The sequence below is a fragment of the Pseudonocardia sp. P1 genome (assembly GCF_000178675.2).
Classification (GTDB): Bacteria; Actinomycetota; Actinomycetes; order Mycobacteriales; family Pseudonocardiaceae; genus Pseudonocardia.
The window spans coordinates 4,926,867-5,156,913 of sequence record NZ_ADUJ02000001.1; the positions used below are offsets into that span (position 1 = coordinate 4,926,867).

At 73.0% G+C, this 230,047-nt stretch carries 211 protein-coding genes and 4 tRNA genes (2 of these 215 only partly in view); 141 read left to right on the forward strand and 74 right to left on the reverse strand.

Features of this window, described 5'->3' with window-relative positions:
- Positions 1-1,112, forward strand: partial view of a methionine synthase gene (locus PP1_RS22785; protein WP_010242537.1) — the 3' portion only. 70 nt of this gene lie to the left of the window's left edge; the window shows 1,112 of its 1,182 coding nt (coding positions 71-1,182); its start codon lies off the left edge, out of view; the stop codon is at positions 1,110-1,112.
- Between the two features lie 186 nt (positions 1,113-1,298).
- Here the strand turns inward: PP1_RS22785 and PP1_RS22790 are convergent, their stop codons facing one another.
- Complete coding sequence (locus PP1_RS22790; RefSeq protein WP_010242538.1) at positions 1,299-1,994, reverse strand: GntR family transcriptional regulator; 696 nt, start codon at positions 1,992-1,994, stop codon at positions 1,299-1,301.
- Positions 1,995-2,158: 164 nt separating this feature from the next.
- Between PP1_RS22790 and PP1_RS22795 the strand changes: the two genes are divergently transcribed.
- The 6 genes from PP1_RS22795 to PP1_RS22820 are packed head-to-tail and all read left to right on the forward strand — an operon-like array spanning position 2,159 to position 9,149.
- Complete coding sequence (locus PP1_RS22795; RefSeq protein ID WP_010242539.1) at positions 2,159-3,868, forward strand: thiamine pyrophosphate-binding protein; 1,710 nt, start codon at positions 2,159-2,161, stop codon at positions 3,866-3,868.
- Positions 3,868-5,256 (forward strand): phenylacetate--CoA ligase family protein, encoded by a 1,389-nt coding sequence (locus PP1_RS22800; RefSeq protein ID WP_139323948.1) that lies wholly within the window; start codon positions 3,868-3,870, stop codon positions 5,254-5,256. The genes PP1_RS22795 and PP1_RS22800 overlap by 1 nt, the downstream gene beginning before the upstream one ends.
- 40 nt (positions 5,257-5,296) lie before the next feature.
- Complete coding sequence (locus PP1_RS22805; protein WP_010242541.1) at positions 5,297-6,817, forward strand: aldehyde dehydrogenase family protein; 1,521 nt, start codon at positions 5,297-5,299, stop codon at positions 6,815-6,817.
- A 28-nt stretch (positions 6,818-6,845) separates the two neighbouring features.
- A complete protein-coding gene (locus PP1_RS22810; protein ID WP_010242542.1) occupies positions 6,846-7,487 on the forward strand; it encodes a gluconate 2-dehydrogenase subunit 3 family protein in 642 nt (213 codons plus the stop codon).
- A 10-nt stretch (positions 7,488-7,497) separates the two neighbouring features.
- On the forward strand, positions 7,498-7,749 hold the full coding sequence (locus PP1_RS22815) for an FAD-dependent oxidoreductase (RefSeq protein WP_010242543.1): 252 nt from the start codon (positions 7,498-7,500) through the stop codon (positions 7,747-7,749).
- Positions 7,746-9,149, forward strand: a complete 1,404-nt coding sequence (locus PP1_RS22820) for a GMC family oxidoreductase (protein ID WP_010242544.1) — start codon at positions 7,746-7,748, stop codon at positions 9,147-9,149. The genes PP1_RS22815 and PP1_RS22820 overlap by 4 nt, the downstream gene beginning before the upstream one ends.
- Positions 9,150-9,218: 69 nt before the next feature.
- Here PP1_RS22820 and PP1_RS22825 read toward each other — a convergent pair whose 3' ends face one another.
- Entirely contained in the window at positions 9,219-9,998 is a 780-nt protein-coding gene (locus PP1_RS22825) for an isocitrate lyase/PEP mutase family protein (protein ID WP_010242545.1), read from the reverse strand.
- Between the two features lie 155 nt (positions 9,999-10,153).
- Here PP1_RS22825 and PP1_RS22830 point away from each other — a divergent pair, with 155 nt between their 5' ends.
- On the forward strand, positions 10,154-10,558 hold the full coding sequence (locus PP1_RS22830) for a hypothetical protein (protein ID WP_139323947.1): 405 nt from the start codon (positions 10,154-10,156) through the stop codon (positions 10,556-10,558).
- Positions 10,559-10,725: 167 nt separating this feature from the next.
- Here the strand turns inward: PP1_RS22830 and PP1_RS22835 are convergent, their stop codons facing one another.
- Positions 10,726-10,851: a hypothetical protein gene (locus PP1_RS22835; protein ID WP_010242547.1), complete on the reverse strand. Its 126-nt coding sequence runs from the start codon at positions 10,849-10,851 to the stop codon at positions 10,726-10,728.
- On the opposite strand from PP1_RS22835, the gene PP1_RS22840 reads away from it, so the two are divergent.
- The 3 genes from PP1_RS22840 (at position 10,842) to PP1_RS22850 (ending at position 12,563) form a co-directional block, all read left to right on the forward strand.
- Positions 10,842-11,309 carry an SDR family oxidoreductase gene (locus PP1_RS22840; RefSeq protein ID WP_010242548.1) on the forward strand — a complete coding sequence of 156 codons (468 nt, stop codon included), beginning with the start codon at positions 10,842-10,844 and terminating at the stop codon, positions 11,307-11,309. The two genes, PP1_RS22835 and PP1_RS22840, sit on opposite strands and share 10 nt — an antisense overlap.
- 81 nt (positions 11,310-11,390) lie before the next feature.
- The gene (locus tag PP1_RS22845; RefSeq protein WP_010242550.1) at positions 11,391-12,080 is read left to right on the forward strand and encodes an SDR family oxidoreductase; all 690 of its coding nucleotides are present in this window, start codon (positions 11,391-11,393) and stop codon (positions 12,078-12,080) included.
- Positions 12,081-12,167: 87 nt separating this feature from the next.
- Positions 12,168-12,563: a VOC family protein gene (locus PP1_RS22850; RefSeq protein ID WP_010242552.1), complete on the forward strand. Its 396-nt coding sequence runs from the start codon at positions 12,168-12,170 to the stop codon at positions 12,561-12,563.
- Between the two features lie 24 nt (positions 12,564-12,587).
- Here PP1_RS22850 and PP1_RS22855 read toward each other — a convergent pair whose 3' ends face one another.
- The 5 genes from PP1_RS22855 to PP1_RS22875 form a co-directional block, all read right to left on the reverse strand.
- Entirely contained in the window at positions 12,588-14,189 is a 1,602-nt protein-coding gene (locus PP1_RS22855) for a peptide chain release factor 3 (RefSeq protein ID WP_010242554.1), read from the reverse strand.
- A 48-nt stretch (positions 14,190-14,237) separates the two neighbouring features.
- Complete coding sequence (locus PP1_RS22860; protein WP_075314641.1) at positions 14,238-14,990, reverse strand: SDR family NAD(P)-dependent oxidoreductase; 753 nt, start codon at positions 14,988-14,990, stop codon at positions 14,238-14,240.
- Positions 14,987-16,309, reverse strand: a complete 1,323-nt coding sequence (locus PP1_RS22865) for an MFS transporter (protein WP_050802558.1) — start codon at positions 16,307-16,309, stop codon at positions 14,987-14,989. Before PP1_RS22865 ends, PP1_RS22860 begins: the two co-directional genes overlap by 4 nt.
- Before the next feature lie 90 nt (positions 16,310-16,399).
- A complete protein-coding gene (locus PP1_RS22870; RefSeq protein WP_010242091.1) occupies positions 16,400-17,449 on the reverse strand; it encodes an alcohol dehydrogenase catalytic domain-containing protein in 1,050 nt (349 codons plus the stop codon).
- A 23-nt stretch (positions 17,450-17,472) separates the two neighbouring features.
- On the reverse strand, positions 17,473-18,222 hold the full coding sequence (locus PP1_RS22875; RefSeq protein WP_010242089.1) for an SDR family NAD(P)-dependent oxidoreductase: 750 nt from the start codon (positions 18,220-18,222) through the stop codon (positions 17,473-17,475).
- 71 nt (positions 18,223-18,293) lie between these two features.
- Between PP1_RS22875 and PP1_RS22880 the strand changes: the two genes are divergently transcribed.
- From PP1_RS22880 to PP1_RS22965, 18 genes are all read left to right on the forward strand, one after another.
- Entirely contained in the window at positions 18,294-18,998 is a 705-nt protein-coding gene (locus tag PP1_RS22880; protein WP_010242087.1) for a nitroreductase family protein, read from the forward strand.
- A 57-nt stretch (positions 18,999-19,055) separates the two neighbouring features.
- On the forward strand, positions 19,056-19,844 hold the full coding sequence (locus PP1_RS22885; protein WP_010242085.1) for an enoyl-CoA hydratase/isomerase family protein: 789 nt from the start codon (positions 19,056-19,058) through the stop codon (positions 19,842-19,844).
- A gap of 92 nt (positions 19,845-19,936) precedes the next feature.
- Positions 19,937-20,962 carry a phosphotransferase family protein gene (locus tag PP1_RS22890; protein ID WP_033200612.1) on the forward strand — a complete coding sequence of 342 codons (1,026 nt, stop codon included), beginning with the start codon at positions 19,937-19,939 and terminating at the stop codon, positions 20,960-20,962.
- Positions 20,959-21,726 carry an SDR family NAD(P)-dependent oxidoreductase gene (locus PP1_RS22895; protein ID WP_010242081.1) on the forward strand — a complete coding sequence of 256 codons (768 nt, stop codon included), beginning with the start codon at positions 20,959-20,961 and terminating at the stop codon, positions 21,724-21,726. Before PP1_RS22890 ends, PP1_RS22895 begins: the two co-directional genes overlap by 4 nt.
- Entirely contained in the window at positions 21,723-22,952 is a 1,230-nt protein-coding gene (locus tag PP1_RS22900; protein ID WP_050802559.1) for an acyl-CoA dehydrogenase family protein, read from the forward strand. The genes PP1_RS22895 and PP1_RS22900 overlap by 4 nt, the downstream gene beginning before the upstream one ends.
- Positions 22,949-23,755: an SDR family NAD(P)-dependent oxidoreductase gene (locus tag PP1_RS22905; RefSeq protein ID WP_029240026.1), complete on the forward strand. Its 807-nt coding sequence runs from the start codon at positions 22,949-22,951 to the stop codon at positions 23,753-23,755. Before PP1_RS22900 ends, PP1_RS22905 begins: the two co-directional genes overlap by 4 nt.
- Before the next feature lie 17 nt (positions 23,756-23,772).
- Positions 23,773-24,177, forward strand: a complete 405-nt coding sequence (locus PP1_RS22910; protein ID WP_249266042.1) for a Zn-ribbon domain-containing OB-fold protein — start codon at positions 23,773-23,775, stop codon at positions 24,175-24,177.
- On the forward strand, positions 24,170-25,315 hold the full coding sequence (locus tag PP1_RS22915; RefSeq protein ID WP_033200608.1) for a thiolase family protein: 1,146 nt from the start codon (positions 24,170-24,172) through the stop codon (positions 25,313-25,315). Before PP1_RS22910 ends, PP1_RS22915 begins: the two co-directional genes overlap by 8 nt.
- A gap of 12 nt (positions 25,316-25,327) precedes the next feature.
- Positions 25,328-26,635 carry an acyl-CoA dehydrogenase family protein gene (locus PP1_RS22920; RefSeq protein ID WP_010242071.1) on the forward strand — a complete coding sequence of 436 codons (1,308 nt, stop codon included), beginning with the start codon at positions 25,328-25,330 and terminating at the stop codon, positions 26,633-26,635.
- Positions 26,632-27,720, forward strand: a complete 1,089-nt coding sequence (locus tag PP1_RS22925; RefSeq protein WP_010242069.1) for an acyl-CoA dehydrogenase family protein — start codon at positions 26,632-26,634, stop codon at positions 27,718-27,720. The genes PP1_RS22920 and PP1_RS22925 overlap by 4 nt, the downstream gene beginning before the upstream one ends.
- A 5-nt stretch (positions 27,721-27,725) precedes the next feature.
- Positions 27,726-29,048, forward strand: a complete 1,323-nt coding sequence (locus tag PP1_RS22930) for an FAD-binding protein (RefSeq protein WP_033200611.1) — start codon at positions 27,726-27,728, stop codon at positions 29,046-29,048.
- 60 nt (positions 29,049-29,108) lie between these two features.
- Entirely contained in the window at positions 29,109-29,750 is a 642-nt protein-coding gene (locus PP1_RS22935; RefSeq protein WP_010242063.1) for a TetR/AcrR family transcriptional regulator, read from the forward strand.
- 103 nt (positions 29,751-29,853) lie between these two features.
- Complete coding sequence (locus tag PP1_RS22940; protein ID WP_010242062.1) at positions 29,854-30,231, forward strand: hypothetical protein; 378 nt, start codon at positions 29,854-29,856, stop codon at positions 30,229-30,231.
- The gene (locus PP1_RS22945; RefSeq protein ID WP_010242060.1) at positions 30,228-30,611 is read left to right on the forward strand and encodes a hypothetical protein; all 384 of its coding nucleotides are present in this window, start codon (positions 30,228-30,230) and stop codon (positions 30,609-30,611) included. The genes PP1_RS22940 and PP1_RS22945 overlap by 4 nt, the downstream gene beginning before the upstream one ends.
- A 24-nt stretch (positions 30,612-30,635) precedes the next feature.
- Positions 30,636-30,956 (forward strand): EthD family reductase, encoded by a 321-nt coding sequence (locus PP1_RS22950; protein ID WP_010242058.1) that lies wholly within the window; start codon positions 30,636-30,638, stop codon positions 30,954-30,956.
- Positions 30,957-30,968: 12 nt separating this feature from the next.
- The gene (locus tag PP1_RS22955; protein ID WP_010242055.1) at positions 30,969-32,462 is read left to right on the forward strand and encodes a class I adenylate-forming enzyme family protein; all 1,494 of its coding nucleotides are present in this window, start codon (positions 30,969-30,971) and stop codon (positions 32,460-32,462) included.
- Positions 32,463-32,531: 69 nt separating this feature from the next.
- Positions 32,532-33,314 carry an SDR family NAD(P)-dependent oxidoreductase gene (locus tag PP1_RS22960; protein ID WP_010242053.1) on the forward strand — a complete coding sequence of 261 codons (783 nt, stop codon included), beginning with the start codon at positions 32,532-32,534 and terminating at the stop codon, positions 33,312-33,314.
- 61 nt (positions 33,315-33,375) lie between these two features.
- Positions 33,376-34,710, forward strand: a complete 1,335-nt coding sequence (locus PP1_RS22965; RefSeq protein ID WP_010242050.1) for an MFS transporter — start codon at positions 33,376-33,378, stop codon at positions 34,708-34,710.
- A 115-nt stretch (positions 34,711-34,825) separates the two neighbouring features.
- Here the strand turns inward: PP1_RS22965 and PP1_RS22970 are convergent, their stop codons facing one another.
- Positions 34,826-35,215, reverse strand: coding sequence for an ankyrin repeat domain-containing protein (locus PP1_RS22970; RefSeq protein ID WP_010242047.1), 390 nt, complete (start codon positions 35,213-35,215; stop codon positions 34,826-34,828).
- A gap of 68 nt (positions 35,216-35,283) precedes the next feature.
- Between PP1_RS22970 and ligA the strand changes: the two genes are divergently transcribed.
- On the forward strand, positions 35,284-37,716 hold the full coding sequence (gene ligA, locus PP1_RS22975) for an NAD-dependent DNA ligase LigA (protein WP_083697384.1): 2,433 nt from the start codon (positions 35,284-35,286) through the stop codon (positions 37,714-37,716).
- 270 nt (positions 37,717-37,986) lie between these two features.
- On the forward strand, positions 37,987-38,706 hold the full coding sequence (locus PP1_RS22980) for a 3-keto-5-aminohexanoate cleavage protein (protein ID WP_029239444.1): 720 nt from the start codon (positions 37,987-37,989) through the stop codon (positions 38,704-38,706).
- A gap of 23 nt (positions 38,707-38,729) precedes the next feature.
- On the opposite strand, the gene PP1_RS22985 is transcribed toward PP1_RS22980, so the two are convergent.
- Entirely contained in the window at positions 38,730-39,386 is a 657-nt protein-coding gene (locus PP1_RS22985) for an amino acid-binding protein (protein WP_010228371.1), read from the reverse strand.
- Between the two features lie 371 nt (positions 39,387-39,757).
- On the opposite strand from PP1_RS22985, the gene gatC reads away from it, so the two are divergent.
- The 4 genes from gatC (at position 39,758) to PP1_RS23005 (ending at position 44,310) form a co-directional block, all read left to right on the forward strand.
- Positions 39,758-40,081: an Asp-tRNA(Asn)/Glu-tRNA(Gln) amidotransferase subunit GatC gene (gatC, locus tag PP1_RS22990; protein ID WP_010228370.1), complete on the forward strand. Its 324-nt coding sequence runs from the start codon at positions 39,758-39,760 to the stop codon at positions 40,079-40,081.
- A complete protein-coding gene (gene gatA, locus PP1_RS22995) occupies positions 40,078-41,577 on the forward strand; it encodes an Asp-tRNA(Asn)/Glu-tRNA(Gln) amidotransferase subunit GatA (RefSeq protein WP_010228368.1) in 1,500 nt (499 codons plus the stop codon). Before gatC ends, gatA begins: the two co-directional genes overlap by 4 nt.
- Entirely contained in the window at positions 41,574-43,079 is a 1,506-nt protein-coding gene (gene gatB, locus PP1_RS23000; protein ID WP_010228366.1) for an Asp-tRNA(Asn)/Glu-tRNA(Gln) amidotransferase subunit GatB, read from the forward strand. The genes gatA and gatB overlap by 4 nt, the downstream gene beginning before the upstream one ends.
- A 67-nt stretch (positions 43,080-43,146) precedes the next feature.
- Positions 43,147-44,310, forward strand: a complete 1,164-nt coding sequence (locus tag PP1_RS23005; protein WP_010228364.1) for an ROK family transcriptional regulator — start codon at positions 43,147-43,149, stop codon at positions 44,308-44,310.
- Positions 44,311-44,315: 5 nt separating this feature from the next.
- Here PP1_RS23005 and PP1_RS23010 read toward each other — a convergent pair whose 3' ends face one another.
- From PP1_RS23010 to PP1_RS23030, 5 genes are all read right to left on the reverse strand, one after another.
- Positions 44,316-45,203, reverse strand: a complete 888-nt coding sequence (locus PP1_RS23010) for a carbohydrate ABC transporter permease (protein ID WP_010228362.1) — start codon at positions 45,201-45,203, stop codon at positions 44,316-44,318.
- Entirely contained in the window at positions 45,200-46,120 is a 921-nt protein-coding gene (locus PP1_RS23015) for a carbohydrate ABC transporter permease (protein WP_010228360.1), read from the reverse strand. Before PP1_RS23015 ends, PP1_RS23010 begins: the two co-directional genes overlap by 4 nt.
- Positions 46,117-47,487, reverse strand: coding sequence for an extracellular solute-binding protein (locus PP1_RS23020; protein ID WP_010228358.1), 1,371 nt, complete (start codon positions 47,485-47,487; stop codon positions 46,117-46,119). Before PP1_RS23020 ends, PP1_RS23015 begins: the two co-directional genes overlap by 4 nt.
- A gap of 57 nt (positions 47,488-47,544) precedes the next feature.
- The gene (locus tag PP1_RS23025; RefSeq protein WP_010228356.1) at positions 47,545-50,574 is read right to left on the reverse strand and encodes an alpha-mannosidase; all 3,030 of its coding nucleotides are present in this window, start codon (positions 50,572-50,574) and stop codon (positions 47,545-47,547) included.
- A 90-nt stretch (positions 50,575-50,664) separates the two neighbouring features.
- Complete coding sequence (locus PP1_RS23030; protein WP_249266040.1) at positions 50,665-51,771, reverse strand: PQQ-dependent sugar dehydrogenase; 1,107 nt, start codon at positions 51,769-51,771, stop codon at positions 50,665-50,667.
- 53 nt (positions 51,772-51,824) lie between these two features.
- Between PP1_RS23030 and PP1_RS23035 the strand changes: the two genes are divergently transcribed.
- The 4 genes from PP1_RS23035 (at position 51,825) to PP1_RS23050 (ending at position 54,786) form a co-directional block, all read left to right on the forward strand.
- Entirely contained in the window at positions 51,825-52,748 is a 924-nt protein-coding gene (locus tag PP1_RS23035) for a 2-hydroxyacid dehydrogenase (RefSeq protein WP_010229809.1), read from the forward strand.
- Positions 52,749-52,805: 57 nt separating this feature from the next.
- On the forward strand, positions 52,806-53,411 hold the full coding sequence (locus tag PP1_RS23040) for a DoxX family protein (RefSeq protein ID WP_010229810.1): 606 nt from the start codon (positions 52,806-52,808) through the stop codon (positions 53,409-53,411).
- Positions 53,408-54,337 carry an aminoglycoside phosphotransferase family protein gene (locus PP1_RS23045; RefSeq protein ID WP_010229812.1) on the forward strand — a complete coding sequence of 310 codons (930 nt, stop codon included), beginning with the start codon at positions 53,408-53,410 and terminating at the stop codon, positions 54,335-54,337. The genes PP1_RS23040 and PP1_RS23045 overlap by 4 nt, the downstream gene beginning before the upstream one ends.
- A 62-nt stretch (positions 54,338-54,399) precedes the next feature.
- Positions 54,400-54,786: a VOC family protein gene (locus PP1_RS23050; RefSeq protein ID WP_010229815.1), complete on the forward strand. Its 387-nt coding sequence runs from the start codon at positions 54,400-54,402 to the stop codon at positions 54,784-54,786.
- A 4-nt stretch (positions 54,787-54,790) separates the two neighbouring features.
- On the opposite strand, the gene PP1_RS23055 is transcribed toward PP1_RS23050, so the two are convergent.
- On the reverse strand, positions 54,791-55,774 hold the full coding sequence (locus tag PP1_RS23055; protein WP_010229818.1) for an aldo/keto reductase: 984 nt from the start codon (positions 55,772-55,774) through the stop codon (positions 54,791-54,793).
- 556 nt (positions 55,775-56,330) lie between these two features.
- Between PP1_RS23055 and PP1_RS23060 the strand changes: the two genes are divergently transcribed.
- From PP1_RS23060 to PP1_RS23075, 4 genes are read left to right on the forward strand one after another with little or no spacing between them, the layout of a single operon-like run.
- Positions 56,331-56,657, forward strand: a complete 327-nt coding sequence (locus PP1_RS23060) for a hypothetical protein (RefSeq protein WP_010229821.1) — start codon at positions 56,331-56,333, stop codon at positions 56,655-56,657.
- Positions 56,654-57,079, forward strand: coding sequence for a hypothetical protein (locus tag PP1_RS23065; RefSeq protein ID WP_139323946.1), 426 nt, complete (start codon positions 56,654-56,656; stop codon positions 57,077-57,079). The genes PP1_RS23060 and PP1_RS23065 overlap by 4 nt, the downstream gene beginning before the upstream one ends.
- 17 nt (positions 57,080-57,096) lie before the next feature.
- Positions 57,097-57,516 (forward strand): hypothetical protein, encoded by a 420-nt coding sequence (locus tag PP1_RS23070; protein WP_010229827.1) that lies wholly within the window; start codon positions 57,097-57,099, stop codon positions 57,514-57,516.
- Positions 57,517-57,570: 54 nt separating this feature from the next.
- On the forward strand, positions 57,571-60,225 hold the full coding sequence (locus tag PP1_RS23075) for a PEP/pyruvate-binding domain-containing protein (protein WP_075314637.1): 2,655 nt from the start codon (positions 57,571-57,573) through the stop codon (positions 60,223-60,225).
- 42 nt (positions 60,226-60,267) lie between these two features.
- On the opposite strand, the gene ilvD is transcribed toward PP1_RS23075, so the two are convergent.
- Positions 60,268-62,109, reverse strand: coding sequence for a dihydroxy-acid dehydratase (ilvD, locus tag PP1_RS23080; protein ID WP_010234115.1), 1,842 nt, complete (start codon positions 62,107-62,109; stop codon positions 60,268-60,270).
- Positions 62,110-62,497: 388 nt separating this feature from the next.
- Here ilvD and PP1_RS23085 point away from each other — a divergent pair, with 388 nt between their 5' ends.
- Positions 62,498-63,913 (forward strand): selenium-binding protein SBP56-related protein, encoded by a 1,416-nt coding sequence (locus PP1_RS23085; RefSeq protein ID WP_010244187.1) that lies wholly within the window; start codon positions 62,498-62,500, stop codon positions 63,911-63,913.
- A 7-nt stretch (positions 63,914-63,920) separates the two neighbouring features.
- Here PP1_RS23085 and PP1_RS23090 read toward each other — a convergent pair whose 3' ends face one another.
- The gene (locus tag PP1_RS23090) at positions 63,921-64,436 is read right to left on the reverse strand and encodes a PH domain-containing protein (RefSeq protein WP_010244184.1); all 516 of its coding nucleotides are present in this window, start codon (positions 64,434-64,436) and stop codon (positions 63,921-63,923) included.
- Positions 64,437-64,855: 419 nt separating this feature from the next.
- On the opposite strand from PP1_RS23090, the gene PP1_RS23095 reads away from it, so the two are divergent.
- From PP1_RS23095 to serA, 4 genes are all read left to right on the forward strand, one after another.
- Positions 64,856-66,652, forward strand: coding sequence for an acetolactate synthase large subunit (locus tag PP1_RS23095; protein WP_029240148.1), 1,797 nt, complete (start codon positions 64,856-64,858; stop codon positions 66,650-66,652).
- Positions 66,649-67,158: an acetolactate synthase small subunit gene (gene ilvN, locus PP1_RS23100; protein ID WP_010244179.1), complete on the forward strand. Its 510-nt coding sequence runs from the start codon at positions 66,649-66,651 to the stop codon at positions 67,156-67,158. Before PP1_RS23095 ends, ilvN begins: the two co-directional genes overlap by 4 nt.
- A 44-nt stretch (positions 67,159-67,202) precedes the next feature.
- Positions 67,203-68,207 (forward strand): ketol-acid reductoisomerase, encoded by a 1,005-nt coding sequence (gene ilvC / locus PP1_RS23105; protein WP_010244175.1) that lies wholly within the window; start codon positions 67,203-67,205, stop codon positions 68,205-68,207.
- Positions 68,208-68,500: 293 nt separating this feature from the next.
- The gene (serA, locus tag PP1_RS23110) at positions 68,501-70,111 is read left to right on the forward strand and encodes a phosphoglycerate dehydrogenase (protein ID WP_010244171.1); all 1,611 of its coding nucleotides are present in this window, start codon (positions 68,501-68,503) and stop codon (positions 70,109-70,111) included.
- 156 nt (positions 70,112-70,267) lie between these two features.
- On the opposite strand, the gene PP1_RS23115 is transcribed toward serA, so the two are convergent.
- Complete coding sequence (locus tag PP1_RS23115) at positions 70,268-71,284, reverse strand: LLM class flavin-dependent oxidoreductase (protein ID WP_010244168.1); 1,017 nt, start codon at positions 71,282-71,284, stop codon at positions 70,268-70,270.
- Between the two features lie 271 nt (positions 71,285-71,555).
- Here PP1_RS23115 and PP1_RS23120 point away from each other — a divergent pair, with 271 nt between their 5' ends.
- Entirely contained in the window at positions 71,556-72,596 is a 1,041-nt protein-coding gene (locus tag PP1_RS23120) for a 3-isopropylmalate dehydrogenase (protein WP_010244165.1), read from the forward strand.
- A 65-nt stretch (positions 72,597-72,661) separates the two neighbouring features.
- Here the strand turns inward: PP1_RS23120 and PP1_RS23125 are convergent, their stop codons facing one another.
- Positions 72,662-73,900 carry a DDE-type integrase/transposase/recombinase gene (locus PP1_RS23125; protein WP_249265915.1) on the reverse strand — a complete coding sequence of 413 codons (1,239 nt, stop codon included), beginning with the start codon at positions 73,898-73,900 and terminating at the stop codon, positions 72,662-72,664.
- A 142-nt stretch (positions 73,901-74,042) separates the two neighbouring features.
- A complete protein-coding gene (locus PP1_RS23130; RefSeq protein WP_010243597.1) occupies positions 74,043-74,351 on the reverse strand; it encodes an EthD family reductase in 309 nt (102 codons plus the stop codon).
- A 113-nt stretch (positions 74,352-74,464) separates the two neighbouring features.
- Here PP1_RS23130 and gltX point away from each other — a divergent pair, with 113 nt between their 5' ends.
- From gltX to PP1_RS23160, 6 genes are all read left to right on the forward strand, one after another.
- A complete protein-coding gene (gene gltX / locus PP1_RS23135) occupies positions 74,465-75,949 on the forward strand; it encodes a glutamate--tRNA ligase (protein WP_060575041.1) in 1,485 nt (494 codons plus the stop codon).
- Positions 75,950-76,015: 66 nt separating this feature from the next.
- Positions 76,016-76,087 (forward strand) — tRNA-Gln (locus tag PP1_RS23140).
- Between the two features lie 62 nt (positions 76,088-76,149).
- Positions 76,150-76,225: transfer RNA gene (locus PP1_RS23145), tRNA-Glu, on the forward strand.
- A 69-nt stretch (positions 76,226-76,294) separates the two neighbouring features.
- A tRNA-Glu gene (locus tag PP1_RS23150) sits at positions 76,295-76,367 on the forward strand.
- Between the two features lie 197 nt (positions 76,368-76,564).
- Entirely contained in the window at positions 76,565-77,029 is a 465-nt protein-coding gene (locus tag PP1_RS23155; RefSeq protein ID WP_010243601.1) for a hypothetical protein, read from the forward strand.
- A complete protein-coding gene (locus tag PP1_RS23160; RefSeq protein WP_010243603.1) occupies positions 77,026-77,367 on the forward strand; it encodes a winged helix-turn-helix domain-containing protein in 342 nt (113 codons plus the stop codon). Before PP1_RS23155 ends, PP1_RS23160 begins: the two co-directional genes overlap by 4 nt.
- Positions 77,368-77,495: 128 nt before the next feature.
- Here the strand turns inward: PP1_RS23160 and PP1_RS23165 are convergent, their stop codons facing one another.
- Both PP1_RS23165 and PP1_RS23170 read right to left on the reverse strand, forming a co-directional pair.
- Positions 77,496-79,409, reverse strand: coding sequence for an Hsp70 family protein (locus tag PP1_RS23165; protein ID WP_075314633.1), 1,914 nt, complete (start codon positions 79,407-79,409; stop codon positions 77,496-77,498).
- A gap of 95 nt (positions 79,410-79,504) precedes the next feature.
- Positions 79,505-80,209, reverse strand: coding sequence for an IclR family transcriptional regulator (locus PP1_RS23170; RefSeq protein WP_050802284.1), 705 nt, complete (start codon positions 80,207-80,209; stop codon positions 79,505-79,507).
- A gap of 92 nt (positions 80,210-80,301) precedes the next feature.
- Here PP1_RS23170 and leuC point away from each other — a divergent pair, with 92 nt between their 5' ends.
- The 10 genes from leuC (at position 80,302) to PP1_RS23220 (ending at position 93,899) form a co-directional block, all read left to right on the forward strand.
- Complete coding sequence (gene leuC, locus PP1_RS23175) at positions 80,302-81,729, forward strand: 3-isopropylmalate dehydratase large subunit (protein ID WP_010227216.1); 1,428 nt, start codon at positions 80,302-80,304, stop codon at positions 81,727-81,729.
- Positions 81,730-81,743: 14 nt separating this feature from the next.
- Positions 81,744-82,334: a 3-isopropylmalate dehydratase small subunit gene (gene leuD / locus PP1_RS23180; RefSeq protein WP_010227224.1), complete on the forward strand. Its 591-nt coding sequence runs from the start codon at positions 81,744-81,746 to the stop codon at positions 82,332-82,334.
- Between the two features lie 141 nt (positions 82,335-82,475).
- Entirely contained in the window at positions 82,476-83,543 is a 1,068-nt protein-coding gene (locus tag PP1_RS23185; RefSeq protein WP_075314631.1) for an HU family DNA-binding protein, read from the forward strand.
- Positions 83,544-84,257: 714 nt separating this feature from the next.
- Positions 84,258-85,634 carry a sugar transferase gene (locus tag PP1_RS23190; RefSeq protein ID WP_010230440.1) on the forward strand — a complete coding sequence of 459 codons (1,377 nt, stop codon included), beginning with the start codon at positions 84,258-84,260 and terminating at the stop codon, positions 85,632-85,634.
- 19 nt (positions 85,635-85,653) lie between these two features.
- Complete coding sequence (locus PP1_RS23195) at positions 85,654-88,791, forward strand: lipid II flippase MurJ (protein ID WP_075314629.1); 3,138 nt, start codon at positions 85,654-85,656, stop codon at positions 88,789-88,791.
- Positions 88,791-89,486 carry a polysaccharide deacetylase family protein gene (locus PP1_RS23200; protein ID WP_010241896.1) on the forward strand — a complete coding sequence of 232 codons (696 nt, stop codon included), beginning with the start codon at positions 88,791-88,793 and terminating at the stop codon, positions 89,484-89,486. Before PP1_RS23195 ends, PP1_RS23200 begins: the two co-directional genes overlap by 1 nt.
- A complete protein-coding gene (locus tag PP1_RS23205) occupies positions 89,483-90,616 on the forward strand; it encodes a glycosyltransferase (RefSeq protein ID WP_075297078.1) in 1,134 nt (377 codons plus the stop codon). The genes PP1_RS23200 and PP1_RS23205 overlap by 4 nt, the downstream gene beginning before the upstream one ends.
- On the forward strand, positions 90,613-91,401 hold the full coding sequence (locus tag PP1_RS23210) for a Wzz/FepE/Etk N-terminal domain-containing protein (protein WP_060721872.1): 789 nt from the start codon (positions 90,613-90,615) through the stop codon (positions 91,399-91,401). Before PP1_RS23205 ends, PP1_RS23210 begins: the two co-directional genes overlap by 4 nt.
- A gap of 5 nt (positions 91,402-91,406) precedes the next feature.
- Positions 91,407-92,672, forward strand: coding sequence for a cytochrome P450 (locus PP1_RS23215; protein WP_170918915.1), 1,266 nt, complete (start codon positions 91,407-91,409; stop codon positions 92,670-92,672).
- A gap of 33 nt (positions 92,673-92,705) precedes the next feature.
- Positions 92,706-93,899, forward strand: coding sequence for a GNAT family N-acetyltransferase (locus PP1_RS23220; protein WP_075314627.1), 1,194 nt, complete (start codon positions 92,706-92,708; stop codon positions 93,897-93,899).
- 28 nt (positions 93,900-93,927) lie between these two features.
- Here PP1_RS23220 and PP1_RS23225 read toward each other — a convergent pair whose 3' ends face one another.
- The 5 genes from PP1_RS23225 to cofC form a co-directional block, all read right to left on the reverse strand.
- Positions 93,928-94,950 carry a glycoside hydrolase family 26 protein gene (locus tag PP1_RS23225; RefSeq protein WP_075314625.1) on the reverse strand — a complete coding sequence of 341 codons (1,023 nt, stop codon included), beginning with the start codon at positions 94,948-94,950 and terminating at the stop codon, positions 93,928-93,930.
- The gene (locus tag PP1_RS23230; RefSeq protein WP_249266039.1) at positions 94,947-96,026 is read right to left on the reverse strand and encodes a glycosyltransferase; all 1,080 of its coding nucleotides are present in this window, start codon (positions 96,024-96,026) and stop codon (positions 94,947-94,949) included. The genes PP1_RS23225 and PP1_RS23230 overlap by 4 nt, the downstream gene beginning before the upstream one ends.
- A 77-nt stretch (positions 96,027-96,103) precedes the next feature.
- Positions 96,104-97,051 (reverse strand): NUDIX hydrolase, encoded by a 948-nt coding sequence (locus PP1_RS23235; RefSeq protein ID WP_010236425.1) that lies wholly within the window; start codon positions 97,049-97,051, stop codon positions 96,104-96,106.
- A complete protein-coding gene (locus tag PP1_RS23240) occupies positions 97,051-99,309 on the reverse strand; it encodes an RNA degradosome polyphosphate kinase (RefSeq protein ID WP_010236423.1) in 2,259 nt (752 codons plus the stop codon). The genes PP1_RS23235 and PP1_RS23240 overlap by 1 nt, the downstream gene beginning before the upstream one ends.
- Positions 99,310-99,502: 193 nt before the next feature.
- Entirely contained in the window at positions 99,503-100,252 is a 750-nt protein-coding gene (gene cofC, locus PP1_RS23245) for a 2-phospho-L-lactate guanylyltransferase (protein ID WP_075314619.1), read from the reverse strand.
- Between the two features lie 151 nt (positions 100,253-100,403).
- Here cofC and PP1_RS23250 point away from each other — a divergent pair, with 151 nt between their 5' ends.
- From PP1_RS23250 to PP1_RS23260, 3 genes are all read left to right on the forward strand, one after another.
- Positions 100,404-101,126 carry a lysophospholipid acyltransferase family protein gene (locus PP1_RS23250; RefSeq protein ID WP_010241175.1) on the forward strand — a complete coding sequence of 241 codons (723 nt, stop codon included), beginning with the start codon at positions 100,404-100,406 and terminating at the stop codon, positions 101,124-101,126.
- Positions 101,123-102,172, forward strand: a complete 1,050-nt coding sequence (locus tag PP1_RS23255; protein WP_010241176.1) for an NAD(P)H-dependent glycerol-3-phosphate dehydrogenase — start codon at positions 101,123-101,125, stop codon at positions 102,170-102,172. Before PP1_RS23250 ends, PP1_RS23255 begins: the two co-directional genes overlap by 4 nt.
- Before the next feature lie 72 nt (positions 102,173-102,244).
- A complete protein-coding gene (locus PP1_RS23260) occupies positions 102,245-103,372 on the forward strand; it encodes a cystathionine gamma-lyase (protein ID WP_029239953.1) in 1,128 nt (375 codons plus the stop codon).
- On the opposite strand, the gene PP1_RS23265 is transcribed toward PP1_RS23260, so the two are convergent.
- Positions 103,369-104,565: an alcohol dehydrogenase catalytic domain-containing protein gene (locus tag PP1_RS23265; RefSeq protein WP_010241178.1), complete on the reverse strand. Its 1,197-nt coding sequence runs from the start codon at positions 104,563-104,565 to the stop codon at positions 103,369-103,371. The genes PP1_RS23260 and PP1_RS23265 overlap by 4 nt on opposite strands.
- Before the next feature lie 67 nt (positions 104,566-104,632).
- Positions 104,633-105,529, reverse strand: coding sequence for an SDR family oxidoreductase (locus PP1_RS23270; RefSeq protein WP_029239954.1), 897 nt, complete (start codon positions 105,527-105,529; stop codon positions 104,633-104,635).
- Positions 105,530-105,915: 386 nt separating this feature from the next.
- On the opposite strand from PP1_RS23270, the gene PP1_RS23275 reads away from it, so the two are divergent.
- A complete protein-coding gene (locus PP1_RS23275) occupies positions 105,916-106,653 on the forward strand; it encodes a GAF and ANTAR domain-containing protein (RefSeq protein WP_010241183.1) in 738 nt (245 codons plus the stop codon).
- 66 nt (positions 106,654-106,719) lie between these two features.
- Here the strand turns inward: PP1_RS23275 and PP1_RS23280 are convergent, their stop codons facing one another.
- Positions 106,720-106,902 carry a hypothetical protein gene (locus PP1_RS23280; RefSeq protein ID WP_010241186.1) on the reverse strand — a complete coding sequence of 61 codons (183 nt, stop codon included), beginning with the start codon at positions 106,900-106,902 and terminating at the stop codon, positions 106,720-106,722.
- Positions 106,903-107,174: 272 nt separating this feature from the next.
- Between PP1_RS23280 and PP1_RS23285 the strand changes: the two genes are divergently transcribed.
- Positions 107,175-107,828 (forward strand): HNH endonuclease, encoded by a 654-nt coding sequence (locus tag PP1_RS23285; RefSeq protein WP_010241188.1) that lies wholly within the window; start codon positions 107,175-107,177, stop codon positions 107,826-107,828.
- 10 nt (positions 107,829-107,838) lie between these two features.
- On the opposite strand, the gene PP1_RS23290 is transcribed toward PP1_RS23285, so the two are convergent.
- Positions 107,839-108,123, reverse strand: coding sequence for a hypothetical protein (locus PP1_RS23290; protein ID WP_010241192.1), 285 nt, complete (start codon positions 108,121-108,123; stop codon positions 107,839-107,841).
- Between the two features lie 282 nt (positions 108,124-108,405).
- On the opposite strand from PP1_RS23290, the gene PP1_RS23295 reads away from it, so the two are divergent.
- Positions 108,406-109,443, forward strand: a complete 1,038-nt coding sequence (locus PP1_RS23295) for an LCP family protein (protein WP_010241194.1) — start codon at positions 108,406-108,408, stop codon at positions 109,441-109,443.
- Between the two features lie 68 nt (positions 109,444-109,511).
- Here the strand turns inward: PP1_RS23295 and PP1_RS23300 are convergent, their stop codons facing one another.
- Entirely contained in the window at positions 109,512-110,300 is a 789-nt protein-coding gene (locus tag PP1_RS23300; RefSeq protein WP_010241196.1) for a glucose-1-phosphate cytidylyltransferase, read from the reverse strand.
- A 145-nt stretch (positions 110,301-110,445) separates the two neighbouring features.
- Positions 110,446-111,237 (reverse strand): glucose-1-phosphate cytidylyltransferase, encoded by a 792-nt coding sequence (locus PP1_RS23305; protein ID WP_010241198.1) that lies wholly within the window; start codon positions 111,235-111,237, stop codon positions 110,446-110,448.
- A 340-nt stretch (positions 111,238-111,577) separates the two neighbouring features.
- Here PP1_RS23305 and PP1_RS23310 point away from each other — a divergent pair, with 340 nt between their 5' ends.
- From PP1_RS23310 to PP1_RS23335, 6 genes are all read left to right on the forward strand, one after another.
- On the forward strand, positions 111,578-113,080 hold the full coding sequence (locus tag PP1_RS23310; RefSeq protein ID WP_033200496.1) for a polysaccharide biosynthesis tyrosine autokinase: 1,503 nt from the start codon (positions 111,578-111,580) through the stop codon (positions 113,078-113,080).
- Positions 113,081-113,126: 46 nt separating this feature from the next.
- Entirely contained in the window at positions 113,127-114,251 is a 1,125-nt protein-coding gene (locus PP1_RS23315) for a DUF1972 domain-containing protein (RefSeq protein ID WP_029239955.1), read from the forward strand.
- A gap of 73 nt (positions 114,252-114,324) precedes the next feature.
- Complete coding sequence (locus tag PP1_RS23320) at positions 114,325-115,710, forward strand: O-antigen ligase family protein (RefSeq protein ID WP_029239956.1); 1,386 nt, start codon at positions 114,325-114,327, stop codon at positions 115,708-115,710.
- Entirely contained in the window at positions 115,707-116,732 is a 1,026-nt protein-coding gene (locus tag PP1_RS23325) for a glycosyltransferase family 2 protein (protein WP_010241202.1), read from the forward strand. The genes PP1_RS23320 and PP1_RS23325 overlap by 4 nt, the downstream gene beginning before the upstream one ends.
- A 51-nt stretch (positions 116,733-116,783) precedes the next feature.
- Positions 116,784-118,004: a glycosyltransferase gene (locus PP1_RS23330; protein ID WP_170918914.1), complete on the forward strand. Its 1,221-nt coding sequence runs from the start codon at positions 116,784-116,786 to the stop codon at positions 118,002-118,004.
- Positions 118,005-118,035: 31 nt separating this feature from the next.
- Positions 118,036-119,259: a lipopolysaccharide biosynthesis protein gene (locus tag PP1_RS23335; RefSeq protein ID WP_010241204.1), complete on the forward strand. Its 1,224-nt coding sequence runs from the start codon at positions 118,036-118,038 to the stop codon at positions 119,257-119,259.
- Positions 119,260-119,275: 16 nt separating this feature from the next.
- Here PP1_RS23335 and PP1_RS23340 read toward each other — a convergent pair whose 3' ends face one another.
- Both PP1_RS23340 and rfbA (PP1_RS23345) read right to left on the reverse strand, forming a co-directional pair.
- Complete coding sequence (locus PP1_RS23340) at positions 119,276-120,400, reverse strand: glycosyltransferase (protein ID WP_075314617.1); 1,125 nt, start codon at positions 120,398-120,400, stop codon at positions 119,276-119,278.
- Between the two features lie 65 nt (positions 120,401-120,465).
- A complete protein-coding gene (gene rfbA / locus PP1_RS23345; protein ID WP_010241210.1) occupies positions 120,466-121,347 on the reverse strand; it encodes a glucose-1-phosphate thymidylyltransferase RfbA in 882 nt (293 codons plus the stop codon).
- A 246-nt stretch (positions 121,348-121,593) separates the two neighbouring features.
- Here rfbA (PP1_RS23345) and rfbB (PP1_RS23350) point away from each other — a divergent pair, with 246 nt between their 5' ends.
- Positions 121,594-122,577, forward strand: coding sequence for a dTDP-glucose 4,6-dehydratase (gene rfbB, locus PP1_RS23350; protein ID WP_029239957.1), 984 nt, complete (start codon positions 121,594-121,596; stop codon positions 122,575-122,577).
- Complete coding sequence (locus PP1_RS23355; protein ID WP_010241214.1) at positions 122,574-123,179, forward strand: dTDP-4-dehydrorhamnose 3,5-epimerase family protein; 606 nt, start codon at positions 122,574-122,576, stop codon at positions 123,177-123,179. Before rfbB (PP1_RS23350) ends, PP1_RS23355 begins: the two co-directional genes overlap by 4 nt.
- A 425-nt stretch (positions 123,180-123,604) precedes the next feature.
- Here PP1_RS23355 and PP1_RS23360 read toward each other — a convergent pair whose 3' ends face one another.
- A complete protein-coding gene (locus tag PP1_RS23360; protein ID WP_010241215.1) occupies positions 123,605-123,865 on the reverse strand; it encodes a hypothetical protein in 261 nt (86 codons plus the stop codon).
- Between the two features lie 67 nt (positions 123,866-123,932).
- On the opposite strand from PP1_RS23360, the gene PP1_RS23365 reads away from it, so the two are divergent.
- Entirely contained in the window at positions 123,933-124,181 is a 249-nt protein-coding gene (locus tag PP1_RS23365) for a hypothetical protein (RefSeq protein WP_010241216.1), read from the forward strand.
- Positions 124,182-124,265: 84 nt separating this feature from the next.
- On the opposite strand, the gene PP1_RS23370 is transcribed toward PP1_RS23365, so the two are convergent.
- The gene (locus PP1_RS23370) at positions 124,266-125,033 is read right to left on the reverse strand and encodes a sugar transferase (RefSeq protein ID WP_139323944.1); all 768 of its coding nucleotides are present in this window, start codon (positions 125,031-125,033) and stop codon (positions 124,266-124,268) included.
- Positions 125,034-125,226: 193 nt separating this feature from the next.
- Between PP1_RS23370 and PP1_RS23375 the strand changes: the two genes are divergently transcribed.
- Positions 125,227-125,937, forward strand: a complete 711-nt coding sequence (locus tag PP1_RS23375; RefSeq protein WP_010241219.1) for an arsenate reductase/protein-tyrosine-phosphatase family protein — start codon at positions 125,227-125,229, stop codon at positions 125,935-125,937.
- Positions 125,938-126,021: 84 nt separating this feature from the next.
- Entirely contained in the window at positions 126,022-127,779 is a 1,758-nt protein-coding gene (locus tag PP1_RS23380) for a CocE/NonD family hydrolase (RefSeq protein ID WP_010241221.1), read from the forward strand.
- 15 nt (positions 127,780-127,794) lie between these two features.
- On the opposite strand, the gene PP1_RS23385 is transcribed toward PP1_RS23380, so the two are convergent.
- Entirely contained in the window at positions 127,795-128,640 is an 846-nt protein-coding gene (locus PP1_RS23385; protein ID WP_010241223.1) for a helix-turn-helix transcriptional regulator, read from the reverse strand.
- Positions 128,641-128,740: 100 nt separating this feature from the next.
- Here PP1_RS23385 and PP1_RS23390 point away from each other — a divergent pair, with 100 nt between their 5' ends.
- The 5 genes from PP1_RS23390 to PP1_RS23410 all read left to right on the forward strand — a co-directional run bounded on the left by PP1_RS23390 (position 128,741) and on the right by PP1_RS23410 (position 133,119).
- A complete protein-coding gene (locus PP1_RS23390) occupies positions 128,741-129,727 on the forward strand; it encodes an aldo/keto reductase (RefSeq protein ID WP_010241225.1) in 987 nt (328 codons plus the stop codon).
- Between the two features lie 70 nt (positions 129,728-129,797).
- Complete coding sequence (locus PP1_RS23395) at positions 129,798-130,637, forward strand: SAM-dependent methyltransferase (protein WP_010241228.1); 840 nt, start codon at positions 129,798-129,800, stop codon at positions 130,635-130,637.
- A 269-nt stretch (positions 130,638-130,906) separates the two neighbouring features.
- Positions 130,907-131,299, forward strand: a complete 393-nt coding sequence (locus PP1_RS23400) for a hypothetical protein (protein ID WP_010241231.1) — start codon at positions 130,907-130,909, stop codon at positions 131,297-131,299.
- 265 nt (positions 131,300-131,564) lie between these two features.
- The gene (locus tag PP1_RS23405) at positions 131,565-131,753 is read left to right on the forward strand and encodes a hypothetical protein (protein WP_010241233.1); all 189 of its coding nucleotides are present in this window, start codon (positions 131,565-131,567) and stop codon (positions 131,751-131,753) included.
- An 85-nt stretch (positions 131,754-131,838) separates the two neighbouring features.
- Positions 131,839-133,119 carry an HNH endonuclease signature motif containing protein gene (locus PP1_RS23410; RefSeq protein ID WP_162097300.1) on the forward strand — a complete coding sequence of 427 codons (1,281 nt, stop codon included), beginning with the start codon at positions 131,839-131,841 and terminating at the stop codon, positions 133,117-133,119.
- Here the strand turns inward: PP1_RS23410 and PP1_RS23415 are convergent.
- Positions 133,113-134,606, reverse strand: a complete 1,494-nt coding sequence (locus PP1_RS23415) for a sugar transferase (RefSeq protein WP_010241238.1) — start codon at positions 134,604-134,606, stop codon at positions 133,113-133,115. The two genes, PP1_RS23410 and PP1_RS23415, sit on opposite strands and share 7 nt — an antisense overlap.
- A gap of 204 nt (positions 134,607-134,810) precedes the next feature.
- Here PP1_RS23415 and rfbC point away from each other — a divergent pair, with 204 nt between their 5' ends.
- Together rfbC and PP1_RS23425 are read left to right on the forward strand one after the other, a co-directional pair.
- Positions 134,811-135,377, forward strand: a complete 567-nt coding sequence (gene rfbC / locus PP1_RS23420) for a dTDP-4-dehydrorhamnose 3,5-epimerase (RefSeq protein ID WP_010241240.1) — start codon at positions 134,811-134,813, stop codon at positions 135,375-135,377.
- Positions 135,377-136,660 carry an NAD(P)H-dependent oxidoreductase gene (locus tag PP1_RS23425; protein WP_010241242.1) on the forward strand — a complete coding sequence of 428 codons (1,284 nt, stop codon included), beginning with the start codon at positions 135,377-135,379 and terminating at the stop codon, positions 136,658-136,660. The genes rfbC and PP1_RS23425 overlap by 1 nt, the downstream gene beginning before the upstream one ends.
- A 45-nt stretch (positions 136,661-136,705) precedes the next feature.
- Here the strand turns inward: PP1_RS23425 and PP1_RS23430 are convergent, their stop codons facing one another.
- From PP1_RS23430 to PP1_RS23445, 4 genes are all read right to left on the reverse strand, one after another.
- The gene (locus PP1_RS23430; RefSeq protein WP_010241244.1) at positions 136,706-137,980 is read right to left on the reverse strand and encodes a nucleotide sugar dehydrogenase; all 1,275 of its coding nucleotides are present in this window, start codon (positions 137,978-137,980) and stop codon (positions 136,706-136,708) included.
- A 56-nt stretch (positions 137,981-138,036) separates the two neighbouring features.
- Complete coding sequence (locus tag PP1_RS23435; RefSeq protein ID WP_029239958.1) at positions 138,037-139,083, reverse strand: GNAT family N-acetyltransferase; 1,047 nt, start codon at positions 139,081-139,083, stop codon at positions 138,037-138,039.
- Positions 139,080-140,063 (reverse strand): glycosyltransferase, encoded by a 984-nt coding sequence (locus PP1_RS23440; RefSeq protein ID WP_033200499.1) that lies wholly within the window; start codon positions 140,061-140,063, stop codon positions 139,080-139,082. The genes PP1_RS23435 and PP1_RS23440 overlap by 4 nt, the downstream gene beginning before the upstream one ends.
- A gap of 61 nt (positions 140,064-140,124) precedes the next feature.
- Entirely contained in the window at positions 140,125-141,192 is a 1,068-nt protein-coding gene (locus PP1_RS23445; RefSeq protein WP_033200500.1) for a Gfo/Idh/MocA family protein, read from the reverse strand.
- A 530-nt stretch (positions 141,193-141,722) separates the two neighbouring features.
- On the opposite strand from PP1_RS23445, the gene PP1_RS23450 reads away from it, so the two are divergent.
- The 8 genes from PP1_RS23450 to PP1_RS23485 all read left to right on the forward strand — a co-directional run bounded on the left by PP1_RS23450 (position 141,723) and on the right by PP1_RS23485 (position 149,678).
- Positions 141,723-142,844: a DegT/DnrJ/EryC1/StrS family aminotransferase gene (locus PP1_RS23450; RefSeq protein WP_010241250.1), complete on the forward strand. Its 1,122-nt coding sequence runs from the start codon at positions 141,723-141,725 to the stop codon at positions 142,842-142,844.
- Entirely contained in the window at positions 142,841-143,668 is an 828-nt protein-coding gene (locus PP1_RS23455; RefSeq protein ID WP_010241251.1) for a hypothetical protein, read from the forward strand. Before PP1_RS23450 ends, PP1_RS23455 begins: the two co-directional genes overlap by 4 nt.
- A gap of 17 nt (positions 143,669-143,685) precedes the next feature.
- A complete protein-coding gene (locus tag PP1_RS23460; RefSeq protein ID WP_010241254.1) occupies positions 143,686-144,279 on the forward strand; it encodes a hypothetical protein in 594 nt (197 codons plus the stop codon).
- Positions 144,276-145,874 carry a lipid II flippase MurJ gene (locus PP1_RS23465; protein WP_010241256.1) on the forward strand — a complete coding sequence of 533 codons (1,599 nt, stop codon included), beginning with the start codon at positions 144,276-144,278 and terminating at the stop codon, positions 145,872-145,874. The genes PP1_RS23460 and PP1_RS23465 overlap by 4 nt, the downstream gene beginning before the upstream one ends.
- Complete coding sequence (locus tag PP1_RS23470) at positions 145,871-147,298, forward strand: hypothetical protein (RefSeq protein WP_139323943.1); 1,428 nt, start codon at positions 145,871-145,873, stop codon at positions 147,296-147,298. Before PP1_RS23465 ends, PP1_RS23470 begins: the two co-directional genes overlap by 4 nt.
- On the forward strand, positions 147,279-147,935 hold the full coding sequence (locus PP1_RS23475; protein ID WP_050802530.1) for a sugar transferase: 657 nt from the start codon (positions 147,279-147,281) through the stop codon (positions 147,933-147,935). The genes PP1_RS23470 and PP1_RS23475 overlap by 20 nt, the downstream gene beginning before the upstream one ends.
- A gap of 98 nt (positions 147,936-148,033) precedes the next feature.
- The gene (locus PP1_RS23480) at positions 148,034-148,903 is read left to right on the forward strand and encodes a polysaccharide deacetylase family protein (RefSeq protein WP_083697217.1); all 870 of its coding nucleotides are present in this window, start codon (positions 148,034-148,036) and stop codon (positions 148,901-148,903) included.
- Positions 148,893-149,678, forward strand: coding sequence for a hypothetical protein (locus PP1_RS23485; protein ID WP_010241272.1), 786 nt, complete (start codon positions 148,893-148,895; stop codon positions 149,676-149,678). The genes PP1_RS23480 and PP1_RS23485 overlap by 11 nt, the downstream gene beginning before the upstream one ends.
- Positions 149,679-149,702: 24 nt before the next feature.
- Here the strand turns inward: PP1_RS23485 and PP1_RS23490 are convergent, their stop codons facing one another.
- From PP1_RS23490 to rfbD, 6 genes are all read right to left on the reverse strand, one after another.
- On the reverse strand, positions 149,703-150,797 hold the full coding sequence (locus PP1_RS23490; protein ID WP_010241274.1) for a lipid II:glycine glycyltransferase FemX: 1,095 nt from the start codon (positions 150,795-150,797) through the stop codon (positions 149,703-149,705).
- Between the two features lie 94 nt (positions 150,798-150,891).
- Positions 150,892-151,839, reverse strand: a complete 948-nt coding sequence (locus tag PP1_RS23495; RefSeq protein WP_249266038.1) for a lipid II:glycine glycyltransferase FemX — start codon at positions 151,837-151,839, stop codon at positions 150,892-150,894.
- A gap of 292 nt (positions 151,840-152,131) precedes the next feature.
- Positions 152,132-152,812: a GOLPH3/VPS74 family protein gene (locus PP1_RS23500; RefSeq protein WP_010241276.1), complete on the reverse strand. Its 681-nt coding sequence runs from the start codon at positions 152,810-152,812 to the stop codon at positions 152,132-152,134.
- 58 nt (positions 152,813-152,870) lie between these two features.
- Positions 152,871-154,847, reverse strand: a complete 1,977-nt coding sequence (locus PP1_RS23505; protein ID WP_010241278.1) for a hypothetical protein — start codon at positions 154,845-154,847, stop codon at positions 152,871-152,873.
- A gap of 12 nt (positions 154,848-154,859) precedes the next feature.
- Entirely contained in the window at positions 154,860-155,753 is an 894-nt protein-coding gene (gene rfbA / locus PP1_RS23510) for a glucose-1-phosphate thymidylyltransferase RfbA (protein WP_010241281.1), read from the reverse strand.
- The gene (gene rfbD, locus PP1_RS23515) at positions 155,750-156,586 is read right to left on the reverse strand and encodes a dTDP-4-dehydrorhamnose reductase (RefSeq protein WP_010241283.1); all 837 of its coding nucleotides are present in this window, start codon (positions 156,584-156,586) and stop codon (positions 155,750-155,752) included. Before rfbD ends, rfbA (PP1_RS23510) begins: the two co-directional genes overlap by 4 nt.
- Positions 156,587-156,660: 74 nt before the next feature.
- On the opposite strand from rfbD, the gene rfbB (PP1_RS23520) reads away from it, so the two are divergent.
- The 10 genes from rfbB (PP1_RS23520) to PP1_RS23565 all read left to right on the forward strand — a co-directional run bounded on the left by rfbB (PP1_RS23520) (position 156,661) and on the right by PP1_RS23565 (position 166,148).
- Positions 156,661-157,626: a dTDP-glucose 4,6-dehydratase gene (rfbB, locus tag PP1_RS23520; protein ID WP_010241285.1), complete on the forward strand. Its 966-nt coding sequence runs from the start codon at positions 156,661-156,663 to the stop codon at positions 157,624-157,626.
- Positions 157,623-158,228 carry a dTDP-4-dehydrorhamnose 3,5-epimerase family protein gene (locus tag PP1_RS23525; RefSeq protein WP_029239959.1) on the forward strand — a complete coding sequence of 202 codons (606 nt, stop codon included), beginning with the start codon at positions 157,623-157,625 and terminating at the stop codon, positions 158,226-158,228. The genes rfbB (PP1_RS23520) and PP1_RS23525 overlap by 4 nt, the downstream gene beginning before the upstream one ends.
- 9 nt (positions 158,229-158,237) lie before the next feature.
- The gene (locus PP1_RS23530) at positions 158,238-159,587 is read left to right on the forward strand and encodes a UDP-glucose dehydrogenase family protein (protein WP_010241290.1); all 1,350 of its coding nucleotides are present in this window, start codon (positions 158,238-158,240) and stop codon (positions 159,585-159,587) included.
- 10 nt (positions 159,588-159,597) lie between these two features.
- Positions 159,598-160,926, forward strand: coding sequence for an MFS transporter (locus PP1_RS23535; RefSeq protein WP_010241292.1), 1,329 nt, complete (start codon positions 159,598-159,600; stop codon positions 160,924-160,926).
- Positions 160,927-160,942: 16 nt separating this feature from the next.
- Positions 160,943-162,373, forward strand: coding sequence for a DUF2252 domain-containing protein (locus PP1_RS23540; RefSeq protein ID WP_050802532.1), 1,431 nt, complete (start codon positions 160,943-160,945; stop codon positions 162,371-162,373).
- 11 nt (positions 162,374-162,384) lie between these two features.
- Positions 162,385-162,621: an aa3-type cytochrome oxidase subunit CtaJ gene (ctaJ, locus tag PP1_RS23545; protein ID WP_010241295.1), complete on the forward strand. Its 237-nt coding sequence runs from the start codon at positions 162,385-162,387 to the stop codon at positions 162,619-162,621.
- Positions 162,608-163,090, forward strand: a complete 483-nt coding sequence (locus PP1_RS23550; RefSeq protein WP_010241297.1) for a DUF5130 family protein — start codon at positions 162,608-162,610, stop codon at positions 163,088-163,090. Before ctaJ ends, PP1_RS23550 begins: the two co-directional genes overlap by 14 nt.
- A 122-nt stretch (positions 163,091-163,212) precedes the next feature.
- Positions 163,213-163,878: a response regulator transcription factor gene (locus tag PP1_RS23555; protein WP_010241298.1), complete on the forward strand. Its 666-nt coding sequence runs from the start codon at positions 163,213-163,215 to the stop codon at positions 163,876-163,878.
- 171 nt (positions 163,879-164,049) lie between these two features.
- Positions 164,050-165,615, forward strand: coding sequence for a sensor histidine kinase (locus PP1_RS23560; RefSeq protein ID WP_010241303.1), 1,566 nt, complete (start codon positions 164,050-164,052; stop codon positions 165,613-165,615).
- A gap of 161 nt (positions 165,616-165,776) precedes the next feature.
- The gene (locus tag PP1_RS23565) at positions 165,777-166,148 is read left to right on the forward strand and encodes a hypothetical protein (protein WP_139317619.1); all 372 of its coding nucleotides are present in this window, start codon (positions 165,777-165,779) and stop codon (positions 166,146-166,148) included.
- Positions 166,149-166,218: 70 nt separating this feature from the next.
- Here PP1_RS23565 and pepN read toward each other — a convergent pair whose 3' ends face one another.
- Positions 166,219-168,816, reverse strand: a complete 2,598-nt coding sequence (pepN, locus tag PP1_RS23570) for an aminopeptidase N (RefSeq protein ID WP_010241307.1) — start codon at positions 168,814-168,816, stop codon at positions 166,219-166,221.
- Positions 168,817-168,921: 105 nt separating this feature from the next.
- Between pepN and PP1_RS23575 the strand changes: the two genes are divergently transcribed.
- The 4 genes from PP1_RS23575 to PP1_RS23595 all read left to right on the forward strand — a co-directional run bounded on the left by PP1_RS23575 (position 168,922) and on the right by PP1_RS23595 (position 173,800).
- Positions 168,922-169,548, forward strand: a complete 627-nt coding sequence (locus PP1_RS23575; protein WP_010241308.1) for a DsbA family protein — start codon at positions 168,922-168,924, stop codon at positions 169,546-169,548.
- 44 nt (positions 169,549-169,592) lie between these two features.
- Positions 169,593-171,011, forward strand: coding sequence for an aldehyde dehydrogenase family protein (locus PP1_RS23580; RefSeq protein WP_010241309.1), 1,419 nt, complete (start codon positions 169,593-169,595; stop codon positions 171,009-171,011).
- Between the two features lie 106 nt (positions 171,012-171,117).
- Positions 171,118-172,113, forward strand: coding sequence for a transglycosylase family protein (locus tag PP1_RS31615; RefSeq protein ID WP_010241311.1), 996 nt, complete (start codon positions 171,118-171,120; stop codon positions 172,111-172,113).
- 139 nt (positions 172,114-172,252) lie between these two features.
- Positions 172,253-173,800, forward strand: a complete 1,548-nt coding sequence (locus tag PP1_RS23595; RefSeq protein WP_010241313.1) for a serine/threonine-protein kinase — start codon at positions 172,253-172,255, stop codon at positions 173,798-173,800.
- Here PP1_RS23595 and PP1_RS23600 read toward each other — a convergent pair.
- A complete protein-coding gene (locus tag PP1_RS23600) occupies positions 173,787-175,667 on the reverse strand; it encodes a S9 family peptidase (protein WP_010241315.1) in 1,881 nt (626 codons plus the stop codon). The genes PP1_RS23595 and PP1_RS23600 overlap by 14 nt on opposite strands.
- Before the next feature lie 82 nt (positions 175,668-175,749).
- On the reverse strand, positions 175,750-178,326 hold the full coding sequence (locus tag PP1_RS23605) for a carboxylate--amine ligase/circularly permuted type 2 ATP-grasp protein (RefSeq protein WP_010241316.1): 2,577 nt from the start codon (positions 178,324-178,326) through the stop codon (positions 175,750-175,752).
- Between the two features lie 146 nt (positions 178,327-178,472).
- Between PP1_RS23605 and PP1_RS23610 the strand changes: the two genes are divergently transcribed.
- Positions 178,473-180,026: an MFS transporter gene (locus PP1_RS23610; protein ID WP_075314611.1), complete on the forward strand. Its 1,554-nt coding sequence runs from the start codon at positions 178,473-178,475 to the stop codon at positions 180,024-180,026.
- A gap of 315 nt (positions 180,027-180,341) precedes the next feature.
- Here PP1_RS23610 and PP1_RS23615 read toward each other — a convergent pair whose 3' ends face one another.
- Complete coding sequence (locus tag PP1_RS23615; protein WP_075314609.1) at positions 180,342-181,148, reverse strand: MBL fold metallo-hydrolase; 807 nt, start codon at positions 181,146-181,148, stop codon at positions 180,342-180,344.
- A gap of 17 nt (positions 181,149-181,165) precedes the next feature.
- The gene (locus PP1_RS23620; RefSeq protein WP_010225434.1) at positions 181,166-181,840 is read right to left on the reverse strand and encodes a DUF429 domain-containing protein; all 675 of its coding nucleotides are present in this window, start codon (positions 181,838-181,840) and stop codon (positions 181,166-181,168) included.
- 18 nt (positions 181,841-181,858) lie between these two features.
- On the opposite strand from PP1_RS23620, the gene PP1_RS23625 reads away from it, so the two are divergent.
- Genes PP1_RS23625 through PP1_RS23635 form a run of 3 tightly spaced genes read left to right on the forward strand, consistent with a single transcriptional unit; the run spans position 181,859 to position 183,932 of the window.
- Positions 181,859-182,326 (forward strand): ribose-5-phosphate isomerase, encoded by a 468-nt coding sequence (locus PP1_RS23625; protein WP_010225435.1) that lies wholly within the window; start codon positions 181,859-181,861, stop codon positions 182,324-182,326.
- Positions 182,326-183,141, forward strand: a complete 816-nt coding sequence (locus PP1_RS23630; protein WP_010225437.1) for an Fpg/Nei family DNA glycosylase — start codon at positions 182,326-182,328, stop codon at positions 183,139-183,141. Before PP1_RS23625 ends, PP1_RS23630 begins: the two co-directional genes overlap by 1 nt.
- A 50-nt stretch (positions 183,142-183,191) precedes the next feature.
- Entirely contained in the window at positions 183,192-183,932 is a 741-nt protein-coding gene (locus PP1_RS23635; RefSeq protein ID WP_202796315.1) for an HAD-IIA family hydrolase, read from the forward strand.
- Between the two features lie 46 nt (positions 183,933-183,978).
- Here PP1_RS23635 and PP1_RS23640 read toward each other — a convergent pair whose 3' ends face one another.
- The 3 genes from PP1_RS23640 to PP1_RS23650 are packed head-to-tail and all read right to left on the reverse strand — an operon-like array spanning position 183,979 to position 188,017.
- Positions 183,979-185,439: a carboxyl transferase domain-containing protein gene (locus PP1_RS23640; RefSeq protein WP_075314607.1), complete on the reverse strand. Its 1,461-nt coding sequence runs from the start codon at positions 185,437-185,439 to the stop codon at positions 183,979-183,981.
- Positions 185,436-186,623 carry a CaiB/BaiF CoA transferase family protein gene (locus PP1_RS23645; protein WP_010237939.1) on the reverse strand — a complete coding sequence of 396 codons (1,188 nt, stop codon included), beginning with the start codon at positions 186,621-186,623 and terminating at the stop codon, positions 185,436-185,438. The genes PP1_RS23640 and PP1_RS23645 overlap by 4 nt, the downstream gene beginning before the upstream one ends.
- A 29-nt stretch (positions 186,624-186,652) precedes the next feature.
- Entirely contained in the window at positions 186,653-188,017 is a 1,365-nt protein-coding gene (locus tag PP1_RS23650) for an SLC13 family permease (RefSeq protein WP_075314605.1), read from the reverse strand.
- A 166-nt stretch (positions 188,018-188,183) separates the two neighbouring features.
- Here PP1_RS23650 and PP1_RS23655 point away from each other — a divergent pair, with 166 nt between their 5' ends.
- Positions 188,184-188,891 (forward strand): FadR/GntR family transcriptional regulator, encoded by a 708-nt coding sequence (locus PP1_RS23655; RefSeq protein WP_083697216.1) that lies wholly within the window; start codon positions 188,184-188,186, stop codon positions 188,889-188,891.
- Between the two features lie 15 nt (positions 188,892-188,906).
- On the opposite strand, the gene PP1_RS23660 is transcribed toward PP1_RS23655, so the two are convergent.
- The 3 genes from PP1_RS23660 to PP1_RS23670 are packed head-to-tail and all read right to left on the reverse strand — an operon-like array spanning position 188,907 to position 192,356.
- Positions 188,907-189,560, reverse strand: a complete 654-nt coding sequence (locus PP1_RS23660) for an RraA family protein (protein WP_238591938.1) — start codon at positions 189,558-189,560, stop codon at positions 188,907-188,909.
- Between the two features lie 19 nt (positions 189,561-189,579).
- Positions 189,580-191,043, reverse strand: coding sequence for an AMP-binding protein (locus PP1_RS23665; RefSeq protein WP_010232970.1), 1,464 nt, complete (start codon positions 191,041-191,043; stop codon positions 189,580-189,582).
- Positions 191,040-192,356 carry an MFS transporter gene (locus tag PP1_RS23670; protein ID WP_050802427.1) on the reverse strand — a complete coding sequence of 439 codons (1,317 nt, stop codon included), beginning with the start codon at positions 192,354-192,356 and terminating at the stop codon, positions 191,040-191,042. The genes PP1_RS23665 and PP1_RS23670 overlap by 4 nt, the downstream gene beginning before the upstream one ends.
- Before the next feature lie 152 nt (positions 192,357-192,508).
- Between PP1_RS23670 and PP1_RS23675 the strand changes: the two genes are divergently transcribed.
- The 3 genes from PP1_RS23675 to PP1_RS23685 all read left to right on the forward strand — a co-directional run bounded on the left by PP1_RS23675 (position 192,509) and on the right by PP1_RS23685 (position 194,780).
- On the forward strand, positions 192,509-193,387 hold the full coding sequence (locus PP1_RS23675; protein WP_060575105.1) for a LysR family transcriptional regulator: 879 nt from the start codon (positions 192,509-192,511) through the stop codon (positions 193,385-193,387).
- 7 nt (positions 193,388-193,394) lie between these two features.
- On the forward strand, positions 193,395-194,150 hold the full coding sequence (locus PP1_RS23680; protein ID WP_010228147.1) for an SDR family NAD(P)-dependent oxidoreductase: 756 nt from the start codon (positions 193,395-193,397) through the stop codon (positions 194,148-194,150).
- A 339-nt stretch (positions 194,151-194,489) separates the two neighbouring features.
- Positions 194,490-194,780 carry a hypothetical protein gene (locus tag PP1_RS23685; protein ID WP_010228145.1) on the forward strand — a complete coding sequence of 97 codons (291 nt, stop codon included), beginning with the start codon at positions 194,490-194,492 and terminating at the stop codon, positions 194,778-194,780.
- Between the two features lie 81 nt (positions 194,781-194,861).
- Here the strand turns inward: PP1_RS23685 and PP1_RS23690 are convergent, their stop codons facing one another.
- A complete protein-coding gene (locus tag PP1_RS23690) occupies positions 194,862-196,310 on the reverse strand; it encodes a flavin-containing monooxygenase (RefSeq protein WP_010228144.1) in 1,449 nt (482 codons plus the stop codon).
- A 194-nt stretch (positions 196,311-196,504) separates the two neighbouring features.
- Here PP1_RS23690 and PP1_RS23695 point away from each other — a divergent pair, with 194 nt between their 5' ends.
- A complete protein-coding gene (locus PP1_RS23695; protein WP_010228143.1) occupies positions 196,505-197,368 on the forward strand; it encodes a universal stress protein in 864 nt (287 codons plus the stop codon).
- On the opposite strand, the gene PP1_RS23700 is transcribed toward PP1_RS23695, so the two are convergent.
- A complete protein-coding gene (locus tag PP1_RS23700; protein WP_010228142.1) occupies positions 197,365-197,892 on the reverse strand; it encodes a DsbA family protein in 528 nt (175 codons plus the stop codon). The two genes, PP1_RS23695 and PP1_RS23700, sit on opposite strands and share 4 nt — an antisense overlap.
- Before the next feature lie 50 nt (positions 197,893-197,942).
- Between PP1_RS23700 and nhaA the strand changes: the two genes are divergently transcribed.
- The gene (gene nhaA / locus PP1_RS23705; RefSeq protein ID WP_010228141.1) at positions 197,943-199,283 is read left to right on the forward strand and encodes a Na+/H+ antiporter NhaA; all 1,341 of its coding nucleotides are present in this window, start codon (positions 197,943-197,945) and stop codon (positions 199,281-199,283) included.
- A gap of 1 nt (position 199,284) precedes the next feature.
- Here the strand turns inward: nhaA and PP1_RS23710 are convergent, their stop codons facing one another.
- Both PP1_RS23710 and PP1_RS23715 read right to left on the reverse strand, forming a co-directional pair.
- Positions 199,285-200,361, reverse strand: coding sequence for a winged helix DNA-binding domain-containing protein (locus tag PP1_RS23710; protein ID WP_010228140.1), 1,077 nt, complete (start codon positions 200,359-200,361; stop codon positions 199,285-199,287).
- Positions 200,358-200,684, reverse strand: coding sequence for a DUF4180 domain-containing protein (locus PP1_RS23715; RefSeq protein WP_010228139.1), 327 nt, complete (start codon positions 200,682-200,684; stop codon positions 200,358-200,360). Before PP1_RS23715 ends, PP1_RS23710 begins: the two co-directional genes overlap by 4 nt.
- 99 nt (positions 200,685-200,783) lie before the next feature.
- Between PP1_RS23715 and PP1_RS23720 the strand changes: the two genes are divergently transcribed.
- The 3 genes from PP1_RS23720 to PP1_RS23730 all read left to right on the forward strand — a co-directional run bounded on the left by PP1_RS23720 (position 200,784) and on the right by PP1_RS23730 (position 203,024).
- On the forward strand, positions 200,784-201,236 hold the full coding sequence (locus PP1_RS23720; protein WP_139323941.1) for a hypothetical protein: 453 nt from the start codon (positions 200,784-200,786) through the stop codon (positions 201,234-201,236).
- 88 nt (positions 201,237-201,324) lie between these two features.
- Entirely contained in the window at positions 201,325-202,368 is a 1,044-nt protein-coding gene (locus tag PP1_RS23725) for an NAD(P)-dependent alcohol dehydrogenase (protein ID WP_010228137.1), read from the forward strand.
- 47 nt (positions 202,369-202,415) lie between these two features.
- Positions 202,416-203,024, forward strand: coding sequence for a DedA family protein (locus PP1_RS23730; RefSeq protein ID WP_010228136.1), 609 nt, complete (start codon positions 202,416-202,418; stop codon positions 203,022-203,024).
- 27 nt (positions 203,025-203,051) lie between these two features.
- Here PP1_RS23730 and PP1_RS23735 read toward each other — a convergent pair whose 3' ends face one another.
- Positions 203,052-204,002 (reverse strand): phosphotransferase, encoded by a 951-nt coding sequence (locus PP1_RS23735; protein ID WP_010228135.1) that lies wholly within the window; start codon positions 204,000-204,002, stop codon positions 203,052-203,054.
- A 71-nt stretch (positions 204,003-204,073) separates the two neighbouring features.
- Between PP1_RS23735 and PP1_RS23740 the strand changes: the two genes are divergently transcribed.
- The gene (locus tag PP1_RS23740; protein WP_010228134.1) at positions 204,074-204,430 is read left to right on the forward strand and encodes a VOC family protein; all 357 of its coding nucleotides are present in this window, start codon (positions 204,074-204,076) and stop codon (positions 204,428-204,430) included.
- A 34-nt stretch (positions 204,431-204,464) separates the two neighbouring features.
- On the opposite strand, the gene PP1_RS23745 is transcribed toward PP1_RS23740, so the two are convergent.
- Together PP1_RS23745 and PP1_RS23750 are read right to left on the reverse strand one after the other, a co-directional pair.
- A complete protein-coding gene (locus PP1_RS23745) occupies positions 204,465-205,139 on the reverse strand; it encodes a class F sortase (protein WP_010228132.1) in 675 nt (224 codons plus the stop codon).
- A 69-nt stretch (positions 205,140-205,208) separates the two neighbouring features.
- A complete protein-coding gene (locus PP1_RS23750; RefSeq protein WP_010228130.1) occupies positions 205,209-205,991 on the reverse strand; it encodes a hypothetical protein in 783 nt (260 codons plus the stop codon).
- A 350-nt stretch (positions 205,992-206,341) separates the two neighbouring features.
- Here PP1_RS23750 and PP1_RS23755 point away from each other — a divergent pair, with 350 nt between their 5' ends.
- A complete protein-coding gene (locus PP1_RS23755) occupies positions 206,342-207,325 on the forward strand; it encodes a ferritin-like domain-containing protein (RefSeq protein ID WP_010228128.1) in 984 nt (327 codons plus the stop codon).
- A gap of 89 nt (positions 207,326-207,414) precedes the next feature.
- Here the strand turns inward: PP1_RS23755 and PP1_RS23760 are convergent, their stop codons facing one another.
- The gene (locus tag PP1_RS23760) at positions 207,415-208,125 is read right to left on the reverse strand and encodes an ANTAR domain-containing protein (protein ID WP_010228127.1); all 711 of its coding nucleotides are present in this window, start codon (positions 208,123-208,125) and stop codon (positions 207,415-207,417) included.
- A 126-nt stretch (positions 208,126-208,251) separates the two neighbouring features.
- On the opposite strand from PP1_RS23760, the gene PP1_RS23765 reads away from it, so the two are divergent.
- A complete protein-coding gene (locus PP1_RS23765) occupies positions 208,252-208,728 on the forward strand; it encodes an NUDIX domain-containing protein (protein ID WP_202796354.1) in 477 nt (158 codons plus the stop codon).
- A 316-nt stretch (positions 208,729-209,044) separates the two neighbouring features.
- Here PP1_RS23765 and PP1_RS23770 read toward each other — a convergent pair whose 3' ends face one another.
- A complete protein-coding gene (locus tag PP1_RS23770) occupies positions 209,045-209,905 on the reverse strand; it encodes a DUF4190 domain-containing protein (RefSeq protein ID WP_139323940.1) in 861 nt (286 codons plus the stop codon).
- A 757-nt stretch (positions 209,906-210,662) separates the two neighbouring features.
- Here PP1_RS23770 and PP1_RS23775 point away from each other — a divergent pair.
- Positions 210,663-211,145 (forward strand): hypothetical protein, encoded by a 483-nt coding sequence (locus tag PP1_RS23775; protein ID WP_139323939.1) that lies wholly within the window; start codon positions 210,663-210,665, stop codon positions 211,143-211,145.
- A gap of 856 nt (positions 211,146-212,001) precedes the next feature.
- Here PP1_RS23775 and PP1_RS23780 read toward each other — a convergent pair.
- Entirely contained in the window at positions 212,002-213,039 is a 1,038-nt protein-coding gene (locus tag PP1_RS23780; RefSeq protein ID WP_139323938.1) for a hypothetical protein, read from the reverse strand.
- A 306-nt stretch (positions 213,040-213,345) separates the two neighbouring features.
- On the opposite strand from PP1_RS23780, the gene PP1_RS23785 reads away from it, so the two are divergent.
- Positions 213,346-213,903, forward strand: coding sequence for a hypothetical protein (locus PP1_RS23785; RefSeq protein ID WP_010228120.1), 558 nt, complete (start codon positions 213,346-213,348; stop codon positions 213,901-213,903).
- Here PP1_RS23785 and PP1_RS23790 read toward each other — a convergent pair.
- Together PP1_RS23790 and PP1_RS23795 are read right to left on the reverse strand one after the other, a co-directional pair.
- A complete protein-coding gene (locus PP1_RS23790; RefSeq protein WP_010228118.1) occupies positions 213,894-214,361 on the reverse strand; it encodes an NUDIX hydrolase in 468 nt (155 codons plus the stop codon). The two genes, PP1_RS23785 and PP1_RS23790, sit on opposite strands and share 10 nt — an antisense overlap.
- A gap of 7 nt (positions 214,362-214,368) precedes the next feature.
- Entirely contained in the window at positions 214,369-215,112 is a 744-nt protein-coding gene (locus PP1_RS23795; RefSeq protein WP_010228116.1) for a helix-turn-helix domain-containing protein, read from the reverse strand.
- A 156-nt stretch (positions 215,113-215,268) separates the two neighbouring features.
- Between PP1_RS23795 and PP1_RS23800 the strand changes: the two genes are divergently transcribed.
- The 7 genes from PP1_RS23800 to PP1_RS23830 all read left to right on the forward strand — a co-directional run bounded on the left by PP1_RS23800 (position 215,269) and on the right by PP1_RS23830 (position 220,712).
- The gene (locus tag PP1_RS23800) at positions 215,269-215,592 is read left to right on the forward strand and encodes a hypothetical protein (RefSeq protein WP_010228114.1); all 324 of its coding nucleotides are present in this window, start codon (positions 215,269-215,271) and stop codon (positions 215,590-215,592) included.
- A 125-nt stretch (positions 215,593-215,717) separates the two neighbouring features.
- A complete protein-coding gene (locus PP1_RS23805; RefSeq protein WP_075314603.1) occupies positions 215,718-216,539 on the forward strand; it encodes a hypothetical protein in 822 nt (273 codons plus the stop codon).
- Positions 216,532-217,506 (forward strand): FtsK/SpoIIIE domain-containing protein, encoded by a 975-nt coding sequence (locus PP1_RS23810; protein ID WP_075314601.1) that lies wholly within the window; start codon positions 216,532-216,534, stop codon positions 217,504-217,506. The genes PP1_RS23805 and PP1_RS23810 overlap by 8 nt, the downstream gene beginning before the upstream one ends.
- Positions 217,503-217,823 carry a hypothetical protein gene (locus tag PP1_RS23815; protein WP_010228109.1) on the forward strand — a complete coding sequence of 107 codons (321 nt, stop codon included), beginning with the start codon at positions 217,503-217,505 and terminating at the stop codon, positions 217,821-217,823. Before PP1_RS23810 ends, PP1_RS23815 begins: the two co-directional genes overlap by 4 nt.
- Positions 217,823-219,355 (forward strand): replication initiator, encoded by a 1,533-nt coding sequence (locus PP1_RS23820; protein ID WP_010228107.1) that lies wholly within the window; start codon positions 217,823-217,825, stop codon positions 219,353-219,355. The genes PP1_RS23815 and PP1_RS23820 overlap by 1 nt, the downstream gene beginning before the upstream one ends.
- 14 nt (positions 219,356-219,369) lie before the next feature.
- Positions 219,370-219,558 carry a helix-turn-helix domain-containing protein gene (locus PP1_RS23825; protein WP_010228105.1) on the forward strand — a complete coding sequence of 63 codons (189 nt, stop codon included), beginning with the start codon at positions 219,370-219,372 and terminating at the stop codon, positions 219,556-219,558.
- On the forward strand, positions 219,555-220,712 hold the full coding sequence (locus tag PP1_RS23830) for a tyrosine-type recombinase/integrase (RefSeq protein WP_010228103.1): 1,158 nt from the start codon (positions 219,555-219,557) through the stop codon (positions 220,710-220,712). The genes PP1_RS23825 and PP1_RS23830 overlap by 4 nt, the downstream gene beginning before the upstream one ends.
- A 61-nt stretch (positions 220,713-220,773) precedes the next feature.
- Here PP1_RS23830 and PP1_RS23835 read toward each other — a convergent pair.
- Positions 220,774-220,850, reverse strand: a tRNA-Pro gene (locus tag PP1_RS23835).
- 165 nt (positions 220,851-221,015) lie between these two features.
- Between PP1_RS23835 and PP1_RS23840 the strand changes: the two genes are divergently transcribed.
- From PP1_RS23840 to PP1_RS23860, 5 genes are all read left to right on the forward strand, one after another.
- On the forward strand, positions 221,016-226,301 hold the full coding sequence (locus PP1_RS23840) for a glutamate synthase-related protein (protein ID WP_029239420.1): 5,286 nt from the start codon (positions 221,016-221,018) through the stop codon (positions 226,299-226,301).
- Positions 226,298-228,022: a diflavin oxidoreductase gene (locus PP1_RS23845; protein ID WP_010228099.1), complete on the forward strand. Its 1,725-nt coding sequence runs from the start codon at positions 226,298-226,300 to the stop codon at positions 228,020-228,022. Before PP1_RS23840 ends, PP1_RS23845 begins: the two co-directional genes overlap by 4 nt.
- Positions 228,023-228,044: 22 nt before the next feature.
- Positions 228,045-228,968 (forward strand): hypothetical protein, encoded by a 924-nt coding sequence (locus PP1_RS23850; protein ID WP_010228097.1) that lies wholly within the window; start codon positions 228,045-228,047, stop codon positions 228,966-228,968.
- A gap of 73 nt (positions 228,969-229,041) precedes the next feature.
- The gene (locus tag PP1_RS23855) at positions 229,042-229,740 is read left to right on the forward strand and encodes a CHRD domain-containing protein (RefSeq protein ID WP_010228095.1); all 699 of its coding nucleotides are present in this window, start codon (positions 229,042-229,044) and stop codon (positions 229,738-229,740) included.
- Between the two features lie 16 nt (positions 229,741-229,756).
- On the forward strand, positions 229,757-230,047 hold the 5' end (the start) of the coding sequence (locus tag PP1_RS23860) for a class F sortase (protein WP_157178950.1). Its footprint extends 297 nt past the window's final position; the window shows 291 of its 588 coding nt (coding positions 1-291); its start codon is at positions 229,757-229,759; its stop codon lies beyond the right edge, outside the window.

A 230,047-nucleotide genomic window follows, 5' to 3' on the forward strand; every position in this document is an offset into this window, starting at 1 on the left:
CCCGGCCGCCCGAACCCCGCATCGAGGTCGTGAGCGACGAACCCGAGGAGCCCGACGCCCCGCGGGAGCTGTGGCCCGAGGGGATCGGGACCGGTGTCGGGTCGCTGCCGGGGACCGACCCGCGGGAGGCGTCCGCGCTGGTCACCGGCGAGACCCCGGACCTCCCCGCGCTGCCCGAGCTGCCGGCCCGCGGGGTCGGGGCGGACATGGTCGGACGGACCGCCGGGCTGCTCGTGGACCTGGCCGTCGAGGTCGTCCCGACCGGCTGGCGGGTCACCGCTCGGCAGGGCCGCGACCTCCGGCGGGCCCGGGACCTGATGGCGGGCGATCTCGACGCGTTCGGCGACGCCTGCGACCGCAGCCGTCCCGCATGGGTGAAGGTCTCCGCCACCGGGCCGTGGACGCTCGCGGCCGCGGTCGAGCTGGCGTCCGGGCACCGGGTCCTCACCGACCGCGGTGCGGTGCGCGAGTTCGCGGCGAGCCTGGGCGAGGGGCTCCGCGCGCACGTCGCGGAGGTCGCGGCGCGGACCGGGGCGTCCGTCGTCGTCCAGCTGGACGAGCCCGGGCTGCCCGCGGTGCTCGCCGGGTCGCTGCCGACCGCGTCGGGCTACGGCACCGTGGGCTCGGTGCCCGCGCCGGACGCCCAGGACCTCCTGCGCGAGCTCGTCACCGGCATCGACGCCCCGGTCGTCGTGCACTGCTGCGCGGACCGTCCGCCGATCCGGTTGCTGGCGGGCGCCGGGGTCGCCGCCGTCGGGATCGACGCGACCCGGCCCGCGTTCGCCGGGTCCACCGCGGAACCCCGCGCGCTCGACGCGATCGGCGAGACCTGGGACGAGGGGACCCCGCTGCTGCTCGGTCTGCTGCCCGGCACCGCACCGGCGCGCGAGCCGTCGATCGGCGATCTCGCCCGTACCGGGTACGACCTTGCGGACCGGCTTGGGTTCGACCGGCCGCGCCTCGCGCGCCTGGCCGTCCCGACCCCGGCCTGCGGCCTGGCCGGTGCGACGCCGGAGTGGGCCCGCCGCGCCCTCGCCCTGTCCCGCGAGCTGGGCCGGGCCTTCGCCGACCCGGACGAGGTGCCCCCCGCCGGGTTCGGCGCCGGGAGCTGAAGCGCCGCGCAAGGTCGGCGACGCCGTCGGGGGGCGCGGTCGGTCCCGGACGATGCTCGGGTGGGGTCGGGCCGTGCTGGCATGGCCGGCTCCTCGGCACCGAGAGAGTAACGACAGCGAGCGCCATCGGGCATTCTGAATTCACTAGTCACGCGAAGGGCGACGACGGCTCCGCGTGGACGATCGTCAGGAGGCGGTGCCCGCGGCCCGGCCGGAGCCGGCGTCGCCGGACTCGCCGAGCGCGTCGAGGATCAGCGTCTCGCCGTGCTCGGCGTGTTCGCGGGCGAGCCGCTCGGCCCGGTCGCCGTCGCCCGCGACGACCGCGGAGAAGATCGCGGCGTGGTCTTCCCAGACCCACTTCGGCGCGCTCCCGCGGAACAGCAGCTCGCCCATCACCCGCTGGACGTTCCGCCAGATCACGCCGGCGCTCTCGACGAGCAGGGGATTGCCCGAGTGCTCGGTGACGAACCGGTGGAAGTCGATGTCGGCGGCCACCATCCGCGCGTAGTTCTTCTCGCGGTCCGCCGCCTGACCCTCTGCGACCAGGGCGAACCCGCGCGACGCCTCCTCCGCGGACAGGTGTCCGGAGGCGCTGCGGGCGGCGTAGCCGTCCAGCACGGCGCGCAGTCCGTAGAGGTGGCGGACGAAGTCGGCGTCGACCGGCGCGACCTCGAGACCGCGACGGCCGAAGTCGCGCAGCATGCCCTGGTTGCGCAGCAGCAGCAGTGCCTGCTGGACCGGCTGGCGGGACACCGAGAAGCGCTCGGCGAGGTGCTCCTGCCGTAGCGGGGTGCCCGGTGTGAGCCGCCCGGTGCAGATGTCGTCGACGATCGCGTCGTAGACCTGCTGGACGCGTGAGGGTGGGGCGGGCAGGGCCGTCACGGCGGGCCGGCCTCCTTCCGCGTCGTCCGGTTTCCCCTGGTGGGCAACCACTTCAGATTACCGGGTGGGCGTTCATGATCCGCTTCCGGTTGACTTCTGAATTCAGTATGCGCATAGTGCGTGTCGTACGTCACCCGGTCGATGCCGCCCGAGGAGGCTGATCGATGACCGAGGAAGATCCGTCCACCGTCGCTGCACTGGTGGCCCGGTTCCTGTACGACCGCGGGGTGCGCCGCGTCTTCGGACTGCAGGGCGGGCACATCCAGCCGATCTGGGACCGGCTCGCCCGGCTCGGGGTCGCCATCGTCGACGTCCGCGACGAGGCCGCCGCCGTCCACATGGCACACGCCCACTCCGAGCTCACCGGCGAGATGGGCATCGCGCTGGCGACGGCGGGGCCCGGTGTCACGAACACCGTCACCGCGGTCGCCAACGCGTCCGTCTCGCGGATCCCGCTCCTGCTGCTCGGCGGCTGCCCGCCGCGGCCGCAGGCCAACAAGCACCCGCTGCAGGACATTCCGCACACCGAGATCCTGCGGCCCGTCACCCGGCAGAGCCGCACCCTGCGGGTCGGCGACGAGGTGCTCCGCGAGCTCGACGAGGGCTGGTCCCGTGCGACCGGCGACGCCGCCGAGCCGGGGCCGGTCTACCTGGAGATCCCGACCGACGTGCTGCGGGAGACGGTGCCGCCCGCCGTCGTGCTCGACGAGCACCTGCGCGCACCCCGGCGCCGCCGCTCGCTGCCGCACCCCGACGACGTCGCCGCTGTCGCCGAGCTGCTGCGCGGCGCCGAGAAGCCCGCCGTCATCACCGGCCGCGGGGCGCGCACGGCGCCCGAGGAGCTCGTCCGGTTCCTCGACGCCACCGGCGCCGCCTACCTCGACACCCAGGAAGGACGCGGGTTGGTCCCGCCCGGTCACCCGGCCGTCGTCGGGGCGTTGCGGAGCCGGGTGATGCGGGAGGCCGACCTGGTCGTCACCGTCGGGCGCCAGCTCGACTACCAGCTCGGGTTCGGGTCCCCGGCCGCGTTCCCGGACGCGCGGTGGGTCCGTGTCTCCGACTCGGCGGGGGAGCTGCACGACAACCGGCGCGGCGAGGTCGAGATCCTCGCCGACGTCGGGAGCACCCTCGACGCGCTCGCCACGGCGGCCGCACCGGATCCGGACACCACCTGGCGGGACGGCCTGCGCAAGGCACACCTCGAACGGTTCGACGGCTACCGCGACGCGCTCGCCGCCACCCCGCCCGGCGGCGACGGCCGGATGCACCCGAACCACATCTTCGCCGCGCTGAACGACCTCGACCTCGACGGCGCGACCGTCGTCGCCGACGGGGGCGACCTGCTCAGCTTCGCGCGGCTCGGCGTCCCGTCCGTCGCCCGCTACCTCGACGCCGGCGCGTTCGGCTGCCTGGGCGTCGGCGTCCCGTTCGCGATCGCCGCGGCACTGGCGAACCCCGACCGGCCGGCGATCGCCGTCACCGGTGACGGGGCGTTCGGGATCAACGCGATGGAGGTCAACACCGCGGTCCGGCACGGCGTGCCGATCGTCGTGATCGTCTCCAACAACGCCGCCTGGAACATCGAGCGCTACGACCAGGCCGAGAACTACGGCCTCGTCGTCGGCACCGAGCTCGACGGCAACGACTACGCCGCGCTCGGCCGCGCGCTGGGTGCGCACGGGGAGCGGGTCACCGAGCCCGGGGAGATGGCTGGCGCGCTGGAACGTGCGCTGGCGAACGCACCGGCCGTGATCGACGTCGTGACCAGCCGCGACGCCCCGTCCCCGGACGCGGGCAAGGGCCTGGGCTGGGTCCCCGACTACCAGGCCCTCACCCCCTGGAACGACGCCGAGGTGAAGCGGAGGGAGTCCTGATGGGACAGATGGAGGAGTGGCACTTCCCGGCCGGCTACGACCAGTCGTACCTGCCGGACCGGGACAGCCCCTACTGGTTCCCGCACCGCGAGACGATGGACCCGGCCGAGCGCGACGCCGCCGTCCTCGTCCGGCTGCAGGAGGTCCTGCGCTACGCCTACGACACCTCGCCCTTCTACCGGCGCAAGTACGACGCCGCCGGCCTCGACGTCCGCGACGTGACGACCTGGGAGGCGTTCGAGCAGGTCCCCGTCGTCACCAAGCAGGAGCTGCGCGCCTCGCAGGAGAACGCGCCGCCCTTCGGCGACTACGTCTGCGTCGACGACTCCGAGCTGCACCACATCCACGGCACGTCCGGCACGACCGGGACGCCGACCGCGTTCGCGATGGGCCGCCGCGACTGGGAGGTCATCGCCGACAACCACGCCCGGATCCTCTGGGGGATGGGGGTGCGGCCGGGCGACACCGTCTTCGTCTCCGCGCTGTTCTCGCTCTACCTCGGTTCCTGGGGTGCGATGTCCGGTGCGGAACGCCTGCGCTGCAAGGTCTTCCCCTACGGGGCCGGTGCGTCGGGGATGACCGCGCGGGCGGTGCAGTGGCTGGCCAGGACGCGTCCGAAGGCGTTCTACTCGACGCCGTCGTACGCGCTGCGCCTCGCCGAGGTCGCCCAGCAGGAGAAGGTCGACCCGCGCGAGTTCGGCATCGAGGTCATGTTCTTCTCCGGCGAGCCCGGCGCGTCGGTCCCCGCGGTGCGCGACGCGATCGGGTCCGCGTTCGGCACCCGGGTCGTCGACTGCGGGACGATGGCGGAGATGACGCCGTTCATGTCGGCGTCGGCCACCGAGGGCTCCCCGGAGGGGATGCTGCTCTGGCAGGACATCGTGTGGCACGAGGTCTGCGACCCGGCGAGCTTCCGCACCGTCCCCTACGGCGGCGAGGGCACCCCGGTCTACACCCACCTGGAGCGCACCTCGCAGCCGATGATCCGGCTCGCGTCGAACGACCTGACCCGCTGGGAGATGGGCACCAACGGCTGCGGGCGCACCTACCCGCGGCTCCCCGCAGGCGTCTACGGCCGGATCGACGACATGATCCACATCCGCGGCGAGAACGTGTACCCGACCGAGATCGACAACGTCCTCCGCGGGGTCAGCGGCTACGCGGGCGAGCACCGGGTGCTCGTCACCCGCACCGGGTCGATGGACGAGATCGTCGTCCGCGCGGAGTGCGGGTCCGGGGCGGACGAGTTCGTCCGCGTGGCCTCCGACGGGCTACAGCGCGTCGTCGGCCTGCGGGTCGGCGTCGAGGTGGTCGCCCCCGACACCTTCGAACGCAGCGAGCACAAGGCCCGCCGGGTCATCGACGAGCGCGCCCACACGAAGCGCTGAGCACCGCCGGCAATACCGAGCACACCGACAAGGAGGTCGTATGTCCACCCCGCACACCCTCACCCTCGACGCCGACGCCCGCACCGCCGACCGGGCCGCGATGTTCGTCGACGGCGAGTTCGTCCCGGCGGCCGCCGGGGCCACGTTCCCGACCGTCGACCCCAACACCGGCCGCACCATCGCGGAGGTACCGCGGGCCGACGGAACGGACGTCGACCGGGCGGTCGCCGCGGCCAAGCGGGTCGCCGTCGAGTGGCAGTTCACCGACGCGATCGCCCGCGCCGCGCTGCTGCGCAACCTGGCCGCGCTGGTCACCGAGCACGCCGACGAGCTCGCCCGCCTGGAGGCGCTCGACTCCGGGCACTACCTGGCCAAGGCCCAGGAGCTGATGGGCGCGATCCCGCTCTGGCTCGACTACTGGGCGAGCCTGGCCGACAAGGTCGGCGGCCGGACCATCGAGGTACCGGGCAACAAGCTGTCCTTCACGATCCTCGAGCCGCTCGGCGTGACCGCGCACATCGTGCCGTGGAACTACCCGCTGCTGATCATGGTGCGGTCCTGCGCCCCAGCACTGGCCCTGGGCAACACCTGCGTGGTGAAGCCCGCCGAGGACACGTCGCTGTCCGCGCTCAAGTTCGCCGAGCTGGTCAAGGAGGCGGGCTTCCCGGACGGCGTGTTCAACGTCGTCACCGGCTACGGCACCGAGGCCGGGGCCTCGCTGGCCGCGCACCCGGACGTCGCGGGCATCACCTTCACCGGCTCCACCGAGACCGGGAAGACGGTCGCGAAGCTGGCCGCCGACCACGTCGCGCAGGTGAACCTGGAGCTCGGCGGGAAGAGCCCGACGGTCGTGTTCCCGGACGCCGACCTCGACGACGCCGTCGAGGCCGCGGTGCAGGGGTTCTGCTCGCACACCGGGCAGGTCTGCGTCGCCGGTACCCGGCTGTTCGTGCACGCCGACGTCCGCGACGAGTTCCTCACCCGGCTCACCGCGCGCCTCGACCAGACGCAGGTCGGCGACGGGTTCGCCGACGGCACCCAGATGGGCCCGCTGGTCTCGCAGAAGCAGTACGACCGGGTCCGCTCCTACATCGAGATCGGCAAGTCCGAGGCGACGCTGCACTACGGCGGCGGGCGCCCCGACGGCGTCGGCGACGGCGGCTACTTCGTCGAGCCGACGGTGTTCGTCGACGTCGCCCACGACGCCCGGATCGCCCGGGAGGAGATCTTCGGCCCGGTCGCGTCGGTGCACACCTGGACGACCGAGGACGAGCTGGTCGAGGCCGCCAACGACAGCATCTACGGCCTGTTCGCGGTGCTGCTCGGCTCGGACGTGAAGCGGCTGCTGTCCACGGCGCGGCGGCTGCAGGTCGGCGGAGTGATGGTCAACGACTGGTTCGGGGAGCTGCCGATGACCCCGCACGGCGGGCACAAGCAGTCCGGCACCGGCCGCGAGGAGGGCCTGGAGGCCGTCCACGGCTACACCCAGGTCAAGCACGTGAGCATCAATCTCGACGACTCGCTGCGCGCGGGCACCGACTGGGCCGGCGCGCCCCTGTGACGTGCTTCCCGACGATGAGGAGGACATCGTGAACGACGCACTGGGCGAGAAGCCCGCCCCGTTCGGGGCCCCCGGGACGACCCTCGAACCCGGCGAGGGCGGCGGCTACTTCGAGTCGGGCCGCCCGCGCCTCGGTGGCCTGGAGCAGCCGATCGCGTTCAGCGACCTGCAGGCCGCGGTGATCGACGCGGCGGCCGACACCGTCATCCCGCCGGACCCGGCCTGGCCGACGGCGAGCGAGGTCGGTCTCGTGGCCTTCGTCGGCCGCTACGTGACGCCGACCGGCTACCGGAACAAGCACTTCCCGTTCGCCGAGGAGGACGACTTCAAGGCGGGTCTGGACCGGCTCGGACAGTCCTTCGTGGACGGTGACGCGGCCGCCCGCACCGCGGCCGTCGCGGCGCTGGAGGAGGCGGAGGACCCGCTGTTCGAGCAGCTGCGGGCGCTCGTCTACTACGGCTACTACTCCCGGCCCGTCGTGACGCTGGCGATCCGGCGCAACCTGCCCGCCGGCCGCGACTACCACGGCCCGCCGCTGCCCTACGGCTATCTCGCCACGACCGAGCCCTGGGACTCCGAGACCCTCGCCCAGGCCAGCGAGCACGGCGAGTACCTGGAGACCGAGCAGGTCACCCGCGTCGACCTGTCCCAGCTCACCTGGACGAAGTGAGGAGACGACCATGACCGGATACGAGGAGACCGACGTCCTGGTCATCGGCGCGGGCCCCGGCGGCGCCGGGATCGCGCTGAAGCTCGCCAAGGCGGGCATGAAGGTGGTCTGCCTGGAGCAGGGCCCGTGGGTCAAGCCCGGCGAGCACCCCCACTACCACGACGAGTGGGAGCTGGAGAAGCAGCGCGGATGGGCCTACGACCCCAACGTGCGCCAGCTGCCCGAGGACTCCCGGTCACCGGGACCACGACGCCGTACATGATGAACAACGTCGGCGGCTCGACCGTGCACTACGCCGGGCACTGGCCCCGGTACAAGCCGGTCGACTTCCGCAAGGGCACCGAGCACGGCCTCGAGGGCACCATCGACTGGCCGATCAGCTACGAGGACCTCGCCCCGTTCTACGACGAGAACGACGAGATCTACGGCATCTCCGGCCTGATCGGCGACCCGTCCTACCCGGACCGGAAGAACGCCGTCCGTGACCCGAGCGTGCTGCCCGGCAAGCTCGGGCTGAAGTACGCCAAGGCCTCGCGCGACCTCGGCTGGCACTGGTGGCCGTCGGACAACGCGATCATCACCAGGCCGCGGGAGAACCGCGAGGCGGACGCGGCCATGGGCAACGAGCTGTCCGGCAGCCCGACCGGCTCGCTGTCCACACCGGCCAACGCGCACTGGCCCTACGCCATCCGGCACGGGGCGGACCTGCGCACCATGGCCCGCGTCGAGACGATCAACGCCTCCGGCGGCCGCGCGACCGGCGCGACCTACCTCGACCGGAACACCGGTCAGCGGCACGAGATCCGGGCGAAGATCGTCGTGCTGGCGGCGAACGGGATCGGGTCGCCCCGGCTGCTGCTGCAGAGCGCCCAGAAGGGACATCCGGACGGGCTGGCCAACTCGAACGGGATCGTCGGCAAGTACCTGATGCACCACGTCTTCGCGTTCTGCGATTCGTGGTTCGACGAGCCCATCGAGGGCTTCAAGGGCAGCTTCGGCGCCCCGCTGTACTCGCACGAGTTCTACCACACGGACATGAGCCGCGGATTCGTCAACGGTTTCGGCATGCAGGTGGCACGCAGCTTCGGACCGGCCTACGCCGCGATGGGCACGCACACCGGCTACACCGCACCGTGGGGTGCGACGCACCGCGAGTTCTTCGACTCCCACTTCGCGAACCACCTGATGGTCTTCATGTTCGGTGAGGACCTGCCGGTGGAGAGCAACCGGGTCACTCTCGACCCGGACGTGAAGGACTCGTCCGGGCTTCCCGCGGCGCACGTCGACTACGACCTGCACCCGAACGATGTCGCGCTCGCGCAGTACGGCATCGAGAAGATCTTCGAGGCCACCCGGGCGGTCGGTGCGGTCGAGACCAACGACACCGGGGTGCTCTACCCGCCGCCGGGCTGGCACCTGATGGGGACCTGCCGGATGGGCAACGACCCGGGCGACTCGGTGCTCAACAAGTGGTGCCAGACCTGGGACGTGCCGAACCTGTTCGTCGTCGACGGCAGCACGCTCACCACCGGCGCCGCCGTCAACCCGACGAGCACGATCGGCGCGCTGTCCCAGCGCTCCGGCGAGTACATCAAGCGCAACTTCGACGCGATCGTGGCGCAGAAGGTGACGCCCTCGAACGCCGACGCGCCGACAATGTAGGCGGCTTCGCCGCTCGTGAGTGCTTTTCGTGGCCAGAGCCACGACAACCACTCACGAGCGCGGAGCGCCTCAGTTCAGCTTGCGGGTGTCCGTGGGGAGGCCGCCGCCGTCGTAGACGTCCTCGGCGAGCTTCGCCAGTGCCGTGAGCGCGACGTTCTGGCTCCACGGCCCGTAGGACACGCGCGCCACGCCGAGCTCCTGCGCGGTCTTCAGCGGGATCGAGCCGGGGATGCCGATCAGGTTGACCCTGCGCTCGCCGAGGGCCTCGACCAGGCGTCCGACCTGGGTCTCGTCGAGCTTGCCGGGCACGAAGAAGTTCGACGCGCCCGCGTCGAGGTAGGCCCTCCCGCGCTCGATCGCGTCGGCCAGCACGGCCTCCGGGTCCTTGTCGCCTGCCTTCAGGAACGCGTCGGTGCGCGCGTTCAGCACGAAGTCCACGCCCGCCTTCTCGGCCGCGGCGACGACCGCCTCGACGGCCTTCACCGACTCCGCGAGCGGCTTGACCTGGTCCTCGAGGTTGCAGCCGACGATGCCGACGTCGATCGCCCTGGCCACCGTGCCACCCGGGTCGCCGTATCCGGCTTCCAGGTCCGCAGTCACCGGCAGGTCACCGGCGGTCCTCGCGATCAGCCCGACGGCGGCGATCATCTCGTCACGGGGGATGTTCTCGCCGTCCTCGTAGCCGTGCGCCGCGGCGATGCCGTGGCTGGCGGTCGCGAGCGCGGTCGTCCCGGGGGTGTCCGCGACGACCCTGGCGGTGATCGCGTCCCACACGTTGACGACGAGCAGCAGCTCCGGTGCGGCGTGCAGCTCCTGCAGCCTGGACGCCTTCTCGGCGGTGGAGGTCATGTCGCCACCGTAGGCCCGGGGACCGGCGGGCGCCCGCGATCGGGCACTCCCCTCGGGACGGTGGATCGGTTCACCCGCGCCGGGGCGTACCCAGAACTGTGGATCTCCGCGGTCGCGGCCAGCGGTGGACGGGGTGGGGGCCCGATCCTGTGCCGATGCCGCACGACCGCCCCTCCGCCCCACGACCGTCCGCCACACCGAGCGGCGGTCTCGGGGTGTCCGCGCTCGTGCTCGGGGTCCTCGGCGCCGTCTTCGTCGCGATCGCCGTGGCGTACTCGATCGTCGCCCCGCTCACCGTCGCCGGGCTGGCGCTGGTCTCGGCCGGTGTCGTCCTGACGCTCGCCGGGCTCGTCCTCGGCACGATCGGCGCGACCCGCGGGAGTGCGCGGGCGAACCGCGCCGCGATCTCCGCTGCGGGCGTCTCGGTCGCCGGGCTCGCCGGCGGGCTGATCTGGCTGGCCGCCTTCGTGATCACGACGCTCACCGGGCCGGTCCCGGTCGTCGCCCAGTACATGGGGGGCACCCCTGCCTGCGCGCCCCCGACCTGCCACGCCCCCTGACGACGTCCTCCGGGTGCGGCGCCGCGCCCGGAACGGGACGATCCGATCATGACCGGACGTCTGGAGGGCACGCGCGTGCTCGTCACGCACGCCGACCGCTACATCGGCCCGCCGGTGGTCGAGCTGTTCCGTGCGGAGGGCGCGGACGTCGTCGCCGACACCACCGACTACACGACCGGGCCGGACGTCGCGGCGCAGGTCGTCGCGGCCGCCGGCGAGATCGACGTGCTCGTCGCGAACTTCGCCGGGCCGCACCGGCGGATGCCGGTGACGAGCATGATCGGTGACGTCACCGGGTTCGCCGACGAGGAGTTCCAGGGACTACCTCGACGAGCTCGTCTGGCCGCTGCTGCGGGTGGTCCGTGCGGCGCTGCCCGCGATGATCGAACGCCGCTACGGCAAGATCGTCGGCGCGACGAGCGCGACCCCGGTACGCGCGATCCCGGGGCTCGCGGTCTACTCTGCGGCCCGCGGTGCCCAGAACGCGTTCCTGCAGGTGGCGGGGGCCGAGGCGGCGCCGTACAACGTGCAGGTCAACGGCCTGGGCCCGGCGCACATCCGGAACAACATGTACTACACCGACGAGATGCTGGCCGACGACGAGGTGCGCGGCTCGTTCGAGGCGCAGATCCCGGCCGGCCGGCTCGGGGAGGGCCGGAAGGCGGCCGAGCTCGCGCTGGCCCTGGCGTCCGGGGCGAGCGACTTCCTCGCCGGGCAGATCGTCCCGGTCTCCGGGGGATGGGCGACCTGATCACCGGGTACCCGGTCGTGTGCAACTGATCCCGAACCACGGCGACGGTCGGTCCCGGCTCCGCCCCGGCCCCCGGACGGCGTGGACGGCGCCGGAGCGGGCGCGCTGATGGCCTCGATGTTCGTCATCGGCGCCGGGCCCGGCATCGGCCGGTCCGTCGCCCACCGTTTCGCCGAGGGCGGCTACGACGTCGGCCTGCTCGCGCGGTCCCGGTCCGGTGTGGAGGTGCTGGCCGAGCAGCTGCCCGGCGCCACCGCGACGACGACCGCCGACGTCGCGGACGAGCAGGGCCTGCGGGAGGGGCTGGACCTGCTCGTGGACCGGCTCGGCGTGCCCGAGGTGCTCGTCCACAACGCGGGTGTGCTCCGCGCCGACGACGTGACCACCCTCGACGCCGTGACCCTGCGGGACACGTTCGCGGTGAACGTCGGGGGCGCGGTCACCGCGGCGGCCGCCCTGCTCCCGCGGATGGCGGCGGCCGGCCGGGGCCGCTACCTGCTCACCTCGGGGATGCCGGAACCGCTGCCGCAGCTCGCGTCGCTGTCGCTGGGCAAGGCCGGGCTGCGCGCGCTCGCCGAGCTCCTGGACCGGCAGTTCGCCGAGGACGACGTGCGCACCGCGACGGTCACTGTCTGCGGCCCGGTGGCCCACGGGACCGCCTACGACCCGGACGACATCGCCGCGGAGTACGCGCGGCTCGCGGCGCTGCCCGGGAACGGGGACTGGCCGCTCGACGTCCGGTTCGGCGACCCGGCCGACGCCGCGGGCTGACCGTCCGGTCGTGCACGATTGATCTGTCCCGGGTTCGGGCACCCGGAGCATGCACGACCCGACATACGACCGACCCGGGAGGCCGCCGTGCCCGAGTTCCCCGCCATCCACCATCTCGCCCTGTCGGTGACCGACCTGCAGGTCAGCGAGCCGTGGTACGTGAAGCTGATCGGCGCCGAGCCGGCCATGACGCTGTCCGACGGGCCGTTCCACCGGCGGGTGTTCGCGCTGCCGTCCGGGCAGCTGCTCGGCCTGACCCGGCACGACGACGTCGACGGCGGCGACTCGTTCTCGCCGTCCCGTCCGGGGATGGACCACGTCGGCTTCGGCGTCGGCGACCGGTCCGAGCTTCAGCGGTGGTGCGACCACCTCGACGCCGTCGGCATCGCCCACGACGGGATCACCGAGGCGGACTACGGGCTGGCGCTGTCGTTCAAGGACCCGGACGGCAACGCGCTGGAGTTCTTCGTCCTCGCGGCGTGAGGGGAGGGTGCCGGCGGGACCGGCTCAGGAGATCGACGATCCCGCCGGCATCGCCTCGAACCGCAGGTCCGGGAACTTCCTCTGGATGATGTCCATCCGCCACTTGTTGCTGAACAGTGCCAGGTACTCGCCGTCGGAGTCGCGGCGCAGCACCTCGCACTCGGACTGCGACGACAGCGCGTCGACCGCGGCCTGCTCGGTGAGCCGCGCGATCTGGTACGGCAGCCGGTCCAGCAGCACCGGCGCGTTGAACTCGGTCTCCAGCCGGCCGGTGACGACGTCGAACTGCAGCGGCCCGACCGCCGCGAGCACCGGCGCCTGGTCGCCGCGCAGGTCCGAGCGCAGGATCTGGATGACGGCCTCGTTGCCGAGCTGCTCGATGCCCCTGCGGAACTGCTTGTACTTGCCGGCGTCCTTGGCACGGATCACCGCGAAGTGCTCCGGCGCGAACGCGGGGATCGACGGGAACTCCACCGGCCCGGACGCGTAGAGCGTGTCGCCGGGGCGCAGCGCGGTCGCGTTGACCAGGCCGACGATGTCACCCGGGAACGCCTCCTCGACCGTCCTGCGCTCGGAACCGAACACCGACTGCGCGTACTTGGTGGCGAACGGCTTGCCGGTCGTCGCGTGGGTGAGCACCATGCCGCGCTCGAACCGGCCCGAGCAGATCCGCAGGAACGCCATCCGGTCCCGGTGCGCCTTGTCCATCCCGGCCTGCACCTTGAACACCAGCCCGGAGGTCGGGGCGCTCAGCGGCCGGTCCTCGCCGTCGACGTCCGGCCGGGCCGCCGGTGCCGGCGCGAGATCGACGAGCGAGTCGAGCAGCCGGGCCACCCCGATGTTCGACAGTGCCGACCCGAACAGCACCGGCGTCGCCGCCCCGGAGAGGAAGTCCTTCTCGTCCCAGGTCGCGCCGATCTCGTCGAGCAGCCCCAGCTCGTCCTGCGCGGCCTGCCAGTACTCCGGCTCCTGCGCGGCGATCGTGTCCGTGTCGACGGCCGTCGCGGTCGCCTTGGTCGCCCCGCCGGCCGCACGGGTGAAGGCCGTGTAGGCGCCCGTGTCGCGCTCGATCAGCCCCTTGAACTGGCCCGCGATCCCGAGCGGCCAGGTCAGCGGCATCGGGCGCAGTCCGATGGTCTGCTCGACCTCGTCGAGCAGTTCCAGGGCCTCCCGGCCGGGCCGGTCCCACTTGTTGACGAAGGTGACGATCGGGACGCCGCGGGACCGGCAGACGTCGAACAGCTTGAGGGTCTGCGGTTCGAGGCCCTTGGCCGCGTCGAGCAGCATCACCGCGGCGTCGACGGCGGCGAGCACCCGGTAGGTGTCCTCGGAGAAGTCGCCGTGGCCGGGGGTGTCGAGCAGGTTGATCACGCAGTCGCGGTAGGCGAACTGCAGCACCGCCGACGACACCGAGATGCCGCGGGCCCGCTCCATCTCCATCCAGTCCGACGTCACGCCCTTGCGGCCGGACTTGCCGTGCACCGCGCCCGCCGAGTCGATGACCTCGGCGTGCAGGGCGAGGGCCTCGGTGAGGGTGGACTTGCCGGCGTCGGGGTGGGAGATGACGGCGAAGGTGCGCCGGCGCGCGGTCTCGCCGATGACATGGGCGTCCTGCGGGTCGGTCACCGTTCCATCCTAGGTGTCCGCCCGCGCGCGACCTCGCCCGGCGGCGGGTCAGACCGCCGTGTACCCGCCGTCGACCGGCACCACGGCGCCGGTCATGAACGAGGCCCCGGACGACAGGAGGAACGCGATCACGGCGGCGATCTCGTCGGGCGCGGCGGCGCGGGGCATCGGCGTGGCGACCCGGCCGGCGATACCGGTGCGGACGTCCGGGGACAGGTGGGCGCGGGCGGCGCTGTTGGCCGCGAGGTTCGTGGCGACCAGCCCCGGGCAGACGCAGCTGGCGCGGATCCCGCGATCGGCGTACTCGACGGCGATGCCGCGGGTGAGGGCGGCGACGCCCGCCTTGGACGCGTCGTAGGCGGCGGAGCGCCCGGCCGCGACGAGCGATCCGACGGAGCCGACCGTGACGGCGGCGCCACCACCCACCAGCAGGTGCGGGAGGGCCGCCTGCAGGCAGAGGAACGTCCCCGTCAGGTTGACCGCCAGCAGCCGCTGCCAGGTCGCGGCGGTCATCTCCTCGGTGGGCGTCCCGTCGGTGACGCCCGCACAGGTGACGACCGCGTCGAGGCCGCCGAGTGACCCCGCGGCCGAGGCGAAGGCGGCCGAGACGGCGCCGGGATCGGAGACGTCGCAGGTCAACGGCACCGCAGTGCCCTCGCAGGCGGCCGCGGTCTCCGCGTGCCCGCCGACGTCGAGCACGGCCACGGACGCGCCGGCGGCCGCGAGCCGCAGGGCGGTGGCCCGGCCGATGCCGCTGCCCGCGCCGGTGACCACGACCCTGCGGGCGGCCGGGGCGCTCATGCGTCCTGCCCGATCCGCTGCCGGCGCGCGGGGCCCAGGTCCGTCGTCGACGTCTCCCGCATGGTCGCCACGACGAGCAGCCCGACGACCGCGGCCAGGACGAGGTACGCGGCGGGCGCCAGCGTGTTCCCGGTGGCCGCCACCAGAGACGTCGCGACGACCGAGACCGCTCCGGAGCCGATCACCCCGCCGATGTTGAAGCCGAGGGAGACGCCGGTGTAGCGGACGCGCGTCGGGAAGAGCTCCGAGTACTGGGTGTAGACCACACCCTGCTGGATCCCGAACGGGATGTTCAGGACGAGCGCCGCGACGATCGCGAGCAGCAACGAACCCTGCTGCATGACCCAGAAGCAGGGCACGCCCAGGACCAGGAAGCCGACGAGCCCCGCCGCGAGCACGCGCCGTCTGCCGAAGCGGTCGCTGAGGGCGCCCGACCAGGGGATCAGGCCGAGCGGCATCAGGACGATCAGCACGATCAGCCAGAGCGAGCCGGACAACGGGTAGCCGAGCACGGCCGAGAGGTGGACGAGCAGGTAGACCGAGGCGAGGCCCCCGGTCGTCATCGTCGCGTAGGCGATGCCGACCACCCGGAGGGTGGCGGCCTTGTGCTCCCGCAGCACTTCGGACACCGGCGCCTTGGGTGGTTCTGCCTGCTCGACCATCTGCTGGAACATCGGGGAGTCCTCGACGCGCATGCGGTACAGGAGGGCACCGACGAGGAGCGGGCCGGCGATCAGGAACGGCACCCGCCAGCCCCAGCTCGACATCTGGTCGGGTGAGAGCAGGCTGGTCAGCGCGCCGACGGTGCCCGCGGCCCCGGCGAGTCCCACGGAGATGCCGATGGAGGTCGCGGACCCGAACAGCCCGCGGCGGCGGGAGGGCGCGGACTCGGTGGAGAGCGACGCGGCCCCGCCGATCTCGCCGCCCGCGGAGAAGCCCTGCACGATGCGCAGCACCGTGAGCAGGATCGGGGCGAGGACGCCGATGGTGGCGTAGGTCGGGAGCAGGCCGGTCAGGACGGTCGCGACGCCCATGACGGTGACGGTGGCCATGAGCACGGCCCGGCGGCCCCGGCGATCCCCGAGCCGCCCGAAGAACAGCCCACCGAGCGGCCGGGCGAGGAAGCCGCTGGCGACGACGGCGAGCGTGCCGAGGATCCCGATCAGGCCTTCCTGGCTCGGGAAGAACAGCGGCGCCAGGACGACGGCGAGGTAGCCGTAGACGGCGAAGTCGTAGTACTCGATCGCGGTTCCCACCGCCGCGGCCGTGCTGGCCCGGCGGCCGACCCGGACGGCGTCTTCCGATGACTGCGTCGACATCGGCGCTCCTTCGCGCTCGGACGGGCGGTTCCGCACCGGCGTCCTCGCCGGGTGCGGGCAGGGTCAATCTAGAGATGAACTGAGGTCAGTTCAAGAGGTCGGGGCGTCCTTCCCGGGCACGAGCACCGCGCGGCCGGTGACCCGCCCGTGCCGGAGCTCGTCGAGGACGTGGCCGGCCTGGTCGAGGCCGTACTCCGTCACGCGGGTCGTCAGCCGTCCGCCGGCCGCGAGACCGACGACGTCGGCCAGCTCGGGGAGCGTGCCCCAGAACGGCAACTGCACCCGCGCGCCCGCCGGCAGGGGGCCCGGCTTCGTCACGGCGAGCGCACCGCCCCCGCTGCCCACGACGACGAGATCGGCGGCGGGGCGGAGCAGCGATGCGGCCAGCTCCTCGGTCCCCTGGCTGCCGACGCAGTCGAGCACGACGTCGGCGCCGCGCCCGCCCGAGAGGTCCCGGACGGCCTGCAGCGCGGAGTCCGGTGTCGTCGCGAGCGCGGCTCCGCACTCCCGGGCGAGCCCGACGGCCGCCGCCCGGCTGTCGACGCCGACCACCCGGGCCGGGGTGAGCTGCCGCAGGAGGCCGATCGCGAGGTGCCCGAGCCCCCCGACGCCGATCACGACGGCCACCGCGTCGTGCGCGTCGAGCCGGTCGAGACTGCCGGCGACGGCGTGGAAGGACGTCAGGCCGGCGTCGGTGAGGGTGGCGGCGACGCGCGGGTCGAGGCCGGGGGCGGGGACGAGCCGCCAGGCGTCCACGACCAGGGCGTCGGCCATGCCGCCGTCGACGCCGAGTCCGATCCCCGCCGCGGGCAGGGTGCTCCGGTGGTCGCAGTAGTTCGCCCGTCCGTGCAGGCAGCGGGCACACGACCCGCACCCGTACGGCGCGTAGACGACGACCTGGTCGCCCACCGTGTCCGGGTCGACCCCCGGGCCGGTATCGGCCACGCGCCCGCAGACCTCGTGGCCGAGCGTGAACGCGCCGGGCCACCGGTCGCCGACCGCGGTGTCGACCACGTGCAGGTCCGAGTGGCAGACGCCCGCCGCCAGCACCTCCAGGCGGACCTGGCCCGGTCCCGGCTCGGGGACCTCGATCCCGACGGTCTCGACCCGTCCCGTTGCGATCCGGCGGACGGCGCGCATGGTCCCGCTCCTCGACGTCATGATCAGCGGGCGGACCAGCCGCCGTCGACGAAGACCTCGGACCCGGTCGTGTAGCCGGAGTCGTCACAGGCCAGGAAGGCGACGGCGGCGGCGACCTCGGCCGGCCGGCCGAGCCTGCCCATCGGGGTGTTCGCGAGCATCGCCGCGTGCCGTTCGGTGCCGCCGAAACGCTCGACGAGCTGCTGGGTGCCGATGAAGGCGGGGACGACGGCGTTCACCCGGACACCCCGGGTGGCCCAGTGCAGGGCGGCGTTGAGCGTCATCGACCGCACCGCCCCCTTGGCTGCGGCGTAGGAGAAGCTGTTCGCGAGTCCGCCGGTCGCGCCGAGGATCGACGCGATGTTCACGATCGCCCCGCCGCCGCTGCGTTCGATCAGCGGACCGGCCTGTCTCATGCCGAGCCAGGTGCCGAGCTGGTCGACCGCGACGACGTCGTCCCAGCGCTCCCGCGACTCGTCCTCCACGGTCCCCGTGCTGCCGATCCCGGCGTTGTTGACCAGGACGTCCAGTCCGCCCCACCGGCTCTCCACCGCATCGACCGCCGCGCGCCAGCCGTTCTCGTCGGTGACGTCGAGCGCGAGTGCGAGCGCGTCTCCGCCGAGGTCGTCCGCCAGCCGGGTGCACGCCTCCCCGTCGACGTCGGTGAGCGCGACCGAGGCGCCCTCGGCGACGAGCCGCTCCGCGATCGCGGAGCCGAGCCCGCCGGTCGCACCGGTGACGAGCACCGTCCGCTCCACGAACCGCTCCGACATTCCTGCCTCCGTTGGTCGACCGGGGTCCGGCTCGCTTGACAGCGATCCTGAACTGATATTGGTTCAAGTTTATGGAACTCGACGAGGCGCTGTCCACGACCCGGGCGGTACGCAGGAGGCTCGATCCCGGCCGGGAGGTGCCGGCCCGGCTCGTCCGGGAGTGCATCGACCTGGCCCTCCAGGCTCCGGCCGGATCGAACGTCGCGCGCACCCGGTTCGTCGTGGTGCGCGATCCGGAGCGGCGGGCGGCCGTGGCGTCGATCTACTCCGAGATCTACCACGGGAGCTACCGGGACTCGGCCGGCTACATCGGCCGGGTGGAGCGCACGGACCCGGACGAGGCGCGGAGCCAGGAGCGCACCAGCCGGTCGGCCGACGCGCTCGAGCAGGCACTGCACGAGGTCGGCACGATCGTGATCGCCTGCCTCGACGGGGTCCGGCTCGACGGCGCCTCGTCGTTCGCGAGCGCCTCGATGCTCGGTGGTGCGCTGCCCGCGGTCTGGAGCTTCATGCTGGCCGCGCGCGGGCGGGGGCTCGGCACCTGCTGGACGACCATGCACCTCGCCCGGGAGCAGGCCGTGGCCGACGTGCTCGGCATCCCCTTCGAGCGGGTCCAGCAGGTGTGCCTGACTCCGCTGGCCTACACGCGCGGGCAGGACTTCCGTCGCGCCGGACGCCCCGGGGTCGACGACGTGACGCACTGGGACCGCTGGGACGACACGCTCCCGGCTGCCCCGCCGGTGGACGGTCTGGTCGGTCGCTCCGGAGTGTCTTGACAGCGGGACCCCGGCCCCATCATATTGAGGTGAATTCAGTTCAACTTGGAGGACCGCATGGCAGTCGAGGACGACATCCAGTTCGAGCGTGACGGTCACGTCGCCCGGATCTGGCTCAACCGGCCCCACAAGCGCAACTGCATCACCGTGGCGATGCTCCACCGGCTCGACGAGATCATCACCGAGGTCGAGGCCGACCCGGAGCTGCGCGTCGTGGTCGTGCGGGGCCGGGGGAACACCTTCTCCTCCGGGTTCGACCTCGACAGCCTGCAGTCGGACTTCATCGGGACGAGCACCGCGATGGACGTCGCGGTGGTGTCCGCGAAGGTGTGCGACCGGCTCTACTCCATGAGCAAGCCGTCGGTCGCGGTGCTCGAGGGCTACGTGACGGCCGGTGGGTTCGAGGTCATGATCTCGTGCGACTTCGCGATCGCCGACGAGTCCGCCCTGATCGGGGACTTCCACATCCGCCGCGCGCTCTTCGGCGGCGCCGGCCCGATCTACCGGCTCCCGCGGATGCTCGGCATCCGCAAGACCAAGGAGCTGATGCTCACGGGCAAGCTGCTGAACGGCAAGGAGGCCGACGAGTACGACCTGGTCAACGCGAGTGCGCCGGCGGAGACGCTCGACGCGACGGTCGAGGAGTTCATCAGCCACCTCACCGACAAGAGCCCGTTCCAGATGAAGCTGACGAAGATGGCCGTCGACCGCGGCCTCGACGCGGACATCGCGTCCCTGATGGTCATGGAGCACCTCGCCGTCGGCGTGACCCTGAACTCGGACGACGCCGCCGAGGGGGTCGCCGCGTTCCTGGAGAAGCGCGACCCGAAGTGGACCGGGCGCTGACCCTGCTCGTCGTCGCGCCGGGGGAGCGTGCCGATGCGCGCGACCCCGGCGCGACCACCCGCCCGGAACGGTCCGGGAGCCGAAGGAGAGTCATGACCAGGTCGATTCCGGCCACCGACGCGGACGCGGAGCTCGCCGCGCGCGTCCGCTCGGCACTCGACGCCCCCGGTGCCGGCCCGATGTCCGTCCTGGAGGGCGGCCGGTCGGGGCTCACCTACGTCCTGCGGCACGGCGACGCCGGGGTCGTCGTCAAGGCGGTGCCGCCCGGCCGGCGGGCGATCGGCCGTCACGACGTGCTCCACCAGGCCACCGCGCTGGCCGTGCTGGCCGTCCGTGGCCTGCCACTGCCGCGCGTGCTCGCCCGCGACGAGGCCGAACCGGCCTGGTTCGCGATGGAGTTCGCCGCCGGTGAGGCCGTCGAGCCGGTGCTCACCGTCGACACCGAGATCGATCCGGTCCTCGCCAGGACCCGGATGCTCGCCGCCGCGCGGATCCTCGGGGCGCTGCACGCCGTACCCACGGCGGAGCTGGACGCCGCGGTCACCGCCCTCGGTGCGGCGCCGCCCGTCCCGGCCGGTCCGGGCGAGGAGCTGGCCCGCTGGACCCGCACGATGCGCGCGGTCCCCGACGAGCTCCGCCCGGGATCGGAGGAGCTGCTCGCGGCCCTGGCCGCGAGCGTCCCCGCGGCCGTCGCACCCACCGTCGTGCACGGGGACTTCCGCCTCGGGAACCTGCTGTTCGACGGCACCACACCGACGGCACTCGTCGACTGGGAGATCTGGGGCGTCGGCGACCCGCGGGGCGACCTCGCCTGGTTCGGGGTGTTCACCGACGGACGGCTGTTCCCCGGTTCCGGCCGGGAGGTCGCCGGCCTGCCGACCGAGGAGGAGCTCGGCCGGGAGTACCGGGCCGCGCGGGGTGACGACGGCGGTACCGAGCAGGACCTCGCCTGGTTCCGGGCGGTCGGGCGGATGAAGATGGCCGCGATCATGGGGCACAACCTGGTGCGCCACCGGACCGGCGCCCACCACGACCCGGTGCAGGAACAGCTGCCCCCCGCGATCGCCGCGATGATCCGCGACGCGCGCCTGCTCCTGGACGGCGGGGACGCCGGATGACCGTCCCGACCCCCGCCGCCGTCTTCGACCTGACCGGCCGGACCGCGCTCGTCACCGGCGCGTCGTCCGGTCTCGGGGCGCGCTTCGCGCAGGTGCTCGCGGCCGCGGGCGCCACCGTCTGGGCCGCCGCCCGTCGCGAGGAACGGCTCGTGGAGCTGGCCTCCCGGAACCCCCTCGTCCGCCCGGCCGCGGCCGACGTCTCCTCGGAGGCGGACCGCGCCGCGTTGATGGAGCGGATCGTCGACGAGACCGGACCGCTCGACGTGCTGGTGAACAACGCCGGCGTCGGCAGCGGGGCCCGGCCCCTCGACGAGCACCCCGACGCCTTCGCCGGGGTGCTCGGGACGAACCTGGTGGGTCCGTTCCACCTCTCCCAGCTGGCGGCCCGGGCCGCGGACGGCCGCGAGCTGTCGATCGTCAACGTCAGCTCCATCGTGGGCGTCGTCGCGACCGCGCCGCGCGGCGGCGCCGGGTACGCCGCGGGCAAGGCCGGCCTCGTGGGGCTGACCCGCCAGCTCGCCGGGCACTGGGGCACCCGCGGCGTGCGGGTCAACGCCCTGGCACCGGGCTGGTTCCGCACCGAGATGAACGACGCGATGTTCGACGACGCCGCATCACTCCGGTGGATCGAGCGCAACACGATGGTCCGGCGCCCCGGGCGTCCCCCGGAGCTCGACGGCGCGCTGCTGTTCCTGGCCTCGGGTGCGTCGGCGTACTGCACCGGGCAGGTCCTCGCGATCGACGGGGGGTGGACGGCCCGATGAACGACACCGGAGAGACGGGGCCCGCGGGGTTCGCCGACACCGCACGGACGTGGCTGGCCGGTCGTCTGGAACCGCGTGGTGACGCTCCGCGCGACTCGGTGGCGGTGTTCCACGACCTGCCGTACGAGCAGGAGCGGGAGCTGCTCGACCGCATCAGGGGATGGCTGCGGACGAAGTTCGACGCCGGGTACGGCGCGATCTCCTGGCCGGTGGAGCACGGCGGTGCGGGGCTGTCGGCGTTGCACGAGGAGGCCTTCGCCGAGGTCGAGCGCGAGTTCGCGCACCCCGGCCGGCACGAGCTGACGTCGGTGTCGACGGCCCTGATCGCGCCCACGGTGCAGCTGTTCGGCACCGCGGAGCAGCGTGACCGGCTGGTGCGCCCGTTGCTGCGGGGCGACGTGCTGGCGTGCCAGCTGTTCTCCGAGCCCTCGGCGGGGTCGGACCTGGCGGGTCTGGCCACCCGGGCGGTGCGCGACGGCGACGGATGGGTCGTCAACGGCCAGAAGGTGTGGAGCTCCGGGGCGCAGTTCGCGGGGTGGGGCGAGCTGATCTGCCGCACCGACCCGGACGTGGCCAAGCACAAGGGACTGACCGCGTTCCTGCTGCCGATGGACACCCCGGGGGTCGAGGTGCGGCCGCTGCGGCAGATGTCGGGCGGGTCGTCGTTCTGCGAGGTGTTCCTGGACGACGTCCGGATCCCGGACTCGCTGCGGCTCGGCGAGGTCGGCGGTGGCTGGGCCGTCACGCTGGCCACGCTCCGTTTCGAGCGTGGGTCGTCGGGCGCCGACGTGGACCTCGGCGGCGGCTTCGCCCAGCTCGTCGAGGACGCCGGCCGCCTGGACCGCCTCGCGGCCCCGGAGGTCCGGCGGGCGCTGGCGGAGGTGTGGGCGGCCGAGAAGGTCGCGGCGCTGTCGGCGCAGCGCGACCGGGAGACGCGGCAGGCCGGCGGGGAGCCGGGCCCGATGGGGTCGCTGCGGAAGCTGGCGTGGGCGCAGCGGCTGACGCTGGTGTCGCAGGCGGCGGCCGTCCTCCTCGGGCCACGGCTCGTCGCGGACGCCGGGGACGGAACGTACCGCTGGACCGAGCACTACCTGGGCGCTCCGGGCTACCGGATCGCGGGCGGGTCGGACGAGGTCCAGCGCACGATCATCGCGGAGCGCCTGCTGGGGCTGCCGCCGGAGCCGCGCGCCGATCGTGGCGTGGCGTGGAAGGACATCCCGAGATGACGACGAGTGTGGAGCGGTCCGTGGCCGCCGTCCGCGGCGGAGCCGGTGCCGGCGAACCCCTGGCGGGCCGGCGGGCTCTGGTGACCGGTGGGTCGCGGGGGCTGGGCCGGGAGATCGCGATCGCGTTCGCGGCCGCCGGGGCGGACGTGGCGATCGCCTCGCGCAGGAAGGACACGTGCGAGGAACTGGCGGGTGAGCTGGCGTCGGCGACCGGACGGCGGGTCAGCGCCCACGCGGCGCACGTGGGGGAGTGGGATCGCCTGGACCCGCTGCTCGACGAGGTCGAGCAGGAGCTGGGTCCGGTGGACGTGCTCGTCAACAACGCCGGGATCGCGCCGGTCTACCCCTCGCTCGACGCCGTCTCCGAGGCCCTGTTCGACAAGGTGTTCGCGGTCAACGTGAAGGGGCCGTTCCGGCTGATGGCCGCGGCGGGGAGACGCATGGCGCCCCGCGGCGGCGGGGTGGTCCTCAACATCTCGTCGATGGGGTCGCAGCGGCCCACGGCGGGCGACCTGCCCTACACGGCGGCGAAGTCGGCGTTGAACACGCTCACGGCCGGGTTCGCGCAGGAGTACGGGCCGGGCGTGCGGGTGAACACGATCCTGGCCGGCCCGTTCGCCACCGACATCAGCAAGGCCTGGGATCCCGATGTCGTCGAGCGGATGGCGCGGGACTGGCCGTCGAGGCGGGTGGGTGAGCCGCACGAGATCGTCGGGGCGGCGCTGTACCTGTGCGGGCCGCACGCGACCTACACGACCGGTGCCCTGCTGGCCGTCGACGGCGGACGGCTGGCAGCACCGTGATCGGGGGCAGGGAGACGGTGGACGACGCGCTGTTCGTCGAGACCGCGGACGGGCCGGCGTTGCTGGGCAGCCGGTGCGCCGACTGTGCCGCGTACACGTTCCCCGTCCAGGGCGGGTGTCCGCGCTGCACGGGCTCGTCGATGACGCCGGTGCCGCTGTCGCGGACCGGGACCCTGTGGTCGTGGACGGTGCAGGGGTTCCGCCCGAAGCCGCCCTACACCGGTACTGAGGCGTACGAGCCGTTCGGCGTGGGCTACGTGGAGTTGCCCGGCCAGCTGATCGTCGAGGCCCGGCTCACCGGGACCGACCCGGCGGAGCTGGCGATCGGGATGGCGGTCGAGCTGGTGCTCACCCCCTTCCGGGACGACGAGTCCGGTCGGCACGTGCACACCTTCGCGTTCGCGGGGGTGCGCGATGAGTGAGGTGGCGATCGTCGGGATCGGGATGCACCGGTTCGGGCGCACCGAGGGGGTGTCCGGGCGTGCGCAGGCCGTGCACGCCGCCCGCGCGGCGCTGCGCGACTGCGGGCTGTCGTTCGCGGACATGCAGTTCGGGTTCGGCGGGTCGCACTCGGCCGGGGACGCGGACACGCTGGTCTCGGAGCTGGGGCTGACCGGGCTGCCGTTCATCAACGTGGCCAACGGGTGCGCCACCGGCGGGTCGGCGCTGATCGCGGCGGACGCGGCGATCCGGTCGGGGCAGCACGACGTCGGGATCGTGATCGGCTTCGACAAGCACCCGCGGGGTGCGTTCGCCACCGACCCGGCCGAGCACGGGATCGGTGCCTGGTACGGCGAGACCGGGATGATGGTGACCACGCAGTTCTTCGGGATGAAGATCCAGCGCTACCTGCACGAGCACGATCTCGACCCGGCGGTGCTGGCCACGGTCGCGGAGAAGGCCTTCCGCAACGGGGCCCGCAATCCGATGGCGTGGCGGCGCACGGAGATCGGCGCCGCCGAGATCGCGGCCGCCCCGATGATCTCGCACCCGTTGACGCAGTACATGTACTGCTCACCGGCGGAGGGCGCGGTCGCGCTGGTGCTGTGCCGTGCCGACCGGGCGCGGGAGTACGCCGGGAACCCGGTGTTCCTGCAGGGTGCGGCGTTCCGGAGCAGGCGGTACGGGTCGTTCGAGGTGTTCTCCCCGTGGATCGCGGCCGAGCGGGCCGACTCGCCCACCGTGGAGGCCTCGGCGGCGGCGTTCACCGCGGCCGGGATCGACCCGTCCGAGGTCGACGTCGCCCAGATCCAGGACACCGAGTCCGGGGCGGAGCTGATGCACATGGCCGAGACCGGGCTGTGCGCCCACGGCGAGCAGGCCGGGCTGATCACCTCCGGCGCGACGGCGATCGAGGGCCGGTTGCCGGTCAACACCGACGGCGGCTGCATCGCCAACGGCGAGCCGATCGGCGCGTCCGGGCTGCGGCAGGTCTACGAGAACGTGCTCCAGCTGCGCGGCGACGCCGGCGGGCACCAGGTTCCGGGGGATCCGCGGGTCGGGTTCACCCACGTCTACGGGGCGCCGGGCATCTCCGCCTGCACCGTCCTGACCCGGTAGGGGGCACCGCACATGAGCTGGGGATTCGAGACCGATCCCGACGTCCAGGCCGAGCTGGACTGGGTCGAGGAGTTCGTCCGGACCGAGGTCGAGCCCGTCGACCAGGTGATCGAGCACGCCTGGAACCCGCGCGACCCGGTGCGCAACGCCCTGATCAAGCCCCTCCAGCAGCAGGTCCGCGAGCGCAACCTGTGGGCGGCCCACCTGGGCCCCGAGCTGAGCGGCAAGGGCTACGGGCAGCTTCGGCTGGCGCTGCTGAACGAGAAGTTGGGCCGCACGCACTCGGGCCCGGTGGTGTTCGGCTGCCAGGCCCCGGACTCGGGCAACGCCGAGATCCTGGCCCACTACGGCAGCGACCACCTCAAGCGCACCTACCTCGACCCGCTCGTCGAGGGCGAGATCGTGTCGTGCTTCTCGATGACCGAGCCGCACGGCGGGTCGGACCCGACCGGCTTCCGCACCACCGCGGTGCTCGACGGCGACGAGTGGGTCATCAACGGGGAGAAGTGGTTCTCCTCCCACGCACTGTGGGCGGAGTTCCTGATCGTCATGGCGGTGACCGAGCCGGACGCCCCCGCGCACACGAGCATGTCGATGTTCGTCGTGCCGGCCGGCACCCCGGGGATCGAACGCGTCCGCGACGTCAGCGTGTGGGGGCACGACGAGCCGGTCGGCTCGCACAACTATCTGCGCTACACCGATGTGCGCGTCCCTGCCGAGAACATCCTCGGTGGACGCGGCCAGGCGTTCGCCGTGGCGCAGACCCGCCTCGGTGGGGGGCGGATCCACCACGCGATGCGCACCGTCGGGCTGGTGACCAGCGCATTCGAGATGATGAAGCGCCGCGCGGTGTCCCGGACCTCCAAGGGCGAGCGGCTGGCCGACAAGCAGCTGGTCCAGGAGAAGATCGCCGACTCCTGGATCCAGATCGAGCAGTTCCGGTTGCTGGTGCTGCGCACCGCCTGGCGGATCGACCAGTACGACGACTACCGGAAGGTGCGCGCCGACATCTCCGCGGTCAAGGCGGCCATGCCGAAGGTCCTCGCCGACGTCGCCGGGAGGGCGATCCAGATCCACGGCTCGCTGGGCATCTCGAAGGAGCTGCCCTTCGGCAAGTGGGTCATGGAGTCGTTCCACATGGGACTCGCCGACGGCGCCACCGAGGTGCACAAGGTCAACCTCGCGCAGGCGCTGCTGCGCGGCACCGCCCCCGACGAGGGCCTGTTCCCGCCCTACACCCTGCCCACCCGGGAGGCCGCCGCCCGCGAGCGGTTCGCCGAGGTCCTCGCCGCCGCCTCCGACGACGGACGGCCGGCATGACCCCGCGCCTGACCCCGGACGGGGACGCCGAGAACCTGCGCTCGGTCGTCCGGGGGTTCCTCGAACGCCACACCGAGCCCGATCCCGACCCGGACGCCGGCTGGGACGACACCACCTGGCGCCGCTTCGCCACCGAACTCGGCGCCGTCGCCCTCGACGTGCCCGACGAACTGGGCGGCGCCGGGGCGACCTTCCGCGAGGTGGGCGTCGTCGCCGGGGAGCTGGGCCGGCGTCCCGCCCGGCTGCCGTGGTTCTCGACCGCCGTACTCGGCGTCGGGGTGCTGCTGCACACCACCGGCACCGACGACGTCCGCCACGACCTGCTCCAGCGGCTCGTCGACGGCCGGACGACCGCGACCCTGGCCCACACCGACCGCGCCGGGCGCGGGAGCACGTACGCGACCGGCGACGACGCCACGGGATGGCGGCTCGGCGGCGCCAAGACGCTGGTCGTCGAGGGGGCCACCGCAGGCGTCCTGTTCGTGACCGCAGGGACGGCGACCGGTCCCCGCCTGTTCGCCGTGGACGGCGACGCCGCCGGGCTCGTGCGCACCCCGCTGCGGGCCATGGACCCCACCCGCCAGCTCGCCGACGTCGTCCTCGACGGCACCCCGGGCACACCGCTCGGGGCCCCCGGCGACGCGCCAGGGGTCGTCGGACGGGTACTCGCCCGTGCCCGGGCGGCGCTCGCGTGCGAGCAGACCGGCGGAGCGGGCGCCGCGATGGACCAGGCCGTCGATCACGCCGCGCGGCGCCTGCAGTTCGGCCGCCCGATCGCCACCTTCCAGGCGGTCAAGCACCGCTGCGCCGACATGGCCGTCCGGGTCGAGGCAGCCCGGTCCGCCTCGCTCTGGGCGGCGGCGGCGGTCGCCGAGGACACCGACGTGGACACCGCCACCACGCTGGCCGCGCTGGTCTGCGCCGACGCGCACCGCTGGGTCGCCGCGGAGAACGTCCAGGTCCACGGCGGGATCGGCTTCACCTGGGAGCACACCGCCCACCTGCAGGTGCGACGCGCCGCGACGAGCGCGGTGCTGCTCGGCGAACCGGACCACGACACGCTGCTCGCGACGATCGGAGTGTGACGCCGATGCCCCCCACGGACGACGTGGACCTGCTGGTGATCGGTGGCGGGATGGCCGGGCTGACCGCGGCCGTGCGCGCGGTGGGGCACGGCCTCGACGTCGTGCTCGTCGAACGGGCGCCGTCGCTGGGCGGGTCGGCCCTCTACGCCGGGTACCTGTGGACCGCCGCCACGGCCGGGGCGATGCGCGCGGCGAACCCGTCCGGCGACCCGGACCTGTGCGCCGCCGTCGTCGACGGGTTCCCGGCCGCACTCGGCCTGCTGGACGACCTCGGAGTCCCCTACGGGCCGCCCGTCACGATGCTCCGGCACGGGACCGGGCACCAGTTCGACACCGCCCTGTTCGTCGACACCTGCCGGCGGCGGATCACCGACGCCGGGAGCATCGGCACCGGCGTCGTGACGCGGCAGCTGCGCACCGACCCGGCGGGGGCGGTCGTCGGGGCCGACCTGCAGCTCGCCGACGGCACCGAGCGGACGGTGCACGCCCGCGCGACCGTGCTCGCGACCGGCGGCTTCCAGGGCGATCCCGGTCTGCGGGCCGAGCACGTCCACCCGCTCGCCGCGGACATCGCGCTCCGCTCCAACCCGCACAGCCGGGGAGACGGCCTGCGCCTCGCCCGCGCCGCCGGTGGCACGCTGACGAACTCCCGCGGCGGCTTCTACGGTCATCTGGTGCCGGCGGGTGTCGAGCTGCGCCCCGAGCACTACGTCGATCTCGCGCTCTACTACAGCGAGCACGCGGCCCTGTTCAACCTGGCCGGAGAGCGCTTCGTCGACGAGACCGTCGGCGACCACCTGACGACCATGGCCCTGGCCGGGCAACCCGGGGCGCGGGGGCTGCTCGTCACCGACGCCCGGGGGCACCGCGAGTGGGTCACCCAGGCCTACGTCGCGGGGGCCCCGGCGACCGACAAGTTCGCACTGGCGGACCGGCAGGGCGCACGGTGCGTCGTGGCCGACGCCCCGTCCGACTTCGCCGGGATGCCGCCGGAGTGGGGCTACGACGGCCCACGCATCGCCGCCGGGCTCGAACGGATCGCGACCGGGCGCGACCCCGCACCCGCGCGGCGGTTCGACCCGCGCCCGCTCGACGAGCCGCCCTACTACGTCGTCGAGGTCGCGCCGGCGATCACCTTCCCCTTCGCCGGGATCGGGATCGACCACCGGGCCAGGGTCACCGGTGCCGACGGCCACGCCGTCCCGGGGCTCTACGCCGCGGGCTCCGACATCGGCGGGCTCTACGTCGGCGCCTACGCCGGCGGGCTCGCGCCCGCCGTGGTGTTCGGGATGGCCGCGGCGGACGACGTCGCCCGGCAGGTGAGATGAATCCGGTTCGGCTCGCGCGGTTAGGGTGGGTCCGGACAGCCGCAGGGGAGGGTCGCCAGGATGAGCATCGAAGCGCTGACCGAGGCCGACGACGGCCCGCGGTCGAAGCGGCCCGCGATCCTCGCCGCGGCGGTCGAGTGCTTCGGCGAGGTCGGCTACGAGGCCACGAAGTGGTCCGAGGTCGCCGAGCGCGTCGGCATCGGGCAGACGGCGCTCTACCACTACTTCGAGTCCAAGGCGCACTGCCTGCTGACGATCATGCGGCTCGGGCTGCGCAACTCGGACGCGGCGTTCCGGGAGGCGACCGCGCAGACGCCGACGGGGACCGCCGGGCTGCGCGCCGCCGTCGCCGCCGCCTACGCGATCTCGCCGCAGGAGGTGCAGCAGAACCGGATCCTGCAGGCCAACATCGCCCTGCTGGCCAACCAGCGTGCATCCCGCCGCGAGGAGACGGAGCGCGAGGCCTGCCGCGAGCTCGTCGTCCGGATCGAGCGGAACTGGGCGGACCTGCTCGAGCGCGGGATCGCGGCCGGGGACTTCCCGCAGCACGATCCGACGATCATGGCGCGCAGCCTGCTCGGGCTGATCGTCGGTGTGTGGCGGTGGTACCGGCCGGACGGGACCCTCGAGCTGGGAACCATCTCGGAGTTCATCGGCGGGTGCTGCGTGCGCATGGTGGCCGGTTCCGAACCGGTCGACTGAGCCCCGTCCGACCTCTTGCCCGTCCGACGGCCCGCCGCTAGCGTGAAGCAAGCCGAACTGAACTCATCTCAGTTTGTCGGGTCTCGTCGAGGAGGACGGTGCCGTGATCATCCTGGAGTACTACGCGCGACTCGACGGCGCCGAGCCGCTGACCGCGCTCGAGCTCGTCGAACCGGATGTCGAGTTCCTCATCGCGCTCCCCGGGAGCGAGATCCGGGGCGGCCGGAGGGCCGACCTCGAGGACTACATCACCGGCCGCCCGCCGGTCGGCCGCAGGCACCGGCTGCTGCGCAGCAGCTCCGACGGTGACCTGGAGATGGTCTACGGCGTCGTCGTCGAGGGCGACGGTCGCGGGACCGGCTCGTTCTCCGCCGTCGCGCTGCTGTCCCCGGACAAGCGCGTCGCCCGGTACCAGGCCTTCTTCCATCCCACCTTCGGCATGTTCCCGCTGCCCGGACACGACACAGGAGAGAGCGCATGACCGCCCCGGCCTCCACCTCGCCCGTCCTGAACCGCTGGTTCGCCACGCTCGACGGGGACTCGCCCGACGGCATCCTCGACATGATCGCGCCGGGCTTCCGGTTCTCGATCGTCTTCGGGACCGGAGCCGGCGCCGCGACCGACTTCGCGGGTGGCCGCGAGGCGATGCAGCAGTACCTCGCACAGCGGGAGAAGGGCGTGCTGACCCACCACGTGCTGGCCGGCTCGACCGTGGGGGCCGACGAGCTGGCGCTCGGGCAGGCCCGCCGTGCCGGTGCCTTCGAGTCCACCTTCGTCGCGGCGGCCCGCCTGGACGACACCGGGAGGGTCGCCTCGCTGATGATCGGCCGCTCGCCCGAGCTGGACGTCGAGAGCGCCTGAACCCCGACCACGAAGGAGACTGCGATGTTCAACCTCGCCCTGCTCGCCGCCCGGCCCCCGGAGTGGACGCACGAGCAGTTCATCACCTGGTGGCGCGGCGAGCACGCCGAGGTCACCTACCCGCTGCCGGGCCTGCGCGCCTGGCGGCACACCGCGGTGTCGAGCGCTCTCGAACCCCGCTCGGAAGGCTGGGACGGGCTGTCGGTCCTGAGCTTCGACGACGAGGCGGCCGCGCGCGCCGCACTGGCGAGTGACCAGTGGGCCGCAGCAGTCGCCCAGGTGGGATCGATGCGTGGCAGGCGGATCGCGTTGCTCGGTGACGAGCGCGAGATGTTCCGGGCCTGAGGAGCGGAGACCATGAAGGAGCTCGTCGCGCAGCTGGACGGCCGCGCACGCACCGACCCCGACGCCGTGCTCGCCATCGACGCGGACGGCCCGCACACGCTCGCCGGCGTCCTGCGCGCGGCGGACTCCCTGGCGGTGACCCTGACCGAGGTCTGCGGGCCGCGGGCGACCGTGCTGCTGCAGGCGGACAACTCCTGGCGCACGGTCGTCGCCGCCGTCGCCGTGGGGCGCGTGGGCGGCACGCTCGCGCTGATCAGCAGGCACGGCACGCGTCAGGAGCTCGTCGCCGCGTGCGAGGACATCGAGCCCGACGCGATCGTCACCGCGAACGGGACCGCCGCGGCGTGGGACGTGGCCGGGCTCCGCCCGGCGCCTCCCGTGCCGGTGCTCGACGGGTGGTCGCTCGCCGGTGGCCCCGCCCGGCCCGCCGGGCGCTGGGCCGGTGGCGTGGTGATCGGCCTGACCTCGGGATCGACCGGACGCGCCAAGGGTGTGGTGCAGAGCGAGGCGGCCCTGCGCTACGCCTGCCGTTCCACGATCGACGCGGTCGGCCTTCGCCCCGGGGACACGGTGGCGGCGCTGGTGCCGCTGTCATCGGCGGCGTCGGTGTGCTTCGGGCTGTACCTGCCGCTGATGCTCGGCGGCACGGTGCTGCTGCTCGACCGGTGGGACCCGGCGGGCGCGGTCGCCGCGATGGCCGGCCACGACGTCCGCTGGGCGATGTGTGTCCCCACGATGGCGCTGCAGATGGGCACCGAGGCCGAGCGGGAGGGCATGCTGACCGCGATGACGGCCATGACGGTCGGCGGGGGGCCCATGGACGCCGGTGCGCTGGGGCGTGCCGAACGCAGGCTCGGCACCCGGATCCTGCGCGTGTTCGGCATGTCGGAGTGCCTGGGGCACACCACGTCCCTGCCCTCGGACCCCGCGGACCGGCGCCTCGGCACGGACGGGACACCGTTCCCGGGCACGACCCTGCGGGCCGTCGACGAGTCCGGGGTGCCGCTCCCCGCGCGCACCGCCGGCCGGGCCCAGGTACGTGGGCCGTCGCTGTTCGCCGGCTACGCCCGGGCCGGAGCGGTGGACCCGCCGGAGCTGACCGCCGAGGGCTTCTTCCCCACCGGTGACGTCGTGGAGGTCGGCGACGACCGCACCGTGTCGATCAGGGGGCGGGAGAAGGACATCATCATCCGCGGCGGTCGCAACATCGACATCACCGAGATCGAGTTCGCCGTCGCGCGACATCCCCAGGTCGAGCAGGTGTGCGTGGTGCCGGTTCCCGACGACGTCCTGGGGGAGCGGATCGCCCTGCTGACCGTCACCGACCGCGACGACCTCGACCTCACCGAGATCCAGCGGCACCTGGCCGACACCGGACTGGCGAAGGGCAAGTGGCCGGAGTACGTGTTCCGGGTGGACGCCCTGCCGCAGAACCGGGTGGGCAAGCTCTCCCGGGTGGACGCGGCGCGCATCGCCCGGGAGCTGCGCAGCGCGGCCACGGCCTAGGCGTGCGCCGGGAGCGGGAACACCTGTCGTCGGCGAAAATGAACTGACCTCAATTCAGGACGGTGGATCGTGCAGGACAGTTACCCGGAGGTCCCGAGCGGACGGTTCGGCGGCTCGGTCGTCGTGGTCACGGGCGCCGGTTCCGGGCTGGGCCGGGCCGTCGCGCACCGTCTGGCGGCGGAGGGGGCCGAACTCGCCCTGCTCGACCGCGACCGGGAGGCGGTGGAGGCGGTCGCCGCGGAGCTGCCCCGCTCCGTGCCCCACGTGGTCGACGTCGCCGACCCCGCCGCCGTCGACGCGGTCTTCGCGCAGGTGCTCGCGGAGCACGGGGCGGTCGCCGGGCTGGTCAACAACGCCGGAGTGGTGGGTGAGCAGGTCCCGATCCACCGGACGTCCGACGCGACCTGGGCCGCCGTGATGCGGGTCAACGCCGACGGTGCCTTCCACGTCCTGCGTGCGGGCCTGCGGGCGATGGTGGCGACCGGTGGTGGCTCGGTGGTCTCCATGTCGTCGTCATCGGGCCTGTCCGGGAAGCCGAACATGGCGCCCTACTCCTTCTCCAAGGCCGGCGTCGTCGGGCTCACGCGCTCGGCGGCGGTCGAGTACGCCGACCGCGGCATCCGGGTCAACGCGGTCGCCCCGACGGCGGTCCGGACCCCGCTGGTCGAGCGGCACATCCGCGACGCACCCGATCCCGAGGCGATGGAGCGGCTCGTCGCCTCGCAGTCACCGTTGCCGGGGATCGCGACGCCCGGTGACGTCGCCGCCGTCGTGGCGTTCCTGCTCTCCGCCGACGCCGCGTGGATCACGGGGCTGACCGTGCCCGTCGACGGCGGCTACCACGCCACCTGACCTCTTCCCCTCTCCCACCGTCCGGCGGCCGCGCCGCCGGACGCAGCGCAAAGGAGCGCCGATGTCCGAGGCCACACCGGAGGAAGCGACCCGGATCGGGCGCAAGGCCAGTACCGCCGCCGCGGTCGGCACCGCCATCGAGTACTACGACTTCGCCATCTACGGCTACCTGGCCGTCGTACTGGCCCCGCTGTTCTTCCCCAGCCAGGACGGGCTGATCGGCGTGCTCGCCACGCTGGTCGTGGTGGCGGGCGGCTTCGTCGCCCGGCCGATCGGCGGGCTGATCTTCGGCAGGCTCGGTGACCGCCGCGGGCGGCGCGCCGTCCTGATGGCCACGGTGGCGCTGATGGGCGTGTCGACCGTCCTGACCGGACTGCTGCCCACCTACGCCACCATCGGCGTCGCCGCTCCGATCCTGCTCGCCGTGCTGCGCATCGCGCAGGGGATCTCGGCCGGCGGCGAGATCGGCGGCGCCGCGTCCCTGGCGACCGAGTCCGCTCCCGCAGGACGCCGCGGCCTGTTCGGGTCGGCGACGTCGATCGGGGTCACCCTCGGCCTGGCGGGCGCCGCCGCGGCGGTGGGGACGGTCACCGCCCTCACCACGCCGGAGCAGCTCGCGTCCTGGGGCTGGCGGATCCCCTTCCTGATCGCCGGGCCGCTGCTCGTCGGCGCCGTGCTCTACCGCATGCGGGTCGAGGACTCACCCGTCTTCCAGGAGCTCGTCCAGCACTCGGAACCGGAGAAGGCGCCGGTGACCGAGGTCCTCCGCAACCACCGCACCTCGGTGCTGCGCACCGTCGGGATCGTCTACGCGACCCTGACCACCGGCAGCCTGGCCTCGGTCTACATCCTCGTGCACCTGTCGGCCGTGCTGGAGTACTCGCTGACCGGCTCGCTGTGGCTCGTCGTGCTGATCGTGCTCCTGCCCATCGGGCTCGTGCCGTGGGCGGGGGCCCTGAGCGACCGCTTCGGGCGCCGGGCCGTGCTCGCCGCGGCCCAGTGCGGGTTCCTCGTCCTCGCCGTGCCCTGCTTCTGGGTGATGCAGCAGGGCTCGCTGGTCCTGGCCATGGTCGCGGCCGTCGTCCTCAACATCCCGTTCGCGGTCCAGCAGGGCGTGCTCTACACGCTGCTCCCCGAGCTGTTCCCGACGAGGATCCGCTACACCGGCGTCTCGATCGGGTTCAACATCGGCGGCGTGCTCGGCTCGGGGCTCGTCTCGGTCATCGCCACCGGTCTCGTCTCGCTGACCGGCAACACGCTCGCGCCGTCGTTCTACATGATCTTCGCCGCCGCGGTCGGCCTGCTCGTCGTCGTGATCACCCGTGAGACCGTGCGGGACGTGATGGGGACGGAGGCCCCGGGGGCCGCGGCACCGGCGGGGGGCGCGCCGCGCTGAACCTTCCGGACGCAGTTCGACGGCCCGGCCGCACGAGTGCGACCGGGCCGTCCGTCCCGAACTGACGCGCCGCTCCCACCACGAAGCGACACCGCAGACATTAGGTAAGCCTGACCTAAGTGTCAAGCCTCGCTCCCAGCAGCTCCCGCATCTCGGGGAGATCGAAGTGCTCCACGGTCTCCCAGGCGGACGGACTGCCGTGGTGCGGGTCGGCGCCGGCGTCGAGCAGCGCCGTCACCGACGGGGCCGAGCGGGCGAAGAGCGCCGCGGCGATCGCGGTCTGCCCGCGGTCGTTGGTGCGGCCGGGATCGGCACCCCGGCCCAGGAGATCGGCGACGATCGCGTCGTGGCCGTAGTAGGACGCCAGGATCAGCAGCGTGTCGCCCTTCGGGTCGGTGATCTCCACCGGCACGCCGGCGTCGAGATAGGCCGCGAGCCGGTCGCCCGCGCCCTCCCGGGCCAGGTCGAACATCCGGTGTGCGAGCTCCACGGCGGCCTCGTCCATGGGGCCACCGTAGGTTCGCACGGTCGGGCGCGCGCGAGCACGCACGACTGTCGTACCCCGCGGCTAACCTGCTCAGCGTGAGTTCCCAGACCGACGAGCAGGCCCGCGAGCGGCACGCGCAGCTGGCCGCCGAGGTGGCCGACCACCAGTTCCGGTACTACGTGCTGGACGCGCCCGTCGTGTCCGACGGCCAGTTCGACGAGCTCTGGCACGAGCTGCTCGGGCTGGAGGACGCCCATCCCGGGCTGGCGACGCCGCAGTCGCCGACCCAGAAGGTCGGCGGCACCTTCTCCACCGAGTTCACCGCGCACGACCACCTCGAGCGGATGCTCTCGCTCGACAACGCCTTCTCCGCCGACGACCTGCGGACCTGGCAGGAACGGGTCACCCGCGAGGTCGGCGAGAACCTGCACTACCTCTGCGAGCTCAAGATCGACGGGCTGGCGGTGAACCTGCTCTACGAGGGCGGGACGCTCACCCGCGCGCTGACCCGGGGCGACGGGCGCACCGGCGAGGACATCACGCTGAACATGCGCACCCTCGGAGAGGTGCCGGTCACGCTCACCGGGACCGACGAGTTCCCGGTGCCGGCCCTGGTCGAGGTCCGGGGCGAGGTCTACTTCCGGCTGGAGGACTTCGACCGGCTCAACGCCTCCCTGGTCGAGGCGGGCAAGGAGCCGTTCGCGAACCCCCGCAACACCGCGGCCGGGTCGCTGCGCCAGAAGGACCCGCGGGTCACCGCGTCGAGGAACCTGCGGCTGATCTGCCACGGGATCGGCCGGCGGGACGGGTTCACCCCGGTCACCCAGTCCCAGGCCTACGACGCGCTGGTCGCCTGGGGCCTGCCGATCTCGCCGCGCACGCGGGTGCTGCGGGGGATCGAGAAGGTGGTGGAGTTCGTCGAGCACTGGGGCGAGCACCGGCACGACGTCGAGCACGAGATCGACGGCGTCGTGGTCAAGGTCGACGAGGTCGCGCTGCAGCGCAGGCTCGGCGCGACGTCGCGGTTCCCGCGCTGGGCGATCGCCTACAAGTACCCGCCTGAGCAGGCGACCACGAGGCTCCTCGACATCCGGGTCAACGTCGGGCGGACCGGGCGGGTCACCCCGTTCGCGGTGATGGAGCCGGTCAAGGTCGCCGGCTCGACGGTCGAGATGGCGACCCTGCACAACGCCGACGAGGTGCGCCGCAAGGGCGTGCTGATCGGCGACCGGGTGGTCATCCGCAAGGCGGGGGACGTGATCCCCGAGGTGCTCGGGCCGGTCACCGACGTCCGCGACGGTTCCGAGCGGGCGTTCGTGATGCCGACGCACTGTCCCGAGTGCGGCACCGCCCTGGTGCAGCAGAAGGCGGGCGACGTCGACCGTCGCTGCCCGAACGCCCGGTCCTGCCCGGCGCAGCTGCGCGAGCGGCTGTTCCACGTGGCGGGGCGGGGCTCGTTCGACATCGAGGGGCTCGGCTACGAGGCCGCCGTCGCGCTGCTCACCTCCGGGGTGCTGACCGACGAGGGCGACGTCTTCTCCCTCACCGAGGACGAGCTGCTGCGGACCGACCTGTTCCGGAACCAGAAGGGCGAGCTGACGGTCAACGGCCGCAAGCTGCTCACCAACCTGGAGGCCGCGAAGGACCGTCCGCTGTGGCGGGTGCTGGTCGGGCTCTCGATCCGGCACGTCGGCCCGACCGCCGCCCAGGCGCTCGCTCGCGAGTTCGGCTCCATGGAGGCGCTCGAGCAGGCCGCGGCCCGCGCGAAGGAGGACACCGAGGCGGCCGGCGTCGAGATCGTCTCGGACGGCTCCGCGGGCGAGGAGGCACCGGCCGTCCCGGTCACCGGCGACGCCGCCGTGGACGAGGCCCCCGCCGGCGACGCCCCAGCGGACGAGGTCCCCGCCGGCGACGCCCCCGCGAACGAGGTCCCCGCCGGCGACGCCCCCGCGGACGAGGCCCCCGCTGCGGCCGGTGGCGACGGGCCGTCCGCCGCGGGCGCCGCGGCCGAGGCGGAGGGCGACGCCGAGGCCGCCGTCGCCGACGCGGAGAAGCAGGAGCGGGCCGCCGTGCGCGCCCGCGCGAAGGCCGTCGCCGAGGCACTGGCCCCGATCGCCGGGGTGGACGGCGTCGGCCCGACCATCGCCGCCGCCGTGCGGGACTGGTTCTCCGTCGACTGGCACCGCGAGGTCGTGGAGAAGTGGCGGGCGTCCGGTGTGCGGATGGCGGACGAGGTCGACGACTCCGTCCCGCGGTTCCTGGAGGGACTGTCGATCGTGATCACCGGGTCGATGGACACGTGGTCCCGCGACGAGGCCAAGGAGGCGATCATGGCCCGCGGCGGGCGCGCCGCCGGGTCGGTGTCGAAGAAGACCGCGTTCCTCGTCGCCGGGGAGGCCCCGGGGTCGAAGTTCGACAAGGCGACGGAGCTGGGCGTCCCGGTCCTCGACGAGGCAGGCTTCCGGATCCTGCTCGACCGCGGCCCGGACGCGGCGCGGGAACACGCCTCCGCCGGGTGACCCGGGGCGCCGCCCGGCAGCCCGGTGCCGAGTGACCGGCACGTTGGGCGGATCGCGACCGGGCGACCGCGGCCGTCGTCGCGCCCGCCGCGGCGCGCCCCGCGTGACCGGCCGCTCACCGGGCGTGTTCCCGTCCGGCGCGGCCGACGTGCCGGACGGCGACGGCCCCTCCGGCCCGGCGCGTCCGGCCGCCCCCGTCCGGCCCGCAGCACCTACTCTCGGAGCAGGCCGGGTGTCCGGCCGGGTGGCGAGCGGAAGGCGGAATCTCCGGTGTTGCAGGCGGCTCTCAACGGGTCACGACCGGCGGACGCACATCCCGCCCTCCCGGTGCTGCCGCGCCACCTGGCCCGCGACGCCCGTGCGGTGGCCCGGCTCGGTGTCACCTCGGTGCACGTCCACCCGCGCGACGACTCCGGCTCCGAGACGAACGACCCCTCCGTCGTCGGCGACGTCGTCGCATTGATCCGGCAGGAGGCGCCGGGCATCGAGATCGGCGTGCCCACCGGCCGCTGGATCCAGCCCGACCCGAACGACCGCGTCGAGACCGTCCTGACCTGGGGCCGGCTGGGTTCCGGCAAGCCCGACGTGTGCGGGGTCAACGTGCACGAGCTCGGCTGGACCGACGTCTGCCGGGCCGCCTGGTCGGTCGGCATCGCCGTCGAGCTGGGTGTCTGGACCAGCGGCGACGCGGTGACCCTGCGCCAGAACGGCCTCCCGCCCGGGACCCGGCGGGTGATCGCGGAGTCGACCGTCATCGACCCGGAGACCGCCGTCGCCGAGGGCATCCGGATCCTGCGTGCGCTCGGCCAGCCCCCGGTCCCCGTGCTGCTGCACGGCGAGGAGGAGGGCGCCTGGCCGGTCCTGGAGTACGCGACCCGGGTCAACATCGACACCCGGATCGGATTCGAGGACGTCCTGGTCCGGCCGGACGGCTGGCTGGCCACCGGCAACGACGACCTCGTCCGCACCGCCCTGTCGATCCGGGTCTGAGCCCCGGGCCCGGCGGGCGGGTCTCAGGCCTTGAGGACCGTCGCCACGATCCCGGCCAGGTGCGCCAGCCGCGCCAGCTCCGACGGCCGGAACACCGGCCCGCCCGGGCGCCCGACCACCAGCGTCTTCGGCGGCACCCCGGTGCCGAACGGCGCCGCGGCCAGCTCGGTGTCCATCGCCCGCCACGGCTCGGGCACCCAGTGGCCGTCGTCGAGCGCGATCGCCCGGTCCAGCGGCAGCCACGGCAGGTCCCCGGTGCGGGTCTCGGGGGCGGCCGAGCTCTCCGCGATGCGGTAGGAGCGGCCGTGCTCGCTCACCGCGACCAGCGCCCACCCGGCCCGGAACAGCCGCGGGACCTCCGCGGCGAGCAGGTCGAGCCCGTGCCCCGGGTCCCCGGCGATCTCGTCGAGCAGCTCCAGCTCGCGGTGTGTGTCCAGCTGCCCGGTGTGCGGGCGGACCGACTCCACCGTCACCCCCGGCACCGACTCGGCCGCGGTGATCAGCACGTCCGGCGGGCGGTGGGTCGACAGCTCGACCGCGATGTCGTCGATCGCCTGCCCGTCGCCACGCTCGACGACGTCGACGCTCAGGATGTCCGCACCCGCACCGCCGAGCGCGGACGCCACGGCTCCGAGGTTGCCGGGCTTGTCCGGGAGGATGACCCGGAGCAGGAACGACACGGACGGATCCTCTCCCTCGGCGCGGACGCCCTCGTGGGCATGCCGGTGACCCCCGCGCGGGCGGCGCGGGGCCGTCCGGCACGGGAACCGTGATCCTGCCACCCGGGCCCGCCGGAGGTCATCTCCTCCCCGCCGGTGCGCGGGCGCGGGCCCGGCCACCGGGGGGCGCCCGGGCGGGGGACCGGCGGGAATAGACTGGATGCACACCGGCGCACACGTCCCCGCCGGGGCGTGTCGGGCGGTGTCCCGGGTAGGCCGCAGCACCCGTCGTCGTCGTACCGCCGTCGCGGTGCGGTGGCCGCGAGCGCGCGGGACGCACCGCGACGGGACCGCCCAGCGCAGCCGCGAGCAGAACCATCCCGAGGAGGGGCATGACCGCCGATTCCCCCGCAGCGGGCGGGGCCATCACGCGGGACGAGGTCGCACACCTCGCCCGGCTGGCCCGCCTGGCCGTCACCGAGGAGGAGCTGGACGTCTTCGCGGGCCAGCTCGACGTGATCATCGGGTCGGTGGCCCGGGTCGGGGAGGTCGCCGCCGACGACATCCCGCCGACCTCGCACGCCGTCCCGCTGGAGAACGTGTTCCGGCCCGACGAGCGCCGTCCGAGCCTGGAGCAGTCCCAGGCGCTGGCCGGTGCGCCGGCCGCCGAGCAGGGCCGTTTCCGGGTGCCGCGGATCCTGGGGGAGGAGCAGTGAGCGATCTCGTCCGCATGACGGCCGCCGAGCTCGCAGGGAAGATCCACTCCCGCGAGGTCTCCGCGGTCGAGGCCGCACAGGCCCACCTCGACCGGATCGCCGCCGTCGACGACGGGGTGCACGCGTTCCTGCACGTCGGTGCCGAGTCCGCGCTGGCCTCCGCCGGCCGGGTCGACGCGGCGCTGGCCGACGGGGCCGTCCCGGTGTCGCCGCTGGCCGGTGTGCCGCTGGCGCTCAAGGACGTCTTCACCACCTCGGACATGCCGACCACGTGCGGCTCGAAGATCCTCGAGGGCTGGCAGCCGCCGTACGACGCGACGGTCACCGAGCGGCTGCGCGCCGCCGGGATCACGATCCTGGGCAAGACGAACATGGACGAGTTCGCGATGGGCTCCTCGACCGAGCACTCCGCGTACGGCGTCACCCGCAACCCGTGGGACACCTCGCGGGTCCCGGGCGGGTCCGGCGGCGGGTCCGCGGCCGCGCTGGCCGCGTACGAGGCACCGCTGGCGATCGGCACCGACACCGGCGGCTCGATCCGCCAGCCGGCCGCCTTCACCGGCACCGTCGGCGTCAAGCCCACCTACGGCCAGGTCTCGCGCTACGGCCTGGTGGCCTGCGCGTCGTCGCTGGACCAGGGCGGGCCGTGCGCCCGCACGGTGCTCGACGCGGCGCTGCTGCACGAGGTCATCGGCGGGCACGACCCGCGCGACTCGACGTCGATCGACCGCCCGGTGCCCGACGTCGTCGCGGCCGCCCGCCAGGGCGCGACCGGCGACCTGTCCGGGCTGAAGGTCGGCGTCGTCCGCGAGCTGGGCGGTGAGGGCTACCAGCCCGGCGTCCGGGCCGCGTACGACGCGTCGCTGCGCAGGCTCGAGAAGCTCGGCGCCGAGCTGGTCGAGGTGTCCTGCCCGCACTTCGAGTACGGGATGGCCGCCTACTACCTGATCCTGCCGAGCGAGGTATCGTCGAACCTGGCCCGGTTCGACGCGATGCGCTACGGCCTGCGCGCGGCCGAGGGCCGCAGCGCCGAGGAGGTCATGGCGAACACCCGCGAACAGGGCTTCGGCCCCGAGGTCAAGCGCCGGATCATGCTCGGCACCTACGCGCTGTCGTCGGGCTACTACGACGCCTACTACGGCCAGGCGCAGAAGGTCCGCACGCTGATCAGCCGGGACTTCGCGGCCGCGTTCGAGCAGGCCGACGTGCTGGTCTCGCCGACCACACCGACCGTGCCGTTCCCGATCGGGGACAAGGTCGACGACCCGCTGGCCATGTACCTCAACGACCTGGCCACGATCCCGACGAACCTGGCGGGCGTCGCCGGGATGTCGGTGCCGTCCGGGCTGTCCGAGGGTCTCCCGACGGGGCTGCAGGTCATGGCGCCCGCGCTCGGCGAGGCCGTGATGTACCGCGTCGGGGCCGCCTTCGAGGCCGCCCGCGACGCCGACGACGGCGGTCCCCTGATCGCGCGCGTTCCGGAGGTGTCCCCGTGACCACGACCGAACCCGAGCTGCTGGAGTACGACGACGTCGTCGCGCGCTTCGACCCGGTGCTGGGCATCGAGGTGCACGTGGAGCTGTCCACGAACACCAAGATGTTCTGCGGCTGCCCGACGGAGTTCGGTGCCGAGCCGAACACCCAGGTCTGCCCGGTCTGCCTGGGCCTGCCCGGCGCGCTGCCGGTCGTCAACCGGGCCGCGGTGGAGTCGGCGATCCGGATCGGCCTGGCGCTGAACTGCTCGATCGCCCCCTGGGGCCGGTTCGCCCGGAAGAACTACTTCTACCCGGACATGCCGAAGAACTTCCAGACCAGCCAGTACGACGAGCCGATCGCCGTCGACGGGTTCCTGGACCTGACCCTCGACGACGGCGAGGTCGTCCGGATCGGCATCGAGCGCGCGCACATGGAGGAGGACACCGGCAAGTCGCTGCACGTGGGCGGCTCGGACGGCCGGATCCACGGCGCCGACCACTCGCTGCTCGACTACAACCGGGCCGGCGTCCCGCTGATCGAGATCGTCACGAAGATGGTCCCGGACACCGGCGCCCGCGCCCCGGAGGTCGCCCGCGCGTACGTCACCGCGCTGCGTGACCTGGTCAAGTCCCTCGGCGTCTCGGACGTCCGGATGGACCAGGGCTCGATGCGCGCCGACGTGAACCTGTCGCTGTCGCCGAAGGGTGGCGCGCTGGGGACCCGCACCGAGACGAAGAACGTGAACTCGCTGCGGTCGGTCGAGCGCGCGGTCCGGCACGAGATGAGCCGGCAGGCCGGGGTGCTCGACGCGGGTGGCGAGATCGTCCAGGAGACCCGGCACTTCGACGAGGCCACCGGGCACACCCGCGCCGGGCGGCGCAAGGAGACCTCGGAGGACTACCGGTACTTCCCGGAGCCCGACCTGGTCCCGATCGCGCCGTCCGCCGAGTGGGTCGAGGAGCTCCGCGGCACCCTGCCGGAGCTGCCGTGGGAGCGGCGCCGCCGGATTCAGGACGAGTGGGGCGTCTCCGACGAGGAGATCCGCGACCTGGTCAACGCCGGTGCGCTGGACCTGGTCGAGGCGACCGTCGCCGCGGGGGCCTCGTCGCAGGAGGCCCGCTCCTGGTGGGTCGCCTACCTCGCCCAGCAGGCCAACACCCGCTCGGTGGAGCTCGCCGACCTCGCGATCACCCCGGAGCAGGTCGCCCGGGTGATCGAGCTCGTCGCGACGGGGGAGCTGACGAACAAGCTCGCCCGCCAGGTCGTCGACGGCGTGCTCGACGGCGAGGGCTCCCCGGACGAGGTCGTGGCCGCCCGTGGCCTGAAGGTCGTCTCCGACGAGGGCGAGCTGATCGCCGCCGTCGACGCGGCCCTGGCGGAGCAGCCCGACGTCGTGGAGAAGATCCGCGGCGGGAAGGTGCAGGCGGCCGGCGCGATCGTCGGTGCGGTCATGAAGGCGACCAAGGGCCAGGCCGACGCCAAGCGCGTCCGCGAGCTGGTCATCGAGCGGATCGGGGTCTGACCTGACCGGGGCCCGGACCCGGCGGGGCGCGAACCTGCCCCGTCTCGGGGACTTCAACCAGGCGGTCGTGCTGGACGCGCTGCGGCGCGTCCGGCACGGCCTGTCCCGGGCGGAGCTCTCCGAGCACACCGGGCTGTCCGCGCAGTCGATCACGAACATCGTGCGGCGGCTGGCGGAACGCGGGTTGGTGACCGAGGAGGTCCCGGCGGTGCCGCACGGGCGTGGCCGCCCGGCGGCCCCGCTCGTGCTGGACCCGGCGGGGCGGTTCGCCGTCGGCGTGCACGTCGACCCGACGGTGACCGCGGTGGTCCTGGTCGACCTGACCGCATCCGTCGTCGCGGCCCGGCGGACGGTCGCAGCCTCCGCCACCACCCCGGACGACCTCGTCACGGCGGTCGCCGGGGCGGTCGCCGAGCTCACGGCCGGGGTGGACCCGGACCGGGTGCTCGGCGTCGGCGTCGCGACCCCCGGCCCCGTGGACACGGGCGCGGGCGTCGTCGTCGGCGCGCCGCTGCTGCCGGGCTGGGACCGGGTCGAGCTGCGCCGCCTGGTCCGGGAGGCGACCGGACTGCCGGTCGTCATGCACAAGGACACCGCCGCGGCGGCCGTCGGCGAGCTGTGGCACGAGGCCGATCCGGCGGACCTGCTGTTCCTCTACCTCGGCACCGGGCTCGGTGCCGGGTTCGTCGTGAACGGCGAGCTGCTGCCCGGCAGCACCGACAACGCCGGGGAGATCGGGCACATGATGGTCTCCCCGGACGGGCCGCGCTGCCACTGCGGGCAGGCCGGCTGTGTCGGGGCGAGCAGCATGCCCCGCACCCTGGTCGGTGAGGCCGTGGCCGCCGGCGTGCTCGCCCCGTTGCCGCACGACGCGGGCGACGTGGCGGTCGACGACGCCTTCACCCGGCTCTGTGCGGCCGCGACCGGCGACCCGGCCGCCCGCGAGGTGCTGGAACGATCCGCCGCGCGACTGGCCCGCGCCGCGGTGACCCTGTGCAACGCGCTCGATGTCGGCGCCGTCGTCGTCGGCGGTCCCGCGTGGTCACGGACCGAGCCGGTGTTCCTCCCGATCCTGCGCGACGTCGTCGCGGCGACCACCGAGGCCCGCCGGGTGCACGAGGTCGCCGTGCGCGGCAGCGTCCTCGGCGACGACGCCGCCGTGGTCGGCGCGGCCTGCCTGGTGCTGGAGCACTCCTTCTCCCCGCGTCCCGCGACGCTCCTGATCCGCTGAGCCGGTCAGGTCTTGAGACCGCCCGCCGCGGCGAAGCCGCTGCCGAGACGCCGTCCCAGCAGCAGGTACAGCATGACCACCGGCGCCGAGTAGAGGATCGAGAACGCGGCGAGCTGGCCGTAGGCGACCTGGCCGTACTGCGAGGAGAACGTGAACAGGCTGACCGCCGCGGGGAGCTTGTCCGGCGACAGCAGCAGCATGAACGGGACGAAGAAGTTCCCCCACGTCTGGACCAGTGTGAAGATCGCGACGACGGCGACGCCCGGTCGCATCAGCGGCAGCACGACCTCCCACAGCGTCCGCAGCATGGTGGCGCCGTCGGTCCACGCGGCCTCCTCGATCTCGACCGGGACACCGTCCATGAACCCCTTCGTCAGGAAGATCGCGTAGGGCAGCGCCGACGTGGCGAGGAACAGCACCGCCGCCGGCATCGAGTCGACGAGGTTGACCTGTACGAACAGTGCGTAGACCGGGATCATGATCGCCGTGATCGGCAGGCCGGTCGCGAACACGATCGTCAGCAGGAACGGGCGGCTCGCCCGGCTGCGGTAGCGCGAGAGCGGGTAGGCCGCGAGGACCGCGCAGACGACGGTGACGACCGTGGCCCCGCCGCACAGGACGACGGAGTTCCACATCGGGCGGAACGTCGTCTCGGTGTCGAGTACCGCCGCGTAGTTGTCCAGCGTCGGCACCGACGGCCAGGCGACGGCCAGCGAGGCCTCGCCGTCGAACGACGCCAGCACCACCCAGGCCAGGGGTACGCAGAAGAACGCGGCGATCACGAGCAGCACGACGTCGGCGGGCCCGGGGCGCCGGCGCCTGCCCGCCGCGACGAGCGGTGGCGGGGCGGACTCCGGGTCCGCCGCGACGGGCGGTGTGGCGGTGGCGGTCACGAGTCCTCCTTCGCGAGCAGTCGCAGGTAGCCGAGCGACGCGATGCCGCCGATCAGCAGCAGGAGCAGCGCCACCGCGGTGCCGTAGCCGAGGCGGCCGTAGCTGAACGCCTGCTCGTACATGTAGAGAGGCAGGGTCTGGCTCGACGTCCCCGGACCGCCCGCGGTCATCACGTAGATCAGCCCGAAGACCGACAGCGTCTGCAGGGTGATCAGCATGAGGTTGGTGGCGACCGCCCGGCGGATCAGCGGCAGTGTCAGCTCGAAGAAGCGCTGTACCGGGCCGGCGCCGTCGATCGTCGCGGCCTCCTCGACGTCGGAGGAGATCTCCGCGAGTGCCGCCGTGTAGACGAGCATGGTGAACGCGGTACCACGCCAGATGTTGGCGAACGAGACGGCGAGGATCGGGAGCGCGGTGAGCAGCTCCTGGTCGGGGAGGCCGACCGCGCCGAGCATCGCGTTCAGCGACCCGTCGCCGGCGAGGAAGGTGTACCAGAGGTAGCCGACCACGACCTCCGGCAGGATCCACGCCCCGACGACCACCACGCCGGTCACGGCGCTCACCGGGCGGGTCGCGTTGCGCATCAGCAGGGCCAGTGCCAGGCCGAGGAGGTTCTGCCCGATGATCGCCGAGACGACGGTGAACACCAGCGTCAGCCCCATCGAGCTCCAGAACTCGGGTGCGGCGAGCGCCTCGGTGAAGTTGGACAGGCCGACCGGTGAGGTCACGTCGGCGCCCGCGCCACGCAACGCCCGGTTGGTGAAGGCGAGGTAGACGCTGTAGAGCACCGGGCCGGCGAGGAACAGCGCGAGCAGCACGACGGCCGGGACGATCGGTCCGCCCCGCAGCAGGCTGCGCCGCAGCGGTCCCCGCCGGGCCGGCGCCGCGTCCGTCGGTGGCGTCGTCGACGCGGTCACGGCCGGGCCTCCGGCGCGGTCGCACCGGCCCCGACGATGCCGGTGAGCGCCGCGTCGTAGCCGTCGGCGGCGTCCGCGGGGCTCGCGGCGCCGGTCATCACCGCCTCGGTCGCCGCCTGGATCGCCGAGGAGATCTGCGGGTAGGGCGCCAGCGCGGGCCGGTAGTCGGCATGGGGGACGAGATCGGTGAAGAACCGCGCGACAGGCGAGTAGTCCTCGTAGCCCGGTGCCGAGACGACATCGCGCCGGTTCGCGAGCTTCGAGTCACCGATCGTCCACCCGGTCGCGAGCCGGGTGTCCATCATGGTCGCCAGCAGTTCCCAGGCCCGGTCGGGGTCGGGTGCCCTGGCGGGGAGGGACCAGGCCATCCCACCGGACAGCGTCACGAACCCGCTGCCCTGCCCGTGGCGGGTGGGCATCCGTGCGAGGCCCAGCTCCTGCGGCCACTCCGGCCAGTCGTCCCAGTTCTGGGTGATCCAGTTGCCGTCCACGACGAAGCCGACGGTGCCCTCGGGCATCCACGAGGTGTAGACGGTCTCGGTGAAGTTGGGGTCCAGCGCCGCCTCCAGCGGCGGGCCGAGCCCTTCGGCGAACAGCGTGTGCAGGAAGCCGAGCGCCGACCGCATGCCCTCCGCACCCGTCGTCCAGCGCCGGGTGGACTCGTCGTAGAGCACCGAGCCGGTCCCGTTGAACAGCATCTGCAGGCCCTGCAGGCTCGCCTTCTCCCCCTGGGCCTTGCCGGCGTAGAACACCCCGGGGACGACGTCCGGCACCCGGTCCCGGACGGTCCGCGCGGTGTCGAGCAGGTCGTTCCAGCTGCGCGGGTTCCACGGCAGCGGTATCCCGGCCCGTTCGAGGACGCCGCGGTGGTACCAGACGGCGCGGGTGTCGGTGGGGCCCGGGATCGCGTACACCCTGCCGTCCTCACCACGGACGGCGTCCTTCGCGACGTCGTAGTAGGCGTCCCAGTGCGGCCAGCCGGCGACGTAGTCGTCGAGCGGGCGCAGGTACCCCGCGGCGATGTCGGCCTTGAGGATGAAGGTGTCCTCGTAGACGACGTCCGGCGCGGTCCGGGCCGACGCCATCATCAGCTCGTTCTTCGTGAAGTAGTCGTTCTCGGAGGCGACCAGCGGGACGATCTCCACCGACGTCCCCGGCCGGGCGGCCATGAACTCCGCGGCCGCGGTGGCGAGGAAGTTCGCTGTCGCCTCGGTCGAGCCCCACTGCTGGAACGACACCCGCAGGTCGCCGGGGGCGCGGGCGTCGCTCCCGCAGCCGGACAGCAGCGGCGCGGCCAGCAGCGAGGCACCCGCGGCGCCGAGCAGGGCTCGCCGGGAGATCCCGTGGGTGGAGGGGTGTGGGGTCATCGGCGAACCGTCCTTCCGCGTCGTTGCGTGGCCGGTGTTGCGGTGTCGCTGTGGTGATCAGTTCCGGCGGAGCCGCAGCGTGCTCACCTGGAACGGGCGCAGCCGGAGCCGCAGATCGCCGTCGAGCGCCCCGGCGTCGTCGAGGGGGCGTTCGAGCAGGTCGGTCTCGACCGCGCCGGTGCAGTCGAACCCGGGCGCGACGTGGGCGTCGGCCCGGCCACCGTGGGCCTCGTAGAGCCGGACGACGACGTCGCCGCTGCCGTCGTCGGCGAGCTTGACCGCCTCGACGACCACCGCGCCGGTGCCGCCGTCGTCGACGGTCACCAGCGGCGTCACCGGTCCGGTACCCGTCACCTCCCGCAGCGGCAGGTTCATCCGGTAGCCCTCGCGGACGGCGTCCGGGATCTCCGCGCCGGGGGTGATGCTGTAGCGGAGGGTGTGCGCGCCGGAGTCGGCCTGCGGGTCCGGGAACTGCGGGGCGCGCAGCACGGACAGCCGCAGCAGCGTCGTCGTCCCGGCAGTCGTGCCGTGCGCGCCCTCGCGCGCCGACCGCGTGACGTCGTGGCCGTAGGTCGCGTCGTTGGCGACGGCGACGCCGTACCCGGGCTCGCCGACGTGCACGAACCGGTGCGCGCAGGTCTCGAACCGGGCGGCGTCCCAGGACGTGTTGGCGTGCAGCGGCCGGTGCAGGTGCCCGAACTGGATCTCCGAGGTGGCCCGCTCGGCGTGCACGTCGAGCGGGAACGCGAGCTTGAGCAGCTTCTGCCGTTCCTGCCAGTCGGCGTGCACGGTCACCGCCAGCGACCGGCCGCCGGGGGCGAGCGTGTACTCGGTGGTGACCGTGCTCGCGCCGGACGCGACGACTGCGCGCACCCCGCCGGGGACCTGCTCGACGGCCTTCGCGGGTGGCAGCTCGATCTCCACCCGCCGGTAGTGCCGGTCGACGTCCCAGGCGTCCCACTCGTTGGGGATGTCCTGGAACAGCTGCAGGCCGGCGGTCTCCCCGGGTGCGAGCACCGCGCGGTCGGCAGCGAGATCGTGCAGGCCGTGGAGCCTGCCGTCGTCGCCGACGGTCGCGGTGAGCACGCCGTTGTCGATCCGCCAGCCGACGTCGGTGCGGGTCACGACCGCCTGCGCGGCGTCGACCGCGTATCCGGGACCGATGCCCAGCGCGGGCGCGCCGTCGCGGGCGAACGGGCCGGCGTTGGCGAGCAGCCGCACGTCACCGTCCCCGGCGAGCCGGGCCAGCGCGTCGCCGATGACGGTCTCGAGCTCCGCGGCGACGGCGGCGTGGTTGCGCTCGGCATCGCGGTGTACCCAGGCGATCGAGCTGCCGGGCAGGATGTCGTGGAACTGCTGCAGCAGCACGAGCTGCCAGAGGCGGCGCAGGTCGTCGGCCGGGTAGGGGGCGCCGGTGCGCACGGTCGCCGTCGCGGCCCACAGCTCGGCCTCGCGCAGCAGGTGCTCGCAGCGCCGGTTGCCCTGCTTGGTGCGGGCCTGCGAGGTGTAGGTGCCGCGGTGGTACTCGAGGTACAGCTCGCCCGACCAGACCGGAGGGTCGGTGTACTCGGCCTCGGCCGCGGTGAAGAACTCCTCCGACGTCCCCACCCGGACCTGCGGCGCACCCTCCAGGTCTGACTGGCGCCGTGCCGCGGCGAGCATCTCCCGGGTCGGACCGCCGCCGCCGTCGCCGTGCCCGAACGGGACGAGCGACCACGACGCCCTGCCCTTCTCCCGGTACTGGCGCTGCGCGCGGTCGAGTTCGGTCGCGGAGAGCTCGGAGTTGTACGTGTCCACCGGCGGGAAGTGGGTGAACACCCGGGTGCCGTCGAGGCCCTCCCACAGGAAGGTGTGGTGCGGCATCCGGTTGGTGTCGTTCCAGGAGATCTTCTGGGTGAGGAACCAGCGCGACCCGGCGGCCCGGACGAGCTGGGGCAACGCCGCGGTGTAGCCGAACGAGTCGGGTAGCCACACCTCCATCGGCTCCACGCCGAGCTCGTCGAGGAAGAACCGCTTTCCCTCGACGAGCTGGCGGGCCAGTGCCTCGCCGCCGGGCATGTTCGTGTCGGACTCGACCCACATCCCTCCGACGGGGACGAACGTCCCCGCAGCGACGGCGTCGCGCAGTCGCGTCCAGAGCTCCGGGTAGGTGTCGCGGATCCACGCGTACTGCTGGGCCGAGGAACAGGAGAACCGCAGCGACGGGTCCTCGGCGGCGAGGGCGAGCACGTTCGAGAACGTCCGCGCGCACTTGCGGACGGTCTCGCGGACCGGCCACAGCCAGGCGGAGTCGATGTGCGCGTGCCCGGTCGCGACGATCCGGTGCGCGCTGGCGTGCGCGGGAGCGGCGAGCGCGGGGGCGAGCTGCTCCCGCGCCGGGGCGGCGGTCCCGGCCAGGTCGCGCGGGTCGATCGCGTCCAGCGCGTCCTCGACGGCGGACACGATCGTCGCGTGCCGGGCGGAGTCCTCGGGCAGCTGCCCGAGCCACCCCTCCAGCACCCACAGGTCCTGGTCGAGCTCCCAGACCGTCTCGTCCAGCAGCGCGACGTCGACGCGGCGCAGCGTGTAGAGCGGGTCGTCGCCCGCGGTCCCCGGGTCCCCGAGCGGGGTGGGCACGAACCAGCCGTGCTCGGCGATCCGGGGGTTGGCAGCCGCCTCCAGGTAGAGGTCGACCACGCCGCCGTCGACCGGCACGTGGGCGTTGAGCGGCTCGATGCCCTTCAGGATCGTCCCGTCCGGGCTCCACGCGGTGGCCTCGGCCTGGAACCCCGGCTGGTCCCCGGTGAACCCGAGATCGACGACGACCTCGACGCGGGTGCCCGGCACGTCCCGCCACCGCGCGGGGACCGTCCCGGTCGCGTGGAACCAGACCGTGCCCCACGGACGCCCCCATGCCGACCGGTGGCCGCCGCCGGCCGGGAACGGTGCGAAGCGCTGCCCGACGGCGTCATCGAACGGCACGGGTTCGCCGGGCACCTCCCACGCCTCGACGGTCAGCGGCTCGGTGGCGCGGTACCGGGCCCGTCCGAGGTGCTCGTGACGGAGGCGGCGGAGGCGGTCGACGACGAAACGGGTGCGGTCGTGCACGGGCTCTCCAGGAGGACGGCGGCACTGCCGCCAATACTTAAAAACGATGGAGAAAATATGTCAAGGAGCCCGCACCGGCCCCGGCCGGCCTCAGATGGCGCTCTCGCCGCCGCCCGTCGGCGGCTGGATGCGCACCACCCGGTCGTCGGTGGCGCCCGGTGCGGCCCCGTCGCGGTTCACCGTGCCCAGCCACAGCAGCCCGTCCGGGGCGACCGTGACGGGACCGATCGAGCCGTAGGTGTCCTGCAGCACCGGCTTCGGGTCGCCGGTGAAGGCCCCGTCCCGGCCCGGGGTCAGGACGAACAACGCCTTCCCGCCGCGCTGGGCGACGGCCAGGGTCCCGGGCAGCACGGTGCACCCGGCGACCCCCGGCCGGTCCGGCCACGTCCACGCGGGTGCTCCCAGCTGCCCGGGCGCGACCCTGTACAGGACGTCGCGCCCGGGAGCCCGGTCGGTCACCCAGGTCGTCCGGGCGGCCGGGTCGACGCACACGCCGCCCGGGTCCGCGAGTCCCCGGGCCAGCACCGGCGACGCCGGGTCCGGGTTCCCGGAGGCCGGCCGGCCCAGCGTGTCGATCCGCAGCACCGCCCCGGCCAGCGGGCCCCCACCGGCGCCGGTCGCGACCAGCAGCGAGGATCCGTCGGGATCGGCGGCCAGCGCGCCACCCGGCGGCAGCCCGCCCAGCACCGGCTTCGGCGGCTCGCCGGGCGCGATGCGCAGCACCTCGCCGCCGGCCAGCGCGTACAGCAGCCGGTCCTCGGCGTAGCCGGGGGACAGCACCAGACCGGTGACGCCGGTCGCCGGGTCCACCGGGACGGTCGCGACCGTGACGGGGTCCTCGCCCCGCTTCACCTGCAGGACCCGTCCGGTGCGCCGCTCCGCGACGAGTGCCTGGTCGCCGGGCGGCAGCACCGCGATCGCGCCCACCGGCCCGAGGCAGGCCGCGACGACCTGCGGGTCGGGGTCCTCGCACGGGCCGGGCTGCGCCTGCTGCCCGCCCGGCTGCTGCTCGGGTGCCGGGGGCGGGGGCGCGGGTTCCTCGGTCGGCGCGAGGGCGGGCGGCCCGCCGAGCTCGCCCTCGCCCTCGGCCTTCGGCCGCCAGTCCCGCGCGCCCTGGTCGGGGAACGTCGCGCACCCGGACACGAGCACGAGCGACGCGAGCAGTGCCGCGACGAGCAGCGGGAGACGGCCGGTCACGACGGCCACGCTAGGGGGCACGAGGTGAGCGCCGGGTGAGTACCGTTCCGATCATGACGCAGCACCCCGTGACCGTCCTCGTGTCCGACGACGAGGGCATCGAGATCCTGTCCGAGGTGGAGGGCCTGGAGCCGGTCCGCTACGACCCGGCCGCGCCGCTTCCCGCCGAGGCCGCGTCGGCCCGGGCGCTCGTCCCGCCGTTCCTGTCCGGCACGGACGCGGTCGCGATCACCGAGAAGCTGCCACGGCTCGAGATCGTCCAGCTGCTGACCGCCGGTGCCGAGGCCTGGATCGGCAGGCTGCCCGAGGGGGTCGCCCTGTCCGACGGCCGCGGCGCGCACGGCGGGGCCACCGCCGAGTGGGTGGTGTCGGTGCTGCTGGCGGTCTACCGGCACCTCGACCGGTTCGTCCGTGCCCAGGACCGCGGGGTGTGGGACTACCACCGGACCGACGAGCTGGCGGGCAAGCGGATCCTCGTCGTCGGCGCGGGTGACGTCGGCGAGCGGACGAAGGCCCGGCTGGAGCCGTTCGACGTCGAGATCACCATGGTCGGCCGCACCGCCCGCGACGGCGTGCACGGCTGGGACGAGCTGCCCCGGCTGCTGCCCGAGCACGACGCGACGGTGCTGATCGTCCCGCTCACCGACGAGACCCGCGGCATGGTCGACGCCGAGTTCCTGGCCGCCATGCCCGACGGTGCGCTGCTCGTCAACGGGGCCCGTGGCCCGGTGTGCGACACCGACGCGCTGCTCGCCGAGCTGCGGTCCGGGCGGTTGCGCGCGGCCGTCGACGTCACCGACCCGGAGCCGCTGCCCGAGGGCCACCCGCTGTTCTCGGCACCCGGGCTGCTGCTCACCCCGCACGTCGGGGGCAGCGTCCCGCTGGCGATGCAGCGGGCCTACCGGGTCGCGGCCGAGCAGCTCGCCGCGTTCGTCCGCGGCGAGGAGCCCCCGAACCTCGTCACCGGGGCCTACTAGGGGACTCGCCGGGGGAAACCCGCAGGTGAGCGAGGGCAGCGCCGGTAGGCTTCCGGCATGAGCGGGCCCACGCAGCAGTACGACTGGGGCAGCATCTCCGGCGACGAACCCCCCGAGCGGACGCGTCCGGAGCGGATGCCCGTGCCCGCGCACGTCTCGTCGGACATCGGGCTGCTGATCCTGCGGGTCGTCGTCGGCGGCATCTTCGCCGCGCACGGTGCGCAGAAGGTGTTCGGCGTGCTCGGCGGGCTCGGGCCCACCGGCACCGACGCCGCGCTCGCCGAGCTCGGGTTCGTCGCGTTCTCCTCGCCGCTGGCCTGGGTGCTCGGGGTCGGGCAGCTCGTGCTCGGCGTGCTGCTGGTGATCGGGCTGCTGACCCCGTTCGCGGCGGCGGGGCTGCTCGCCATGAAGGCGGTCGCGGTCGTGCTGGCGATCGGTCCCGCCGGGCCGACGGTGCCGCTGTTCGCCGCGGACGGCCCGAACTCGCTCGAGGTGCACCTGCTGCTCGGCGGCGGTGCCGCGGCGCTGCTGTTCTGCGGGGCGGGCCGCATCGCGCTCGACGCCGGCCGGACCTACCAGCGCAGGCCGCTGCCGTGGTCGGTGCTGTCGCTCGTCGTCGGCGCCGGCGTGGCCCTGCTCGTGCTGTTCGTGCTCCGCCGGTGACGGCCCCGCCCGACGACGTCTGGCTGCGCCCGCTCGCGAAGCGGCTGCGCCGCGAGCCGCGGATCACCGCCCGGGAGCCGCTGGCCGGTGGGTACGGCTCCGCGGCCGTCGAGCGTGTGGATCTCGACGACGGCTCGTCGGTCGTCCTCAAGGCGGCCGGCCCGGACGAGGTGGCCGCCCTGCGCGCGGCCGCGGTCGTGAACGGCCCGGTACGGGTGCCGCGGATGCTCGCCCACGGCGACGGCTGGCTGGTCCTCGCGCACGAGCCCGGTGCTCCGCTCCCGGCCGGGACCCCGGTCCCCGACGACGCCTGGCGCTCGCTCGCGCTGGTGCACGCGCACTGGCGGCGGAACCGCCCGCGCGGTGTACCGGTGGTCGACCGGACCTGGTGGGGACGGCTGTGCGGGCTGGCCTCGGTGGGGCTGCAGGCGGCCGCGGCCCGCGCCGGGACGGACGGTGCCGCCTACGCCGAGGCCGACGCCGCCGTGCGCTCGTGGGCGGCCGACGACCGGGTCGCCACCGCGCTCGCCGCGCTGCCCCGCACGCTGTGTCACGGCGACGCGCACCGCGGGAACATCCACATCGGACCCGACGGGGCGGTGCTGCTGGACTGGGGGAACGCCCGCGTCGCACCCGGGTCGCTGGACGTCGTGGTCCTGGCCGCGCCCCCTCCGGACGGCCCGGCGGACGCGCCGGGCGCACCCGTCCCGGCGTCGTACCGGGAGACCCTGCACGACGCGCTCGGGGCGGCGGACCCGCCGGCGATGATCGCCGTCGAGGAGGCGTGGGCACGGGTGCAGGCGCACGTCCAGTACCTGCCGTTCGCCGCCGACCACCAGGGCCCGGACCGGCTCGCGTCGATGGCCCGCGTCGCGGGGGCTGCGCTGGACGAGCTCGGCGACCTGCTCGTCGCCGCCCGCCGCTGAGTTCCGCCGTCCCGCGCGGTCGTCACGGTGACGCATCTGTTCCGAACGCAGGGAGTGCGGCCATGACCGATCCGCGAGCCACCGTCACCGGGATCCACACCATCGGTGTCCCGGTGACCGACCAGGACGCGGCGACCGCGTTCTACCGGGACGTCCTCGGCTTCGAGGTACGCGCCGACGTGCACATCGACGAGCTCGGCTCCCGCTGGATCGAGCTGGCGCCGGCGGGCTCGCCGGTCACCGTCGCCCTGGTGCGCGCCGACGGGAACGATCCCGCCGGGCGGGAGGTCGGCATCCGGTTCACGACCCCCGACGCGGCCGCGCTGCACGCCCGGTTCACGGGGGAGGGCGTGGACGTCGACGAGCTGCTCACCTGGCCGGGAGTGCCGCCGATGTTCGTGTTCCGTGACCGGGACGGCAACGGCCTGGAGATCGTCGAGGCGTCGTGAACGGTCAGCGGCCGACGTTGCGCTGCAGGTGCTCCGGGTAGCGCTCACCGGCGACCGCGGACGCAGGCGCGGCGGCCTCGATCCCGGCGAGCTCGTCGGCGGTCAGCTCCAGCTCCGCGGCCGCGACGTTCTGCTCCAGGTAGGTCCGCCGCTTCGTGCCGGGGATCGGGACGACGTGCTCGCCCCGGCCCTGCACCCAGGCCAGTGCGAGCTGGCCGGGGGTGACGCCGCGGCGCTCCGCGATGGTCCGCAGCGCCTCGACGATCGCGAGGTTGGCCTCGAGATTGTCCTCGGAGAAGCGGGGCAGGCCGCGGCGCATGTCGTTCTCGCCGAACTGCCCGGTGGAGGTGATCGCGCCGGTGAGGAAGCCGCGGCCGAGCGGGGAGAACGGCACGACGCCGACGCCGAGTTCGGCACAGGCGGGCGCGACCGACTCCTCGATGCCGCGGGTCCACAGCGACCACTCCGACTGCACGGCCGCCGGCGGGTGCACGGCGTGCGCGCGGCGCACGGTGTCGGCGCCGCACTCGGAGAGGCCGTAGTGCCGGATCGTGCCGGCGTCGACGAGCTCCTTCAATGCCCCGACGGTCTCCTCGATCGGCGTGTCCGGGTCGACCCGGTGCTGGTAGTAGAGGTCGATGTGGTCGACGCCCAGGCGGCGCAGGGACTCCTCGACGCACCGCCGGACGTACGCGGGGTCGCCGTTCGCGGCCTGGTTGCCGTCGGCGTCGCGGACGATCCCGAACTTCGTCGCCAGCACCACCCGGTCCCGCCGGTCGGCGATCGCCCGGCCGACGAGCTCCTCGTTGGCGCCGTCGCCGTAGACGTTCGCGGTATCCAGCAGCGTGACCCCGAGATCGAGGGCGCGGTGGATCGTCGCGATCGACTCGGACTCGTCCCCGGCGCCGTAGCTCTGCGACATGCCCATGCAGCCGAGCCCCTGCGCCGACACGGTGAGGTCGCCCAGCCTGCGCGTTCCGATAGCCATGCGAATCAACCTAGCCCTGCCGGGGGCGTGCCGCCGACCGGTGCGCTTCGCGGATCGGGGTGGCCTCGTCCGGTTCCCGCGCGGGACGAGGTCGATCGGATGATGAGCACCGGAGTCCATGAATCGTCGGCTGCTCAGGTGGTCACCTTTCCATCGGTCGGAATGACGGCGGGCCGGAGGTGCGTCGACGTCCCGAACTCGCCGACCTGGTTCCGCATCGGCGTCTTGTCGACCGGACGAGTGACCGGCTAGCGTTCTATCTGCACGGACCCCCGGAATTCCTCGCCGGGGCGTGATGCCGTGCGATCCCGCGCCACCTTTTCGGGCTCCGGCCCGTTTCTGCGAAGAAGGTCGAGATATGAGAATTCGTTCTCTGCTGCTCTCTGTGCTGTGCCTCGCCACCAGCGGGGCGGTCGCCGTCGCCGTGGCACCTTCCTCCTACGCCGCGGACGAGCACTGTCAACAGTCGGAGACGTACTCACAGGACCACTGGCAATGGGGACAGACGGAGATCTGTGCGACCTACCGGCCGAGTTCTCCGAACCCTGACCGGAAAATGGGGGAGATCACGGTCGTCCCCGACGTCTCCAGTCTCGAGTACTACTGGGGTGGCGCGTGGTACTACAACAAGTATCCCGCGACGATCACGGCATCCATCATTCTGATGCGCGACGGGAACACGGTCGGCAACGGGAAGACCGTCACCTTCTCCACGTCCGGTACATCGGTGATCGGTCCCCCTGTCACACTGCCTGTCTACTACGCGGGTGACTACGTCGTGAAGGCGGAGATCAGCGTCGACGGCGGCTACTGGTCCGACGACAGCAGCAGCCAGGTCTATGCGGCTCCGCAGCAGATCGAGCTCGTCCTCGCGGCCCGGTGAGCGGCCCGACCCTGTCCCCACCCCGCAGGTCGTCCCGCAGGTGCGGGGTCGTCGGTGCCCTGGCAGCCGTCGTGCTGTCGACGGTGGTCGGTCTCGCGTACCCGGCGCCGGCCCACGCGTCGGGTGGGGAATGCCTGCCGTACGCCGACTCCGTCGGCAACGAGCAGCCCTGGCCACCGGGGCCGGATCTCCCCTACGGGATCGCGCCGGACGGGCGGTCGTTCGAGGTCCGGGTCCCGTCCCGGTCCGAGGTGACGGTCTCCGCGATCTACCAGGACCGGCGGACCGGGGCGCTCAGGACCCGTCGTTGCGTCGCGACGAACCTGCTCGACTCCGCGGCCTTCGTCGTCTGGCGGGTGCGGGCGGACCAGCCCGATCTCGTGGTGCGCGACGTCGGTCCGTTCGCGGTCCGGGAACTCTGAACACGGAGGAGAAGAGAATGAACAGGATCCAGCGGGTACTGGCGCTCGCCGGGGTCGCCGTCGCGGCCACCGCGTCACTCGTCCTCGTCCCACCTGCACCTGCACACGCGACGGTGCCGACGTGCAACGAGACCGTCGGGGCCGACCCGGCACCGGGCCAGGCGGCAGACCCGCCCGGCGAGTCGTCGATCATCTACCGGATCGCGCCCGACGGGCGCACGCTGTACGTGCGGTTCCCTCCGCGGACGGAGCTGCTGTTCAACGCGTTCCTGCGGGACACCAGGACCGGTGACGAGCTCGACCTCCTGTGCGGGGGGACGAACGCCCAGGCCGACTACGTCGTCCAGACGTGGCAGGTGCAGGACGACCAGCCCGATGTGATCGTCACGGGGGTGAGCGGGTTCGTCGTGAACCCTCCCCGGCACGACGAGCTCTAGCCTGCGGCTCCCCACGTCGTGGGTCCGGGAGGCGCATCCGCAGTAACGTGGTGCATGGGCATCGCCGCCGCGGTCGTCGTCGACCTGGACCGGATCGGCCGGAGTGAGCACGCCGACGTCGGCGGGAAGGCGGCGAACCTCGGCGAGCTCCTCCGCGGCGGCTTCCGCGTCCCGGAGGGGTTCTGCATCCGCACCGACGCCTACCGCCGGGTCGCGGCGCAGGCGCGGCCCGGTCTCGCCGCCGACCCCCGCACGGCCCGTGAGGCGTTGCTCGCCGCCCCGGTGCCCGACGACGTCGCCGGTGCCGTGCTCGCCGCCTACCGGGCGCTGGGCCCGGACGTCCCGGTCGCCGTCCGGTCCTCGGCCACCGCCGAGGACCTGCCCACCGCGAGCTTCGCGGGGCAGCAGGACACCTACCTCAACGTCGTCGGCGAAGCCGCCCTGCTGGACGCGGTCCGGCGGTGCTGGGCCTCGCTCTGGACCGACCGGGCGGTGGAGTACCGCGCACGCAACGGGATCGGGGACGACGGCGTCGCGCTGGCCGTCGTCGTCCAGCGGATGGTCGATGCCGCGGTGGCGGGCGTGCTGTTCACCGCGGACCCGGTCGGTGGGCAGCGGACCCGGACCGTGATCGACGCGGCACCGGGGCTCGGCGAGGCCGTCGTCTCCGGGGCGGTGAACCCGGACCACGTCGTCGTCGAGGGCGACGGGACGGTCTCCGGATACCGGCCGGGGGACAAGACGGTGGCGGTGTGGGCGGTCGCCGGGGGCGGCGTCACGCGGGTCACGTCCGGTGCGGACCCGGAGCACTGCCTGGCCCCGGCGTCGATCGCGGAGCTCGTGGCGCTCGGCAGGCGGATCGAGGCGCACTTCGGCGCCCCGCAGGACATCGAGTGGGCGCTCGACGACCGCGGCACGCTGTGGACCACCCAGTCCCGCCCGATCACGACGCTCCACCCGCTGCCCCCGCCGGCCGGCCCGGGCCTCCGGGTGCACGTCTGCGTGAGCCTCGCGCAGGGGCTGACCGGCCCGCTGACGGCGGCCGGGATCTCGGCGTTCCGGGTGATCGGTTCCCGGGCGTCCGAGGGGCTCTTCGGGGTCCCGGTCGCCGACCCGGCCGCGGGACCGCCCGCGCTCGGCGAGGCCGGCGGGCGGCTGTTCGTCGACATCACGCCCGCGCTCCGCAGCGCGCCCGGGCGGCGGATCCTCCCGGCCGTGCTGGACGTCATGGAGGCACGTTCCGCGGTCGTCCTGCGCGGGCTGTCCGACCGGCCGGAACTGTCGGTGCGCACGCGGTCGTGGCGGCCGTTCCTCGTCCGGCTGGCGCGGACCCTGCTCCACCTCCGGGTGCCGTTCCGGGTCGCGGGCGCGCTGGTCAGCCCTGCGGCGGGGCTGCGGCACGTCGGCCGCGCCGGGCGCCGGATCCGGGCCCACCCGGCGTGCCGGCCGGGTGCGGACGGGCGGGAGCGGCTGGACCACGCCGTCCGCACGCTGGGCGAGGTGTTCGCGGTGCTCCCGACCGTGGTGCCGGTCGCCGGCGCCGGGTTCGTCGCACTCGGCGCGGCACGGGTCCTGGCCGGGCCGGACCTGGACCCCGCCGCCGTCCACGAGGTGCTGCGCTCGTTGCCGCACAACTGCACGACCGCGATGGACCTGGAGCTGTGGGCGGTCGCGACGCGTGTGCGGACCGAGCCGGCGTCGGTCGCCCTGCTGCTCGGCACCGGGCCCGCGGAGCTCGCCGACCGGCACCGGCGGCGGGCGCTGCCGCCGCTGCTGACCGCCGAGCTGGACGGCTTCCTCGCCGAGCACGGGCACCGGGCCGTCGCCGAGATCGACCTGGGGGCGCCCCGCTGGTCCGACGACCCGGAGTACCTGCTCGGGGTGCTCGCCAACTACCTGCGCACCGACGATCCGGACGCCGCCCCGGACGTCCGCTTCGCCCGCGGGGCCCGTGCCGCCGAGACCGCCGTCGACGACGTCGTCGCCCGGGTGCGGCGGCGGTCCGCGGTCCGGGCCCTCGCCGTGCGGTTCGCGCTCGGACGGACGCGGCGCCTGGCCGGTCTGCGCGAGGAGCACAAGGACCTGCTGGTACGGATGCTCGCCGTCGCCCGGGCCGATCTCGCCGCCGTCGGCGCCGAGCTGACGGCGCGCGACCTGCTGGACGGACCGGACGACGTGTTCGACCTGCAGCTCGCCGAGATCCGCTCGGTCCTGGACGGCGACAGAGACGGCGACGGTGCCGTCGTGCCCGGTGACCTCCGCGCGTTGGTCGCGACCCGCCGGGCCGGGCGGGAACGGGAGCGGGCGCGACGGCACGTCCCGCGGGTCCTGCTCTCCGACGGCACCGAGCCCGAGGCGCTCGCCGCCGCCGGCACCGGTGCCCCGGGCGCGCTGCTCGGGTCGGCGGCCTCGGCGGGGACCGCGACCGGGCCCGCGCGGGTCGTGCTCGACCCGGTCGGCGCGCACCTGGAACCCGGCGAGATCCTCGTCTGCCCGTCGACGGATCCCGGCTGGACGCCGCTGTTCCTCACCGCGGGCGGGCTGGTGATGGAGATGGGCGGCTCGAACTCGCACGGTGCCGTCGTCGCCAGGGAGTACGGGATCCCGGCCGTCGTCGGCGTGGCCGGTGCGACGGAGCGGATCGGCACCGGGGCGACGGTGACGGTCGACGGCGCGGCCGGCGAGGTGCGCCTCGCGGCCGCGCCGTGATCAGGACCGGCGGGTCAGGACCGGCGGGTCAGGACCGGCGGGTCAGGGGATGCGGCGGACGGCGCCGGTGTCGGCGCTCGTCGCCAGGTGGGCGTAGGCCTGCAGGGCCCGGCTCACCGGACGCTGCCGGTCCTTCGGCTGCCACGGCCGCTCGCTCGACTCCATCTTGCCGCGCCGGTCGGCCAGCACCTCCGGGTCGACGAGCAGTTCCAGCGAGCGGGCGCGGACGTCCAGCCGGACCCGGTCGCCGTTCTCCACCAGGCCGATCGTCCCGCCGGCCGCGGCCTCGGGGGAGACGTGCCCGACCGAGATGCCGGACGACCCGCCGGAGAACCGGCCGTCGGTGATCAGCGCGCAGGTCTTCCCGAGACCGGCGCCCTTGAGGAACGCGGTCGGGTGCAGCATCTCCTGCATGCCCGGGCCGCCCGAGGGGCCCTCGTAGCGGATGACCAGCACGTCCCCGGCCTTGATCTCCTTCTTCAGGATCGCCGAGACCGCCTCCTCCTGGCTCTCCAGGACCACGGCCGGGCCCTCGAACTGCCAGATGTCCTCCGGGATGCCCGCGGTCTTGATGACCGCGCCGTCCTCGGAGAGGTTCCCGCGCAGCACGGCGAGACCTCCGTCCGGGGTGTAGGCATGCTCGAAGTCCCGGATGCACCCGCCCGCGGCGTCGGTGTCCAGCGACGACCAGCGGTTCTCGGTCGAGAACGCCTCGGTGGTCCGGACCCCGCCCGGCGCGGCGTGGTACAGCTCGACGGCCGTCTCCGACGGCGAGCCGGAACGGACGTCCCACTCGGTCAACCACTGCTGCAGCGACGGCGAGTGCGCGGTGTGCACGTCCTCGTTCAGCAGCCCGGCCCGCCACAGCTCGCCCAGCAGCGCGGGGATGCCGCCGGCCCGGTGGACGTCCTCCATGTGGTAGTCCGAGTTCGGCGCCACCTTGCTCAGGCACGGCACCCGGCGGGAGATCGCGTCGATGTCGGCGAGCGTGAACTCGATCTCGCCCTCCTGCGCCGCGGCGAGGATGTGCAGCACGGTGTTGGTCGAACCGCCCATGGCGACGTCGAGCGCCATCGCGTTCTCGAACGCCTCGCGGGTCGCGATGTTGCGCGGCAGGGCCGTCGCGTCGTCGTCGCGGTACCAGCGGGTCGCCAGGTCCATCACGGTCCGGCCGGCGTTCAGGAACAGCTCGCGGCGGGCGGCGTGCGTGGCCAGCGTGGAGCCGTTGCCCGGCAGCGACAGCCCGAGCGCCTCGGTGAGGCAGTTCATCGAGTTCGCGGTGAACATCCCCGAGCAGGAGCCGCAGGTCGGGCAGGCCGACCGCTCCACCTCGGACAGGCCGGCGTCGTCCACCTCGGACGACGCCGACGCCGAGATCGCGGTGATCAGGTCGGTGGGCGCCTGCGCGACCCCGCCGACGACGACCGCCTTCCCTGCCTCCATCGGACCGCCGGAGACGAACACGGTCGGGATGTTCAGCCGCATCGCGGCGTTCAGCATCCCCGGGGTGATCTTGTCGCAGTTGGAGATGCAGACCAGCGCGTCGGCGGCGTGCCCGTTGACCATGTACTCGACGGCGTCGGCGATCAGCTCGCGCGAGGGCAGCGAGTAGAGCATCCCGCCGTGGCCCATGGCGATGCCGTCGTCGACGGCGATCGTGTTGAACTCCCGCGCGATGCCGCCGGCCTCCTTGACCGCACCCGCGACGAGGTCACCCATGTCCTTGAGGTGCACGTGACCGGGCACGAACTGGGTGTAGGAGTTGGCGATCGCGACGATCGGCTTGCCGAAGTCGTCGTCCCCCATGCCGGTGGCGCGCCAGAGCGAACGCGCTCCGGCGGCGTTGCGGCCGTGGGTGGTGACGCGGGAACGCAGGGCGGGCATCGGCTCTGTTCTCCAGGCTCGGTCGGTACGGCGCCCGGGCGGCGGGCACCGGGACGGATGCGTGCTGCACGGTCCGGGTGGGCGCGTCGCGGTGGTGGTGGGCGGCCGGCCCCGGGCCGGTGCGCGGCGGCGCGGGGCGGGTCGGCGCCCGGGCGGCTCGTCGCGTGCCGGTCGCGCCCAACCGTACGCTCCGTGGCCGCGTCCCGGTGGCACGGGTGACCTGGTCGACGGGTGGCGCCCGCTCCGCCGAACGCCCGGCCCGGCGGCCCCGCCCGGTCGATTGCGACCGCCACGCCACCAGGGCTATCCAGGAGTGCCCGGTCGTCGCCGCCGGGCGATCCGGGGAGTCGCCGCGCACCGTTCACCGTCGAACAGCGAGGACCCTCCGATGAGCACTCCGACCACGGACCCGACTTTCTACCGCTCCGCGGCCGAGGCCGCTGCCGCACCGCCCGAGCAACTCGCCTACGTGGCCGCGTTCGACCGGTCCGGGCAGCGCGACGACGCGATGGTCGTCGTCGACGTCGCCCCCGGCTCGTCGAGCTACGGGCGGGTGGTCGGCTGGACGCCGGTGCCCGGCGGCGGCGAGCTGCACCACTTCGGGTGGAACGCCTGCTCCAGCGCGCTGGCGCACGAGGGCCACGGGACGGACGGGCTCGCCCGCCGTTACCTGCTGGTGCCGGGCCTGCGGTCGTCGGACGTCCACGTCCTGGACACCGAGCCGGACCCGCGGGCGCCGCGGCTGGTGCGCACGGTCGGCGCGAAGGAGCTGTCCGAGCGGGCCGGGTACTCCCGTCCGCACACCCTGCACTGCGGTCCGGACGGTGTCTTCATGACGTGCCTGGGCGGTGCCGAGGGCGACGACGACGGCCCGGGCGGCATCGCGCTGCTCGACCACGACACGTTCGAGGTGCTGCGGGCGTGGGAGACCGACCGCGGCCCGCAGCACTTCCACTACGACGCCTGGTGGCACCTCAACCGCAACGTGCTGATCTCCAGCGAGTGGGGGAGCCCGTCGATGATCGAGGACGGGCTGCAGCCGGAGCTGCTGCTGAGCAACGCCTACGGGCACGCGATCCACTTCTGGGACCTGGCCGAGGGCCGGCACCTCCAGCGCGTCGACCTGGGGGCCCGGCACCAGATGGCCCTGGAGGTCCGGCCGTCGCACGATCCGGAGGCGACCTGGGGCTTCGTCGGTGTGGTGATCTCCACCGAGGACTTGTCCGGCTCGGTGTGGCGCTGGTACCTCGACGAGGCCGCGGGGGAGTGGAAGGCGGAGAAGGTCATCACGATCCCCGCCGAGCCGGCGGCCACGGAGCAGCTGCCGCCCGCGTTGCAGCCGTTCGGCGCCGTGCCGCCGATCGTGACCGACATCGACCTCTCGGTCGACGACCGCTTCCTGTACGTGTCCTGCTGGGGCACCGGGGAGCTGAAGCAGTTCGACGTGTCCGACCCCGCGCGCCCGCGCGAGACCGGATCGGTGCGCCTCGGCGGGATCGTGGAACGCACCCCGCACCCGGCCCGTCCGGAGCTGCCGCTGGCCGGGGGCCCGCAGATGGTGGAGGTCAGCCGGGACGGGCGGCGGGTCTACTTCACGAACTCGCTCTACGGCGCGCTGGACGACCAGTTCTACCCCGATGGCGTCGGCGCCTGGATGGCCAAGCTGGACGCCGGCCCGGCCGGCGGGCTGTCCGTCGACACCGCCTTCTTCCCGCACGGCGACGAGTTCCGCGGCCTGCGGGTGCACCAGGTCCGGCTGCAGGGCGGGGACGCGTCGTCCGACTCGTACTGCCACCGCAGCTGAGCGGGCGTCAGTCCCCGACGGGGTCGGTGATCCGGCCGCCGCTGGCCAGTGCCAGCGCCGGCAGGTCGCGGACGCGCACCGACGGCAGGACGAGCTCGGTGTCGTCGGCGAGCAGAGCGGTCACCGAGGAGCGCCGCGCCAGGCTCAGCCCGCGCACGTCGTCCCACCGCACGGTGCGCGAGCCCCGGAGGCTCCGCACCCGCAGCGAGTCGGGATCGACCGTCGTCCGCACCCACAGCACGCGGCCGATGATCGCGATGGGCACGAGCAGTGCCAGCCAGAAGTACGGGACGCTGAACAGCAGCGGGAGCGCGCCGACCACGGTCACCAGGACGACGAAGATCGTCAGCCGGGACGGCGTGAAGACCAGCGCCCGCGCGCCCTCGCGGACCTGGTGCCCCTCGGCCCGGACCTTCGGTGTCGGCACGACCGCGCCGTCCACATCCTGGGAACCGGTGGCGACAGGAGCGAGGTCCTCCGCCTGGGCGGTCGTGCCGGCCTCGCGATCATCGGTGCTGCTCACGACCCCAGTGTGACACCGCCGGACGGACGATCCCCACCGGAAGGGGTGCGGCCGATTGACTCCGCGCGTGGGACGCGTGTTAGCGTCGTCGGCATGTTCGCCGTTCGAATTCTCGTACTTCCCGGGCGCGTCGCCGCCTGAGTTCGACCTACTCGAACGACGACGCGCTCACCCTCGCACCAGCCCGGAGCACCGGGCGGCGGGGGTTTTTTCATGTCCAGCACGGTTTCATGTCCGGCATCTGATCGACACGATCTCCAGCGAGGCAGACCCCGATGACCACCGCCCCCTCGAAGTCCGGCTCCGCCGGCCCGAAGCCGGGCCCGCCGCCCGGCCGGTCCACGGCGCCGCGGACCGAGTCGTCCCGCAGCGGCGTCCCGGACACCACGGTGCCCGGCCCGCACGTCGTCGACGAGCCCATGACCGGGGCGCAGTCCCTGGTGCGCTCGCTCGAGGAGATCGGCTGCGAGGTGGTCTTCGGACTGCCCGGCGGGACGATCCTGCCGGCGTACGACCCGCTGCTGGACTCGACGAAGGTGCGGCACATCCTCGTCCGGCACGAGCAGGGCGCCGGGCACGCCGCCACCGGGTACGCGCAGGCCACCGGCAAGGTCGGGGTCTGCATGGCGACGTCCGGTCCGGGAGCCACCAACCTGGTCACCCCGATCGCCGACGCCCACATGGACTCGGTGCCGCTGGTGGCCATCACGGGTCAGCAGACCCGGGGGCTGATCGGCACCGACGCCTTCCAGGAGGCCGACATCACCGGCATCACCCTGCCGGTGACCAAGCACAACATGCTGGTGACCGAGGCGACGGAGATCCCGCGCGCGATCGCCGAGGCCTTCCACCTGGCGTTCACCGGCCGGCCCGGCCCGGTCCTGGTGGACATCCCGAAGGACGTGCTGCAGGAGCAGACCACGTTCTCCTGGCCCCCGGAGCTGCAGCTGCCCGGCTACCGGCCGACGACCCGGCCGCACGGCAAGCAGATCCGCGAGGCCGCGCGGCTGATCCGCGAGTCCCGCAAGCCGGTGCTCTACGTCGGCGGCGGCGTCCTCAAGGCCGAGGCCGCGGAGGAGCTGCGCGAGCTGGCCGAGCTGACCGGGGCGCCGGTCGTCACCACGCTGATGGCGCGCGGGGTCTTCCCGGACAGCCACCCGCAGCACCTGGGCATGCCGGGCATGCACGGCACGGTCGCGGCGGTGGCCGCCATGCAGCGCTCCGACCTGCTGGTCGCGCTCGGGTCGCGGTTCGACGACCGCGTCACCGGCAAGCTGGAGAGCTTCGCCCCGGACGCGAAGGTCGTGCACGCCGACATCGACCCGGCCGAGATCTCCAAGAACCGGCGCGCCGACGTGCCGATCGTCGGGGACTGCAAGGAGGTCCTCGCCGAGCTGATCGACGCGGTCCGGGCCGACCGCGCCGAGCACGGCGAGCCGGACCTGTCGGGCTGGTGGAAGCAGGTCGGCGGGCTGCGCGACCGGTACCCGCTGGGCTGGACCGAGCCGGCCGACGGCTCGCTGTCGCCGGAGTACGTGATCGAGCGGATCGGCGCCATCGCCGGTCCGGACGCGATCTACGCCGCCGGTGTCGGGCAGCACCAGATGTGGGCGGCCCAGTTCGTCCGCTACGAGAAGCCGCGCACCTGGCTGAACTCCGGCGGGCTCGGGACGATGGGCTACGCCGTCCCGGCCGCGATGGGCGCCAAGGTCGGCGAGCCGGAGACCGTCGTCTGGTGCATCGACGGCGACGGCTGCTTCCAGATGACCAACCAGGAGCTCGCCACCTGCGCGATCGAGGGCATCCCGATCAAGGTCGCCGTGATCAACAACGGCAACCTCGGCATGGTCCGCCAGTGGCAGAACCTGTTCTACGGCGAGCGGTACTCCAACACCGACCTCAAGACCCACAAGCTCCGCATCCCGGACTTCCCGATGCTGGCCGAGGCGATGGGCTGCGCGGGCCTGCGGGTCGAGTCGAAGGAGGACGTCGACCGGGTCATCAAGCAGGCCATGGAGATCAACGACCGGCCGGTCGTCGTCGAGTTCGTCGTCGGCGCCGACGCGCAGGTCTGGCCGATGGTCGCCGCGGGCACCAGCAACGACGAGATCAAGGTCGCCCGCGACATCCGGCCCGAGTTCGACAACGACGACCTGGCCGCCTCGGTCGACGAGGTCGCCGACGTCACCGAGCAGGCCCTGGAGGGCGAGAAGTGAGCGAGCTGCACACCCTCTCGGTCCTGGTCGAGGACAAGCCGGGTGTCCTCGCCCGGGTGTCGGGCCTGTTCTCCCGCCGCGGATTCAACATCAACTCGCTGGCGGTCGGGCCGACCGAGCACCCCGACGTCTCCCGCATGACGATCGTCGTCGAGGTCGACGAGCTCCCGATGGAGCAGGTCACCAAGCAGCTGAACAAGCTCGTGCACGTGATCAAGATCGTCGAGCTGGAGCCGGGTGCCTCGGTCCAGCGCGAGCTGTTGCTGGTCAAGGTCCGGGCCGACGCCACCGTGCGCAGCCAGGTCCTGGAGACGGTGCAGCTGTTCCGGGCCAAGGTCGTCGACGTCTCCCCGGAGGCCGTCACGGTCGAGGCCACCGGCACCGCCGACAAGCTCGCCGCCCTGCTGCGGATGCTCGAGCCCTACGGCATCCGCGAGATGGTCAAGTCGGGAATGGTCGCGGTCGGGCGCGGCCCCCGCTCCATCACCGCCGCGGCCGTCCGTTAGACAGACGTCGCTACACAACCTCCGAGAGGAATCGTCCCAGAGCCATGAGTGTCAACATCTACTACGACGCCGACGCCGACCTGTCGATCATCCAGGGCCGCAAGGTCGCCGTGATCGGCTACGGCTCCCAGGGGCACGCGCACTCGCTGTCCCTGCGCGACTCCGGGGTCGAGGTGAAGATCGGTCTGCCGGAGGGCTCGAAGTCCCGGCAGAAGGCCGCCGACGAGGGCCTCGAGGTCGGCACGCCGGCCGAGGTCTCCGCCTGGGCCGACCTGATCATGGTCCTGGCGCCGGACACCAAGCAGCGCTCCATCTACACCCAGGACATCGAGCCGAACCTGAAGGCCGGCGACGCGCTGTTCTTCGGCCACGGTTTCAACATCCGCTACGAGCTGATCAAGCCCCCGGCGGACGTCGACGTCGCGATGGTCGCGCCGAAGGGCCCGGGCCACCTGGTCCGCCGCCAGTTCGTCGACGGCAAGGGCGTTCCGGCCCTGATCGCCGTCGAGCAGGACCCGTCGGGCAACGCCAAGGCGCTCGCCCTCTCCTACGCGGCCGGGATCGGCGGCGCCCGCGCGGGCGTCATCGAGACGACCTTCAAGGAGGAGACCGAGACCGACCTGTTCGGTGAGCAGGCCGTCCTCTGCGGTGGTGCCGCTGCCCTGGTCCAGACCGGGTTCGAGGTGCTCACCGAGGCCGGCTACGCCCCGGAGATCGCCTACTTCGAGTGCCTCCACGAGCTCAAGCTGATCGTCGACCTCATGTACGAGGGCGGCATCGCCAACGAGCGCTTCTCCATCTCCGACACCGCGGAGTACGGCGACCTCACCCGCGGCCCGCGCGTGATCACGCCCGAGGTGAAGAAGAACATGCAGGCCATCCTCAAGGAGGTCCAGGACGGGACCTTCGCGCGGGAGTGGGTGGCCGAGGACGAGAACGGCCGTCCGAACTTCACCAAGCTGCAGCAGCAGGGCCAGGAGCACCCGATCGAGCAGGTCGGCGAGAAGCTGCGCGGCCTGATGAGCTGGGTCGGCGAGAAGGCCAAGTGAGCCAGGCCAGGTGATCGACTGCCGGACGCGTCCGGCAGGATGAACCCCGCGGGCCCCAGACGGCCCGCGGATGCCCGGGTCCGGACGCACCCATCCGGACCAGGCGACGTGGAACCCCCGTACCGGCGACACCGGGCGGGGGTTTCGCGCGTCCGGGGCCGGGCGGGCGACCGGGGCTCCCGAGGGGGTCTCGCGGCTCACGTCGGCACCGCGCCGGGCCGTCCCGGCCCTAGGATGGCCGTGGCCCGACGCAACGTACGACCACCACCCGACCCCGGGAGCACCTTCACACCGTGAGCACCGTCGCCACTCACCCCCGTCCCGTCGTCCTGCTCGCCGAGAAGCTCGCGCCCTCCGCGGTCGAGCTCCTGGGCGACGGCGTCGAGATCCGCCACGTCGACGGCACCGACCGCCCGGCGCTGCTGAAGGAGATCGCCGACGCGGACGCGCTGCTGGTCCGGTCCGCGACCCAGGTCGACGCCGAGGCGCTCGCGGCCTCGACCCGGCTCAAGGTCGTCGCCCGCGCCGGTGTCGGCCTGGACAACGTCGACGTCGACGCCGCGACCTCGCGCGGCGTCATGGTCGTGAACGCGCCGACCTCCAACATCGTCTCCGCCGCCGAGCACGCGATCGCGCTGCTGCTGTCGGCGGCCCGGCACGTCCCCGCGGCGGACGCGTCGCTGCGGCAGGGGCAGTGGAAGCGGTCGTCGTACGGCGGGGTGGAGCTGAACGGCAAGACCGCGGGCATCGTCGGGCTCGGCAAGATCGGGCAGCTGGTCGCGCAGCGGCTGGCCGCCTTCGGGATGAAGCTGGTCGCCTACGACCCCTACATCTCGCCGTCCCGCGCCGCCCAGCTCGGCATCGAGCTGCTGGAGCTCGACGAGCTGCTCCGCACCGCCGACATGATCACGGTGCACCTGCCGAAGACCCCGGAGACGCTGGGGCTCATCGGCAAGGACCAGCTCGCGATCACCAAGCCGGGCGTGCTGATCGTGAACGCCGCCCGCGGCGGGCTGATCGACGAGGACGCGCTGGCCGAGGCCGTGCGCTCCGGGCACGTCGGCGGGGCCGGGGTCGACGTCTACGTCACCGAGCCGACGACCGCGAGTCCGCTGTTCGAGCTGGAGAACGTCGTCGTCACACCGCACCTGGGCGCCTCCACCGCGGAGGCCCAGGACCGGGCGGGCACCGACGTCGCGCGCTCGGTGCAGCTGGCGCTGGCCGGCGAGTTCGTGCCGGACGCGGTGAACGTGCAGGTCCACGGTGCCGTCGGCGAGGAGGTCCGGCCGTGGCTGCCGCTGGTGCAGAAGCTGGGGACGACGCTGCACGCCGTCGCCGGGCGGACGCCGAGCTCGGTGACCGTCGACATCGCGGGCGAGCTCGCCGGTGAGGACGTCTCGGTGCTGTCGCTGGCCGCGCTGCGCGGGGTGTTCACCCACGTCGTCGAGGACCAGGTCACGTTCGTCAACGTGCCCCGGCTCGCCGAGGACCGCGGGGTCTCGGTCGACCTGGCCACCACCCCGGAGAGCGCCAACCACCGCAGCGTCGTGCAGCTGCGCGGGGCGATGCCGGACGGCGAGTCGATCACCGTGTCCGGGACCCTCACCGGCCGCGCCGAGGTGCAGAAGCTGGTCGAGATCAACGGGCGGCACTTCGACCTGCGGGCCGAGGGCGAGGTCGTCCTGCTCGAGTACACCGACCGGCCGGGCGTGATGGGCCGGGTCGGCTCGTTGCTGGGCGAGGCCGCGGTGAACATCGAGGCGGCGCAGATCTCGCAGACCACCGAGGGCACCGACGCGCTCATGCTGCTGCGGGTGGACCGGCACATCGACCCGGCGGTGCTGGAGCCGATCGGCGCCTCGGTCGGCGCGCGGACGATCCGGCTGATCTCCTTCGACGACTGATCTCCTTCGACGACCGAGCTCTGCGCGGCCGACCGGCCGGTTCCGCACTCGTCGGGGTCGGCCGGTTCCCCGGGCCGGTGGTCCTCCTACGGAATCGCTTCCCGAGGAAGCGATTCCGCAGGTCCCCTGGGCCGGCCGGTGACGGGCCGCCCCGGATCAGGACGCGGGCGACCAGCCCAGCGCCGGCCCCAGCTTCGTCGCGATGTCGGTGACGATCTGCAGGTAGTCGTCGTGCGGGAAGCCGAAGGGCAGGGCGAACACCGCCTCGCGCACCTCGCGGAACGCGGCGTGCGCGTAGAGGCCCTCGGCGATCTCGTCGGACGTCCCGACCAGGTCCCGTGCGAACAGCAGACCGGCCGGGCCCTGCGGGATCCCGACGCGGGCGTTGCGCTGCTCCGCGTAGGCGGCGTAGCGCTCGCGCTGCTCGGGTGTCGCGGAGTCGGTCGGGACGACGACGAGCCCCTGCGACACCCGGCCGGCGGGGTTCGCCTCGCGGAACGCGCGGATCTGCCGCTGCTGGATCGCGGCGAAGTCGGTGTCGCCGTCGCCGGGGGCGCGGACGACGTTGCTGGTCAGCAGGTTCAGCCCCTGCTCGCCGGCCCAGGCCGCGGAGCTGTCGCTGCCGGCGCCGTACCAGACGCGGTCGATCAGGCCGGGGGAGTGCGGCTGCACCCGCTCCGAGAACGACTCGATGCCGACGGTCCCCGAGAACGTGCTCGCCGCGTCGCCCCGCACGAGGCGCAGCAGCCGCGAGACGCGTTCACGCCCGAAGTCCTCGACGTCGGCGGTGTCCGGGTAGAGCGCGTCGCGGACGTGCTCCCACTGCATCGGCGGGCCGACGCTGATGCCGGGGTTCAGCCGTCCGCCGGAGAGCACGTCGACGGTGGCGAGGTCCTCCGCGAGGCGCAGCGGGTTCTCCCAGCCGAGCGGGATCACGGCGGTGCCGAGGTCGATCCGCGACGTCCGCTGGGTCGCCGCCGCCAGCACCGCGACGGGCGAGGAGATGCCGAACTGCAGGTGCCGGTGCCGGACGAACGCGCTGTCGTAGCCCAGCCGTTCGCCGAGCTCGATCATCTCGAGGGTCGTCTCGTGCCCGGCGCGCGGGTCCGCGCCGTCGAACGAGCCGATGGTCAGGAAGCCGAGCCGGTCGAGCGGCTCCGAGGGCGTGGGCACAGCCGGGGCAACGCCGTCGGATCCGGCCTTCTTCCCGTGCCCGGCGCGTGGGCGATCCACCCGGACGGGGGAACCCGGAGGCGACCTTCCCGGCCAGTGGACCGGTGTGACTGGCGACACTGTTCCCCGGATCGGCCGCGTACGGGCGCTCGGACGACCGCGGGCCGCTCATCGTTCACCCGTCCGTGCGCACCCCACCGGGTGGCCGGACGATGACCCTGCGTCGGCAGGCGGTAGCGTGCGGCCAGCAGTACGACGAGAGGACGAGGTCATGCGCCTTGCGGTCATCCCCGGTGACGGCATCGGCCCGGAAGTGATCAACGAGGCACTGAAGGTCCTCGGAGAGGTCGCCCGCGACGTCGAGACGACCGAGTACGACCTCGGTGCCGCCCGCTGGCACTCCACGGGCGAGCTGCTCCCCGAGACGGTGCTGACCGAGATCAAGCAGCACGACGCGATCCTGCTCGGTGCGGTCGGTGACCCGTCGGTCCCGAGCGGCATCCTGGAGCGCGGACTGCTCCTACGCCTGCGCTTCGAGCTGGACCACCACGTGAACCTGCGCCCGGCGCGGCTCTACCCCGGTGTCCGCAGCCCGCTGGCCGGCAACGCCGAGATCGACATGGTGGTCGTGCGCGAGGGCACCGAGGGGCCGTACGTCGGCACCGGTGGTCTGCTCCGGAAGGACACCCCGCACGAGGTCGCCACCGAGGTCAGCCAGAACACCGCGTTCGGCATCGAGCGGGTCGTCCGCGACGCGTTCGCCCGCGCCCAGCGCCGCCCGCGCCGGCACCTGACCCTGGTGCACAAGACCAACGTGCTGACCTACGCCGGTGCGCTCTGGTCGCGGATCGTGGAGGAGGTGTCGCTGGAGTACCCCGAGGTGTCGGTGGCCTACCAGCACGTCGACTCCACCACGATCCACATGGTCACCGACCCGGGCCGGTACGACGTGATCGTCACCGACAACCTGTTCGGCGACATCCTCACCGACCTCGCTGCCGCGGTGACCGGCGGGATCGGCCTCGCGGCCAGCGGCAACCTCGACGCGAGCCGGACCAACCCGTCGATGTTCGAGCCGGTGCACGGCTCCGCGCCGGACATCGCGGGCCAGGGCATCGCGGACCCGACGGCCGCCGTCCTGTCGGTCGCGCTGCTGCTCGACCACCTGGGACACCCCGACTCGGCCCGCCGGGTCGAGGCCGCGGTCGCCTTCGACCTCGCCACCCGGGACCACGCGGCGACGGGCAACACGTCGTCCATCGGTGACCGGCTGGCCGCGCTGGTGTCCAGCCGTGAGGTGGCTACTTCGTAGCCCGTGAGTGGTTATCGCGGTCCTGACCGCGTGTCGTGTCTCAGCACATCTGAGACAGATCTGTCTCAGCACATCGTGGACGGTTTGCTGGTGGTCCGCTGGTAGCGGACGCTGCGATCGAGGGTAAGGCTGGCGGCGACCGCGTCGTCGATGAGGATGGTGACGCGGTCGCCTTGCCAGAACACCTCCGCGGTGGTGCCTGCGTGGCGGCGGCCCAGACCGATCGAGGTTCCGGAGAAGCTGATGACTCCGGTCTCGGAGACGGTGCGGGTGAGGTGTCCGGCGATGCGGGGTGCGGGTCCGGCCGGTCGGGCGGGTTCGCGGGTGTGGAAACGCTGGTGCGGGGTGTCGCCGTCGAGGCTTTGGTGGCGGCGGTGGTTGTAGCCCTGCCGGTAGGTCTCGAGCAGGTTCTGGAGTTCGGTCAGGGTGGCCGGGGTGGGTCGGGCGGCGAGCCAGCGTTGCAGGGTCTGGTGGGCGCGTTCGTTCTTCCCGCAGGTCTGTGGGTGTCCGATCGAGGACACGATGGTGGTGATGCCCAGCGCGGCCAGGCGGCGTTCGAGGTCGACCAGGGGCCACTGGCGGCGCCGGCCGGAGAAGGCGGTGCCGTTGTCGGAGAGCACGCAGGCCGGGTGGCCGTAGCGGGCGAAGCCGGCGCTGAGCGCGGCCCAGGCGGCCTCGCCGTTCTCGCTGCTCGCGGCGTGGCAGGCGATGTCGAGCCGGGAGTGGTCGTCGATGACCTGCACCACCGTGGCGCGCCGGCCATCGGCCAGGACGGTCTGGGCGCCGTCGATCTGCCAGACCGCGTTCGGGGCCGGGTGGACGAACCGGTGCGTTCTGCGGCGGGGTCGTTTACGTGGTTGCGGGGTGATCTGGCCGCGGTCGGCCAGCAGCCGGTGGATCGTGGCCCGCGACGGGACCTCGGCCTGCTCGAGTGCCGGGCCGCTGCCGCCGCTACTGCCGGGGCTGCTGCCGGGGCTGCGGCCGGTGCGGGCCGCGTCGAGCAGCCGCCAGCGGATGGTCTGGGCTCCGTGGTCCCAGCCCTGGTCGGCGAGTTCTTTGCGGGCCCGCACCACCGCCTCGGCCACGTGTTCGGCCACCGCGCTGGGACGGGTGTGCGGGGCACGTGAACGCGGTGCCAGACCGGTGCTGCCCTGGTCTCGGAAACGGGACAGCTTGCGATAGAACACCGACCGGGACACGCCGAGTTCTCGGCACACCCGAGCGATGTTGATCTCTTGCCCGGCGGCGGCCCGGGCGACCGCCGCGACGAGGTCGGGATCCATCTCGAACCCTGTTCCACCCACCTGGACCAGGCTGGTCGATCACCAGGATCGACCAACCCGGCCAGCGGGCTACTCAGTGTCCTCGATGTGCCGAGACATCAACTGTGTCGGATGTCCTGAGAACAGGCACGCGGTCCTGACCGCGATAACCACTCACGAGCGCCTACGGCGCCGTGGACGGCCCGGTCAGCATCGTGGCGCCGCCGGTCGCGAACTTCCCGACGTCGGCGACGGCGGCCTCGCCCTCCGGGCTGCCCATCGCGGCACCGAACGCGGCCTGGTCGGCGAACTCCAGCGTCGCGACCAGGTGGTAGGCGGGCTGCGCGCCGTCCGGTCCCGGCTGCGGGCGGCTGACGGTCAGTCGCTGCAGACCCGGGAGCGCCTTGGCCAGCGGGGTGTGGGTGCCGTCGTAGTACTCGTCGAACGCCTTCGGGTCGTCCGGGTGGTGGTACAGGACGGTGAGCTGGTACACGATGCGCGACCTCCTTCGCCGCCGGCGCCTCGGTGCGCCGGCACGATCACCTTGACGCATCCCGGCGCCTCCCGCACCACCCTCGCGGTGGGGGTGGATACGCTGACGGCACCATGAGTACTCCAGCCCAGGTCCGGGTGCGGTTCTCGCCGTCCCCGACCGGAATCCCGCACGTCGGTCTCATCCGCACCGCCCTGTTCAACTGGGCGCACGCCCGCCACCACGGCGGCTCGCTGGTGTTCCGTATCGAGGACACCGATGCCCAGCGGGATTCCACCGAGTCCTACGAGGCCCTCCTCGACGCGCTCACCTGGCTCGGGCTGGACTGGGACGAGGGCGTCGAGAGGGGCGGCCCGCACGGGCCGTACCGGCAGAGCGAGCGCGCCGAGGTCTACGCCGACGCGCTGCGCCGGCTGATCGACGGCGGCGAGGTCTACGAGTCGTTCTCCTCCGGGGAGGAGATCGAGGCCCGCCACCGCGCCGCAGGCCGCGACCCGAAGCTCGGCTACGACAACGCCGACCGCGACCTCACCGACGAGCAGAAGCAGGCGTTCCGCGACGACGGCCGCACGCCCGTCTACCGGCTGCGGATGCCCGACCGCGACATCACCTTCACCGACCTCGTCCGTGGCGAGATCACCTTCAGGGCCGGCCAGGTGCCGGACTTCGTGCTCGCCCGCGGCGACGGCACTCCGCTGTACCCCCTGACCAACCCCGTCGACGACGCGCTGATGGAGATCACGCACGTGCTGCGCGGCGAGGACCTGCTCGCCTCGACGCCGCGGCAGATCGCCCTGCTGGAGGCGCTGGCGCGGGTCGGCATCGGCCACGGGCCCTTCACCTACGCGCACCTGCCGCTGGTGACGGGTGAGGGCAACCGCAAGCTCTCCAAGCGCGACCCGCAGTCGAACCTGTTCCACTACCGCGACCGCGGTTTCGTGCCCGAGGGCCTGCTCAACTACCTCGCCCTGCTCGGCTGGTCGATCGCCGAGGACCGGGACGTGTTCTCGTTGCAGGAGATGACCGAGGCCTTCGACGTGTCCCGGGTGTCGAGCAACGCCGCCCGGTTCGACATCAAGAAGGCCGAGGCGATCAACGCCGCGCACCTGCGGCTGCTCGCCCCGGACGACTTCGCCGCCCGCGTCGTGCCCTACCTCGCGGCCGAGGGGATCGAGGTGACCGGCGCCGACCAGGAACTCCTCGCCGCCGCCGCACCGCTCGTGCAGGAGCGCAGCCAGGTGCTCTCGGACGCGGCCCGGATGCTCGCCTTCCTGTTCCGCGACGAGGACACCTTCACCCCCGACGAGGACGCCGCCACCAAGAACCTGGGTGCCGACGCCGCCCCGGTCCTCGAGGCCGCCGTCGCCGGGCTCTCCTCGCTGGAGGCGTGGGACGCCGCGGTCATCGAGGAGTCGCTGAAGACCTCGCTCGTCGACGGGCTGGGACTCAAGCCGCGGAAGGCGTTCGCGCCCGTGCGCGTCGCGATCAGCGGGCGGACCGTGTCGCCGCCGCTCTACGAGAGCATGGAGCTGCTCGGCCGCGAGCGGTCGCTCGCCCGGCTGGGGGCCGGTGTCAGGCGCTCCCAGGGCATGGTTTAGAGTAGTCGTATCACGGAGATCGGGGCCCGGCCGCGAGCAAGTGAGCGGCCGAGCTCCGATTTTCGATGGGGTATGGTGTAATCGGCAGCACGACTGATTCTGGTTCAGTTAGTCTAGGTTCGAGTCCTGGTACCCCAGCGGAAGCCGTTTGTCGCTCGTTCGACATCTCGGTTTCTGGCACATCGGAATCATCTCGTCTCGGTCCCGTCGTCTAGCGGCCTAGGACGCCGCCCTCTCAAGGCGGTAGCGCGGGTTCAAATCCCGTCGGGACTACCACGCGAGATGTACATATCGCGTCCGAGCCACGGTTCGTGGTTCGGCATCGGAGATCGATTCCGATGTCCTGGTCCCGTCGTCTAGCGGCCTAGGACGCCGCCCTCTCAAGGCGGTAGCGCGGGTTCAAATCCCGTCGGGACTACTCTGGTCGAAGGCCCCTGCTCCTCGGAGCGGGGGCCTTCGTCGTGTCCGGGGCCCGGTCGTCGGTCGCGGTGTCCTCCTCCTCGTGCAGCGTGCCCCACCGGCACGCCGTCCCGGGCTGCCTCTGGCATCTACTTCCCGAGTCGCGTACGCTTTCCATATCGCAAGTTGATGCCGATGTAGATGAGGAGTCCCCAGATGTCCGACACGCCCGAGCTCGACCAGGTCGCCGACGCACGACGACGGATCGCGGCCCACGCCGGGTTCCCCGTCGCCTACTGGGTGCTCCTCGGGGTCGCCCTGGTGTTCATCGCCGGGCTCCCGATCTGGTCGAACCTGCTGAACCTCGATCCGGCGTACACGTCGTGGGCGCTCGCGGCGATCGGTATCGCCTCGGCGGTCTACTCCGTCCTCCGGCGCCGCCGGTCGGGGGTGCACCTCCCCAAGCGGATCGGCGCCTACCCCAGCGCCCGGCCGAGCTGGATGATCGGGCTCGCCATCGCGCTCGCCGGGTTCATCGTGATCAACCTGCTGGTCCGTGAGGGGCAGCAGACGATCGCGTTGCTCGTGCTCCCGGTCGTCGCGGTGGGGGTGTTCGTCGCACAGGTCAGGACCCGGTCGGCGATGCGGCGGGACATCGAGGCGGGCCGGGTCAGGCCGTGACCGGGGACGACGTCGAGCAGGACCCGACACCCGACCCCGGTGACCGTGCGGGCCGTGAACCGATCTTCGAGACCGGCCCCCGCCTCGCGTTGTGCGCGCTGCTGCAGGGCGCCGAGTGGGTCGACTTCGCCACCGCCCGCGACATGCTGGGCGCCAGCGACTCCGCGGTCTCCAAGCACAGCCGGACGCTCGAGGACGCCGGCTACCTCGAGGTGCGCAAGGGGTCGGTGGGGCGTCGGCCCCGGACCTGGTTCCGGCTCACGCCGGACGGCCAGGACGCGATCCGCAGGCACCTCGACTGGCTCGCCGGTCTGCGCAGCGCGCTGGACACGCCCTGAGCGTGGCGGCGGTCCGTGCCGGCTACCGGCGAACAGGTAGCGGTCCCGGTCGGCGTCCTCGAGCCCGTGGAGGGCGAGGGGAAGCCCTCGCCACGCCGGCCGGCCGCCGTGCGACGGCGCGCTCGCGACTAGCGGGGCTCCGGCCGGGGCACCGGTTGGATCGTCATCGAGCCGGATGGCTCCGTCGTCGGGGTCGGCGGATCGGTCGGCTCCGGGCTGTTATCGGTCGGAGGCGGGTCCTGCGTCGTCGGTGCCGGGGGCGGCGGGGGCGGCGGCGGTACCACCTCCTCCGACGTCGTCCGGGGGGTCGACGTGCGTTCCCGGGTCGGCTCCGGCTGCCGGGTGGTCGGCTGCTCCTCGGTCGTCGTCGGCGGGGCCTCCGTCGTCGTCGGCATCGCCGGCAGCTCCGGGGTCGCGTTGCTGACGGTCCGGTCCTGCGGCCAGAAGAAGACCGCGCCCAGCACCGCCAGCGCTGCCACGACACCGCCCGCACCGATCAGCAGTGCGGGGGACCGGGGCGCGCCGGCCGGTTCGGGGGAGACGGTGGTCTCGCCGTCGTCGTAGGAGCCGGGGTAGCCGTAGACCGCCGTGCCCGGGTCGGCGCCGGGGTGCCCGCCGTACGGCGGTGGGACGACCGGGAGCCGGTCGGTCGGCGGGTCGGCGTTCGCGCCGTCGAGGTACGCGGTCCGGTCGCCGTCCACGGCCGTGACCGGACCGCCGGTGGGCATCCGGTCCGTCAGCGGTTCGCTGCTCTCCCACGGGAGCGGGCCGGGGTCGTCGGCGAGCGAGGCGGCACCGGTGCCGGGAGGCCCGAGGGGGCCGGACGCACCGAGGGGGCCGGACGCACCGAGAGCGCCGAGGGCACCGGCGGCGCCGGCTGCACCGGCGGCTCCGGCGAGGAGGTCGGGACCGGCGGGCGACGGCGCGGCCGTCGCCGGGTCCACCGGGCCGAGCGCGACGACCGCGCCCTTGCCGATCGCGTTCTTCGGGTCGGCGTCGACCTGCACGGGGCGGCCGAGGCCGGACGACACCAGCTGGGCGACCAGCGGCACCCGTGACGACCCGCCGACGAGCAGCACCACCGACGGCCCGGACGCAGCCAGCCCCGCGGACGCGATCGCCCGCTGCAGGGCGTCGACCGACTCGTCGAGCCGGGGGCGGATACGGTCCTCGAAGTCGCTGCGGTGCAGGCGGACCGTCGCCCGGACCTCGCCCAGCCAGACCGGGATCGAGACCTCGGTGTCCGCCGAGAGCGCCTCCTTGGCCTCGCGGCAGTCGCGCCGCAGCCGGGCCATCTGGGCCAGCACGTCGGGATCCGACTCGTCGAGCGCCTCGAACGCCTGCGGCACCGCGTCGCGGACGTGGTCGACGACGGCCTGGTCGAAGTCGGCACCGCCGAGCTGCTCGACGCCCTCGGGCCGGCCGAGCAGGGTGAACAGCGTCCCGCCGATCACCGTCCCGCCGGTGTCGGTGGTCCCCGCGGCCTCCTTGCGGACGACGGCGGCGTCGAACGTCCCGCCGCCCAGGTCGTAGACGGCGACCGTCGCGCCCGCCTCCACGCGCTCGTTCGTCGCGTAGTGCAGGGCGGCGGCCTGCGGCTCGGTGAGGAAAGTGACGGCGAGGCCGCGCTGGGCCAGTGCACCGGCGAAGAGGTCGCGCTTGTGCGCGCCCCAGGACGCGGGGTGGGTCACGGCGACCCGCTCGGCGGGCCCGCCCTCGACCCGGGCCACGATGTCGACGACGTGCCCGGCGAGCAGCGCGGACAGCTGCTCGGCGGTGAAGGCCTGCTCGCCCAGCGGGATCGGCGTCGGGTCGCCGATGCGGCGCTTGAACTCCCGCGCCACCCGGTCCGGCTCGGTCAGCGCGCGGCGCTCGGCGGCCTCGCCGAACAGCAGTGATCCTTCGGGGGCGGCGTACACGACGGACGGGATGTCGACCGAGTGGTCACCGAGGGTGACCATCTCCGGGCCGGGGCTGCCGGAGCGGATGACCGCGGCCGCCGTCCTGGTCGTGCCGACGTCGATGCCCAGCAGGTAGCCCATCGTCTCCCCGGAATGCACTCCACGTCACAGGTGCCCGGCCAGGTGCCGGACCACCACACGGTAGTGGGACGCCTTCCGGTCCAGGACCCCGGGGCTCAGGCGAGCCGGTGCTGCAGGGCGTCGGCCGCGGCGAGCAGGTCGGCCGCCCACCGGACCCCCGGGCGCCTGCCGATCCGCTCCACCGGCCCCGACACCGACACCGCGGCCACGACCTGGCCCGTCGCGTCGCGGACCGGCGCGGACACCGACGCGACGCCGGCCTCGCGCTCGGCGACGCTCTGTGCCCAGCCGCGGCGGCGGACGTCGACCAGCACGCGGTCGGAGAACGTGGCCTCGGAGAGGATGTGGCGCTGGGTCGGGGTGTCGCACCAGGCGGCGAGCACCTTCGCGCCGGACCCGGCCGTCATCGGGAGCCGGGAGCCGACCGGCACGGTGTCCCGCAGGCCGGAGGGCGGCTCGGCGTGCGCGATGCAGATGCGGTGGACGCCGTCGCGCCGGTAGAGCTGGACGCTCTCACCGGTGATGTCGCGCAACCGCGGGAGGACGGCGGCCGCGGCGTCGAGCAGCGGGTCCGGCCGCCCGCCGGCGAGCTGGCCGAGCGTCGGCCCGGGGTGCCACCGGCCGTCGGGGGTGCGCAGCAGCATCCCGTGCGCCTCGAGCCCGACGGCGAGCCGGTGCGCCGTCGCGCGGGGGAGGCCGGTGCGTTCACAGAGCTCGGCCAGCCCACACGGGCCCTCCGCCGTCGCACGGAGAACCCCCACCGCCTTGTCGAGCACGCCGATCCCGCTAGACTGTCCCACGAAGCGATACTAGCTTCCCACGATCTGGGAAGTCCACCGAACTGGACGGTGTCGCGGACCACCACACGAGAGATCGACGAGAGGGAGGCGGCGTGAGCACCGACGCGAAGCCGCGCACGCTGGCCGAGAAGGTCTGGGACCGGCACCTCGTCCGCAAGGGCGAGGGCGACGAGCCCGACCTGCTCTACATCGACCTGCACCTGGTGCACGAGGTCACCAGCCCGCAGGCGTTCGACGGGCTCCGGCTCGCCGGCCGGAAGGTCCGCCGCCCGGACCTCACCATCGCCACCGAGGACCACAACGTACCCACCCTCGACGTCCTCTCCCCGATCGCCGACGAGGTGTCCCGCACCCAGGTGGACACCCTGCGCCGCAACTGCGACGAGTTCGGCGTCCGGTTGTACCCGATGAACGACCCCGAGCAGGGGATCGTGCACGTCGTCGGGCCGCAGCTCGGGCTGACCCAGCCGGGCACGACCGTCGTCTGCGGGGACTCGCACACCTCCACGCACGGCGCGTTCGGTGCGATGGCGTTCGGCATCGGCACCTCCGAGGTCGAGCACGTCATGGCGACCCAGACGCTGCCGCTGAAGCCGTTCCGGACGATGGCGATCAACGTCAACTCCTCCGACGGCACCCTGCGCCCGGGCGTGACCAGCAAGGACGTCATCCTCGCCGTCATCGCGAAGATCGGCACCGGCGGCGGCCAGGGGCACGTGCTGGAGTACCGCGGCAACGTGATCGAGAACCTCTCGATGGAAGCCCGGATGACGGTGTGCAACATGTCGATCGAGGCGGGCGCGCGGGCGGGCATGATCGCTCCCGACGCGACGACGTTCGCCTACCTCGAGGGCCGCGACCACGCGCCGTCCGGTGCGGACTGGGACGCCGCAGTGGAGGACTGGCGGTCCCTGCGCACCGACGACGGTGCCGAGTTCGACCGCGTCGTCGACATCGACGCCGACGACCTGACCCCGTTCGTCACCTGGGGTACCAACCCCGGGCAGGGGCTGCCGCTGGGCGACTCGGTGCCGGACCCGGAGCGGATCACCGACGAGGGCGAGCGTGCGTCGGTCGAGAAGGCCCTGTCCTACATGGGCCTGACCGGCGGCACCCCGCTGCGCGACGTGAGCGTCGACGCCGTCTTCGTCGGCTCCTGCACCAACGGCCGGATCGAGGACCTCCGCTCGGTCGCGCAGATCCTGGACGGGCGGACGATCGCGAAGGGCGTCCGGATGCTCGTCGTCCCGGGGTCGATGCGGGTGCGGTTCCAGGCCGAGGAGGAGGGCCTGGACGCGATCTTCACGACGGCCGGTGCCGAGTGGCGCTCCGCGGGGTGCTCGATGTGCCTGGGCATGAACCCGGACCAGCTCGCCCCGGGTGAGCGGTGCGCGTCCACGTCGAACCGCAACTTCGAGGGCCGGCAGGGCAAGGGCGGGCGGACCCACCTGGTGTCGCCGCTGGTGGCCGCCGCGACCGCCGTCCGCGGCACCCTGAGCTCGCCCGAAGACCTGGACTGAGAGGACCGCGACAGATGGACAAGTTCGAGACCCACACCGGGATCGGCGTGCCGCTGCGCTGGTCCAACGTGGACACCGACCAGATCATCCCGGCCGTGTACCTGAAGCGGGTCACGCGGACCGGCTTCGAGGACGGGCTGTTCTCGGCGTGGCGGCAGGACCCGTCGTTCGTGCTCAACAACGAGCCGTACGACCGTGGGTCCGTGCTGGTCGCCGGCCCGGACTTCGGCACCGGGTCGTCGCGGGAGCACGCCGTCTGGGCGCTGATGGACTACGGCTTCCGGGTCGTGGTCTCGGCGCGGTTCGCCGACATCTTCCGCGGCAACTCGGCCAAGGCCGGCCTGGTCGCCGCGCAGGTCGAGCAGCCCGACGTCGAGCTGATCTGGAAGAAGCTCGAGAACGAGCCCGGCACCGAGGTCACGGTCGACCTGGGGGAGAAGACGATCCAGGTCGGCGACCTGACCGTCACCTTCGACATCGACGACTACGCGCGGTGGCGGCTGCGGGAGGGACTCGACGACATCGGGCTCACCCTGCGCCACGAGGACGCGATCACCGCGTTCGAGGGAACCCGCCCGGAGCGGATGCCGCGCACGACGGCCTGAGGTCGCAGCGGGTGGCCGCCGTCCGCACCCCCGGGTGTGGCGGCGGTCACTCACATGGACCTGTTCCGACGGAGGGTATGCGAGCTGGACTCCCGGCGGGATCTGGTGCGGGGCAGGGGCGGAGCCCTACCGTTCGTGACCATGAACAAGGCTCAGCTCGTCGATGCGCTGACCACCCGGCTCGGTGACCGTCGCGCGGCGGCCGAGGCCGTGGACGCGATGGTCGACGTCATCGTGGACACCGTCGGCGCCGGTGGCACGGTCACCCTGACGGGGTTCGGGGTGTTCGAGCCCCGGCGACGGGCGCCGCGGACCGCGCGCAACCCGCGGACCGGGGAGACGGTCCCGGTCGCCGAGACGGTGGTGCCGTCGTTCCGTCCGGGGGCCGCGTTCAAGGAACGGGTCGCGGACAGCGAGGCCGCCGCGGCGGGCGCGACGAGCGCGCCGCGTCGTGCCCCGCGCGAACGCGCCGCCTCGGACGGGGCCACGGGGGCCTCGGCCGACGCGTCGGCGAGCGCACCGGCCACCGGGTCCGCGTCGTCGGGGGCGCGGACGAGGTCCGCCCCCGCACGGGGATCCGGGGCGAAGCGGACGCCGGCCCGGAGCAACGCCGCCGGGAGCGCGGCGAAGGGTGCGACGGCGAAGGGCTCGGCGAAGGGTGCCGCTGCGAAGGGTGCCGCCGCTGGGGGCACTGCGGCGAAGACCGGCACGGCTGCGAAGACCGGCACGGCCGCGAAGAGTACGGCGGCGAAGACCGGGACGGCTGCGAAGAGCACGGCGAAGACCGGCACAGCCGCGAAGAGCACGGCCGCGAAGAGCCCAGCCGCGAAGAGCGGCACGGCGGCGAAGACCGGCACGACCGCGAAGAGCACCGCTGCGAAGGGTGCGGCGGCGAAGGGCGCATCGGCGGACGGCGCGGCTCCCACGAGCGCGGCCTCGACGAGCGCTCCCGCGAAGGGCACGAGCGCGAAGGGTGCGGGGAGCACGGGGGCGTCCACGGGTCGCGCCGCGAAGGGTGCCGCCGCGAAGGGTGCCGCCGCGAAGGGTGCCGGCGCGAAGGGTGCTGACGCGAAGAGCGCGTCGGGCGGGCGCAGCACCCGGACCACCGCCACCAGGAAGACCGTCCCGCCGGACACGAGCGCGCCGGGTGCCGGCGACGCGGCGGGCAGGCCCGCGACCCGCCGGAGCGCGGGAGCCGCGAAGAAGTAGCGCGTCCCGGGCCCGGCCCGCGCGGCGGCGACGTCCCGCGGGCGCCGTCGGCGACCCCGGCGCCGGTCATCGGGGCCGCGCCGCGGGACGAGATCGGGCGGCCCCCGCCCCGGGGCGGCGGGTTCGGCCGGGCCGACGTCGACGCCGGAGGGCGGTGGCGGATCCGGGCCCGCGCACCCGGCCGGCGGTGCTCTCGCCGACAGCTGTACCCCTGCGCTCATTCCTTGATCGAATTGTTCGTCGGCCGGTCTGTCCGAAGGCGAATCGTCGTGGTCCGGTGCCGGGTGACATGTACGCGGAAAGATCCGGAACCCGCCACGAAATGTCTGGTTCGCGACGGAGGGTTCGATTCCGGATCCGCGTGATCCACCGTTCCGAACGGATCATGCACATCGTGCAGCCTGTGTCGTCGCTGGTCCACGCGCCGTAGAGCGTCTCCTCCCTCTGTCATACAGGCCCTGGTCCTCGGGATGCGAGGATCGTCCCGGCAACGTCGGGCCAGTGCGCCGGACGTACCAGTCCGACTCCGTCGTTCGGGCTCAGAATCGGGTCGCATACACAATTCTGGGGTACTGGACCGCCGCCTTCGCTAACACCGGCGTCGTGCCGGGCGAATCGACGTGTACCGCGCCGGTGCGAACCGGGGAATCGGTATCCGGGTCAATTTCCGTGGGTGGGGGCACTCGTGGGGCCGGCGCGCGTCGGAGGTGGGTAATGATCGGGAACGCCGTGACGGTCGGGGAGATCCGGGACCAGGTCCCGCGATGGCTGCCCGGCGTGCGGGCCTGGATGGTCGTCCCGTCCCTCGACGGCCTCCTGCTGCTGACCCCGGTCCTCTGGAACCCCGACCAGTGGAAGGCCGTCGTCGTGCACGCGGTGCTCGGCGTCCTCCTGCTGACCGGGGCCCGCCGCTACCGGGCCCGGCTCCAGCTGGGTGTCCTCGACGAGCTGCCCTCGATCGTCGGCCGGATGCTGATCGCGACCGGGATCGTGGCCGCCGTCATCGCCGCCCGGCACGAGCAGCAGTCCGCGGTCGTGTTCCTGACCAACGCCGCGCTCGTCACCGCGCTGGTCGTCCTCGGGCGTGCGCTCACGACCGCCCTGATCGCCTGGTCCCGCCGGAACCGGATCAGCCGGCACCGGGGGATCCTCATCGGCGGCGGACCGCTCGCCGCGGGGCTCGCCGACATCACCCGGGACGACCCGGGCTACGCGCTGGAGGTCGTCGGGTACGTCGACGACGGCCCGTCCCAGCCCGACCCGCCCGACGTGCCGTGCTGGGGCAAGGTCACCGATCTCGACGCCACCGTCCGGCGGACCGGGGCCGACGTGCTGATCGTCGCCGACGGGGCGTTCTCCGAGCGGGAGGTGCTCGACGCCGTCCGGGCACCGGCCTGCGCGGCGTGCGACCTGCTCGTCGTCCCGCGGTTGCACCACTTCCAGACCCAGGGTTCGTCGGACCGGATCGGGTCGATCCCGGTGATGCGGATCCTGACGCCGTCGCTGCGGGGGCCGTCCCGGCTCGTGAAGCGGATCTTCGACCTCGTGCTGTCGGGGGCCGCGCTGGTCGTGCTCTCCCCGGTCGTCGCGCTCGCCGCGCTGGCCACCCGGCTGGAGGGCGGGCCGGGGGTGATCTTCCATCAGGAGCGCGTCGGCCGGGACGGACGGGTGTTCGACTGCCTGAAGATCCGCACCCTGACCCCGCGCGACGCCCAGGACTCCGGCCAGACGTGGTCGGTCTCGCACGACGACCGGGTGGGACCGGTCGGCCGGTTCCTCCGCCGGACCTCGATCGACGAGCTGCCCCAGTTGTGGAACATCCTGCGCGGGGACATGTCGCTGGTCGGGCCCCGTCCGGAGCGTCCGTTCTTCGTGGACCGGTTCACCGCCGACTTCGACCGGTACGGCCACCGGCACCGCGTGCAGGCCGGTCTGACCGGGCTCGCGCAGGTCAACGGGCTGCGCGGGGACACCTCGATCGCCGACCGGGCCCGCTACGACAACCACTACATCGAGAACTGGACGCTCTGGCTGGACCTGAAGATCGTGTTGCGGACCTTCGCCCAGGTCCTCCTGGCCCGGGGCCGGTAGAGCGCCGGTGGGAGAGAGGATGCCGGTCCTGGATCGGCCGACCGGCGTCCCGGAGCACGCCCCGGCGTCCACGGTGGCCGGATCGCGGCCGGTCCGCGCCGCGCTCGTCCCGCTCGCCGCGCTCGCCACCGGCTGGTCGTCGGCCGTGCACCGGCCCGCCCCCCTGGTGGCGGCGATGCTGGTGTTGCTGTGCGTGCCGCTCCGGATCGACGCCGGCGGATCCGCCTTCGGCCCCGGCGACCTCGCCTCGGTCGTCCTCGTGGGCGTGGCCGCGACGGCGTACGTCCGCTCCGGTCCGCCGCTCGCCCGTCCACTGGTGCTGCTGTTCGGGGGTGTGCTGCTGGGCGGGGCGCTCGCCACGCTCACCGCGTACGACCCGACGGGCAGCCTGGTCGGGCTCGTCCGCTACCTCCAGCTGTTCGTGCTGGTGCCGCTCGCCGTCGTCGTGTCGATCCGGTCCGTCCGCGACGCGCGGCTCGTCGTCGGGGCGCTGATCGGGATCGCGGCGCTGCAGGGTGCGTCCGGGCTGTGGCAGGTCGCCACCGGTGACGGCGCGTCGTTCGGCGGGGCGCCGATCCGCGCGGTGGGCACCTTCGGTGCGAGCGACGTCATCGCGATGTCGGCGGTGGTCGGCACCGGCCTGGTGGCCTGCGTGGCGTTCGCGACGACGACGCGGGGCCGGGAGCGGGCCTGCTGGATCGCGTTGTCGGTCGTCCTGCTGGTGCCGCTGGGGCTCTCGCTGAGCCGCGGCAGCTGGATCGCCACCGGGATCGCGGTGCTGCTGGTCCTGGCGCTGGCCGGGCGGCGGGTGCTCCTGGTGTCGCTGGCCGTCGCGCCGGCCTGGGCCACGGTGCTCGTCGGCGGCTTCGGGATCGGCTCGGCGGTGCTGGCCGAGCGGCTCGACTCGATCACCGGTGCGGTCGGGACGCCGGACTCGTCGGTCACCGACCGGTACGACCTGTGGGAGACGGCGCTGTCGATCTGGCGGGACCACCCGTGGACCGGGGTCGGGATCAAGGCCTTCCCGCTGTTCCGGGACGGGCACGCGCCGATCGGTCTGAGCTCGGGCAGCGACATCGAGGGGGCCGGGTCCGGGTTCGCCCGGCAGGCACTGCTGTCCCCGCACAACCAGTACCTGCTCGTCCTGTCCGAGCAGGGGATCCTGGGGGCCGGTGCGTTCGCCGCGCTGGTGCTGGTTCTGACGGTCGGCGCCGTCGTGGTGCTCCGGCGGTGCCCGGCACCGGTGCGGGGGATCGGTGCGGCGACGGCCGGGCTGATGCTCTGGCAGGCGGTCCAGTTCACCTACGGCGATCTCGGCGGCCCGTCGAGCCTGCTCACCTCGACGGTGATCGGGCTGGCGGGATGGTGGGTGTTCGGCCGGTGGACGGCGCCGGCCCCGACCGACGCGGAGCGGACGGCCCGGGTGCGCGCGGTCCGGCCGAGGAGGGCCGAGCCGGGAACGGTCGCCGCCGCGGTGGTCGACGGCCGGGTGCCCGGGGCGCGGCCCGCGCCGCCCGGGCCCGCCGTTCCCGCGCCCCGCCCGCCGGGGGCGGTGCCACCCCGGACCGGAACCCCGCGCCCGGAGAACCCGGACACCCCGGACCCCGACTCCGGGCGCGCGGTCGCGCGGGCCGCCGCGCTCTCGGCGGCCCTGGCCGCGGCCGGATCGCTCCTGGGGCTCGTCCGCGACCTCCTCGTCGCCGCCTTCTTCGGCGCCACCGGCGAGACCGACGCGTTCCTGGTCGCCTGGACCGTCCCGGAGACCCTCGCGCCCCTGCTGATCGAGGGAGCGATGGCGTTCGTGCTGGTCCCGGCGTTCGGCCGGGCCCTGGTGGCGGCCGAGGAGCGCCGCCGGACCACCCGCCTGCTGGGCGTGCCGAGCATGTCCGACCCGGTCGCCGAGCTGATCGAGAGCACCCTGCCCGTGGTCCTCGTGGCGCTCACGCTGCTCGGGGCGGTGACCGGGCTGGGGGCGCCGTGGCTGATCGCCGTCCTCGCCCCGGGGCTGACCGACCCGGCGCTGGCGGTGCTCTGCATGCGCGTCGTCGCGATCACGATCCCGCTGCTCGGCGCGGCCGGCTACCTCGCGGCGGCACTGCGGACGCACCACCGGTTCGCGGCGCCTGCCGCCATCTACCTGGCCTACAACGCCGGGATCGTCGGCACCGTCCTGCTCACCCGCGAGTCCCTCGGGGTGGTCGGCGCGGCGCTCGGGATCTCGGTCGGTGCCGCACTGATGGTGCTGGTGCAGCTGCCGTCGGCCCGCCGGGTGCTGCCCCGCATGCGGGCGTTCTCGCTGCACAGGCGCACGACGCTGTTCACCTTCGCCGCGGTGCTGCCCGTCGTCGCCTACACGCTGTCCCGGCAGGCGCAGACGTTCGTCGAACGCTTCGCCGGTTCGGGGCTCGCCGAGGGCACGATCTCGCACCTGAACTACGCGCAGAAGGTCGCCCAGATCCCGATCACGTTGTCCTTCATGGCGGCCGCCGTCACCTTCCCGATCTTCGCGCGCAGCGTGGCCGCCGGCCGGCGGGACGACGCCCGGCGCCGGATGGAGGTCGACGTCCTGGTCATCGGCACGGTCGCGATGGTCGTCGCCGTCTACCTGTGGATCTTCGGCCCGGCGGTGGTCGGGACGCTGTTCGAGCGGGGCGCGTTCACCGCCGCGGACACCGCGGCGACCGTCGCGATCCTGCGGGTCTACGTCCTCGGGCTGCTCGGGCAGGCGCTGGTGAACCTGCTCGTGCGGCCGTACTACACGTTCGACGGCCGGGTCTGGTTCCCGGCGGTCGCGATGGGGGCCGGACTGGTGGCGACCGTCGGTACGACGTTCCTGCTGGTCGGGCCGTTCGGCGCGGCCGGGATCGCCGGCGCGAACGCCGCCGGCATCTCGCTGACCGCGCTGCTGCTGGTCGCCGGGTCCGGCCGCAGGCTGCCGGTGGCGCCGGGGCAGGCGGGCTACGAGCGGCTCGCCGCCGTCGGGCTGCCCGCCGCGGCGGCCGCGGCGGGCGCCGGATACCTGGTCTCCGGTCCGCTGGCCGGGCTGCCCGTCGTCGTCCAGGCGGCGGTGGGCGGGGTGGTCGTGCTCGCGGCCGCCGGGTCCGTCCCGCTGCTCGTGCACGCCGTCCGCCGGCGCCGGCCGGCGAGGAGGACCTGATGCGCCGCCCGTTCATCCTCATGTACCACTCCGTCGGCCGGATCGGCGACGACCCGCACCGGCTCACCGTCACCCCGGAACGGCTCGACGCGCAGCTCGCGGCGCTGCGTGCGCAGGGCCTGCGGGGACGGTCCATCCGGGACCTCGCGGCGAGCGGCGGCCGGGCCGTCGGGCTGACCTTCGACGACGGCTACGCCGACTTCCTCACCGAGGCGGTCCCGGTGCTGCAGGCGCACGGCTGCACCGCCACCGTGTTCGCGCTGGCCGGCCTGTTCGGCCGGGACAACGAGTGGGACCCCGACGGTGACCGGAGACCGTTGCTCGACGTCGCCGGGCTGCGCGCGGTCGAGGACGCCGGCATGGAGGTCGGCTCGCACGGGCTGCGGCACCGGCACCTGCCGCTCCTGGAGCCCGACGAGCTCGCCGACGAGGTCCGGACGAGCCGGAACCGGTTGTCGCTGGTCCTCGGCCGTCCGGTCGACGGGTTCGCCTACCCCTACGGCGAGCTGGGCGGACGCGAGGTCGAGGCGGTCCGCCGGGCCGGGTACCGCTACGCCTGCGCGGTCGACCCGCGCGGGTCGGCCGCGGCCGGGATCCACGCGCTGCCCCGCAGCTACGCGGGGCAGCGCGACACCGGGCCGCGGCTGCTCGCCAAGCGGCTCCGGCACGCCGGACGGGTGGCGGTGTCGTCATGAGGGTGCTGCACGTGATCACCGGGCTGAACGCGGGCGGGGCGGAGCAGTGGCTCCGGACGCTGGTCGGGAACAGCCGCCACGACAACGAGGTGCTGGCCCTGTCCGAGCCGGGGGTGCTCGCCGAGGCCCTGTGCCGGACGGGCGTGCGGGTGTCCTGCGCCGGGATGCGCGGCAACCGGGACGTGCTCGCCGCGGTGGGCCTGGTCGGCCGGATCCGGGCGCGGCGGCCGGACGTCGTCCACACGCACCTGTTCCGGGCCCAGCTCTACGGCGCGCTCGCCGCCCGGCTCGCCGGGGTCCGCACGGTGGTCAGCACCGAGCACTCGCTGAACCGGACCCGGATCGAGGGCCGGCCCACCACGCGTCCCGGGGTGCGGCTGCTCTACCGGGTCGGTGCGGCCTGCACCGACCGCACCGTCGCGGTGTCCCGGCCGGTCGCCGACCTGCTCGCGGACGGATGGACGCGGGCGGACCGCACCGTCGTCGTCCCGCTGGGGATCGACCGGCAGACGTTCGTCTTCGACCCGGCCGCCCGGCGCCGGGTACGGGACCGGCTGGGCGTGCCGCCGGACGTGCCGCTCGTCGGCGGGGTCGGACGGCTGGTGCCGGGGAAGCGGTTCGAGGTGCTGCTCGACGCCGTCGCCCACCTGCCCGGGGCGCACGTCGTCGTCGCCGGTGCCGGGCCGGAACGCGACCGCCTGCTCCGCCGGGCCGCCCACCTCGGGATCGCGCACCGGGTGCACCTGCCCGGCGAGGTGGCGGAGCCGGCTCCGCTGCTGTGCGCGATGGACGCCTTCGCCTCCCCGTCGGCCGAGGAGACCTTCGGCATGGCCGTGCTGGAGGCCCTCGCCTCCGGCCTCCCGGCGGTGTACGTGCGGTGCCCCGCGCTGGAGGGCGGCCCGCCCGTGCCCGGCGCGGTGCACGTCGGACCGGGCACCGACGAGCTCACCGCGGCGCTGCGCGCGGCGCTGCTGCGGGGGCCGTGGGCGCGGCGGCCGCCGCCCGGGCTGGACCGGTTCGACCCGGCCGTGGCGGCCCGCACGATCGACGACCTCTACGACGAACTCGTCCGCGGCGGGGGCCGCGGGCACGGCGTCCGGACCGGACGCGGAACGAGGAGCAACCGATGATCGCTTTCCGACGGAACCTCGACCGGCTGGCCGCGCGCTGGCTGCTGGTCGTGCTGCTCGTCCTGCTCGGCGCCGGTGCCGGGCTGCTCTACACGTACCTGACGCCACCGACGTACCGGTCGTCCGCGCTGGTCGTGGCGACCGAGCTGCAGCCCGGCGGGGACCGCCGCGACGTCAGCTTCGGGCAGGCGTACGGCCGGCTGATCGACCAGCAGGGCATCCTGACCTCCGCCGCCGAGGCCGCGGGGACGACCGTCGAGGAGGCCCGGAACTCGCTGGCCTCCTCCACGTCGCCGGAGAGCCCGATGATCGAGATCACCGGCACCGGGGCCACCCCGGTGGCGGCGGCGGACATGGTGAACGCGGCCGCGGCGGCGATCGTCGACACCGCGGGGACACGCCTCGGCGACACCGGGGTCCGGCTGCTCGTCCTGAGCCCGGGGGTGCCGCCGGACCAGCAGATCTCGCCCGACCTGACCGTCGATGTCGCGGTCGGCGGGGCCGCCGGGTTCCTGCTCGGCGGCCTGCTGCTGCTCGGCGGCCCCGCCACCCGGCGTCGCGACGGCGGCCCGGGCGTCCCGTGGCAGCGCCGCAACGACCCGCCGTGGCCCCCGGAACCGGCGCCCGGTCCGGCACTCGGCCCGGCACCCGGCCAGGCACTCGGCCCGGTCCTCGGCCCGGCGCCCGGTCCCGTCGCGGACACGGGCGACACGACCCGCCCCGTCCCCACCCCGGAGCGGGCGGAACGCAACGGGGCGGCCCCCTCGCCCACCCCCCGGCGGTGACGGAGGTGCGGCACACGGATGCGGGGCCCTCGTCCCCGCTGCGCGGCCGACCGGCCGACGACGTCGCCGACCCGGCGTTCTGGGCGCTGCCCGAACAGGAGCGGGCGGACGCGTTCGCCCGGCTCCGCGCCGCGGGCGGACCGCGCTTCGTGCCCGGCCACGGCCGCGACGAGGGGTTCTACGCGGTCGTCCGGCACGCCGACGTGATGACGGCGAGCACGTCGCCGCAGCTGTTCGCCAGCGAGCCGAGCGTGACGACCCCGCCGCCGCCCGCCTGGGTGCGTGCGGTGTTCGGCGACTCCATGGTCAACCTCGACGGGGACCGGCACACCGAGCTGCGCCGGATCGTCCAGCGGGCCTTCACCCCCCGGCGGGTCGCGCTCATCGAGGAGTCGATCTCCCGGGTGGCCCGGACCGTCGTCGACGACGTGCTGGCCCGCGGCTCCGGGGACGTCGTGTCCACGATCGCGGCTCCGGTCCCCACCCACGTGATCTGCGAGATGATGGGGATCCCACCGGAACGCCGCGGGTGGGTCCTCGCGCAGGTCGACGGCTCCACCGAGCTCATCGGCGTCGAGGGCGCCGGGCGCAGGCGGCTGCGGGTCCCCGGCCGCAACCTCGCCGCCCTGGTGCGGCTGCACCTGCTGGTGCGCCGGATCGGGCGGGACCGTCGCGCCCGGCCCGCCGGTGACCTCGTCTCCGACCTGGTCTCCGCCGAGGTGGGCGGTGACCGGCTCGACGGGCGCCGGCTCGGGGCGTTCTTCTCGCTGCTGCTGGTGGCCGGGATCGAGACGACCCGCAACGCCGTCGCGCACGGGGTGCGGCTGCTGTCGGAGCACCCCGACCAGCGCGCGCTGCTGCTGTCCGACCTCGACCGGCACCTCGACGGCGCGGTCGAGGAGATCCTGCGGGTCTCCACCCCGATCGTGCAGTTCCGGCGGAACGTCGCGGGCGACACCGAGCTGGGCGGGACGCCGCTCCCGGCCGGTGCCCGGGTGGTGCTGTTCTACGCGTCGGCGAACCGCGACGAGGCCGTCTTCACCGACCCGGACCGCTTCGACATCACCCGCCGGCCGAACCCGCACCTCGCCTTCGGCGGCACCGGGCCGCACTACTGCCTCGGCGCCCACCTCGCGCGCCGCGAGCTGCGGACGCTGTTCCGGGAGCTCCTCGAACGGGCGCCCGGCATCCGCACCACGGGCCCGGCGGAGACCGTGCCGTCCAGCTTCGACCACCGGATCCGGCGGCTGCCCTTCACGGTCGACCGCTGACCGTCCCCACCCCACCGACCTCCGGGAGCACCGATGACGAGCAGCCCGTCCACGAGAGCCACCCACACGCCGGGGTTCGACCGGGTCGTCCGCCGCGACGACGGCGCGTTCGCCGCGCTGGGCGCCGAGTGGGACGCGTTGCACCGGCGGTGCCCGGCGGCCGGGGTCTTCCAGAGCGTGGAGTGGCTGGAGTCCTGGTGGCGGTCCTACGGCAGGCCCGGTGCGCTGCGGCTGGTCGTCGTCCGGCGCGACGGCCGCGCGGTGGCCGGGGCGGCACTGACCCGCACGGTGCGGGCGGGGGTGCCGGTCCTGGTCCCGGTCGGTGCCGGGATCTCGGACTGGTCGGACGTGCTCGTCGATCCGGCCGTCCCGGGCGCGGCGGCGGCGCTGCGCGCGGCCCTGCTCGCCGAGCCCGGCTGGTCGGTGCTCGACCTGCCCGAGGTCGCCGCCGGCGGGCACGCCCGCGAGCTCGCCGGGGGCTGGCCGGGCCGCTGCCTGAGCACCCCCGCGTCGGTGTGCTCGTCGCTGCCCGCCGCGCCGATCGAGGACCTGGTCGGGTCGCTGTCGTCGTCGATGCGGGCCGACGTGCGCCGCGCCCTGCGCCGGGTGGACACGGCCGGGGTGACGGAGCGGCGGGTGCCGGTCGACGAGCTGCCCGCGGCCGTCGGCCGGCTGCTGGAGCTGCACCGCAGGCAGTGGCGCGCGCGGGGCGGGATGACCCCCGAGCACGGGCGGCCCCGGTTCGCCGGGCACCTCACCCGCTCCGTGACCGCGATGGCGGACGGCGGGCGGGCGGCCCTGCACGAGTACCGCGCCGGCGGCGAGCTGGTCGCCTCCAGCCTGCTGCTGATCGACGCAGAGCAGGTCGGCGGCTACCTCTACGGCGCCGATCCCGGGCTGTACGGCCGGGTCAACGTGACCACCATGCTCACCCGCACGGCGTTGCGGGAGGCCGTGGACCGCGGTGCCGCGCGGTTCGGCCTGCTGCGGGGCCGGGAGGAGTACAAATCGGGCTGGCGGGCGGAGCCGGCGCGCAACGACCGGCTGCTGCTCGTCCGGCCGGGGGACCCGCGCGGGCTCGGCTACGCCGTCGTCGTGCGGGCGGCGGCGCGCGGGCGGGACGTGGTGCGCGAGCGGCTGCCCGCGGTGCGCGCGGCCGTCGCGGCGGCCCGCCGCACCGCCCGCAACCCGCGGCTGCTCCTGCGGGGCCGGTCCGCGGCCCGCTGAGTGCCGCGCGGCCCCGGCGGGTGCGGCCTCAGCGGGTGGTGCCGAACAGCTCCCGCACTGCGTCGGCCGCCTGCGGGTTCTGCGTGCACCGGTACACCCCGTGCGGGCAGTAGTCGGTCAGGGTGCTGTAGACGGTGTCCTGGGACGCCATCCAGGCGTGCAGGTCCCGGACGTACTGCGCGTTGTCGCCGTAGCGGAACAGCCCCCACTCCGGGAACGACACCGGCTTGCCGTGCTCGGCGGCGAACCGTGCCTGGTCGCCGAGCCCGTCCTGCTGGCCGACGTACTCCTCCCAGCTCGCGCCGGGCGGCTGGTCGTAGGTGTCCATCCCGATGATGTCGACGACGTCGTCGCCCGGGTAGCACTGCGGCCACGAGATCGCGTCGACGCCCCGGCTCGGGGTGAAGTCGAAGCGGAACCGCTGCCCGGGCTGCGCCCGCAGCACGTCGACGACGCGCCGGTAGTACTGCTTCCACGCCTCCGGGTCGGGTTCGCAGCGGTGGGTGTAGGTGTCGCCGTTCATCTCCCAGCCCGGCAGCAGCACCGCGTCCTGCAGACCGCGGTCGACGAGCCGGCGGGCGAGCTCGGCGTAGTGCCGGTCGTACTCGCCCGCCGCGCCGCGGCGCAGCAGCTCAGCGACCTCGGCGTCGCCGACCTCGGCCTCGTTGGGGGCGGCCATCGGCACGTTGAGCACGAACAGGTCGCCGGGGTGCTCGGCCTTCCAGCGCGACCACGGCCCGAGGATCTGCTCCGGGCCCTCGATCCCCTCCCAGGTCTCGCCGGGCAGGTAGGTGTGCCCGACCGTCGTGGGGCGGCCGAGGAACTGCTCGAATCCGCCGATCGCCTCCACCCCGGAGGAGTCGGAGCCGAGGAAGGCGCCGAACGCCTGCCGGGGGAGCCCGTCGGAACCGGGGGCCGGCGGGCCGCCGCCGACCGGGGGCGGCGGGACCACCGGCGCCGGTGGCGGCTCCGGGGCCGCGGTGCACCCGGCGAGCACCAGCACCCCGGCGAGCAGGACGGCGGACCACGCCCTCCGGTGACCCAGGCTCATCGGCCCTCCTCACAGACCTCGGTCGTCAGCGCGGCGACCGCGGCCGTCATGACGCGGACGTCGAACCGTTCCAGCACCCGGGCCCGTCCGGCGTCGCCCTCCCGGGCCGCGCGCCCGTCCGGGCCCAGCCGGTGCCCGAGCGCGGCGGCGAGCGCGCCGACGTCGCCCGGTGCGACGACCTCGCCGGCGTCCGGGCCGACGGCCTCCCGCAGCCCCGCGACGTCGAACCCGACGACCGGCCGTCCCGCGGACATCGCCTCGAGCGCGACCAGCGGCATGCCCTCCCAGCGCGACGGCAGCGCGACGACGTCGGCGGCCGCGTACCAGGGCGCGGGATCGCCCGCGGTGTCGCGCCACAGCACCGTCGGGTCGCTGCAGCCGGACTGCCACGCCGCCCGGCGGGGACCGTCCCCGACGAGCACCAGGCGCGCGTCCGGGTGCCGGGACCGCACCGACGGCCAGGCGTGCAGCAGCAGGTCCTGGCCCTTCTGCTCGGCGGTGCGCCCGAGGCACAGCACGATCCGGGCGTCGGCGGGCAGGCCGAGCGCCGCCCGCGCGGCCGCCCGCGACGACGGCCGGAACCGGTCGGTGTCGACGCCGTTCGGCACCGTCACCGCCGGGCCGGCGACGCCGGCGGCGCGCCCGGCCGCGAGCTCGTCGTCGCTGACGCACAGCAGCCGGTGGGTCCACCGGGCCCCGAAACGCTCCCAGCGGCGGGCGGCGGAACCGGCCGTCCCGTTGACCGCCGCGAACGACCAGGCGTGCGGCTGGAACAGCGTCGGACGGCGGCCGCGCAGCGCGAGCCGTCCGGCCAGCCCGGCCTTGGAGCTGTGCAGGTGCACCACGTCGGGATCGTGTGCCCGGATCAGCCCGGCCAGCGCGCGGGTCTCCGCGAGCGTCGCCGGGCCGGGGGAGCGCCCGGCGCACCACGTGCCCACGGCGATCCCCGCCCCGGTCATCCGCGCGGCGAGCGGACCGTCCGGGCAGGCCACCCGGGGCTCCCAGCCCTGCTCACGCTGGCTGACGCACAGCTGGGCGACGACCGCGGCGACGCCCGCGTCGACGGGCTGGCTCACGTGGAGGACCCGCACGGGCCGTCCCCCTCCCCGGTGTGCAGGCGACGCGCTCTACCGGAGGACCGAGCCTAGCGCTCTCAGCCCGGCGGGCGGCGGTAGTAGTCCGCGAACAGGAGCGCCCCACCGGTGCCGAAGCCGAGGACCCAGGTGCTCGCCTTGTGCGACGGCACGTCGCCGTGCCCGGCGCCCGAACCGTCCAGCAGCTGCTCGACGACGTCCGGGATCACCCCGCCCTGGCTGCTGAGAAGCGTCACCCCCGGCAGTGCCGCGAGTTCGCGGAAGCGGGCCAGCCCGGCCGGCGGGTCCGTCCAGTAGTCGTGCTCGCCGAGCAGCGGCTCGACGCCCGGCTCGCCGAGCCCGCTCCGCTCCACCAGCGGCGCGATGGTCTCCCCGCAGCGCAGCGGCGGCGCCGTGTAGGCCCGGTCCGCACCGAACCGGGGCAGGAACGACGCCAGCCGGTCCGCCTGGGTGTGGCCGGTCCCCGAGAGCGGGCGGAGGTCGTCGTCCCCCTCCCAGGCCGAGCGGCTGCCCGCCTTCGCGTGCCGCACGAACAGCACCGTCGACGTCGGCACCCCGGCGTCGGAGAGGCGGGCGATCAGTGTCCGGTCGTGCTCGTGCTCGACGAGCCCGGACGCCTCGGCCGCCCCGGCCCAGCGCAGCTCGTCGGTCTCGTCGGTGGCGGTGAACCCCTGGTCGTCGACCACCTCGGCCGCCCAGTAGTGCACGACCTTGCGGCCCTTCCCCGGCACCGTGTACGTCGTGTGCCCGAGCCGCCCGCCGAGCCGGCACCCGAGGTGCGCCTCCTCGGCGGTCTCGCGCAGCGCGGTCAGCGTCAGTGCCTCGCCCGGGTCCTGGTGGCCCTTGGGCAGGGACCAGTCGTCGTAGCGGGGGCGGTGGACGAGCGCGAACTCCAGCGAGCCGTCCGCGGCCAGCCGGTAGGGCACCGTCCCGGCCGCGACGACGTCGGTGAGCCCGGCCGGATCTGCCTCGGCCCCACCGGTGTACAGGGCGCCGTACAGCCCCATCAGTCCTCGTCCGACCCGCGCCGCGAGTTCATCATCTCGATCTGGTGGTCCCGGACCCGGACGTTGTCCGACCCGGCCGCCGGCGACGGTGACCAGGACCCGTCCGGCCCCAGCGTCCAGCAGCGGGTGGCGGGATCGAGGCACGAGTCGAACATCGCGCCGAGCTGGTCGGCGAGCTTCGGGTCGGCCACCCGCAGCATCACCTCGACCCGCCGGTCGAGGTTGCGGTGCATCATGTCCGCCGAGCCGATCCAGTACTCGTCGGCGGCCTCGAAGTGCAGCACCCGGGAGTGCTCCAGGAACGGGCCGAGGATCGAGCGGACGGTGATGTTCTCGCTCAGCCCCGGCCGCCCGGGGACGATCGCGCAGATGCCGCGCACCACGATGTCGACCGGCACCCCGGCCTGCGACGCCCGGTAGCACGCGTCGATGATCGCCTCGTCGACCAGCGAGTTCGCCTTGATCTGGACCCGCGCGGTCTCCCCGGAGCGGTGCGCCTCGATCTCGTCGTCGATCCGGCGGACGATGCCGCGGCGGATGCCGTAGGGGGCGACGAGCAGGCTCCGGTACGAGGTCTGGCGCGAGTAGCCGGTGAGCGAGTTGAACAGGTCGGTGAGGTCGGCGCCGATCGTCGGGTCGGCGGTGAGCACGCCGACGTCCTCGTAGAGCCGCGCCGTCTTCGGGTTGTAGTTGCCGGTGCCGATGTGGCAGTAGCGGCGGATCTCCGAGCCCTCCTGGCGCACGACCAGGCACGTCTTGCAGTGCGTCTTGAGGCCCACGAGCCCGTAGACGACGTGCACGCCGGCCTTCTCCAGCTGGCGGGCCCAGCGGATGTTGGCCTGCTCGTCGAACCGGGCCTTGATCTCCACCAGCGCGACGACCTGCTTGCCGGCCTCGGCGGCGTCGATCAGCGCGTTGACGATCGGGGAGTCGCCGGAGGTCCGGTACAGCGTCTGCTTGATCGCGAGCACGTTCGGGTCGGCGGCGGCCTGCTCGATGAACCGCTGCACCGACGTCGAGAACGAGTCGTAGGGGTGGTGCACCAGCACGTCGCCGTCGCGGAGGGTCGCGAACACGCTGCGCGGGGTCTCCCGCTCGGCGAACGCCGGGTGGGTGGCCGGGCGGAACGGCTCGTCCTTCAGGTCGGGGCGGTTCACCCCGTGCACCTGCCACAGCCCGGTGAGGTCCAGCAGCCCGGGGACGGTGACGACGTCGTTCGGGTCGACGTCGAGCTCGCGCAGCAGGAGCTCCAGCACGTGCTCGGACATCGTGTCGAGCACCTCGAGCCGCACCGGCGGCCCGAACCGGCGGCGCGCCAGCTCGCGTTCGAGAGCCTGCAGCAGGTCCTCGTCGCGGTCCTCCTCGACCTCCAGGTCCGCGTTGCGCGTGACCCGGAACGGGTGGACCTCGGTGACCTCCATGCCGGTGAACAGGTCCCCGAGGTGCGCGGAGATGAGGTCCTCGATCGGCAGGAAGGTGACCTGCCGGTTCCCGGCGCGGGTGTCGGTGTCCGGCGGGTCGACCGTGACCAGGCGGGGCACGTTGTTCGGCACCTTCACGCGGGCGAACCGCTCGGTGCGGCCCTCGGGGTCGCGGACGGTCACCGCCAGGTTGAGCGACAGCCCGGAGATGTAGGGGAACGGGTGCGCCGGGTCCACCGCGAGCGGGGTGAGGACCGGGAACACCGACTCGGAGAAGTAGTCCGACAGGCGCAGCCGCTCCGCGTCGGTCAGGTCGTCCCAGGCCCGGATGTGCACGCCCGCCGAGTCCAGCTCGGGGCGCAGCTCGTCCATGAAGACCTCGGCGTGCGCCCGGGACAGCGCGCGGCTGCGCTCGGCGATCCGGGCGAGCTGCTGGCGCGGGGTGAGCCCGTCGGCGCTGCGCACCGACAACCCGGTCTCGTCGCGGCGCTTCAGCCCGGCGACCCGGACCATGTAGAACTCGTCGAGGTTCGACGCGAAGATCGCGAGGAACTTGGCGCGCTCCAGCAGGGGCTGGCTGGAGTCCTCGGCGAGCGCGAGCACCCGGGCGTTGAAGTCCAGCCACGACAGCTCGCGGTTGAGGTACCGGTCCTCGGGCAGGGGATCGGGCAGCGCCGGTGCGGTCGCGCCGGCGGGGGGCGCGATCAGCGATGCTCCCTGGCCCGGGACCGGTGTCGGCGGGGCCGGCGGCCCGGGTGGCGTGGCCTGGACCTGCTGGACCGGGATCTCGGGACCGGGCGCCTTCTGCTCGGCGACGGTGCGCGCGGTGGTGTGCACCCGGCGCGAGGCCGGGCGTGGAGCGCGCCGGCCCCCGGGGCGGGGCCGGGCACCCGAGGAGGAGGCGCCGTTCCGTCCGGTCGGGGCTGCCGAGTCGTCACTCACCCGGCGATTGTTTCGTACCGTCGTCGTGGCGGCCAACCACACACCGGACGACGAAGATGAATTCCAGGTGGCGTGGCCGACGGATGCGTCACACCTTCGGGCAGGGGAGCGGCCCGTCCGGGTGACGGCCGGGTGGTTCCGGCGCCGTCCCGGCCCTGGTGGCGGGGCCGCCGCCGGGCGTGCGCCTCCGGTGACCGAGCACCGCACGCGTCCAGGAGCCCACGCCCAGGGCGACCGCCGCGTCCAGGTCGGCGGCGGTGTCGACGTCGCGGCGCAGGCCGGGCCGGTCGCCCGGCAGGACCACCGCCCCCGACGCCCGGTGCGCCGTCGCCGAGGCGCCGCCGAAGTGCGGGTCGAGACGCACGCCGGGGGCGGCCAGCAGCAGGGTGGTGCCGGTGCCGGGCTCGTCGGGCTGGAACACCCGCCGTGCACCGTCTGCGTACAGGGCCGCGGCGGCGGTGACGGCGTCGTCGAGCTCGGCGGGCCGCAGCGCTGGAAGGTCGGCCTGCAGCGCACCGATCGCGGCCCCGTCGTCGCGGGACCGGAGCAGGGCCGCGCCGTGCCGCAGCGCGCCGTTGAGCCCGCGGCCCGGGTCGGTGACGACCTCGACCCCGAGCGCGCCGACCTCCACCGCGACGGCCGGGTCGGAGGAGATGACGAGGACCTCCCGCACGGCTGCGGCCGACACGGCGGCCCGCACGGTGTCGCGGGCCAGCGCGAGCGCGAGCCGCAGGTGCGCGTCGAGGTCGCCGACACCGCCGTCCGCGGCGCCGCGCAGCCGGGTCTTGGCCTTCGGCAGCGGCTTCACCGGGACGACCAGGTCCACCCGCAGGGTCACCGGCCCATCGTCGCACCACCCGGACCCGTTCCGGGGGTGGGTTTACCCGGGCCGCCCGATGTGGGGAGACTTCTGCACCAGAGATCCGGATCGGCTGCGGTCCGGGGACCGCTGACGACCCCGCCACGCTGCGGGTGGGAGGAGGCCGCCGGTGGCCCGCGAGAAGGGCGGATTCTGGGTCGGGCTCGCCGCCACGGTCTTCTACCCGGTGGGGTGGCTGACGGGGCGGCAGCGCTACCAGGGCCGCGAGCACCTGCCGTCGACCGGCGGGGCACTGCTGGTCGGCAACCACATCTCGTACCTGGACCCGATCCACACGGCGCTGTTCGTGCACACCGCGCGCCGGGTGCCGCGGTTCATGGCGAAGAACAGCCTGTGGGACGTCCCGGTGCTGGGGTCGATCCTGCGCGGCAGCGGGCAGATCCCGGTGTTCCGGGACACCGCCGACGCCCAGCAGAGCCTGTCCGCCGGGACGCAGGCCCTGGCCGACGGCAAGATCGTCATCATCTACCCGGAGGGCACCATCACCCGGGACCCGGAGGGCTGGCCGATGCGGTCGCGCACCGGCGTCGCCCGGATGGCGCTGGCCTCCGACGTGCCGGTGGTGCCGATGGTGCACTGGGGCACCCGGGAGGTGTACGACCACTACGGCAAGCGGTTCCGCCCGCTTCCCCGCACCGAGCTGGTGCTCCGGGCCGGGGAACCGGTCGACCTGTCGGCGTACCGCGGACGCCCGCTCGACGCCGTCGTGCTGCGCGAGGTGACCGACCTGATCATGAGCCGGGTGCGTGACCTGCTGGCCGACGTGCGCGCCGAGACCGCCCCGGAGGAGTTCTACCGGCCCAGCGGTTCGGGAAAGGAGGCCGGCCGGTGAGCGCGCCGCCGTTCGGGGAGCGCCCGGTCAACGAGCCGGTGCACGACGTCCAGCGGGTCGCCGTGCTCGGCGCCGGCAGCTGGGGCACCGCGTTCGCGAAGGTCCTCGGCGACGCCGGCCGCGAGGTCCGGCTGTGGGCCCGCCGCGCCGAGGTCGCGGACGCGATCAACTCCGGGCGCCGCAACCCGGACTACCTGCCCGAGATCGAGCTGCCCGCGAAGCTGTCCGCGACCCACGACCCCGCCGAGGCCCTGCACGACGCCGACGCCGTGGTCCTCGCGGTCCCGTCGCAGTCGCTGCGGTCGAACCTCGAGCACTGGCGGGGGCTCATCCCGGACGGCGTCACGATCACCAGCCTGGCCAAGGGCGTCGAGCTGGGGACGCTGAAGCGGATGACCGAGGTGATCGACGACGTCACCGGCGTCGGCGCCGACCGCCTCGCCGTCGTCTCCGGGCCGAACCTGGCCGCGGAGATCGCGCACGAGGAGCCGACCGCGACCGTCATCGCCTGCCCGGACCACGAGCGCGCGGTGGCCCTGCAGACCGCCTGCGCGACCGGCTACTTCCGCGCCTACACCAACACCGACGTGATCGGCGCCGAGCTCGGCGGGGCAGGCAAGAACGTGATCGCGCTGGCCGTCGGCGTCGCGTCCGGGATGGGGCTCGGCGACAACTCGCGGGCGTCGCTGATCACCCGCGGGCTCGCCGAGATGTCCCGGCTCGGGATGGCGCTCGGTGCCTCCCCGCTGACGTTCGCCGGGCTGGCCGGGATGGGCGACCTGGTGGCGACCTGCAGCTCGCCGCTGTCGCGCAACCGGACCTTCGGCGAGCAGCTCGGCCGCGGCGCGAGCCTCGGCGAGGCCGAGCGCGCCAACCACGGCCAGGTCGCCGAAGGTGTGAAGTCCTGCCTGTCGATCTGCGAGCTGGGGGAGCGCAACGGCGTCGAGCTCCCGATCGCCGACGCGGTGCGCCGGGTGTGCCACGAGGGGATGACCGCCCGGCAGATGGCCAAGGAGCTGATCTCGCGGGCGCCGAAGCCTGAGTAGGCGCTTCGCGCCCGTGAGTGGAAAACGCGGTCAGGACCGACACAACCACTCACGAGCGTAGGGTCACCAGCGATGAGCGGCGACGGCACCAGGTGCGTTCGGGGCGGCGGGCACGGCGAGCACGGGGTGGGTGAGCCGGTCCATCGTGGACCGGTTCTGACCAGCACCTTCCATCTCGGGCGTCCGGAGCAGGCGGAGTCCGGGACGGACTTCTACGCCCGCGCCGACAACCCGACCTGGCGGGAGTACGAGGCCGTCGTCGGTGATCTCGACGGCGGTGCCTGCACGGTCTTCCCGTCCGGCATGGCCGCGATCGCGGCGGTGCTGCGCGCCTTCGCCTCCACCGACCGTGGCGTGCTGCTGCCCGCCGACGGCTACTACGTCGCCCGGGCGCTCGCCGACGAGGAGCTCGCGCCGCTCGGGGTGCCGGTCGCGTACTGCCCGACGGCGGGGGACTGGGCGACCGCGATCGCCGAGCACCGGCCCGGGCTGGTGCTGCTGGAGACACCGTCGAACCCGGGGCTGGAGGTCTGCGACATCACCGCGATCGCCGAGGCCGCGCACGCGGCCGGCGCGGTCGTCGCCGTCGACAACACCACCGCGACGCCGCTCGGGCAGCGGCCGCTCGACCTGGGGGCCGACGTCGTCGTCGCGTCCGACACGAAGGCGCTGTCCGGGCACGGCGACCTGCTCGTCGGGCACGTCAGCACGGCAGGCCCGGTGCACGCGGAGCGGATCCGTGGCTTCCGGACCCGTGGCGGCGCGATCGCCGGGCCGATGGAGACCTGGCTGGCGCTGCGCGGCCTGGCCACCCTCGACCTGCGGCTCGCCCGGCAGGCGGAGAACGCCCGCGCGGTGGCGGTGGCGCTGCGCGAGGCAGCGGCGGCGGGCACCGTCGCCGTGTCCGACGTCCGCTGGCCGGGCCTGGCCGACGACCCGTCGCACGCGCTGGCGTCGCGTCAGATGCGGCGCTGGAACGGCGTCCTGCGGTTCACCCTGCCCGACGTGCACGCGGTGTCGGAGTTCCTGGACCGCACCACGCTCGTCGACTCGGCGACCAGCTTCGGCGGCACCCGGACCGCTGCCGACCGGCGCGCCCGCTGGGGCGACGCCGTCCCCGACGGCCTGGTCCGGCTGTCGTGTGGGATCGAGGACACCGACGACCTGGTCGCCGACGTCCTCGGGGCGCTCCGCGCCTAGACGGAGCCCGCCGGCGCGAAGAGGACCTTCACTGCGCCGTCCCGCTTCTCCTGGAACATCCGGTAGGCGTCGGGCGCCTGCTCCAGCGGCATCCGGTGGGTGGCGAACTCGTCGACGCCGAGCGGGTCGTCGTCGCAGAGCAGGGGGATCAGGTCGGGGACCCACCGCCACACGTTGGCCTGCCCCATCCGGAGCTGGATCTGCTTGTCGAACAGCGTCAGCATCGGCATCGGCGTGGCGGAGCCGCCGTACACCCCGGAGAGCGAGATCGTCCCGCCCCGGCGGACGAGATCGATAGCCAGGTCCAGCGCCGATGTGCGGTCGGTGCCCGCGGTCTCCATCAGCTTCTGCCCGAGCGCGGTCGGCAGGGCGGCGGCCAGCTTCTGCCCCGCGGTCGCGACGGGCGAGCCGTGAGCCTCCATCCCGACGGCGTCGATCACCGCGTCGGCGCCCCTGCCGTCGGTCAGCGTCCGCACCACCTCCCGGACCGCCTCGTCGCCGTCCCGCAGGTCGAGAGCCGTGGTCCCCCGGCGCTCGACACGGCGCAGGCGCTCGGGCTCGAGATCGACCCCGACCACCTGCCGCACCCCGAGATGCCGGGCGACCCGGGTACACATGTCACCGATCGGACCGAGCCCGAGGACGACGAGCGTGCCGTTCCGGGGCGTGTCCGCGTACTGCACCGCCTGGTACGCGGTGGGGAGAACGTCGGACAGGAACACGAAGCGCTCGTCGGGCGGGCCGTCCGGGACCCGGATCGGCAGGGAGTTGCCGAACGGCACGCGCAGGTACTCGGCCTGCCCGCCCGGGACCTGTCCGTAGAGCTTGGTGTAGCCGAACAGCGAGGCACCGGTGCCCATCTCGCGGTTCTGGGTGGTCTCGCACTGCGACTGCAGCCCCTGTCCGCAGTTCGCACAGGTTCCGCAGCTGACGTTGAACGGGATGACCACGCGATCGCCCACCGCCAGCTCGGTGACGGCGGAGCCGGTCTCGGCGACGACCCCCATCGGCTCGTGCCCGAGGATGTCCCCGGCCGTGAGGTACGGCCCGAGCACCTCATAGAGGTGCAGGTCGGAGCCGCACAGACCGGTGCTGGTGATCTTCACGATCACGTCGTCGGGTTTCTCGACGATCGGATCGGGGACGGTGTCGACCCGGACGTCACGACGCCCGTGCCAGGTCAGTGCACGCATCGGTGCTCCTCTCCGTTCGTGCCGGTCGCGCGGCCGCCTACCCGGGCCCCGGATGTGGAAACAGGACTCAGGTGATGGGAGCCCCTCCGGTGACCCCCACGACCTCCGAGGTCATGTAGCTCGACTCCTGCGAGGCGAGGAAGACGTAGAACGGCGCCAGCTCGGCGGGCTGTGCGGCCCGCCCCATCGGTGCCTGCGCGCCGAACGACTCGAGCTTCTTCTCGTCCATCGTCGCCGGGATCAAGGGGGTCCAGACCGGCCCGGGGGCCACCGCGTTCACCCGGATCCCTCGCCCGATCAGGTTGTGGCCGAGCCCCTGCACCATGTTCGCGACCGCCGCCTTCGACGCCGCGTAGTCCAGGAGGTGCACCGACGGCTGGAACGCCTGCACCGACGAGCTCGCGATGATCGACGCGCCCGGCCGCATATGGGGAACGGCGGCCTTGGCGAGCCAGAACAGGGCGTACACGTTGGTCTTCATCACCCGGTCGAACTGTTCGGTGGTGATGTCGTCGAGTCCCTCGTCCTGCGACATCTGGTAGGCGGCGTTGCTGACGAGCACGTCGATCCCGCCGAGCGCGTCCACCGTGCGGTGCACGATGTCGCGGCAGGTCTCCTCCCGCCGGACGTCGGCCGGCACGGTGACCGCCCGGCGGCCCGCCTCCCGCACCCAGCTCGCGGTCTCCGCGGCGTCGTCGGCCTCCGCCTCCAGGTGGGTGACCACCACGTCGGCACCCTCCCGGGCGAAGGCGATCGCCACCGCCCGCCCGATCCCGGAGTCACCTCCGGTGACCACCGCCTTCTTCCCCTCAAGACGTCCGGTGCCGCGGTAGGTCCGCTCCCCGTGGTCGGGCCACACGTCCAGGTCGGCCGTGCGTCCGGGGTGCTCGACGGTCCGATCACCGCTGCCGGGTGCCGAGTACTGCGCGACCGGGTCCTGTTGCCGGAACTGGTCCTGGCCCATCCGATCCTCCTTCTCCGCCCACCGGGGACCCGCGGGCTCCCCGGTGCCGGTGTCGTCGACGTCCAGCGGGTCCCCCGAGGCGCGCGGCGGAAACGTGAGCCCCCGTCCCGGGAGGGCGCGGTGCCACCTCATGCCGTCCACCGGTTTGCCGTCCGGGACGTCGGGGGTACTCGACGGGACGGCGCGGGACACCGGCTGACGGCCGTGTCCCGGCCGTGCAGAGGCCGAACGGGCATCACCCCGGTGACGGCCGGTCCGGCTCCGATCTTCGTGTGCGTCCTCGACCGTCGAACCACGAGCGGGAGGTAGAGCGCAGCGCATGTCGCTTCGACTCTGCTGATCCGCAGCTCTCGCAGCTGTGACCGCTCCGGATCGGAGGACCCGGAATGAACACAACCGGCGACGACCACGTCGTCGCGTCGCTGAGCCGGGCGGCGCAGGCGCTGCTCCGGCGGGACGACCCCGAGGACCTCGACAGGGTGTTCGCCGGCATCGTCGGTGCGGCCGTCGACACGGTTCCGGGAGCCGACGGCGGCGGGGTGACCGTGGCCGACCGGTCGCGGATCACCTCACGTCATCCGACCGGGACCGACGTGCACGTTCTCGACGACCTGCAGGCGCAGTTCGGAGAGGGCCCGTGTATCGACGCCGCGGCCCGGGGGGCCGACGGTGCCACGATCTACGCCCCGGACCTCGGAGGGGTCCAGGCGCAGCAGGAGTGGCCGGTCTTCGGGCCTGCCGCGGTCGAGAAGGGCTTCCGTTCTTTACTGTCCACACCCCTGGTGATCCAGCCCGGGCAGCGGTCCGCCCTGAACCTGTACGCCTACGCGCCGGACGCCTTCGACGAGTCCGCGACGACCCTGGCCCGGCTGTTCGCCCTCCAGGCCGCGGTCCTTCTCCACGGGGAGGACAAGGCTGCGCACCTGCGCGTCGCTCTCGAGAGCCGTGACGTCATCGGTCAGGCCAAAGGGATCCTGCAGGAACGCTTCGACGTCGACGACACCGACGCCTTCCAGATGATGGTCCGCTCGTCACAGGACACCAACATGAAGCTCGCCGACATCGCCGAGTGGCTCGTCCGCAATCGGCGACGCACCCGGCCGGGATCTGACCCGGGCACCTGATGCCGCTGCGGTCCCGGCGTCGGACACCGAGTGCGGTCCGCGTCGGGCGGCGGGCCCGCGGGAGGCTCAGCGTTCGCCCAACCAGCCCTGGAGCTCGGCGGGCTGCAGGTCGCAGTTCGGGCACACCGCGACGAAGTGCGGCGCGCCGGGCCCGGTGACCTGCAGGCGCTCGCGGGCGCCGCGGCGGCCGCAGCAGGTGCAGGCGGAGTCGCGCGCCGTCGTCCTGTCGTCGACCGTGTTCTCGTCCATATGCCGTGTATAACCGCCGACACGGTGTCGCCACACGCGGCTGTGGCGGACTCCACGCCCCCGGTGAAGCAAGCGTTTCCGCTGGTTACAGCGGTGTGACCCGGGTCGCTCGGGGTCCGGCGCGGGCCGCGGACAGGGATACGCGGGCCACCCTGGTCCGTCGGCGGGAACCCGCCGGACACGCGCCGGCGGTTCCGATATCACACTCGCGAAACCTCGCTTCCGTATGGTCGACTACAAGCCGGACCTCGAGCAGTCGCGGAGGTGGTCGCGTGCCGCACCGACAACCCGTCCCCCATGGTGCCGAGTCCGTCGTCGCCCCCGATCTGCGAGCGGTCGATCCGCTCCCCGACGACGGCATCCCCGAAGATCACCTCCCGGCACCGGGGATCGAGCCGCTGACCACGGCTCCGGTCCCGACGGGGTCCCGGGTCCTGCTCCTCAACGCCAGTTTCGAACCGCTGGCCGTCGTCACGTCGAAACGTGCGATCTGCCTGCTGCTCTCCGGTAAGGCCGAGTGTCTCCAGGAGGCACTGGAGGGCACCTCGTTCCACTCGGAGAGCCTCACTCTCCCCGCTCCCTCGGTGCTGCGCCTCTCCCGCTACGTCCGCGTCCCCTACCGGCGCGCGGTCCCGATGACCCGGGCCGGGGTGCTGCGGCGCGACAGCCGTCGCTGCGCCTACTGCACGAAGCGTGCCGACACCATCGACCACGTGATCCCGCGCAGCCGCGGTGGCGCGCACAGCTGGGAGAACTGCGTCGCCGCCTGCAAGGCGTGCAACTCGCGCAAGGCGGACCGGCTCGTGGAGGAGATCGGCTGGACGCTGCGGACGAAGCCCGGCCCGCCGAAGCGGAACGGGGCCGGCGTGCTCGTGCTGGCGGTCGAGCCGCTGCCGGCGTGGGAGCCGTGGTTGTCGGCGGCCTGAGCGGGGCCGGTCAGGACCGGCGGGCCCGCCGCCGGCGCCGACGCGTGGTGGCCGGGTCGGTCGCGGCGCGGAACGCGCGGCAGGAGGTGCCGCAGATCCCGCAGTCGGTCCCGGGGCGGTAGTGCTCGTGGACGTCCTGCTCGTGCCCGCACCGGCAGAGCGCGGTCGTGGGCGTGGCCGGGACAGCGGGGGGAGTGGCGGAGGTGTTCTCGGCGTCGGTCGCGGCCCGCGGCGCCGGGATCGCGTCGGCGGTCGTGGCGGACACGCTCGCGGCGGTGTCGTGGGCGGTGCTCATCGGTAGCTCCTCCAGCCGGTCGCACGGCCCGGGCGGCCGTTCTGCTTCTGTCTCGCCTACTCCGGTCGGCGGATTAGCGATCCGGCCGGTGGTTCACTCCAATTGATGACACCGGGCGCACCTCCGTTCACCATGCGTCGCTGTGGATCTCTGACCTGCGACGATGCGTAGTCGTCCCGTCGATTCCGACGACGCGCCGAACCCCGCGGTAACGACGCGCGTCCTACGACGACGAGAGGACCGGACCGGCCGACGGTCCGGAACGGTCCCGGAAGGATCCCGATGCGCAACGTGGTCACCCCACCCCCCGTGAAGCCCCGCCGTACCGGGCGCCGGCTGCTGGTCACCTTCGGAGCCCTCGTGCTCGTGCTGCTGCTCGTCGTGGGCGGCGGGCTCGTGTACCTGGTGTCGAGCGTCGGCAACGACGTCCCGCGCATCCCGGGCGCCTTCCAGGGCCTCGACGCCGGCGACCGTCCGGCGACCTTCGGCGGCACGACGTTCCTGCTCGTCGGCACCGACTCCCGCTCGGACGCCCCGACCACCGGCAGCGGCGCCGAGGAAGGCGTCGACGCCGGGTCCGAGCGCAGTGACGTCATCATGCTCGGCACCTTCGCGCCGGACGGGCAGAGCGCCTCGGTCGTCTCGATCCCGCGCGACTCCTGGGTGGACATCCCCGGCCGTGGCATGAACAAGATCAACGCCGCCTACGCGTTCGGCGGGCCGTCGCTGCTGATCGGGACGGTCGAGCAGCTCACCGGCGTGCGCGTCGACCACTTCGGGGTCGTCGACTTCGCCGGGTTCACCTCGCTCGTCGACTCCGTCGGCGGGATCGACGTGACGGTCGCGCGGGCCACGAGCAACGCAGGCGTCGACTTCGTCCAGGGCGAGAACCACCTCGACGGCGCGCAGGCCCTGGCCTACGTCCGGCAGCGCTACGACCTGCCCAACGGCGACATCGACCGCGCCGCGCGCCAGCAGAACGCGATGAAGGCGCTGCTGGAGCAGGTGCAGCGCAAGGCGACGACCGACCCGGCCGCGCTGTACACGTTCGCGACGAGCGTGGGAGACGCGGTGAGCATCGACGACTCGTTGTCCAACACCGGCCTGGTGCAGCTGGCGGTGGAGTACCGCAACCTGCGCGGCTCCGACGTCAGCTTCCTGACGGCGCCGGTCGCCGGCCTGGGCCGGGAGGGCGCGCAGTCGGTGGTGTACCTCGACGACCAGCGCGGCCCGCAGCTGTGGGACGCGATCCGGAACGGGTCGGTCGAGCAGTACGCCGACGCGAACCCGTCCGAGACGCTCAGCGGCACCCCGTCCTGAGACGCACGACGGGCCGGTACGCAGCTCGCGTACCGGCCCGTCGTCGTCCGTGGGGGCGCCTCAGGGCGTCACCAGACCTTCCAGGGGGCCTCGTCGCGGGACCAGAGCCCGTTGAGGTGCTGGAAGTCCTTGTAGGTGTCCATGGCCGACCAGAAGCCGTCGTGGCGGTGGACGTTCAGCTGGCCGTCGCGGGCGAGCTTCTGCAGCGGGGTGTGCTCCAGCCACAGCTGCGGGTCGTCGTCGAGGTAGTCGTCGAGGAACTCGCGCTTGAAGGCGAAGAACCCGCCGGAGACGAAGCCCGAGACCTGGGTGGGCTTCTCGTTGAACTCGACGACCTCGTTGCCCTCGACGTTCATCTCGCCGAACTTCGAGGTGGGGTGCACGCCGGTGACGGTGCCGACCTTCCCGGACTCCTCGTGCTCCTTGGTGAGCCGGACGATGTCGATGTCGGAGACACCGTCGCCGTAGGTCAGCAGGAAGTTGTCGGTGTCGACGTAGTCGCGGATCGCGCGGACGCGGGCGCCGGTCGCCGTCTCCAGGCCGGTCTCCGCGAAGGTGATCTCCCAGTCCTCGTCGACCCCGTTGTGGAAGTCGATCTGGTGCTTCTCACCCATGTTGAGCGTGAAGTCCGCCAGCCGCGCCCGGTAGTCGAGGAAGTACTCCTTGATGGCCCAGGACTTGTAGCCGAGGCAGAGGACGAAGCGGCGGAAGCCGGCCTGGCGGTAGAGCTTCATGATGTGCCAGACGATCGGGCGTCCGCCGATCTCCACCATGGCCTTGGGGAGGGACTCGCTGGCCTCGCGGATGCGGGTGCCCTGGCCTCCGCAGAGGATGACGACTGGGGTGTCGGGGTGCATACGGACCTTTCGTCGGCTCGGGGGAGCCGCTCGCCGGCGCTGGGGGGAGCGTGCCTCGGCCGGACAAGCTACTCGCTTCCCGGCTACCCGCGCCGATCACGGCGAGGACTGTGACCAAGCCCCCGACGGTGCCGGGAAACCCTGCTCACCAGGTCTTCCACGGTGCGTCGCCGCCTGACCACAGGCCGTTGAGGTACTGGAAGTCCTTGTAGGTGTCCATCGCGCACCAGAAGCCGTCGTGCCGGTGGACGTTCAGCTGCCCGTCGCGGGCGAGCTTCTGCAGCGGCTCGTGCTCGAGCCACAGGTCGTCGCTCTCGGAGTCGAGGTACTCGGCCAGGAACTCGCGCCTGAACGCGAAGAACCCGCCGGAGACGAAGCCGGAGACCTGGGTCGGCTTCTCGTTGAACTCGACGACCTCGTCGCCCTCGACGTTCATCTCACCGAACTTCGACGTCGGGTGGACGCCGGTGATCGTCCCGAGCTTCCCGGACGCCTCGTGCTCCGCGGCCAGCGCGGCGATGTCGATGTCGGAGACGCCGTCGCCGTAGGTCAGGAAGAAGTGGTCGGTGTCGACGTACGGGGCGATCTTCCGGACGCGGGCGCCGGTCGCGGCCTCCAGGCCGGTCTCGGCGAAGGTGATCTCCCAGTCCTCGTCGACGCCGCCGTGGAAGTCGATGCGGTGGCGGTCGGACATGGCCAGGGTGAAGTCGACCTGCCGGGCCCGGTAGTCGAGGAAGTACTCCTTGACCGCCCAGCTCTTGTAGCCGAGGCAGAGGACGAAGCGGCGGAAGCCGGCCTGGCGGTAGAGCTTCATGATGTGCCAGACGATCGGTCGGCCACCCACCTCCACCATGGCCTTCGGGAGGGACTCGCTGGCCTCGCGGATGCGGGTGCCCTGGCCTCCGCAGAGGATGACGACGGGGGTGTCGGGGTGCAATGCGGGCCTCTCGTCGGCGCTGGGGGCGCGTGCTTCGACGGATGAAAGTACCGCGCAGCGGATCGCCAGCCCTCCGCGGAGGCCTCGACCGGTCTCTGGAAGATCAGTAACGGCTACCCCCGTCTGGTCGATGTACGGGCGTAAAAGTCCTGACTACGGCAACTGTGTGCAATATTCGCAGCACTGAGCACGCTCCCGAGTTACCCCCGATGGGGTAACGCATTAGGCTCCGTGTCGGAGGACGTCGAGCGGCTGCGCGACGTCGGTGCCCGCGTCTTCGGACGTCGAAGCACCTCTTCGTCAGCCGTGATCATCACCAAGCGCATGATCGGGATGGCGGATGAATTTGCGTGGGCACCTTCGTGTGCTGGGCGAGCGCTGGATCGTCATCGCAGTCTGTGTCGGGCTGGGGATGCTCAGCGCTGCTGCGGTCTCGTTCGGACGATCGCCGGAGTACACGGCGCAGACCTCGTTGTTCGTGACGACTCAGGTCGTCAACAACCCGCAGGACGCCTACCAGGGTGCCCAGCTCTCCCAGGACCGCATCACCTCCTACGTCGAGTTGGTGACCGGCGACCGGGTGCTCGGAGAGACAGGTCGACGTCTAGGGCTCGCGACGACGCCTGCCGATCTCGCAGCACAGGTGGGTACGAGCAGTTCTCCGAACTCCGTGATCTTCGGGGTGACGGCGACGGATCCGTCGCCCCAGCGGGCGGCCGACATCGCAAACACGGTCGCCGAGGTGACCGGCGAGGTCGTCGGGGAACTGGAACGGCCCCAGAACGACCAGAACCTCACCTACGTCGGAGCACGGGTGATCCAGCCGGCTGCCGTACCGGATACCCCGTCGTCACCGGGGGCGGCTTTCCTGCTCGCACTGGGGTTGGCGGTCGGGCTGGTGATCGGTGTGGTTGCGGCCTATGTCCGCGACGCGCTCGACAACACTGTGACCACCTCCGACGAGGCAGCCGCGATCGTGAAGGCGCCGGCCCTCGGCGCGGTCCTGCTGGACCCGAGCGTTCCGGCCACGCCACTCACCGTTCACGAGTCGCCGAACACCCCGATCTCCGAGAACTTCCGGCGGATCCGTACGAACCTGCAGTTCGTCGACGTGGACAAACCGCGGAAGGTCGTGGTCGTCACCAGTGGTGTCGCTGGAGAAGGTAAGTCGACCACCACCGCCAACCTGGCCACCGCGGTGGCGTCCACGGGGCGGCGAGTCCTACTGATCGAAGGTGATCTGCGTCGTCCGGGCGTCTCGGCGCTGTTCGGCGTCGACCGGGCTGTCGGACTGACGACCGTCCTCTCCGGCGGGTTGTCGCTCGGGCGTGCCGTTCACAACTGGGGCGGTGGTTCGCTGGATCTGCTTCCGAGCGGTGCGCTTCCGCCGAATCCGAGTGAGCTTCTCGGAAGCAATCAGATGCGTACTCTGCTCCACGAGGCACGGGTCACCTACGACCTCGTTCTCATCGACACCCCGCCGGTGCTACCGGTCGCCGATGCCGCTGCGCTCCTTCCCGCTACCGACGGAGCGCTGCTGCTCTGCGGTTACGGCCGCACCACGACTCAGCAACTCTCCTCTGCTTCCCATGCGCTGCGTGCGGTGTCCGGAAACGTCCTCGGCGTGATTCTCACGCTCGTGCCCGCTCGGCGTATCGGTCGCGACTCCGGCTACGACGGCACCTACGAGAGCGTGCGTGACGGCCAGGCCGGTGGGACCTATCGCCACGGCGCGGCCGAGGACTCCCCTCCGCGCGCCTCAGCGGGATGGCCGCGTTCTGCGAGCGCATCGGCTCCGCGGGCCAGCGAGCGAACCACATGGGTGCAACGTCCTGGCCGCTGATCGAGCCGTCCGAGTCCCGTGAGGGTGCGAGGGAGATGAGAACTACGTGCACATCAGCATGATCGGTACGCGAGGAGTTCCCGCACGCTATGGCGGATTCGAGACCGCCGTGGAGGAGATCGGGCGCCGGCTAGCGGACAGAGGACACCAGGTCACCGTCTACTGCCGTGGCCGGGACGATGCGTCCACCCACCATCTCGGCATGCGGCGGGTCGTGCTTCCGAGCTTGCGGGGCCGCTCAGTCGAAACGCTCTCACACACGTTCCTGTCGGTCTTGCATGCTGTCCGACGTCGGCATCAGCCGGACGTCGCTCTCGTGTTCAACGCGGCCAACGCTCCACTGATCATCTTCCTGAAGATCCTTCGGATACCGGTGGCAGTGCATGTGGACGGGCTCGAGTGGCGCAGGGCGAAATGGGGTCGTGCTGGTCGCACCTACTACCTGCTGTGCGAGCGGTTCGCTGCCCGAATGGCCGATGCATTGATCGCCGATGCTCGCGGTATCGAGGACTACTACCGTCGCAAGTACGGGGTGGGCAGCGACTTCATCGCCTACGGCGCTCCCGAGGTCGAACCGGACAGACCCGAGTTGCTGGATCCGCTTGGCCTCGAAGCCGGCCGCTATCACCTGGTCGTCGCGCGCATGGAGCCGGAGAACCACGTCGACGTGATCGTGGACGGCTACACGCGTAGCGGCGCTGTGCTGCCGCTGGTCGTTGTCGGGTCCGTGCCGTACGAGACCGAGTACAACCGCCGTGTAGCCGATCTCGCCGCCGCCGACGAACGGGTTCAGCTGGTCGGGGCGGTGTGGGATCAGGATCTGCTGGACCAGCTCTATGCAAACTGCGCCAGTTATCTACACGGGCACTCGGTCGGCGGCACCAACCCGTCGCTGCTGCGCGCGATGGGCGCCGGTGCTTACGTCGTCGCCTGGGACGTCGACTTCAATCGCGAGATCGTCCGGGACGACGGTTCGTACTTCGGTGATGCCACTGCGGTGGCCGAACGGGTCGAGGACGTCGAGGCCGCGCCGGACAGGGTCGAGGAGCAAGGACGGGCCGGCAAGAAGCACGTCCTGGCGACCTACGCCTGGGAGGCGGTGACCGAGGACTACGAGGCCCTCGCCCGGCGCCTGGACGCTCGGGGCCGCGACGGCGCGGCCGGACGGTGAAGGGGGCAGTCCGTTGAGGGCGATCTCCCGATTGCTCCGCGGTAGGCCGGCCGACCTCGTCGGCCCGGCACTCGTGGCGGCGATCGTCGCCGGCGTCGTGCCGATCGGATACGCGGTGGCAGCACTGACCCATCGCAACGGGAGTGTTGTCGGTGTCGTGCTGGTCCTCGTCCTGGTCGCGCTGGTCGCAGCGGCGACGGCACCGGTTCACGTCCTGCCTTCCGCGGCACTCGTCCTCTATGCAGTGCTACCCCAGCAACTGATCGGCTACGGGTACTTCGGTCTCACCCCGGCCCTGGTGGTGATCCTCTTCTGGGCGGTGCGGAGGTGGCCTGCGGCGCCGGCTGTTCGTCCTGACCCGATCCACCGGGGGTGGCTCGCAGCGCGGTTCGCAGCGGCGCTACTCGTGCTGTGGACCACCTACCTGATGCTGGTCCGGCCTCCGACCGTAAGCGGCGGGGGCCCGTCGGCCCGGGAGTGGCTGATCAGCTTCGCTGTCGGCACCGTGCTCGTACTCTTCGTGCGGGTGTCCGGTCGTGAAGCCGATCTACTCGTGCGGACGCTGGCGGTGGTGACCGTCGCTGCGGCCGTGTTCGCCGTGGTCGAGGTCGCGATCCAGCAGAACCCGATCTACATGCCGCTCTATGACGCGGTCGGTCGGGGCCTTCAGCTCGACGGTGGTGTTCATCGCGCCAGCGTCGGGTTCGGGCACCCGCTGTATGCCGGGACCTTCTTCACGGTGGCCTTCGCAGTGTTCTTCGTCCGCTGGATCGACGACGTGCCGCAGAGCCTGATCCCGCTGATCGCCGCTGTCGCGGGTGCGGCCTCGACAGTGTCTCGCGGTGCACTCGCGGTCGCCGCTGTCGTCGGCGCGGTCGTCACCGTCGTCCGTCTGCCACAGCTGCGTCGCACCCGATCTCCGAAGCCCATGCGGCTGCTCGCGCTGGCGCCCTTGGCAGTTGCAGCGGTGGCGGCCTCGGGTCTCCTCGGAGCACGGACGAGCACCGGCGAAGCCGCACGATCCAGTGAGGTGCGGGGGGACAACGTGGCCGAGGCCATTGCGTTGGCGCGTTCCTCCGGCTGGACCGGCAGCGGGCCGACCACGGCAGACCCGCTCACCATCGCGCTCTCGCACGGCGCCTACCCGATGGAGAACTCCCTGCTGCAGATTCTCGTCAGCCTGGGTGTTCCCGGCCTGGTGCTGCTCCTGGCGACGCTGGCCCTGGTGGTAGCCGCAGCAGCGCGTTCGGGTGCGCACGCCGGAGCCGCCGGTGTCGTGGCCTTCGCCGCGGTGACGGCCGGCTACAACGGCCTGGAGGGGCTCCTCCCGCTGCACAGCCTCCTTGGTCTGGTCTTCCTGCTCTGCCTGGCCGGTGGGCAGTTGCCGGCTCGGACCGACTCTCCCCGCACAACGTCCCCGGGCCTCCGGGCCCCACGACCTTCGAACGGACCGGTGTGAACCCCACTCTCTCCACCCTGGTCGTCGTGATCACGTATCGGTCCGGCGCCGCCGTGGCCGACCTTGCCGCGACCATCAGCGGCTGGCTCATCGGCGGATCAGATCGCGCGGCGGTGTTCCTGGACAACAGTGACGACCACGAGTGCGTCGCGACGGCGCGTGCCGCGGTCGACCCGTCCGTGTCCGACCGGTTCCTGGCCGAGGTCGCGCCGTGCAACCTCGGGTTCTCCTTCGGCGTCAACCACGCCGTCGAGCTCGGCAGGGCACGATGGGGCGAGCCGCAGGTCGTCCTGCTGCACAATCCGGACGTCGCGACCTCCGCGCAGGTCCTGGACCGCGTCGTGGCGCTCGCCGAGGAGCCTGGCATCGGCGTCGCGGCACCGACCCTTCTGGCACCCGACGGGACCGTCGACCGTGGCTCGGCCCGCAGGGTCTGGAACAAGCGCCGGTTGTTCGCGACGCTGGTCGGTCTGCCTGCGCTACCTGGGCTACTGGGGACCCCACGGCGCTCGATCTCCGTCGACGGCCCGGGCGTGCATGACGTCGACTTCACCTCCGGTGCCTATATGGCGATCCGCAAGGAGGTGTTCGGCAGGGGGCTGGACACCCGGCTCCCGATGTATCTCGAGGACCAGGAGATCTGTCATCGGTCGCACGCCCTCGGATATCGGGTCGTGGTGTCCGGTGACCTGTCCGCCGAGCACGTCGGCGGGGTCAGCCGGAAGTCGAACACGGCGCAGCGCCGCCAGCTCCGGCTCATGGAACTGGTCGTCGCCCCCTGTCTGTCGCTGATGGACACCTCCGGGGTAGGCGAGAGTCCGCTGAAGCTGCTGGTGGCGGCCGGTGGCCTGGTCAGGGGAGCACTGGCGGTCCCGGCGGCGTTCGGGCAGCGGCGGGAGCGCGCCACCTGGTTGCGCGACCAGCTGACGCTCTCGGTGTGGTTCGTCCGGTGGGCGGTGACCCCTGGCCCGATCGGGGACGTCGAGTGGAACCGGTCGACGCGGCCGACGGAAGCGGGCTGATCGACGATGCGTGTACTCCTGGCCAGCAAGTTCTTGCACCGGGTGGGCGGCGTGGAGACGTACCTGGAATGGCTCGCGGGCGAGCTCACAACCCGCGGTCACGAGGTGGCCTTGTTCGGGATGGAGGCACCGAGTGGATCGTCGCCCATCGCGCCCGGCTCTCCTCGATTCGAGACGCCCGCTCGCAGCTACACATCCGGAAGTCTCCGGGAGCGGCTCGACGACGCGGCGAGCAGCGTCTACTCGGTGGCGAACGAACGACGGATGGCGGCGGCACTGGAGCAGTTCGCGCCGGATGTCGTGCACTTCCACGGCACCTGCTACCAGTTGACGAGCGCCGTCGTCCGGGCTGCCGGCGGGCGCGGGATCGGTCGCGTCGTGACGGCGCACGAGTACAAGCTCGTGTGCGCGAACCAACGCCTGTGGGCCGACTCCACGTCCGACCTGTGCCAGGTGTGCGTCGGCGCTTCTCCGGTGCGTCGCGCGATCAACCCGGTGCGGCGCCGGTGCATCAAAGGCAGCCTCGGCGCGTCCGCGGTGGGTGGAGTCGAGACGATCGTCAGCGACCGGATCATGCGTGGTGCCGGCGACATGATCGTCCACTGCCCGTCGCGATTCATGGAGCGGACGCTGCACGCAGACGGATGGTCGCCGGCGCGGACTGAGGTGCTCGATCTTCCCTGGCGAGAGACTCCCCACCGTCGGGATGCCGAGGCGACCGGTCTGCTCTACATGGGCCGGCTCGCACCGGAGAAGGACGTACTGACCGTCCTACAGGCATGGAAGGCACTCGGTACGCGCACCGGCGACCGGATACTGACGATCGCCGGCACGGGAGCCGACGAACCGCAGCTGCACCGCTACGTGGCGGAGCACGCGGTGGACCGCGTCTGCTTCGTCGGACACCTCACTCCCGACCAGATCGGTGCGACCCTGCGGACCACCGCCGCGACGCTGCACCCTGCGATCTGGTTCGAGAACAGCCCGTTCAGCGTGCGGGAGAGCCTCATGGCTCGCGTGCCCGCTCTGGTGGCGGACCGTGGGGGCATGCCGGAGCTGGTCACCGACGGGGTGACCGGGATGGTGTCCGAACACTCGGTCGCGGGATGGAGCGGGACGATCGAGCGATTCCTCGGCGGTGAGATCGCTTCACCACAGGCGTTCGAGGAGGAGTTGGCCGATCGGGTGACGAGTGGGGATCAGCACTTCCGCGCGCTCACGAGGCTGTACGGGCGGGCACAGGCTGCCGCCGCGATCCGGACCTCTCGATGACATCCCCCGCCTACCCGGACTGTCGTCACCGATGAGGAAGACATTCCTCTCCGCCTCGATCGCCCGAGTGGCGGGTGCCGTCGCACAGGCGGCGATGGGCATCGCGCTTGCGCGCTCAGTGGCACCGTCCGAGTACGGCGTCGTGACCGCACTGATCGGCGTGTTCCTGGTGTGGTTCATCGTCGCCGACGTCGGCATGTCCAGCTTCGCCGGCCGCTCGTACGCCGTAGGCAAGATCGACGAGGTCCGCACGATCCTCTGGTTCAGCGGACGGGCGGCTCTCGGCGGCACCATCGGCGGTGTCGCCCTCCTGGCGCTGGTCGTCCCCGGAGTCCCCAGGACGCTGCTCGCTGCACTGTCGCTGCTGGTCATCGCCCAAGGGCTGGAGAAGTACTGCGAGACCAGGCTCGCGGTCGTCATCGCCGCCGACCTCGCCACGGCGGTCGCTACGTCGATCCTGCTCCGCCGTCTCGTGAGTTGCGCGGTGTTCCTGCTCCTGCTCGTCGCCGACGCGGGTCCGGGCACGATGCTGTACGCGATCGGTATGGCTTCGGGCGCCGCAATCGGATCGGTACACATCAGACAGCTGCTGCGGCGACATGGCGTCGTCGCTCGGCGAGCGACTGCCGTCGTAGACGTCTTGCGCAGATCGGTGCCCTTTGCGATCAATGACCTGTCCGTCCAGAGCCGTGCCCTGGACGTGTTTCTCGTGGCCGCACTGACCTCACCGGCCGGTGCCGGGTTCTACTCGGCCGCGTCGAAGCTGACGTCTCCGTTCCAACTCCTGTCCTCCACCTTGGCCGCGGTGGTGCTCCCGGCAACAGCGCGGGCGGACTACGGTGCTCGCCGCAGGCTGCTGCGCGCTGTCGTGGGACTCACCGCTGTGCTGACCATCCTGGCGGCACCTGTCGGATGGTTCGGCACCGAGGTGAGTGTCCTGCTGCTCGGCGATGCCTACGCCTCGGCCGGACCACTCGTCGCGGTGTTCGTCGTGACCTTCCCCGTCGTCGCCCTGGCCACTCCACTTGCAGCCTTGCTGCAGGGGATGGGGCGTGAACGATTCGTCGGGCTCCAGAGCCTTGTCAGCTCGGTCCTGCTCCTCGGCGCTGTCGCCGCTGGTGGAGGGTGGTGGGACGAGATGGGCGCCGCGACGGGGTTCGCCGTCGCGGCGGTGGGGAAGTACTTGAGTCTCGCTCTGGCGGCCTTCGTCGGGACCCGTCGGGAGCGGTCCGTCGCCACACAGGCACGGGAATGACGTCGTTCGCTCGGAACTACCGGAGGCGCTCCCGTGCCAGAGCATCCCGCAGACGCGACCACTGGCGGTCCGCATCGCCGACGCCTGCGCGGCTCCTCGCACGCTCTGCCGCGGATGAGCGCAGGCCGCGGAGCGCGGCCGGATCGCGGGCGAGCCGGCCCAGGATGCTCGCCATCGCGGCAGGCTCCGGCTCGACCAGGATCCCGCCGCCGTCGCGGAGGATCTCCCGCGTTCCCCCGAGGTCGTAACCGACGACTGGTGTCCCCACCAGGACCGATTCGATCGTCACCCGGCCGTATGCCTCGTTGCGTGAGCAGACCAGGCTGACGTCCGCGCCGGCGAGAACACCGATCGGGTTGCTGCTCGCTCCCCGGTAGCGGAGCACGGACTCGACATCGGCATCCCAGATCATGTCGTGCAGTCGTGCAAGGTCGTCGGGGGCTGCGTCGCCGTACAACTCGATCCGCACCGGTGCACCGCTCGCGACGATTCGCCTCGCAGCCTCGATGAGATCGAACTGGCCCTTCTCCGTGGAGAGGGTGCCCAACAGGACGGCCACCAGCATGTGCGGGGGCTCGTCGCGGACCTCGCTGACCGTCTCCGGGATCTCGATGGGCGGGTATTCGATCAACGTCGGCCGCCGGTACTGGGAGGCCGCATACTCCGACACGGCGATACTGACGTCGGACCAGGCATCGAGAGCGCGCACGATCAGAGCTTTCGGGATCAGCGAACGCAAGGTCGGGTTCGAGCGGATGCTCTCGCCGAGAATGATCGATCGGGGTGTGCCTGCGAGTGCCGCAGCCAAGAGCGGCGCGGGGGTGACCGTCGACCCGATGACGACGGCGTCAGGTCTCGTCCGACGTAACAGCATGAGCCAAGGAACGAGCTGGGCTAGCGACTGGAGAGTTCGCAACGCCCCCGTGAAGGTCCGATGCCGGACTCCCATCCACCACTGGCAGGGCTGGACGATCACTTCCGCCCCCGGCAGCCGGTCACGGATCAACCGCTCGATGGGCCCCTTGCGTGGAATCGACACGGTGACGTGGTCTCCACCTCGGGCCGCAGCGGAGGCAAGGGCCACGAGTGTGCGTTCGGCTCCCGCCGTCGACGATGAGTGAGCGACGAAGAGGACGTGCATGGGTGGTCCCTAGCCTGAGCTGATCTAGTCGGGCGGGCCGGACTGCGTGGGCGGCTCCGTGCATCTCATATCTGGTCGGCGACAGCCATGACGTATTCACCGTATCCGGATCCGGATTGTGCTCGGCCGAGGGCACGGCACTGTTCGGAGGTGATCCAGCCCATGCGCAGGGCGACCTCCTCGATGCACGCGATCCGGATGCCCTGGCGGTTTTCCAGGACCCGGACGTACTGGCCCGCCTCCATGAGGGACTCGTGGGTCCCGGTATCCAGCCATGCGAACCCGCGGCCGAGGTCGTGCAGGTGGGCACGACCCTGCTCGAGGTAGGCGCGGTTGACGTCGGTGATCTCAAGCTCGCCGCGGGCCGAGGGACCGATGCCGGCGGCGATGTCGACGACCTGGTCGTCGTAGAGGTAGAGCCCCGTGATGGCTCGGTCGGAGCGTGGCTCGACCGGCTTCTCCTCGATCGAGATCAGTGTGCCGTCGATGTCCGCCTCGCCGACGCCATAGCGTTGCGGATCTTTCACGGGATACCCGAACAGGACGCATCCGTACTCGCCGGTCGCAACGCTGCGCGCAGCGCACTGCAGGGTCGAGGAGAAGGACGGACCGTGGAAGATGTTGTCGCCGAGTACGAGTGCCGACGGGCCGCCGCGGACGTGGTCGGCGCCGATCACGAAGGCCTCGGCCAGGCCGTTCGGAGCGCGCTGCTCCGCATAGTCGATCTCGAGGCCGAACTGGCTCCCGTCGCCGAGGAGCCGCTGGAATCCGGGCAGGTCGTGCGGGGTGGAGATGAGCAGGATCTCGCGGATGCCGGCCAGCATGAGAGTGGCCAGAGGGTGGTAGATCATCGGCTTGTCGTAGACCGGCAGAAGCTGCTTGGACACGGCCCGCGTGATCGGAAACAGTCGGCTGCCGGTCCCCCCGGCCAGGATGATGCCCTTCACGGTCGCGCGTTCCTTTCGAGGTCGTCCGAGGCTTCGGCGCGCTGCAGTCGAGACGGGACGTGTCTCGACGAGGTGGCGCGGAAGGGTCGTGGCTCAGCACGACCGGCTTCCCTCGTGTTCTGGCGACGAGTGTGCACAGGAGTGATGGTGTCGGGGCTCCCTAGAGCAAGTCGTCGATTGAGTCATGGAAAACTATCAGTAGTTCACCCGGCTGGGTGGATGAGCTCCACGATCGGCGAGGTGTGCATGCGACTGGTGGTCACAGGTGGTGCCGGGTTCATCGGCTCCCATTTCGTGCGAACCCTCGTGAATGGCGGCTATGAGCCGTTCACGGGTGCGGACGTGACGGTCCTGGATGCCTTCACCTACGCAGGTCGGGAGGAAAACCTCGACTCCGTCAGCGACTCTCCGCAGCTGCACGTTCAGCGAGCCGACATCCGTGACCCGGTCCGGGTCGCCGAGGTACTGGCGGGAGCGGACGTCGTCGTACACTTCGCGGCCGAGACCCACGTTGATCGATCGATCACCGGTGCCGCAGACTTCGTGACGACGAACGTCGTCGGGACTCAGGTGCTGCTACAGGCGGCGCTCGACCTGGGAGTGGGGCGTTTCGTGCACGTCTCGACCGACGAGGTCTATGGGTCGATCGACGAAGGGTCGTGGCCCGAGAACCATCCGCTGGAGCCGAACTCGCCGTACTCGGCGGCGAAGGCTGGAAGCGATCTCCTGGCGCGTTCGTACCACCGGACGCACGGACTGGATGTCGTCATCACCCGGTGCTCCAACAACTACGGGCCTTACCAGTTCCCCGAGAAGGTCATCCCGCTCTTCGTGACGAACCTGCTCGATGGGCAGAGGGTGCCGCTCTACGGCGATGGGCTGAACGTCCGGGACTGGCTACACGTCGACGACCACTGTCACGGGATCGCTCTCGCCGCAGCGAAGGGAGGGGCGGGCGAGATCTACAACATCGGCGGCGGCACGGAGCTCCAAAACCGCGAGCTCACTGCCCGACTGCTCACTGCTGTCGGCGTCGGCGACGAGATGATCGAGCGAGTGCCGGATCGGAAGGGACACGATCGGCGGTACTCGGTGGACTGGTCCAAGATCCACGACGAGCTGGGCTACGAGCCGCGACGCTCTTTCGATGATGGGCTCGCCGAGACGGTCGCCTGGTACCAGGAGAATCGCGGCTGGTGGGAGCCGCTGAAGAACGGAGTGGTCCGGTGAAGGCCACCGAGCTCGGTATTTCGGGAGCGTGGCTGTTCGAGCCGACCGTCTTTCCTGACCCACGTGGCAGGTTCACCGCACCGTTCCAGGGACCGGTGTTTCGCGAAGCTCTCGGCTTCGACCTCTCCGTCATGCAGTCCAACCAGTCGGTGTCGTCTCGCGGAGTCGTACGCGGCGTTCACTATGCCGACGTACCTCCGGGTCAGGCGAAATACCTGTACATCGCGGCCGGCGCTGTGCGGGACGTCATCGTCGACATCCGTGTCGGGTCACCGACATTCGGACAGTTCGAAGTCGTCGATCTGGACGCCGACTCGATGCGAGCCGTGTACCTGTCCGAGGGGCTCGGACACGCGTTCCAGGCGATGACCGACGGCACCGTTGTGGGATACCTGTGTTCCACGTCGTACGCGCCGGAACGAGAGCACGGGATCACTCCGATCGACCCGCAACTCGCTATCCCATGGGTGGCCGGTGTCGAGCCGGTGCTGTCGGAGAAGGACCGCGAAGCACCCACGCTGGCCGAGGCTGAGGCGGCCGGATCGCTGCCGACCTGGGACGCCTGTCAGGACTGGTACGCCAGCCTCCGAGCGCCTCACTGAATCAGGGCCGCGCCAGAGTCTGGTTGGTCCTGGAGTGACGGCCGGCATCGGTCGTTGAACTCGGGCGACGTGGTGGTCGGGTACCTGGACCGCCGCCGTACGGAATTCGGCGGCATGGAGGCCGGTCCGGGCCTGATCGTCGTGGCGCCGAGGGTGTCGTGGGTCGCGATTCGGGACGGCTCCCGAGGGCGAGATCGGTCTTGCCTCCCATGCTGGTCGCCATGCCGTCGTCGAGGGAGGAACTCGGCGGCTCGGGCGCCTGGTCGAGCAGGCTCACGCCACCCGGGCGGGAGATCGAGACCGGTTCCGGCTACTCGTGGCGCGCTACGGGCAGTACGTGTGGCTCGGCAGCTCCGGGAGTGGCGACGTCTGGCGGTCGGCGGGTCGGTGAGCATCCCGGGGAGTGGTGCTCCCGACGTTCCGGCTCAGGGCGACTCGTCGCGGTCGATGTACGGCCGGGCGAGCCCGTGAGCCGTCCCGAACGGGATGCCTGTCTGCTCTCCGAGTCGGGGCCAGGACATGCCTTCCCGCTGGTAGAGCGCCGCGAGCAGCCGCCCCAGCCGCTCCCGCGCCGCGTCCCGATCGGTGTCGGCGAGACGGACGGCCTGAATCAGTTCGTCGTCGCTCAGCTCGTCGGTCGGACGGGCGAGCAGGCTCGCGAGCTCGGCGAGCTGGTCCGGATCCACACCCCGAGTGTTTGCCGTGCTAGCTTTCGAGTACTCGAAAGCCGCATGGACGAGGAGTGCCACAGCAGTGACGGATGAGGTCTTTGCGGTTCACACAGCCCGACAGGGTTCGGTCGGCGCGGTCGAGGTCGTGTTCCGCTGCGAGCAGGAAGCGAGGAGGTACGCCGCAGACCGGTCGTGTGACCATCGGGTCCTGTCGGCGTCGGTGACGTCCTTCAGGGTCGGGGTCCTCGGAACTCGTCGGCCGGTGTGCTGGTTCCAGCTCGGCGAGGAGCAGGACATCAAGTTCGACCGGCCGGGGATGTTCGGCCGTTGACCGACCGCGCGCTCGCCGCGGCGCTGCCGTCGAACGAGTTCCTCGCCGGCCGATGACCCCTTTCGTCCGGCGGCGGTCGTGTCGTCAGTACGCGCCGCCGCCGCGCAGGACGGCGCCGACGGTGCGGAAGAGGATCTGCAGGTCGAACAGCGGGGACCAGCGATCGACGTATTCGGCGTCGAGGCGGATCGACTCGTCCCAGCTCAGGTCGCTGCGGCCGGAGACCTGCCAGAGGCCGGTGAGGCCGGGCTTGACCGCGAGCCGGCGGCGGGCGACGGCGCAGTACTGCTCGACCTCCCGGCGGAGCGCCGGGCGCGGCCCGACCAGGGCCATCGTGCCGCCGACGACGTTGAACAGCTGCGGCAGCTCGTCCAGGGAGCACGTGCGGATGATCCGGCCGACCGGGGTGATCCGCGGGTCGTGCGCCATCTTGAACAGCGGGCCGGCGCCCTCGTTGCTCGCGGCCAGGGCGGCGAGGCGGGCCTCGGCGTCGACGCACATCGAGCGGAACTTGAGCATCCGGAAGTCCTGACCGTCACGGCCGACGCGGGTCTGCCGGAAGAGGACCGGGCCACCGTCGAGCCTGACCGCGAGGGCGACCGCCAGCATGACCGGCGCCAGCAGCACGATCAGCACCAGCGCGGCGACCGCGTTGAGGACCGCGTACCCGGTGCCTGCACGCCGGACCGCAGCCGCGTCGTCCGCGGTGACGGTCTCCGCCTGGACGCGACCCTCGGCCTCGACGACGGTCGAGACGGCGTCGGCGACGACGGCGGCGGCAGCGGCGGTGGCGCGAACGGCCTCGTCCACCGGGCCGGATGCCGTAGACGTCGTGCGCTGGGGAGCGGTCATGTCCCCTTCGTCGACGCCGCCGAACGGCCCATTAGCGGGGCCGCGGGCGGATCGCCAAACCTGATGATCGGCCCGCCCCGGCCGGTTCGATCATCAACATTGGGGATGTGACGCGGTCGAGGCCGTTCGGCGGAAATGACGGCGCCTCCCGGTGCGACTGAACGGACGAGAGTCCGTGGTCGGGGAGGTTCGTGTGACGTCGTTGGTGGAGCGTGCGGTGCCGCAGCAGCGGGTGCAGCCGGTGCACGTCCCGGACCGGGCCGGGGTGCAGGCTCGCGGGCCGCGCCACGCCCGCCGGCCGGGACCGGACGACCGGTTCCGCGTGCTCGTCGTCTGCACGGGCAACATCTGCCGGTCCCCGGCCGGTGAGCTGCTGATGCGCCACCTGCTCGTCGGGCGTCTGGGCGGTCGTGCGGCCGGCCGCGTCGAGGTGTCGAGCGCCGGTGTCCGCGCCGTCGTCGGGCACGGGATGCACCCGCTGTCCCGGGCGCAGCTGGCGCCGTGGGGACTGGACTCCCGCGCGGACGGGTTCGTCGCGCGGCAGCTGGACGACGCCGTCGTCGACGGGGTGGATCTCGTCCTGGGCGCGAACGTCCGGCACCGCTCGGCCGTGCTGGAGCGTCACCCGGAGCTGCTGGACCGGACGTTCGCGCTGCGGGAGTTCGCCCGGCTCTCCGCCGCGGTGGACGCCGCGTCGCTCCCGTCCGACCTGGTCGGGCGCGGCCGGGCACTGGTCGAGGCCGCCCGTGCGCTGCGGGGCACCGTCCCGCCGGCGGACGACACCGTCCCGGACCCGATGGGGGAGCCGGAGCAGGCGCACCGCGACGCCGTCGGGCTGATCTTCGGGGCGATGCACGGGATCGTGGACGTCCTCGCGCCGCGGCAGCGGGTCGCCACCGGCTGACGACGCCGCCGGGCCGTCGTTGGACGGGGGTTGGACCTTCGCCTCCGATGCTGGGCCCGAATCGGACGTCGGGAGGACACCGGCATGGGCATCCCCCTCAAGCCCTCGACCAGCGGCAGGCAGTACGCGGGCTGGGAGCCGCGGGCCGCCGCGATGGAGGGGCTGGGCAACCGGATCCTGCCGGACCAGGCGATCCCGGTCCCCGGCGACGACGGCGCCGGGGTGACGCTGCACGCCGACGTCTACCTGCCGACGGCGCCCGGCCGGTACCCGGCGGTCCTGTCGTTCGGGGGCTACAACACCGACCTTGACACCGCGGGCGTCCCGTCCGGCGCCAACGAGATCGGCTCGCCGCCGGTGTTCACCGACCGCGGGTACGCACCCGTCGTCGTCGAACGGCGAGGGGTGGGCCGGTCCACCGGTGAGCGGACCGACCTGTTCTCCGCCGCCGACGTCGACGACCACGAGCGGGCCATCGCCTGGGCCGCCGAGCAGCCCTGGTGCACCGGGGAGGTCGTGCTCTTCGGTACCTCGTACTACGCGATGACGCAGCTGATGGTCGCGGCACGCCGCCCGCCGGCGCTGCGGGCGTTCTTCGCCAACGAGGTGACGACCGACCTGTTCCGGCACGTCCTCCGGTTCGGCGGGGTGCCGGGGAGCTTCTTCCTCGGGGTCTGGGTCGGCGCGAACTTCACCGACGCGGCGCTGGCCCGGCGGATGTCGCCGAACGCGCGGGCGGTCGCCAGCCACCTGACCAACGGCCCGCTGCACACGCTCCTGGAGAAGGCGGTGCACGGGAACGTCTCGCGGATGTTCGCGTCGTTCCTCCGCAACACCCCGGCCGCCGACGCTGCGCGGCAGTACTCGCGCTGGACCTACGACGACACGACCCGCGACGAGGCGGGTGTCTGGGAGACGACGCGGGAGATGCTCGGCGCGATCGAGGTCCCGTTCGTGACCGTGCAGAACCTCGGCTACCTCAACCTGCACCAGTTCGGCGCCTACGACCTGTTCGAGCACGCCGGTACGGCGGACGGGCGGAAGTGGCTGATCCTCGCCCCGCCGGCGTACGACCTGCCCGTGTACTCGTGGCAGGGCGAGGCGCTCGCGTTCTTCGACCACGTCCTGCGCGGCAGCGACAACGGCTACGACGGGCAGCCGCCCGTCCGCTACTGGGTCGACGGCGACGACGGCTTCGCGACGTCGGCGACGTTCCCGCCGCCGGGCGAGCCGCGCCGGCTGTACCTCGGTGACGGCACGCTCGGGCCGGAACCGGCGCGGCCGGGCGTCGTCAGGTGGGCGGCGGTGCCGTTCGGGGTGCCGGTCCTGCCGGGGACGGGCGACCCGCAGGTCGTGACGTTCGACCACCCGGTCACCGAGGACGTCACCCTCGCCGGGCCGGTGACGGCGCGCCTCACGTTCTCCTGCAACGAGATCGACAGCTACGTGCTGGCCCGGCTGTCCCGGGTGGACGCCGGCGGCACCGTCCACCCGGTGTCCCTCGGTGCGCTGCGGCCGGTCGCCCGCACCGAGGACACGACGCGCGGCAGCGCCGTGGAGATCGCGATCGACTCCGGGGTCCGGGAGCCGCTCACGCCGGGCGAACCCGTCGTCCTGCGGTTCAGCCTGACGCCCGGGCCGGTGCGGCTGCGTGCGGGTGAGACGCTCCGGCTCGACGTCGGCAGCCGCACCGATCTGCTGCGCAGGGATCCGGGCGAGGGCTACGTGCAGTTCGACATGCCGGTGCCGCCGTACCTGAGCCGGAACACGCTGCACGTGGGGGACGGGAGCTGGGTCGACGTCACCGTCGTCGATGGTCACCGGGGTGCCACCCCGGGGTGACGCGCGGGGCCCGGCTCAGCCGACGCCCGTCGGGAACTCCTGGGTGCCCAGCACCCGGAGCAGTTCGAGGCGCTCCCGCGTCGCCTCGTCGGCGGGGGTGAGGACCAGCAGCTGCTGCCCCAGGTCGGGGGTCACGAGCGTCTCGCAGTCCATCAGCAGCGCGCCCACGCGGGGATGCCGGAGCGTCTTGCGGTCGGCACGGCGGACCGCGACCTCGTGCTCGTCCCACAGCGTCCGGAACTCGGGGCTCGCGGCCGACAGACGGTCGACGAGCCCCTCGACCGCCGGATCGCCGGCCCGGCGGCCGGTCACGGCGCGCAGGTCCGCGACGAGCTGCCGGGCGTGCCGCTCCTGCTCTCGGGGAGGGTGGCTCGCCCGCGTCGCGGGCTCGGTGAACCAGCGGTAGGCGAGGTAGCGACGGTCGCCGGTGAAGCCGGTCTGGTCCCCCGCCACCAGCACCGACAACCGGTTCTGGGCGAGGACCTCACCCAGGTCCGAGATCACCATCGCCACCGCGTCGTGGAGCAGGCCGAGCATCCGGACCAGGCCGGCACGGGCCAGGCGGGCCACCCCGTCGGCGGGCGACGGCTGATGTCCCGCCAGGTGGAAGAGGTGGTCACGTTCGTCGTCGGTCAGCGCGAGTGCCCGGGCGAGCGCGCCGAGCAGCTGGACCGACGGCCGGCTGCTGCGCCCCTGCTCGAGGCGGACGACGTAGTCGGTCGACATCCCGGCGAGCATCGCGACCTCCTCCCGGCGCAGGCCGGCGGTGCGGCGCCGGGGCCCTGCCGCGACACCGACCTCGGCGGGCCGCACCGACTCGCGGCGGCGGCGCAGGAAGTCGGCGAGCTGCTCGCGTTGCATGCGTCCATGGTGCTCGCGCGGCGGACCGCGAGCCAGGGAGCGGCTCTCCCACGATCGACGCTCCGTTCCGCCCGCGCCGGTCCCGGCGCAGGGTGGCGTCATGCAGACACGCACACTCGGCAGCACGGGCCCCACCGTCTCGGCCCTGGGCCTCGGGGCGATGAGCATGTCCGGCTCCTACGGCCACGCCGACCGGGACGAGAGCATCGCGACCGTGCACGCCGCCCTCGACGCCGGCGTCACCCTGATCGACACCGGTGACTTCTACGCCATGGGGCACAACGAGCTGCTGCTCGCCGAGGCCCTCCGCGGACGGAACCGCGACGACTACCAGCTGTCCGTGAAGTTCGGCGGGCTCGCCGGCCCGGGCCTCCCGCCGCTGCAGCAGGACTGCCGGCCCGCGGCGGTCAAGAACTTCCTCGCCTACTCGCTGACCCGGCTCGGGGTGGACCACGTCGACGTCTACCGCCCGGCCCGCCTGGACCCCGACGTGCCGGTCGAGGACACCGTCGGTGCGATCAAGGAGATGATCGACGCCGGGTACGTGCGTCACCTCGGCCTCTCCGAGGTCGACGCCGCCACCGTCCGCCGTGCCCACGCCGTGCACCCGGTCGCCGACCTGCAGATCGAGTACTCGCTGGTCTCCCGCGCCGTGGAGGCGGAGGTCCTTCCGACGCTGCGGGAGCTGGGCGTCGGGCTCACCGCCTACGGTGTCCTGGCCCGCGGTCTCCTGTCGGGCCACTACGTCCCCGGCAGGCCCGGCGACCACCGCGCGCACAGCCCGCGGTTCGCCGGCGGGAACCTGGACCACAACCTCGCCCTGGCCGAGCGGCTGCGCGCGGTGGCCGCGTCGGCGGGCTGCACGGTCGCCCAGCTGGTGATCGCGTGGGTCGCCGCACAGGGTGACGACATCGTGCCGCTGGTCGGCGCCCGCACGCGGGAGCGGCTGGCCGAGGCGCTGCCCGCCCTCGACGTCGAGCTCGGGCCCGACGTGCTCGCGGCGATCGAGGAGGCGGTCCCCGCGGGCTCGGCCGCGGGTGACCGGTACCCCTCGGCGTTCATGGGCGCGCTCGGCGTGGGGAACTGAGGCCCGCGGAGGAACCGGTGCGCCGCGGCCTGCCGGAGCGGCCGGGACCGTCCCTCGCTAAGCTCCGGCCATGCGTGACGTGCCGCCGACCTCGCCGTCCATCGACCAGAGCGTGCCGAGCATCGCGCGGTGTTACGACTTCGCCCTCGGGGGCAAGGACAACTACGAGGTCGACCGGTCCGCCGTGGCCGCGGTCGAGAAGCTCGTCCCGCAGGGCGGGGCGCTGGCCAGGGTGAACCGTGCCTGGCACATCCGGGCGACCCGGTTCCTGGCGACGCAGACCGGCGTCACGCAGTACCTCGACCTGGGCGCCGGCCTGCCCACCGTGGAGAACACCCACGAGGTCGTGCAGGCGATCGACGAGAGCGCGCGCGTCGTCTACGTCGACAACGACCCGTCGGCCGTCGCGTACGGGCGGGCACTGCTCGACGACGCCTCCACGGTCCGCTACGTCGAGGGCGACCTCACGCGGCCGGCGGACGTCCTCGGCGACCCGACGGTCAGCACCCACCTGGACCTGTCCGAGCCGGTCGCGCTCTACCAGAGCGCCACGCTGCACCACCAGACCGACGACGTCGACCTGCCCGGGGTCATGCGGTCCTACGTGGACGCGCTCGCGCCGGGCTCGTTCGTCGTGCTGAGCCACTTCTGGGACCCGGGCGGCGAGGACGGGGCGCAGGTGCGCCGGATCCGGGACATCATGCTGGCCCAGGGGCTCGACGGGGAGCACTTCCGCAGCCTCGACGAGATCCGGGCCATGCTGCCGGGGCTCGACATCCTCCCCGGGAACCCGGGGGACACCGACGGGCTGATCCCGCTGCTGGACTGGTGGCCGGACGGGCCGGCCACCGACGGCGCGGTCGACCCGGTGCTGAGGTGCATCGTCGGGGCGGTCGGGCGCAAGCCCTGACCCCGGCCGCCGCCGCGCCTCAGCCGAACGGCTGGACCTTCTCCACCCGCGGACGGACGCGGCGCCATGTCGATGTCCGACCGTCCGTCGATGTGCCGGACCGGTCCGCACGTGCAGGGTCATGGTCGTGAACGAACAGGCAGACGGATCGCGGCGCACCGCCGGACGGCCGGATGTCTGTGCAGCGCAGGGTGTCGCGCCGGTCGCCGTGGTGGAGGTCCTCCGCTACGTTGCGCCGTGCACGCCTGCCGACCAGTGAGAGGATCTGTATGTCGATCGCGCGTTCCGTCGCCCGGGTCGTCGTCCCTGCGATGAGTGCCGTCGCGGTGGCCGGCGCCATGATCGCCGGGCCGGGAGTCGCCCTCGCCGAGTCCCCGGTCCCGCCGGGGAGCCCGGGCGACAGCAACGGCAACGGGATCCTGGACTCCAGCGAGCAGCCCGACAACCCGGACCTGCTGCCGGAGCGGCTGGGTTCGCCGGTCCTGCCCGGGAGCCCGGGGGACACCAACGGCAACGGGCTGCTGGACTCCAGCGAGCGCCCGGACAACCCCGACGCGCAGCCGGAGCGGCTCGGCTCGCCGGTCGAGCCCGGGAGCCCGGGGGACACCAACGGGAACGGGCTGCTCGACTCGAGCGAGCGCCCGGACAACCCCGACCTCTGAGGGTCGACGACGCGCCCCGGACCGGTCCGCCGGTCCGGGGCGTCGTCGTGTGTGCTGCGGATCGGCCGTCCGGCTGGTCCGGGCTCGTTCTTCGGGAGGAGGACGACGGGCCGGATATCGATCCGTACGGCGATGTGCGGGGCCGGGTGGCGCGGGCACGGTGATGGTCGTGGACGCACAGGCAGCCGGGTCGCTCCAGGGATTCCCCGACGTCCGTCCGCTCCGCCGAGCCGTGCACGATTCCCGATCAGGAGAGAGGGCCAGCATGTCGATCTCGCGTTCCGTCACCCGGACCGTCGTTCCCGCGATGAGCGCCGTGGCGGTGGTGGGGGCCATGATCGCCGGACCGGCCGTGGCGAACGCCGCGACGCCGGTCCCGCCGGGAGGTCCCGGCGACGTCGACGGCAACGGGATCCCCGACCCGGGCGAGCGACCGGACACCCCCGACCTCTGAGATCGACTTTCCGCTGGTCGCACCCTTGTGGCCGGTCGTCGACGACCTCCACCGTTCGAACTGATGTTCGGATACTGTGGACCTCGTGGACGACGCCTGGACGCACACCGACGAGGAGCTGCTGCTCACCGTCGGCTCGCTCCAGCGCGCGATCGACGAGGCGTCCGCGGCGCTGGTCCCGCTCGTCGCGGAGGTCGCGACCCGCGGCCTGGCCGAGGCCCAGGGGCACCGCGACGTCGCGCACCTCCTGCGGTCGGTGCAGAACGTGTCGCTGCGGACGGCGCGGGCGCGGGTCCGCGCCGCCGAACAGCTCGCGCCGACCGTGCTGATCACCGGACAGCAGGTCGATCCGCGGCTGCCCGAGCTGGCGGCGGCCTTCGGGCGGGCGGAGGTGTCCGCCGAGCACGTGGACGTGATCCAGCGGGTGCTGGCGGCGCTGCCGCCGCACCTCGACGAGCACCGCGCGCCGCTCGAGGCCGATCTCGTCGAGCACGCGCGGGGACTGGACCCCGACGGCGTCGAGAAGCTCGGCCGGCGCGCACTCGCCCTGCTCGACCCCGACGGCCCCCGGCCGCGCGAGCCGCACCCGACCCGCAACCGGCTGACCCTCCGGCCGCAGGGAAGCGGGTTCGCGGCGCGTGGCTGGTTCGACACGGAGTCCGCGGCCGTGCTGCGGACCGCACTGTCACCGCTGAGCGCGCCGGTCCCGCCGGTCGAGGCCGGGTGCGACGACGCGGGCGAGCCGATCGGGCGCGACGAGCGCTCGGCCGCCGAGCGCAACGGCGACGGCCTGGTCGAGCTCGCCCGGATGACGATCGCGACCGGCGCGCTCGGCTCGGAGCGCGGGCAGGAGGTGCGGGTGACCGTCACCGTGCCGCTGGAGGCGCTGACCACCGGCCGCGGGGCCGCGCAGCTCGGGTTCGGCGACGGGCTCCTCACCGGAGCGGTCGACGCGGGCGCCGCGCTGCGGCTCGCCTGCGACGCGGAGGTCGTCCCGGTCGTGCTCGGCACGCACGGGGAGCCGCTGTTCGTCGGGCGGGGGAACCGGCTCGCGAACCGGGGCCAGCGCCGGGCGCTCGCCCAGCGCGACGGGGGATGCGCCTTCCCCGGCTGCGACCGGCCGCCGCAGTGGTGCTCCGCGCACCACGTCGAGCACTGGGCCGACGGCGGTCCGACCGATCTGGACAATCTGGTGCTCTTGTGCGGGCACCACCACTCGATGATCCACAAGGGCGACTGGACGGTCACGATGGACGGTGGGTTCCCGCTGTTCCATCCGCCGCCGTGGGTGGCGGGTGGATCGCGACGGAACCCGGTGCACCGGGCGGAGCTGGTCGGGAGGGTGGCGGAGCTGTGTCCTCAGTAGGCGCCGCGGCCGCGCAGCACCGCGCCGAAGGTCTTCCAGACGATCAGCAGGTCCAGCGCCACCGACCAGTTCTCCACGTAGCGCAGGTCGAGCCGGACCGACTCCTCCCAGGTGAGCGAGCTGCGGCCGCTGACCTGCCACAGGCCGGTCATGCCGGGGCGGACCAGCAGGCGGCGGCGGGCGTCGTCGGCGTAGGCGGCGACCTCGCGCGGCAGCGGCGGGCGCGGGCCGACCAGGCTCATCGACCCGTTCAGCACGTTCAGCAGCTGCGGCAGCTCGTCGAGCGAGTACTTCCGCAGGAGGGCGCCCACGGGTGTGACGCGCGGGTCGCGGCGCATCTTGAACAGCGGGCCGGCGCCGTCGTTCTGCCGGGCCAGGTCGGTCAGTCGGGCCTCGGCGTCGGTGACCATGGAGCGGAACTTGACCATCCGGAAGGTCCGGCCGTGGGTGCCCACCCGCTCCTGCGTGAAGAACACCGGACCGCGGTCGTGCAGCTTCACCAGCAGCGCGACCGTGAGGAACACCGGGGCGACGAGCAGCAGGATCAGCCCGGCCGCGACCTTGTCGGTCGTGTGCTTCACCGCCTTCGCGATCCCGGAGAACCGCGGCTCGGACAGCCGCAGCAGGGGCAGCCCGTCGACCGGGCTGATGTGCATCCGCGGGCCGGCGATCTCCATCAGGCCCGGGTCGACGGCCAGCTCCGTCCGGCTGCCCTCCAGGTCCCAGGCGAGCCGGTGCAGCCGGGCCGGGCCCCATCCGGGCGCCCGGCAGACGGCGACGACGCCGTGCTCCCCGGTCGTGGCCAGCGCGGGCACCGAGTCCAGGTCGCCCACCACCGGGACGCCCTCGACGTCGTGACCGCCGCCGGTGCCGGCGCCGGTCGGCGTGCAGACGCCGGTGACGCGCCAGCCGAAGTACGGGTCCCGCCGGGTGCGGCGGATCAGGTCGGAGACGGCGTCGTCCGAGCCGACGGCGAGCACCGGCAGCAGTCCGCGGCCGCGTCCGCGCTGGTGGTGCAGGCACTTGCGCAGCACGAACCGGGACGCGAGCAGCGCCACCCCGGTGAGCGGGACGAGCAGGAAGACCCACTCCCGCGACGACTGCACCATCATCGACAGCCCGCCGAGGGCGAGGACGACGTCGGCCAGGACCACCGCGCGTCCCAGCCGGACGAACTCGGCCGAGCCCTGGCCGAGCACCCGGCCGTCCCACGCGCGGCAGACCGGCAGGGCCACCGCGAGCAGGCCCGCGGCGATCACCCCGCTCCACAGCCGGGCGCGGTCGGCCGCGTCGAGGCCGGTGAGCCCGGCGAGCACGCTGAGTGTGACCGTCAGGGCGATCACCGCCAGGTCGCCGGACGCGACGGCGAGCGAGAACCGGCGCTGCCACCGCGGGGCGCCCGGCAGCACGGACGGGCGGCGCCGCTGCTGCGGCACCGTGATTCGGGTGACCCCGGGCCCGGGGGAGACGTCCGGAATCGCGCTCACGAGAGTCGGCTCCTCAGGGGCAGGGCCGGCGGCGCCGCTGGGGTCGGGCCGTCCGGCAGGCGCCCGTCCGCGGGCACCGTGACAGCCGGTCCATCGGCGTCCGGGATCTTCGCGTTACCCGGTCGGGTGATGGTCGCGCGTTGCGCTCGTCACGATGCGGAGGGCGGATGCAACGGGTGGGTCCGGATGGGCGACGCTGAGGGTATGGACATCCACCCGACCCCGCTCCCCGGATCGGCGTTGATCGACCTCAAGCGCCTCGAGGACGACCGCGGGTTCTTCGCTCGCGCGTTCTGCGAGCAGGAGTTCCTCGACGCCGGGCTGGACCCGACGATCACCCAGTGCAACCTCTCGTACAACCACGAGGCGGGCACCCTGCGCGGCTTCCACTACCAGCTGGAGCCCAACGCCGAGGTCAAGGTCATCCGCTGCGTCCGCGGCGCGATCTTCGATGTGATCGTCGACCTGCGCCCGGACTCCGACACCTACCTGCAGTGGTTCGGGGCGGAGCTGTCCCAGGACAACTACAAGGCCATGTACGTGCCGCGGAACTTCGCGCACGCGTACCTGACCCTCACCCCGGACGCGACGACGATCTACCAGGTCTCGACGCCCTACACCCCGGGCGCCGAGCGGGGCCTGCGCTGGAGCGACCCGACGATCGGCGTCGAGTGGCCCGTCGAGGTCGCGCACATCTCCGACAAGGACGCCGCCTGGCCGCTCGTGTCCGAGAACCCGGACTTCGCCGGCACCCTGGCGGAGGCCCGCTGATGCTGATCCTCGACACCGCGCTCGCGCGCCGCGCCGCCGAGAACCGGCCGATCCGGGTGGGCCTGGTCGGCGCCGGGTTCATGGGCCGTGGCCTGGTCAACCAGATCGTCAACTCGACGCCCGGGATGGACGTCGTCGCGATCGCCAACCGGACCGTGCCGACCGCCGTCCGCGCCTACACCGAGGCCGGGCTGGAGCCGGTGGAGGTCTCGACGACCGCGCAGGTCGAGGCCGCGGTCGCGGCCGGGACCCCGGCGGTGCTGGGCGACGCGTTCGCGCTGCTCGCGGCCGAGAACATCGACGTGCTCGTCGACGTCACCGGCGCGGTCGAGTTCGGCGCGCACGTCACCGTCGCCGCCATCGAGCGCGGGCTCCCGGTCGTCACCATGAACGCTGAGCTCGACGGCACCGTCGGGCCGCTCCTCGCGCACCGGGCGCGGGCCGCCGGCGTCGTCCTGACCGGGGCCGACGGCGACCAGCCGGGCGTCCAGGGGAACCTGCTGCGGTTCGTGAAGGGCATCGGCGTCACGCCGCTCGTCGCGGGCAACATCAAGGGCCTGCAGGACGAGTACCGCACCCCGACCACGCAGCAGGCGTTCGCCGAGAAGTGGGGCCAGGACCCCTACATGGTCACCAGCTTCGCCGACGGCACCAAGGTGTCGTTCGAGCAGGCGATCGTCGCGAACGCGCACGGCTTCACCGTCGGGCAGCGCGGGATGTACGGCCGCGACCACGCCGGCCACGTCGACGAGCTGACGCAGGTCTACGACGTCGACGAGCTGCGCGAGCTGGGTGGCGTCGTCGACTACGTGGTCGGCGCCAAGCCGGGCCCGGGCATCTACGTCCTCGGCACGCACGACGACCCGAAGCAGCGGCACTACCTGAACCTGTACAAGCTGGGCGAGGGCCCGCTGTACAGCTTCTACACGCCCTACCACCTGTGCCACTTCGAGGTCCCGAACACGATCGTGCGGGCGGTGGACTTCGCGGACGCCGCGCTGGCACCGACCGGCGGGCAGCGGGTCGACGTCGTCGCCACCGCCAAGCAGGACCTGAAGGCCGGGCACACCGTCGACGGGCTGGGTGGCTACGACACCTACGGCGTCGCGGAGTCCTCGCCGGTGACGCGGTCGGAGCGGCTGCTGCCGATGGGGGTCGCCGAGGGGTGCGTGCTCACCCGGGACGTGGCGAAGGACGCGGTGCTCACCTACGACGACGTGACGCTGCCGCCGGGGCGGTTGATCGACTCGTTGCGGGAGGAGCAGGAGAAGCTCTTCGGATAGCAGGGTTCCCGCCGGGTCGCACTGCGGAGGCCCCGGGCCCGAGCATCACAGCCGCTCGGCCCCCCGGTCCCCGAGCCGGTTGCGGGTGTCGAACACCCGCGTCGCGAATCTTCCGATCAGGTCCCAGTCCAGGGCGTCGTGGTCGGTCAGGACGACGACGAGATCGGCCGCGGCGAGCTCCTCGGGTGTGGGCTCCACCAGTGCGACCCCGGGCGGGACCCGCTGCGGCTCGATGAACGGGTCCACCGCCCGGAGCTCCGCCCCCTGGTCGGCGAGGTGGCGCGCGACCGCGATCGCCGGGGACTGTCGGGCGTCGCCCGAGTTCGGTTTGTATGCCAGCCCGATCAGCAGGATCCGGCTGCCGTTCACCGCCTTGCGGTCGCGGTTGAGCCGGGCGGTGATCCGGTGGACGACGTGGTCGGGCATGTGGTCGTTGACATCGTTCGCGATCTCGACGAACCGGAACGGCCGCCCGAGGGTCCGGCGCACCTGCCAGGACAGGTACGACGGGTCGATCGGAAGGCAGTGCCCTCCCACCCCCGGCCCCGGCCGGAACGGCATGAAACCGAACGGCTTGGTCGCCGCGGCGTCGATCACCGACCACACGTCGACCCCGAGCTCGTGCCCGAGCACCGCGAGCTCGTTCACCAGGGCGATGTTGACGTGCCGGAAGGTGTTCTCCAGGAGCTTGGCGAGTTCGGCCTCCCGAGGTCCCGGAACCTCCACGACCTGGTCCACGAGAGACCGGTAGAAGGCGGCGACTGCGTCGAGCGACTGCGGATCGATCCCGCTGACGACCTTCGGGGTGGTGCGGAACGTCCAGCGGCGGTTGCCCGGGTCGATGCGTTCCGGGCTGTAACCGACGTGGAAGTCCTGGCCCGCCTTCCAGCGCCCTGCGGACTCCAGCAGCGGGACGAATTCGTCCTCCGTGGTGCCCGGGTACGTGGTGGACTCCAGTACGACCGTGCATCCGGGCCGGACATGGCGGGCGAGTGCGAGTGCCGCGTCCCGGACACAGTCGAGGTCGGGCGCCCCGTCCCGCAGCGGGGTGGGCACCGACACCACGGCGACGTCGAAACCCTCGAGCGCCGCCTCGTCGTCGGTCGGAAGAAAGCGTGCGGTGTCCAGCGCGGTCCTGAGGTCCCGGCCGGACACGTCGTCGACGAAGCTCTCCGCCCGCTTCAGCCGGTCGATCCGGGACTTGTCCACGTCGAACCCGACGACGTCGTACCCGGCCTCGACCGCCCGGATCGTGACGGGAAGGCCGACGTAGCCCTGTCCGAGGACAGCGAGCCTGCGAGGTGGCGCGATCACGTCCATAGGTGTGCTCCTGGTACTGGGTCGGGAGGAGGGACAGCGGTCATCGCGATCCGGTCTCAGCAGAAGTACCGATAGAGCAGTGCACCGGCCTGGTCGGTGACACAGTCGGGCACCTCCGGTCCGGTGAGCAGCCGCGTCAGATCGCCGAGGAGCCCGTCGACCGGGCCGTGCGGCGGGACGGTGCCGTGCGGGCGCAACGTGCGGATGCGCTGCTCCTGTGCCGCCCACCCGCGCTTGAACCGCACGAGGCCCGGCTGGTCGAGCTCGGACAGGCCCCAGTCCATGGCGGACAGCCCCTGGTCGGCCGCCCACCGGAGGCAGGCCCAGTGCAGAGCTTCGTTCGGCCGCAAGGGCAGGTACTCGGCGGCGGACGCTCCGAACTTGTAGTAGACGGTGTCCTGCCAAACCAGGTAGATCGCACCGGCGATCGGCGGGCCACCGGCGTCCACGAGACCGACCCGGATGCCTCCGTGTGGTGCGAAGGCCTTCCACAGCTGCTCGAAGAAGTCGAGCGGCTGGGCCAGCAACCGGTACTTCGCCTTGCGCAGCTGCAGATGCAGACGGTGGTACTCGGCCACCGCGGGCAGGTCGTCGCGGAGCACGACGCGCAGTCCGTTCCGCTCGGCGGCGGCCAGGTTACGTCGAAGCTGCGGACGCAACCGCGGGTGCAGGTCCTCGGCCGGCGCCAGTGGTGTGACGTGCCAGGCAGCCTCGCCCACGACTGCGAACCGCTCGTCGGAGGCAGCGACCGACGTGTCCAGGCAGCGCAGCGTGAACGGGGGACCGGAGCCGTCGCACAGGTCGGCTGCCACCGCGTTCCAGGCGTCCTCGGCGTCCGTACCGGGACGCACCACCGGATCGCCCCGGTCGCTGAACGGCAAACCGAGACGCCGTCGTCCGCGCACGTCGTCGACATCGATCCAGGCGAGCCCGACCGCCGGGGCCCCGTTCCGGTCCCGGACCAGCCGGGCCTCCGGGACGAACCCGTACTGGTCGCACACCGCGGACAGCCACGGCGGCGCCGTGAACAGGTCACCGTGCACGGCCAGCTCCCGCCAGGCCGGGTCCGTGCGGGGATCGACCAGCTCCACGCGCGCGGTCACGACGCCAGCCCGAAGGCCGGTGGGACACCCGGACGACGCACCCCGCGGTCCAGGGCGGCTGCCAGCCGGGCCGCGGTGATTTCCTCGGGTGCGAGGACGGTCGCGACACCACGCCCGGCGAGCTCGGCGGCCAGCTGGCTCTGGTGGTCGTCCCCGGCCTCGCCGTCCCGGGACCGGCGCACCGCCAGGACGGGATGCCGGCCGGCGGCGAGCGCACCCAGCACGGAACCTGCACCCGCGTGGCAGATCACGAGATCCGCCGACCGCAGGGCGGTGGCCAGTTCGTGTGCGGGCAGGAAGGGGACGGGAGCGATCGCCGGGTCGTCCACCGGGGTGCAGCCGGTCTGCCACAAAACCTGCACCGGACGACCGGTGTGCCGGGCCAGCTCCCCACCGGGGGAGAGGACCGGGACCAGGGCCCGGACGAGGCGGGTGAACGGGAACTCGGCCGCGGTACCGAGGCTGACGACGACCCGCAGCACCCGGCCGGTGGGCCGGTCGGCGGTGCCGGGCGCGACCGCGTCGTAGCTGTCGAAGACACTCCCGGCGAACTGCCAGCGTGGGCCGCTCCACCCGTTGTGCTGGGTGTACCGGCGGATCGTCGGGACGTGGTGCAGGATCCGCCCCGTGAGCGAGGGCCCGGCGACCCGGGCGACGCTCTCCACGTAATGGCACTCCACGCCGCGGGACGCGAGGTAGGGCAGATACCCCAGCGCGATGCCCGACCCGGTGGAGATCGCTCGGGTCACGCGGTGCCGGCGCCACAGGCGGTGCGCGGTGGGGACGCACCCGAGGACGTCGGGAACGTTGCGGACGCGGACGTAGGGCACGAACTCGACGTCCCGGTCCGCCAGCAGCGATCGGCTCTGCTCGTTCGCGTGGGTGACCCACAGCCGACGACCGTCCCCGGGGATGCGTGCGGCCAGGTCGTTCAGCTGTTCGAGGTGGCCTCCGGTGGTGGCCAGGAACAATGTGGTCATCGCGCGCGGGTCCCACGGGGCACGGCGGGGACGAGCTCGTCGCTCCACGGGTGGAGCACGATCACGACGCCGCCACCGGGACGCGGGTCGCCTCGCCGACGGCGGGGGTGACTTCGGCCGGGAGCCCGGTGGTCATCGATCGGTCCGCGGCCGTGAGGACGCGGACGACGTCGAGGCCCCGTCGCCCCGGGGTGCGGCACACGGCATTGCCACGGATGCAGTCGACGAAATGCCCGTCCTGTACGAGCAGCGGCTCCTCGAACGGCACGTAGGGCGAGGTGATGTCGCCGGTCCGATAGGTCATCGGCAGCCCGTGAGCGTCGCTTCCGTCGTCGACCGTGGCCGGATCGACCCCGATGTCGTAGATCCGGATTCGTTCGTTGTCGGATATGTCGTCGTAGACGGCCATCCGGCGTTCGCCGATGACGGTGACTGTCCGGACCTTCCGCGGACTCAGCCAGCTGACGTGAACGAACGCGTGGGTCCGCGACCGCGGGAAATCGAGCCTCAGATGAGCGACGTCGCTGTGCCGGATGCCGACGTTGCGCTTCGCCCAGACCGACGTCGTCGACGGCATCTCGTCGAGCAGGAACGACACGATGGAGATGTCGTGCGGGGCCAGGTCCCAGACCACGTCCACATCGACCTGATAGCGGCCCAGGCTCAACCGCTGGGCATCGATGTAGAGGACCCGACCCAGCGCCCCCGAGCGGACGATCTCCCGGAGCTTCCAGACGGCCGGGTTGTACTCGAACGTGTGCCCGGTCATCAGGCGGACACCCGACCGGTCTGCGAGATCGACCAGCATCTCCGCGTCGGCCACTGTGGTGGCGAGCGGTTTCTCGACCAGCACGTGCCGACCCGCTCGCAGCGCCGCCGAGGCGACGTCGACGTGACTGCCGGCCGGGGTGGCCACGACCACCCCGTCGACGTCGTCGATCGCCTCGTCGAGGGATCGGCACAGCCGCGCCGCGGGGTAGTGGGCCCCGGCCTCCGACAGCCTCTGCTCGTCCGCCTCGACGACCGTCACGGCGACATCACGCAACGAGCTGAGGACCCGAACGTGCTTCGAGCCCCAATACCCGTAGCCGACCACGGCGATACGGGAACAGGAACCTGCGACAGTCATGTGGTCTCCTCCGCAAGCGGCGTCGACGAACGAAATCCCAGTGCAGTGAATGGGGCGTCAGAGGGTTGCGGAGTGACCCTCGACATCACCGCGATCCGCGTTACGTACCGGCAACTCCGAGGACGCCGCGATCACAGGGAGTATGTGAATGAACGCGTTCCGCAGGAAAGCGGATCAATGGTCTCTCCTCTGGCGACAGTTCGGTGTGGACCACTTCGTCGAGTCCGTTGGGCCGCTCGGTCGTGCGGAAGGGGAGTTCACGGAGTACCGGGTCCGGCCGAATCGCGTGCTCAAGATCCACCCGACGAGTTCCCCGCATCCGGGACGGTTGGTCCGAACGCCGGAGAAGGTGTAACGGAGAAGTCGCCCCTTGACGAATGGTCCCGGACAGCTGGAGCGAGTGTTCGACAAGGGGGCGCGATGTCCGTCCACGCCGACGGGGTCCGGGTGGCGATGATCGAGCACGGCCACCGGGCCGTCCGGTCAGGAGCGAGCGTCTTACTCCTACCCGGACACGAGGCGGTGGCCGCATGACCACGTTCGACGTCGACCGGGCACCGATCCCGCTCCTCGACCTCGCCGAGGTCAACCGGGCCGTGTCCACCGAGCTCGACCTCGCGTGGCGCGGCGTCCGTGTGCACGGTCGTTTCGTCGGTGGCGCCGAGGTCGAGCAGTTCGAGAGCGCGTTCGCCGGCTTCTGCGAGACCGCGGGTGCCGTCGGTGTCGCGAACGGAACCGATGCGCTCGAGCTCGTCCTGGCCGGGCTGGGAGTCGGTCGGGGGGACGAGGTGGTCGTCCCGGGCAACACCTTCATCGCCACGGTCGAGGCGGTCTGTGCAGTCGGCGCCGTACCGATCTTCGTCGATGTCCTGGAGGACACCCTGCTCATCGACCCGGACGCGGTGGCGGCTGCGGTGACCCCGCGCACCGCGGCCGTGATGGCGGTCCATCTCTACGGTCAGATGGCCGACATGGACCGCCTGCTCGCCGTCACCAGGCGATTCGGTCTCGCCCTTGTCGAGGACGCAGCGCAGGCACACGGCGCCCGCTGGGCCGGGCGTCGGGCGGGGAGCTCGGGCCACGCCGCCGGGTTCAGCTTCTATCCGGGGAAGAACCTGGGAGCTCTCGGCGACGGTGGAGCCGTGACGTCGAGCGACCGCGAACTGCTGGGGAGGATCCGCCGCATCGCCGATCACGGCCGGTCGTCCATCGACCGGTACCGGCACGACGTCCGCGGCCGCAACAGCCGGCTGGACACTCTCCAGGCGGCGGTGCTCTCGGTCAAGCTCCCGCACCTCGATGCCCAGAACGCCGATCGGCGGACCGTGATGGCCGAGTATCGCGCGACGCTGCCGTCGCACGTCGTCCCAGTAGCGGACGATCCGCGGTCGGAGACCGTGCACCATCTCGCCGTCGTCCGGGTCCGGGACCGGGAGGGCGCCGTCCGGGCACTGGACGGGGCCGGGATCGGGTGGGGAATCCACTACCCCGTCCCGTGCCATCTGCAGCCCGCGTTCGCAGAGTTCAGAACGGCCGCGCTCCCGGTCACCGAGGCCGCTGCCGGCCGGATCCTGTCGCTGCCGATGTCCCCGACGATGACGATCGCGCAGGTCCGTCGCGTGGCCGGTGCGCTCACCCGAGGTGACCGGTGAGCACGAACGGCACCGGGCCTCCGGGCAGCTGGAACGGTGCGATCACGACACCGGTGTCCGACCGCGACGAACCACCCGGAACGGAGTGGGAGGCACTCCACGAGAAGCTCGGCGAGCTGCCACCGCCGCAGTCGATGACCCTGCGGGAAGCCCGTCGCCTGGCACAGGTGGCGTTGATGATCGTTCTCGTGTGCGTCGGGCTCGCCGGCGGTGTCTGGCTCCTCGTGCCGACCGAGTACACCGGCCGGACCGAGTTGCTCTACCCGGTGGCGGTCGAGCAGCCGACGGGCTTCCTGCGCGAGGACCGCAACCTGACGACCCAGCTGCTCCTGATCGGCAGCCGCGCCGTCGTCGAACCGGTCGCCGGTGCGCACGGGATCCCGGTCGAGGACCTCCAGCGGCGGATCACGGTCGAGGTGGTCGACTCGTCGGAGATCATCAGGGTGGACGTCCGAGCGACGGACCGGGTCGCGGCCGTGCAGCTCGCCGGTGAGCTCACCGAGCGATACCTGGCGATCTCCGCCGGGACCAGGAACACCCCGGCACGGGACTACGTCAGCGCTGAGCTCGACCGGACACGTGAGACCCTCCGGCGGGATCCGGGCGCGAATCTGCGTGAACGCGAGCGCGCGCTCGTCGCTCAGCTGGACAGTCTGACGACCGCGGATCTGGCCCGGCCCGTCCCCAGTGTGCTCGTGCCGCCCTTCTCGGTGCCCGAAGCCGCCGGTCCGGGAGTGGGGATTGCCCTCACGACCGGCGCACTGCTCGGAGTGGTCGTCGCGGCGCCGATCGTCCTCGTGCGCGCCCGTCGGCACCGGCGATGACACTCGCCCACGGCCCCGTGACGGGGCTGCGCGCGCGGGCGCACGGAGAGGGTCCGGACCGGTTCCCGGTGGTCCGGGTGCTCGCCGTCGTGCTGGCGGCCGCCGTAGCGGGGTGGCTCGGCGCGATGCTGCAGTCACCGGTCACGCTGATGCGTGCTGTCGTCGTGGTCGCGCTCGTCGACGACGACGGGAGCGCCGAGCGCGCGCTCGCGACCCAGGTCCGGATGCTGACCGACCGCTCGGTTCTGGTGCCGGTCGCGGATCGGCTCGGTGTGCCACCGGCGTCGCTCGCCGATGCGGTCCGTGCCGAGGCCGACCCTGAGACCGGATCGATCACGGTCGACGTCCGGGATGCGGACGCGACACACGCGACCCGCGTCGCCGAGGAGGTCGTCGAGGAGTACCTGCGGGTCGCGTACGTCTCGGACGTCCCCGCCGACGGGCTCGTCCGGACGCGGTTGCTGCTCCCGCCGTACCCGGCCCCGGACGGTCGGCCCGGCCCGCTCGCCGGAACGGCGATCGGCGCCGGGATCGGCGTGCTCGCAGCCAGTGCCGTGGTGTTCACCGGCAGAAGGAAGCCCGGCAGGAGGAAACGGGGCCTGCGGGGATGACGGGCGACCGGACCGGGCCGTCGACCAGCTCGGCCGTGCGGGACACCGCCACGGTCGCCGGCTGGACCCTGGTGAGCCGGCTGACGGGTCTCCTGCGCGTCGTCGTCGCCGGGGCCGTCATGGGGCCGACGTTCTTCGGCAACACCTTCCAGATCGCCTACGTCCTCCCGGGACTCGTCTACTCCACCGTCGCCGGCCCGGTACTCGGCATGGTGCTGGTACCGGCAGTCGTCTCCGCCGTCGAGCGCTCCGGACGGTCCCACGCCCGCACCGTCTCGTCCGGTGTCGCGTTCCGGGTACTGGTGCTCGCGGCAGGCGCCTCCGTCACCCTGCTCCTGCTGGCCCCACTGGTTGCGTGGGTGGTCACGCTGGGGTATCCGGCAGCGGTCGTCGATCTCGGCGAGGCGAGGCGGCTGGCGATCCTTCTGTTCGTGTTCGTCGTGCCGCAGATCGTCCTCTACTCGATCGCCGCGCTCGGTGTCGCGGCGCAGCAGGCGCACGGACGTTTCGCGGTCTCGGCCGGGGCGCCCGCCGTCGAGAACCTCGGCCTGATCGCGACCGTGTCGGTCGCGGGACTGGTGTGGGGTACGGGGCTGGAGATCGGCGAGGTCCCGAACTCGATGATCGTCTTCCTCGGCCTCGGGAGCACACTCTCCGTGGCGCTGCACGCGTTGCTGCAGTGCTTCGGTGCGGCGCGGTGCGGGATGCTGGTCCGGCCCTCGCTGCGTGCAGCCCGGTCACCCGACGCCACCGACCCGGTGCAGCGGCTGGTCCGGTCCGTCGGCGTGGCCGCCTGGCCCGGGCTGTCGATGTTCGTGGTCCTGACCTGCGCCGGAACCGTGGCAGGCGGAGTGATCATCGCTCAGATGGCGTACGCGGTGTACAACGCCGCCGCCTTCCTGACCGGTCGGGCCGTCTCGATCGCGGCCCTACCCCAGCTGGCCCGTGCGGTCGCCGGCAACGGTGCGGATCTGGCCACGCGGTGGCGGCAGTGCACCGGGTTCGCACTGCTCACGAGCGTCCCGGTGCTGGTCGCCCTGGGCGTGCTGGCCACGCCGGTGGCGGACGTGCTGGCCAGGGGGCGGCTCGCCGAGCCCGGAGTCATCCGGGACCTCGCCGCGGTGCTGGTCGTCGTCGCCGTGGCACAACTGATCGGAGGTGTGCACGACCTCGGCCGGCAGGCGTTGTTCGTGACGAGGAACGAGATCCGGGCGAGGCGCGGGAGCGAGGTCGCCTCGGCGGCGACCCTCGCCACCGCCGCGCTCGCCCTGCTCGTCCCGGTCGACGGGCACCGCATCGTGGTGCTTCTCCTGGCCGTTCCGATCGGGGAGCTGGCGGGGGCGCTCGTCGTGCTCGCCGCGGTCCGGGCGACGGTCGGATCGACCCGGCTGTTCGACGGCACGGCCGCGGGAGCGTCGGTGGTCGGGGCCGTCGTGATGTCGCCGGTCCTGCTGGCAGGCCTCCTGTGGTACGTGATCGCGCTCCCGGGCGCGGTGTCCACGGTCGGCATCGTTGTGATCGTCTCGGCGGTCGCGGGCGCCGCGTACGTGCTCGCGGTCCACCGCCGGCTCCCACAGTGGGGGCGGAGCGGATGACCGGGGTCGACCTCACGGGCACGCGGAGGGACCGATGGTCGCGGCTCCGCAACCGGGGTGTCGTGTGGTGGGCGGCCGGGGCGATCGCCTCGGCCACCGCCTTCGCCGCGACCCGGTTCGACCCCCAGATCATGGTGATCGTCGGCGGCGCCGGGGGAGCCCTGCTGCTGTTCCTGGCCTGCATGTGGAAGCCGGTGATCGGCACCTATGCCTACCTCGCGACCCTTCCGATCATCGCCGGTATCGACCGGGGGAACCTGCTCGCGTGGGTGCGTCCGAATGAGGCGCTCCTCGCCCTGGTGCTCCTCGGTGCGCTGGTCGGCGCCTACCTCCGGCTGTGCCGCGGGGACCCGTGGCCGCTCCGGTCGCACCTGACGGACCTCCCGCTCGCGGTCTTCCTGCTGCTCTCGACCGTCTGGCCGATCGCGTCGCTCATGCTCCGCGGACACGTACCCACCGCCGGCGAGCTCGCCGCGGTTCTCCCGATCTGCAAGCTGGTCGCGCTGTACGTGTTGGTCCGGTGCACCGTCGTCCGCGACGACCAGGTCGTCCGGTGCGTTCGCCTGATCATCTGGCCGGCGACGGTCGTCGCGCTGATCGCGATCCTGCAGACCCTCGAGTTCGCGCCGGTCCTCCACGCACTCGAGTCGACATGGAGCCCCGATGCGAATGCCGGCGCGCTCGAGACCCGGGGGTCGACGACGCTCGCGTCACCGATCGCGACCGGTGACGTCATCATCATCGCGTCCGTCCTCACGGTGGCCTGCGGAGTGCGCCGCGTCCTGCCCCTGCGGGAGCTGGTCCTCGCCGGATCCGTGCTCAGCTGCGGCATCCTGGCGGCCGGACAGTTCTCCACCTGGATCTCCGCCGCCGTCGCCGTCGCACTTCTGCTCTGGTCGGTGCCCGACCTGCGACGGTGGGCGTGGCGTCTCCTGCCGCTGGCACCGATCCCGCTCCTGATCGGCGCGCCCGTGCTGATGGGCCGGTTCGCGGACTTCGGCGACACCGGGGTGCCGGTGAGCTGGCAGGGGCGCTGGGACAACCTGTCCAACGCCTACATCCCCGCGTTCGAGCCGGTGAACTGGTTGATCGGGGTGACCCCGGACCCCGTGCTGGTGGCTCCGGAGACCTGGCGCGACGTGATCTACCTCGAAGCCGGCTATCTGGCCTTCCTCTGGATCGGGGGAGTTCCGGTCCTGGCCGGATTCGTCTGGTTGTCCGCGTCCGTACTCCGCTCGGTGCGATCACAGGTCGACCGACCCGGTGCGGCGGGTGCCGTCGCGATGACGTTGCGCATCAGCTGGATCTTTCTGCTCGTCCTGACCGTTCTCGATCCCCACCTGACCCTGCGGGGTACCGGGGACCTGCTCTTCAGCCTGCTCGCCCTGACCACCGGGAGGGTCGATGTTCGACGAAGCCCCTGACGTACGCCGACCGACGCACTGGCCGCTCGCAGTGAACCGGATCATCGACGTGAGCCTTGCGTGCGTGATCATGCTGAGCATCGCTCCGATACTTCTGCTGGTCGCGCTCGCCATCCGACTCGACTCGAGAGGACCCGTGCTGTACCGGCAGTGCCGGATCGGACGGGACCAGCGCCCGTTCACGATGTTCAAGTTCCGGTCGATGACGGTGGGCGGGGACGATCGGGCGCACCGGGAGCTGATCGCTCGGGAGCTGGCGGGCGAGGACACGTCACGCGGTGGCAGCTGCAAGATGGACGACGACCCCCGGGTGACCCGGGTGGGGCGGTTCATCCGACGGACCAGTATCGACGAGCTTCCCCAGCTGCTCAACGTGATAGCGGGGAGCATGTCCCTGGTCGGCCCCCGGCCCTGCCTGGGGTGGGAGGCCGCGCAGTTCCCGGCGAGGTACCTGCGCCGGTTCGACGTCCGTCCGGGCATCACCGGCCTCTGGCAGGTCAGCGGACGCAGCACGATGGGCACACGGGAGATGCTCGAGCTCGACATCTGCTACGTCGACCGCTGGAGCCTGACGGAGAACCTCCGGATCCTGCTCCTGACGGTACCCACCGTGCTCCGCAGCGACGGTGCCCGCTGAATGCACGGGACGAGGCGAGCGCTCGGGGCGTCTTCCGGACCGCCGGCGACGTGGGGTAACGCCGTGGCCCGGGACGACGAGCTCGACGGCGAGATCTGATGGCGCAGGGAAGGGTTCGACCGCGGATGGTTCGGGTGGAGGAGACGGCCCCGTGGCGGGCGTTCACGGCACCGAGAGTCCTCATGTACCACTTCTTCGGCGGGCCGCTGTCCGGCCGCGATCCCGATCACTTGTTCGTCACCGCACGGGATTTCCGCGCGCAGCTCGGATCGCTTCTCGGCGCCGGGTGGCATCCCGTCGACCTGGACTCCTACCTCGGGTGGTGGGCCGGCAGCGGGGTCCGCCTGCCTCGCAAGAGCTTCCTTCTCACGATCGACGACGCCCACCGGTCCGTCGTGGATCTGGCCGCGCCGGTTCTCGCGAGCTTCGGAGTCCCCTCGGTACTGTTCGTGCCCAGCGGCTTGATCGGTGGAGCCGTGTGCTGGTCGGAGGAATACGCGCGCGAACCGATCGCGACCGCCGACGAGTTGCGTCGGTTGCCCGCCACCGGGATGGAGCTCGGTGTGCACGGATTCGACCACACACGGTTGGTGGCCCTCGATCCGACGGAACTGCGGCTCCACACCGCGGACGCCCGCCTCGAGCTCGAACGCGTGACCGGGATACGGGCACGGGCCTTCGCCTACCCCTACGGAACTCACGACCCGACGGCGCGGCGTGCGGTGGAGGACGCGGGATTCGCAGTGTCGTTCGCGGTCGCCCGCGAGCACGGGACCTTCGCCCGATGGCGCATCTGCGTCGACGGGAACGACTCACGGGCGTCGTTCCGCTTCAAGCTGACGCCGATGTACGCCGCAGCCTCGCTGCTCGGGGGCCGAGCGTGGCGGGCACGGCACCTGGTCCGTGACCGGGTCGAGTCGGTGTGCCGGGCAACCGGGGCCGGGACGGAGCGACTCCGTGGGGAGTGAACCCGCTCCTCGGGTCCGGCGCACGCTCGCGACAGGGGTCCTCGGCCTGCTGATCGCAGCGGCCGTCGGCGCGGTGGTGATCTACGTGGCCGGATCGCCCGGCGCTCCGGTGGATCCGGCACCAGGGGTCTCGGCCGAGGCCCTGGTGCCTGGAACGGCACTGCCGACGGGGGCCGAGTGCGCCGCCGCGGTGAGGGCGACGCCCGAGGTGCGGCCCGAGAATGCCGAGCCGAACGCGCGGACGGGCGGCGGAGTCCGGGTTCCGGACTGGACACCCGACGGATACGCCCCCGAGTTCAACCGGGACATCGTTGCGCGGATCGACGGTGACTACGCCGGCAGCACCAGCGAGATCCTGCAGTGGGGTGCCTGCAAGTGGGGACTTCCACTGGATCTCGTTCTGGCCATGGCGGACGCGGAGAGCGACTGGCGCCAGGCGACGACCGGGGACATCTCCTCGGACGGGGAGGACTGCGTCCCGGGCGACGAGCCACCGTGCGCGACCAGCTTCGGGATCATGCAGGTGAAGCACCTCTACCGACCGGGCTCGTACCCACTGGCCTCCGAGAGCACCGCGTTCAATGTCGACTACGCACTCGGTGTGGTCCGGGGGTGTTACGAAGGCTGGGTGACCTACCTCGGCCCCGAGGCCGAGGGAGACCTGTGGGGATGCGTCGGTTGGCACTTCTCCGGCGAGCTGCGCGACCCGGCTGCGCTCGAGTACATCGGCAGGGTCGAGCGGGCGCTCGACGCGGCCGCCTGGACGCACTGGTGACCTGACGGCAGGACCGCGCGAGGATCAGGCCACCGCGTTGCGCAGCCGGTTGCGGACGGTGCCGAGCACGCGTCGTCCGCGCTCCGACCGGCGCCCGAGATCGTAGGTCGCACGCAGGACCGGGGAACGGAACCACTCGACTGCCTGCGGGTAGGTGTGCAGGTGCCCGCCGAACCGGATCTTGAAGACATCGGGCCCGGGGAGGCCGTCGGTGACCAGCGGGGAGCCGGAGGCGAGTCGTCGCGCCGACTCCGGTCCGACGCCCCCGAAGTCGAACCATCGGTACCCGGCGCCGCGGGCCCAGAGGATGGCGTCCCACTGCACCGCGGCGGACACGTTGAGATGCTCCCACCTCGTCGAGCGGTCCGTTCCGATCAGGCGGGATCGCACGACGCCGGCGCAGCCGGTCAGTACTTCGCAGACGACCGGCTCACCGGACACCTCGCCGAGCCGGATCTGCACCTCGTCACGCGAAGCGAAGGTCCGGTACATCGTGCGGAGATACGACTCCGGGAACGGGTCGAAACCGTGGAACCGGGCAGTCTCGCCCAGCAGCCGGGCCACCGTGGACAGATCGTCCTCGGTCGCGGTCCGCACGGTGACCCCACGACGCTCCCATTGACGGGTCCACCGTCGCAGACGCTTGCTGAGCCCGGCCCTGATCTCGTCCTCAGGGCGGTCGAGCGCGAGCCGCAACGTGGTCGCCGGCGCCACTCCGGCCGCCGAGACGCGGAAGCCGCGCCGGAGCAGCTCGTTGCTGACGTCGTCCCGGCCGTCGGGCGGCTGGATCATCAGCACCGCCAACTCGCTCCCGGCCATGTCGACCAGCCGATCGCAGATGCTCCGCAGTGCGGACCCGCGCTCGGTCCGGGCCTCATCCAGCAACGGGCCGTTCGAGATGTACCCGACGGTGCCGATCATCGGGATCCGGCGGACGAGCACCTGCGCCCCTCCGACCAGCCCGTCGGCGGAGCGGAGGAACAGATACCGGGCATCGAATCCGGCCGCCGACCGCAAGGTCGCCCACCCGGACTTCTGCGCGGTGTCGCCGCCCTCGAGTCGGCTGACCAGACCGTCCCACTCGGACAGCTCGGCTGCGCTCGGCGAACGCAGACTCATGGTCGATGTCGACGAACCCGTTCCTGAGGCCACGTGAGGGGCTCGGAAAGATCGGAGTGCCCGTTACCCGGCCGGCGTGCTGCCCGGCGGTCGGTCAGCGGGCGGTACGGATCCGTCCACGGACGACCCGCACGGCGCGTCGCCCGTACTCGGACCTGTTCGTCAGGTCGTAACCGGCTCGGAGCAGCGGAGAGCGGAACCACTCGACCGCCTGCGGGTAGATGTACAGGTCGCCGCCGAACCGGAGTTTGAACCGGTCCGGGCCTGGGATCGGGCCGAGGTCCTCCGGGGCGCCGGAGAGCGAGGCCCGCGTCTCGGGTAGGACCCCGCCGAAGTCGAACCACCGGTAGCCGGCCGATCGAGCCCACAGGATGCTGTGCCACTCGACGGCCGCAGACACGTTCAGGTGTTGTACCTCGGCCGACCGGTCGGTCCCGCCGAACCTCGAGCGCACGACGTCGCCGCACCCGGTCAGCACCTCGCACGCCACCGGAACCCCTGCGACCTCACCGACCATGATCTGGAGCTCGCCCCGGTCGGCGAAGATGTCGTACATCGTTCGCAGGTAGTCCTCCGGGAACGAGTCGAATCCCTGGTGGCGGCCGGTCTCGGCGAGCAGGGCCGCCACGGCACCCAGGTCCCGCCGGCCCGCCGGGCGTACCGTGACCCCGCGGCGCGGCCACTGCCGGGTCCACTGGCGCAGTCGCCTGCCGAGCCCGGCTCGGATCTCCTCCTCACAGCGATCCAGCCTCAGGCGCAGGGTCGCTGCGGGCGCGATCCCCGCTTCCGAAGGGCGCAGGCCCTGAGCGAGAAGGAAGTCGCTGACGTCCTCCCGGCCTTCCGGGGGTTGCACGACCAGCATCGACAGGTGTGCCCGCGCTGCGCGGAGCAGGTGGGCGCACAAGGCCGGGACGCCGATCGCGCTGTCGCCGACGGCGTCGTCGATGAGCGGAGCGTTCGAGACGTAGCCCACTCGGCCGAGCAACGGGAGGCGACGTTCGAGGAGCTGCGCTCCACCGACCAGATCTCCGTGATCGTGCACGAAGAAGTAGCGAGCCGTGAAACCCGCCGTGGCCCGCAGGTCGGCCCAACCGGACTTCTGGACCGTGTCGCCGCTGAGCCGATCGACGAACGCGTCCCACTCGTGGAGCGGACGAGCTGCCGGGCGTCGAACTTCCGTGACGGTGCATCGAGGATGGGCCGAGGCAGACACGCGCATGCTGTCGCGTGGTCCGGTTCGCCCGTTACGCGGTTGTCTGCCGTAATCCGTCCACGCGGTCGGTTTCGAGGTCGGATCGCGCCGCTGGTCCCCCGCGCACGGACGGGCTGTGCGGTCAGCTTCCTCCCGACGATGTGACGACGGCGGTCCCGGCGACCGTCGTCACCATCGCGATCATCGCCGCGTCGTACTGGGCCTTGACGACCGGATCGTCCTTCAGCCCCTTCGCGATTTCCTTCGCGCGCCGCTGCCCCTCCTTCCGCTGCTGCTTGTCCACGCCGGACAGCGCCGCCGCGGCCTGCGACGTCGTGTGCAGGAGCGTGACCAGCAGCGCGTCGTGGGCGTCCGGGGTGCGGCCGGCGACGAGGATCCCCACGAGCCGCTCCCGCAATGCCCGCTCCGGGCCCGGGTCCGCCTCGGGCAGCCTCGTGGTGCGGAACAGTCCGAGGACCCTGCCCTCCTCACTGGTGAGGACGCCGTCGTCGACCAGCTTCGCGGCGACGAGCTCGCTCGGCTTCGTGTGCTTCCACGGCAGCGTGCTCACCCAGTGCGAGACGCTGCGCGGTTTCGCGTCGGCGGTGACCGTCTCCAGGACCGCCTGCAGGGCGGGGTGGTCGGACCGCTCGCCGGTCGGGACGACCCTCTTCTTCCCGTCGACGGTGACGAGACCCCGCTCGATCAGGTCGCAGAGCAGTGCGCCGTGCAGCTTCCCCGGGTCGAACCACCCGTCGGGCTTGCCGGTCCCGTCGTGCAGGCCGATGAGCAGCAGTTCCTCGCTGAGCAGCAGATCCCCCATACCGGACGACCGTAGCGGGACCGGGCCTCCGGTACCTCCCGTGGCGGGGACGATCTCCTCAGGGCAGGGGCGGACCGACCTCCGGGCGCCCCATCGCCTCGGGGCCCCGCCGGTCGGTCCGGAGCTCCACGCGCACCCGCCGGGCGCCGTCGGTGTTCCCGGCCGCCAGCGACGCGCGCAGGTGCAGCGACGCGGTCAGTTCGAAACGGTGCTCGCCGGGCCGGCTCAGCGACAGCAGCCCGATGCCCTCGGGGTTGCCGCGACCCAGCCCGGTCAGTGACACCGCGACCGGCTCGTCACCCGGTTCCGGCGCGCGGACGGCCCGGCTGCGCAGGTCCGGGATCCGGGCGAGCGGCGCGCCCGGCGCGTACGGGTCCCGGTGGGCCGAGCCCCCGGACATCGCGCGGAGCAGCTTCGCCGGTGCCGCGAACACCGTCTCGAACAGGGTCGAGCCGGCGACCAGCGACATCGGCGACGACACCACCTCCAGCAGCGGCAGCGACGGCGCGTGCCCCACGTAGCTGGAGTGGATGTCGCCGCCGACGGTGACGGTGGGGCGGCCGTCCCGGGCGGCGACGACGCCGTCCCAGAACCGGGCGTACTGGTCGGGGTAGTCGGCTACCTGCAGGTCGATCGCCTTCTCCACCCGGGCGCCGAGCGGGCGCTCGCGCAGCCGCGTCCGGTACGGCGGCACCAGCATCGGCTGCGGGGTGACGAGCACGAGGACGGCGGCGTCGGCGGCGATCGCCAGCACCCGGTCGAGGTACTCGGCGTCGACGAACCCGGAGTGGCGGGGGTCGTCCGTGCGCCGGGTCCGGCGGGTACGGGTGTCGAGCAGGACGATCTGCACCTCGTCGAGGTCGATCCGCTGCACGAGCTGGTTGAGCGGGCGGTGGACCTCGCCGGGCGGGCCGTGCCGGGGCGGGCGGAGCGGGTCGGCGGCCGGGTCGTCGTCGAGCTCGCCGCGGGTGATCCGGCCGGTGTCGCGGTCGCGCACGCTGGGGGTCTGGAACGAGCCGTAGAGGTCGAACGCGGCGCGCCCCCAGGTGTCCCACTCGTCGGGGTGCACCGGGTGGTAGCTCTGCACCAGCGGGTCGGTGGGCGGTGGGCCGGGATCGGCCGGGCAGGGCACCGGGGCGTCCGGTCCGGCGCGACGGTGCCGCCACACGGCGAGCCTGCGGAGCAGCCCGCCGCGACCGGCCCGGCCGATGTTGGAGTAGGAGTGCCGCGCGGTGACCGACGCGTGCGGCCAGTTGTTCCAGAACTCGTGGTCGTCGGGCAGGAACCAGTGCGGGCCGTGACCCAGCAGCTCCCGCATGCCGAGGTGGCGGCGCTCGCCGTAGCGCTGCATGCCCCAGGACGTCCAGTACTCCAGCAGGCCGTAGGTGCGTGGCGTGCTGCGGGCCATCGTCGCGTAGAACTTCGCGGGCGCGTCGGCGTAGACCTGGTCGCCGGTGAGCAGCGCGATGTCCGGCGCGGCGACGTGGTCGCGCAGGTGCCGGAACGCCGCGTCGAGGGCGTTCGTCGTGTCGGTGTCGGCGTCGTAGCAGGACCCGACGAGAGCGGTCAGCGACCCGCCGACGGCGATCCGCGACGGCAGCGTCCGCACCCGGCAGGACGCCCGGCGGTGCTCCTCGCGCAGCCCCGGCACCGGGGCCAGTTCGACGGCGGCCTCGCCCCACGCGTCGGGCGCCAGCCGGTCGACGACGACGTGGCCGTGGAAGAACCGGGTGCCCGCCCGCCAGCCGGAGACGGCGCGCTCGTCGTCGAAGCCGAAGCGCAGCAGCGTCGTCGTGACCCTGGCGTCGCCGGCCGCTCCGGAGACGGTGACCGTCGCGTCGAGCGTCTCGGCGTCGCAGCCGTGCACCAGTGCGCCGATCCACAGCCGGACCTGCCGGGTCCCGGCGTCCTTGCCGACGACCGAGAGCCCCGGCTCGATGTCGTGCTCCGGGCCGCCGCGGTGCCCGAGCACCCACTGCCCGGCCCGGAACAGGGCGTGCTGGAAGCGCCGTACGGGCGTGGGGGCACCGCTCACACCCCCACCCTGTCAGCCCCGGCGGTCGAACTGCTCCGCCACGCCCACGACGTACTCGCCGTATCCGGAGCCGAGCTGGGCCTCGCCGAGCCGCCGGGCCTGCGCGGCGCCGATGTAGCCCATGCGGAGGGCGACCTCCTCGATGCAGGCGATGCGGACGCCCTGGCGGTTCTCGAGGACGCGGACGTACTGGCCGGCCTCCATGAGGGACTCGTGGGTGCCGGTGTCGAGCCAGGCGAAGCCGCGGCCGAGGTCCTGGAGGTGGGCGCGGCCCTGGTCGAGGTAGGCGCGGTTGACGTCGGTGATCTCGAGCTCGCCGCGGGGGGAGGGCTCGACCGCGGCGGCGATGTCGGCGACGTGCTCGTCGTAGAGGTAGAGGCCGGTGATGGCCCGGTCGGAGCGGGGGTGCTCGGGCTTCTCCTCGAGGGAGACGAGCCGCCCGTCCGGGTCGGCCTCGCCGACGCCGTAGCGGCGGGGGTCGCGGACGGGGTAGCCGAACAGGACGCAGCCGGCCTCGCCGGTGGTCACCTGGGCGACGCGGCGGCGCAGCAGGTCGCCGAAGGACGCCCCGTGGAAGATGTTGTCACCGAGGACGAGTGCCGACGGGCCGCCGCGGACGTGGTCGGCGCCGATGACGAACGCCTCGGCGAGCCCGTTGGGGTGCTCCTGCGGGGCGTAGGTGATCTCCAGGCCGAGCTGGGTGCCGTCGCCGAGGAGCCGCTGGAAGCCGGGCAGGTCGTGCGGGGTGGAGATCAGCAGGATCTCCCGCACGCCGGCCAGCATGAGCGTGGTCAGCGGGTGGTAGATCATCGGCTTGTCGTAGACCGGCAGCAGCTGCTTCGAGACGGCCCGGGTGATCGGCGACAGCCGGCTGCCGGTCCCGCCGGCCAGGACGATCCCCTTCACCGCGGCACCCCGAGGTACCGGTCCAGTCCGTCCCGCCAGGCCGGCATCGAGATCCCGGCTCCGGTCGCCCGGCTCAGGTCCAGCACCGAGTTCGCCGGGCGGCGGGCCAGGTGCGGCTTGTCCGCGGCGTACTCGGCGGTCGACACGGCGCGGACGTCGGCGGGGTCCCGGCCGCACCGGGCGAACACCTCGCCGGCCACCCCGTGCCAGCTGACCGGCTCGCCGTCGCCGGTGACGTGGTAGACGCCCTGCCCGCTCCCGGCCAGCGCGACCAGTGCGGCGGCGAGGTCGGGGGCGAAGGTCGGACGGCCGACCTGGTCGTCGACGACGGCGGGGGAGACGCCGTCGCGGGCCAGCCGGGCCATCGTCGCGACGAAGTTGCCGCCGTCGCCGGCCACCCAGCTGGTGCGGACGACGACGTGCCGCGGGGCGCCCGCCCGCACGGCCAGCTCGCCGGCGGCCTTGGAGGCGCCGTAGACACCCAGCGGCGCGAGCGGGGTGTCCTCGGGCATCGGGCCGGGCGCGGTGCCGTCGAAGACGTACTCGGTGGAGACGTGCACCAGCGTGAACCCGTACCGGGCGGCCGCCGCGGCGAGGTACGCCGGGCCGAGCGCGTTCACCCGCCACGCCGCCGCGGGATCGGTCTCCGCCCGGTCGACGGCGGTGTACGCGGCGGCGTCGAACACGACGTCGACGCCCGAGAAGTCGAACGCGGCGACGGCGGCGGCGTCGCCGACGTCCAGCCCGTCCCTGGTGAGGGCCACGGCATCGGGCAGCGCCGCCGTCAGTGCCCGTCCGAGCTGCCCGTTGGCACCCAGCACGCACGCGCGCACGCGCCCACCTCCTCGCCGTCCGACGGGGCGACTCTGACACGCTGACCGGGGCCGACGACGAGCGGGGAGGGCGTGTGCGGGTCGTGGTGACCGGCGGAGCCGGGTTCATCGGTTCCCATTTCGTGCGGAGCGCCGCCGCCGGGGCCTACCCGGCGCTCGCGGGCGCGGAGATCGTGGTGCTGGACGCCTTCACCTACGCCGGGCGGATCGAGAACCTGGCACCGGTGGCGGACCGGGTCACCGTCGAGCGCGGCGACGTCCGGGACCCGCAGCGGGTCGCCGGGGTGCTGACCGGCGCGGACCTGGTCGTGCACCTCGCCGCGGAGACGCACGTGGACCGCTCGATCACCGGCGCCGCGGACTTCGTGACGACCAACGTCGTCGGGACGCAGGTCCTGCTGCAGGCGGCGCTGGACCGGGGCGTGGGGCGCTTCGTGCACGTCTCGACCGACGAGGTGTACGGGTCGATCGAGCAGGGGTCGTGGCCTGAGAGCCACCCGCTGGAGCCCAACTCGCCGTACTCGGCGGCGAAGGCGGGGTCGGACCTGCTGGCGCGCAGCTACCACCGCACGCACGGGCTGGACGTCGTGGTGACGCGGTGCTCGAACAACTACGGGCCCTACCAGTTCCCGGAGAAGCTGATCCCGCTGTTCGTCACCCGCCTGCTCGACGGGAGGCGGGTCCCGCTCTACGGCGACGGGCTCAACGTGCGCGACTGGCTGCACGTCGACGACCACTGCCGCGGGATCGCGCTGGTCGCGGAGAAGGGCAGGGCCGGGGAGGTCTACAACATCGGCGGCGGCACCGAGCTGACCAACGCCGACCTGACCCGGCGGCTGCTCGCCGCGGTCGGCGCGGGCGAGGACATGATCGAGAACGTCGATGACCGCAAGGGCCACGACCGCCGGTACTCGGTGGACTGGTCCCGGATCCGCGACGAGCTCGGCTACACGCCGCGGTGGACCTTCGACGAGGGCCTCGCGGAGACCGTCGCCTGGTACCGGGACCACCGGTCGTGGTGGGAGGCGGTGCGGACGTGAAGGCCACCGAGCTGGGCATCGACGGTGCCTGGACGTTCGAGCCGGCGACGTTCCCCGACCACCGCGGGTCCTTCACCGCACCGTTCCAGGGGCCCGCGTTCCGCGAGGCACTCGGCTTCGACCTGACCGTGGCGCAGACCAACCGGTCGGTGTCGCACCGCGGCGTGATCCGCGGGGTGCACTTCGCCGACGTCCCCCCGGGCCAGGCGAAGTACCTGCACGTCGCCGCCGGCGCGGTCCGGGACGTGATCGTCGACCTGCGGGTCGGGTCGCCGACGTTCGGCCGGTACGAGGTCGTCGAGCTCGACGCGGCCGTGCCGAGGGCCGTCTACCTGGCCGAGGGGCTCGGGCACGCCTTCCAGGCGCTGGCCGACGGCACCGTCGTCGAGTACCTGTGCTCGACGCCGTACGCCCCGGACCGCGAGCACGGCATCAGCCCGCTCGACCCGGAGCTGGCGCTGCCGTGGGCCGACGGGCTCGAACCGGTGCTGTCGGACAAGGACCGGGACGCACCGACGCTGGCGCACGCGTCGGACACCGGTCTGTTGCCCTCCCGCAATCTGTGCGATGCCCGGTACGGCCGGCTCCGCACCACGGGTTAGCCTCCGCCCATGGCGGAGAGCGACCAGCCCCTGAAGATCTCGGTGATCGGCTGCGGGTACCTGGGTGCGGTGCACGCGGCGTCGATGGCCGAGCTGGGCCACGAGGTCGTCGGCGTGGAGGTCGACGCGGAGAAGGCGGAGGCGCTGGCCGCGGGCCGGGTGCCGTTCTACGAACCGGGATTCTCCGAGCTGCTGCGGCGGTCGCTGGACTCGGGCCGGCTGTCGTTCTCCTCGGACATGGCGACGGCCGCGGGTGCGGCGGTGCACTTCGTCTGCGTGGGCACCCCGCAGCGGCGCGGCGAGTACGCGGCGGACCTGACCTACGTGGAGGCGGCGACGGCGTCGCTGCTGGACGTGCTCGGCCCCGGTGAGCTGGTGGTGGGCAAGTCCACGGTGCCGGTGGGGACCGCGGCGCGGCTGGCGGAGCTGGTGGCCGAGCGGGTGCCGGGCGCGGGGCTGGCGTGGAACCCGGAGTTCCTCCGGGAGGGGTTCGCGGTGCAGGACACGCTGCACCCCGACCGCCTGGTCTACGGCGTACCGGGACTGTCCGGGGTGGAGACGGCCGTCGACGCCGAGGCGGTGCTGGACACCGTGTACGCGCGGATCGTCGCCGAGGACACCCCGAAGGTCGTGACCGACTACGCGACCGCGGAGATGGTCAAGACCGCCGCGAACTCGTTCCTGGCCACGAAGATCTCCTTCATCAACGCGATGGCCGAGCTGTGCGAGGCCACCGGTGCGGACGTGAAGCAGCTGGCCGACGCGATCGGGCACGACGACCGGATCGGCCGGAAGTTCCTCAACGCCGGGCTGGGCTTCGGCGGAGGATGCCTGCCGAAGGACATCCGGGCGTTCATGGCGCGGGCCGGTGAGCTGGGGGCCGACCAGGCACTGACCTTCCTGCGGGAGGTCGACAACATCAACATGCGGCGGCGGATCCGGATGGTGGAGCTGGCGCGGCAGGTGTGCGACGACTCGCTGCTGGGCAAGCGGATCGCGGTGCTGGGTGCGGCGTTCAAGCCCGACTCCGACGACATCCGGGACTCGCCGGCACTGAACGTGGCGGCGCAGCTGCAGCTGCAGGGCGCGAACGTGCGGGTGACCGACCCGCAGGCCGGGGACAACGTGCGCAAGCACTGGGCGCAGCTCGACTTCGTCGAGACCCCGGAGGAGGCGGCGGAGAACGCCGACGCCGTGCTGCTGCTGACCGAGTGGCGCCAGTACAAGCAGCTCGACCCGGCGGCGTTCGGGAAGGTCGTGCGCACCCGCCGCGTCCTCGACGGCCGCAACGCGCTGGACCGCGAGACCTGGGAGGCGGCGGGCTGGACCTACCGCGCGCTGGGGCGACGGAACGTCTGAGGCCGGCGCGATGAGCACCGACCTGCGGTCCCTGATCGACGACGCCCCGATGCGCCGCTTCCAGTGGCGCGCGGTGACCGTCTGCCTGGTCCTGAACCTGATCGACGGCTTCGACGTGCTCGTCATGGCCTTCACCGGCCGCGCGGTCGCCGCCGAGTGGGGGCTCGGCGGCGCCGAGCTGGGGCTGCTGCTGTCCGCCGGGCTGGTCGGCATGGCGCTGGGCTCGATCTTCCTCGCGCCTGCCGCGGACCGGATCGGCCGGCGCCCCGTCATCGTCGCCGGGCTCGTGGTGGCGGGCATCGGGATGCTGCTGTCGGCGGCCGCGCCGTCGGTGGTCGTCCTCGGTGCGTTGCGGGTGCTCACCGGCGTCGGTGTCGGCGGGGTGCTCGCCTGCAGCAGCACGATCGCCACCGAGTACGCCTCGCGCCGCTGGCGGCCGATGGCGGTGGGCCTGCAGGGGATCGGCTACGCCGGCGGTGCGACGCTCGGCGGGCTGCTGGCCGTCGCGCTGATCGAGGCGCACGGCTGGCGGACGGTGTTCCTGATCGGTGGCGTCGCCACCCTCCTCGCGGTCCCGCTCGTGCTCGGCGCGCTGCCCGAGTCGCTCGGGTTCCTGCTGACCCGGCGGCCCGCGGGCGCCCTGGACCGGGTCAACGCCCTGCTGCGCCGCCTGGACGCGCCCACCGTCACCGAGCTGCCGGATCCCGAGCCCGGCACCGATCCCGGCACCGTGGCCGGCGGGCCGCGAGCCCTGCTGGCACCCGCCCTGCGCCGCCCGACGGTCGGCCTCTGGGCGATGTTCGTGCTGGTGATGGCGGGGTTCTACTTCGTCACGAGCTGGACGCCGACGCTGCTGATCGAGGCCGGCCTGTCGCCGTCGCAGGGGTTGACCGGCGGGACCCTGCTGAACGTCGGCGGGATCTTCGGGACGGTCGTGCTGGGCGCCCTGGCCGCCCGGTGGCCGCTGCGCGGCGTCCTGACCGGCTACCTGCTGGCGAGCGGCGCGCTGCTCGCGCTCCTGCTGCCCGCCCTGTCGGTGCTCGCCGTCGCGTTCGCCGTCGGGATGCTGGTCGGGGTCGTCGTGAACGGCTGCGTCGGCGGCCTGTACGCGCTCGCCGCGACGTCGTACCCGGACCGGATCCGGGCGACCGGGGTCGGCACGGCGATCGGCGTCGGCCGGATCGGGGCGGTGGCCGCGCCGGTCGCGGCGGGGGCGCTGCTCGACGCGGGGGCGTCCCCGCAGGCCCTCTACCTCGGCTCGGCGGTGATCTTCGTGCTGAGCGCGGTCGTGCTGCTGACCCTGCACCGCACGCCCGCGGCCCCCACGACGGCCCGTTAGCGGGTACAACACCGGGGTGACCTCGCATCCCGTGCTGGCCGGATCGGACCGGGAGTCCTTCGGCTCCCTGCACCGCCGCTCCACCCCGCGCGACGAGCGCTACCGGATCGGCAAGGGGCGGCGGGAGGCCGCGCCCCGGTCCACGCTCGCGTCGTGGTCGTCGGCGCTGCGGCGGGTCGACCCGGTCGATCTCGTCGAGATCACCAACTCCGGCCGGGTGCCCGAGCTCGTCCCGCTGCGCGTGCAGCGGATGAGCGCGTCGCCGCACGCGTTCCTGCGCGGTGCCGCGGCGCTGCACGCCGCCGACTTCGCGGTGCTGCCCGCCACCGGGATCCACCCGGTGATCTGCGGCGACGCCCATCTCGGCAACTTCGGCTTCTACGCCTCACCGGAGCGCGAGCTCGTCTTCGACCTCAACGACTTCGACGAGGCCCATCCCGGGGCCTGGGAGTGGGACCTGCGCCGGCTGGTCGCCTCCACCTGGGTGGCCGGGCGGGACTCGGGGGCGTCGGAGCGGCAGTGCGCCGAGTCCGTCGCCCGCTGCGTGCACGCCTACGCCGAGCACCTGCGCGCGCTGGCCGAGCAGCCGCTGCTGGCGCGCTCGTTCGACGTCATGGACGTCGAGACGCTGCGCGACGACGCCGACCACAAGACCGCCCGCCGGGCCATCGACAAGGCCGCCGAGCGGGCCCGCAAGCGGACCAGCGACCGGGCCCTGCCCCGGTTCGTGAGCGAGGACGGTGGCGAGCGCCGGATCGTCACCGAGCCGCCGCTGATCACCCACCCCGACGACGAGCACACCGAGCGGATCCTCGCCGCGCTCGACGACTACCTCGCCACGCTCCCGCCGCACTGGGCGCGCATCCTCGGCGGTTACCACGCCACCGACGTCGCCCACAAGGTCGTCGGGGTCGGCTCGGTCGGGCTGCGCGCCTACCTGGTGCTGTGCGAGGGATCCAGCCCGGACGACGTGCTGTTCCTCCAGCTCAAGCAGGCGCGGCGGTCGGTCGTCGGCCCGTACGTGCACGGCCACGAGGCGTGGCACTCGCACCAGGGACAGCGCGTCGTCGAGTACCAGCAGGCGCTGCAGACCGTCTCCGACCCGCTGCTCGGCTGGACGACGGTCGGCGGCCGCCAGTACTACGTCCGCCAGTTCCGCGACATGAAGGGCGCGATCGTGCCGGACACGCTGTCCGCGCCCGCGTTGGCGGACTACGCCGACATCTGCGGGAAGCTGCTCGCGAAGGGGCACGCCCGGACCTCCGGTGCGTCCATGATCGCCGGTTACCTGGGCAAGGGCGGCAAGGTCGCGGACGCGCTGTGCACCTTCGCCCGCGCCTACGCCGACCAGACCGAGGCCGACCACGACGCGTTGCTGCGCGCAATCCGGTCGGGGCGCCTGTCGGATCGGACACCTGAGCAGGTGCCCGGTGGGGCCATCGGCTAAATTCTGCCCCCGTGACCGTCGTCGAAACCCTGCTGGTCTTCGTGGTCGCGCCGGTGGTTCTGTACTTCGCGATCTGGACGTGGATCGCGCTGCGCAACCGGAGCGCCCGCCCCCGCTACAACGTGGGGGACCCGTGGACGTACGAGCCCCTGTTCTGGATCGCCAACCCGGCCGGCGCCGCGCACCACGCGGCACACGCCCCGGCCGCCGGCAGTGACGCACGAGGAGGTACCGGTGGCAAGTGGTAGCGGCGTCGCCGTCTTCCAGGGCAACGAGGAGGACCTGCCGGAGGGGTCGGTGGTCACGGCCTCCGGCCGTGTCTCCGTGGCCGAGCAGTTCCGCGAGCCCGACCGGTCCGACCTCCCGTTCTCCCCGGTGCAGCTCACGCGTCTCGACGACGCGCTGACCCTCACCAGCCGGGAGACCGGCCTGCGGTTCGCCCTGTACCTGGGTGACCTCGGGTCCGACGCGCGGGCGACCGCCGTCGACCTGCACGGCCGGATCGAGGGCTACGACGACGCCGTCCTGGTCGCCGTGAGTCCCGGGCAGCGGCTGCTGGAGATCGTCACCGGCGCCGAGGCCGCGGTCCGGCTGACCGACCGCGGTGCCAAGCTCGCCCTGATGAGCATGGTGGCGTCCTTCAAGGAGGGCGATCTCTTCGGTGGCCTGCTCTCCGGGCTGCGCATGCTGGCCGACCAGGCCGGTACCCGGGGCTGACCGGCCCCGACCGGGCGCGCGGCCGAACGGACCAGCCGCGTGTCCGGTAAGTGCACGACACCACGAACAGCCGAACGGTTTTAAGGTGTCACTATGGTGCATTCCCGCGAGGCGGTCCCGGAATGACCGGGGCGAGCCCGATCCTGATCGTCGACGACCACGAGCTGGTCGGTTCGGCCCTGGCGCTGAACCTGCGCGCCGAGGGTGAGGACGCGACGTTCCAGCCCGTGCGGTCGGCGGCCGGCGTCCTCGACCACGCCCGCCGCGGCGAGCCCGGGCTGATCGTGCTCGACCTGGACCTCGGCCGGGACCCGGACGGCAACCGGATCGACGGGGTGCGCCTGGTCGCGCCGCTGGTCGACCTCGGATGGCGGGTCGTGGTCCTGTCCGGCAGCTCCGACGCGGGCCGGGTCGGCGCCGCGCTCGACGCCGGGGGGTTCGTCTTCGTCCCGAAGAACGCCCCGTTCCCGGCTCTGCTCAACGCCATCCGCGAGGCCAGGGCGGGGCGGTCGGTGATGCCGCCCGGCCGCCGGGAGCAGTTCATCAAGCTGCACCGCGACCGCGAGAGCGAGCGCCGCGACCTGCACGAGAAGCTGAACAAGCTCACGCAGCGCGAGCGCGAGGTGCTGGCGCTGCTCGCCGGCGGGAAGCGGGCCCAGGCCGTCGCGGACCATTTCGTCGTGTCGCTGGCGACCGTCCGGACCCAGATCCGCGCCGTCCTCACCAAGCTCGAGGTCGGGTCCCAGCTCGAGGCCGTGGCGCTCTACCGGAAGGCAGCAGGGCTCTGAGCCGTCCGGACCTGTCCCGCTGGGCCGTCCGTCCCTGCGCCTCCACCTGCGGTAATGGCCCGGGCGCGCTGCGTCGAAGGGCCGTTCGTCTGCAAGGGTGACCCTGTCTCCTGAGGTGTGGATCTCGGCCTATCATCCCTCCTCATCAGTTCCGATGACCGGGAGGACAGCGTGGCGGCGGGCAGCTTCAGCGGCGTGCTCGGGCGGCATCTTCGCGCCCGGTTCTTCGCGGGGCACCTGGCCGACGCACTCGTCGTCGTCACCCTCTGTGTGGTCGTCGTGGCGGTCACCCGGCCCGCGGTCGTCACCGGCTGGCTCGACGTCGCCTCCTCGACCTCGGTCCTGACCCTGGTCGCCGCCGCGGTCGGCTCGGCGGCGGCGATCGTCGCCCTCGTCACCGGGCGGCTGTCGGGGGACCCGCGGCCGTCCTGGTTCGGGGCGGCGCTGCTGCTCTACGGCGTGGTCGTGCTGCCGCTGTCGGCGCTCGTCGTCCAGGGGCAGCCGGCCGGGGTGTCCCGGCTCGCGGTGCTGTCGATGCTCGCGGTGGGCATGTGCATCCTGATCGCCGCCCTGCGCCCGCCGGCCCGGCTCGGGGCCTGGGGCGGCTGGGCGCTGTTCGTGGTCGCGATGGCGCTCGGCGGCGTGGTCGCGCTCCAGGAGGAGACGCCGTTCAGCACGGTGCTGGCCACCAGCCCGCTGCCATCGATCCTGATCCAGGCCGGCTGGTCCGCCGTCGCGGTGCTGTTCCTGTTCGACGGCTACCGGCGGCAGAGCCGGGTCCGGTCCCGGCTCGGCCTGGGGCTGCTGGTCATCGCGGTGTCGCAGCTGTACCGGGCCGTCGTCCCCAGTGAGCCGGTGACCGGCCTGGTGTACCCGTCGCTGCGGATCCTCGGGATGGCCGTCGTGCTGTCGGCGCTGCTCAGCATGGCGCTGCGCGCGGTGACCCGGCTGCAGGACGAGTACGACCGGCTGCAGGAGACCCTGGGCGACGCGACCCGGCTGCTCGAGCGCGCCGCCGGGCAGGCCGCCGAGCGCGACCACGAGCTGCGCAACGGCCTCGCCGGCCTCGCGGGTGCGGCCTACCTGCTCTCGCACACCGACGGCGACGACCGCACCGACCAGCTCCGTGAGGCCGTGCTGTCCGAGCTCGGCCGGCTGCGCGTGATGCTGGAGAGCCCGGTGCTGGCCACCGGCGGGCCCGCGGAGGAGCCCGATCCCCTCGTCGACGAGCGGGACGCCGCGCTGCTCGACCTGGGCCCGGCGTTCGCGCCCGTCACCCCGGCGCCGCTCGCCGCGAACGGGCACGTGCACGGCGTCGGACCGGTGCTGCACCAGCTGGTCGACCTGCGAGCCGACCAGCAGGGGATCACCCTCCGGGTCGACGACGGGCTGCCCGCCGTCGCGGCGCCGGAGTCGGTCACGCGCCAGGTCGTGACCAACCTGCTCGCCAACTGCGCCCGGCACGCCCCCGGGGCGTCGGTGACGGTGCGGGGCCGCGACGCCGACGTCCCCGGTTTCGTGGCCGTCGAGGTCCGCGACACCGGGCCCGGTCTCCCCGGCGGGCAGGACACCATGGTGATCCGACGCGGGGTGCACGACGAGTCGGCGGGCGGATCCGGGCTCGGCCTCCACATCAGCGCCCGGTTGGCGCACGACCACGGCGGCGATCTGGTGCTCCACACGGCGCACGACCCACTGGGCTGTCTGGCCGTACTCACTCTTCCGGTTGCCCACTGATCGGGTCGGCTCGGCGTCCTGACCTGCGGATCTGTCACCACGGGCAACGTTGTTCGCGCTGGGTCATTCCCCCGGAGCCCTTGGTGATCCCATACTGGGTGCCGTGACGGCGTGGTTCGGTGACGACTCCGGCCTCCGCCGTCCGCACGAAGGAGGTCACCATGGCGCAATCGCACGACGGCGCAGCCGCCCCGGGCCCGAGCGGGCGCCGGGCCACGCCTGATTCCTCGACCCCCTCGGCAGCGGTGCTCACACCGCCGACCGGCCTGCCCTCCGTCACACCGTCGGCGCCGCCACGCATCCCGCAGCAGCGGACCGCGGCCGAGCCCGTCGCCCCGGCCCCGCCGGCGCAGCCCGGCGTGGCGATGTGCACCTGCGGGCACCCGGAGGAGATGCACGAGCACTACCGGTCCGGCAGCGACTGCGGTGCCTGCGGCGCCCGGGCCTGCGGGGCGTTCCGCTCCGCCGACGAGACCGGGTCGCGCGCACGGCCGCGCAACCCGCTGCGGACGCTGCTGCGCCGCCGCGGCTGAACGTCCACCCACGCACAGCACGAGGGCCCCGGGAGCACGCTCCCGGGGCCCTCGCTCTGCGTCCTCCTGATCAGGGCTGCTCGACGGCGGTCGCCTGGTCCGGGGTGGAGGGGGTCGGCTGGCCGTCGAACTCCCGGGCGGCGAGCGCCCGGACGATCCCGGCGCGGCCCTCGGTCACCAGCCGGCGCAGGGCGGCCGGCTTCGACTCGTCGGCGAGCCAGGCGTCGGCGGCGGCGACGGTGCTCGGCTCCACCGCCCAGGACGGGAACAGCCCGACGACGACGTTCTGCGCCAGCTCCGAGGTCCGCCGCGCCCACACGCCGTCGATCTCGGCGAAGTAGCGGTCGACGTACCCGTCGAGCAGGCCGCGCTGCGCGGGGTGCGAGAAGCCCGCGATCGCCGACTCGTTCATCGAGTTGGGCAGCGAGTCGTCGTGCACGGCACGCTGCCAGGCCCGCTCCTTGGCCTCGGCGGTCGGGACCAGCGCGCGGGCCCGCTCACCCTGCCGGGCACCGGTCGAGGTCGCGTCGCGCTGCTCCTCCTCGGCGATCTCGGTCTCGCCCGCCCGTCCGTGCGCGACCAGCGCGTGCAGCAGCCGCCAGCGCAGGTCGGCGTCGACGGTCAGCCCGGCCGGGACCTGCACGTCGAGCAGCCAGCCCTTCATCGCGTCGAGGGTGACGTCCGGCAGCACCGACGAGGCCAGGGCGTTCACGACGGCGAGCTGGATGTCCGACCCGGCGGGGGCGGTGTCCAGCCGGAAGCGCAGCGCGTCGGTCAGCAGCGGCCAGCCGCGTCCGGAGGCCCACTCCGGGGTGCAGTACGACGCCGTCGCCGTCTGGGCCTGCATCAGCAGCCGCTGCACGACGCCGATCTCGGTCTCGGTGTCGAACCCGCCGGCGACGAGGGTGACGAAGTCGCGGGCCTTCAGCTCGGCCTCGCGGGTCATCTCCCAGGCCGACGACCAGCACAGCGTCCGCGGCAGCGGGTCGGCGATGTCGCCGATCCGGTCGACCAGGGTGGCCAGCGAGCCGGGGTCGAGACGCAGCGCGCAGTAGGTGAGGTCGTCGTCGTTGACCAGGACCAGCTTGCCGCGGGGGAGGCCGACGAGCTCGGGGACCGGGGTCCGCTCGCCGGAGACGTCGAGCTCGACCCGGTGGGTGCGGACCAGCTTCCCGGTCGCCGGGTCGTCGTCGTACACGCCGACCGCGATCCGGTGCGTGCGCAGCTCGCCGGCGCCGGGGCGGGCCCCGCCCTGCACGACGTCGAACGAGGTGAACTTGCCCGCCTCGTCGACCCCGAACGACGGCCGCAGCAGGTTCAGACCGGTGGTGCGCAGCCACTGCGCGCCCCAGTCGGACAGGTCCCGCCCGGACGCCTTCTCCAGCGCGCCCAGCAGGTCGTCGAACGTGGCGTTGCCCCAGGCGTGCGCGGCGAAGTAGTCCCGCAGCCCGGCCAGGAACGGCTCCAGGCCGACGTAGGCGACGAGCTGCTTGAGCACCGACGCGCCCTTGGCGTAGGTGATCCCGTCGAAGTTGACCTCGACGGCCTGCAGGTCCGGGATGTCCGCGGCGATCGGGTGCGTCGACGGGAGCTGGTCCTGCCGGTAGGCCCAGGACTTCTCGACGTTCGCGAACGTCGTCCAGGCGTTGGTGTACTCGGTGGCGTCGGCCTGGCACAGCACGGACGCCCAGGTGGCGAACGACTCGTTCAGCCACAGGTCGTCCCACCAGCGCATGGTCACGAGGTCGCCGAACCACATGTGCGCCATCTCGTGCAGGATCGTCTCGGCGCGACGCTCGTAGAGGGTGCGGGTGACCCGGGACCGGAAGACGTAGTCCTCCAGGAACGTGATCGCACCGGCGTTCTCCATCGCGCCGGCGTTGAACTCCGGGACGAAGAGCTGGTCGTACTTGCCGAACGGGTAGGTCACCCGGAAGTTGCGGTGGTAGAAGTCGAAGCCCTGCTTCGTCTCCGTGAAGATCCGTTCGTGGTCCATGTGCGGGGCCAGCGAGGCGCGGCAGTAGATGCCGAGCGGGATCTCCGCGTGCTCGTCGCGGTAGGTGTCGTGCCAGCTCGCGTACGGCCCCGCGATCAGCGCGACCAGGTAGGTCGAGAGGATCCCGGTCCGCTCGAAGCGGTGCACGCCGCCCTCGACGGCGGCCGGTGCGTTCGAGACGACCTTCCAGTCCTCCGGCGCGGTCACGGTGATCGTGTAGCGGGCCTTCAGGTCGGGCTGGTCGAAGCACGGGAACAGCCGCTTGCAGTCGGCCGTCTCGAACTGCGAGTAGAGGTAGACACCGCCGTCGACCGGGTCGACGAAACGGTGCAGGCCCTCGCCGGTGTTGGTGTACAGGCCGGTGGCGACAACCGTCAGCTCGTTCTCGGCCGCCAGGTCCGGCAGCGCGAGGCCGCCCTCCTCGGTCCATCCCGCGACGTCGAGTCCGGTCCCGTTCAGCGTCGCCGAGGTGATGTCCTCGCCGACCCACTCGATCCAGGTGCTGCCGCCCGGTTCCGCCGCGGCGAACCGCACGGTGGTGGTGACGGCGAACGTCCGCTCGGAGGGGGCACCGGCGCCGTCGGTGAGGTCGATCGTGACGTCGTAGGTCGACACGTCGAGCAGCGCTGCGCGCTCCTCGGCCTGGACACGGGTCAGGTTGGGCGGGGTCACGTCGTTCGAGGTCCTCTCCCGGGAGTGGGGTCGACCGGCATCCAATCACGGTGCCCGGTCCACGGCCCGCGGAATCCCCGGAGCGGCACCGGCGTTGCGCCCGACATGACGACTGCTGCTGCCGACGGCCGTGCCCGCGTCGACGTCTGGTTCGACCCGCTGTGTCCTTGGGCCTGGCTGACCTCCCGGTGGGTGCTCGAGGTGGAGAAGGTCCGCGAGGTCGACGTGACCTGGCACGTGATGAGCCTCGCGGTGCTCAACGAGGGCCGTGACCTTCCCGAGAAGTACCGCGACCTGATGGACCGCGCGTGGGGCCCGGTCCGGGTCGCCGTCGCCGCCGCCGAGGCGCACGGGCCGGAGATCCTCGGCCCGCTCTACACCGCGATGGGCGAGCGGATCCACAACCAGCAGAACAAGGACTTCGACGACGTGATCGCCGGAGCCCTCAAGGAGCTGGACCTGCCCGGGTCGCTGGCCGACGCCGCGCACTCGACCGAGTGGGACGAGAAGCTGAAGGTCAGCCACCACGAGGGCATGGACCCGGTGGGGCTGGACGTCGGCACCCCGACCATCCACGTCGACGGCGTCGCGTTCTTCGGGCCCGTCATCTCCCGGGTGCCGAAGGGCGAGGACGCCGGACGGCTGTTCGACGGCGCCCGGCTGATGGCGGAGAACCCGCACTTCTTCGAGCTGAAGCGGACCCGCACCGAGGACCCGTCGTTCGACTACTGAGCGACTGGTGAGCCTGCCCTTGCCCCGCGTGTGAGGATCAGGGCATGAGCGAGACGACGCTGTCCCACGTCATCGGCGGCACCTCCCGCGAGTCCGCGGGCACCGACCGGATCGAGGTGGTGGACCCGGCGACCGGGGCGCCCGTCGGGTCGGTGCCCGCCGGGACCGCCGCGGACGTCGACGCCGCGGTCGCCGCCGCCCGTGCCGCGTTCCCGGGATGGTCGGAGACGCCGGTCGGGCAGCGCGCGGCCGTGGTGAAGGCGATCTCCGCCGGTCTGAAGGAGCGGGCGGCCGAGATCGCCGACACGATCACCGCCGAGATGGGCTCGCCGATCACCTTCTCGCAGAAGGTGCAGGTCGCGATGCCGATCGGGTCGTCGGCGACGGTCGCGGGGCTGGCCGACGGCTTCGCCTGGACCGAGGAGATCGGCAACTCGCTGGTCGTCCGGGAGCCGATCGGCGTGGTCGGCGCGATCACGCCGTGGAACTACCCGCTGCACCAGATCGTCGCGAAGGTCGCGCCCGCGCTGCTGGCCGGGAACACGGTCGTCCTGAAGCCGACCGAGGTCGCGCCGCTGACCGCGCAGATCCTCGCCGAGGTCGCGGCGGCGGCCGGGCTGCCCGCGGGCGCGTTCAACGTCGTGCACGGCACCGGGCCCGTCGTCGGCGAGGCGATCGCGGCGCACCCGGACGTCGACATGGTGTCCTTCACCGGCTCCACCCGGGCCGGCAAGCGGGTCTCGGTGGTCGCCGCCGACACCGTCAAGCGGGTCGCGCTGGAGCTGGGCGGCAAGTCGGCGAACGTGATCCTCGAGGACGCCGACCTGGCCAGGGCGGTCAAGGTGGGCCTCGGCAACGCCTGGATCAACGGCGGCCAGACCTGCACCGCGTGGACCCGGATGCTCGTGCCCGCCTCGAAGCAGGACGAGATCGTCGCCCAGCTCGTGGCGGCGGCGGAGAAGTACAGCGTCGGCGACCCGACCGACCCGTCGACCCGGATCGGTCCGATGTCGTCGGCGGCCCAGCAGGAGCGGGTGCGCGGCTACGTCGAGCGCGGTGTCGCCGACGGTGCCCGGGTCGTCTTCGGCGGCCCGGGGCCGGTCGAGGGCCTCGACGGCGGTGCCTACGTCCGCCCGACGATCTTCGCCGACGTCGAGCCGGACGCCGTCATCGCGCAGGAGGAGATCTTCGGCCCGGTGCTGTCGGTGATCCCCTACGCCGACGAGGAGCAGGCCGTCGAGATCGCCAACAGCACCGTCTACGGCCTGGCCGGGGCGGTGTTCGGCGAGCAGGAGCACGCGATGGCCGTCGCGCGCCGGCTGCGGACGGGGCAGGTGGACGTGAACGGCGGCGCCTTCAACATCCAGGCGCCGTTCGGCGGGTACAAGCAGTCCGGCAACGGCCGGGAGCTGGGCCGGTACGGGCTGGAGGAGTTCCTGGAGACCAAGTCGATCCAGCAGTAGGTCCTGCGGCGGACGGCCCCGCCCCGGCGGGCCCGGTGGGTGCGATCGCGAACGTCCGGGCCGCTTCGGCCGTGGCCGGGGCGCCGGACGTACAGGGTGCCCCGCCGTGGACACCTGGAAGTCACGACGGTCGGCCCCGGTACTCGGCGGTGTGGTCGGCACTGTGCTCGTGCTCGCCGGTGCGCTCGCCGGGACACACCTGGCCGTCGCCGCGGCGGTCACACCGGCGGGGCCCGGCGCCGACCGTGTCGCCCGCACGGCGCTGAGCCCGTACCGCGACGGCGCGTTCACGGTCCGCGCGGCGGCCGTCGACCGGCGGGTCGGCGTCGCGAGCGCCGAGGACGGGTCCTACGTGCTGGGCCACACGCCCGCCGGGGGCGACGTCGTCCTCGACCTGGACCTCCTCGCCGGTGACACGGCCCGGCCGTGGTGGGTGGAGCCCGCCACCGGCCGGACGCTGGAGCTGGCCGTGCTCGCGAGCGTCGGCGTCGCCCGGTTCCCCGTGCCCGACGGCGGCGGACGGGAGTGGGTGCTGGTCGTCGACGATGCCGCGGCCGGGTACGGCGCCCCCGACGCGGACGCCGTCGCCGACACCGTCGCCGGGACGGCCGGGGAGACGGCGCGTCCGGCCCCGGGGTCCGGCGATCCGGCCTCCGGCGAGACGGGTTCCGGCGACCCGGACCGTGCCGGGGACGGCCCCACCTCCGGCACCGACCCCGAGCACCGCCGTTTCCCAGGCGACCCGGCCCCCGCGAAGCCCGAACCGGCCGCGAAGCCCGGACCGGCCGCGAAGCCCGAACCGGCCACGAAGCCCGAACCGGCCAGGACGCAGCAGCCGGACACCCCGGACGCCGCCGTCTGGGACCGCCTCAGCCGGTGCGAGTCCTCCGGCGACTGGCAGATCTCGACCGGCAACGGCTACTACGGCGGCCTCCAGTTCGACAAGGGCACCTGGAGCGACTTCGGCGGCACCCGGTACGCCCCCACCGCGGACGGCGCGTCCCGTGAACAGCAGATCGAGATCGCCACGAAGGTCCGGGACGCCCGCGGCGGTTACGGATCGTGGCCGGCATGCGCACGCAGGCTCGACCTGCCGAGGTGACGGTCTCCACTCCGGAGTGGCGGCCGGACGCTGGATGCGCCGACGGTCGACGCGTAGTCTCGAACGTCCCCCGCCCGGTCGTCCGGACTCGGTGCCCTGCTGGCGTCGGCTCCGGCCCGATTCCCTACCCTTGGACCCCATGAGCTCGCCCACCCCCGAGGCCCACCGGATCGGGAATCGCTACCGGCTCGACGAGCGGGTCGGCGCCGGTGCGATGGGTGCCGTGTGGCGTGGCACGGACGAGTTGCTGAACCGCACGGTCGCCGTCAAGGAGCTTCTCGCGGCCGCCCTGCCGTCGCCCGACCAGCTCGAGGAGTCGCGGCAGCGGATCCTGCGCGAGGGCCGGATCGGTGCCCGTCTGCAGCACGCGCACGTGATCAGCATGTTCGACGTCGTCGTGCACGACGACCGTCCGTGGCTGGTCATGGAGTACCTCCCGTCCCGTTCGCTGGCCGCCGTGCTCGCCGAGAAGGGGCCGATCCCGCCGCGGGAGGCCGCCGCGATCGGCCGCCAGGTCGCCGACGGCCTGGCCGCCGCGCACACCGCGGGCGTCGTGCACCGTGACATCAAGCCGGGCAACGTCCTGATCGCCGAGGACGGCCGGGCCAAGATCACCGACTTCGGCGTGTCCCGCGCGGTCGACGACGTCCAGCTCACCCGGACCGGCGTGATCGCCGGCACACCGGCGTTCCTCGCGCCCGAGGTCGCCCGCGGCCAGGAGCCGACCGCCGCGTCCGACGTCTTCGCGCTCGGCGCCATGCTCTACGCCTCGGTCGAGGGCGAGCCCCCGTTCGGTCTGGACGACAACGCCTACGCGCTGCTCCACAAGGTCGCGACCGGCGCGATCACCCCGCCGTCCGAGGCCGGCCCGGTCACGGCGCTGCTCATGCGCCTGCTCGCCAACGACCCGGCCGAGCGGCCCAGCGCCGCGCAGGCGCGCGAGGCCCTCGGGCGGATCGCCGCGGGCCGGTCGATCGCCGGGCTGGCGACGCCGTCGTCCGCGACGGCCACGATGGACAGCCACGACGCGGGCGACCACGCGGGCGAGTTCGTCGAGGCGCAGGGCGGCGGCACCGTCGTCGACTCCCCGGCCGTGCCGGCCCCGCAGGTCATCCCGGGCGGCGGCAACGGCGGCCGCAAGCGCGGTGCCGCCGCGGCCTCCGGTGGGAACGGGCGGCGCGCCCGGCTCCCGGTCGTGCTGGCCGTCGTCGCCGCGCTGCTCGTCGTCGGCGGGGGTGTGGCCTTCGGGGTCTACAGCAACCAGTCGCAGCAGCAGGTTCCTCCGGTGGCGGCCCCGACGAGCGAGGCGCCGTCGCCTGCCGCGCCGACCACCACCCCGGCGCCGACGACGACTCCCGGCCCGACCACCGGCAACGGCGAGGTGCAGGACCCGGTCTCGTTCGTCCAGAACTACTACCGGATGCTGCCCGAGAACATCGACGGTGCGTTCGCGCGGCTCAGCCCGCAGGCGCAGGCGCAGTCGCAGGGCATCGACGGGTTCCGCGAGTTCTACAGCGGCATGCGCACCGTCTACGCCGAGAACCTGCGCAACGCGGGCCCGAACACCGTCACCGCGACCGTGGTGTTCATGCGGGCCGACGGCAGCACGACCCGGGAGAACTACCGGTTCGTCGTCGGCACCGACGACCAGGGCCAGGAGATCATGCAGTCGTTCAGCTCGGCCTGATCCGGTCACGCTCCGCCACCCCGGTCACCCAGGACACGATCCGGGCGGTCAGCCGCGCACGGGTGTGCCGGTCGTGCACCTCGTGACCCTCGTCCGGGATGCGGATCAGCTCGACCGGGGCCCCGCGGGCGTCCAGCGCGTCGTGGACGGCGACGGCCTGCCCGATCGGGACGTTGCCGTCCTGCTCGCCGTGCACGACCAGCAGCGGCACGCCGATCCGGTCGGTCTCGCGCAGCGGTGAGATCGTCTCCAGCAGCGGCGCGTCGGTGCGCGGGTCGCCGTACTCGGTGACGGCGGGCCCGGCGATCCACGGCTCGGTGTCGGCGTAGAAGGCGACCATGTCGGACATCCCGCACACGTCGACCCCGCCCGCGAACAGGCCGGGATACCGGGTGAGCGCCGCGAGGGTCAGGAACCCGCCGTAGGACCGCCCGCCGACGACGATCCGGTCCGGGCCGACGTCCGGCACCCCCGCGAGCAGCCGGGTCGCCGCCCGCACGTCACCGACCGACGACGGCCGCAGCTCGCCGTCGTCCAGCCGGGCGAACGCCCGGCCCCGCCCGGAGGACCCCCGGACGTTCGGGGTCAGGACGGTGACGCCCGCGGCGACGAGTGCGTGCAGCAGCGGTGCCCAGCCGGGCCGTTCCTCGGACTCCGGGCCGCCGTGCAGCCAGACGAACCCGGTGCCGTTCGGAGCGACGGGCCGGTGCAGCCACCCGGCGATCCGCAGCCCGTCCTCGGCCGGGAACAGCACGCGCTCGGGCCGCGGCGGCACCGGCGGGACCGGTGCACCGCCGATCAGTGCGGTCGCGTGCCCGCCACCCACCGGCATCCGGACGACGTGCGGCGGGATCCCGGGGCCGTGCCCCGCGACCAGGAGCTCCGCGCCGTCGCGGCCGAACGAGACCGTGGTGACGACGTCGCACGGCGCGACCAGACGCTGCGGCCGTCCACCCCGCAGGTCGGCGATCTCCAGCTCGCTGCGCCCGCCGGCGTTCCACACCAGCGCGGCCCGCGCACCGGACCGGTCCAGCGCGACGACGTCGAGATCGGCTCCGGGCCGGACGGCGACCGGCCGGGCGGGGGCGATCCGGTGGTCGGCGGCCGGGCCGAGCGCGACGGCGAGCAGGGCGGAGTGCTCCCGGTCGGCGTCGGTGTGCACCCACAGCGTGCCCGGCGCGCTGCCGAACCGGGCGGTGGCGGTGAGCGCCCCGCCGGGGCCGCCGATCAGCCGGTCGCGCGCGCCGGTCCGCAGGTCCACCAGGTCCAGGCCCCGCTCGCCGCGGCGCCCGGTACGGAGCACGACCCGACGGCCGTCGGCGGAGATCGCCTGGACGGTGGCGGCCTGCCCGGTCCCGAGCACGACCGAGGACCCGTCACGGACGTCGACGAGGCAGGCGGTGCCGGTGCCGTAGTCGTCGGAGCCGGGGTCGCCGGCGTCGGTGAGGATGGTGACGCCCAGCCAGCGTCCGGTGGGAGCCCAGGCGCCGAGCGTGACCGCCGTCGCCGCCGGGGCGATCTCGACCGGCGGGCCGCCGTCGGGATCGAGCAGCGCGACCCGGGTGCGGTCGCTCCCGGACGGGGCGATCTCGACGGCGATCCGGCCGCCGTCCGGCGACCACGCCAGGGTCGTGACGTCGGGGTGCTCGCCGTCGGCGACGAGGACGGTGCTCCCGGCGGGATCGACCGGGCCGTGTTCGGGGAGCGGCGCGATGTGCACCCGTGGGCGGCCGGACAGGTCGGAGATCCAGGCGATCCGGGTGCCGTCCGGCGAGACCACGGGGGAGTGGTGCCCGGCGGCGGCCGCCGCGGGCTCGGCAGCGGGGACCGCCGGTCCGGTCGTCGGTTCCGCGCGCACCGCGTCCACCGGTGATCACCCCGTTCCTGCATCACATCCCATCGGCCGGCCGTCGCCGCAGACCGGAACGTACCCGGTCGCGGCGCGGGAGTCAGGCCATGATCCAGGTGTCCTTCGCGCCCCCGCCCCGGGACGAGTTGACGATCATCCCGCCCGGCGGGGCGACCCGGGACAGCGCCGACGGCAGGACGTCGATCTCGGGCGTCGCGCCGCGGCCGGAGGACTGGACGGCGAACACCCGGAGATCGACGGCCTGCGGCTGCAGGAGACCGTCGGTGAAGGTCGGGTGCGTCGAGATCCGCACCATGTCCTGGGCCACCCAGGACGCCGGGTGCGCGCGGATCTCGGCGGCCACCCGGTCCAGCTCGTCCGGCGTCGCGTGCGGGCCGATCACGATGCCCGCACCGCCGTAGCCGTCGACCGGCTTGAGGACGAGCTCGCCGAGCCGGTCGAGCACCTCGTCCCGGGCGACCGGGTCGGCGCAGGGCAAGGTCGGGACCGAGGCGAGCACCGGCTCCTCGCCCAGGTAGTAGCGGATCATGGCGGGCACGTAGGCGTAGACGAGCTTGTCGTCGGCGACGCCGTTGCCGGGCGCGTTGCGCAGCGTGGTCCGGCCGCGGGCCATCGACGCGAGCAGCGCCCGCCCGATCGGCCGGTGGTCGGCGCCGCGGGCCGTCGCGAGCCCGGTCTCGTCCATCCGCCGGTACAGCGTGGTCAGCCGGCGACGGCGCCCGCCGCCCACCAGGAACACCGCGCCGTCGGTGACCTGCAGCCGCGACGGGGTGACCAGCGGGATCTCGAGGGCCTCGGCGAGCAGCCGGTGCTCGAAGAACGCCGGGTCGGACTCGCCCGCGGTGAGCAGCGCGGTCTCACCGTCCGGGTCCGACGGGTCGTCCACGAGAGCGGTACGCAGCCGGGCGGGGACGTCGTCGAGCCCCAGTACCTCCGACGGTGACTCCAGGTCCGGCAGCACGCTGCGGATCAGGCGCCTGCTCATCATCGAGAAGCCGATCCCGGACGGGACGCGCAGGTTGTCCTCGAGCACGACCCAGCCGTCGTCGGAGTCGCGGACCAGGTCGATCCCGGCGACGGCGATCCGCACCGCGTCCGGTGGGACGAGCGTGCCCGACCGCGTCCGGCCGGGCGCCCCGTCGACGACGGCGGCCGGCACGATCCGGTCGCGGACGATCTCGCGCCGGCGGTAGACGTCGCGGACGAAGTGCTCCAGCGCCCGGACCCGCTGGGCGAGCCCGGCCGACAGGTGCGCCCAGTCGTCCGCGGCCACGATCCGCGGGACGAGGTCCAGCGGGAACAGCCGCTCGCCGTCGTCACCGGGCACGACGCCGGGGACCGGGAAGGTGACGCCGCGTGCGCGCTGCTCGGTCCGCAGCGCGGACTCGGCGGCGGTGAGCCCGCGGGTGCCGAGCCGCTCGAGGGAGCGGAACAGCCAGCCGTACGCCGGGCGGATCGTCAGGTCGTCGTCGACGGCCTCGTCGTGCCGGGGCGGGACGTAGCCGGACAGCAGGTCCGCCGCGACCGGGACGGTCACCGGCAGGGTGCCGGGCACCTCCTCGCCCTGGGTGCGGGCGAGGAGATCGTCGACGACGTCGACCAGCGACCCGCGGTGGCCGAACGCCCTGCGCTGCGCGGCCGCACCCGAGCCGCGGGCCAGCACGGCCTCGGCGAGCTCCTCGACCTGCTCGGCGTCGCCGGTGTCCTCGAGCCACGGCCGCAGCTCGGCGACCAGCGTGCGCAGCTGCACCGCGGGCGGGGAGAGGACCGGTGCCGCGGGCTCGGACACGTCGACGAGGTCGCCCTCCAGGCCGGAGCGGGCGGCCCGCCACCCGGCGGCCCGCAGCAGCTCGTGCCGGACCCGGGGGAGCGGTCGTCCGGCCTCGGTGTCGGCGCGCGCCCGGGCGACCAGCGCCCGGAACAGGCCGGCGACCAGGACGACGTCGTCGACCTCGGGGCAGGCGTCGCAGACCCGGAGCTCGACGGTCGGCAGGTGCGCGCTGGGCCGGACGTCGAAGTAGAGCATCCCGGCGTCGCTGATCGTCCCGGACGTGATCAGCTCGTCGATCATCGCGTCGTACTCCGCGGCGGTGGTGACGTCACCGGGCGGACCGGCGGTGGGCCAGCGCTGCCAGATCATGCTGCGGTAGCTGGCGTAGCCGGTGTCGTGGCCGCGCCAGTACGGCGAGCTGGCGGTGATCGCGAGCAGGGCGGGGAGGGCGGGCGCGACCCGGCGGGAGACCTGCACCGCGGTGTCCCGGTCGGGGACGTCGGCGTGTACCTGCAGCCCGCAGATGTGCTGCTCGCGGACGAGCATCTGGTACTCGTGCTGCATCCGCTCGTACCGGGCGCCCGCGGAGACGTCGTCGCCGGACAGGTCGACCAGCGGGACGGTCCCCGCCGCGACCACGCCCAGCCCGAGCGGCTCGGCGGCCTCCCGGAGCCGGGCCCGCAGCCGTCGCACGTGCCGGCGCAGGTCGTCGAGCGACTCCGTCGCCGGGGTGTTCGTCTCGACCAGCGAGCGTTGCAGCTCGGGGAAGAACTCGGCGCCGTCCAGATGTTCCAGCAGCCGGTCCGCGTCGGGTGCGGCCCGGCGGTCGGTCAGGCCGACCACGTGGAACTCCTCCTCGACCCCCACCAGCGACACGTCCCCCACGGCGGTGACGCTAGGTCGCCGCTGTTACCGGCAGGTGTCGGGAGATGATCGGCAGGCTGCGATCGCCCGCCCGCTGCGCCGATCGGAGCAGTGACGCTGAGCTGTACGGACCAGTTCCCAGCAGGTGCCCTCGGTACCTTCCGTCGATGGTCACCCGTACCGGCCGGCACCGCCGTCGCGCCGATGGCGCGCCCACCGGCACCGGCCAGCGTGCGCTCGTCGCGGTCGTCCAGGTGCTCGGGCTGGCGGTGTGGTTCTCGGCGTCGGCCGTCCTGCCCGAGTTGCGTGCGGAGTGGGGGATCGGGACGACGGCCGGGGTCTGGCTCACCTGCTCGGTGCAGCTCGGGTTCGCGGCGGGCGCGGTGGTGTCGTCCGTGCTGACGCTGGCGGACCGGGTCCGGCCGGAACGCCTGCTGGCCGGTGGCGCCGCGGCCGCGGCCGGCTGCACCCTGCTGCTCGCCGCCGTCGCCGACGGACCACTGCTCGCGCTGGTGCTGCGCGCCGCGACCGGGATGTGCCTGGCGCTGGTCTACCCGGTCGGCATGAAGATCATGACGTCCTGGTCGGGGCCGGAACGCCGCGCCCGCGACCTCGGTGTGCTGGTCGGCGCGCTCACGGTCGGGTCGGCGCTGCCGCACCTGATCGGCGGCGTGCCGGCGTTGCCGTGGCGTGCGGTGCTCGCCGGGGCGGCGCTCTGCGGGCTCGCCGCCGCGGCGCTCGCCTGGTGCCTCGTGCGCCCCGGCCCCGCGCACGCCCCGGCGCCGCCGCCGGACCCGCACTACGCCGTCCGGATGCTCCGCGAACGCGGGCCCCGGCTCGTGGTGCTGGGCTACCTGGGCCACATGTGGGAGCTGTACGCGATGTGGACCTGGCTGGGCGCGGCGCTCGCGTCCGGCGACCCCGGCCCCGGCGAGCACCTGCTGGTCTTCGTCGCGACCGGGCTGGGCGGCGCCGCCGGCTGCGTCCTGGGCGGCCGGGCCGCCGACCGCTGGGGCCGGGTCCCGGTGATCGCGACGGCACTGGTCGCGAGCGGGCTCTGCTGCCTGCTGTCGCCGCTGCTCCTCGGCGCCGCACCCGTCGTGGTCGCGGTGTTCTGCGTGCTGTGGGGCGCGGCCGCCGTCGCCGACTCCGCCGTGCTGACGACGGCGACGATCGAGGTTGCCGACCCCCGCTACCCCGGCACCGCGCTCACCGTCCAGACAGCGCTCGGGTTCCTGCTGACCGTCGGCGGGATCGCGACCGTGCCGGTGCTGGCCGGGGCCGTGGGCTGGCAGGCGTCGCTGGCGGTACTCGCGCTCGGCCCGGTCCTGGCGCTACCGGCGGTGCTGGCGCTGCGGGGGCGCCTGGAGGCCGCGTCGCCCGCCACGCCGCCCGCCACGCCGCCCGCCACGCCGCCCGCCACGCCGCCCGCCACGCCGCCCGCCGAGGCGCCCGCCGAGCCGTCGACCCAACCGCTGCCGCTGCCGCTCGGGCCGGGCGGTCCGCCGGCCGACGAACGCCCGACCACCGAGCTGTATCGGCTCCGGCGTGCGACGGGCGTGGCCGCGGACCCGTCGGGATTCGCCGGGGACGTGGCGCGGGCGCTGCCGGGTGGACGGTCGGATCCCGCGCCGATGGTTCCGCCGCGACCTGCGGAGCCGGACGAGGCGCGACCGGCGTCGCAGGGGCGCCGCAGCCGCTCCCGGGGCGGAGCGCCCTGAGGTCGAGGTCGTGCGGCGGGGCCTGCCGAGCCGTGGGGATCCGCGCGAGGGGCGGCACGAGCTCGCACGCGCCGCCGGAGGGGGTGGGGTGTCGTGGAATCGCTTCCTCAGGCAGCGATTCCACAGCGCCACCTCTCTGCCCGAGAGGGACGCCCCCTCGTGGTGGCCACGCTTCCGGAGAAATCGCTGCCTGAGGAAGCGACTTCGTAGAAGACCCGGCTCCGGTGGCGGCTCCGGCGTGCCCGGCGGCCCGTCCCGAGGGTCCCGCGGGTCGCGCCCGAGGGTCCCGCGAGTCGCGCCTCCGGGCGCCGGCGATCACCGACCCGGCCCCGCGGCCCCACCGTCCGCGGCCCCACCGTCCGCCGCCCCAGCGCCCGCCGCCGCTGCCGCTCCTGCTCCCGCTCCCGTTGCCGCAGCCGCAGCCGCGAGCAGCTCCGCGTGCTGGGCCGCGGCCTCGCCCGGGCTCATCGGGTCCCCGTGCCCGGGCACGTAGGTCGCCGCGTCGCGGGCCAGCAGGAGCGCCAGGGCGCCGGGCCACCGGGACGGGTACGCGTCCGGCCCCACCGACGGCGGCGCGCCGTTCTCCAGCAGGTCCCCGGCGAAGAGCACCCGGGCGTCCGGCACGTGCACGGCCAGGTCGTGACCGGTGTGCGCGGGTCCGGGGTGGACCAGCTCGACCACGCGTCCGCCCAGGTCCACGGGGTGCGACGAGCCCGGGCGCGGGCAGACCGGGACGTCCGGGAGGACCGGAACGGTGGCGGCGAGGGCGTCGGCGGTGCGGTCGTCCCCGGCGTCGCGGTGGTGCCGCACCCACTCCGCACGCTGCGCGGCCGCGGTCACGGCGAGCGCCGCCGCGCACCCGGCCTGGGCGTACACCGGCACGCCGGGGAACGCCGACGTGCCGAAGCAGTGGTCGAAGTGCGCGTGCGTGATCGCGACGACCGGCGGCAGCGTCGTCACCGTGCGGACGGCGGCGGCGAGTTCGGCGCCCTGGACGTCGTCACCGCGGGTGTCGACCACCAGTGCGCGGTCCGCGCCGAGGACGAGCCCGGTGGTCAGGTCCAGCCCGTCGTGCCGGCGCGCGAACACGCCGTCGGCAAGTTCGAGCCACCGTCCGTCCACGGGCGTCGATCGTGCCCTCACACCGCGATCGCCGTCGACCGGCCGCGGTCGTCGGTGCCGGGCCCGAGGAGCTCCGCCGTCCCCCGGGCGACCCGCTCGGCGGTCCAGGCGCAGACGAGGGCGTCGAGGACGTCGTCGAGCCGGGCCGCGGACGGGAGGTCGCCGAGCAGCAGCGCCGGGTCGACCCACCCGGACAGCGCCGCGATCCGCTGCCCGGCCCCGCGCGCGGTCTTCTTCGACGCGAAACCCGTGCCGGGCGCGAGGGTCCGGAACGACAGCTCCGGGTGCGCCTCGACGACCGGCGCGGGCAGCGCGACGTCCTGGAACTCGCGGATCTTCGGCACGATGTTCCACGCCTGCACGCTGATCTTCCGTCCGGTGGCGCGTTGCGCGGCCGCGCAGGCGTCGGCGTACGACCCGGCGGCGAGGACCGTCGCGGGCGGGGTCGGGAAGAGCGACGCCCGAGCCGTCCCGAGCCGTGCGGAGGCCTCGACCTCGGCCCGCCGCCGCGTCCCGCCGGACGGCAGCGCGAGCGGGATATCGATCCCGACGGCGTCGCACCCGGCGGTCGCCCGGAGCACGGCGGCCGCGTCCGGGACGACCGACCAGCTCACCCGGCGTGCCCGCCCGGTCCCGGACAGCACGCACACGACCCAGCCCGTGGGGACCCCGTCCACCCCTCCGATCCGCATGAGGGATGATCCTGCCCCGTGCGCGTCTACCTGGGCAGTGACCACGCCGGTTTCGAGGTCAAGGGCAAGCTCGTCGAGTACCTGACCGAGCAGGGTGTCGAGGCGGTCGACGTCGGGGCCCCGACGTTCGACGCCCTCGACGACTACCCCGCCTGGTGCATCGAGACGGCCCGCCGGGTCGTCGCCGACGAGGGCTCCCTCGGCATCGTGCTCGGTGGTTCCGGCAACGGCGAGCAGATCGCCGCCAACAAGGTGAAGGGCATCCGGGCCGCGCTGGCCTGGAACGAGGACACCGCGAAGCTCGCCCGCGAGCACAACGACGCCCAGGTCATCGGCGTCGGTGCCCGCCAGCACCCGTTCCCCGAGGTCGTCGCGATCGTCGACGCCTTCCTCGCGACCCCGTTCTCCGGCGACGAGCGCCACCAGCGCCGGATCGACCAGATGCTCGGCTACGAGGAGACCGGCGAGATCGACCTGCCCGGCTGATGCCCGAGGGGCACACGCTGCACCGGCTGGCGAAGCGGCACCGGTCGCTGTTCGTCCGCAGGCCGGTGCGGGTCTCCAGCCCGCAGGGGCGGTTCGAGGGCTCTGCCGCGCTGCTCGACGGGCAGGTGATGACCGGCGCCGAGGCGCACGGCAAGCACCTGTTCCACCGCTACGGGCGGGACCGGGTCGTGCACGTCCACCTCGGGCTGTACGGGACGTTCACCGAGTCCGAGCTGCCCGCGCCGGAGCCGGTCGGGCAGCTGCGGATGCGGCTCGTCGGCGAGTCGCACTACGCCGACCTGCGCGGCCCGACCGCGTGCGAGCTGATCACCTCGGCGGAGGCGCGGGCGGTGCGGGCCCGCCTGGGCGCCGATCCGCTGCGCCGGGACGCCGACCCGGACCGGGTCTGGGAGCGGGTCTCCCGGTCGCGCAGCCCGCTGGCGACGCTGCTGATGGACCAGGCCGTCCTCGCGGGCGTCGGGAACGTCTACCGGGCCGAGCTGCTGTTCCGACACGGGCTCGACCCGCAGTTGCCCGGCCGGGGGCTGGACCGCGCGACCTGGGACGCCATGTGGCCCGATCTCGTCGCCCTGATGCGTGACGGCGTGCGGGTGGGCCGGATCGACACGGTGCGCCCCGAGCACGATCCGCGGCGCCGGGGCGAACCCGGCCGCAAGGACCGGCACGGCGGCGAGGTGTACGTCTACCGCCGGGCCGGCCTGCCCTGCCTGGTGTGCGGCACGGAGGTCCGGCACTCCGAGCACGCGGCGCGGAACCTGTTCTGGTGTCCCACGTGCCAGCCGGATCACCGTTAGGGTCCGGTGTCGTGGTGGAGCACAAGCCGATCGACTGCTGGATGACCGACATGGACGGCGTCCTCGTCCGCGAGGGCAGCATCGTCCCCGGGGCCGACGCGTTGCTGTCCCGGTTGCGGGAGAAGGACATCCCGTTCCTCGTCCTGACGAACAACAGCATCCACACGGCCCGGGACCTGCGGTACCGGTTGCAGGCCACCGGCCTGGACGTGCCGGAGGAGTCGATCTGGACCTCGGCGCTGGCGACCGCGGCGTTCCTCCACGAGCAGCGCCCGCGCGGCAGCGCCTACGTCATCGGTGAGGCCGGGCTGACGACCGCACTGCACGACGTCGGCTACGTCATCACCGACCGCAACCCCGACTACGTCGTGCTCGGGGAGACCCGCACGTACAGCTTCTCCTCGATCGCCACCGCGATGCGCCTGGTCGAGAAGGGCTCGCGGTTCGTCGCCACCAACCCGGACGCGACCGGGCCGTCGCCGGAGGGCATCCTGCCCGCCACCGGCTCCGTCGCCGCCATGATCTCCAAGGCGACCGGCGTGGAGCCCTACTTCGTCGGCAAGCCGAACCCGCTGATGATGCGGGCCGCGCTCAACCGGCTCGGCGCGCACTCGGAGTCCACGGTCATGATCGGCGACCGGATGGACACCGACATCCTCGCCGGGCTGGAGGCCGGGATGCGCACGGTCCTGGTGCTCTCCGGCATCACCAAGGAGTCCGAGATCGACCGGTTCCCGTTCCGGCCGAACCGGGTCGTGCCCTCGGTCGCGGACCTCGTCGACGACGTGTAGCCCTGATCGTCCGTCTGGGACGGACGTATGAGAGCACCGGCGACGGTCAGCGACGGCGACCCGGCCCGGTCGCGGCGATCCGCACCTCCTCCTCGATCGCCCGGGCGAGCCGCGCCGTGAACGCCGCCGGCTCGTCGGCGGCGTCGGGATGTTCCGGCACGATCCGGTCGACCGCGCCGGCGTCGGCGAGGTCCGTGGCGCGCACCTGCTGCGCCGCCACGACCTCGGCGGCCCGGTCGGGTGTCCCGTGCACGATCGCGCTCGCGCCCTCCGGCGGCAGCGGGGTCAGCCAGGCGTGCCCGGCCGCGATCCGGCGCCGCGCCCCGAACAGCGCCAGCGCCGCGCCGCCCGATCCCTGACCTGCGAGCACCGACACGCTCGGTACCGGCAGGTCCGCGAGCTCGGCCAGGCAGCGCGCGATCTCACCGGCCAGTGCGCCGTTCTCGGCGTCGGCGCTCAGCTCGCCGCCGCCGGTGTCGACCACCGTGACGAGCGGGAGCTGCAGCTCGCGGGCCAGTGCGAAGCCGCGCCGGGCGACCCGCAGATCGGCGGGCCCCGGTGGCCGCTCGGCCGCGCGGTCCTGACCGACGAGGACGCACGGCGTGCTCCCGATCCGGGCCAGGTACAGCACGGTCGCGGCCGCGATCTCGCCGGCGCCGGTGCCGTGCAGCGGGACGACGTCGCCCGCCTCGCGGTCCAGCAGCTCGCGCACCCCGGGCCGGTCCGGCCGCCGGGTGGCGGTGATCGACGCCCAGGCGTCCGGTGCGGGGCCGCCGTGCGGCTCCGGGGACGGGGGTGCGGCCGGGGCGACCGTCGGCCGCCGCTCGACGACGGCGAGCAGCGCGTCCAGCAGCCGGGCGAGCCCGTCGACCCCGGTGACGGCGTCGACGATCCCGCGCGCGGCCAGGTTCTCGGACCGCTGCACGTCCGGGGGGAAGTCCGTGCCGTGCAGCGCCCGGTACACCTTCGGGCCGAGGAAGCCGACCAGCGCACCCGGCTCGGCGGTCGTGACGGTGCCGAGCGACCCCCAGGACGCGAACGCCCCGCCGGTCGCCGGGTGCCGCAGGTGGACGACGACCGGCAGCCCGGCCCGGCGGTGCGCGGCGACCCGGTCCGCGATCGTGATCATCTCGAGGAACGCGGGCGTCCCCTCCTGCATCCGGGTGCCACCGGAGGCCGGGGAGAGCAGCAGCGGCAGGCGCTCGTCGGTGGCCCGCTCTACGGCCGCGACGAGCCGCCGGGCCGCGGTGGACCCGACCGAACCGGCGAGGAAGCCGAACTCGCTGACGGCGACGGCCAGCCGCCGTCCCCCGACCCGGCCCTCGCCGCTGACCAGCGACTCGTCGGTCCCGGCCGCGTCGCGGGCGGCGGCGAGCTCGCGGCGGTAGCGGGCGTCCGCACCGGCGGGCGGCGTGGCGGGCGCGTCCCACGACCGGAACGACCCGGCGTCGAGGACGGTCGCGAGCAGCTGCGCCGAGCCGGGGACGGCCCGGGCCGGGGCGCTCACCGCGGGCCGCCCGCGAGCTCGGCACGGACCGCGTCGCCGTGCTGGTCGAGCACCGGGGCGGCGGCGTGCCCGGAGGGGGAGGTCTCGTCGCCGTCCGGTCCGAAGAACCGCAGCGGCGGGCCGGGCACGGTCAGTGCCCCCAGCGACGCGTGCTCGACCTCCATCAGCAGGCCCTGGCTGCGGGTCTGCTCCCAGGCGTAGACCTCGTCGATCGAGCGGATCCGCCCGGCCGGGACACCGGCCCTGGCCAGCCGGGCGAGCGTCGCGTCCGCGGTGTCGCCGGCGAACGCGTCCTCGACGGTCGTCCGCACCAGGTCGGGGTGCCCGACCCGCTCGGGGTTGGTGCTCATGCCCTCCGCGTCGGGATCGAGACCGAACTCCGCGCACAGCCGGTGCCACAGTCCCTCCGACCCGCAGGACAGCTGCACGGCGCCCTCGCCGCAGCGGAACATCCCGTACGGCGAGATCGACGGGTGGTGGTTGCCGCGGGCCTGCCCGGCGGTCCCGGCGACCGTCCAGGCGGTGCCCTGGAACCCGTGCACCCCGACGACGGCCGACAGCAGCGAGGAGCGCACGACCTGCCCGGCGCCGGTGGACTCCCGTTCGTGCAGCGCCGCGAGCACCCCGTACGCGCCGTACATGCCGGCGAGGATGTCGGCGATCGGGACGCCGACGCGCTGCGGGTCGTCCGGGCCGGAGCCGGTGACCGACATGAGCCCGGCCTCGCCCTGCGCGATCTGGTCGTAGCCGGAGCGGTGTGCCTCCGGCCCGTCGTGACCGAACCCGGTGATCGACAGGACGACGAGGCGCGGGTTGAGCGCGAACAGCTCGTCGGTGCCGAAGCCCAGCCGGTCCAGGACGCCGACCCGGAAGTTCTCGACCAGCACGTCGGCGCGGCGGACCAGCTCGCGCAGGGCGGCGCGGCCGTCGTCGGACTTGAGGTCGAGCGCGACGGACTCCTTGTTCCGGTTCGCCGACAGGAAGTAGGTCGACTCCCGGGCGCCCTCGTCGCCGACGAACGGCGGCCCCCAGCCACGGGTGTCGTCCCCGGCGACCGGGTTCTCGATCTTGATCACCCGGGCGCCGAGGTCGCCGAGCATCATCGTGGCGTGCGGTCCGGCGAGTGCCCGGCTGAGGTCGACGACCAGGACGTCGTGCAGCGGGCCGGTGGCGGGGCGGGCCATGGGGGCTCCTTCCGAGGGGGACGGCGGGTTCAGGCGGTGGGCAGGACGAGCAGCGCCCAGCTGACGAGCGGGGCGAGCACGACGAGGGACATCCCCCAGGTCATGAGTCCGCGGAAGACCGCGTCACGGCGCTCCTCCGCGGAGTTGGCGACGACGAGCGCGCCGTTGGTGGAGAACGGGCTGGAGTCGACGACCGACGACGAGATCGCCAGCGCCGCGATCAGCCCGGTCGCCGACACCTGACCGGCGGCCAGGAACGGCACGGCCAGCGGGATGAGCGCCCCGAGGATGCCGGTGGTGGAGGCGAACGCCGACACGACGGCGCCGATGAGACAGATCAGCAGCGCGGCGAGCAGCGGGGCGCCGATCCCGGCGACGCCGGCGCCGAGCCGGTCGATCGTGCCGGTGCGCTCCAGCAACGCGACGTAGGTGACGATCCCGCCGATCAGCAGGACGGTGCTCCAGCTGATCTCGTGCACGGCCCCCGCGCTGGTCCGTGGGAAAGCGAGGGTGAGCAGCACCGCGACGGTCACCGCCACGAACCCGACGTCCAGGTCGAGCACCAGCGAGCCGAGGATCAGCCCGAGCAGCCCGGTCAGGGTGGCGACGCCCTCGCGGCCCAGCCGCGGCGCGGTGTCGGTGGCCGGCTCGGTGGTGGCGGTCGCGGCCGCGGCGCGGGTCGGCCCGCTCCCGGCGAGTGCGTGCGGCGGGACCGGCCGGTGGGTGGCGGCCCGGGACGCGGAGACGGCCTCGCCGCCGAGCTCGTCGAGATCGGCGCTGCCGGCGCCGCGGGCCAGCCGCAGGCCGCCGAGGACCAGGAAGGCCAGCACGCCGAGCACGGCGTTGAACCCGAACGTCGCGAGGAAGAGCACGGTCGGGTCGGCGGCGATCCCGTTGCGGGCGACGACGCCGTTGACGATCCCGCCGAAGATCCCGATCGGCGAGAAGCTCCCGGCCGAGGCGCCCTGCACGACCATGACGCCCATCAGCATCGGCGAGATCCGGTGCCGGTGCGCGAACCCGAGCGCGACCGGCGCGATGATCGCGACGGCGGCCGGTGACGCGGCGCCCGCGGCGGTGACGGCCGCGCAGACGACGAACATCACCCAGGGGATCAGCGCGGTGCGGCCGCCGACCAGCCGGACCGCGCGGGCGACCAGCCAGTCGACGGTGCCGTTCCGTTTCGCGATCGCGAACAGGTAGGTGACCCCGACCAGGATCACGAACAGGTCCCCGGGGAACCCGGCGAGCAGCTCGTCGGTGGACTCGCCGACGACGAACGTGCCGACGACGAACGTGGCGACCAGGGCGACGGCGCCCATGTTGACCGGGCGCAGGGTGGCGACCAGGAAGACGCAGACGAGCACGAGCAGGGCGATGAGATCCGGTGGCATCGCGGGAACCTCCAGGTCGGCGGTGACCTCGGCGGGACGTGGTGGACGGAGCGGACGACCAGGTGGCGCAGGAGAGCAGTGGAACAGTGGAGCAGTGGACTGGCCACTGGCCCAGTGGACTATCCACCTCCGGTAGGGTGCTGTCAACCACGAACGGAGGTGGCCCGTGATCCGGGAGTCCGCACGGTCACTGCAGCCGCTGGCCCGCCCGCGCCTGTACGAGCAGCTCGTCGAGCGGCTCCTCGACCACATGACCGAGCAGGGGCTCGGCTCCGGCGACCGGCTCCCGGCCGAGCGCGAGCTGGCCGGGTTGCTCGGGGTGTCGCGGGCGTCGGTGGTGCAGGCACTCGTCGCGCTGGAGGTCCAGGGCGTGATCGACGTCCGGCACGGCGACGGCGCGGTGATCCGCGAGGTGCCCGCCGACCGGCAGGTGCTGCACGCGCTGCGGGCCCGCCGGCACCGGCTGCGCGAGGTGATCGAGGCGCGTCAGGCGCTCGAGGTGCGGATCGCGGCGCTCGCCGCCCGGCGCCGCACCGACGCCGACCTCGCCCGGATCGACGAGGCGGTGGCGGCGATGGCCGCCGACGTCGACGGCGGCGGGCGCGGCGTGCGCGGTGACGAGCAGTTCCACGCCGCGGTCACGACGGCGGCGCACTCCGGGCTGCTCGGCACGCTGATGGGCGAGATCTCCGAGCTGATCCGCGAGTCGCGGATCGAGTCGCTCAGCCAGCCCGGCCGCCCGGCCGAGTCGCTCGCCGCGCACCGGCTGGTGGTCGAGGCGATCCGCGCGCAGGACGCCGACGCCGCGGCCCGGACGATGGCCGAGCACATCGACGCCGTCTCCGACGTGGCGCTGCTGCAGGACCCGGACTGACCCGGGCCGGGTCGCTCAGACCCGGAACCCCAGCGCGGACCGCTCGCCGCGGCGGAGCGCGGCCACGTGCTCGTCGACGGTGGTCAGCCCGTGCAGCTCCTCGCCGCGCCGCATCGCCGCGACCAGCGCCGTCTCCGCCCGCTCGATCTCCTCGGCCGTGTCCACGATCCCCGCGAGCCGGTCGGGCGGGGCGACGAGCAGGCCGTCGTCGTCGCCGCACACGACGTCGCCGGGGGCCACGACGATCCCGCCGAACGCGACCGGCTCGTCGACGGTGCCCGGGTCCTGCACCGACCCGGACGCCGGGCAGGTCCCGCGGGCGAACACCGGCAGACCGATCGCGCGCAGGCCGCGGACGTCGCGCACCAGCCCGTCGACGACGATCCCGGCCAGCCCGCGCCGCCGCGCCTCGGTGGCGAACAGCTCGCCGGCCACCGCGCGGGTGCCGCCGGCCCCGGCGACGACCAGCACCGATCCCTCGGCGGCGGCCCGCAGTGCGGCGAACATCGGCAGGTGGTCGTCCACGCAGCTCACGGTGACGGCCGGGCCGGCCAGGGAGGTCCCGGGCAGTAGGGCGTGGATCGCCGGATCCACCACGGGCAGCGACTTGTCGGCGTCGCACAGCGAGGACACCTGCAGCGCGCGGAGCCGGTCCAGGAGCTCGGTCATGATCGCCATCATCGCGCACCTACCCCGCGAGCGGGCTCCTGCGCGCCGCGGCGAGCTCCGAGCGGCGGACCTTCCCGGCGTCGTCGCGCAGCGGATGGTCGACGAGCTCGTACCCGCGCGGGTTCTTGGCGCGGCCGAGCCGCTGCGCGCAGTGCTCCCGCAGCCGGTCCTCCAGGCCGGGACGGGCCCCGGCCGCAGGCTGGACGATCGCGTGCACGATCCGGCCGTAGTCGACGTCGGGCAGCCCGACGACGACGGCGTCCCGCACGTCCGGGTGCGCGACGAGCGCCGCCTCCACCTCGGCCGGGTACACGTTGGCGCCCCCGACGAGGATCATGTCCGAGCGCCGGTCGGCGAGGTACAGGTAGCCGTCGGCGTCGAGGGCCCCCATGTCGCCCAGCGACTCCCAGCCGTCCCGCTCGCGCGGGGTCGCACCGAGGTAGTGGTACGTCGGCGTCCCGCCGGAGCGCATCCAGATCTCGCCCGTCGCGCCGGGGCCGAGCTCGCGGCCGTCGTCGTCGCAGACCTTCATCTCGCCACGGGTGACCCGCCCGACGGAGCCGGGGTGCGCCAGCCACTCGCGGCCGTCGATCAGGGTGCCGGCCTGGGACTCGGTGCCGGAGTAGAGCTCGATCACGGTCTCCGGGCCGACCCGCTCCAGCCAACCGCGCTTGACCTCCGGCGGGCAGGGCGCGCCCACGTGCAGCACGGTGCGCAGGCTGCCGAGGTCGGCGTCGTCCCAGTGCTCCGGCGGCAGGCGCAGCATCCGGCCCATCATCGTCGGGACGACGTAGAGCCAGGTCACGCCGTGCTCGCCGACCAGCTCCAGGGTGCGGGCCGCGTCGAACCGCTGCATCAGCACGACGTGGTGGCCCTGCAGCAACGCCATCAGCGCGAACATGTAGGGCGCGTTGTGGTGCAGCGGCGCGGTGCAGAGCATGACGCCGTCGCGGTCGATCCGCAGCCCGTCGACCCGGGCCAGCGCCTGCTCGACGCAGGCCGCCTGACCGGCGACGATCAGCTTCGGCCGCCCGGTCGAGCCGCCCGAGGTCGGCGCCTTCCAGGACGGCCCGACGACGTCGGGCAGCGGGCCGTCGTCGTGGCCGTCGCCGGTGATCCCGGACGCCGCGTCGACGACGAGCGCGGGCCGCCCGACCGCGAGCACCGCGTCGCGCTCGGCGTCGGGCAGCGCCGCGGACAGCGGCTGGGGCACCGCGCCGAGCTTCCACGCCGCGACCGAGCACTCCAGGTGCCGCACGGTGTTCGGCAGCGCGATCGACACCAGGTCGCCGCGGGTGACGCCGCGCTCGGCGAAGGCGCGGGCCAGCCGGTTCGTGCGGGCGTCGAACTCCGACCGGGTCAGCACCGTGTCGCCGTCGGAGGCCAGCGGCGCGTCCGGCGCGGCGGCGACGAGCTCGCGCAGCCGGGCGGCCAGCGGCGTCGACCCGGCGGCGATCACGGGTTCGGGGAACAGCGGTGTCACGACGTCCTCTCCGTGGTGGTGGTGACGCCCGCGGGCACCTCGTCCGGGACCGGCCCGCGGGCCAGCACGAAGCGCGCGGCGAACAGCGAGACCAGCACGATGACCAGCGAGTAGACGACGACCGGCACGATCGACCCGGTCACGGCGAGCAGCGACTGCCCGATCAGCGGTGCGGTCCCGCCGAACAGCGTCCCGGCGAGCGCGTAGGACAGCGAGATCGCGGTGTAGCGCATCCGCGCCGGGAACGCCTCGGCCAGCATCCCGGCCAGGATCGCGTAGTACATGGTGTGCGGCAGGGTCGCGAGGGCCATGCCGAGCGCGGCGAGCGCGAAGTTCCCGGTGGAGATCAGCGCGAACATCAGCGGGAACAGCGGGAGCTCGATCAGCAGCAGCACGGTCACGACCTTGCGCGGGTTCCACCAGGTCGCCATGAACGCACCGAGCGGCTGCGTGCAGAACTGCACGAACGAGCTGATCAGCACGACGTTGAGGAACACCTGACGGTCGAACCCGAGGTCGTTGACGGCCCACGCCAGCGCGAACGTGTTCTTGAAGTAGGCGGCCGCGGCGACCAGCGCGCACGCCCCGACGGCGACGACGACCATCCCGGCCCGCTCCCGGAACAGGTCGGCGAGCGGGAACCGCGACGTCCGCCCGGTGGAGCGCAGCGCGACGAGCTCCGGGCTCTCCTCGATCCGCAGCCGGATCACCAGCCCGACGACGACCAGCGCCGCCGACACCAGGAACGGCACCCGCCAGCCCCAGGACAGGAACGCCTCCTCCGGCAGCATCGCGGCCAGCGCGAACGACCCGGTGGCGAGCATCTGCCCGGCCGGGCTGCCCTGCTGGGCGAACGCGCCGTAGAGGATCCGTTTGCCCTTCGACGCGTGCTCCGAGGCGATCAGCACCGCCCCGCCCCACTCGCCGCCGACGGCGAGGCCCTGCACCAGCCGGGCCACGACGAGCAGCACCGGCGCCATCACGCCGATCGAGGCGTAGGTCGGGAGCAGGCCGATCGCGAGGGTCGAGACGCCCATCAGCAGCAGTGTCGCCACCAGCGCGTTCTTGCGGCCGAGCCGGTCACCGAGGTGGCCGAAGACGATCCCGCCGATCGGCCGCGCGAGGAAGCCGACCCAGAACGTCGCGAACGACGCCAGCACCCCGGCGGCCGGCGAGGCGTTCGGGAAGAACAGCGGTCCGAGCACCAGCGCCGCGGCGGTGCCGTAGATGTAGAAGTCGTACCACTCGATGGTCGTACCGACGAACGAGGCGATCCCCGCCTTCCGGCGCATGGCCGGTGTGCTCGTGCTCATCGCGTGCCCCCTTGCACTGGGATGCTGCACCCTGGGCCGGTGCCGCGGGCCACACCGGCCGCGATCACCGCGACGCAACCGTAGAACGTCATTCGGTCGTCGTCGGGACTTTCTGGGTTCCCATTCTGTCGTCGGACCGACATGGTGTACCGATGGAGCTGCGCCAGCTGGAGTCGTTCGTGGTGGTCGCCGAGGAGCTGCACTTCGGCCGGGCCGCCGCCCGGCTGCAGGTGTCCGGGCCACCGCTGTCCCAGCAGATCCGCCGCCTGGAACGCGAGGTCGGTACGGCGCTGTTCGACCGGCACACCCGGGCCGTCGCGCTCACCCCCGCGGGCGAGGCGTTCCTCCCGCTCGCGCGCCGCGCCATCGCCGCCGCGGGGGAGGCCGTGACCGCGGCCCGGCAGGCCGCCGACGGCGGCACCGGCACGGTGCGGCTCGGGTTCGCCGGGCCCAGCTCCAACCGGTGGCTGTACGCGACCGCCCGCCGGTTCCGCGAGCGCCACCCGCTCGCCCGGCTGGCGCTGTCCACCGGCCGGTTCTCCGGGGAGCTGGCCGAGGACCTGCGCGCCGACCGGATCGACGCCGCGCTGATCCGCACCCCCGTCGACGACGAGGGCCTCGTCGTCCACGAGCTGGCCCGCCAACGGCTGATGGCGGCACTGCCCGACGAGCATCCGCTGGCCGGGCGGGACGTGCTGGACCTCGCCGAGCTGGCCCACGAGCGGTTCGTCGCCTACCCGTCGGCGCGGATGGCGCTGATGCGCACCGCCGTCGACGCCGCCTGCCTGCGCGCCGGGTTCATGCCCCGGATCGAGCAGGAGGCGCCGGAGACGCACACCCTGCTGTCGCTGGTCGGCGCCGGCGTGGGCGTGGGTCTCGCCCTCGACGCCACCGCCGACCTGCGCACGCCCGGGGTGGTGCTGGTCGAGCTGGCGGACCCGCCGCTGGTGGCGCTGGCGCTGGCGTGGAAGCGGGAGGGGTCGAACCCGGTGCTCCCGGCGCTGCTCGACGCGGCGGGAGTTCGTGCATGATCGGCACATGACCGACCTGACCGGACTGCACGCCGTCGTCACCGGAGGGAACGGGGGCATCGGCCTGGCGCTGGCCACCGGTATCGCGCGGGCCGGCGGATCCATCACGATCTGGGCCCGGGACACCGCGAAGTCGGCGGCGGCCGTCGACGGATTGCAGGGGATCGGCGCGACCGCCCGCGCCGTCACCTGCGACGTCGCCGACGAAGCGTCGGTCGGGCGGGCGATGGCGGAGACGGTGGAGCGCGGCGGGCCGCTCGGCTGCGTCGTCGCGAACGCCGGGACCACCGACGCGCGGCCGATCACCGACACCACGCTGGAGGACTGGCGCCGGGTCACCGCGACCAACCTGGACGGCGCGTTCCTCACCTGCCGTGAGGGTGCCCGGCGGTTCGTCGAACAGGGCACCGGCGGCTCGATGATCCTGGTGTCGTCCATGGTGTCCCGCTACGGCGCCCGCGGCCAGGCCGCCTACGCCGCCAGCAAGACCGGCATGCTCGGGCTCTCCCGCACGCTCGCCGTCGAGCTGGCGCGGCACCGGGTGCGGGTCAACGCCGTCGTCCCGGGCTGGACGCGGACCGCACTGGCCGCCCCCGCCCACGACGACGACCGGTTCCGCGCCGCCACCACCGCGCGGACGCCGGTGCGGCGCTGGGCCGAGCCGGACGAGTTCGAGCGCGTGGGCGCCTACCTCGCCGACCCGGCCCAGACCTTCCACACCGGCGACGAGATGGTCGTCGACGGCGGCTACTCGGTGTTCTGAGCCCGGCCGGCCCGACACGCCGGACGTCGCGACACGCCGGTCACGACATCACCCCGCCGGGTGGTGCACTCCGCGCCCCGGAGCGCCGGAACGGTGACCCTGGGCGATCGGTGGCTGCGGCACCGAGACGCACCGTGTCGGGTGTCCTGGGAAACGCGGTCCGTGGCGACTCACACCCACTCTTTCGGTGTCACCGTCCCACTCATCACTCGACCGGGTCGCAGCCGTATCTCCGGCTGCGACCGGCTGCCTACCGTCCGCAATGTCGTGACGCACAGGCGTCCCGATGGTGCTCACACGGCACGTCCGTCCCACCGGACACGATCGGGGAGAAAGATCATGCGCAGGAAACTCGCGGTCACCGGCGCCGCAGTCGTCGCGACACTCGTCGCGTTCAGCCCGCTGGCGTCGGCCGCACCGGCCGACGAGTGGGACGGCGACGGCGACTCGTTCGTCCAGGACGTCGGCAACACCCGGGGCGACCAGTTCGGCCTGGTGAACCTCGACGACGTCAACGTCCTCAACAACGCCAACGTCTGCCCGGGCGTCAACGCCGCGGTCGGCAACGTGCTCGGCATCCTCGGCGGAGGCGCCGCGCAGAACAAGGGGAACCCGACCAGCTGCGACTGACCCGCCGGTCGGAGTACCGGCACGCGTTCCGCCCCGCACCCCGCCGCCACGGGGCGCGGGGCGGATCCGTGTCGGGACCGGTCAGTGGAAGACGTAGTCGGCCGGCTCGACCCGCTTCGTGCGCGCGTCGTAGTCCCGCATGTAGCCGGGCCAGTTGGTGACGATCCGGCCCGAGTCGTCGCGGTACCAGGAGTCGCACCGCAGCCAGGCCGTACCGCCGAACCGGGCCTGGATCTCCTCGTCGTAGGCGCGCTCGACGTCGGCCCGCACCTCGACCCCGCTCGACCCGCGGCGTGCGGCCTCCTGCAGCGCCTCGCGCACGTACCGGGCCTGGTGCTCCAGGTAGCGGACGATGGAGCCGCCCGAGGTGTTCGTGTTCGGTCCGTAGAGGACGAACAGCGACGGGAACCCGGGCACGGTCATCCCCAGGTAGGCGTGGGCGCCGTCGGCCCACTCGTCGGTCATGGACCGTCCACCGGGGCCGGTGATCTCCATCGGGAACATGAAGTCGGTGGCCGCGAACCCGGTGCCCCAGATGATCGTGTCGACCTCGTGCAGCCGCCCGTCGCCGGTGCGGACGCCCTCGGGGACGATCTCGGTGACCCGCTCCGTCTCGAGCGTGACGTTGTCCCGCTGCAGCGCGGGCAGCCAGTGCGAGCTGAACAGGATCCGCTTGCAGCCGAACGTGTAGTCCGGCCACGCCCTGCGCCGGACCTCCGGGTCGCGCAGCTGCATCCGCATGAACAGCGTCGAGTAGAGCCTGCCGAGCCGGCCCCAGGTCGACGGGTGCCGGATCATCAGCGTCAGCGACTCGCAGTACTCGGTGATGAACCGCCGCCGCCAGCGCCGCAGCGCGGGGATCCGCCGGATCGCGCCCTGCCACCAGGCGGGGAAGCGCCGGTTGCGGCGCGGCAGGAACCAGTTCCCGGACCGCTGGAAGACGGTCATGTGCCCGACCTCGGGAGCGATCGCCGGCACGAACTGCACCGCGCTGGCCCCCGTCCCGATGACGGCGACGCGGCGGCCCCGCAGGTCGTGGTCGTGGTCCCAGCGTGCCGAGTGGAAGGTGTGCCCGGCGAACGAGTCCTTGCCGGGGATGCCGGGGGTGACCGGGGTGTTGAGCTGGCCGGTCGCGACGATCAGCACGTCGACCGTCCACGTGCGGCCGCCCTCGGCGACGACCGTCCACGGCCCGTCGGCGTCCGGCCGGTCCGCCGAGACGATCCGGGTGCCGGTCTCGATCAGGTCGTCGACGCCGAACTCCTTCGCCACGTCCTGCAGGTAGGCGAGGATCTCCGGCTGCGGGGAGCACAGCCGTGACCAGTCGCTGCGCTGCGCGAACGAGAACGAGTAGAGGTGGCTCGGCACGTCGCAGGCCGCACCCGGGTAGGTGTTGTGCAGCCACGTGCCGCCGAGCCCGGGCGCGGCGTCCACGATCGACACGTCGCGGATGCCGTGGGCGCGCAGCTCGATCGCGGCGGCGATGCCGCCGAACCCGGCGCCGACGATGAGAACGCTCGGTGCGTGCATGGGACCTCCCTGTCGCCGCGATCACCGTAGCCGCGGATGGGCGGACCCCGGGTGCCCGTACCGGCCCCTGCGGGCCGCCGTCGCCCGGCCGTGTCCGTTTTCACCCTGCTGACCGCTGCGCCCGCCGCCCGGGCGGGAGCAGGGTGGAGACGAGCGGCCGGTTCGGGTGAGCCGGTCGGGAACGGAGCGGAACGATGGGTGTCGTCGTCGGTGTGGACGGATCGGACTCGGCCCTGGACGCCGTCCGGTGGGCCGCGCGGGAGGCCGCGGACCGGCACGCGGACCTGCTGCTGGTGCACGCGTTCGACGTCGCGGGGCTCTACGCGGACGCGGCCGTCGCACCCCTGCTCGACGACGTCGAGGAGCGGATGCGGGTCGAGGCCGAGGAGATCCTCGGGGCGGCCCGCGCCGTGGCGACCGAGACGGCGCCCGGGGTGACGGTGACGGCCCGGGAGGACCGCGGTGCGCCGGGCGCGGCGCTCGTCGAGGAGTCGCGGACGGCGTCGCTGCTGGTGCTCGGGTCGGCCGGGCGGGGTGCGGTCGGCAGCGCACTCGGCTCAGTGACACTGACGGTCGCCTCGCACGCGTCGTGCCCGCTGGTCGTGGTCCGCGGGAACACCGGCGCCGACGGCCCGGTGGTCGTCGGGGTGGACGGCGGCCCGCTGTCCGCGTCGGCCCTGGAGCACGCCTTCGCCGCAGCCTCCGCGCACGGCACCGGCCTCACCGCCCTCTACGCCTGGCACGACGGCCGGTCCCCGGCCCTGCGCGCGGCGGGCGCGTTCGACCGGTTGCGCGACGCCGAGGAGCGGTCGCTGGCCGAACGGCTCGCCGGGTGGTCGGAGCGCTACCCGGACGTCCCCGTCGAGCGCGTGATCGAGCGCTCCGAGCCGGGACGCGCGCTGGCCGACCGCAGCGAGGGCGCGCGACTGGTCGTCGTCGCCACCCGGGGGCGGGGCGGGTTCACCGGCCTGCTGCTCGGCTCGACCGGGCTGTCGCTGATCCAGCGCGCGGCCTGTCCGGTGATGCTGGTCGGCCCGTCGGCCCGGGACGACGGCTAGGAGCTGACGACCGGGTCCAGTGCGGCGGTGAGCGCGGCGACGGTGACGTCACCGCGGTAGCGCTCGCCGCGGACGTAGAGCGTCGGGGTGCCGCGGACGCCGCTGCGCACCGCCGCGTTGAACCCGGCCTCGACCCGGTCCTCGACGACCTGCGTCGCCGGCCAGACGACCCGCTCCGGCGGCACCCCGATCGCGGCGGCGTGCTCGCGCAGGTCGTCCTGGCGCAACCGTGGCGGTCCGGGGGCGAACAGCGAGGCGTGCATCTCCCAGAACCGGCCCTCCAGCCCCGCCATCTCGGCGGCCACCGCCGCGGCGAGGGCGTGCGGGTGCACCTCGTGCAGCGGGAAGTGCCGGAACGCGAACCGCAGCCGGTCACCGAACCGGGCGCGGACCTCGTCGATCACGGGGGCGGCGTCGCGGCAGTAGGGGCACTCGTAGTCGCCGTACTCGACCAGCGTGAGCTCGGCGTCCGGCGGACCCAGCACGTGGTCGTACGGTCCGAGGGGCGGGTCGAGCCTGCTCATGGACGGACCTCCGCGTTCCCTCGCCACCCGGCGGACGGCAGGATCCTCGCATGGCGGTCACCACCCTGGTCGAGCGCGGGGATCTCTCCGACGCGGCACGACGGTTCCTCGGCACGGAGTCGGGATCGGCGGTGCTGCTGGTCGGGGCCGCGGTGGCCGCCCTGGTCTGGGCCAACCTCGGCGACGGGTACGAGAGCTTCTGGCACACCTCGCTCGCCGTGCAGCTCGGCGGCACGGGGCTCGATCTCGACCTGCGGCACTGGGTCAACGACGGCCTGATGGTGCTGTTCTTCCTCTCGGTCGGCCTGGAGATCGCCCGCGAGACGACGCTCGGTGAGCTGCGCGGGTTCCGCGCGATCGCCGCGCCGGCGGCCGCCGCGGTCGGCGGGCTCGTCGTCCCCGCGCTGGTGTTCCTCGCCCTCAACTCTGGCAGCGAGGCCGCGAACGCCTGGGGCATCGCGATCTCGACCGACACCGCGGTGATGCTCGGCGTGCTCGCGCTGCTGGGGCCGCGCTGCCCGGACCAGCTGCGGGTCTTCCTGCTGGCGCTGGCGATCGTCGACGACATCGGCGCGGTGGCCGCGATCGCGCTGTTCTACACCGACGAGGTCGACGTGCTCGCCCTGCTGGTGGCGGTCGTGCTCCTGGTGGGGCTGCTCGCCCTGCGCTACGTGCGCTTCTGGCGGACGCCGTTCTACGCCGTCGTCGGGGTGCTGTGCTGGCTGGCGGTGCTGCGGTCCGGGGTGCACCCGAGCGTCGTCGGCGTCGCGCTGGGGTTGCTGGTCAACGCCTATGCCCCGCGCCGGGAGGACATGGCCGACGCGATGGCCGTCGGCAAGAACTTCCTGCTCGACCCGACGCCCGAGCGGGCCCGGACGGCGCGGATCGCCGCGGTCGGCGCGGTGTCGCCGAACGAGCGGCTGCAGCTGCGGATCCAGCCGTGGAGCAGCTACGTGATCGTCCCGTTGTTCGTGCTCGCCAACGCCGGGGTGGTGCTCGACGCCGAGACGCTGTCCGCGGCCGCCGGATCCCTGCTGACCTGGGGGATCGTGCTGGGGCTGGTGGTCGGCAAGCCGATCGGCGTCGCGGCGGGCACCTGGCTGGTGCTGCGCACCGGGATCGGGAAGGTCCCCGACACCCTGCGCTGGGGACAGCTGCTCGGCGGGTCGGCGCTGTCCGGGATCGGCTTCACGGTGGCGCTGTTCGTCACCGAGCTGGCCCTCGACGACGAGCTGCTGATCGCCGAGGCGAAGATCGGCATCCTGACCGGGTCGGTGCTGGCCGCGGTCGCGGGGTGGCTGGTGTTCCGGCTGGCGGGGGAGCGGGGCGGTCAGTGCTCGCCGAGCGGGTTGCCGACCCTGCCGCCGCGGCCCTGGCGCCCGGTCGACTGACCTACCGGCCGACCCGGACGTCGCCGTCCGCACCGGCGGTGAGGAAGGCCCGCAGCCGCTCGCCCTCCTCCAGTACGTCGTCGTTCTCGGCCCGGGTCAGCGCCCGCAACGGCCGCACCGACAGGCCGGCGTCGCCCACCGGGGTCCAGGTGGCGGCGACCCTGCCGTCGACCAGCACGAACCGGGCGCCGGTGACGCTGAGCCCGCGGTGCTCGTCGTCGATGATCCGGCTGCGGTCGTCGAACCCGAGGACGGCGTTGTCGAAGGCGGGCAGGAACCGCGGTGGTGCGGGGGTGTCCGGATCGGGCAGCGGGGCGTCGGGGAGGTCGAGCAGCTCGCGTCCGCGCTCGTCGCGGAAGGTCCGCAGGCCCGGCTTCACCCGTGCGACGACGGCGGGCAGCCCGGTCAGCCCGCACCAGGCGCGCAGGTCGGCGCTCGCCGCCGGTCCGAACGCGGCCAGGTACCGCCGCACCAGCTCCTCGGCGCGCGGTTCCGGATCGGGCTCGCGGCCCAGCCAGGCGTCCACCGTGGTCAGCCGGGCCGGGCCGGCGCCGTCCCAGGTGCCGCGCGGCGGGACCTGCACCAGCGGGACCACGGAGACGGCGGCGTCGGCGAGCGCCGCGTGACCGGCTCCGGGGAACCGGTCCGCCACTATCCGCGCGACCTCGCCGCCGGTGCGCGGGGCCTCGGCGAAGCACGGCCGGACGGCCGCGGCGAGCGTCTCCGGCGTCACCCCGGGCAGTTCCGCCTTCCGGGCGCCCCAGGTCCGCTGGGTGATCATCGGCTGGTGCAGTGCCCGGTGTGCCAGGCAGTCGGCGGCGGTGACCAGGTGCACCGTGCGGCGCATCAGCAGCGTGCGGACGAGTGCCCGCCCGGTCAGTGCCGCCGACGCCGGGACCGGGTCGAACGCCGCGATGCGCGACCACAGCCCCGTGTAGGGGGCGCCGGGTTCCTGGGCCTGCATCCCGCCCAGGTGCGCCACGACCCCGGCCGCGCCGGTCCCGGGCGGCCGCCGGTCCAGCAGGTGCTGGCGGGCCAGCGTGGCCCGGTTCAGCGCCCGCCGGTCCAGGACGGTCACGCGCCGAGCTCGGCCACGTCGCCGACGAACCGCAGATGGCGTCCCTCGTTCGACTCCCGGACCCAGTCCGCGACCGGGCCCGGCTCGGCCGTCCACCGGGACACGTCGCCGACCACGGCGAGCCGGACGCCGTACTGCGCGAACTTCTGCGTGATCGCACCGGCGAGCCCGCTGCGGAGCCGGAAGAACTCCGGGTCGAGACGCTCCACCGGGACGGCGACCAGGTCCGCGCCGTGCCCGAACGCCTCGCCGAGGACGTCGATCGCGTCGGCCTCGGAGGCGATCACCGGGCCGTCGGCGGGCAGGGTCAGGACCGTGGTCATGATGGGAGCACAGCAGGTCCGCAGCTCTGCGGCAACGGGGTTGCGGCGTCCGTGGAACCACGGAGGCGGCCACGCAGGCGCGCGTCCACGGTGGAGGTCATGACACTGCGCGACACCGCGACCGTGCTCGCCGCCGGCATCGCCGCGGCGGGCGCCACCTGGTACCTGGTCGGCGACCGGAGCAGCGCCGGGGCGTTCCCCGACGACCGGATCGTCGCACCGCCGCCGCCCCTCCCGCCGGTCGCCGGGCACGTCGCGGGGATCGGCGTGCTGGTGCTGCTCGGCGTGCTGCTCGTCGCGATCGTGCGACGGCGGCGGGAGACCGGCCCGGCCGTGCCGGGGGCCACGGCGCTGCTCGTCGTCGCCGGGGTGCTGGCCGGCCTGTCGTGGCGGGTCGTGACGGCCGCGACGATCGGCGCGAACATCGGCGGCGGGCTCGCGCTCATGATCGTCCTTCCGCTGGCGGGGATCCTGGTGCTGGTGGCGGTCGGCGTGCTCGTCGCCGGTGCGGTCCGTCGTCGCCGGCCCCGCGCCGTCGCCGGTCCGGAGTAGCTCGCGGATCACAGGGCGACGCAGGCACGACCGGCATATCGTTGAGAGCACAACCAATGCGGGTCCTGCAACGAGGAGAGGTGCCACCGTGCGCGCCGTCGTGTTCGAGAAGTTCCAGACGTTCCCGGTCCTGACCGAGGTCGCGACGCCGGAGCCGGGGCCGGGCGAGGTCCTGTTGAAGGTCGCGGGAGCCGGCGCGTGCCACTCCGACGTCTCCGTCTACCGCGAGTTCGTCGAGGGCGCCCCCGGCTCGCAGCAGCCGCCCTTCGTGCTCGGTCACGAGACGTCGGGCTGGGTGGAGCGGATCGGGCCCGGGGTCTCCGGCGTGACCGAGGGCGCCGCGTACCTCGTCTACGGGCCGATCGGGTGCGGGACCTGCCGGATGTGCTCGAAGGGGCAGGACACCTACTGCGAGAACGCCGCGACCAACCCGTACGCCGCGATCGGCCTCGGCCGCGACGGCGGCATGGCCGAGTACGTGACCGTGCCCGCGCGCAACCTCGTCCCGCTCGGCGACGCCGACCCGATCGCGGCCGCGCCGCTCGCCGACGCCGCGCTCACCCCTTTCCACGCGATCCGCGCCGCACTGCCGCAGCTCGCGGGCGGGGGAAGGTTCGCACTGGTCATCGGCCTGGGCGGGCTGGGGCAGATCGCCGTGCAGATCCTCACCGCGCTCACCGGCGCCACCGTGATCGCGACCGACACGAAGCCCGACGCGATGGCCCGGGCCGCGGAGCGCGGCGCCGTCGTCGTCCCGGGTGGGGACGGTCAGGCCGAGCGGATCCGCGAGATCACCGGCGGTCGCGGGGTCGACGCCGCGTTCGACCTGGTCGGCGCCACCCCCACGCTGAAGCTCGCGCAGGCGTCGATGGCGGTCGGTGGCCGGCTCACCGTCGTCGGGATCGCCGGCGGCACCACCGAGTGGAACTTCTTCTCGACGCCCTACGAGTCGACGATCACCAACACCTACTGGGGCACGGTCGAGGACCTGCACGACGTCGTCGCGATGTACCGCCGCGGCCAGATCGTGCCGGACGTCGAGCGGTACTCGCTGGACGACGCCCTGGAGGCGTACCGGAAGCTGGAGTCGGGGGAGCTGACGGCCCGCGCGGTCGTCGTCCCGCACTCCTGACCACCGGCCCGTCGGGGAGCAGCACGCGCGTCGATAGGGTCGGCGCCGTGACCGTCCCGGACGCCCTGTCCGCCGTCGCCGGGACGCTCGGCTCCGGGGTGCTGCTGGTGGCGGCGCTCGTCCTGGTCGCCGAGGCGGGGCTGCTCGTCGGCGTCGTGCTCCCCGGGATCAGCGTGACCGTCGGGCTCGGCGTGCTGGCCGGTACCGGCACGGTGCCGGTGCCCGCCGCGGCCGTCGCCGCCGTGACCGCGTCGGTCGCGGGGCCCAGCCTCGGCTACTGGCGGGCCCGCCGGGCGGGCGTCCGGCCGCTGCACGACGACGCCCGGGTCCCGACACCCGCCCGCCGGGTCCTCCGGCTCGCCGAGTCCCGGCCCGCGGTGGCCGTCGCGGTCGGACAGTGGTTCGCGGTTGCCCGGACACTGGTGCCCAGGCTGGCCGGACACGTCCTGGGGTACCCGCGGTTCCTGCTGGTCAGCGTGCCGGTGGCGGCGGCGTGGTCGTCGGTGACGTTCACGCTCGGCACGCTGCTGGCCGCGGGGTCGGAGGCGGCGGCGCGGATCGTGTCGGTGCAGGAGATCGTGGCGTGGGCGCTGCTGGGGCTGCTCGTGGCCGCGGCGGCCTGGACCGCCGTCCGGATGGTGCGGGGTCGCCGGTAGTCCGAGGTGTCGTTCCCGTGCCCGCCCTCAGGACGGCGATCCGCCGGCGAACGGCGTCGCCCGCCACTGGTCGACGGCGGGGGCGAGGTACTCGGCCAGCACCGGCAGCTGCGGCACCAGCGCGAGCGTCGTGAGCGCCCGCAGCATGCCCACGGCGTTCACGAACGCCAGCACGTCGCGGTCCAGCGTGCGGACGCCGGCGCGGTGCGCGCCCCGGTCGTAGGCCTCCTCGAGGGCCGGTCCGAGTGCGGCCATGTCCCACTCGACCGGACCGAGGGTCACCAGCTCGAAGTCGGCGTACCGCATCCCCTCGACGCCGGCGAACACGTTGGCGGGCGGGCAGTCCCCGTGGATCGGCTGCAGCCCGGTCCCGGGGAACCGCTCCTCGAACACCGCCCGCGAGCCGACCGCCGGCTCCAGGACGGCCCACTCCCGGCGCGCCCGCTCCAGGTCGGCGGCCGGCAGGAGATCGGGACGGCTGCCGAGCCGGTCGAGCGCCTCGGTGACGAACCACGGCTCGGCAGCGGACAGGAACGACAGCGGCTCCGGGTAGTCGCGCATCGCGGCGTGCAGGGCCGGGACGCTCTCCGCGTTCGCGACGTAGTCCGGCTCGCCGCCGCGCTCCTCCTCGACGAACTGCCAGAACGTCATCGAGAACCCACCACGCTGCACCGGTTCGCGCGGGACGAGCGGGCTCGGTGGGATCACCGGGACACCCTGCGCGTCGAGCCACGCCGTCACCCCCAGCTCCGAGCGCTGCCGGCGCGCCACGGCCCCGAGGTCCGCCGGGTCCGGCAGCACGACGGGGACACGGACGACGACCGGTGCGGGATCCAGCCGGACGACGACGGAGAACAGGTCGTGCAGCACCGTCGCACCGTCGACGGCGAGCCCCAGCCCGCGGCCCGCTCCGACGGCGGCGTCGACGGCGGCGGACGTGCGGCGGGCGAGGTCGTCCGCGGTCGCGAAGTCGGTCACGGGGTGATCGTTCCATCGTCGGCGTCGTCGCTCGCGGCGCCGTCCGATGTGCACCGGTAGCGTGGCCCGGCGTGAAGGTGACCTGGGAGGCACTGACCATCGAGGTCGGCGACCCCTCCGCGTCCGCGCGGTGGTGGGCGGAGACCCTGGGGTGGGACGTCGTCTCGGAGTCCTCGGCCGGCGTCGAGGTCCGCTCGCCGGACGGGACCGGGACCGGCCTCTTCTTCGTGCTCACCGCCGAGCCGAAGGCGGAGAAGAACCGGCTCCACCTGGACCTCCATGCGGAGGACCAGGGCGCGACGGCGCAGCGCCTGGTCGAGCGCGGGGCGGAGCGGGTGGACGTCGGGCAGTCGCCGGACGCGGAGTGGATCGTCCTCAGGGATCCGGACGGCCACGAGTTCTGCCTGCTGGAGCCACGGAACGGCTGACGGCTCCTGCCGCTGCCGGACCGCGCGTCCGGGGTCACGGGCCCGCGCTGCCGACCAGGTGCGCGAAGACGATCGTGTTGTCCCGGTAGCTGCCGGTGTCCTCGGCGAACGAGCCGCTGCAGGTGATCAGCCGGAGCTCGGCACGGTCGGTCGCGCCGTACACGCTCTGTGACGGAAAGGCGTCCTTCGGGAACGACCGGACGTCGTCGACCCGGAATGTGGCGGCAATTCCGTCGTCGCGTTTCACGACGATTTCCTGACCGGGCTTGATCCGTCCCAGATCGTAGAAGACCGACGGGCCCTCCGCGGCCGAGTCGACGTGTCCGAGAATGACGGACGGGCCGCGGAAACCCGGTGCTGCGGAACCGCGATACCAGGCTGCCTGGTCGTACAGCGGTCCTGGCTGTGGCACCTCGAGGGTGCCGTCCGGGGCGAGGCCGACCTCGTTGACCACGGACTCCACGCCGATCGCCGGGATCGAGATCGACGCCGGAGGGGACGGTGGGAGGACCGCACCGGCCGGCCGGGCGTCGGCCGGGACGGTACCGACGGCGCCGACGGCACCGGTGTCCAACGGACCGGTCTCGGCCGCCGGGGCGGGCGGACCGCCACCGAGCGCGGCCACGACGACCAGTACGGCCCCCGCGACGGCGAGCACGGCCGCGACGAGCAGGGCGGTCGGGCGGCGCCGTGACGGTGCGGGAGGCATGACGGCTCCGATCGGTCGGGACGGGGAGTCCGGTGCCCCGGCTGCCGGGGCACCGGACTTCCGGGTAGGTCAGCCCTGCGAGCCGGACCGGCGCCGGACCGCGACCGCGATGGTCGCGGACCCGGCCAGGAGCACCGCGCCGGCCGCGAGCAGGCCGGTATCGGTGCCGGACGTGCTGCCCCCACCGGTCTCCACGCCACCCTGCGGCATCGGCATCTCACCGCTCGTCGTGTTCACCACGATCGTCGCGATGCCGATGACGGTGCCGCCCTTCAGCGCGTCGGTCGAGAAGGCGCCGTTCAGCGCCTCGGCGGCGCCGGAGTTCAGGGTGACGGTGGTGCCGGTCAGCGTCGCGGTGCCCGCGGCCTCGTCCATCGTGATCGGCTTCAGGGTCGAGCCGTTGAGGTCGAACAGCGTGGTCGACTCGGCGACGGTCTGGCCGCCGGCGCGGACCCGGCCGGTCAGGACGGCCGGGTCGCCCGGGTCGATCACGAAGTTGTCCAGCGTGACCTCGGTGTCGCCCTTGGTCAGGGTCAGGCCGCTGCCCTGGTGCTCGATGCGCCCCTGGACGTAGGGCAGCACCTCCTCGGGCTTGTAGACCGAGACGTTGCCGCCGGTGATCGGGAACGACGCGGAGCCGTCGGCGATCGAGGCGTCGCCGAACGGGGCCGGGGTGACGCCGAGCGACTCCAGCGCGCCGGTGAAGCCGCTGTCGAGCTTCACCGAGGTGGACTTGCCGGTCAGGTTCGAGATCATCGCGATCGGCGGCGGCTGCTCCTGCGCGGAAGCCGCGCCGGCACCCACCACGGTCGCCGCCGCGGCGACCACCCCGATGGCGGTCAAGGTCGCCAAGCGTCGAACGGAACGCAACATCGGATTCTCCTCCGGCACCGGTCCACGGGCGGTTCCCGCGACCTTTCCCTCGTTCTTCGACATCGGGCCCGTGCCCGGTTCGGACGATTTCCACGAACCTGGCGAGTAATACGGAGAGTGGCGAGTTGTGCGGAGAGTGACGACGCTCGGGGTGTTCCGGCGGGCATCGTGTGCGGCGTCGAGAGGATCGGATCGGGCGTAACCCGGTGCCACGGCGCGTCGTTGTGGCGATCGAGGGTGCTGTTCCGGCACCTGCTCCCCGCCCGACCACCTCGCGGCGACCCCGGACCCGGTCGCCCTCCCCGTCGGGCCCGGCACGAGGAGACCTCGTGTTCCACGGTTTCACCAAGAAGTTCCTGCACGACTCGATCGATCGCAGCGCCGAGAACGGCATGGACCGCCGGCGCTTCCTCCGCGCAGCCGGCCTGACCGGCGCCGGAGTGGCCGGCCTGGGCGTCCTCGGCAGCGGCGTCGCCTCCGCCGGTGAAGGCGGGCTCCTCGACGGCATCCTCGGTGGCAGGGGCAGCGAGGACGAGTCCGCTGTGTCGGACGCCGCCGTGCTCAACTTCGCCCTCAACCTCGAGTACCTCGAGGCGGAGTTCTACCTGCGCGCGGTGACCGGCGAGGGACTCGCCGACTCCCAGGTCGACGGCCGGGGCGAGCTCGGCCGGGTCACCGGCGGGTACAAGGTCCCGTTCGAGACCAAGATCGGCCGCCAGTACGCCGAGGAGATCGCGCAGGACGAGAAGGCGCACGTCGACTTCCTGCGTACGGCGCTCGGCGATGCGAAGGTCGCCCGGCCGGAGATCGACCTCCAGGACGCCTTCACCGCGGCGGCGACGGCGGCGGGAGTGATCGGGCCGGGCGAGACGTTCGACCCGTTCAAGGACGAGACGAGCTTCCTGCTCGGCGCCTTCATCTTCGAGGACGTCGGCGTGACCGCCTACAAGGGCGCCGCGCCGCTGGTGTCGAACAAGACCTTCCTGGAGGCGGCGGCCGGCATCCTCGCCGTCGAGGCCTACCACGCCGGCCTGGTCCGCACCCTGCTCCTCCAGGGCGGCGCCGCCGACGCGGTCGGGAAGATCTCCGACGCCCGCGACTCGCTCGACGGGCCGTCCGATCTCGACCAGGGCATCGTGGACCGCAACGGCAGCGCCAACATCGTGCCGGCCGACGAGAACTCCATCGCCTTCTCCCGGACCCCGGGCCAGGTGCTCAACATCGCCTACCTCAACCCGGACGCGGTCGGCTCCGGCGGCTTCTTCCCGGCCGGTGTGAACGGCGAGGTCAATACCAGCGACGCCAACGGCTGACGCGCCCGGCACCACGTCACGTGAGCGCCGTCGTCCCGGACCTGCCCGGACGGCGGCGCTCACCTCTGTGCGGCACGGAGGGGCGGAACCTACTGATCGGCGGTGAGCAGCGCCGGGTCGATCTCGCGGCTCATGACGGCCGCGGCGACGTCCGTCAGCGAGAGCCCGTGGCGGCGCGCGTGGGTGCGCATGAGCTGGAAGGCCGTGTCGACGTCGACACCGGCCTGTGCCGCGAGGGCCCCCTTGGCCTGCTCGATCGGGATCCTGCTCCGCAGGGCGGAGCGGAGCTGGCGCCGTTCCCGGTCGACGCTGTCGAGTTCGTGCGCGTGGGTGAGGGCCGACGCCACGGCACCGGCGAGAAGCTCTGCGGTGTGGAGGTCCGGCGTCGTCCGACGGTGTCCGAGCAGGAGCAGCGCTCCGAGCGTGGTGCCGGGTGTGTGGTGGATCGGGACCGCCCACGCGCCGGTGACGCCGGCCGCGGCCGCCTTCGCGACGAACGCAAGCCACCGGGGCCGCTCGCGGGGCAGGTCGTCGCACAGGACCGGTCGCCCGCTGCGGGCGCACTCTCCTCCGGGGCCCTGGCCGAACCCCACGGAGACCACCGCACGTGCCCGATCCGACCCGGCCGAGGCGACACCGTGGACCGCGCCGTCCGAGATGAGCGCGGCACCCGCCGTGACGCCGAGGAGCGGGGCAGCGGACCCGGCCAGTTCGAGGAGCGCGTGGGAAGGGTCCCGCGCGTCCGTCCCGGCCAGGGCGACCGCGGCCACGGCGACGTCGCGGCTGCTCGCAGGCTCCATTGCAGGTTCTTCGGTCGATATGGGGGATTCGGTTCTGTCCTGTCCGTCTCTGCGGATCGTCGCGGCGACTGTCGGGTGCGCTCGACGCTCGAATCCCGGGGCCGGGACGGACTTAGGCTGCCCGACATGACGGAGCAGAGGATGCCCGTGGTCGGACGACGTTCGGCCCGGGCCGTCCTGATCGACGAGCGTGGTCACCTGGTGCTGGTCAAGCGCATCAGGCCGGGACGCCCGCCGTATTGGACAGCGCCGGGTGGCGGTGTCGAGGCGACCGATGCCTCCGTCGAGGCCGCACTGGGACGCGAGCTGGCGGAGGAGCTGGGCGCGACCGCCACCGGTCTCTCGCAGGTCTTCCTGTTCAGCTCACCGTCGGACGGCGGTGTCTCGGTACAACACTTCTTCGTCGCCCGGCTGACGGACCTGGACGAATCGGCTCGCACCGGTGAGGAGTTCACGGATGCCTCGCGTGGGGGCTACGAGATCGACCGGATCGACCTGCACGGTGACGACCTGGTCGCCGTCGACCTCAAGCCATCGGCGCTCAAGGAGTTCGTGCTCGCGAACCGTGCGGCCCTGCTGGCCGAGGCCGGCGTCACCGGCTGAATCCCGCCCGGGCGTTGCGGGACTTTCGGGAACGGGCCACGGCTGCGCAGGGCGAGGTGGAAGCCTCGTGCACACCGTCGTGAACCGGCTGCTGTTTCTGCCCACGGTTCCTCGCTCCCAAATCGGTGAAACAGGGTCCATCGCGGTGTGGGGACGGAGGTCAAGCGTCCAGGCCCAGCAGGTGAGTCCCGGGCCGTCGCCGGCTGTTGCTGTCAGCGAGTGCTGTCAGCAGCCGATGACGGATCGCGATGGCACTCGCCGCTCTCATCGTCGTGGTGGTGCCGTTGCCCTTACTGGTCCGGGTGTGAACGGGACGTCAGTTGAAGGGCGTGGTGGCGTAGCAGCTCGCGTAGGCGCCCCTGCCGGTCTCGGTCGCGACGACGGTGCCCTTGTCGTCCTTGATGGTGCAGGTGATCCAGCTGTCGCCCTTCTCGCTGGAGGTCGAGCCGTGGAGGCTCTGCCAGTTGCCGTTCGGCTCGGGAGCAACCGTCTTGGTCCATGGCAGCGCGGAACCGGCGGTGCGCGTGTCCGAGGTTTCGTTCACCGACTCCGAGTCACCGTTCGATGCCGTGTAGCTCAGCTGAGTGGCGCGGTAGTTCCCGGTCACCTCGTAGGTGTAGCTCGTCGAGGGTGCGGCCACCGGTGCGGCGGGCGCTCCAACGTAGGGCGTCGAGTCACTGGCCGGCGACCCGAGCTGCTCCATGCTGGCCGAGAACTGGGCAATCGCCTGGAAGAACATCACGACGCCGATGATCCCGACGACCGTCACGATGGTGGACAGGATCGTCCCGGACGCCGCCACCTTCGTGTTGGTCGCAGCACCTCGGCGGGCCCGTCCCCAACCGATGAGCCCGAAGACCAGGCCGAGCGCGCCGAGGATGACGGCGATGAAGCCGGTGATCGGCATCAGCATGAAGACTGCGCCGGCCAAGGCGAGGCACAGCGACGCGATGCCCAGGCCGTTCCTCGGCTGGGAAGCCCCCATGGCGGGGTATCCCTGCGGAAAGTTCCCGGGTCCGTACTGGTAGTTCGGAGCTCCCTGGGGGTACCACTGAGCCGGGACAGCCGGCGGCTGCCGGTCTGCTCGCGTCGGCCACGGCTGTGCTTCCGGGCCACGGCCGACATGCCCGTTCGGCAGCTGGGTGGGCCGCTGCTCGCGGTTGTGGATGTCGGTCATCGCACGGCTCCGTTCGGAACGCTGGTGTGGGCTGAAAGCACCAGCGTCATCGGGGCCACCTGGCACGTCGTTACCCAGACGCAAAAATTGATGACGTCTGCGTCCGGCACTACAAGTGGCCAGCTGGCAGGTGGAGAGTCACCGCGCCACGACCAGTGCACTGGCAGCGCGACGAGCTCGCCGCCAGCGCTCATCATCGGCAGAGCCGAGGCGAGCCAGCCAACTAGAGATTCCGAGTTGGCAGTCCTGGACAGTGCGGGGGAGCGCGGGATAGTGCCTTTGAGCTGGGGGAACGTCTCGGGTTGGTCGCGGCCGGTGGGTGCTGTTGGTGGTGGTTCCAGGTAGGTAAACGTGGGGTTCGATCTTGAGGTGGCCGGGTGAGGGGGTTGGGCCCACATCTCTCCGGCTCCCTCGTCCTGACCCCGCACCTCGTCGTGGTGGTGGTGTCCAGGGGCGGCGTAGCCGCTCGCGTAGCGACGCGGAGCGCCCTGGACGGCAGCGCCGCGGCGTGGACACTCGTATGGACAGGGACCATGACTTGCAGTCGGCCGTGCCTGGCCTGGACTTGGCGCCACCTCGTGCGGCGTCCCAACTCTGGCTTAGACGCGGGGCTGTCGCTCGAGCGCGTGGCCATGGCACAGGCGGGCTTCAGGACGGGTCGGTCGTAAAATGCACCCAAAAGCAGCCCAGCTGAGCCCCAGACGGGGCATGATAGTTGCTTGGAGGTGCTCTGGGTGGAAGCTGGGTAGGTGAGGCAGTGGCGAAGCACAAGCTCGGCGTGGTGTCGCCGGAGGAGGTGCACGCACTCCTGTCTCCCACCGCGCAGGCCGAGAGCGTGGGGCAGCTTAAGTGGGATGAGCAGAAGTCTGGATGCTATGAAGGGGTACTTGAGGTTACAACCTCGGTGTCAAACTGCGAACGCAGCAGTCTTCGCATCTACGTGGTCCGACTCGCGGCATCCGAATTCTCGCTTCAGTATCTCATTGGGACTGAGAGAAGTCGCAGGGTGGCGATCAGGAGGTTAGACGTAAATGGCGATCACAAAGATCTGATTAATACCACCCACAAGCATAAGTTCAACGCCGAAACTGGCCACGAGTCCGCCTACGTTCCTACCGATATACCAAACGTTGACCTCGGTCCGACTGTGCCGATCGGAACATATCAGCAAATATTTGAAGCTTTTGCGAGTGAATGCCACGTTTCGCTAGATGGGGATTACTGGAGCGAGCCATGGTAGACAAGCTGGAGCGTCAGGCTATTGTGTCTGCTCTTCTTTCGGGGCTGAACGACAGTATCGCTGTAACTCCCTACGCGCATGGGTTTCTGGTTAGTCTCCCTCTCTACTTCTACGACGATGATCGCGTCAAGCTCTTTGTTGAACCCCTAGAGGGTGGCGTAAGAGTCGGAGACAGAGGTCTGACTGCTATGCGCCTTCACATGTCTGAGGTCTCACTGACCTCGAAACGAGTTCAGGAGGCTCTCCGACAGTCTGCCGGGAATGGTCTCTTCGCCGTAGGTGAAAGTCATGGAGAGATCACAGGCTTCGGCTCATTCTCCGATTTGCCTAAGCTGGTGTATAGTGTGGCGTCAACGGTTATTCGAGTTGATCAGGTTCGCTGGCTCGCGACGGAAAGACGACCTCCAGTATTTCGCGACCGTGTTGTATCTGAATTGCGGTTGATCGTAGGGAGAAGCGAGCGCGTAACTCCAAACGCTGCAATTCGACTGCAGTCTGGCCGAGAGAAGCACGTTACTGCTTCTGTTGCCTCAGAAGCTGTAGAGAAGCGGACTCCGGAGTCGTCGCTGTACGTCCAAGCGTTGAGTGGTCAAGATAGCGAAGCGCGCGAGAGTTCGGTGTCGCGGTGTTATCATCTTTTCTCTCTTGCTGCGACCCCGCGTGAGAATCTCGTAGCTATCGCATCGGGTAGCAGAATCGATTGGCCAGATTCGTTAGTCGACGAGATAAGTCGAGTTTCGACGGTGGCGTTCTTTGAGGAGAGCGGTTCGATTGCGCACGTCGTAGGCGAGAAGCTTGCGACCGTAGGCTAGCGGCATCTCATGAAATCGAAGCCTGCGCCTCTCCTTGATCTCAGTTAGAACGGAGGCTCCTCGACGTACCCTGGCGGCTTCGGGGCTAGATTTCCTGTTTCGTAAAGCGCTTTGGCTGTATCAAAGGCGAGAGTGAACGAAACTTCGTCGATCCACGGCTTCTTGATGACATGAGACCACCAGTCAAGCTCGGAAAGTCTTCCGATGGCGATATCGTAGGGGCCATCCAGGCGTTTCAGCGTTGTGTCGGTAAGTGCCCACTGGGGCGAAAAGATCTCGACAATAGGTCCAATCGGCTCTCGTATTCCACTAGCGCCGGTCGCTCGATCGTATGCTAAATCGAGGATATGCCTAAGGTCTGAGAACACCGCGCCAGCCTGATATGGCGCGTCTCCTGGGTATCTCCCCGCCGCTTGCACCTTCTCGGTCAAATCGACCAGAACGTCTACCGCGGTGTCCTCTTCACCGTCCATGCTTCGGGCCCAGCGAACATTTCCGAGTGCGCTACCGTCTTGGTGCTCCAGGAACAGTTCAACGCTACCGTCATACGTGCCGAACGCCATGCCAGGTGCGAATCTTAGGTAGACGTCTGTCTCGCGCAAACAGACTCGTGGTCCGCGATTTGAGATGAGGTCCAGGTCTTTTGCCCTTGTTAGTGCGGTCGCCACAATTTCCCGCGAGGGTGCGTTCTCAATTCGGTCGAAGAGTGCTCGATCCTCGGTCCTCTTCTCTACGAGCCGCTGCATAACTGCTTCTGATATATCCTCACGTACACTTCTTACCTCTTCTTTGGTTTGGTCAACTTCGCTAGCAAGATTCGCGACGTTAACGTTCGTCTTGACTATTTCTTGGTTGAACTTCTCCTCTTGCGCCTCAGTGAACTGGCGAAGCCGCGTCTCCATTGCCTGCGATAGAATGAGGAGTGGCGCGAAAAGCATCAAGGTTGCACCGAACTCGATGGCGACGTTGCCGTACCAGTCGTTTTCGATAATTGCCGAAGAGGCCAGTAGGCCCAGTCCAACGACGATGATGCACACGGTGATGGAGGTGTATCGCTTTCCGAGCGGCAGCGTTCTTCTCACACTTAAGCATCGGTCCCTTCGATCCGCTCGTTACGGAGTAGCAGTAGGCGGTGTGCGTCGCGCTGGGGCGGTGGTTGCGATGACAGACTTTGAAGGATTCGGCTGGTCCCGAGGGTCGTGGCGGGCGTGCGCGCGCCGGCCGCCGGGCCGGAGGCGATAGGCGGACGGCAGCGACGCCGCCCGTCCGGCCCGTCAGGGCCGGCTTGAAGACGTAAAGAAAGTCCTCACCGACCGAGCGGGTGGATTCCGGTCGACCACGGCCAACGGTCCGGGCAAGCGCCCGGGCGGCCTCTTAGGCTCGGAGATGTGATGGTCCTCGACGCAGCCCGCTCGGTGGCTGAACGCCACCTCGCCGGGGCGTTGCCGCGTCGCTGGAACCACGTCCAGGGCGTCGCCACGCGCGCTGAGGTCGTCGGCCCGCATTTCGATGGGGGTCCGGTGCTCGTCGCCGCCTGCTGGCTCCACGACGTTGGCTACGCGCCCGACCTCGGCACGACACGGTTCCACCCGCTCGACGGTGCTCGTGCGTTGCGCGAGTGGGGCGCCGACGACCTCATGTGCGGCCTGGTCGCGTACCACTCCGCTGCGGCCCACGAGGCTGACGTCCTGGGCCTGCTCGATGAGCTACGTGCCTTCGACGATCCGCAGGGCCTCGTCCGCGATCTGCTCTGGTACCTCGACATGACTACGAGCCCGGACGGCGAGCGCGTCTCGTTTGACGACCGCATGGCTGAGGTGCAGGAGCGCTATCCCGCCGACCACTACGTGAGTCGCGCTCTCGACGGCAGCATGGCCGACCGCCGTGGTGCCGTGGACCGCGCCGAGTCATGGCTGTCGTCCGTCGGCTTGGCTGGTCAGGTGTAGTACGGGTCCCGCCGGCTGAATCCGTGCTCGATGCGCAGTCGGATCGACGGGTGAACGTCGATGCCGTCCAGCTTCGCCCGCTCGACCCACAGCACTTCCGAGGACTCGTCGCTCGTCCTCGGCTCGCCGCTTACTGGCCGGGCGCGGAAGCAGATGGAGAACTCCTGTCGGACTTCGCCGTCGCTGTAGGCCATGACGTGGTCGGGATTGCTGTAGATCCCGACCAGGCCGGCCACCTCGATCCGGATGCCGGTCTCCTCGTCGGTCTCACGGACCGCGGTCCCGGTCATGGTCTCGCCGAGCTCGTGGCGTCCGCCGGGAAGCGCGTAGAGGCCGTTGTCGGTGCGGCGGATCATCAGCAGCCGGTCGCGCTCGTCGGTGACGAACGCGCTCACGGCGATGACGATGCTGGTCGCCTTCGGCGCGTCGGGGTCGTGGAAGTGGTCGGTCCGGGCCACGCGCCGGTCACCAACGCGCTGGGGTCGAGGTGCTCCACACGTCGACGAAACTACGCGCATAGGTGTCGAACAGGTCCCCGGCGCCGAGCTTGCGCAGATGCAGCGCTGGGGCGTGGGCGCCGGGGACGCCGTAGACGTGAGTGTTGATGATGGCCTGGTCGTCGAACCGGAAGATCGAGTTGTAGAGCGTGGTCGTGTGGAACCGGAACTCGACGCCCGGGGTGTCCATTAGCGGCCGGTACGCGGCCAGCCCGTAGCGGATCCGCGCGGCCAGCGTCCCGGTCCCGAGGCGTTCCTCCTGGCTACGCAGCTCGACGGCGTCGCTGTCGGGGTCGCCGAAGTTGATCCGCACGGTCACTCCGGCGCCGGCCTTCTCAGCCACGGTGCGAATGAAGTCCGGACGCTCGATGAGGAACTGCCCGGCGTGGACCAGGATGTCGATCCGATCGGTCGCCGAGGCGAGCAGCTCGTCCCACAGCTCTGCGGGGACCGCGCCGCGGTGCGGGTAGGCGGCGACGATCTCCGAGGCCGCGATCTTCGCCTGACGCTCCGGCGGCACCGCCGCGGGCCACAGGTAGGACTCGCTCTGCCCGACCAGCGCTGACAGCGCGGCCCGGTGCCGGGCGTACGGGGTGCGGCCCTGGGTGGCCCACCGCTCGACGGTCTTGGCGTCCACGCCGATCTGCTCGGCCGCCGTCGCGGGCGTGAGGCCAGCGCTCATCAGCGCGTCGCGCAGTCGCTCGTTCGCCATCGCCGCACCCCTCCAGAACACGAGCTGGGACGTCTTGAGTCTAGCTGAGACGTCCTGAGATGTCCCTCTATGTGGTCGGGCCGTCCCGGTGATTTCCGGAGTCTTGGACCTGCCCCGCTACGAGGGCCATCCCGATTCAGTCCCTGGAGGACGGTCATGGCAACGATCAAGGTCGACACCACCGGCACCCGCTACACCGTCGGCGCAGCCCCGCGTCCGAAGAACGACATGGACGGCCGTCAGCGCACCGACCGCCAGACCGGGACCCCGCTGTTCACCACGCAGCTGGTCAAGGTCGACGCCGAGGGCGCCGAGATCCTCACGATCACGACCCCGGGCGCCCCGCAGGTCGAGCAGGGCGCGGAGGTCCGCCCCGTGGGGCTGATCGCGATCCCGTGGCAGCAGGGCCAGCGGGCCGGTGTGGCGTTCAAGGCCGACCGGATCGAGCCCGCGCACGCGCAGGCGTCCAAGGCCTCCTGACCGCCCGTCTGGTCGGTGGTGCGGGTCGGGGCTGTCTTCCCCGGAGCCCCGCCCCGCACCCCGACGCCTCACCGCTGTTCGCGCTCCCCGCCTCGTCGCTCGCCCCGCGTCTGGAAGGCCCTGTCATGGCTCGCAACGCCGCTCCTGCCCGCACCTTCGGTGCCGGGAAGTCCCGTGTGGACTCCTTCGAGATCATCTCCGCCCCGCCCGCCAACCCCGCCGTCCGCGTCGCCGCACTGTTGTTGCGGCTGCGCGCGGAGCTGTTCGTCCTCGCCGTCGGTGTGTGGGTGTGGGTGGCGCTGGGCCCGGACCACGTCCGCAACGAGGCCGGCCGATTCGTCGCCGTCCCCGACACCGGCTTCGACACCACCACGCGGGTCGCGCTGTTCGTCGCGGTCGCCCTGGTGCTGGCTGGGCTGCCGTGGACGCGGCGGTTCCTGTTCCACCGCGCCCAGGCCGTGCTCACCCGCCACCGGGTCCGTCAGGTCCTCGTGGAGTGCCGGGTCCTGAACTCCCGCTCGCGGGCGTGCCCGTTGACGGTGTGGGCGCGTCCGACGCGGGTCGGTGAGGTCGTGTGGGTGGTACTTCGGGCTGGGATCGCCCCGCACGCCGTCGCGGACCAGGCCGAGGAGCTGGCGTCGGCGTGCTTCGCCCGTGAGGCGCGGGTGGTGGTGTGGCCGCGGTTCACCAATGTCGTGCGGGTGGAGATCATCCGCCGGGACCCGCTGGCGCCGAACCTGATCCGCTCGGACCTGTTCCGCTACGCCTCCGGCGACATCCACGACCCGGGCTGGCCCACCAACGACGGCCCCGGCCCCGGCCCCGGCTCCGACGTCCCGGCCCCGCGCCGTGAGCCGTCCCGCCCGGCGCTGCCTGCGGCGCCTCAGCCGGCGTTCGACGGACCGTCCGACAGCGGTCGGGGTGGGGACTGGTCGGACTATGTCTGAACACCCGCCCACACAGCCCCTCCCGCTGATCATCGACGACGAGGATGCTCCGGGTCGGCTGGTGCGGCCGCTGCTGGTCCTGCCCCGGTGGGCCGATAAGTACCGGGCCCACCGCCGCGAACGTCGTACCGATGACGGCCCGTCGATCTGGGAGCCGATCCACCTCGGGATCGATGAGGATGGGCGTCCGGTCCGGGTCCCGCTGATCTACCGCAACATGCTCCTGGCCGGGGAGCCCGGCGCCGGGAAGTCGGTGGGGCTGAACAACATCGTCGCCCACGCCGCCCTTGCGACGGACTGCCGGTTGTGGTTGTTCGACGGGAAGATCGTCGAGCTGGGCCTGTGGCGGAGCTGCGCGGACCGGTTCGTCGCCAACAGCCTCGACGACGCCATCTCAGCGCTGCTGGACCTGCAGTCGGAGATGGACTCCCGCTACGCCGTCCTCGACGACGAGCGCCGACGCAAGATCGCCCCCGCCGACGGTGTCCCGCCGATCGTGGTCGTCCTCGACGAGCTGGCGTACTTCTCCGCGACCGTCGGGACCAAGCGCGAGCAGGAAGCGTTCTCCGTGCTCGTGCGTGACCTGGTGGCTCGGGGTCGTGCGGCCGGGATCATCGTCGTCGCGGCCACGCAGCGCCCGTCCTCGGACATCATCCCCACGTCGCTGCGGGACCTGTTCGGCTACCGGTGGGCGTTCCGCTGCACCACCGACGCGTCCTCGGACATCGTGCTCGGGCACGGCTGGGCGGCCCGCGGCCACTCCGCCGCCTCGGTGGCGCCTGAGACCAAGGGGATCGGGTTCCTGCTCGCCGAGGGCGGCATCCCGCGCCGGATCAAGGCCGCGCACCTGTCCGACGAGCAGGTCTACGCGCTGGCCGACCGCGCCGCCATGCGACGGCTCGCCGCCGGGATCGCCGATCACACCGGGGACCAGGACCTCGACGACGCCACCGGTGGTGCGGCATGACAGGCGCCCGCCCGACGACCGCCGAGCTGGTCCACGCCGGGCTGCGCCGGTGCGCGGCTGCCCGCCGTCAGGTCAGCGCCCGCTACGACCGTGGAGCCCTCACCGCCACCGAGTGGGCCGAGGCCCTCGCCGCATTGCACGCCCGCGACGCCCGCTGGTGGTCTGTGCTCGCCCACACCGCTGTCGCAGACCGCACGATCCCGCTCGTCTACGTCGCGGCTGTGTCCGACGCCGAGGCCGCCGCCCTGCGCGCTGCAGCCGACTGGGCCTGCACCGCCCGCGAGTACACCCGCACCGCTGCGGCTCGGGTGGCGTGATGAGCACCGGCCAGCACTCGGCGACCGTCGACAGCCTCGCGGCCCGACGGCTCACGCGCCTGGCCGGACAGACCCCCGCCGCCGACCTCATCACCGCCGCCGCACGACGCGAGGACTTCGCCGGGTGGCTTCGCCACGTCACCCCCGCCGCCGGATGCGCCCACCCCATCCGGCTGTCCGGGACCGTGTTCCGCGTCGAACAGGCCACCGGCCGGATCACGTCTGAGCGCCACACCGCCGAGATGCCCGACGGGCTGATCTACACCGCCTGCGGCAACCGCCGCGCGAGCGTCTGCCCGTCGTGTGCCGAGACCTACCGCGCGGACACCTTCCAACTCGTCACCGCCGGACTCGTCGGTGGCAAAGGCACCCCCGCGAGCGTGGCCGGGCACCCGTGCGTGTTCCTGACCGTCACCGCACCCTCGTTCGGCCCGGTCCACACCCACCGCACCGACCGGAAAGGCCGGCCTCTCCCGTGCCGCCCCCGCCGCGACGACACCACCTGCGAGCACGACGTGTCCCACGCCTGCTGGGAGCGCCACGCCGCCGACGACCCGCGCGTCGGGCAACCGCTGTGTCTGGACTGCTACGACCACCCGCACCAGGCGGTGTGGAACCTGCACGTCGGCGAACTCTGGCGCCGCACGATGATCGCTGCCACCCGCAACCTGCGGCAGCTCGAGAAACTCACCGGCCACAAGCTCCGCCTGAGCTACACCAAGGTCGCCGAGTTCCAGGCCCGCGGCGCAGTCCACCTCCACGCCCTGGTCCGCCTCGACGGCCGCGACCCCGACCCGGCCCTGGCACACCTGACCCTGCCGCCCCCGCCCGGGATCTCCGCCGCCCAGGTCGCGCTGCTGCTGCGGTCCGCGGTCACCGAGACCTCGTTCACCACCGCCTCGCACCCCTACCGACCCGAGGGCTGGCCGATCGCCTGGGGCGAGCAGGTCGACCCCCGACCCGTCCGGCTCGCCGCCCGCGACCTCGACGACGCCGCCGAGATCACCACGACCGCCGTCGCCGCCTACCTCGCCAAGTACGCCACCAAGGCCACCGAGACCGCCGGGCACCTCTCCACCCGACTGCGGCCGGACACGGTCCGCTCCTACACCGACCACACCACCCACACCGGCCGCCAGATCGACGCCTGCTGGCGCCTCGGACAACGCCCCGGCGGCTGGGACCCCGACGGCTGGTCGACCTCCTGGGGACGGCTGTGGCGGTGGGCGCACATGCTCGGCTTCGCCGGACACTTCTCCACCCGCTCCCGGCGCTACTCGACGACGTTGACTGCGCTGCGGCAGGCGCGGCGGGACTGGCAACGCGACCACGCCAACCCCCGCCCCGCCGCCGACGACATCGAGCGCCTCGACGACGGGGAGGACACCACCGAGGTCGTCATCTCCGCGCTGCATTTCGCCGGGATCGGCTGGCACACCACCGCCGACGCCCTGCTCGCGAACACCGCGGCCGCCCAAGCCCGGGCCAGGAGGCGCACCGCCCGCGAGGAACTGGCCACCACGACCGCATGAGCCCTGGGAGACCCATGAACCGCGTGTTCCTGACGGCGGAGGAAGCCGCCGACGCACTGCACATCAGCCGGAGCAAGGTCTACGACCTCCTCCGCAATGGCGATCTCGTCTCGATCAAGATCGGCCGACTTCGCCGCGTCCCGGTCGACGCCGTGCAGGACTTCGCCCGACGGCTGATCGAGGCAGGGGAGGACGCCGCGTGAGCAAGAACGTCAACGGCGACGGCAGCGTCTGGAAGCGCAACGACGGCCGCTGGTCCGGCGCCGCCTACGTCCGCACCAGTATTGGCCGGACCGAGCGCCGCTACGTCTACGGCAGGACCAAGAAGGAGGCGCTGAGCAAGCTCGTCGAGCTGCAGGACCGGCACGACAAGGGCATCCCGGCTGGACCGACGAAGCTCACCGTGGAGCAGTTCCTGGCCGAGTGGCTGGACCACATCAAGCTTCACGTCCGGCCCCAGACCTGGGCGGGTTACGAGAGCAACGTCCGTAATCACCTCACTCCGAGGCTGGGCCGGAAGAAGCTCACCGCGCTGTCGGTGCGCGACGTCCGGCTCATGGTCGACGACCTCAAGGCCACGGGCACCAGTCCGCGGATGGTCCAGTGGATCCACTCCACCCTGCGGGTCGCGTTGCAGCACGCGGTCGCCGAGGAACTGGTGACCCGCAACGTCGCCCGCAGCGTCCGCGTCGCTCAGCCGTCGCGCGACTCCTTGACCGAGCCGCTGACCGCCGAAGAGGCAAAGGAGTTCCTGCGGGCGGTCAAGGCCCACCGGCTGCACGGGCTCTGGGTGACCGTCCTCGTGCTGGGCCTGCGGCGCTCGGAGGTCTGCGGGCTGCACTGGGACGACGTCGACCTCGGCCGCGGCACCGTCAAGATCCAGCGTGGACTGCAGCGCACCGGGGGCCGGCTGCAGGAGCTGCCGACCAAGACCCGGCGGTCCCGCCGGACGGTGCCGCTGCCCGCCATGGTCGTCGATGCCCTGCGCGAGCACCAGGAGCGCCAGCGCGCTGAGCGCACGGCGGCCGTGCGGGGGACCTGGACGGACACGCCGTACGTGTTCACCTCGTCGGTCGGCACCTCGCTCGAACCGCGGACCCTGACCCGCACGTTCCACGCGCTGCTCGAACGGCACGGGTTCCGCAAGGTACGGTTGCACGACCTCCGACACACCTGCGTGAGCCTGCTGCTCTCGCTCGGCGTGCACCCACGGATCGTCATGGAGATCGTCGGCCACAGCGCGATCGAGATGACGATGAACGTCTACGGGCACGTGACGCTCGACAGTCAGCGCGACGCCCTGGACCTGCTGAACGCCCAGCTCGGGGCCGGTGCCGAGAACGCCGACGAGCACTGAGGTTGCTGTCAGATGCCGCTGTCAACCGCCTCCGGAACGCCGCTCACGGCGACGTTCCCGCTGGTCGGGGTGGCGGGATTTGAACCCACGGCCCCTCGCTCCCAAAGCGAGTGCGCTACCAAGCTGCGCCACACCCCGTCCCGCGCAGTCTAGCCCCGCTCCGTCGTTGCACCGCGGCGACGTCACCCCCGCCGTGCGTGCGAGGTGCAGGGCGGTGTGTCCCGCGTGACAGCGCCGAGCCGTTGATCGACCCGCGACCGCGTTCTTAAGGTAAGCCTTCCCTAAATCATGGAGGAGCGCCGCTTGAGATCGCCGTCCCGCCCCACGGGGCTGCACGACCCGGCCGCAGAGCACAGCAGCTGCGGTGTCGGGTTGATCGTCCGGAAGGACGGGGTGCAGACCCACGACGTCCTCGTCCACGCCCATCGTGCCCTGTGCGCGGTCCCGCACCGCGGCGGCATGTCCGCGGAGGGCGTCGGCGACGGTGGCGGCGTCTCGGTCGATCTCTCGGTCCGGTTCTTCTCCGGGCTCGCCGGACGCGAGCTGGAACCGGGCCGGTTCGGCGTCGGCAACTTCTTCCTCCCCGCCGACCCCGACCGGGCCGCGGCGGCGGAGAAGCTGGTCACGAGGGTGCTGGAGGACGGCGGCTGCACGGTCCTCGCCGTGCGGGACGTCCCGACCGACCCGTCCGCTCTGCGTCCTGCGGCGGTCGCCGCGCAGCTCCCGATCCGGCAGTGGATCTTCACGGTGCCCGCGGACGCCGCCGAGCCGGAGCAGCTGACGCACCGCTGCCTGCTCGGCGTCGAGGCGGCGGCGTACACCGAGCCGGATCTCGCGGGCCTGTACCCGCTGAGCCTGTCCACCCGCACCCAGGTCCTCAAGGGACGGTTGAACTCGTGGGAGGTGCTGCGCTGGTTCACCGACCTGCGCGACCCGGCGCACGAGGTCCGGAGCCTCTACTTCCACACCCGCTTCTCCACCAACACCGACCCGCACCCGACGATGGCGCAGCCGTTCCGGCTGATCGCGCACAACGGCGAGCTCAACACCGACCGCAAGAACCGGATCGCCGACGACGCGCTGGCCCGCGCCCGTGGCCGTCGCATCGTCCGGCCGCCGGGACAGTCCGACAGCGCGCGGTTCGACCAGACGCTGCACGGCCGCGTCGCCGAGGACGGGCTCGATCTCGTCGCCGCCGTCGTCTCGATGATGCCGCCGGCCTGGGAGAACGACCGCTCGATGGCCGGGCCGGTGCGGGCGATGCTGGAGTACTTCTCGCTCGCCGAGGAGTGCAACGACGGGCCGGCCGCGATCGTCTTCTCCGACGGCGACGTCATCGGCGCCCGGCTGGACCGGCTGGGCCTGCGTCCACTGCGGACCTGCGAGACCGACGAGTACCTGACCGTGTCGTCCGAGGCGGGCCAGTTCGACCTGCCCGCCGACCGGGTCGTGCGCCGCGGCCGGATCGAGGCCGGCGGGATGCTGTGGTGGAGCGCGTCCGAGCAGCGCAGCTTCGACACCGCGCAGACGCTGGAGCGCCTCGCCGCGCGGGCCGACTACCCGGCCCTGCTGGAGCGGGCCCGCACGACGCTGGACGGCCTGGCCGCGGCCGCGCCGGTCGCCGTGCCGGACGCGTGGCTGGGCCTGCACCAGCGCTACGTCGCGTACGGCCTCGACCAGGAGGCCTTCCGCTACCTCATGGACCCGATGCTCGACAGCGGCGCCGAGCGGATCTCCGCGATGGGCTACGGCAACGCGATCAACGCCCTCACCGACCGCGAGGGTGGCGTCGCACGGTTCTTCACCCAGCGGTTCGCGCAGGTCACGAACCCGCCGCTGGACCCGATCCGCGAGGCCGACGGGATGACGCTGCGCATCGCGCTCGGTGCCCGTCCGACCGGCCCCGGCGACGGCGGCACGCACCGGATCGTGCTCGGCTCGCCGGTCCTGGACGCCGGCGACCTCGACCGGCTGCGCGGCCAGGACCGGGTGCCCGTCGCGGAGTTCCCGCTGCTCCACACCCCCGGCGACCTGGAGGGGGCGATCGAGCGGCTCTGCGCCGACGTCGTCGCCTTCGCCCGCGACGGCGGCGGCATCGCCCTGCTCGACGACCGCGCCGTCGGCACCACGCTCGCGCCGGTCCCGGCGGTGCTCGCCGCCGCCGCGGTGCACCGCGCGCTGACCGAGGCCGGGCGCGGCCCGTCGGTGTCGCTGGTCGTCGCGACCGGGCAGGTGTGCTCGGCGCACCACCTCGCCGTCGTGCTGGGGTTCGGGGCGTCGGCCGTGCACCCGCACGCGGTGCGGCTGCGCGCCGAGGAGCGGTTCGGCGCCGACGCCGGCGACGCGTTCGGCCGGTTCCGGAAGGCCGCGGAGAAGTCCCTGCTCAAGACGATGGCGCGGATCGGGCTGTGCACCGCAGGCAGCTACGTCGGCGGCCGGTTCTTCGAGCCGGCCTACCTCGACACCGACGACCCGGTTCTTCGCCGCTGGTTCCCCGACCTGGACTCGCCGGTCGGCGGCGTCGGCTTCGCGGCGATCGAACGGTCCACGGCGGACTGGCACGCCCGCGCGCTCGCCGTCACCGGCGCCGACGACGTCCCGCAGCTCGGGTTGTTCAAGGAACGGTCCGACGGCGCCGGGCACTCCTACGGCGTCGCCGCCGTCCGCGCCTTCGCCGGCCTGACCGACGAGGCGACCGGGCTGACCGCGACGCCGGTCGAGCCGTCGCTGCGGCTGCTCCCGCTCACCGGGCTGCACGACGCGTTCGGCCTGCACGACGACGCCTACACCCACACCGGGCTGCGTGCACTCACCGACGCCGAGATCGACGACTTCACGATCACCCCCGGCTACCGGGACTTCGTGCGCACCCTGCACGCCGAACGGGAGCAGCGGCCGTCCGCGCTGCGCGACGTGCTCGGGCTGCCGCTCGACCTGCGCCACGGCCCCGGCGTGCTCGACCGCGCCGACCCGGACGGCAACGTGTGCGTCGCCGTCCGCGGGCTCCGCGTCGACGGCGCGACGCTGGAGACCGACGATGACCCCGCGGCCCTGGCCCGCTACCTGCGGGACCGCTTCGGCACGGACGTCGACGTCGAGCAGCAGGCGGGGAACGTGCTGCGCTGCACCGCCCGCGGTGCGGCCCGCGCCTGGCTCGACCTGCTGGTGCCGGCCCCGGAGCCGGTCGCGCTCGACACCGTCGCCCCGGCCCACGAGATCACCCGGGTGCTCGCGTCCGGCGCGATGAGCCACGGCGCGCTCGTCGCCGGTGCGCACGAGGCCGTCGCGCACGGCACGAACATGGTCGGCGGCCTGTCCAACTGCGGCGAGGGCGGCGAGGCCCGCTCCCGGTTCGGGACGATCCGCGGCTCCCGGATCAAGCAGTTCGCGTCCGGCCGGTTCGGCGTCTGGGCGGGCTACCTCGCCGACCCGATGCTCGAGCAGATCGAGATCAAGATCGCGCAGGGGGCGAAGCCGGGGGAGGGCGGCCAGCTGCCCGGGCCGAAGGTCACCGTCGACATCGCCGCCGCCCGCGGTGCGACGCCGGGCGTCGAGCTCGTCTCCCCGCCGCCGCACCACGACACCTACTCGATCGAGGACCTGGCCCAGCTCATCCACGACTGCACCGCGGCCCGGGTGAAGGTCGTCGTCAAGCTGGTGTCGTCGGAGGGGATCGGCACGATCGCGGTCGGCGTCGCCAAGGCCGGCGCGCACGTCATCAACGTCGCCGGGAGCACCGGCGGGACCGGCGCCGCCGCCGTCACCAGCCTGAAGTTCGCCGGCCGGTCCGCCGAGCTCGGCGTCGCCGAGGTGCACCAGGCGCTGTCCGCGCACGGCCTGCGCGACGCCGTCGAGGTGCGGTGCTCCGGCGCGCACCAGACCGGCGGCGACGTCGTCGTGTCCGCACTGCTCGGCGCCGACGGCTTCGAGTTCGGGACGACCGCGCTGATGATGCTGCGCTGCGTCATGGCGAAGAACTGCAACGTCAAGTGCCCGGCCGGGATCACGACCAACGCCGAGGCGTTCGACGGCGACCCGCGCGCGCTGGCCCAGTACCTGCTCGACGTCGCGCACGAGGTCCGCGAGATCCTCGCCGGGCTCGGCCTGCGCAGCCTGCGCGAGGCGCGCGGCCGCTCCGACCTGCTGCACCTCGTCCGGCACCCGGCGATCGTGGCGCGGCTCGACCTGCGCCGGGTGCTGCACCGGGTCACCGCCGGGCAGGTCGCCGACCCGGTGCGGGTCGGCACGGACCACGACCACGACGAGGACTGGTCGGCCCGCGTCCGGGCCGCGCTGGCCGCCGGCGCGTCCGGTGTGGACGTCGACGGCGGCGAGCTCGGCAACCGGCACCGCTCGGTGGGCGGGCGGCTGTCCGTCGACGTCGAACGCATGCTGAACCACGAGCGGGTCCCCGGCCCCGTGCTCGCCGACGACCGCGGCCGCCGCTTCCTCCCCGAGGCGTGGGCGCGGATCCGGACCCGTGGTGCCGCCGGGCAGTCCTACGGCCTGCTGTGCAACGACGGCATCTCGCTGGAGCACACCGGCACCGCGAACGACGGCGTCGGCAAGGCCGCCTGCGGCGGGACGATCGCCGTCCGCTCGCCCGGCGGCGGTGGCACCGGTCCCGGCGGCAACGTGCTGATCGGCAACTTCGCGCTGTTCGGCGCCACCGGCGGACGGCTGTTCGTGCAGGGCGAGGCGGGGGACCGGTTCGCCGTCCGCAACTCCGGGGCGAGCGCCGTCGTCGAGGGCGTCGGCGACTTCGGCTGCGAGTACATGACCGGCGGCGCGGTGCTGAACCTCGGCGCGTCCGGCGTCGGGCTCGGCAACGGCATGTCCGGCGGGTTCCTCTACCAGTACGACCCGGCGGGCACCGCGCGGTTCAGCACCGACTCGGTCGACGTCGCCGCGGTCGACGGCTTCCACGACGTCGCCGTCCGGCAGCTGCTCACCCGGCACCACGACGCCACCGGCTCGCCGCTCGCCCGCCGGCTGCTCGACGGGTGGGAGCGCGAGCGGGCGCACGTCGTCGTCGCGACCCCGCGGGCGCTGCGGCTCTACCAGGATGCCGACGCGATCCTCGCCGCCCGCACCCGCGCCGAGCTCGTCGACGAGCTGGCCGAGGCGCTCGCGGCGCACCAGCTGCGCCGGCACAAGGTCGCCGCCCGCGACGGCGTCCCGGTCGCCCACGGGATCGTCCCGGACGGCGCCACCGAGCAGATGTACGCGCTGCTCAACGCGCTGACCGTGCAGACCGTCGCCGAGGACGTCGCCCGGCGGCGCGGGGCGGACGCCCGGAACCTGCTGCTCACCGAGGACCACGCCGTCCGCGCCCGGCTGACCCGCTACGCCCGCGAGGCGCTGGCGGGCTACCCCGACGACGAGCTCGCCGTCCTCGTGTCGCACAAGCGGGTCGGCGACCTCAAGGCGGCACTGGCCCGCCGCGACGTCTACGGCACCGACAGCCCCGGCACGTTCGGCTGGATCATCGCCCAGGACCGGGCGAACACCGAACGGCTCGGGCGCATCCCCGGCTTCGAGGAGCTGTTCGCCGCCGAGGCCGCCCCGGACCTGGTGGGGACGCCGTGACCGCCGACCCGATCCTGACCGGCCTGGACATCGCGGCCGACGCGCCCTTCACCCCCGAGCAGCGGATCTGGCTGTCCGGCTACCTGGCGGGCGCCCGATCCGCGGCGCGGCCGGCGACGCCCGGCCCGGACGCCGCGCACCCGCCGGTGCACGTCCTCTACGGCACCGAGACCGGCAACGCCGAGTCGATCGCCGAGACCGTCGCGGGGCAGCTGACGGCGGCCGGTGCGCCCGCCGAGCCGGTCGAGCTCGACCAGGTCACCGCCGACGCGCTCGCCGCGATGGAACGCGTGGTCGTCGTCTGCTCCACCTACGGCGACGGCGAGATGCCGGACGACGCCGACCTGTTCCGGCAGCTGATCGAATCCGACGACGCCCCGCGGCTGGGGTCGACGACGTTCGCCGTCTGCGCGCTCGGCGACACCGCCTACGACGACTTCTGCGCCGCGGGCCGGCTGATCGACGCCCGGCTGGAGGCGCTCGGGGCGACCCGGGCGCTGGAGCGCGTCGACTGCGACGTCATGTGGGAGGACCAGGCCGGGCAGTGGCAGGCAGCCGTGGTCGAGACCTTCGCGGGCGGTGCGGCCGGGTCCGCCACCGCGCGGACCCCGGACGAGAAGTCCACATGGGACCGTCGGAACCCGTTCGCCGCCGTCCTCGCGCACAGCGTGCGGCTGTCCGGGCCCGGGTCGGACAAGGAGATCCGCCACCACGAGCTGGCCCTCGCCGACTCCGGGATCACCTACGCCGCAGGCGACGCGCTCAACGTGCTGCCCGCCAACGATCCCGAGCTGGTCGAGGCGCTGATCGAGCACCTCGGCCACGACCGTGACACCGCCGCCGGCGACCGTCCGCTGCACGAGGCGCTGACCCACGCCCACGAGATCGTGACGCCGTCGAAGGACCTGCTCGCCGTGCTGGCCGAGCGGACCGCCGACGACGAGATGCGGGCCGCACTCGGCGACCGCGGCACCCGCGACGCCTACCTGTGGGGCCGTGACCTGCTGGAGCTCCTGCGCCGCGCCCGGCTCCGCCTGGAGGTCGAGGAGTTCCTCGGGCTGCTCCGCCCGCTGCAGCACCGGGCCTACTCGATCTCGTCGAGCCCGCTCGTGTCACCGGACCGGATCCACCTGACCGTCGCGAGCGTCCGCTACTCCTGCGGGGACCGCGCCACCGGCGGGGTCTGCTCCACCCACCTCGCCGACCGGCTCACCACCGGCGACACGACCGGCGTCTTCCTGCAACCGAACACCACGTTCCGGCCGCCCGCCGACGACGTCGACATGATCATGGTCGGCCCGGGGACGGGCATCGCGCCGTTCCGTGCGTTCCTCCAGGAACGCGAGGCCCGCGGCGCCACCGGCCGCAACTGGCTGCTGTTCGGCGACCGGCACCGCGAGCACGACTTCCTCTACGAGACCGAGCTGACGGAGTGGGCCGGATCCGGCCTGCTCACCCATCTCGACCTGGCGTTCTCCCGCGACCAGGCCGAGAAGGTCTACGTCCAGACCCGCATGCGCGAGCACGGCGCGCGGCTGCACGCCTGGCTGGCGCAGGGCGCGCACCTCTACGTGTGCGGGGACGCGACGCGGATGGCCCGCGACGTCGACGCCGCGCTGCACGCGGCCGTCGCCGAGCACGGCGGCACCGACGCCGACGGGGCCGCGGCGTTCGTCGCGGACCTCAAGCGGGAGAAGCGCTACCTGCGTGACGTGTACTGACACTACCGATCCGGAGCACCCCGTGACCCTGCCCCGCACCGAGCTCGACGCGCTGCTCGCGCACCGTGTCGGCACCCGGCTCGACCTCGATCCCGACTCGCTGGCCCGGCACCTCCCGCTGCTCGACGAGGTCGTCGCGACCACCGCGAACGGCAGCGCCCTGATCAGCGACCTCGCCGCCTACGCCGAGCCGAGCTTCACCGGTGAGGCGTTCGCGGTGCGCACCGACCGGGTCACCGTCCGGCTGGCCCGGTCCGCGGTCGCCGCCCTGGTCCGCACCGACGCCGACGACGACGCCCGCGAGCCCGCCGGACTGTGGATGTTCGACGCCGACGGCACCGCCGTGCACCGCGCGCACCTGGTCTCCGAACCCGCACCGATGGTGCTCGACGTGATGGCGCTGGCCCCGCGGGCGGAGCGGACCGAGGCGGTGCCGCCGGAGCTCCCCGATCCCGACGAGCTGGACCAGATCGGCCTGCTCGACGCGATCCTCGCCGACGACGGCGACCTGCTCGACCGGATCGCCCGCCCGGCGTTCCCGGTCGGCGGGTTCCTCCCCGTCGTCGAGCTGCTGTGCCTGTTGTGCGAGCAGGGCGTCCCGGTCGGCATGGCCGTCCCGAACCGGGGCTGCCTGCAGGCGTCGGTCGGGTGGGTGGACCACGTCGAGACCGGCGACGTCGTCGGCGTCGTCTCGGGGCCGGCCCAGTTCGCCTTCGGCCCGGCCGACGTCGACGCCGCACGCGTCGTCCGGACGCACGGGCCGCACGGTCCGATGTCGACGGTACTGCTGACCGGCGACGACGGCCGCTGCCTCGCCCTGCTCGGCCAGCTCGGGCTGCCGCCGGTGAGCGCGGTGACGGCCTGGGAGCGGATGGTCGCCGACATCTTCGGAGGTCGCGGCTCCGGAGGACGCGGCTTCGGAGGACGCGGCCGACCGACCGGGTGAACGGGTGAACGCGGTCACCACGCCGTCCGTAGAGACGGGCATCGAGGATGAATCACCCGGAAAGGACGCCCCGATGCGCCGTACCCTCCCCCGTCTCGCCGCCGTGACCGCCGCAGGCGCACTCGCCTTCGCCGCGACCGCGGGTGTCGCGTTCGCCCAGGAGACCGAGGTCCCCGAGCCGAGCAGCTTCACCAGCATGTACACCGTGGCCGCGTCGCCGGACACGATCATCAACAACGACAACGCCGCCGTCCCGGGCGAGCCGGGCGCGTCCGGCGAGTTCAACTTCCGGCTCAACAGCGACGACGAGATCATCTGCTACGACATCACCCTGCGCGGCGTGACCGGGGAGTACGAGAGCCCGGCGAAGACCGCCACGCACATCCACGAGGCCGCCGCCGGTGCGGCGGGCCCGCCGCGCCTGGCGTTCCCGGACCCGACCGGTGACGGCGACGTCCGGACGTCGTCCGGCTGCCTGCAGGGCCCCTTCACCACCGGCCTGGAGCGTGACGGCCAGGACACCGGCACCGGCTTCTCGCTCGCGCAGATCGAGGCCGACCCGTCGGCGTTCTTCGGGGACACCCACACCGCCGAGTACTCGGCCGGTGCCGTGCGCGGCCAGCTGACCGAGGTCCCGATGGGTGGCGTCGAGACCGGCGCCGGCGGTGCCTCCTCGAACGACACCGTGGCCTACACCCTCGGTGCCGCGGGACTCGTCGCGGCGGCCGGTGCGGGCGTCGTCCTGGTCCGCCGGAGCCGTGCGCAGGGCTGACACCGTGCCCGACCGCGTGCGACGCCCGGGAGCCCTGGTGCTCCCGGGCGTCGTCGTGCTGGTGGTCCTGCTCCTCACCGGCTGCGCCGGGGCCGGTGTGGACGGTCCGGCGGCCCCGGAGCGGCCGGGCGGCCCGATCACCCAGGCGCCGGTCGTCGCGGCACCGGGTGAGGTCGTGCCGACGTCGGTCCGGATCCCGGCGATCGGGCTCGACGAGCCGTCGCTGGTCCGGCTCGGCGTGACCGGGGAGGGCACGGCCGAGGTGCCGCAGGACTACGACCGCGTCGGCTGGTTCGACCGCGGCGGC

Coding starts and splice junctions, on each gene's coding strand:
- PP1_RS23645 (WP_010237939.1), bottom strand. CDS start 186,623: ATGGCCCGCCCCGCCACCGGCCCGCTGCACGACGTCCTGGTCGTCGAC.
- PP1_RS22945 (WP_010242060.1), top strand. CDS start 30,228: ATGACCGCCCCGGCCTCCACCTCGCCCGTCCTGAACCGCTGGTTCGCC.
- PP1_RS22970 (WP_010242047.1), bottom strand. CDS start 35,215: ATGGACGAGGCCGCCGTGGAGCTCGCACACCGGATGTTCGACCTGGCC.
- nhaA (WP_010228141.1), top strand. CDS start 197,943: ATGGCGGTCACCACCCTGGTCGAGCGCGGGGATCTCTCCGACGCGGCA.
- PP1_RS23260 (WP_029239953.1), top strand. CDS start 102,245: ATGAGCGGCGACGGCACCAGGTGCGTTCGGGGCGGCGGGCACGGCGAG.
- PP1_RS23620 (WP_010225434.1), bottom strand. CDS start 181,840: ATGCGGATCGGAGGGGTGGACGGGGTCCCCACGGGCTGGGTCGTGTGC.
- PP1_RS23095 (WP_029240148.1), top strand. CDS start 64,856: ATGACCGGGGCGCAGTCCCTGGTGCGCTCGCTCGAGGAGATCGGCTGC.
- PP1_RS22825 (WP_010242545.1), bottom strand. CDS start 9,998: ATGACCTCCACCGCCGAGAAGGCGTCCAGGCTGCAGGAGCTGCACGCC.
- leuD (WP_010227224.1), top strand. CDS start 81,744: ATGGACAAGTTCGAGACCCACACCGGGATCGGCGTGCCGCTGCGCTGG.
- PP1_RS23685 (WP_010228145.1), top strand. CDS start 194,490: ATGCGCAGGAAACTCGCGGTCACCGGCGCCGCAGTCGTCGCGACACTC.
- PP1_RS22795 (WP_010242539.1), top strand. CDS start 2,159: ATGACCGAGGAAGATCCGTCCACCGTCGCTGCACTGGTGGCCCGGTTC.
- PP1_RS23800 (WP_010228114.1), top strand. CDS start 215,269: ATGGCAACGATCAAGGTCGACACCACCGGCACCCGCTACACCGTCGGC.
- PP1_RS23310 (WP_033200496.1), top strand. CDS start 111,578: ATGAATTTGCGTGGGCACCTTCGTGTGCTGGGCGAGCGCTGGATCGTC.
- PP1_RS23155 (WP_010243601.1), top strand. CDS start 76,565: ATGTCCGACACGCCCGAGCTCGACCAGGTCGCCGACGCACGACGACGG.
- PP1_RS22865 (WP_050802558.1), bottom strand. CDS start 16,309: ATGTCGACGCAGTCATCGGAAGACGCCGTCCGGGTCGGCCGCCGGGCC.
- ilvD (WP_010234115.1), bottom strand. CDS start 62,109: ATGCCCGCCCTGCGTTCCCGCGTCACCACCCACGGCCGCAACGCCGCC.
- PP1_RS23805 (WP_075314603.1), top strand. CDS start 215,718: ATGGCTCGCAACGCCGCTCCTGCCCGCACCTTCGGTGCCGGGAAGTCC.
- PP1_RS23050 (WP_010229815.1), top strand. CDS start 54,400: ATGACCGATCCGCGAGCCACCGTCACCGGGATCCACACCATCGGTGTC.
- PP1_RS23340 (WP_075314617.1), bottom strand. CDS start 120,400: ATGCACGTCCTCTTCGTCGCTCACTCATCGTCGACGGCGGGAGCCGAA.
- PP1_RS23120 (WP_010244165.1), top strand. CDS start 71,556: ATGCGCCTTGCGGTCATCCCCGGTGACGGCATCGGCCCGGAAGTGATC.
- PP1_RS23300 (WP_010241196.1), bottom strand. CDS start 110,300: ATGCACCCCGACACCCCAGTCGTCATCCTCTGCGGAGGCCAGGGCACC.
- PP1_RS23430 (WP_010241244.1), bottom strand. CDS start 137,980: ATGGACGTGATCGCGCCACCTCGCAGGCTCGCTGTCCTCGGACAGGGC.
- PP1_RS23490 (WP_010241274.1), bottom strand. CDS start 150,797: ATGAGTCTGCGTTCGCCGAGCGCAGCCGAGCTGTCCGAGTGGGACGGT.
- PP1_RS22900 (WP_050802559.1), top strand. CDS start 21,723: ATGAACGACACCGGAGAGACGGGGCCCGCGGGGTTCGCCGACACCGCA.
- PP1_RS23165 (WP_075314633.1), bottom strand. CDS start 79,409: ATGGGCTACCTGCTGGGCATCGACGTCGGCACGACCAGGACGGCGGCC.
- PP1_RS23675 (WP_060575105.1), top strand. CDS start 192,509: ATGGAGCTGCGCCAGCTGGAGTCGTTCGTGGTGGTCGCCGAGGAGCTG.
- PP1_RS22935 (WP_010242063.1), top strand. CDS start 29,109: ATGAGCATCGAAGCGCTGACCGAGGCCGACGACGGCCCGCGGTCGAAG.
- PP1_RS23440 (WP_033200499.1), bottom strand. CDS start 140,063: ATGACCACATTGTTCCTGGCCACCACCGGAGGCCACCTCGAACAGCTG.
- PP1_RS23760 (WP_010228127.1), bottom strand. CDS start 208,125: ATGGAGCCTGCGAGCAGCCGCGACGTCGCCGTGGCCGCGGTCGCCCTG.
- PP1_RS23555 (WP_010241298.1), top strand. CDS start 163,213: ATGACCGGGGCGAGCCCGATCCTGATCGTCGACGACCACGAGCTGGTC.
- PP1_RS23630 (WP_010225437.1), top strand. CDS start 182,326: ATGCCCGAGGGGCACACGCTGCACCGGCTGGCGAAGCGGCACCGGTCG.
- PP1_RS23385 (WP_010241223.1), bottom strand. CDS start 128,640: ATGCAACGCGAGCAGCTCGCCGACTTCCTGCGCCGCCGCCGCGAGTCG.
- PP1_RS23235 (WP_010236425.1), bottom strand. CDS start 97,051: ATGGGGCTGTACGGCGCCCTGTACACCGGTGGGGCCGAGGCAGATCCG.
- PP1_RS23765 (WP_202796354.1), top strand. CDS start 208,252: ATGACGGAGCAGAGGATGCCCGTGGTCGGACGACGTTCGGCCCGGGCC.
- PP1_RS23720 (WP_139323941.1), top strand. CDS start 200,784: ATGACACTGCGCGACACCGCGACCGTGCTCGCCGCCGGCATCGCCGCG.
- PP1_RS22800 (WP_139323948.1), top strand. CDS start 3,868: ATGGGACAGATGGAGGAGTGGCACTTCCCGGCCGGCTACGACCAGTCG.
- PP1_RS23465 (WP_010241256.1), top strand. CDS start 144,276: ATGACGGGCGACCGGACCGGGCCGTCGACCAGCTCGGCCGTGCGGGAC.
- PP1_RS23275 (WP_010241183.1), top strand. CDS start 105,916: ATGAACACAACCGGCGACGACCACGTCGTCGCGTCGCTGAGCCGGGCG.
- PP1_RS23530 (WP_010241290.1), top strand. CDS start 158,238: ATGGCGGAGAGCGACCAGCCCCTGAAGATCTCGGTGATCGGCTGCGGG.
- PP1_RS23700 (WP_010228142.1), bottom strand. CDS start 197,892: ATGAGCAGGCTCGACCCGCCCCTCGGACCGTACGACCACGTGCTGGGT.
- PP1_RS22955 (WP_010242055.1), top strand. CDS start 30,969: ATGAAGGAGCTCGTCGCGCAGCTGGACGGCCGCGCACGCACCGACCCC.
- PP1_RS23480 (WP_083697217.1), top strand. CDS start 148,034: ATGGCGCAGGGAAGGGTTCGACCGCGGATGGTTCGGGTGGAGGAGACG.
- PP1_RS23535 (WP_010241292.1), top strand. CDS start 159,598: ATGAGCACCGACCTGCGGTCCCTGATCGACGACGCCCCGATGCGCCGC.
- PP1_RS23040 (WP_010229810.1), top strand. CDS start 52,806: ATGAGCGGGCCCACGCAGCAGTACGACTGGGGCAGCATCTCCGGCGAC.
- PP1_RS22950 (WP_010242058.1), top strand. CDS start 30,636: ATGTTCAACCTCGCCCTGCTCGCCGCCCGGCCCCCGGAGTGGACGCAC.
- PP1_RS23595 (WP_010241313.1), top strand. CDS start 172,253: ATGAGCTCGCCCACCCCCGAGGCCCACCGGATCGGGAATCGCTACCGG.
- PP1_RS23205 (WP_075297078.1), top strand. CDS start 89,483: ATGAGGGTGCTGCACGTGATCACCGGGCTGAACGCGGGCGGGGCGGAG.
- PP1_RS23220 (WP_075314627.1), top strand. CDS start 92,706: ATGACGAGCAGCCCGTCCACGAGAGCCACCCACACGCCGGGGTTCGAC.
- PP1_RS23580 (WP_010241309.1), top strand. CDS start 169,593: ATGAGCGAGACGACGCTGTCCCACGTCATCGGCGGCACCTCCCGCGAG.
- PP1_RS23450 (WP_010241250.1), top strand. CDS start 141,723: ATGACCACGTTCGACGTCGACCGGGCACCGATCCCGCTCCTCGACCTC.
- PP1_RS23380 (WP_010241221.1), top strand. CDS start 126,022: ATGGGCATCCCCCTCAAGCCCTCGACCAGCGGCAGGCAGTACGCGGGC.
- PP1_RS23815 (WP_010228109.1), top strand. CDS start 217,503: ATGACAGGCGCCCGCCCGACGACCGCCGAGCTGGTCCACGCCGGGCTG.
- PP1_RS23445 (WP_033200500.1), bottom strand. CDS start 141,192: ATGACTGTCGCAGGTTCCTGTTCCCGTATCGCCGTGGTCGGCTACGGG.
- PP1_RS22925 (WP_010242069.1), top strand. CDS start 26,632: ATGACCCCGCGCCTGACCCCGGACGGGGACGCCGAGAACCTGCGCTCG.
- PP1_RS23035 (WP_010229809.1), top strand. CDS start 51,825: ATGACGCAGCACCCCGTGACCGTCCTCGTGTCCGACGACGAGGGCATC.
- PP1_RS22895 (WP_010242081.1), top strand. CDS start 20,959: ATGACCGTCCCGACCCCCGCCGCCGTCTTCGACCTGACCGGCCGGACC.
- gltX (WP_060575041.1), top strand. CDS start 74,465: ATGAGTACTCCAGCCCAGGTCCGGGTGCGGTTCTCGCCGTCCCCGACC.
- PP1_RS23745 (WP_010228132.1), bottom strand. CDS start 205,139: ATGCCTCCCGCACCGTCACGGCGCCGCCCGACCGCCCTGCTCGTCGCG.
- PP1_RS23060 (WP_010229821.1), top strand. CDS start 56,331: ATGGGGGAGATCACGGTCGTCCCCGACGTCTCCAGTCTCGAGTACTAC.
- PP1_RS23695 (WP_010228143.1), top strand. CDS start 196,505: ATGGGTGTCGTCGTCGGTGTGGACGGATCGGACTCGGCCCTGGACGCC.
- PP1_RS23565 (WP_139317619.1), top strand. CDS start 165,777: ATGGCGCAATCGCACGACGGCGCAGCCGCCCCGGGCCCGAGCGGGCGC.
- PP1_RS22885 (WP_010242085.1), top strand. CDS start 19,056: ATGGCAGTCGAGGACGACATCCAGTTCGAGCGTGACGGTCACGTCGCC.
- PP1_RS23715 (WP_010228139.1), bottom strand. CDS start 200,684: ATGACCACGGTCCTGACCCTGCCCGCCGACGGCCCGGTGATCGCCTCC.
- PP1_RS23190 (WP_010230440.1), top strand. CDS start 84,258: ATGATCGGGAACGCCGTGACGGTCGGGGAGATCCGGGACCAGGTCCCG.
- PP1_RS23075 (WP_075314637.1), top strand. CDS start 57,571: ATGGGCATCGCCGCCGCGGTCGTCGTCGACCTGGACCGGATCGGCCGG.
- rfbB (WP_029239957.1), top strand. CDS start 121,594: ATGCGACTGGTGGTCACAGGTGGTGCCGGGTTCATCGGCTCCCATTTC.
- PP1_RS22880 (WP_010242087.1), top strand. CDS start 18,294: ATGGAACTCGACGAGGCGCTGTCCACGACCCGGGCGGTACGCAGGAGG.
- PP1_RS23825 (WP_010228105.1), top strand. CDS start 219,370: ATGAACCGCGTGTTCCTGACGGCGGAGGAAGCCGCCGACGCACTGCAC.
- PP1_RS23370 (WP_139323944.1), bottom strand. CDS start 125,033: ATGACCGCTCCCCAGCGCACGACGTCTACGGCATCCGGCCCGGTGGAC.
- PP1_RS23610 (WP_075314611.1), top strand. CDS start 178,473: ATGGTCACCCGTACCGGCCGGCACCGCCGTCGCGCCGATGGCGCGCCC.
- PP1_RS23070 (WP_010229827.1), top strand. CDS start 57,097: ATGAACAGGATCCAGCGGGTACTGGCGCTCGCCGGGGTCGCCGTCGCG.
- PP1_RS22870 (WP_010242091.1), bottom strand. CDS start 17,449: ATGCGCGCCGTCCGCCGGATCGCAACGGGACGGGTCGAGACCGTCGGG.
- PP1_RS23055 (WP_010229818.1), bottom strand. CDS start 55,774: ATGGCTATCGGAACGCGCAGGCTGGGCGACCTCACCGTGTCGGCGCAG.
- PP1_RS23650 (WP_075314605.1), bottom strand. CDS start 188,017: ATGCCACCGGATCTCATCGCCCTGCTCGTGCTCGTCTGCGTCTTCCTG.
- PP1_RS23200 (WP_010241896.1), top strand. CDS start 88,791: ATGCGCCGCCCGTTCATCCTCATGTACCACTCCGTCGGCCGGATCGGC.
- rfbC (WP_010241240.1), top strand. CDS start 134,811: ATGGACATCCACCCGACCCCGCTCCCCGGATCGGCGTTGATCGACCTC.
- PP1_RS23820 (WP_010228107.1), top strand. CDS start 217,823: ATGAGCACCGGCCAGCACTCGGCGACCGTCGACAGCCTCGCGGCCCGA.
- PP1_RS23500 (WP_010241276.1), bottom strand. CDS start 152,812: ATGGGGGATCTGCTGCTCAGCGAGGAACTGCTGCTCATCGGCCTGCAC.
- PP1_RS23020 (WP_010228358.1), bottom strand. CDS start 47,487: ATGACCCCACACCCCTCCACCCACGGGATCTCCCGGCGAGCCCTGCTC.
- PP1_RS23680 (WP_010228147.1), top strand. CDS start 193,395: ATGACCGACCTGACCGGACTGCACGCCGTCGTCACCGGAGGGAACGGG.
- PP1_RS22890 (WP_033200612.1), top strand. CDS start 19,937: ATGACCAGGTCGATTCCGGCCACCGACGCGGACGCGGAGCTCGCCGCG.
- PP1_RS23670 (WP_050802427.1), bottom strand. CDS start 192,356: ATGAGCACGAGCACACCGGCCATGCGCCGGAAGGCGGGGATCGCCTCG.
- PP1_RS22965 (WP_010242050.1), top strand. CDS start 33,376: ATGTCCGAGGCCACACCGGAGGAAGCGACCCGGATCGGGCGCAAGGCC.
- gatC (WP_010228370.1), top strand. CDS start 39,758: ATGACCGCCGATTCCCCCGCAGCGGGCGGGGCCATCACGCGGGACGAG.
- PP1_RS22905 (WP_029240026.1), top strand. CDS start 22,949: ATGACGACGAGTGTGGAGCGGTCCGTGGCCGCCGTCCGCGGCGGAGCC.
- PP1_RS23770 (WP_139323940.1), bottom strand. CDS start 209,905: ATGACCGACATCCACAACCGCGAGCAGCGGCCCACCCAGCTGCCGAAC.
- PP1_RS23270 (WP_029239954.1), bottom strand. CDS start 105,529: ATGGGCCAGGACCAGTTCCGGCAACAGGACCCGGTCGCGCAGTACTCG.
- PP1_RS23470 (WP_139323943.1), top strand. CDS start 145,871: ATGACCGGGGTCGACCTCACGGGCACGCGGAGGGACCGATGGTCGCGG.
- PP1_RS22930 (WP_033200611.1), top strand. CDS start 27,726: ATGCCCCCCACGGACGACGTGGACCTGCTGGTGATCGGTGGCGGGATG.
- PP1_RS23425 (WP_010241242.1), top strand. CDS start 135,377: ATGCTGATCCTCGACACCGCGCTCGCGCGCCGCGCCGCCGAGAACCGG.
- PP1_RS22820 (WP_010242544.1), top strand. CDS start 7,746: ATGATGAACAACGTCGGCGGCTCGACCGTGCACTACGCCGGGCACTGG.
- PP1_RS23400 (WP_010241231.1), top strand. CDS start 130,907: ATGTCGATCGCGCGTTCCGTCGCCCGGGTCGTCGTCCCTGCGATGAGT.
- PP1_RS23855 (WP_010228095.1), top strand. CDS start 229,042: ATGCGCCGTACCCTCCCCCGTCTCGCCGCCGTGACCGCCGCAGGCGCA.
- PP1_RS22860 (WP_075314641.1), bottom strand. CDS start 14,990: ATGAGCGCCCCGGCCGCCCGCAGGGTCGTGGTCACCGGCGCGGGCAGC.
- PP1_RS23795 (WP_010228116.1), bottom strand. CDS start 215,112: ATGGCGAACGAGCGACTGCGCGACGCGCTGATGAGCGCTGGCCTCACG.
- PP1_RS23185 (WP_075314631.1), top strand. CDS start 82,476: ATGAACAAGGCTCAGCTCGTCGATGCGCTGACCACCCGGCTCGGTGAC.
- PP1_RS23575 (WP_010241308.1), top strand. CDS start 168,922: ATGACGACTGCTGCTGCCGACGGCCGTGCCCGCGTCGACGTCTGGTTC.
- ilvC (WP_010244175.1), top strand. CDS start 67,203: ATGAGTGTCAACATCTACTACGACGCCGACGCCGACCTGTCGATCATC.
- PP1_RS22805 (WP_010242541.1), top strand. CDS start 5,297: ATGTCCACCCCGCACACCCTCACCCTCGACGCCGACGCCCGCACCGCC.
- PP1_RS22830 (WP_139323947.1), top strand. CDS start 10,154: ATGCCGCACGACCGCCCCTCCGCCCCACGACCGTCCGCCACACCGAGC.
- PP1_RS23280 (WP_010241186.1), bottom strand. CDS start 106,902: ATGGACGAGAACACGGTCGACGACAGGACGACGGCGCGCGACTCCGCC.
- PP1_RS23210 (WP_060721872.1), top strand. CDS start 90,613: ATGATCGCTTTCCGACGGAACCTCGACCGGCTGGCCGCGCGCTGGCTG.
- PP1_RS23265 (WP_010241178.1), bottom strand. CDS start 104,565: ATGCGTGCACTGACCTGGCACGGGCGTCGTGACGTCCGGGTCGACACC.
- PP1_RS23475 (WP_050802530.1), top strand. CDS start 147,279: ATGTTCGACGAAGCCCCTGACGTACGCCGACCGACGCACTGGCCGCTC.
- PP1_RS23085 (WP_010244187.1), top strand. CDS start 62,498: ATGAGCACTCCGACCACGGACCCGACTTTCTACCGCTCCGCGGCCGAG.
- PP1_RS23690 (WP_010228144.1), bottom strand. CDS start 196,310: ATGCACGCACCGAGCGTTCTCATCGTCGGCGCCGGGTTCGGCGGCATC.
- PP1_RS23195 (WP_075314629.1), top strand. CDS start 85,654: ATGCCGGTCCTGGATCGGCCGACCGGCGTCCCGGAGCACGCCCCGGCG.
- PP1_RS22875 (WP_010242089.1), bottom strand. CDS start 18,222: ATGTCGGAGCGGTTCGTGGAGCGGACGGTGCTCGTCACCGGTGCGACC.
- PP1_RS22915 (WP_033200608.1), top strand. CDS start 24,170: ATGAGTGAGGTGGCGATCGTCGGGATCGGGATGCACCGGTTCGGGCGC.
- PP1_RS22920 (WP_010242071.1), top strand. CDS start 25,328: ATGAGCTGGGGATTCGAGACCGATCCCGACGTCCAGGCCGAGCTGGAC.
- PP1_RS23405 (WP_010241233.1), top strand. CDS start 131,565: ATGTCGATCTCGCGTTCCGTCACCCGGACCGTCGTTCCCGCGATGAGC.
- PP1_RS23395 (WP_010241228.1), top strand. CDS start 129,798: ATGCGTGACGTGCCGCCGACCTCGCCGTCCATCGACCAGAGCGTGCCG.
- PP1_RS23335 (WP_010241204.1), top strand. CDS start 118,036: ATGAGGAAGACATTCCTCTCCGCCTCGATCGCCCGAGTGGCGGGTGCC.
- PP1_RS23390 (WP_010241225.1), top strand. CDS start 128,741: ATGCAGACACGCACACTCGGCAGCACGGGCCCCACCGTCTCGGCCCTG.
- PP1_RS23810 (WP_075314601.1), top strand. CDS start 216,532: ATGTCTGAACACCCGCCCACACAGCCCCTCCCGCTGATCATCGACGAC.
- PP1_RS23225 (WP_075314625.1), bottom strand. CDS start 94,950: ATGAGCCTGGGTCACCGGAGGGCGTGGTCCGCCGTCCTGCTCGCCGGG.
- PP1_RS23635 (WP_202796315.1), top strand. CDS start 183,192: ATGGACGGCGTCCTCGTCCGCGAGGGCAGCATCGTCCCCGGGGCCGAC.
- PP1_RS23660 (WP_238591938.1), bottom strand. CDS start 189,560: ATGACCGAGCTCCTGGACCGGCTCCGCGCGCTGCAGGTGTCCTCGCTG.
- PP1_RS22815 (WP_010242543.1), top strand. CDS start 7,498: ATGACCGGATACGAGGAGACCGACGTCCTGGTCATCGGCGCGGGCCCC.
- PP1_RS23290 (WP_010241192.1), bottom strand. CDS start 108,123: ATGAGCACCGCCCACGACACCGCCGCGAGCGTGTCCGCCACGACCGCC.
- PP1_RS23295 (WP_010241194.1), top strand. CDS start 108,406: ATGCGCAACGTGGTCACCCCACCCCCCGTGAAGCCCCGCCGTACCGGG.